Raw genomic sequence first — 230,686 nt, forward strand, 5'->3', positions numbered from 1 at the left:
ATGCTGCTCGTGCAAAGGCTTTCGGACGCACTCCGCGAAGGCCGTCGGGTGCTGGCCGTGGTGCGTGGTTCGGCGGTGAACTCCGACGGCGCGTCGAACGGCCTGACCGCCCCGAACGGTCCCTCGCAGCAGCGCGTGATCCGGGCGGCCCTCGCGGACGCCGGACTCGCGCCGTCCGAAGTGGACGCCGTGGAAGCGCACGGCACCGGCACGACGCTCGGCGACCCGATCGAAGCGCAGGCCCTGCTCGCGACCTACGGGCAGGACCGCGACGAGCCGCTGTGGCTGGGCTCGGTCAAGTCCAACCTGGGCCACACCCAGGCCGCCGCGGGCGTCGCCGGGATCATCAAGATGGTCATGGCGATGCGCCACGGCGTCCTGCCGCAGACGTTGCACGTCGACGCGCCTTCGTCCCATGTGGACTGGTCGTCGGGCGCGGTCGAGCTGCTGACGGAGTCCCGGGACTGGACTTCCGAACGGCCCCGGCGGGCGGGCGTCTCATCGTTCGGCATCTCCGGAACCAACGCGCACACGATCCTCGAACAGGCGCCGGACGTCGTGGCCGAGGAGCGCGAGCCGGTCTCCGGCCCGGTGCCGTGGGTGCTGGCCGGGCGGACCGAAGCCGCGTTGCGCGATCAGGCCGCTGCTCTCGCCACGGTGGACGGCGACCCGGCGGACATCGGGTTCACGCTGGCCACCGCCCGTTCGCGGTTCCCGTACCGCGCGGTGGTGCTCGGTGCCGACGCGCTGACCGCCGTCGCCGAGGGGACACCGGCGGCGAACGCGGTCACCGGGATCGCCGGTACGCCCGGCAAGGTGGCCCTGGTCTTCCCAGGGCAGGGCTCGCAGTGGCCGGGGATGGCTCTCGAACTGGCCGAGTCCTCGCCGGTGTTCGCGGCTCGCCTCGATGCATGCGGCGCCGCCCTCAACTCCTTTGTGGACTGGGACCTGCGGGCGGTTCTGATCGATGCCGATGCCCTGAATCGGGTCGATGTCGTGCAGCCCGCGTTGTGGGCGGTGATGGTCTCCCTGGCAGAGCTGTGGCGCTCGTTCGGTGTGATCCCGGACGCGGTCGTCGGCCACTCCCAGGGGGAGATCGCCGCCGCGGTGGTATCCGGCGCGCTGTCCCTTGAGGACGGTGCTCGGGTGGTGACGTTGCGCAGCAGGGCGATCCTGGCGCTGGCCGGGCGCGGCGGGATGGTCTCGGTGGCCGCATCGCTCGCCACCGTCGAACAGCGGCTCACGGACGGGCTGTCGATCGCGGCGGTCAACGGCCCGGCCGCGGTCGTGGTCTCCGGTACACCGCAGGCCCTCGACGAGCTGATCGAGTCCTGCGAGGCCGACGGTATCCGCGCCAAGCGGGTCCCGGTGGACTACGCCTCACACTCCGCGCAGGTCGAGCAACTCCGTGACGAGCTGCGCGAGGTGCTGGCCCCGATCACTCCCCGCGAAGCCGAAATCGCTTTCATCTCGACGGTGACGGGCGAGTGGAACGAACGAGTCGACGCCGAATACTGGTACACGAACCTGCGCAGCACGGTCCGCCTCGACACCGCGGTCGAACGGCTGAAGAGCGAGGGCTTCGGCACGTTCATCGAAGCGTCGCCGCACCCCGTCCTGACCATGGCGCTCGGCGACGACGTCCTCGCGCTGGGCTCGCTGCGCCGCGACGACGGCGGCCTGACCCGTTTCCACACCGCTCTCGCCGAAGCGCACGTCAACGGCGTCCGGGTCGACTGGACCCCGGCGTTCCCCGGCGCCCGGCTCACCGACCTGCCCACCTACCCCTTCCAGCAGGACCGCTACTGGCCACAGTGGACCGCCACGACCGCGGGCGACGCCGGCGGGCTCGGCCTCACCGACGCCGGGCACCCGCTGCTCGGGGCCGCCGTGACCGTCGCGGGCACCGGCGCCACCCTGCTCACCGGGCGCCTTTCGCTGAGCACGCACCCGTGGCTCGCCGACCACGCCGTCGGCGACACCGTGCTGCTGCCCGGCACCGCGTTCGTCGAGCTGGCCGTGCGGGCCGGCGACCAGGTCGGCTGCGCCACCGTCGAAGAGCTGACCCTGCAGGCACCGCTGGTCCTGCCCCGCCGCGGTGGCGTGGCCGTCCAAGCCCGCGTCGAGGCCGCCGACGAAGACGGCCGCCGCACCGTGACCGTCCACTCGCGACCGAACGACGACGCCGACTGGACCCAGCACGCCGAGGGGATCCTGGCGGTCGGCGCCGAGCCGGGCACCAGCCTGACCGCGTGGCCGCCCGCGGGCGCGGAACCGCTGCCGGTCGAGGGCCACTACGACACCCTCGCCGGCCACGGCTACCGCTACGGCCCGGCGTTCCAGGGCTTGCGCGCGGCCTGGCGGCACGGCGACGACCTCTACGCCGAGGTCGTCCTGCCAGACGACCAACGCGCCGAAGCGGCTCGCTACGGCCTGCACCCGGCCCTGCTCGACGCGGCCCTGCACCCGATCGGCCTGACCAGCGCCCAGGCCGGCGCCCGGCTGCCGTTCGCGTGGACCGGCGTCCGGCTGTACGCGACCGGGGCGACCACCCTGCGCGTCCGGCTCGGGGCGCTCGGCGCGGACGGCGTCTCGGTCGCCGTCGCCGACGAGAGCGGCGCCCCGGTCGCCGAGGCGGATTCCCTCGTCATGCGGCCGATTTCGGCCGGGCAGCTGGCCGCCGCGGCGGACCACGGCACCGACTCACTGTTCACTTTGGACTGGCAGCGCCTCGACACCGAGCCCGCCACCGCGGCCGTCCCGCTCGGGGAGCCCGGCCCGGTGGCGTACGCGGAATTCAGCGGCGACGCGATCGTCGAGGCGCTCGGGACCGTGCAGGAGTTCCTGGCCGGCGAACACGACGGAAAGCTCGTGCTGGTCACCGAGTCGGCCGTGGGGGAGGCACCCGCCGATCCCGAAGCGGCCGCCGTCTGGGGCCTGGTGCGGTCCGCGCAGTCGGAACACCCCGGCCGGTTCGTCCTCCTGGACGTCGACACCACCGAAAACCTGGCCACCTGGGCGGGCGCGGCCGCCGCGTCCGGGGAGCCGCAGCTGGCGCTGCGCGGCGGCGAATTCCGGGTGCCGCGCCTGGCGCGCGCGACCCCGCCGAAGCAGGAGCACACGTGGAATCCGGACGGGACCGTCCTGGTCACCGGCGCGAGCGGCGTGCTCGGCGGGCTGCTCGCCCGGCACCTGGTGACCGTTCGCGGCGTCCGGCACCTGCTGCTGCTCAGCCGCAGCGCACCCGCCGTCACCGACGAGCTGGCCGGTGCCTCGGTGACCGTGCTCTCCTGCGACGTCGCCGACAAGGCCGCCCTCGAAAGCGCGCTGGCGACCATCCCGGCGGAGCACCCGCTGACGGCCGTGGTGCACGCCGCGGGCGCGCTCGACGACGGCGTCCTCGAAGCGCTGACCCCGGAGCGGCTCGACACCGTGCTGCGGCCCAAAGCGTTGGCGGCCAAGCACTTGCACGAGCTGACCGCGCACCTCGACCTCGACGCGTTCGTCCTCTTCTCCTCCTTCGCGACGACGATGGGCGGCGCCGGTCAGGCCGGCTACTCCGCGGCCAACGCCTACCTCGACGCCCTCGCCCAGCACCGCCGCGGCCGGGGGCTGCCCGCGACTTCGCTCGCGTGGGGACTGTGGGAGGCGCGCAGCGGCCTGACCGCGCACCTCGGCGACGACGACGTGTCGCGGCTGGGCCGGTCCGGCGTCCGCGCGCTGCCGACCGACCGCGCGCTGCGGCTGTTCGACCTCGCGGTGAGCACGGGCGAGCCGCTGCTGATGCCGGTCGCGCTGGACCTCGCCGCCTGGCGGGCCCGGCCCGAGGTCCCGGCGCTGCTGCGCGGGCTGGTCCGGACCTCTTCGCGGCGGGCCGTGCGCGACGGCGTCCCGGCCGGGCCGGGACTGGCCGAACGGCTCGCGGGCCTGCCGGAAGCCGAGCAGCCCCGCGTCGTCGACGACGTGGTGCGCGCCCAGGTGGCGGCCGTGCTCGGCTACGCGTCGGGCAACGCCGTCGAGGCCGGGCGCGGCTTCCTCGACCTCGGCTTCGACTCGCTCACCGCGCTGGAGCTGCGCAACCGGCTCAACGCGGTGACCGGGCTGCGGTTGCCCGCCACGCTGATCTTCGACTACCCGAACCCGGACGCGCTCACCAAGCACCTGTGCGCCGAACTGCCCGCGGGCGGGGCGAAGGCCGCGTTGCCCGTTCACGCCGAACTGGACCGGCTGGCCGCGGTGCTCGCCGCGACCGAACCCGGCGCGGGCGAGCGCGACCTGATCACCGAGCGCCTGCGCGGGCTGCTGGCCCGCTGGACCGCGACCGACGACCGCCGGGACGAACCCGGCACGGAACTGGCCGACGCCACCGCCGAGGAGATCTTCGACCTCCTCGACGACGAACTGGGGATGTCCTGAATGTCGAACGAACAGAAGCTCCTGGACTACCTCAAGCGGGCCACGGCCGATCTGCGCGAGGCGCGGCGGCGGCTGAAGGAGAACGAGGACCGCGCGCAGGAGCCGGTCGCCATCGTCGGCATGAGCTGCCGCTTCCCCGGCGGCGTCCGCACCCCCGAACAGCTCTGGGACCTGCTGGCCGCGGGTGAGGACGCGGTCGGCGCGTTCCCGGCCGACCGCGGCTGGGACCTCGAAGCGCTCTACGACGAAGACCCCGGCAGCGCGGGCACCAGCTACACCCGGGAAGGCGCTTTCCTGGCCGACGCGGCCGACTTCGACGCCGGCTTCTTCGGCATTTCCCCGCGGGAAGCGCTCGCCATGGACCCGCAGCAGCGGTTGCTCCTGGAGGTTTCGTGGGAGGTGCTGGAGCGGGCGGGCATCGACCCGACGTCGGTGCGCGGTGAGAAGGTCGGCGTCTACGCGGGCGTGATGTACCAGGACTACGCGGCCCGGCTGCTGCTCGCGCCCGAGGTGTTCGCGGAGTTCGAGGCCTACCTGGGCAACGGCAGCGCGGGCAGCGTCGCCTCCGGCCGGATCGCCTACACCCTCGGCCTCGAAGGGCCGGCGGTCACCATCGACACGGCGTGCTCGTCGTCGCTGGTCGCGCTCCACCTGGCGTGCCAGGCGGTCCGGCTCGGCGACTGCTCCCTGGCACTGGCCGGCGGCGTCACGGTGATGGCCACGCCGGGCACGTTCACCGCGTTCAGCCGCCAGCGCGGCCTCGCCGCCGACGGCCGCTGCAAGCCCTTCGCCGACGCCGCCGACGGCACCGGCTGGGGTGAGGGCGTGGGCATGCTGCTCGTCGAACGGCTGTCCGACGCGCGCCGCAACGGGCACCCGGTGCTCGCCGTCGTCCGCGGCTCGGCGGTCAACCAGGACGGTGCCAGCAGCGGCCTGACCGCGCCGAACGGGCCGTCGCAGCAGCGGGTCATCCGGGCCGCGCTCGACCGCGCGCAGCTGTCGGCCGAGCAGGTCGACGCCGTCGAAGCGCACGGCACCGGCACCACGCTGGGCGACCCGATCGAGGCGCAGGCGTTGCTGGCCACCTACGGGCGCGGCCGCGCCGCCGACCGGCCGCTGCTGCTCGGTTCGGTGAAGTCGAACCTCGGGCACACGCAGGCCGCCGCCGGTGTCGCCGGGATCATCAAGTCCGTCCAGGCCATGCGGAACGGCGTGCTGCCGCAGTCGCTGCACATCGACGCGCCGTCGTCCCAAGTGGACTGGAGCGCGGGTGAGGTGCGGCTGCTCACCGAGCCGACGCCGTGGCCGGAGACCGGGCAGCCGCGCCGGATCGGCGTCTCGTCGTTCGGTGTCAGCGGGACCAACGCGCACGTCATCCTGGAGCAGGCGCCGGAGGAACCGGAGCTGCCTCCGCGGGTGACCTCGGGTCCGGCGCCCTGGGTGCTGTCGGCGAGTTCGGCTGAAGCGTTGCGGGCTCAGGCTTCCGCGCTGCTGGAGCACGACGGCGACCCGGCCGACGTCGGGTATTCGCTGGTGAAGTCCCGGGCGCTGCTCAGTCACCGCGCGGTGGTCACCGGGGAGGGTGGGCTCGCGGCGCTCGCGGCCGGGGACCCGAGTCCCAGCGTCGTCACCGGTGAGGCTTCCGCCCGCGGCAAGGTGGCGCTGGTGTTCCCGGGGCAGGGTTCGCAGTGGGCCGGGATGGCTCTGGAGCTGGCTTCTTCGTCGCCGGTGTTCGCGGCCCGGCTGGACGAATGCGCCGCCGCCTTGTCGTCCTTTGTGGACTGGTCGCTCCCCGATGTTCTGGCCGATGCTTCTTTGCTGGCAAGGGTCGACGTGGTTCAGCCTGCGCTGTGGGCCGTCATGGTGTCGCTGGCGGAGCTGTGGCGTTCGTACGGCGTCGTCCCGGACGCGGTGGTGGGGCACTCGCAGGGCGAGATCGCCGCGGCGGTCGTCTCCGGTGCGCTGTCCCTTGAGGACGGTGCCCGGGTGGTCGCGTTGCGCAGTAAAGCGATCCTTGCGCTGGCCGGTCGGGGCGGGATGGTCTCGGTCGCGGCGCCGCTGGCCGAGGTGGAAGCGCGGCTGACGGACGGATTGTCGATCGCGGCGGTGAACGGCCCGGCCGCGGTGGTGGTCTCCGGTGCGCTGGAAGCTCTCGACGAGCTGATCGCGTCCTGTGAGGCCGACGGGCTTCGGGCCAAGCGAGTCCCGGTGGACTACGCGTCGCACTCGGCGCAGGTCGAGCAGTTGCGCGATGAACTCCTCGAAGTCCTGGCCCCGATCACCCCGCAGCGGCCCGAGATCGCCTTCATCTCGACGGTGACCGGCGAGTGGAACGAAACGGTCGACGCCGAGTACTGGTACACGAACCTGCGCAGCGCGGTGCGGCTGGACTCCGCCGTCGAGCGGCTGAAGAGCGAGGGTTTCGGGACGTTCATCGAGGCGTCGCCGCACCCGGTGCTGACCATGGCGATCGGGGACGACGTCCTCGCGCTGGGCTCGCTGCGGCGGGACGAGGGCGGGCTCACCCGTTTCCACACCTCGCTGGCCGAAGCGCACGTCAACGGGGTCGCCGTCGACTGGACCCCCGCGTTTCCCGGTGCCCGGATCGTGGACCTGCCGACGTATGCGTTCCAGCGCAAGCGGTACTGGCTCGACGCCCCGGTCAAGCCCGTCGCCGGGGATCCCGCGGACGCCCGGTTCTGGACGGCCGTGGAGGGGGAAGACCTCGGGGCGCTGGCCGACCTGATCGGCGTCGGCTCCGAGACGTCGTTCGCCGAGCTGCTGCCCGCCCTCGCCCGGTGGCGACGGTTGCGGCAGGAGAAGTCCACAGTGGATTCCTGGCGCTACCGCGTCGAGTGGAAGCCGTTGGGAGAGCCGGAAGCCGCGACGCTGTCCGGCCGCTGGCTCGTGGTCGCCCCGCCCGGCACGGACACCGCCGAGGTGACGAACGCCCTCGCGGCCGCCGGTGCCGAGCCGGAGGTGGTCGAGTCGGTCGGCGATCTCGCCGACCTCGCGGGCGTCGTGTCCCTCCTCCCGGACGCCCCCAGCACCCTCCTCCTCGCGCAAGCCCTCGCCGGGAGCACCGCCCCGCTCTGGCTGCTGACGCGCGACGCCGTCGCGGCGCTGCCCGGCGACGACGCCCCCGCCGCGGATCCCGCCCAGATCTGGGCGCTGGGCCGCGTCATCGGCCTCGAACACCCCGAACGCTGGGGCGGCCTCATCGACCTGCCCACCACCCTTGACCGCCGGGCCGCCCGGCGGCTGACCGCCGTCCTCGCCGGGCTCGAGCACGAAGACCAGGTAGCCGTGCGGGCTTCCGGCGTCTTCGCGCGCCGGCTCGCGCACGCCCCCGGTGGCGAACCGGCCCGGAAGTGGCGGCCCGAAGGAACCGTGCTCGTCACCGGCGGGACCGGCGCGCTGGGCGGGCACGTCGCCCGCTGGCTGGCCGGCGCCGGCGCGGACCACCTGGTGCTGGTCAGCCGCCGCGGCGCGGACGCGCCCGGGGCCGCCGCGCTCGAAGCGGAGCTGACCGCTCTCCGCGCCGAAGTCACCTTCGCCGCCTGCGACCTCGCCGACCGCGACGCCGTGGCCGCCCTGGTCGACGGGCTCGAGGTGCGCGCCGTCGTGCACACCGCGGGTCTGCCGCAGGCGGGCACCGTCGCCGACACCAGTGTCGAGGACTTCGCCGAAGTGCTCGCAGCCAAGGCTGCCGGCGCCGATCACCTGGACGAACTCCTCGGCGACGACGTCGACGCGTTCGTCCTCTTCTCCTCCAACGCCGGCGTCTGGGGGAGCGCGGGCCAGGGCGCCTACGCCGCCGCGAACGCCCACCTCGACGCGCTCGCCGCCCGTCGCCGCGCGGCCGGGCGGACCGCCACCTCCGTGGCCTGGGGTTCCTGGGCCGGCGACGGCATGGCGGGCAGCGCCGAGGCGAAGGAACACCTGCGCCGACGCGGTTTGCGGGAGATGAACCCGAAACTGGCGATCGCCGCGCTCCAGTACGCGCTCGACGCCGACGACACGTTCGTCGCCGTCGCCGACATGGACTGGCCGCGGTTCGCCGACGGGTTCACCGCCGCCCGCCGCCGCCCGCTCATCGAAGACCTCCCGGAGGTCCGCGAGCACCTCGCCGCCGAGGAGGTCGTCACCGAGGTCGGCAGCGGGCTCGCCGAGGCGGTGCGGGGGCTCGGCCCGCGCGAAGCCGCGCACCACGTCCTCGAGCTCGTGCGGGCGCAGGCCGCCGCCGTGCTCGGGCACGACTCGGGCGCCGCCGTCGCCGCCGACCGCGCTTTCCGCGAGTTGGGCTTCGACTCCTTGACGGCGGTCGAACTCCGCAACCGGCTGACGGCGGTGACCGGTGTCCGGCTCCCGGCCACCGTCGTTTTCGACCACCCCCACCCGCGCGCGCTGGCCGAGCACCTCCTCGGCGAGGTGTCCGGGACCGAGACCGCCACCGCGGGCCCGGCCACGGCCGCCGCGTCCGACGAGCCGATCGCGATCGTGGCCATGGGGTGCCGCTACCCGGGGGACGTCCAGTCGCCCGAAGACCTGTGGCGCCTGATCGCCGAGGGCGCGGACGGTGTCGGCCCGTTCCCGGCCGACCGCGGCTGGGATCTGGCCGCGCTGTACGACCCGGACCCGGCGAAGCTCGGCACCAGCTACACCCGCGAGGGCGGGTTCATGACCACGGCGGCGGCGTTCGACGCCGGCTTCTTCGGCATCTCGCCGCGCGAGGCCCTCGCCATGGATCCGCAGCAGCGCGTCCTGCTCGAGACGTCGTGGGAGGTGTTCGAGCGGGCGGGCATCGACCCGGATTCGTTGCGCGGCAGCGGAACCGGCGTGTTCGTCGGCGCGACCTCGTCCGGCTACGGCGTCGGCGCGCGCGATGAGTCCGGCGGCTCCGAGGGCTACCTGCTGACCGGCAGCGCCCCGGCGGTCGTGTCCGGCCGGCTGTCCTACACGTTCGGCCTGGAGGGCCCGGCGGTCACCGTCGACACGGCGTGCTCGTCGTCGCTGGTGGCCTTGCACCTGGCGTGCCAGGCGCTGCGGCAGGGCGAGTGCTCGATGGCGCTGGCCGGCGGGGTCACGGTGATGGCGCACCCGGCGGCGTTCGTCGAGTTCAGCCGTCAGCGCGGGCTCGCCGAGGACGGCCGCTGCAAGTCCTTCGCGGACGCGGCCGACGGCACCGGCTGGGGCGAAGGCGTCGGCCTGATCCTGCTGGAGCGCCTGTCGGACGCCCGGCGCAACGGCCACCCGGTCCTCGCCGTGGTGCGCGGTTCGGCCGTCAACCAGGACGGTGCCTCGAATGGCTTGAGCGCCCCGAACGGTCCTTCGCAGCAGCGGGTGATCCGAGCTGCGCTGGCCAACGCCGGTCTGTCCACTTCGGACGTCGACGCGGTGGAAGCGCACGGCACGGGCACCCGACTCGGCGACCCGATCGAAGCGCAGGCCCTGCTGGCGACGTACGGCCGTGACCGGGACCGTCCACTGTGGCTGGGGTCGCTGAAGTCGAACATCGGCCACACCCAGTCGGCGTCCGGCGTGGCGGGCGTGATCAAGATGGTCCTCGCGATGCGGCACGGCGTCCTGCCCCGGACCCTGCACGTCGACACGCCGTCGTCCCAGGTGGACTGGACGGCCGGGTCGGTCGAGCTGCTCACCGAGCAGCGCGAATGGGCTTCCGAGGGTCCGCGCCGGGCCGCGGTCTCGGCGTTCGGGGTGAGCGGGACCAACGCGCACGTGGTCCTGGAACAGGCCGACGCCGTGGTGCTCCCGCCCGCCGGTCCGGACGCGACGCCGCCGCTCGTGCCGCTCTCGGCCCGGAGCGCGACGGCGCTGCGGACCCAGGCCGCCCGCCTCCGCGGCACGGAACTGGCACCGCAGGACCTCGCGTACTCCCTGGCTTTCACCCGCGCCACGCACGACCACCGCGCGGTGCTCGTCGCGTCCGGCGAGGACATCGACCGCGCGCTCGGCGTCCTCGCGGACGGTGGTACCGACGCCGCCGTGGTCACCGGCACGGCCGACCGGGACGCCCTGCTGGCGGTCCTGTTCACCGGTCAGGGCGCGCAGCGGGTCGGGATGGGCCGCGGTCTCTACGCCCGCTTCCCCGTCTACGCCGAAGCGTTCGACGCTGTCCTCGCCCACTTCGCCCCCGAAGTGCGCGAAGCCTTCGACGACGCCGAGCGCCTGGACCGGACCGAGTTCACCCAGCCCGCCCTCTTCGCGATCGAGGTGGCGCTGTTCCGCCTGGTCGAGTCCTTCGGCATCCGCCCGGACTTCGTGGCCGGACACTCGATCGGCGAGATCTCGGCCGCCCACGTAGCCGGTGTCCTGTCCCTGGAAGACGCCTGCCGCCTAGTCTCGGCCCGCGCCTCCCTCATGCAGGCTCTCCCGCCCGGCGGCGCGATGGTCTCGATCGCCGCTCCGGAGTCAGCCATCACCCTCACCGAGGGCGTCTCCATCGCCGCGGTCAACGGCCCCGAGTCAGTCGTCATATCCGGCGACGAGAATGCGGTCCTCGAGATCGCAGCGCAGTTCCCCAAGACCAAGCGCCTGACGGTGAGCCACGCCTTCCATTCGCCGTTGATGGACCCGATGCTGGACGAGTTCCGCGCGGTCGCCGAGTCCCTGGAGCACCGCCCCGCGACGATACCGGTGATCTCGAATGTGAGCGGTGCTCTCGCCGAGTCGTTCACCGCGGACTACTGGGTCTGGCACGTGCGGGAAGCGGTCCGGTTCGCCGACGGCATCTCGACGTTGGAAGCCGCCGGTGTGGGGGTGTTCCTGGAGCTGGGGCCCGACGGCGTGCTCAGCGGGATGGTCCCCGGCACCGCGATCCCCGCGCTCCGGCGGGACCGCGACGAGGAACGAACCCTGTTCACCGCGCTGGCCCGGCTGCACGTCAACGGCGTCGACCTGGACTGGGAGAGCCTCTACGCCGGCTCCGCGGGCCGGGCCGTCGCGCTGCCGACGTACCCCTTCGAGCACCAGCGCTACTGGCTCGAACCCGCACGCCCACCGGCCGCCACCGACGCCGACGCCGAGTTCTGGGCCGTCGTCGAAAACGGGGACCTGGCCCGCGACCTCGCCGTCGACGAAGACCTCGCCGACGCCATCCAGCCCGCCCTCCAGGCCTGGCGCACCCGCCACCGCGAGGCGAGCACCCTCGAATCGTGGCGCTACCGCGTCACCTGGCGCCCGCACACCGTCACCGCCGAACGGCTTTCCGGCACCTGGCTGATCATCGGCACCGAGCACGCCGGGATCGCCGAAAGCCTGGCCGAGCACGGCGCGGACGTCGTCACCGTGCCCGTCGAACGACTGCACGAGGTCGAAGACATCGCCGGAGCCCTCGCCTTCCCGGCGAACCTCGGCGAAGCACTCGCCGTGCTCCAAGCCGACCTGCCCGGCCCGCTCTGGTGCGTCACCACCGAAGCCGTGCGCACCGCGCGTTCCGACGCCGCACCCGACCCCGCGCTGGCGCAGGTCTGGGGTCTCGGCCGGGTCGCCGCGCTCGAACTCACCGGCCGCGACATCGGCCTCCTGGACCTCCCGGCCACCCTCGACGACCGCGGCCACGCCCGGCTCGCGGGTCTTCTCGCCGCGGGTACCGGCGAGGACCAAGTGGCGCTCCGGGCGTCCGGCGCGTTCGTGCCACGGCTCGTTCGCGCCCCGGCCGGCGCCGAGCCCGGTGGCTGGACCCCACGCGGCACCGTCCTGATCACCGGGGGCACCGGGGCGCTGGGCAGCGCCCTCGCCCGCAAGCTCGCCGCGGACGGCGCCCGGCACCTCCTCCTGCTCAGCCGCCGCGGACCGGACGCCCCCGGCGCGCAAGAACTCGCGACGCAGCTGCGCGGCCTCGGTGCGGAAGCCGAGATCGTCGCCTGCGACGTCGCCGACCGCGCCGCGCTGGCGGGGGTCCTGGAAGGACGGTCGGTGACCGCGGTCTTCCACGCCGCGGGCCACGGCCGGTTCACGCCGATCACCGAATCGTCCATTGAGGACTTCGCCGAGGTTGTCAGCGCGAAGGTGGACGGCGCCGTCCACCTCGACGAACTGCTCGGTGCCGACCTCGACGCGTTCGTGCTGTTCTCGTCCATCGCCGGCGTCTGGGGCAGTGGCCACCAGGGTGCCTACGCGGCCGCCAACGCGCACCTCGACGCTCTCGCCGAACGCCGCCGCGCCGCGGGGCTCGCCGCGACGTCGATCGCCTGGGGCCCGTGGGCGGGTGCGGGCATGGGCGCGTCCGAGGAGGGCGACGAGCTGCTCCGCCGTCGCGGGCTCCTCCCGCTGGACCCGGACCTGGGCCTGCGCGCGCTCCTGCAGGCCGTCGAACTGAACGAGACCACCGTCGTCGTCGCCGACGTCGACTGGGCCCGCTTCGCGCCGTCGTACGCGGCCGCCCGGGCGCGGCCGCTGATGGCCGAGCTGCCCGAATTCGCCGTGACCGAAGGCGAAACCGCGGCCCGCGGTACGGCCGAGCTGGCCACCCGGCTGGCCGGGCTGCCCGCGCCCGAACGGCGTCGCGTGCTCCTCGACGTCGTGCGTGCCCGCGCCGCGGCGGTCCTCGGGCACGACGGTGCCGAGGCGATCGAGCCGGTCCGGCCCTTCAAGGACCTGGGCTTCGACTCGCTCACCGCGGTCGAGCTGCGCAACGGCCTGGCCGCGGACACCGGTCTCGCCCTGCCTTCGACGCTGGTGTTCGACCACCCGACCCCGGCCGACCTGACCGACCGCCTGCTCGATGAGATCTTCGGCGCCGACGCGGCGGAACCGGGCTCGCCCGCGGCCGTGGCCGAGGTCGCCGACGACCCGATCGCGATCGTCGCGATGAGCTGCCGCTACCCGGGTGGCGTCCGCTCGCCCGAAGACCTCTGGCGGCTGGTCGGCGAGGGCGGCGACGGCATTTCCGGCTTCCCGGACGACCGCGGCTGGGACCTCGGCGCGCTCTACGACCCGGACCCGGGCAAGAGCGGGCGCAGCTACGCCCGCGACGGCGGCTTCCTCGAGGGTGTCGGACAGTTCGACGCCGCGTTCTTCGGGATCTCACCGCGCGAGGCGCTCGCCATGGACCCGCAGCAGCGGCTGCTGCTCGAAACGGCGTGGGAACTGTTCGAGCGGGCGGGCATCGACCCGCATTCACTGCGGGGCAGCAAAACCGGCGTGTTCGCCGGCACCAACGGCCAGGACTACGTCACCATGCTCGGCTCGGCGTCCGGCGTCGAAGGCCACCTGCTGACCGGGAACACCACGAGCGTCATCGCCGGGCGCGTCTCCTACACCTTCGGCCTGGAAGGGCCGTCGGTCGCGGTCGACACCGCGTGTTCGTCGTCGCTGGTCGCACTGCACCTGGCCTGCCAGTCGCTGCGCCAAGGCGAGTCCACGATGGCCGTGGCCGGCGGTGTCACGGTCATGTCGACACCGGGCGCGTTCGTCGAGTTCAGCCGGCAGCGCGGGCTGGCCCCGGACGGCCGGTGCAAGCCGTTCGCCGAGGCCGCCGACGGCACCGGCTGGGCCGAAGGCGCGGGATTGCTGCTGCTGGAACGGCTTTCCGACGCCCGCCGCAACGGCCACGAAGTCCTCGCGCTCGTCCGGGGCTCGGCGGTCAACTCCGACGGCGCTTCGAACGGCCTGACCGCGCCGAACGGCCCGTCGCAGCAACGCGTGATCCGCGCGGCGCTGGCGAACGCAGGCCTGACGCCGTCCGATGTGGACGTCGTCGAGGCGCACGGCACCGGCACGACGCTCGGCGACCCGATCGAGGCGCAGGCGGTCCTCGCGACCTACGGCCAGGACCGGGAAACGCCGCTGTGGCTCGGCTCGATCAAGTCCAACATCGGCCACACGCAGGCCGCCGCCGGGGCCGCCGGGGTGATCAAGGTCGTCATGGCGATGCGCCACGGCGTGCTCCCGAAGTCGTTGCACGTCGACGCGCCTTCGTCCCATGTGGACTGGACGGCGGGTGCGGTCGAGCTGCTCACCGAAGCCCGCGAGTGGCCCGCCGACCGGCCGCGCCGGGCCGGGGTCTCGTCGTTCGGCATCTCCGGGACCAACGCGCACACCATCATCGAGCAGGCCCCCGAGCGCCCCAATGTGGCGTTCGGTGCGTCAGACGCACCGAACGCCACATTGGGTGCACTGGATGCACCCAACGCCACATTGGGGCGCTTCGGGCTCGTGCCGTGGCCGGTGTCCGGCCGGTCGGTGGCCGCACTGCGCGCCCAAGCCGCACGGCTGTCCGAAGTGGACGGAACACCCGCCGACATCGGGTTCACCCTGGCGACCGGCCGTGCCGCGCTGGACCACCGGGCCGTCGTGCTCGGCACCACGGCCGCGGACTTCCGGGCGGGACTCGCCGCGCTCGCCGAGGGCACGCCCGCGCCCGAGGTGATCTCGGGGGAGGCGGCCACCGGACCCCTCGCAGTCCTGTTCACCGGCCAAGGCGCGCAGCGCGCCGGGATGGGCCGGGAGCTGTACGCCCGCTTCAGCGGCTACGCCGACGCGTTCGACGAGGCCTGCGCGCACCTCGACCCGCACCTGGAGCACTCGATCCGGGACCTCGTCTTCGCCGAGCCAGGCACCGAGAAAGCCGCGTTGCTGGACCGGACCGCCTACACCCAGACCGCGCTGTTCGCCGTCGAGCTGGCGCTGCACCGGCTGGCCGAAAGCTGGGGTGTGCACGCGGACTACCTCGCCGGCCACTCGATCGGCGAGCTGGTTGCCGCGCACGTCGCCGGGGTCCTGTCGCTGGCCGACGCCGCCGAGCTGGTCGCCGCTCGCGGTCGCCTGATGGACGCGCTGCCGGACGGCGGCGCGATGGTTTCCCTGCGGGCCGGCGAAGAAGCCGTGGCCGCCGAGGTGGCCAAGACCGGCGGCCGGGCAGGCATCGCGGCCGTCAACGGGCCGGGGTCGGTCGTCGTCTCCGGCGACGAAGACGTCGTGCTGGACCTGGCCGCCGGGTTCGCGGCGGCGGGCGTGCGGACCAAGCGGCTCAAGGTGAGCCACGCGTTCCACTCCCCGCGGATGGACGCGATGCTCGACGACTTCGCCGCGGTCGCGAACCGGCTGACCTACCACCCGGCCGAGCGGACCGTCGTGTCCACGGTGACCGGGCGGCTCGCCGGTCCCGAACTGTCCACTCCGGACTACTGGGTGCACCAGGTGCGGGCGTCGGTGCGGTTCGCCGACGCCGTCGCCACCCTGGCCGGCCAAGGCGTCCGGACGTTCCTCGAAGCGGGCCCGGACGCCGTGCTCAGCGCGATGGCCGCGGACTGCCTCGGCGAGGACGTCGTGGCCGTGCCGCTGCTGCGCCGCGACCGGCCGGAGGAGCGCACGTTCGCCACCGCGCTCGCCGGACTGTGGGTCCGCGGGGTCCCGGCCGACCTGTCGGCCGCGGTCCCCGGTGGCCGCCGCGTCCCGCTGCCGACGTACGCCTTCCAGCACCGGCGCTTCTGGCCCGAGGTCTCGGCGGTGGCCGGCGACGTCGGCGCGGCCGGGCTCACCGACGCGGGCCACCCGCTGCTGGCCGCGACCCTGCCGCTGGCCGGCGGCGACGGCATCGTCCTCACCGGACGGCTGTCGCTCGCCACCCAGCCGTGGCTCGCCGACCACGCCGTGCTCGGCACGGTCCTGGTGCCCGGTACGGCGTTCGTCGAGCTGGCGGTGCGAGCGGGCGACCAGGCGGGCTGCCCGGCGCTCGAAGAGCTGACCCTTTCCGCTCCGCTCGTGCTGCGCGAGCAGGACGCCGTCGCGATCCAGGTCGCCGTGGGCGGCCCGGACGACGAAGGTCGTCGCGAACTGACCGTCCACTCGCGACCGGAAGGCCGGGACGAGTGGACCGCGCACGCGGCCGGGGTGCTCGCCCCTTCCGCCGCGGCGGAACCCGCCGCCCTCAAGGAATGGCCGCCCACCGGCGCGGAACCCGTTGACGTGACAGGCTTCTACGACACCCTCGCGGCGTCCGGCTTCGGCTACGGCCCGGCGTTCCGCGGCCTGCGCGCGGCCTGGCGCGCCGGCGAGGAGATCTACGCCGAGGTCGCCCTGCCGGAGCAGCAGCAGGCCGGCGCGTTCGGCCTCCACCCGGCGCTGCTCGACGCCGCCCTGCACGCGCTCGGCCTGCGGGACGGCGAGCCGGGACCACGGTTGCCCTTCGCCTGGACCGGCGTCACCCTGCACGCCGCCGGGGCCGCCGCGCTGCGGGTCCGGCTGCGGCCCGGCACCGGGGACGCGGTCGCCGTCGACGTCGCCGATGCAACCGGGGCACCGGTCGCGTCGGTGGCCGGACTGGTGCTGCGCCCGGTTTCGGCCGAGCAGCTGCGCGGGCCGGACGGCGGCGACTCGCTGTTCCACGTCGAGTGGACGCCGGTCCCGGTGGCCGAAACGCCGGGTGGCCGGTACGCCGTCATCGGCCCGGACCCGCTCGGCCTGGTCGCCGGGCTCGGCTCGGCGGGCAGCGTCGAGTCCTATGTGGATCTCGCGGATCTCGGCCGCAGCACGGAAGAGACCGGGGAAGAGCCGCAGTTCGTGTTCTCGGCGATCCGGCACTCGCCGCAGCCAAAGGACCGCGCTGGCTTCGCGCTGGACCTGGTCCGCGCCTGGCTGGCCGACGAGCGGTTCAGCACCGCGCGGCTCGTGCTGGTCACCCGCGGCGCGGTCGGCGCGGTCGACGGCGACCGCGTGCCGGACCTCACCGCAGCGCCCGTGTGGGGCCTGCTGCGGTCGGCGCAGTTCGAAAACCCCGGCCGGCTCGTGCTGGTCGACCTCGACGACGAAGACCCGCGCTCGGCGGCCTTGCTGGGCGCGGTGGCCTCGGGCGAGCCGCAGCTCGCGCTGCGGGACGGCCGGGCACTGGCCGCGCGACTGGTGCGCGCCGGCTCCGGTGACCTGCTGCGCGTGCCCGCCGAGGGCAACTGGCGGCTCGACACCACCGGCCCGGGCACGCTGGAAAACCTAGCGCTGATCCCGAATCCGCTGCCCGAGACGCTCGAACCGGGCCACGTCCGGGTGGCCATCCGCGCCGCCGGGATGAACTTCCGCGACGTCCTGATCGGCCTCGGCATGTACCCGGGCGAGCCGATCATGGGCATCGAAGGCGCCGGCGTCGTGCTGGAATGCGGCGAAGGCGTCACCGGTCTCGAACCGGGCGACAAGGTGATGGGCTTCTTCCCCGGCTCGTTCGGCCCGCGCTCGGTCGCGGACCAGCGGATGCTGGCGAAGATGCCCGAAGGCTGGTCGTTCAGCGAAGCGGCTTCGGTGCCCATCGTGTTCCTCACTGCCTACTACGGCCTGGTCGACCTGGCCGGGCTGCGGGCCGGGGAGTCCGTGCTGATCCACGCGGGCGCCGGCGGCGTCGGCATGGCCGCCATCCAACTGGCCCGCCACCTCGGCGCCGAGGTCTACGCCACCGCGAGCCCGGGCAAGTGGGACGTCCTGCGCGCGTCCGGGCTCGACGACGCGCACCTGGCGTCCTCGCGCACCACCGGGTTCGCGGAGCTGTTCCGCGAGGCCAGCGGCGGCCGCGGCGTCGACGTCGTGCTCAACGCGCTGACGCAGGAGTTCATCGACGCCTCCTTCGCGCTGATGCCGCGCGGCGGGCGGTTCCTGGAGATGGGCAAGGCGGACGTCCGCGACGCGGGCGAAGTCGCCGCCGCCCACCCGGGCGTGGCCTACCAGGCGTTCGACCTCGTCGAAGCCGGGCCGGACCGGATCCGGGAGCTGTTCACCGAGGTCATCGCGCTGTTCGAAGCCGGAGCGCTGACGCCGCTGCCGGTGCGGACCTGGGACGTGCGGCGCGCGCCCGAGGCGTTCCGGTTCGTCAGCCAGGCCAAGCACGTCGGCAAGGTCGTGCTCACCATGCCGTCGTGCTTCGGCCCCGGCACGGTGCTGATCACCGGCGGTACCGGCGCGCTGGGTGGCCTGCTCGCGCGGCGGCTGGTCACCGGGCACGGCGTTCGCGACCTCGTCCTGCTGAGCCGGCGCGGTCCCGACGCGCCGGGCGCCGCCGAACTCGCCGCCGACCTGCGGGAACTGGGCGCGAACGTCCGGATCGTCGCAGGTGACGCGGCCGATCGGCGGGAACTGGCCTCGGTGCTCGCCGCGATCCCGGCGGAGCGGCCGCTCACCGGGGTGGTGCACGCGGCCGGCGTGCTCGACGACGGCGTCGTCGCGTCGCTGACGCCCGAGCGGCTCAACGCGGTGCTGCGGCCCAAGGTCGACGCCGCGCTGAACCTGCACGAGCTGACCCGGGACCTCGGGCTGTCGGCGTTCGTGCTGTTCTCGTCGGCGGCGGCCACGCTGGGCAGCCCGGGCCAGGGCAACTACGCCGCGGCCAACGCGTTCCTCGACGCGCTCGCGCAGTACCGCTCGGCCCGCGGCCTGCCCGCCGGTTCGCTGGCGTGGGGTCCGTGGGCCACCGACGGCATGCTCGGCGACGCCGGACGGGCGAAGCTGGAGCGGTCCGCGTTCGTCCCCTTCACCGCCGAAAGCGGGCTCGACCTGTTCGACGTCGCCGCCGCGCGGCCGGAACCGGTGCTGCTGCCGCTGCAGCTCGACCCGGCCGCGCTGGGCGCGCAGGCCGGCTTGCCGCCGCTGTTCGCTTCGCTGGTACGGGCCCCGGCCCGCCGGACCGCCGAAGCGGCGTCGGAGGAGCCCTCCGGCCCGCCGTTCGCCCAGCGGCTCGGGGCGGTGCCCGCGGCCGAGCGCGGCGAGTTCCTGCTCGACGTCGTGCGCGGGCACGTCGCCACCGTGCTGGGCCACGGTTCCACGGCCGAAATCGAGGGCGGCCGCGGCTTCCTCGACCTCGGCTTCGACTCGCTGACCGCGGTGGAACTGCGCAACCGGCTCACCGCCGAGACCAGGCTGCGGCTCCCGGCCACGCTGATCTTCGACCACCCGTCGCCCGCCGACCTGGCGGCGCACCTGCTGGCCGGGCTCGCGCCCGAAGAAGCGGACGCGGACGCGGCGGTCCTGGCCGAGCTGGACCGGCTCGAGCGCGTGCTCGAAGGCGCCGGCGACAGCAGGCGGATCACCGCGCGCCTGGAGACGCTGCTGGCCCGGCGGCGTGCCACGCAGGCGGACGAAGAGTCCGGCGACGGGCTCGACGCCGCCACCGACGACGAAATCTTCGACCTGATCGACAACGAGCTCGGGCTGTCCTGAATGGACGCCACGCACCGACGGGATGGGGCCTGATGGACAACGACGCGAAGCTCCGGGAATACCTGAAGAAGGTGACCGCGGACCTCCGGCGCGCCCGCAAGCGCATCCAGGAGGTGGAGGACGCCGGGTACGAGCCGATCGCGATCGTCGGGATGGCCTGCCGGTTCCCGGGCGGTGTCCGCTCGCCCGAGGACCTGTGGCGCCTGGTGGACAGCGGCAGCGACGCGATGTCCGGGTTCCCCGCTGACCGCGGCTGGCCGGACACCCGTGACGCGGGGTTCGCCGCCGAGGGCGGGTTCGTGCACGACGCGGGCCTGTTCGACGCCGGGTTCTTCGGCATCTCGCCGCGAGAAGCCCTCGCGATGGATCCCCAGCAGCGGCTGCTGCTGGAGACGTCGTGGGAAGCGTTGGAGCGCGCGGGGATCGTGCCGGAGTCGTTGCGCGGCAGCCGGTCCGCGGTGTTCGTCGGCGCCGCGCACCAGGGGTACGCGACCGGGGCGGGGGAGGACGCCGAAGCCGTCGCCGGGCACCTGATGACCGGCACCGCGACCAGTGTCCTGTCCGGACGGATCTCCTACACCCTCGGCCTCGAAGGCCCGTCCGTCACCGTCGACACGGCGTGTTCGTCGTCGCTGGTGGCGCTGCACCTCGCCGTGCAGTCGTTGCGGCGCGGGGAATCCGACTTCGCGCTCGCCGGTGGCGCGGCGGTGATGGTCAACCCGGGCATGTTCACCGAAATGCAGCGCCAGGGCGGCCTGTCCGGAAACGGGCGGTGCAAGGCGTTCGCCGAGGGCGCCGACGGCACCGGCTGGGGCGAAGGCGTCGGCATGCTGCTGGTCGAGCGGTTGTCGGACGCGAAGCGGCTCGGCCACCCGGTGCTGGCCGTCGTCCGCGGCTCGGCGGTCAACCAGGACGGCGCGAGCAGTGGCCTGTCCGCGCCGAACGGCCCGTCGCAGCAGCGCGTTATCCGCGACGCGCTCGCCGACGCCCGCTTGTCCACTGTGGACGTCGACCTGGTGGAGGCGCACGGCACGGGCACGGCTTTGGGTGACCCGATCGAGGCTCAGGCCCTGCTCGCCACCTACGGCCAGGACCGCCCGGCTCCGCTGTGGCTCGGTTCGGTCAAGTCGAACATCGGGCACACCCAGGCCGCGGCCGGGGTCAGCGGCATCATCAAGCTCGTCATGGCGCTGCGGAACCACCGGATGCCGCCGACCCTGCACGCCGGGACGCCGTCGACGAAGATCGACTGGGCCGAGGGTGCGGTCGAGCTGCTGCAGGAAGGCCGGGAGTGGACTGCCGATCGGCCGCGCCGCGGTGCGGTGTCGTCGTTCGGGATCTCCGGCACGAACGCGCACATCATCCTGGAAGAGTCCGACGACGAACCGCCGGTGGCTTCGACTGCCAGTGGCGTGCTGCCGTGGGTGCTGTCGGCCAAGTCGGCTGAAGCGCTGAGGGACCAGGCCGCCCGGCTGTCCACTGTCGACGCCGACCCGGCCGGGGTCGCGTTCTCTCTGGCGACGACCCGGTCCGCGTTCGCGCACCGCGCGGTCGTCGTCGGTGAGGACCGGGAGCGTCTGCTCGCCGGGGTGCGCGCGCTGGCCGACGGCGTTCCCGCGCCGAACGTCGTGTCCGGGACCGCGGGGAGTAGCGGCAAGGTCGCGATGGTCTTCCCGGGCCAGGGTGCCCAGTGGGCCGGGATGGCGACCGAGCTGCTGGCGACGTCCGACGTCTTCGCGGCCCGGTTCACCGAGTGCGCCCAGGCTCTCGAACCGCACACCGGCTTTTCCTTGCTGGACGAGGACATCGACCTGGACCGCGTCGACGTCGTGCAGCCCGCGCTGTTCGCGATGATGGTGTCGCTCGCCGCGCTGTGGGCGGCCCACGGCGTGCGCCCGGACGCCGTGATCGGCCACTCGCAGGGGGAGATCGCCGCCGCCGTCGTCTCGGGTGCACTGTCCCTTGAGGACGGCGCGCGAGTCGTCGCGCTGCGCAGCAAGGCGATCCTCGCGCTGGCGGGCGCGGGCGGGATGGTGTCTGTGGCCGCTTCGCGTGAGCGGACCGAGGAACTCGCCCGGCCCTGGGGCGAGTGCATCTCGATCGCCGCGGTGAACGGCCCGGCCGCGACCGTCGTCTCGGGTGAGCCGGAAGCGCTCGACGAGTTCATGGCCGCCTGCGAAGAAGTTCGCACGCGCAGGATCCCGGTGGACTACGCGTCCCACTCGGTCCAGGTGGAGCAGCTGCGCGAAGAACTCCTGGAGGTGCTCGCGCCGATCGAGCCGCGAGCGGGGGAGACGGCGTTCTTCTCCACGGTGACCGGCGAGTGGATCGACGGCACCGCCCTCGACGCCGAGTACTGGTACACCAACCTGCGCGGCACCGTCCGGCTGGACATCGCGGTCGAGCAGCTCAAGAGCCAGGGCTTCGGCACGTTCGTGGAGGCGTCACCGCACCCGGTGCTGACCATGGCGATCGGGGACGACGTCGTCGCACTAGGCTCCCTTCGCCGCGGCGAAGGCGGTTTGACCCGCTTCGCGCTGTCGGTCGCCGAAGCGCACGTACGCGGCGTCAAGGTCGACTGGACGCCGTACTTCGCCGGCGCGACTCGCGTCGATCTGCCCACCTACGCCTTCCAGCACCGCCACTACTGGCTGAAGCCCGGCACGCCCGTGAAGGCGGCCCCGGCGGACAACGGGTTCTGGGAGGTCGTCGACAGCCACGACCTCCAGGCCGTCGCCGACACCCTCGGCGTCGACACCGAGATCCCGCTGAGCGAGCTGCTGCCCGCGCTGAGCGAGTGGCGCCGTGCCGCCCATGAAAAGTCCACTGTGGAGTCCTGGCGGTACGACGTCCGTTGGCGCCCGGCGCCGGAACCGGCGGGAACGCTGTCCGGCCGGTGGCTCGCGGTGGTCGCGCCGGGCCAGGACACGTCCATGGTGGACGGACTCGGCGCCGAGATCGTGCCGGTCGAGGTGACCGGAGACCGCGAGAGCCTGGCCGCCCGCCTGCGCGAAGCCGAGCCGGACCCGGCGGGCGTGATTTCCCTGCTGGGCTTCGACGAACGGCCGCACCCGGAGTTCCCCGAGCTGCCGTCCGGCGTCGCGGGCACGCTCCTGCTCGCCCAGGCCCTCGGCGACGCCGAAATTGCCGCACCGCTGTGGCTGCTGACGTCCGGCGCCGTCGCGACGAACTCGCCGTCGCCCGCGCAGGCCCAGATCTGGGGCCTCGGCCGCGTCATCGGCCTCGAACACCCCGGCCGCTGGGGCGGCCTGGTCGACCTGCCCGCCGACGTCGACGACCGCGCGGCGGGCCGGCTCGCCGCCATCCTGGCCGCCGGCGGCGACGAAGACCAGTTCGCCGTCCGGTCGAACGGGGTCAACGTCCGCCGCCTGGTCCGCGCGCCCGCGGCCCGCGGCGGGAAGTGGTCGCTGCGCGGGACGGTCCTGGTCACCGGCGGCACCGGCGCGCTCGGCCCGCGGATCGCCCGCTGGCTGGAGGGCGCCGGCGCCGAGCACGTCGTCCTGGCCAGCCGCCGCGGCGACCAGGCCCCCGGGGCGGCCGAGCTGAGCGCCGCGCTGGACATCCCCGTCACCTTCGAGGCCTGCGACATCGCCGACCGCGCCGAGGTCCAGGCTCTCGCCGACCGTCACGACATCAGCGCGGTGATCCACGCCGCCGCGCTGATCGAGCTGGCCTCGATCGACGCCACCGACGTCGCCGGGTTCGCCGCCGTCGCGCGCGCGAAGGTGCTCGGTGCCGAGAACCTCGACGCCGTCTTCGACCGCGACCTCGACGCGTTCGTGCTGTTCTCCTCGGTCGCCGGCGTCTGGGGCAGCGGTGATCACGCGGCCTACGCGGCGGCCAACGCCCACCTCGACGCCCTCGCCGAGCGCCGCCGCGCCCGCGGCCTCCGGGCCACGTCGCTGGCCTGGGGCGTCTGGAACGCCGTCAACCCCTGGGACCGCGCCAAGGAGAACCAGGACTTCGACGCGAGCCGGCTGCTGCGCCAGGGCCTGCCGTTCCTCGACCCCGACCTCGCCTTCGCCGGGCTGCGCGAGGTGCTGGCCGACGACGAGACGTTCCTCGCGCTCGCCGACGTCGACTGGGCGCGGTTCGCACCGGTGTTCACCGCCCTGCGGCCCCGCCCCCTGCTGGACGAGCTGCCCGAGGTGCGTCGTGCGCTGACCGTCGAAAAGGCCCCGGTCGCCACCGGCGGCCTGCGCGAACGCCTGACCGGGCAGTCCCCGGCCGATCGCACCCGGACCGTCTTGGAACTGGTCCGCGCCACCGCGGCGGCCGTGCTCGGCCACGACGGCCCGGACGCTGTCGCCCCGGGCGTGGCCCTGCGGGAACTCGGCTTCGACTCGCTCACCGCGGTCGAACTGCGCAACCGCCTGGCCGCCGAGACCGGCCAGAGCCTCCCCGCGACCCTGGCCTTCGACCACCCGACGGCCGAGCGGATCACCGCGTTCCTGCTCGACGGCCTCTTCGGCGCCACGACCGCGGTCACCGAGACCGTCGTCGCGGTCGCCGACGACCAGCCGATCGCGATCGTCGCGATGAGCTGCCGCTACCCCGGCGGCATCACCAGCCCCGAGGACCTCTGGGAGCTGATCACCGCGGGCGGCGACGCCATCACCGGGTTCCCGGCCAACCGCGGCTGGGACACCGACGCGCTGTTCGACCCCGACCCCGACCACGAGGGCACCAGCTACACCCGCCACGGCGGCTTCCTGCACGACGCCGGCGACTTCGACCCGGGCTTCTTCGGCATCTCGCCGCGCGAGGCGCTCACCATGGACCCCCAGCAGCGGCTCCTGCTGGAGACGACGTGGGAGGCGATGGAACGCGCCGGCGTCGACCCGGAGAGCCTGCGGGGGAGCGCGACCGGCGTGTTCGTCGGCACCAACTACGCCGACTACGGCATCGGGCTCGCCCAGCCGGACAGTTCGGCGGGCCACCTGCTCACCGGCGGCGCGGCCAGCGTCGTCTCCGGCCGGATCTCCTACACGTTCGGGCTCACCGGCCCGGCGGTCACCGTCGACACGGCGTGCTCGTCGTCGCTGGTCGCGCTGCACCTGGCCTGCCAGTCGCTGCGCAACGGCGAATGCACGATGGCGCTGGCCGGCGGGGTGGCGCTGATGTCGACCCCGGCGTCGTTCGTCGCGTTCAGCCGCCAGCGCGCGCTCGCCTCCGACGGCCGCTGCAAGGCCTTCTCCGACGACGCCGACGGCATGGGCATGGCCGAGGGCGTCGGCGTCGTGCTGGTCGAACGGCTCGCCGACGCCCAGCGCAACGGCCACGAGGTCCTCGCGGTGATCCGCGGCTCGGCGGTCAACCAGGACGGTGCGTCCAACGGCCTCACCGCCCCCAACGGCCCCGCCCAGCAGCAGGTGATCCGCCAGGCCGTGGCCAACGCGCGGCTGACCTTCGACGACGTCGACGCCGTCGAGGCCCACGGCACCGGCACCACCCTCGGCGACCCGATCGAGGCCCAGGCCCTCCTGGCCACCTACGGCCGCGACCGCGAGCACCCCCTGTGGCTCGGCTCGGTGAAGTCGAACATCGGCCACAGCCAGGCCGCGTCCGGCGTCGCCGGGATCATCAAGATGGTCCTGTCGCTGCGCCACGGCGTGCTGCCCGCCACGCTGCACGCCGGCACGCCGTCGTCCCATGTGGACTGGACGGCGGGCAACGTCCGGCTGCTCGGCGAGAACCTGCCGTGGCCGGAGACCGGCCGGCCGCGCCGGGCCGCGGTGTCGTCGTTCGGGATGAGCGGCACCAACGCCCACGCGGTCCTCGAAGCCGCACCGGAGCCGGTCGCGGCCGGGTCGTCCGGGCCCGCCGCGACCGGCCCGGTGCCCTGGGTCCTGTCCGCGAAAAGCCTCGCTTCCCTGGCCGGGCAGGCGCGCCGGCTGCAGGCGCGCGTAGGGGCCGCACAGGGGGTCCGGGCCGCAGATGTGGGGTACTCCCTCGCGAATTCCCGGTCTACGTTCGAACAACGGGCGGTGCTCGTGGCCGCCGATGAGCACAGCGGCCACGACGCCCTGGGCGCGCTCGCCCACGGCCGGGCCGTTCCCGGCCTGGTGCGGGGCAGCGCCCGCCACGGGGGCAAGGTCGCCTTCGTCTTTCCCGGGCAGGGCTCGCAATGGGTGGGGATGGCTTTGGACCTGATGGACACGTCGCCGGCGTTCGCGGCCCGCATGCGGGACTGCGAACGCGCGCTGGCGCCGTTCGTCGACTGGTCGCTGACCGACGCCATCCGTGACTCCGCGATGCTGGAGCGCGTCGACGTCGTGCAGCCCGCGCTGTTTGCCGTGATGGTGTCGCTGGCCGAGGCCTGGCGTGCCCACGGCGTCCACCCCGACGCCGTCATCGGTCACTCCCAGGGTGAGATCGCCGCGGCCGCGGTTGCCGGTGCGCTGTCCCTCGAGGACGCTGCCCGCGTGGTCGCGTTGCGCAGCAAGGCGATCCTGGCACTGGCCGGCCGTGGCGGGATGGTCTCGGTGGCCGCTTCGCGGGAGACCGTCGAGTCGCTGCTGACCGCCGGACTGTCGGTCGCGGCGGTGAACGGCCCGGCCGCGGTCGTGGTGTCCGGCGAGCCGAGTGCCCTCGACGCCTTGGTGGCGCGGTGCGAGGCCGACGGCATCCGCGCGAAGCGGATCCCGGTCGACTACGCGTCCCACTCTGTCCACGTGGAAGCGATCGAGGCGGAGCTGCGCGAGCTGCTCGCGCCGGTGTCGCCGCGGTCGTCCGAAATCGCCTTCTACTCCACGGTGACCGCCGAGCCGATCGACACCGCCGGGCTCGACGGCGGTTACTGGTACACCAACCTGCGCAACCCGGTGCTGTTCGACGCGGCCACCCGGCGGCTGGCCGAGGACGGCTACGGCACGTTCATCGAATGCAGCTCGCACCCCGTGCTCACGATGAGCGTCCAGGACACTGTGGACGAGGCCGTCGTGACCGGCACCCTGCGCCGCGGCGAAGGCGGCCTCGACCGGCTGTACACGTCGTTCGCCGAAGCTTGGGTGCACGGTGTCGACGTCGACTGGACGCCGGCGTTCGGCGAAGGCGCCCGGCTGGTGCCGCTGCCGACGTACGCCTTCGACCACCAGCGGTACTGGCTGGACCCGGCCCCGGCGGCCCCGGCCGACGACGGGCTCTGGACGGCGCTCGAAGAAACCGACGATCTGGCCGGTGTGCTGGGCGTCGACCGCGGCGCGCTCGACGAGGTGCTGCCCGCACTCTCCCGCTGGCGCACGCGCCGCACCGAGGAATCCACTGTGGACTCGTGGTGCCTGAAGGTGGGGTGGTCGCCGGTCGCCGAACCGGCACTGCCGCTGCTTTCCGGGCGCTGGCTGGCGCTCGTACCCGCCGGAGCCTTCGCGGCCTCGGTGGTCGACGCGCTCGCCACCCGAGGCGCCGACGTCGTCACCGCCACTTTGGACAGCCTGCCGCCGGGCAACTATGCCGGTGTGGTTTCCCTGCTGGGCATGGACGAAACGCCGTTGCCCGGTCACCCGCTAATCGCCTCGGGTGTCGCGGCGACCGCCGCTTTGGCTCCGGCGCTGGCCAAAGCCGGGATCGATGCTCCACTGTGGATCCTCACTCGCGGTGCGGTGACGACCGGCACGGGCGACGCCCCGGCGTCGAGCGCTCCCGCGCAGCTGTGGGGGCTCGGCCGCGTGATTGGCCTGGAGTACCCGGGAATCTGGGGTGGTCTGGTCGACCTGCCCGCCACTGTGGACGAACGCACCGCCGACCGGCTGGCCGGTGTGCTGGCCGAATCTGGCGGCGAAGACCAGCTCGCGATCCGCCCGCAGGGCATCCTCGCCCGCCGGTTGCGCCCGGCCCGTCCCGCACCCGCGGGGGAGCCGTGGCGGCCGCGCGGCACCGTGCTCGTCACCGGCGGCACCGGTTCGCTGGGCGCGCACGTCGCCCGCTGGCTGGGCCGCTCCGGCGCCGAGCACCTCGTGCTCACCAGCCGTCGTGGCGAAGCCGCGCCCGGTGCGGCCGAACTGGCCGAAGAACTGCGGGAACTCGGCTGTGCGGTGACCATCGCCGCGTGCGACGTCGCCGAGCGCAAGGCCGTCGAGGAACTGCTGGCCGGGCTGGAAAACCCGCCCACCGCCGTCGTGCACGCCGCCGGGCTGCCGCAGTCGAGCACCCTGGCCGAAACCGGGCTGCACGAGTTCGAAGACGTCCTCGCGGCCAAGGTCGCGGGCGCCGCGCACCTGGACGAGCTGCTCGGGGACGACCTCGAAGCGTTCGTGCTGTTCTCCTCCAACTCCGGCGTCTGGGGCAGCGCGGGACAGGGTGCCTACGCCGCCGCGAACGCCTACCTGGACGCGCTCGCCGAACAGCGCCGCGCCCGCGGCGTCAAGGCGACGTCGGTGGCGTGGGGCCTGTGGGCCGGCGGCGGCATGGCGCGGGACGAAGGCGAGCAGCAGTTGCGCCGCCGTGGCCTGCGGCCGATGGCGCCCGAGCGCGCGGTGGCGGCCATGCAGGGCGCGCTCGACCGCGACGAGACCTTCCTCGCCGTGGCCGACGTCGACTGGGAGCGGTTCGTGCCGGCCTTCACGGCGTCGCGGCGCCGCCCGCTGATCGAGGACCTGCCCGCGGTCCGGCAGGTCCTGGCCCGGCTGGAAGCCGAGCAGACCCGTTACGACGAAGGTGCCGCGGCCGGCTGGCGCGAGCGGCTGGCCGGGCTGCCGGCGGCCGAACGCGACCGGGCCGTGCTCGACCTGGTCCGCACCGAAGCCGCGGTCGTCCTCGGCCACCGCGGCGCCGACGCGATCGGCAGCACCCGGCCGTTCCGCGACCTCGGGTTCGACTCGGTGACCGCGGTCGAGGTCCGCAACCGGCTGCGGGAGGTCACCGGCCTGCGGCTGGCGGCCACCGCCGTCTTCGACCACCCGACCCCGGTCGCGCTGGCCCGGTTCCTGGCGGCCGAGATCACTCCCGGCGGCACGCCCGGCGAGTCGGCGTTCGGGGCGCTGGACCAGCTGGAGGCGTCGCTGGGGGACCTCGAAACCGACGAGAACCTCCGGCTGCGCGTCGAAATGCGGCTGAAGTCCCTGCTGAACCGCTGGAGCGCGGAACCCGCGCCGGAGAAGGCGCAGCTGGCCGACGCCTCGGCCGACGAGGTCTTCGCCTTCATCGACAACGAACTCGGAATTTCCCCGCCGGCGCACTGACGCCCTGACTGGACGAACGGATGAGGTTGGCGATGTCAGAGCAGGACAAGCTCCTCGAGTACCTCAAGCGCGTGACGGCCGACCTGCACCAGACCCGGCAGCGGCTGCAGGCGGCGGAGGCGGCCGAGCAGGAGCCGATCGCCATCATCTCCCTGGCCTGCCGGTACCCGGGCGGGGTCGCCTCGCCCGAGGACCTGTGGGACCTCGTCGCCACCGGCACCGACGCGATGTCGGGCTTCCCGGAGGACCGCGGCTGGGACGTCGACCGCATGTACGGCGACGAAGGCGCCCGCGCGGTCGAAGGCGGCTTCGTCCCCGACGCGGCCCGGTTCGACCCCGGCCTGTTCGGCATCTCCCCGCGCGAGGCGCTGGCCATGGACCCCCAGCAGCGCCTGCTGCTGGAGACGTCCTGGGAACTCCTGGAGCGCGGCCGCCTCGACCCGTTTTCCCTGCGGGGCAGCCGAACCGGCGTGTTCATCGGCGCCAACGCGTCCGGCTACAGCAGCACGCTGCAGGCGGCCGCGGGCTCCGAGGGCTACCTGCTGACCGGCGAAGCCCCCAGCGTCATGTCGGGGCGGCTGTCCTACACCTTCGGGCTGGAAGGCCCATCGGTCACTGTGGACACTGCGTGTTCGTCGTCGCTGGTCGCGCTGCACTGGGCGTGCCAGGCCCTGCGGCAGGACGAATGCGGCCTCGCGCTGGCGGGTGGCGTCACCGTGATGGTGAGCCCGCTGGCGTTCGCCGAGTTCAGCCGCCAGCGCGGCCTGGCATCGGACGGCCGTTGCAAGTCCTTCGCCGACGCCGCCGACGGCACCGGCTGGGGCGAAGGCGTCGGCATGGTCCTGCTCGAGAAGCTGTCCGACGCCCGCCGCAACGGGCACCGGATCCTCGGCGTCATCCGCGGTTCCGCGGTGAACTCCGACGGCGCGTCGAACGGCCTGACCGCCCCGAACGGCCCGTCGCAGCAACGCGTCATCCGCCAGGCGCTCGCCAACGCCGGCCTGTCCACTTCGGACGTCGACGCGGTCGAAGCCCACGGCACCGGCACGGCGTTGGGCGACCCGATCGAGGCGCAGGCGCTGCTGGCCACGTACGGCCAGGACCGCCCCGCGGACCGCCCGCTGTGGCTCGGCGCGCTGAAGTCGAACATCGGGCACACGCAGTCGGCGTCCGGTATCGCGGGTGTCATCAAGATGGTCATGGCGTTGCGGAACGAGATGCTGCCCCGCACCCTGCACGTCGACGCCCCTTCGTCCGAAGTGGACTGGTCGGCCGGTGCGGTGGAGCTGCTGACCGAACCCCGCCCGTGGCCGGCCGGCGCCGCTCCCCGTCGAGCCGGCGTATCCGCTTTCGGGGTGAGCGGCACGAACGTGCACGTCATCATCGAGGAAGCCCCCGCGGCTGAAGCCGTCGAACCGCCCGCCCCCGCCGCCGGTCTGCTGCCGTGGGTCATCTCCGGAGCGAGCGACGCGGCTTTGCGGGAGCAGGCCCAGCGGTTGCTGGAGGCGGACCCCGACCCGGTCGACGGTGGGTACTCGCTGGCGGTCACCCGCGCCGGCCTCGCTCGCCGGGCGGTGGTGCTCGGCGCCGATCGTGCGGAATTGCGGGCGGGGCTGGAGCGCATCGAGGACGCCGTCACTGGGACGGCCGATCCGGACGCGCTCCTCGCGGTCCTCTTCACCGGCCAAGGCGCCCAGCGAGTCGGCATGGGCGAGGCTCTCTACGCTCGCTTCCCGGCCTACGCAGCCGCCTTCGACGAGATCCTCACCCACTTCGATCCCGCACTCCGCGAGGCCTTCACCGACCCCGAGCTGCTAGACCGCACCGAGTTCACCCAACCGGCACTCTTCGCCGTCGAGGTAGCCCTTTTCCGCCTGGTCGAGTCCTTCGGCATCCGCCCAGATTTCGTAGCAGGCCACTCAATCGGCGAAATCTCCGCCGCCCACGTAGCCGGAGTCCTCTCACTGGAAGACGCCTGCCGCCTAGTCGCCGCCCGCGCCTCCCTAATGCAAGCCCTCCCACCCGGCGGCGCAATGGTCTCGATCGCCGCCCCCGAATCCGCGATCACCCTCACCGACGGCGTCTCCATCGCCGCGGTCAACACCCCGGAGTCAGTCGTCATCTCCGGCGACGAATCCGCAGTCCTGGCCATCGCCGCGCAATTCCCGAAAACCAAGCGCCTCACCGTCAGCCACGCGTTCCACTCACCGCTGATGGACCCCATGCTCGAAGACTTCCGCGCGGTCGCCGAGTCCCTCACCTACCACCCCGCCGAAATACCAGTGATCTCGAATGTGAGCGGTGCTCTCGCCGAGCCGTTCACCGCCGACTACTGGGTCCGCCACGTCCGCGAGGCAGTCCGCTTCGCCGACGGCATCGCCACCCTCCAAGCCGCGGGCGTCGGCGTCTTCCTGGAACTGGGCCCGGACGGCGTCCTCAGCGCGATGATCGACGGAACCGCGATCAGTGCTCTACGACGAGACCGCTCCGAAGAAAGAGCACTGCTCACCGCATTGAGCACCGTTCACGTCCACGGCATCGACGTCGACTGGGCCGCGTTCTACCCGGGTGGCCGCCGCATCGACCTGCCCGCGTACGCCTTCCAGCGCGAACGCTTCTGGCCACGCGGCGGCGTGGCCCACGGCGACGCCGGTTCACTCGGCCTGGGCGGTCTGGATCACCCGCTGCTCGGCGCCGCGGTCAGCCTGGCGGGCCACGACGGCGTCGTCTTCACCGGCCGGCTCTCCCTCGAAACCCAGCCGTGGCTCGCCGGGCACGCGCTCGGCGGGACGGTCCTCGTCCCGGGTACCGCGCTGCTGGAACTGGCCGTCCGGGCTGGTGACCAGGTCGGTTGCGATGTCGTCGAGGAGCTGACGCTCGAAGCCCCGCTCGTCCTGCCCGGCCGCGGGGGCGTCGCGATCCAGGTGTTCGTCGGTCCCGCCGACGGCGCCGGCCGCCGCGAACTCACGCTGCACTCGCGTCCGGACGACGGCGCCACTCCGGGCCAGGACACCGACACCTGGACCCGCCACGCGAGCGGCCTCCTCGCCACCGGCGCCCAGCCCGCCGCGGAGCTGACGGAATGGCCGCCGCCGGGCGCCGAGCGCGTCCCGACCGACGGCCTCTACGACGGTCTGGCGAGCCTTGGCTTCACATACGGCCCGGCGTTCCACGGCTTACAGACGGTCTGGCGCCGCGGCGAAGAAACGTTCGCCGAGGTAACGCTCCCCGAGGAGTTCCAGCCCGACGCGCCCACGTTCGGCCTGCACCCAGCGTTGCTGGACGCGGCCCTGCACCCACTCGGCCTCGCCGCCCCCGCGGACACTCCCGCGACCGGCACCGGCGGCATGCCGTTCTCCTGGAGCGGCGTCACCCTGCACGCCTCCGGCGCGACAGCCCTGCGCGTCCGGTTGTCCCCAGCCGGCGACAACGCGGTCTCCGTCACGGTCCACGACCAATCCGGCGGCCCCGTCGCATCGGTGGATTCCCTGGTCCTCCGCCCGATCGCCAGTCCCACAGCCCCCACCCAAAACGGCTCTCTCTTCCGCCTCGACTGGACCGCGGTCCCAGCGGGCCCGGCAACCGACGCGGTCGTCCTCGGCCCGGACACCTTCGACCTCGGCCTCCCGCTCACGCCCGACCTGGAAACCGACGCGCCCCTGGTCTTCGCCGCCCCCGCCCCGAGCGTCGCGAATGAGTCATTCGCGACCTCCGTCCAGGCCGCCACCCACCGCGCGCTGGCCGTCGTCCAGGACTGGCTCGCCGCAGATCGGCCGGGAAGGCTGGTCGTCGTCACCCACGGCGCCGCCACCGACCCCGCCGCGGCCGCCGTCCAAGGCCTGGTGCGCTCAGCCCAATCCGAGCACCCGGGCCGCTTCCAGCTCCTCGACCTCGACGGCACCGACTACCCCGACCTCACCACCCTGCCCGCGGCCGAACCCCAGCTCGCCGTCCGCGAAGGCAAGTTCGCCGCGCCCCGTCTGGTCCGCGCCCACAGCGGTGCCCTGACCGTCCCGGATGGACACTGGCGGCTCACCACCACCGGCGGCACCCTCGACGGCCTCACCCTCCAACCTCACCCCGAGCAGGAACTCGGCCCGGGCGAAGTCCGGGTCGCCGTCCGCGCTGCCGGCGTCAACTTCCGCGACGTCCTGATCGCGCTCGGCATGTACCCGGACCCGGACGCCGTTCTCGGTTCGGAAGCCGCCGGGGTCGTCACCGAAGTCGGGCCGGACGTCACCGGCCTCGCGCCCGGTGATCGGGTGCTGGGCCTGTTCACCGGCGCGTTCGGCCCCACCGCCGTCACCGACGCCCGGCTGCTCGTCCCGGTGCCCGAAGGCTGGACCTTCGCCGCGGCCGCCTCCGTGCCGGTCGCGTTCGTCACCGCCTACTACGCCCTGTTCGACCTCGGCGGGCTCGAAGCGGGCCAGTCCGTGCTCATCCACGCCGCAGCCGGCGGCGTCGGCATGGCCGCGGTCCAGCTCGCGCGCACGAAGAACGCCGAAGTCTTCGCCACCGCGAGCCCGGCCAAGCACGACGCCGTCCGCGCGCTCGGCGTCACTCACATCGCGTCCTCGCGCGATCTCGAGTTCTCTCAACGGTTCCTCGCCGCCACCGGGGGACGCGGCGTGGACGTCGTCCTCAACTCGCTCACCGGGTCCTTTGTGGACGCGTCGTTCGACCTGCTGCCGCGCGGCGGCCGGTTCCTCGAGATGGGCAAGACCGACCTGCGCGGTCCGGACGCTCGCGAAGGCGTCGCCTACCTCCCGTTCGACCTCGGCGACCCGGGCCCGGACCGCATCCAGGAGATCCTCCGGGATCTGGTGCGGCTCTTCGGAAACCAAGAGCTGACCCCGCTTCCGGTCAAGGCCTGGGACGTCGTCCGCGCGCCGGACGCGTTCCGCTTCATCAGCCAGGCCAAGCACATCGGCAAGAACGTCCTGACCGTCCCCGCCGGGCCGGACCCGGACGGCACCGTGCTCGTCACCGGCGGCACCGGCACCCTCGGCGGCCTGCTGGCCCGCCACCTCGTGACCACCCACGGCGTCCGGCGCCTGCTCCTGACCAGCCGCCGCGGCGCCGCCGCCCCGGGCGCGGCCGAACTGGTCGCCGAGCTCACCGCGCTCGGCGCAGACGTGCGCGTCGAGAGCTGCGACGTCACCGACCGCGCCGCCCTCGCCGCGCTGCTGGAATCGGTGCGCCTGACCGGTGTCGTGCACACCGCGGGCGTCCTCGACGACGGCGTCGTCGAGTCCCTCACCCCCGGTCGGCTCGACGCGGTCGTCGGGCCCAAGGTCGACGCCGCGCTGAACCTGCACGAGCTCACCCGCGACCGCGACCTCGCGTGGTTCGCCTTGTACTCGTCGCTGGCCGGGGTCGCCGGCGCGGCGGGCCAGGCCAACTACGCGGCCGCCAACGCCGCCCTCGACGCGCTCGCCGCCCGTCGCCGCGAGCAAGGCCTGCCCGGCGTCTCGCTCGCCTGGGGCCAGTGGGCCGAAGCCAGCGGCATGACCGGCACCCTCGACGAAGAAGACCTCTCCCGGATCGCGCGCTCGGGCATCGGCGCACTCAGCACCAGGGAAGCCCTTTCCCTGTTCGACGCGGCCCAGGTGGCCGGCGCCGGCTGCGTCGTCCCGGTGCGCGTCGACCTCGGCGCGCTGCGGGCTCAGGCCGAGCACCTGCCGACGTTGTGGCACAGCCTGGTCCGCGTGCGCACGCGCCGCGCGGCCGGTCCCGTGCCGGGCGCCGACGGACTGGCCGCGAAACTGGCCGGGCTGAGCGCGGACGACGTCCGCCGGTTCCTGCTCGACCTCGTCCGGACGCACGTCGCCGCGGTCCTCGGGCACGACGGCGCCGAAGCCGTCGAGCCGGCGAAGGCGTTCAAGGACCTCGGTTTCGACTCGCTGACCGCCGTCGAGCTGCGCAACCGCCTCACCGCGGTGACCGGCCTCCGGCTCCCGGCGACGATCACCTTCGACCACCCGAACCCCCAGGCGCTGGCCGCGCTGCTGCAGACCGAACTGGGCGGTGACGCCGAAACCGGGACGCCCGCGGCGGTCACGACGGTCGTCGACGACGACCCGATCGCCATCGTCGCGATGAGCTGCCGCTACCCGGGCGAAGTGACGTCGCCGGAAGAACTGTGGCACTTGGTCGAGACCGGCCGCGACGCGCTCACGCCGCTGCCCGCCGACCGCGGCTGGGACCTCGCCGCGCTGGACGCCGCCGAGGGCGGGTTCGTGCACGACGCGGGCGGGTTCGACGCCGAGTTCTTCGGCATCTCGCCGCACGAAGCCCTCGCGATGGACCCGCAGCAGCGGCTCCTGCTGGAAATCTCGTGGGAAGCGCTGGAACGGGCCGGGATCGACCCGCGCTCGTTGCGCGGCAGCAGCACCGGTGTGTTCGTCGGCGCCGCGCACCAGGCCTACGGCAGCGGCGTGGCCGAGGTGGCCGCCGGCGTCGAGGGGCACCTGCTGACCGGCAACGCGACCAGCGTCGTTTCGGGTCGCGTCTCCTACACCTTCGGCTTCGAAGGCCCCGCCGTTTCGGTCGACACCGCGTGCTCGTCGTCCCTGGTCGCCCTGCACTGGGCGGTCCAAGCGCTGCGCGCCGGCGAATGCGATCTCGCGCTCGCGGGCGGCGTCGCGGTGATGGCGCAGCCGGGCATGTTCGTCGAGTTCGACCGCCAGGGCGGGCTGTCTTCGGACAGCCGCTGCAAGGCGTTCGCCGAGTCCGCCGACGGTACGGGCTGGGGCGAAGGCGCGGGCCTGGTGCTGCTGGAGCGCCTGTCCGACGCCCGCCGCAACGGCCACGAAGTCCTCGCCGTGGTGCGGGGTTCCGCGGTGAACTCCGACGGCGCGTCCAACGGCCTGACCGCGCCGAACGGCCCGTCGCAGCAACGGGTCATCCGCGCCGCGCTGGCCGGAGCCGGGCTGACACCGTCCGAAGTGGACATGGTGGAAGCGCACGGCACCGGCACCACCCTCGGTGACCCGATCGAAGCGCAGGCCCTCCTCGCGACCTACGGGCAGGACCGCGACGAGCCGCTGTGGCTGGGCTCGCTCAAGTCGAACATCGGGCACACGCAGGCCGCCGCGGGCGTCGCGGGCGTCATCAAGGTCGTCATGGCGCTGCGGCACGGCGTCCTGCCGCGCACCCTCCACGTGGACGCGCCCTCGTCGCGCATCGACTGGGAGTCCGGCGCGGTCGAGCTGCTCACCGAAGGACGGCGTTGGCCCGAGACCGGCCACCCGCGCCGCGCCGGGATCTCGTCGTTCGGCATCTCGGGTACCAACGCCCACACGATCATCGAGCAGGCCCCGCCCGCCACCCCCGTCGCTGCCGATGACCAGCCCGAGCCCGGGCTGGTCCCGTGGCTGCTGTCCGCCCGCGACGCGGACGCGCTCACCGCACAGACCGACCGCCTCCGCGTCCACGTCGAGGCCCGGCCGGAGCTTTCGCCGGTCGACATCGGTCATTCGCTGGCCCACTCCCGCGCCGCGCTCGACCACCGCGCGGTGGTGTTCGGCGCCGATCGTGAGGAACTCCTCGCCGCACTGGAAAACCCGCCGGTCACCGGCATCGCCCGCCCGGACCGGCGCTTGGCGGTGCTGTTCACCGGCCAAGGCGCCCAGCGAGTCGGCATGGGCGAGGCTCTCTACGCCCGCTTCCCGACCTACGCGAAGGCTTTCGACGAGGTCCTCACCCACTTCGATCCCGCACTCCGTGAGGCTTTCACCGACCCCGAGCAGCTAGACCGCACCGAGTTCACTCAGCCCGCGCTGTTCGCCATCGAGGTAGCCCTCTTCCGCCTAGTCGAGTCCCTCGGCATCCGCCCCGACTTCGTGGCCGGCCATTCAATCGGCGAAATCACGGCCGCCCACGTAGCCGGAGTCCTCTCGCTCGAGGACGCCTGCCGCCTGGTTTCCGCCCGCGCCTCACTCATGCAAGCCCTCCCCGCAGGCGGCGCAATGGTGTCCATCGCTGCCCCCGAGTCCGCGATCACCCTCACGGAGGGCGTCTCCATCGCCGCGGTCAACACCCCGGAGTCGGTCGTCATATCCGGCGAGGAGTCTGCGGTCCTGGCGATCGCGGCGCAGTTCCCGAAGACGAAGCGCCTGACGGTGAGCCACGCGTTCCACTCGCCGCTGATGGATCCCATGCTCGACGAGTTCCGCGCGGTCGCCGAGTCCCTGGAGCACCGCTCCGCGACGATACCGGTGATCTCGAATGTGAGCGGCGCTCTCGCGGAGTCGTTCACGGCGGACTACTGGGTCCGCCACGTCCGCGAGACAGTCCGCTTCTCCGACGGCGTGTCGACGCTCAAGGCTGCCGGTGTCGACGTGTTCCTGGAGTTGGGCCCCGACGGCGTACTGAGCGCGATGATCGACGGAACCGCGATCAGTGCTCTGCGACGAGATCGCTCTGAAGAGAGAGCACTCCTCACCGCGTTGAGCACTGTTCACGTCCGCGGCATCGACGTCGACTGGACCTCGTTCTTCCCTGGTGGCCGCAGGGTCGACCTGCCCACCTACGCGTTCCGGCACCGGCGCTACTGGCTCGCCGGCGAGCCCGGCGCCGCGCCCGAAACCTCGGCTGGCGGGGACTCGGGGTTCTGGGACGTCGTCGCGAGCGGGAAGCTGGCCACCGAACTGGAGCTGGATGACGACGTCGCCGCAGCGGTGGCCCCGGCCCTGTCGGCCTGGTACCGCCGACGGCGCCAGGAGTCCACTGTGGATTCATGGCGGTACGGCATCACCTGGCGCCCGGTCACGCCGGACGCCGCCGCGCCGTCCGGGAACTGGCTGCTGGTCGTGCCGGAAATGGGAGAAGCCGGTGTCGTGGCCGGGGTCGCGCAGACGATCATCGAACGCGGCGGGCGGATCACCCCGGTGCGGATCGACCCGCTGCTTTCTCGCGCCGAGTTCGCCGAGCAGGTACGCGACGCACTGGGCGATTCCGAAGTGGACGGTGTGCTTTCGCTGCTGGCCCTCGCCGACGACGGGATCGCGGCGGGCACGGCCACGCTGCTGCAGGCCCTCGGCGACCTCGGCACGGGCGGCCGGCTGTGGTGCCTCACCCGGGGCGCGGTCGCGGCCGTGCGCGCGGATCGCGTCGAAGCACCGGTCCAGGCGCAGGTCTGGGGCCTCGGCCGGACAGCCGCCATGGAGTACCCCCAGCGCTGGGGCGGCCTGATCGACCTCCCCGCCGAGCTGGACGACCGCGGCCGCGAACGCCTCGCCGCCGTGCTCGCGGGCACCGAGGACGAGGTCGCGCTGCGCCAGTCCGGTGTCTTCGCGCGACGGCTGGAGCGCCGCGCCACGATCCCGGGCGAGGCCTGGCAACCGCGGGGAACCGTGCTGGTCACCGGCGGCACGGGCGCGCTCGGCGCCCAGGTCGCCCGGCGGCTGGCCGCCGGTGGGGCCGAGCGGCTGGTGCTGCTCAGCCGTCGCGGGCCGGCCGCACCCGGTGCCGCGGAACTGGAAAGCGAACTGATCTTGCTCGGCTGCGACGTCTCGATCGTGGCCTGCGACGCCGCCGACCGCGACGCCTTGGCCGCGGTGCTCCCCGAAGATCTCAAAGCGGTGGTGCACACCGCGGGCGTCCTCGACGACGGCGTCATCGAGTCCCTCACGCCGGAGCGGTTCGACGCCGTCCTGCGGGCGAAGGCGGCCGCCGCCGAGAACCTGGCCTCGCTCACCGGGGACCTCGACGCCTTCGTCCTGTTCTCCTCCATGGCCGGCGCGTTCGGCGCGGCGGGCCAGGGCAGCTACGCCGCGGCCAACGCCCACCTCGACGCGCTCGCGCAGCACCGGCGCGCCGCGGGCCTGCCCGCTGTCTCGATCGCGTGGGGCCCGTGGGCCGGGGACGGAATGGCTGCCGGGGACGCCGAAGCGCGGCGCCGGCTGCGTGCCGCGGGTGTCGGCGCCCTGGAGCCCGGCCTCGCGCTCGACGCCCTCGCCGCCGAGGCCACCGGGGACACGCCGGTGGCGGTGGTGGCCGATCTCGACTTGGACGTCTACCTCCCGGCGCTGCGGGCCGTCCGGCCGCGACCGCTGTTCACCGGGTTCGCCGAAACCGCCGAGATCCCGGTGCCCGTGGCCGAGGAACCGGCGGGCCTGCTCGCCGGGCTGTCCGAAGAGGACGGCGAGCGGAAGGTCCTCGAGCTGACCCGCACGCACGTCGCGGCCGTCCTGGGGTACCCCGACGCCGCCGCGGTCGACGCCGGGCGCGCGTTCTCCGAAAGCGGGTTCACCTCGCTCACTGCGGTCGAGCTGCGCAACCGCCTCGACGCGGCGACCGGGCTGAGCCTGCCCGCGACCCTCGTGTTCGACCACCCGACCCCGGCCGCGCTGGCCCGGCACCTGCACCGCGAACTCCTCGGCCGCCTGCCGGAACCGGCGGACACCAGGCCGGCGCGCACGGACACCGACGAGCCGATCGCGCTCGTCGCCATGGGCTGCCGGTTCCCCGGCTCGGTCACGACGCCGGAAGATCTCTGGCGGCTCGTCGCGGACGGCGTCGACGCGATGACCGGCCTGCCCGAGGACCGCGGCTGGGACCTCGGCGCGCTCTACGACCCGGAGCACGGCAAGAGCGGCCACAGCTACGTCCGCGACGGCGGTTTCCTCGACACGGCAGCGGAATTCGACGCGGCCTTCTTCGGGATCTCCCCGCGTGAGGCCCTCGCCATGGACCCGCAGCAGCGTCTGCTGCTCGAAATCGCCTGGGAGGTCTTCGAACGCGCCGGCCTCGACCCGCATTCGCTGCGGGGCAGCCGCACCGGCGTGTTCGCCGGCACCAACGGCCAGGACTACGCCGGCTTGCTCGGCGCGGCGGGTGAAGAGGTCGGCGGGTTCATCGGCACCGGCAACGCGGCCGCGGTCGTGTCCGGGCGGCTGGCTTACGCGTTCGGGCTCGAAGGTCCGGCGCTCACCGTCGACACCGCGTGCTCGTCCTCGCTGGTCGCCATCCACCTCGCCGCTCAGGCCCTGCGCCGCGGCGAATGCGATCTGGCCCTCGCCGGCGGCGCGACTGTGATGTCGACGCCGGCCACTTTCGTCGAGTTCAGCCGCCAGCGCGGCCTCGCTTCGAACGGCCGCTGCAAGGCGTTCGCCGAGGCGGCGGACGGCACCGGCTGGGGCGAAGGCGCCGGACTGGTGCTGCTGGAGCGGCTGTCCGACGCACGCCGGAACGGCCACCGGGTCCTCGCGATCGTGCGCGGCTCCGCGGTGAACTCCGACGGTGCTTCCAACGGCCTGACCGCGCCGAACGGCCCGTCGCAGCAGCGGGTCATCCGCGCCGCGCTGGCCGACGCGGGACTGTCCACTGCGGACGTCGACGCGGTCGAGGCGCACGGCACCGGAACCACCTTGGGCGACCCGATCGAGGCCCAGGCCCTGCTGGCCACCTACGGGCAGGACCGCGAAACGCCGCTGTGGCTCGGTTCGGTGAAGTCCAACATCGGCCACACTCAGGCCGCCGCCGGGATCGCCGGGGTCATCAAGATGGTGCTGGCCATGCGCCACGGCGTCCTCCCGCGGACCCTGCACGTCGACGCGCCATCGTCTCATGTGGACTGGACGGCGGGTGCTGTCGAGCTGCTCACCGAGCCGACGCCGTGGCCGGAGACCGGCCGCGCCCGCCGCGCCGGGGTGTCGGCGTTCGGCGTCAGCGGTACCAACGCCCACCTGGTCCTCGAAGCCGGTGAACCCGAGCCGGCCGCCGCTGTCGGGAGTGGACTCACGCTCTGGCCGCTGTCCGCCCGCGACGAGCAGGCCCTGCGAGACCAGGCCCGCCGCCTCCGCGCTGCCGTCACCGACGACGTTCCCGCGGTCGGGGTCGGCCGCACCCTCGCGACCGGCCGCGCGGCCCTCGACCACCGGGCCGTCGTGCTCGGCGACGGCACCGGCGAACTCCTCGCCGGGCTGGCGGACCTGGACAACGTCGTCCGCGGCACCGCGACGCCCGGTGGGCGCCTGGCCGTGCTGTTCACCGGCCAGGGCACGCAGCGGGCCGGGATGGGCCGCGAGCTGTACGACCGGTTCCCGGTGTACGCCGACGCTTTCGACGCCGTGTGCGCCGAGTTCGACGGCCTGCTCGACGCGTCCCTGCGCGAGATCGTCTTCGACGGCGGCGACCGTCTCGATCAGACGGGCTACACCCAGCCCGCGCTGTTCGCGGTCGAGGTCGCGCTCCACCGGCTCGTGACGGCGTGGGGCGTGCGCCCGGACTTCGTCGCCGGGCACTCGATCGGTGAAATCACGGCCGCCCACGTAGCCGGTGTCCTGTCCCTCGAAGACGCCTGTCGCTTGGTCGCCGCTCGCGCCTCCCTGATGCAGGCCCTTCCGCCCGGCGGCGCAATGGTGTCCATCGCCGCCCCCGAGTCCGCGATCACGCTGACCGAGGGTGTCTCCATCGCCGCGGTCAACACCCCGGAGTCGGTGGTCATCTCCGGCGAGGAGTCGGCAGTCCTGGCGATCGCGGCGCAATTCCCGAAGACCAAGCGCCTGACGGTGAGCCACGCGTTCCACTCGCCGTTGATGGACCCCATGCTCGAGGACTTCCGCGCGGTCGCCGAGTCCCTAACCTACCGCTCCGCGACGATACCGGTGATCTCGAATGTGAGCGGTGCTCTCGCCGAGCCGTTCACGGCCGACTACTGGGTCCGCCACGTCCGCGAGGCGGTCCGCTTCGCCGACGGCATCGCCACGCTGCAAGACGCGGGCGCCAGCATCTTCCTCGAGCTGGGTCCGGATGGGGTGCTCAGCGCGATGATCGACGGAACCGCGATCAGTGCTCTACGACGAGACCGCTCCGAAGAGAGAGCACTGCTCACCGCGTTGAGCACTGCTCACGTCCACGGAGTCGACATCGACTGGGCCGCGTTCTACCCACCGGCGCCCGCGGTCGACCTGCCCACCTACCCGTTCCAACGGCAGCGCTTCTGGCCCGAGCCCGCGACACCGGTGTCCGAAGCGGACTCCGAGTTCTGGCGGGCCGTCGAGGGCGAGGACCTCGACTCGCTCGGCTCCCTGCTCGGCCTCGACGGCGACCAGCGCGCGGCCATCGGCACCGCTCTCCCCGCGTTGTCCGGCTGGCGGCGGGAAAGCCGGACCGGCTCGCCGGCCGACGCTTGGCGCTACCGGGTCGTCTGGCGCAAGCTACGCGAAACCGGATCGGCCGTCTCGGGGGACTGGCTGTTCGTCCTGCCGGAAACCCTCGACGACCTCGGCGCGGTGACGGCGGTGGCGGGTGCCTTCGCGACGTCGGGGGCGCGGCCGCTGGTCGTCCGGGTCCCCGAGGACGCCGACCGCGTCACCGTCGCCAAGCTGGTCGAGGCCAAGCTGGCGGAAGAACGCTCGACGCCGTCCGGGGCGCTGTCGTTGCTGGCCTTCGCGGCCGGCGCGCCCGGCTCGGCCGTGGCGGGCGGCCTCCCGCAGACCCTCGCGCTGGTGCAGGGCCTCGGCGACGCGGGCGTCACCGCGCCGCTGTGGTGCGCCACCCGCGGCGCGGTCGCGACGGCGGACAGCGAGCCGGTCGCGGATCCGGCCCAGGCCCAGTTCTGGGGCTTCGGCCGGACGGTCGCGATGGAACACCCGAACCGCTGGGGCGGCCTGGTTGACCTGCCGGAGACCGTCGGGCCCGAGGACGGCGAGCGGCTGTGCGCGGTGCTCGCGGCAGGCGGCGAGGACGAAGTCGCCGTGCGGCCCGCCGGGGTCTTCGCCCGTCGGCTCGTCCGCGACACCAGCACCGGTCCACAGTGGACACCGTCGGGCACGGTGCTGGTCACCGGCGGGACCGGGGCGCTCGGCGGGCACGTGGCCGACTGGCTGCTCGGCCACGGCGCCGAGCACGTCGTCCTCGCGAGCCGTCGCGGTGGTGAAGCGCCGGGCGAGCACATGACGGTCGTCGCCTGCGACATCGGGGACCGGGACGCGGTCGCGGCGCTGCTGGCCGAACACCCCGTGTCCGCGGTGGTGCACGCGGCCGGCGTGCTCGACGACGGCGTTGTCGACACCCTCACCGGCGACCGGTTCGCGGATGTCCTGCACGCCAAGGTGACCGGCGCCCGGGTCCTCGACGAGCTGACCGGCGACCTCGACGCCTTCGTGCTGTTCTCCTCGCTCGCCGGCGCGGTCGGTGCCGCCGGGCAGGCGAACTACGCGGCCGCCAACGCCGAGCTGGACGCGCTCGCCCAGCGCCGTCGCGCGTCGGGCCGCGCGGCCGTCTCCATCGCGTGGGGCCCGTGGGCGGGTGGCGGCATGGCCGCCGAAAACGCCGACCGCATGCGGCGGGCCGGGGTCACCCCGCTGCCGCCGGCGGAGGCCGCGGCCGCGCTCGGCCGGATCACGCGCTCGCAGGTCGTCGCCGACATCGATTGGGACACCTACCTTTCGGGGCAGGCGCGCCCGCTGTACGCCGAACTCGCGCCGGCGGCTCCGGCCGCCGAAGTCCACACCGGACTCGGTGACCGCCTGACCGGACTGTCCTCGGCGGACGCGGGCGAACTCGTCCTCGACGTCGTCCGCGAGCACGTCGCGGCGGTGCTCGGCCACGGCCGCGCGGCGGACGTGGCTCCGGACCGGGCGTTCAGCGAAACCGGCTTCACGTCGCTGACCGCCGTGGAGCTCCGCAACCGCCTCGACCGCGTCACCGGGCTGAGCCTGCCCGCGACCCTCATCTTCGACTACCCGTCGCCGGCCGCGCTGGCCCGGCACCTCACCGCGGAACTGGCGGGCGACGAGCCCGCGTCGCGCGGGGTCGACGGGCTGCTCGACGAGCTCGGCCGGCTCGGCGCGAGCCTGGGCGACGCCGACCGGGCCCGGGTCGCCGAGCAGTTGCGGCTGCTCACCGCGGGCTGGGCGGGCGAAGCCGCCGCCCCGAGCCTCGACACCGCCAGCGACGAGGAGATGTTCGACCTCCTCGGCAAAGAGTTCGGCATCTCCTGATCCGGCGCCCGCTACTGCATGGAGTGAACGACGATGGACAACGAGGAAAAGCTCCGCTACTTCCTCAAGCGGGTTACGGCCGATCTTCAGGACACCCGCCGGCGGCTCCAGGAAGCGCAGACACCCGAGCCGATCGCGATCGTCGGCCTCGGCTGCCGGTTCCCCGGCGGCGTCCGGACCCCGGCGCAGCTGTGGGACCTGGTCGACGGCGGGCGGGACGCGATCTCCGGGTTCCCCGAGGACCGTGGCTGGGAGCTGGGTTCGCTGTACGACCCGGACCCCGAGACGCCCGGGACGTCGTACGTGCGCGAGGGCGGTTTCCTCGACGGCGTCGCCGACTTCGACGCGGGCTTCTTCGGCATCTCACCTCGTGAGGCCCTCGCCATGGATCCGCAGCAGCGGCTCCTCCTGGAGACGTCCTGGGAAGCCTTCGAGCACGCGGGCATCCGGCCGCCGTCGCTGAAGGGCAGCCGGACGGGCGTCTTCGTCGGCTCCAACGGCCAGGACTACGGCACTCTCATGCTCAGCGCCGCCGAGGCGCTCGAAGGGCACCTCGCCACGAGCAACGCGGCGAGTGTCCTTTCCGGACGCGTCGCGTACGCGTTCGGGCTGGAGGGACCGACGCTCACCGTCGACACGGCGTGTTCGTCGTCGCTGGTCGCACTGCACCTGGCGGTGCAGGCGCTGCGGCAGGGGGAGTGCGACCTCGCGCTCGCGGGCGGCATCACCGTGTTGCCGACGCCGGGTTCGTTCATCGCGTTCAGCCGGCTGCGCGGCCTGGCCGCCGACGGCCGGTGCAAGGCGTTCGCCGAAGCCGCCGACGGCACGTCGTGGGGCGAGGGCAGCGGGATGGTCGTGGTGGAACGGCTTTCGGACGCTCGCCGGAACGGCCACCCGGTGCTGGCGATCGTCCGCGGTTCGGCGGTCAACTCCGATGGCGCGTCGAACGGCTTGACCGCGCCGAACGGCCCGTCGCAGCAGCGGGTCATCCGGGCCGCACTCGCCGACGCCGGTCTGTCCACTGCGGACGTCGACGTGGTCGAGGCGCACGGCACCGGCACGACTCTCGGTGACCCGATCGAAGCCCAGGCGCTGCTCGCGACCTACGGCCAGGACCGGGAAGCGCCACTGTGGCTCGGTTCGGTGAAGTCCAACATCGGCCACACCCAGGCCGCCGCGGGGGTCGCCGGGGTCATCAAGATGGTCATGGCCCTACGCCACGGCGTTCTGCCGCAGACCTTGCACGTCGACGAGTTGTCGTCCCGAGTGGACTGGTCCGCCGGTGCGGTGGAGGTGCTCACCGAGCGGCGCGAGTGGCCGTCGGAGCGGACGCGCCGGGCCGCGATCTCGGCGTTCGGCATGAGCGGCACCAACGTGCACACGATCCTGGAGGAAGCTCCGGCCGAGGACCTCCCCGTCGCCGGTCCCGACGAGCCCGGGCAGGTCGTGCCCTGGGTGCTGTCGGCCCGGTCGGCCGAGGCACTCCGCGCCCAGGCGGCCGCGCTCGAAGGCGTCGCCGGGTCAGTGGGCGACATCGGGCTTTCGCTGGCCACGACCCGGTCCGCGTTCGACCACCGCGCGGTGGTCGTCGGTGACCGTGACGGCTTGGCCGCCGGGCTCGCGGCGCTGGCCGAAGATCTTCCCGCGCCCGCCGTCGTCAAGGGGACGGCTGCCGCGGGGAAGGTCGCGATGGTGTTCCCCGGCCAGGGTTCCCAGTGGGCCGGGATGGCCGTGGACCTCCTCGCCGAATCGCCGGTCTTCGCCGCCCGCATGAACGAGTGCGCGATGGCGCTCTCCTCCTTTGTGGACTGGCCGCTGACCGACGCCATCCGTGACTCAGCGATGCTGGAACGCGTCGACGTCGTGCAGCCCGCGCTCTTCGCCGTGATGGTGTCGCTGGCGGAACTCTGGCGCTCGTACGGCGTCGAACCGGCCGCGGTCGTCGGGCACTCGCAGGGCGAGATCGCCGCCGCCGTCGTCTCGGGTGCACTGTCCCTTGAGGACGGTGCTCGCGTGGTCGCGTTGCGCAGCCAGGCGATTCTGGAGCTGGCGGGGCAGGGCGGCATGGTCTCGCTCGCCGAACCCGCCGACGCGGTGACGGCCCGGATCACGCCGTGGGGCGAGCGGCTGTCGATCGCCGCGATCAACGGTCCCGCCGCGGTCGTCGTCTCCGGGACACCGGACGCGCTCGACGAACTGATGGCCGCCTGTGCCGCCGACGACGTCCGCGCGAAGCGGATCCCGGTGGACTACGCGTCGCATTCGCCGCAGGTGGAACGGATCCGCGAGCGGCTCCTCGAAGTTCTGGCCCCGGTCCGGCCGGCGAAAGCCACGACCGGCTTCTTCTCGACGGTCACCGGTGACTGGCTCGACGGCACCGAGCTGGACGCCGAGTACTGGTACACCAACCTCCGTCGTCCGGTCCGGCTCGACACCGCCGTGACGGCGCTGACCGGCCAGGGCTTCCGGGCGTTCGTCGAGGCCTCGCCGCACCCCGTGCTGACCATGGCGATCGGGGACGCCGCGTTCGGGACCCTGCGCCGCGGGGAAGGTGGCCTCGCCCGGTTCCACACCTCGCTGGCCGAAGCCTGGGTGCACGGCGTCGACGTCCGCTGGGACGACGCCTTCCCCGGCGCGCGGCGCACCGAACTGCCGACGTACGCGTTCCAGCACGAGCGGTACTGGCCGCGGCTGGTCGCGGTCGGTGATGCCGGTGGCCTCGGGCTCACATCGGCGGAGCACCCGCTGCTCGGCGCCGTGGTCGGGCTCGCGGACTCCGGCGGCGCGGTGCTCACCGGAAAGCTTTCCCTGCACAGTCTCCCGTGGCTGGCCGACCACCGCGTCGGCGGCGAGGTCCTGTTGCCGGGCACGGCGTTCGTCGAACTCGCGATCCGCGCCGGTGACCAGGTCGGCCGCCGCACCCTCGACGAACTCACGCTCGAGACGCCGCTGGTGCTGCCGTCCACGGGCGGGGTGCACCTCCAGGTTTCGGTGCGCGAGGACGGCGAACTCGCCATCTTCTCCCGCCCGGACGAGTTCACCCCGTGGACCCGTCACGCGACCGGCCTCCTGACCGAGGCGTCACTTTCACGTGAAAGTGACGCATCGGAGTGGCCGCCGGCGGGGGCCGAGCGGGCCGAAATCGAAGGCTTCTACCCGGCTATGGCGGCTACCGGTGTCGACTACGGTCCGGCGTTCCGTGGGCTGCGCGCGGTTTGGACGCGGGGGAGCGAGGTCTTCGCCGAGGTCAAGCTGCCCGAGGCATTGCGCGGCGACGCGGCCCGGTTCGGCCTGCACCCGGCACTGCTCGACGCGGCTTTGCACGCGGCCGGGTTCGGGGCACTGTCCGCGGGCGGGGACGGTCCGAAGCTGCCGTTCGCGTGGAGCGGCGTCTCGCTGACCGCGTCCGGTGCGACCGTGCTGCGCGTGACGTTGACGCCGGGGTCCGGCGACGCCGTCTCGCTGACGCTGGCCGACGAGACCGGTGCCCCGGTCGGCGAGGTCCGGTCGCTGACGCTGCGGACACCCGCCAAGGCCGAGTCCACTTCGGACGCGCTCTTCGAAGTCACCTGGCCCGAGCTGACCGGCGCCGAGCTGACCAGCGAGTTCACCGTGTTCCGCGTTCCGGACGGGACAGTGCGGGAGACGACCACGGCGGTCCTCGCGCGACTGCAGGAATCGCTTGCCGACGAGGGACTCCTGGTCGTCGTGACCTCGGGCGCGGTCTCGGTCGGCGGCGAAGACGTCCCGAACCTCGCCGCCGCAGCCGTCACCGGCTTGGTGCGCTCGGCCCAGGCCGAGAATCCCGGCCGGTTCGTGCTGCTCGACGCCGACCAGGTCCCGGCGGAACTGCCGGCGGGGGAACCCCAACTGGCTCTGCGCGGCGGCAAGTGGCACGTCCCGCGGCTGGCGCGAGCATCCACTTCGGACATCGCGCCCGCGTGGGGCGACGACGCGGTGCTGATCACCGGCGCGTCCGGCCTGCTCGGCGGTTTGGTCGCCCGGCATCTCGTCACTCGGCACGGCGTCCGGCGGCTGCTCCTGCTGTCCCGCCGCGGCCCCTTACCGGAACTCGTCGCCGAACTCTCGGAACTGGGCGCCACCGCGACCGCGATCGCTTGCGACGTCGCCGATCGCGCGCAGCTGGCGGCGGTCCTGGCTGAACACTCCGTTTCGGCGGTCGTGCACGCGGCCGGTGTCCTCGACGACGGCGTCGTCGAATCCCTCACCCCGGAGCGCCTGGACGCGGTACTGCGGCCCAAGGCCGACGCGGCGCTCAACCTGCACGAACTCACTTCGGGACTGTCCGCCTTCGTCCTGTTCTCGTCCTTCGCCGCCACCATGGGCGGTGCGGGTCAGGCCAACTACGCCGCCGCGAACGCCTACCTCGACGCGCTCGCCCAGCACCGCCGCGCCCATGGCCTGCCCGCGGTGGCCCTGGCCTGGGGACTCTGGGCCGAAGCCAGCTCGATGACCGGCCACCTCGCCGAGGGCGATCTGCACCGTATGGCGGGCGCGGGCATGACGCCGTTGACCAGCGAGCTTGGGCTCGCGCTGTTCGACCGGGCGGTCGCCGCTGACCAGGCCGTGCTCGCACCGGTCAAGCTGGAACTCGCCGCTTTGCGCCGTCAGCCGGTGACACCGGCGCTCCTCCACGGCTTGCTGCCGCCCGCCCGCCGCCAGGCTGCGGCGGCGGTCGCGAAGTCGTCGTTCGCCGACCGGTTGGCCGGGCTCAGTGCGGACGACCGGACCCGCCAGGTCCTCGAACTCGTCCGCGGCCTGGTCGCGGGCGTGCTCGGGTACGGCTCGGCCGCCGCGGTCGAGCCGGCTCGTGCCTTCAAGGAACTCGGCTTCGACTCCTTGACCGCGCTGGAACTGCGCAACCGGCTCGCCGCCGAGACCGGCTTGCGGCTGCCGGCGACGCTCGTCTTCGACCACCCGAACCCGCAGGCGCTCACCCAATACGTCGTCGAACGGGTTTCCGGGGAGTCGTCGCAGGTGGCGGTGCGGACGCGCCGGGTGGACGGCGACCCGATCGTCGTGGTCGGCATCGGCTGCCGCTACCCGGGCGGCGTCCGCGGCCCCGAAGACCTGTGGGACCTGGTCGCCGCGGGGCGCGACGCCGTCGCGGGCCTGCCGGACGACCGCGGCTGGGACCTCGACGCGCTGTACGACCCCGACCCCGACCACCCCGGCACCAGCTACGCCAAGGAAGGCGCGTTCCTCTACGACGCCGCCGACTTCGACGCGGGCTTCTTCGGCATCTCGCCCCGCGAGGCGCTGGCGATGGACCCGCAGCAGCGGCTGCTGCTCGAGACGTCGTGGGAGGCGCTGGAACGCGCGGGCATCGACCCGGAGTCGTTGCGCGGCAGCCGGACCGGCGTGTTCACCGGCGTGATGTATTCGGACTACGCGTCCCGGCCGCTCGCCGTGCCCGAGGGCGTCGACGGCTTCCTCGGCACCGGCAGCTCGGCGAGCGTGGTGTCCGGCCGCATCGCGTACGCGTTCGGGCTGGAAGGCCCGGCGCTCACCGTGGACACGGCGTGTTCGTCGTCGCTGGTGGCACTGCACCTGGCGTGCCAGTCGCTGCGGCAGGGGGAGTGCGACCTCGCGCTGGCCGGCGGCGTCACCGTGCTTTCGACGCCGGGGGTGTTCATCGACTTCAGCCGTCAGCGCGGGCTCGCCGCCGACGGCCGCTGCAAGTCCTTCGCCGACGCCGCCGACGGCACCGGCTGGGGCGAAGGCGCGGGAATCCTCGCTGTCGAAAGGCTTTCCGACGCCCGGCGGCTCGGCCACCCGGTGCTCGCGGTGGTCCGCGGCACGGCGGTGAACTCCGACGGCGCGTCGAACGGCCTGACCGCCCCCAACGGCCCGTCACAGCAACGGGTCATCCGCGCCGCACTGGCCGGCGCCGGGCTGCAGCCGTCCGAAGTGGACGTCGTGGAAGGCCACGGCACCGGCACGACGCTCGGCGACCCGATCGAGGCCCAGGCCATCCTGGCGACCTACGGCCAGGACCGTTCGACGCCGCTCTGGCTCGGTTCGCTGAAGTCCAACATCGGCCACACGCAAGCCGCGGCCGGCGTCGGCGGCGTGATCAAGATGATCATGGCGATGCGGCACGGCGTCCTGCCGCCAACGCTGCACGTGGACACCCCGTCGTCCCATGTGGACTGGACGGCCGGATCGGTCGAGCTGCTGACGGAGGCGCGCGAATGGGTGTCCGATCGGCCGCGGCGGGCCGGGGTGTCGTCGTTCGGCGTCAGCGGGACCAATGCGCACGCGATCCTCGAACAAGCTCCGGTCTCGCAGCCGGTTGCTGTGGAACGTGGTGAAGCCGGCTTACTGCCGTGGGTGTTGTCCGGGCGCACGGAGGCGGCGCTTCGGGCGCAGGCCGCTCAGTTGCTGGGGGTCACCGAGCATCCGGCTGACGTCGGGCTGTCTCTGGCTTCCTCACGGAGCCGGTTCGCGCACCGGGCCGTGGTCCATGGCGCCACTGTCGAGGAGCTTTCGGCGGGGCTGACGGCACTGGCCGACGGCCGGTCCGCACCGAACGTCGTCACCGGCCGCGAGCGGCCTGGTCGCCTGGCGGTGCTGTTCACCGGCCAGGGCGCGCAGCGGGTAGGAATGGGGCAGGACCTCTACGCCCGCTTCCCCGTCTACGCCGCAGCGTTCGACGAGGTCCTCGCCCACTTCACCCCTTCGCTCCGCAACGCCTTCACCGACCCCGAGCTGCTAGACCGCACCGAGTTCACCCAACCGGCACTCTTCGCTGTCGAAGTCGCCCTCTACCGCCTGGTCGAATCGTTTGGCATCCGCCCGGACTTCGTGGCCGGGCACTCCATCGGCGAAATCACGGCCGCCCACGTAGCCGGAGTCCTCTCGCTCGAGGACGCCTGCCGCCTGGTCGCCGCTCGCGCCTCCCTGATGCAGGCTCTCCCGCCCGGCGGCGCGATGGTCTCGATCGCCGCCCCGGAGTCGGCCATCACCCTGACCGAGGGTGTGTCGATCGCCGCGGTGAACGGCCCCGAGTCAGTCGTCATATCCGGCGACGAAGCCGCGGTCCTGGCCATCGCGGCGCAGTTCCCCAAGACCAAGCGCCTGACGGTGAGCCACGCGTTCCACTCGCCGCTGATGGATCCCATGCTCGACGAGTTCCGTGCGGTCGCTGAGTCCCTGGAGCACCGCCCCGCGACGATTCCGGTGATCTCGAATGTGAGCGGCGCTCTCGCGGAGCCGTTCACTGTGGACTACTGGGTGCGGCACGTGCGTGAGACGGTCCGCTTCGCCGACGGCGTGTCGACGCTCAAGGCCGCCGGTGTCGACGTGTTCTTGGAGCTGGGGCCGGACGGTGTGCTGAGCGCGATGATCGACGGAACCGCGATCAGTGCTCTGCGACGAGATCGCTCTGAAGAGAGAGCACTGCTCACCGCGTTGAGCACTGTTCATGCCTCTGGTGCTGACGTGGACTGGGCGCCGTTCTTCCCCGGTGCCGTCCGCGTCGACCTGCCCACCTACGCGTTCCAGCGCAGCCGGTACTGGCTCGACATGGTGCTGCCGGAGAGCGTGGTGCCCGAAGCGGGCGAGCTGCCGGTGACCGAGTCGATCACTGAGCCGATCACCGAGCCGATCGCCGGGCGCCTGGCGGACCTCCCGGCCGCCGACCGGCACGGGTGGCTGCTCGGCTGGGTGCGGGCGGAGGTCGCGGCGACGCTCGGGCACCCGTCCGTCGACGCGGTCGAGCCGGAATCCGCGTTCGCCGACCTGGGGTTCACCTCCCTCGGCGTCGTCGAGCTGCGCAACCGGATCAGCGCGGCGACCGGGCTCGAGCTGCCCGCCGCGCTCGTCTGGGACTACCCGACCGTCGCCGAGCTGACCGAGCACCTCCTGGCCAACATCTCCCTGTCCGCGCCGGACGCGGGCGGCTCGCTGGGCGCCCTGTTCCGGACCGCCCGGGAAACCGGCCGCACGGCGGAGTTCCGGACGTTCCTCGCCGCGGCATCGCAGTTCCTGCCGCCGGCCCCGTGGGCCCCGCGGCCGCGGCGCGTGGCGACGGGCGCGTCCCGGCCGCTGCTCTTCGCGTTCGGCACGCTCACCGGCTCGACGCAGTGGTGCGAAGAGATCACCGCGCGGTTCGACGGCGTCCGCGAGGCGTGGCTGCTGCCCGCGCCCGGCTTCGACGGCGAGACCTCCGCACCGGCCGACCTGGACACGCTGGTCGCGACGGCGGCCGAGGCGATCCGCGAGCAGGCGGCCGGCGAGCCGTTCGTCGTGCTCGGGTCCGGTTCGGGGGCCTTGCTCGCGGCCGCCGTCGCTGACGCGGCCGGGGCGACCGGCGTCGTGCTCGCCGATCCGGCGGAGGTCGAGTTCGACGAGCTGTCGGAGACCGTCACGGACGCCGAACTCACGACCGTCGGTGCCTACTTGCGGTTGTTCGGCGCGGCGATCGCCGCGCCGCGGGTGCCGGTCCTGACCCTGAAGACGGGGGAGGACGTGGCCGACGCGGCCCGGCAGCTGCACGCCTGGCTGGTGGAGGAACTGCCCTCGCCGTGTCGGTGACCGGGATAATATCTGATGTTTCATGCAGCACGTCTTGACGAGCTGATTGGAAGGATCCTTAACTAACCGGAGGTCGCCCTACTCACCTCCGGGAGCACGCATGTCTTCACTCCGGCGCATCGCGAGCGCGGCCGCCGCGCTCGCGATCGCGGCAAGCGGTCTCGTCCTGGGTTCGCCTCCGGCGTCGGCCCTCGAAAACGGGCTGCTCCGGACGCCGCCGATGGGCTTCAACAACTGGAACTCGACGCAGTGCCGAGCCGAGTTCAACGAAGCCATGATCAAGGGCATCGCGGACATCTTCGTCAGCAAGGGCCTCAAGGACGCCGGCTACACCTACGTCAACATCGACGACTGCTGGGCGCTGCCCTCGCGCAACTCCGCGGGCGACCTCGTGCCGGATCCCGCGCGGTTTCCCGGCGGCATCAAGGCGCTCGCCGACTACGTGCACGCCAAGGGCCTGAAGTTCGGCATCTACACCAGTGCCGGGACGAAGACGTGCAACACCGCCGGTTTCCCCGGCGCGCTGGGCCACGAGCAGCAGGACGCGAACCTCTTCGCGTCCTGGGGTGTCGACTACCTGAAGTACGACAACTGCAACAACCAGGGCGTCGACGCGCAGCAGCGGTACAAGGCGATGCGGGACGCGCTCGCGAAGTCGGGCCGTCCCATCGCCTATTCGATCTGCGAGTGGGGCCAGAGCAAGCCGTGGACGTGGGCGGCACCCGTCGGGAACCTGTGGCGCACCACCGGCGACATCTCCGACAAGTGGTCGAGCATGATCGGCAAGGCCCAGACCAATCGCGGGCTCGCGCAGTACGCCGGCCCCGGGCACTGGAACGACCCGGACATGCTGGAGGTCGGCAACGGCGGCATGACCGCGGCGGAGTACCGCACGCACTTCAGCCTGTGGGCGATGATGGCGGCGCCGCTGCTCATCGGCAGCGATCTGCGGAAGGTGTCCGACGACAGCTTCGCGATCCTCAAGAACACCGACGTGATCGCGCTCGACCAGGACCCGCTGGGCAAGCAGGCGACGGTGCTGAGCGCGAACGGCGGACTCGTCGTCTACAGCAAGGTGCTCGCCAACGGCGACCGTGCGGTGGCGCTGTCCAACGAAACGGCCGCGACGGCCACGATCAGCACGACCGCGGCCGCGACCGGTATCGGCAGCGCGTCTTCCTATTCGCTTAAAGACCTGTGGAGCAAGGCCGTCCGGAGTACCACGGGCACGATCAGCGCGTCGGTGCCCTCGCACGCGACGGTGCTGTACCGCTTGTCTTCCCGGGGCTCTCGCTACGAAGCCGAGTCCGCGACCCTCTCCGCGGGCGGCACGGTGGACGCGAACCACGCGGGCTTCTCGGGGACCGGCTTCGCGAACGGCGCCAACGCCGTCGGCAGCTACGTCGAATGGCAGGTCACCGGTCCGGCGTCGGCGCTCACGTTCGGTTACGCGAACGGCACGACGGCGGCGCGCCCGGTCGACATCACGGTCGACGGCACGGTGGTGGCCACGGACGTCCCGTTCCCGCCGACCGGCGCCTGGACGACGTGGAGCACCGTCACCCGGCCGGTGTCGCTGACGTCGGGCGCGCACACCGTGCAGCTCACCGCGACGACCGCGGACGGCCCGGCGAACCTGGACTACCTGGACCTTTCGCGATAGCCGTTCCCTGTGCCTAGTGGCCGCGGCCTACCTCGCCGAGCTTCGGGCGTCGTAGGCCGCGCGGGCCTTTTCCACTTCGTCGAGGTTGGCCGACCACTCGCTGAGGCTCGCGAACAGCGGGCCCAGGCTGCGCCCCAGCTCGCTGATCTCGTATTCCACGCGCGGCGGCACCTCGGCGTGGTAGGTGCGCACGACCAGGCCGTCGCGCTCCAGCTGGCGCAGCCGCTGGGTGAGCACCTTCGGCGTGATGGTGGCGATGCGGCGTTCGAGTTCGACGAACCGCTGGCGCCCGTATTCGTTGAGCGCCCACAGGATCGGCGTGGTCCAGCGACTGAAGACGATGTCCACGACCGGCGCGATCGGGCAGGCCAGCTCGGGTGTGGTCCTGGTCACTTTTCGGGCCTCCAGTCATTACTTTCCTCTAGGTACCTACTATACGTCGGAATGTAGCGTCGTCCGCATGATCGTTGTTACCGGAGCTACGGGCAATGTCGGACGACCGTTGGTGGAGGCGCTGACGGCGGCGGGTGAAGAGGTGCGGGCGGTGTCCCGCGGCGGGCCGTATCGAGCCGACTTGTCGGACGCGGCATCGTTGCGGCCGGCTTTCGACGGGGCGTCGGCGGTGTTCCTGCTGCTGCCACCGGGTTTCCGCGGGCCCTTGGAGCCGGTACTGGACCAGGTCGGCGGGGCGCGGGTGGTGTTGCTGTCGTCGCAGGGTGTCGGAACGGGCCGTCATCCTGCGTCCTTCGAAGACGCGGTACGGGCGGCAGGTCCGGAGTGGACGATCCTGCGTCCCGGCGGGTTCGCGTCGAACGCGGTGCAGTGGGCGGAAAGCGTGCGGGCCGCGCGGGAGGTGGTGGCTCCCTTCGGCGACGTCGGCTTGCCGGTGATCGACCCGTCGGACATCGCGGCGGTGGCCGCGGCGACGCTCGTGGACGCCTCGCACGCGGGCCGGACGTACGAGCTGACGGGCCCGGCCCCGATTTCTCCCCGCGAGCAAGCGGCGGCGATCGGCGAGGCGCTGGGGGAGCCGGTGCGGTTCGTCCCGCAGACGCGCGAGGAAGCGTTTTCCTCGTTCGTGGCTTTCATGCCACCCGAGGTGGCGGCGGCGACGCTGGACATCCTGGGTGCGCCGTCTCCGGCGGAGCAGCGGGTGAGCCCGGACGTCTCGCAGGTGCTGGGCCGGCCACCTCGCTCCTTCACGGAGTGGGCCGCCCGCAACGCGGTGGCGTTCAAGTGAGCCAGTTGTCCTATGTAGACGTCGGAGCAGGTGCGCCGGTCGTGTTCCTGCACGGCAACCCGACGTCAGCACACCTGTGGCGCAACGTGGTTCCGGCGGTGCCGGAGCGCAGGCTGGCCCCGGACCTGATCGGCATGGGCGCCTCACCGCGGCCGCCGATCGACTACTCGTTCGCCGACCACGCGCGCTACTTGGCCGAGTGGTTCGACGATCTGTCGTTGGAAGACGTCGTCCTGGTCGGTCACGACTGGGGCGGCGCGCTGGCGGCGGACTGGGCGTCACGGCACCCATCGCGGGTTCGCGGACTGGTCTTCACGGAAGCGGTCTTGAAGCCGATGACGTGGGAGGAGTTCCCGCCGGTGGGAAGGGAGGTGTTCCGCGCGCTGAAGACACCCGGGGCGGGCGAACCGATGATCGAGATGTTCCTGAAGGCGCTCCCACCGGAGTACGAAGCCATGTACCCGACACCGGAGTCCCGGATCCCGTTGCTGCGGTGGGCCCGTTCGATGCCTTTGGGTGGCGAGCCGCCCGAAATGGTGTCCCGCATCGAGGCGTTCGACGACTGGCTGGCGGCTTCCCCGGACGTCCCGAAGCTGCTGATCACGTTCGACCCGGGCCCGGACACGATGCTGACCCCGCCGATGATCGACTGGATGTCGGCGAACTTCGCGGCGATGGAGGTGGCCCACCACCCGGTGGTGGCGGGCCACCACACACCGGAGGACCAGCCGGGCCTGATCGCCGAGACCGTGACCGAGTGGCTGACCCGGTTGTAGCGGACCCCGAGGCCGGGCGCAGCGGGCCGGGGTGTCCCGCCCCGCCGCGGTGGCGGACCGCCAGGCGGGGTCAGTTCCGCCGGGCGAGGGCCACCACCCCCGGCCGGTGGCCGTTGCGGCGCGGTGTCACCGGCCGCCGGGCGGGTCCGGTCGCCGCGACCCCGGCCGGGTGCTGCCGGTCGATCGGCAGCACGCCCGGTGTGCTCGTCCGCTCCGCCAGCCGCAGTGACTGCGCGGACGTGATCCACTCCTCGGCCGGCTCGGCGATCTCCAGCAGCAGTGCCTCGAACTCCGAGCGGGTCGTCTCCAGGATGTGCGGGGCGGCGAGCCAGCGCAGCACCTGCCGCCCGGTGACGGCCATCCGCTGCCTCGGCGAGGAGACGAGCCGTTCGTCGAAGTAGCGGATGAGCACCTCGTCGACGGTGTCCCACGCGTTCGTCGCGCCGAACAGGTCGAGGACGTCTTCCGCGCCCAGGATCCGGAACGCCTCGGTCAACAGCTGCATCACCTCGACGCGCAGCACGTTCAGGTGGCCGTACGAGGTGAACTTCAGGTTGTTCCGCAGGTCCAGCCCGCTGCGCCGCACGACGGCGACACTGCCGAAGCTCGGGTCGTAGGCCCGTTCCCGGAGGACGTCGGAGATCCGCTTGTCCCGCCAGAACAGCGCGACCTGGTTGCCGAACTGCGTGAACAGCTGGTGGAAGTCGGTGTTCGGCCGCGCGTTCGCCGAGCCCGGTCCCCGGCCGTAGCCGAGCACCCGCCGGTACGCGCTGACCCGGTCCCGCTTGGTGTAGCGCAGCACGTCGCGCCGGTCGAACCGGTAGAGCCCGAACGCGCCCGGTCCGTCCGAGAGCCGGATCGCGCCACGCTGGAACAGCTCCTGCAGCTTCTGCACGACGCGGAACACCCCGATCCGCTCGTGCTGGTAGAGGTAGTACAGGTCGCCGACGGCGATGACGCGCTCCGACGCGACGGTTTCATCGTAGGCGTCGACGCCGGGCGGCATGCTGGTCTGCCCGAGGTCGGGTGCGCTCGCGTCGCCGAGCCCGACCAGCGACGCGATCCCACCGTCGGCCGGGCCGGGCCGGGTGCGCTGCTCGGTCTCGACCGCGGTGAGCATGTCGTCGAGCTGCTTGAGCACGGCGTCGCCGAGCTTCGGGTCGCTGCCCAGCTCGTTCGCCAGCTTGCCGGCCACCTGACCGCGCAGCGCCGCGACGCGGTCGAACAGTTCCCGGTATTCCTTTTCGGTTCCCATGGTGTCCCTCCCCTGCGGTTCGGTTACTGGCCGGGCGGCTTGCGCGGCTGCTGGGCCTTCGACGTTTCCGCCTCGGGCGGTTCAGCCTGCTCGGCGCCGTTCCGCTCGCGCGATCCGGTGGTGGGCGACGGCCCCGGGGTCCCGATCGGCGTGGCGATCCGCACGATCTCCTGCAGGTGGTCGTCGAGCTCGTCGATGGCGCGTTGTACCCGGGGGCTGAAGAAGCCGGGCGGCAGCGTGGCGCGGAAATTGCCGGGCACGTCGCGGTTGTCGCCGTTCGGGCACGACCGCGGCAGTTTCGCGACGAGCCGCTGCAGCTGGGTCGCGACCTGCAGGAACGCCGACCCGACGCCCTCCTTGCCCGCCGACTCGATGAGCTGGCTGCCCTCGACGGCGGCGAAGTCGTGGACCCAGCGCAGCAGGCCGCCCAGCGACATCGTGCCGCCGTCGGTGTCGGGGATCCGCAGCACCTCGAGGTCCTCTTGCTGTATGAACACCGACTGCAGCATCGCGACGACTTCGTCGACCTGCGCCGCCGTGGCCGCCAGCAGCTGGGACAGCGCGACCACGGCCGGGCCGAAGTACGGCTGCCCGGTCGCGGGCTGAGAGAACGGGTCGATCCGGCTGCGGGAGTCCAGCCAGCCGCGGTGCAGCGACACCACCCAGTCCACCAGCGTGATGAAGGAGGTCTGGATGCGCTCCTCTTCGATCGTGTTGACCTCGCGCGAAGTCAGGCCGAACTCGTCGCGCAGCCGGCCGATGTGGCCGCCCACGGTGTCCGCTTCCGTGCCGTCCGGTGCGCTCGACGCCCCGGTCTGCCCGAGCAGCAGCGCGAAGAGCTGGTCGACGCGGGGCACGCGGATGAGCGGGCTCTCCAGCTCCTGGCGGATCTGCTCGAGGTCGTGCCGGACGAGGGCCCGCAGACCTTCGGCGTTGTCGGGATCCGCGTTCGTCCGCAGTGGACGGAGGGCGTCGAGCAACGCGAGCGCGTCTTTCGCCGCGCTGCGGGCGCGGGCCGCCAGGGACGCCTGACCGCCGGTGACCGCGCCCAGGTCGGCCTGGATCGCGTACCCGCGCGGGGTCCACTTCGCCTCGGTGCGCCCCCCGACCTCGGACAGCCCGAAGCTGCCGGTCAGCGCGGCGACGAAGCCCTTCGTGTCGCCATCGCGCCACTTCCAGCCGAGGACGTCGCTGATCGCTTGCTCGGCCAGCTTGCCCGCCGGGGGCGACGAGGGATACGGCCGGACCGACGACGGGTACGCCGTGTCGACCTCCTGCGCGTGCGGCAGCTGAGCGCCGCGGTCTTGTTCGGTGTTCATCGGTCTGCCCCACATCCGTCGAGTACGGCCAGTTCCACTGCTTCTCGCCAGCACCGCAGCATCGCGTCTTCCGCGTCCCGCAACGCGTCGACGCAACGGTCGGCGCCACGCCTGACGCCCTTCACCCACCCGCGCCATTCGGTCTCCCGCTCCCGGGCTCCGCGCAGCAACGCGGTCACCGTGGCGGGGGAGCGGTACTCGTCGTCGATCCGGCGGCGGATCCACAACAGCGCGGTGGCCGTGGTGTACAGGCCGTCGGCGGTGGCGGGTGTGCGCGCCGCCGCGAGGAGTTCGGCGGTGCCCTCGGTGGCGATGTCGCCGAGGTGGTCGGCCACGGCGAGCCCGTCACCCGGCGGGCGGTCCTCGCACACCGCCAGTTCGAGACCGTGCCAGGCGTCGGCGAGCAGGGCGACTTTGGCCCGCAGGTCGGCGACTTCGGCGCGGAACGTCATCGTGACTTCCTCCCGAGCTCCTCCATGAAGAACCCGACCAGCCGCCGGGGTGGCGCCATCCGCCGGTCGAGCGCGAACCGGACCGCGCCGATGAGGAAGCGTTCCGGCACCACACCGGGCGAGACGCCGTCGGCGAGGCGTTCGGCGGCTTCTTCGATCATCGCCTGCTCCTTGGGCTCGAACCGCAGTACCGCGGCCAGTGGCCGGTGCCCGAGCGACGGGTACGACGTGAAGCACATCGCGTCCACCACCGCCGGGATCGCCGTGGCGGCCGTGGCCTGCAGCGCGTCCGGAGCTCCGAACAGCTTGGCGCTCGGGTATAGCCGTCGCCACAGCTCGGCGTAGGAGTCCGCGTGCCGGCGGAAACCCATGCGCCGCAACAGCTCGATCGAGAGCTTCGCCCGCAGGTACGGCACCGGGTGTACGGCGCGGGGCGAGAAGCCCAGGGTTTCCAGGCCGGTTCGGCCGATGACGTCGATGAGCGAGCCGACCACCGCCGGGCCACCCAGCGACACCGCGGCCAAGTCCGCGAACGTCTCACGGTTCCAGCGGACCCAAACCGCCACCACCTCGGGCGGCACGCCCGCTTCGGTGAGCCGGGTCGCCACCCGCAGGGGGATCGCCCGGGCCAGCCCGAGGTCGTTCTGCAGGTTGTGGCTGACCTCGTGCAGCACGGCGCCGAGCGTCCAAGGGTTCACCAGCCGGTGGTACGGCAGCTGGATCAGCGGAAACGGGTTCAGCCGGTTTCCCAGCCGTCGCAACGGAATCCCGCGCCGTGACGTCGCCGGGCCGCCGCCGTGACGCAGGTAGCAGAACGGCGGCGGCGTCGGGATCGGCCGCCAGCGCCCGAGACCGAGGTAGGCGTACTGGTAGCAGTCCAGCGCGATCCGGTCGCAGGCGACCAGCCACGGCGCGAACGCGGTCTGCCGCTGGTTGAACAGGTCGAGGTAGAAGTTCCAGATCTGCTCGGTCGCGCGCACCCAGTGGTGCGCCCGCGACTTGGCGCGCAGCAGCTCCGCCGGGTCCACCGGCTCGACGGCGGCCCGGTCGACCGCGCGCACCGAAGCGCGCAGCGGCCCGCGCAACGTCGTCATCATCCGGTTGACCGCGACCAGGTGCGCCCGGCTCGGCCCGGTCGCCGGGTCGCCGAACTCCTCCCACCGGAAGGGCCGCAACGCATCGGTGTGTCGGCGTGCGTTGGTGACCTGGGTCCGCGCCCACCCCGCCAGGCTTTCCCCGGCCGTCGGCCGTGCTCGCCGGAACCCGGTGGGCACGGCCGCGGCGCCGGTTCGGACGGGGCGTGGCTCAACGGCGGCGGGCACGGCCGCACGCCTTGCGCCGTCCCGCGCCGGAGCGCGTCTGGGCCCGCCGGGCGGTGTGCTGCCGGCGCCGCGGCTGCTGCGGGCGCTGCCGGTGGCTGTGGCTGTGACCGCCGCCGCCGCCGCGGCCGTGGCTGTGGCCGCGGTGCGGTCCGCTCGCGGCATCCACGGCGTGACCGACCAGCCGTCGGCTGACGTAGCGTGCGTTGATGGGGCGGCCGTCGGCGTAGCGGCGGCCGACGTCGCGCGCGGTCTGGCCGAGGATTCGCGGCACGTGGCGGACGGCGTGCCGCGTGGCCGGGTTGCGCCACAGCTTCTTGCCGAGGTTGACCGCGCCGCGGATGAGCTGCGGGCCGTGCTTGATGATCTTCGGCAGAGCCCACTTCGCCGCCTGGAACGCGAGCGGCGCGAGTGCGGCGAGAAACGCTTCGGCCTCCTGCTCGCTCTCCGCGTTTTCGGCCTGGAAAGCCAGCTGCGCCAGCATTTCCGCATCGGAGTAGACGCGCCGGGCGGGATTGCTGAAGCCCTCGTCCTCGAGCTCGAACTCCATCTCCAGCTCGCGGACGACCGCTTCGAACTCGGCTTCCGCTTCGTACTCGTCTTCGTACTCGTCTTCGTCCTCGTACTCGAGCTCGTCCTCCAGCTCCCCGGCCAGCTCGCCGTATTCGCCTTCGTCTTCGAACTCGCTCTCCAACTCGCCGAGGCCGGCCTCCAGCTCGTCTTCGAGCTCCGCCTCCACCTCCCGGATCAGTTCGTCTTCCAGCTCGCCATCCACGGCCGGGTAACGACGGCTCATTGCGTTCCCCTCTCGTCGAGCACCCAGTGCACGCTGTCCGGGCCGGGACGAGTAGTCGCACGTCCGTGGCGGGCCCGAATCGGCTAGTCGGTCGTTGTCACACGAATCGACGATGCGCGGCAGCCGGTTTCCGGGTTTGCTTGGAGCGGAGGAGTGGTCGGGGAACCGGGGGGAACGTCGATGACGACGAGTTTGTCGGCCGTGGCAGCCGTGCACACGCCGGTGCGGCGCCGCGAAGCCAGGAGTCCGGCGGTGAGCGACGACGAGACCGTCCGAGGCCTGGCGAGAGCGTTGGTCAGGCGGGCCGCCGAGCTGGCGGACCCGGACTCGGCCGGGCGGCGGCCGCTGCTGGACGTGACGGAGATGGGTGTCCGTTGCCTGCTCGTGCCGGTGGTGCCGGCGGCGCACGACCTGCTGAGCCCCCGGGAGCACGAGGTCGCCCGGATGGTGGCGCAGGGCTGCACGAACCGCGCGATCGCCCGGGTGCTCGACATCAGCCTGTACACGGTTTCGGCCCACATGCGGCGGATCTTCACGAAACTCGGAGTGGGCACCCGCGCGGCGATGGTGGCGGCCCTGTCGGGCCAGGACGCACCCGGCGGCTTCGACGCGGTGTGACTACACCGCCGCTGCTCGCGAAGCGAAGCCTCGAACCATGGTCGGGATGACAGGATTTGAACCTGCGACCCTCCGCTCCCAAAGCGGATGCGCTACCAAGCTGCGCCACATCCCGGCACCCCGAGGGGGGTGTGTGATCAGCCTAGCGTGTCACGCTAAGCTGGCCACGCACCCGGGTACCTCCGGGGGCACGCGGGTGTAGCTCAATGGTAGAGCCCTAGTCTTCCAAACTAGCTACGCGGGTTCGATTCCCGTCACCCGCTCCACCGCTGTAAGAGGCGGCGTCGCGAGCCGAAGCGGCGTCCGCCTCCAGCGAAGCCGCGATCACATCCAGGAGCTTGTCCGTGTCGACCGGCTTCGTGATGTAGTCGTCCGCCCCGCTGGCCAGCGTGCGGGCCCGGTCCTCCGCTGTCGCCTTCGCCGTCACCGCGATCACCGGCAGGTCGGCGTTCGCCGCCTCCGCGCGGATCGCCGCGATCGTCGCGTTGCCGTCGAGTTCCGGCATCATCACGTCCATCAGCACCAGGGCCGTGTCCTCGTTGCGCTCGAGGGCGCGGATGCCGTCCACGCCCGTCTCGGCGTAGATGACCTCCAGGCCCGCCTGCTCCAGGACCGCGGCCAGGGCGAACACGTTCCGCAGGTCGTCGTCGACGATCAGGACCTTCTCGCCGTGGAACCTCTTGGGGGTGACGTCCGGGGCCGCCACCAGGACCGTGCTCGGGACCGGGGGGAGCTTCGGTGACGGCGGCGCCGTCACGGCCGGGTCGACCAGGTTGGCCGCCGCCACCGGGAGGTACAGGGTGAACGTCGAGCCGACGCCCGGTTCGCTCACCACGCGCAGCTCGCCGCCCAGGAGCTCGGTCAGCTGCTGGCTGATGTTCAGGCCCAGGCCTGTGCCGCCGTACTTGCGGCTCGTCGTGCCGTCCGCCTGGCGGAACGCCTCGAAGATGACCGCCAGTTTCTCCTCCGGGATCCCGATCCCGGTGTCCTCGACCGCGAACGCGATGATGCCCGGTGCGTTCCGCAGCGCCTCCTGCTCCACCTCCGCCGGGTCGGCCGTGCGGATGTGCAGCCGGACGCCGCCCTCGTCGGTGAACTTCGCCGCGTTCGAGAGCAGGTTCCGGAGGATCTGCTGGAGGCGGTGCTCGTCCGTGTGGACGCTGCCCGGCACCGGCGGGTCGATGTGGACCGCGAACTCCAGGCCCTTGTCCGCGGTCAGCGGACGGCACAGGGACTCGACGTAGTCCACCAGCTCCGGCAGCGTGATGTCGGACATCTGCATGTCCAGCCGGCCCGCCTCGACCTTCGCCAGGTCCAGTATGTCGTTGATCAGCTGCTGCAGGTCGGACCCGGCCGCGTAGATCGTCTTCGCGAACTGGATCTGCTTCTCGGTCAGGTTCCCTTCCGGGTTCTCCGACAGCAGCTTGGCCAGGATCAACGCGCTGTTCAGCGGCGTGCGCAGCTCGTGCGACATGTTCGCCATGAACTCGGTCTTGTACTGCGACGCCACCGTCAGCTGCCCGGCGCGCTCCTCCAGCTCCTGGCGCGCCTGCTCGATCTCGCTGTTCTTGACTTCGATGTCGCGGTTCTGCTGGGCCAGCAGCGCCGCCTTCTCGGCCAGCTCCGTGTTCGACCGCCGCAGCTCGCCCTGCTGGGCCTGCAGCTGCTCCGACCGCGCCCGCAGCTCCTGCGCCAGCCGCTGCGACTCCGTGAGCAGCGCTTCCGTGCGCGAGTTCGACAGGATCGTGTTCACGTTGACGCCGATGGTGTGCCGCAGCTGCTCCAGCAGGTCCTGGTGGACCGTGCTGAACTCGTTGACCGAGGCCAGTTCCAGCACGCCGAGCACCTCGCCCTGGAACAGCACCGGCAGCACGATCAGGTTCACCGGCGCCGCCGAGCCGAGGCCGGAAGAGATCAGCGCGTACTCCGGCGGTGCGTTGTGGACCAGGATCGTGCGCTGGTCGACCGCGGCCTGGCCGATCAGCGACTCGCCCATCCCGAACCGCAGGCCGGCGCGGGACTGCGCGAGCCCGTAGGCCGCGATGCACTCCAGCACCGTGCCGTCGCGGTCGTCGTCGCGGGCCAGGAAGAACGCGCCCTGCTGGGCCCGGACCAGCGGGGCCAGCTCGGACAGGATCAGCGCCGCGACCGACGCCAGGTCGCGGTGCCCCTGCATCCGCCCCGACAGCTGCGCGAGGTTCGTCTTCAGCCAGTCCTGCTCGCGGTTGGTCCTCGTCGTCTCCTTGAGGTTCGCGATCATCTGGTTGATGTTGTCCTTGAGGTCCGCGACCTCGCCGGACGCGTCGACCGTGATGTGCCGGGTCAGGTCGCCGGCGGTCACCGCGGTCGCCACCTGCGCGATCGCGCGGACCTGCGTGGTCAGGTTCCCGGCCAGCTGGTTCACGCTCTCGGTGAGCCGCTGCCAGGTGCCCGACACGCCGTCGACCTCGGCCTGGCCGCCCAGCTTGCCCTCGGTGCCGACCTCGCGCGCCACGCGCGTGACCTCCGAGGCGAACGCCGAGAGCTGGTCGACCATCGTGTTCATCGTGGTCTTCAGCTCGAGGATCTCGCCGCGCGCGTCGACGTCGATCTTCTTCGTCAGGTCGCCCTTCGCGACCGCGGTGGTCACCTGCGAGATGTTGCGCACCTGGCTGGTCAGGTTGTGCGCCATGAAGTTGACGTTCTCGGTCAGGTCCTTCCAGGTCCCGGCCACGCCGGGCACCCGAGCCTGGCCGCCGAGGATGCCTTCGGTGCCGACCTCGCGGGACACGCGGGTGACCTCGTCGGCGAACGCGCGCAGCGTCTCGACCATCCCGTTCAGCGTCTCGGCCAGCGCCGCGACCTCGCCCTGGGCGACGATCGAGATCTTCTTCGACAGGTCGCCGTTGGCCACGCCGGTCGCGACCGTGGCGATGCTGCGCACCTGGTCGGTCAGGTTGGTGGCCATGACGTTGACGTTGTCGGTGAGGTCCTTCCACGTCCCGGCGACCCCGCGCACGGTGGCCTGGCCGCCGAGGATGCCTTCGGTGCCGACCTCTCGCGCCACCCGGGTGACCTCGTCCGCGAACGCCGAGAGCTGGTCGACCATGGTGTTGAGCGTGGTCTTCAGTTCGAGGATCTCGCCGCGGGCGTCGACGGTGATCTTCTGCGTCAGGTCGCCCTTCGCGACCGCGGACGTCACCGTGGCGATGTTCCGGACCTGGTCGGTCAGGTTGTTCGCCATGAAGTTGACGTTGTCGGTGAGGTCCTTCCACGTCCCCGCGACCCCGGGCACGGCGGCCTGGCCGCCGAGCTTGCCTTCGGTGCCGACCTCGCGGGCGACGCGGGTGACTTCGTCGGCGAAGGCCGAGAGCTGGTCGACCATGGTGTTGAGCGTGGTCTTGAGCTCGAGGATCTCGCCCCGGGCGTCGACCGCGATCTTCTGCGTCAGGTCGCCGCGCGCCACGGCCGTGGCGACCTGGGCGATGTTGCGGACCTGGGTGGTCAGGTTGTTCGCCATGAAGTTCACCGAGCCGGTGAGGTCGCGCCAGGTGCCGGCGACCCCCGGGACCTGCGCCTGCCCGCCCAGCTGGCCCTCGGTACCCACCTCGCGGGCGACGCGGGTGACTTCGTCGGCGAAGGCGGACAGCTGGTCCACCATCGTGTTCATGGTCGTCTTGAGCTCGAGGATCTCGCCGCGGGCGTCGACGGTGATCTTCTGGGTCAGGTCGCCCTTCGCCACGGCCGTGGTCACGTGCGAGATGTTGCGGACCTGGTCGGTGAGGTTGTCGGCCATCTGGTTGACCGAGTCGGTGAGGCTGCGCCACGTCCCGGCCGCGCCCGCCACCTCGGCCTGGCCGCCCAGCTTGCCCTCGGAGCCGACCTCGCGCGCCACGCGGGTGACTTCGCCCGCGAACGCCGAGAGCTGGTCGACCATCGTGTTCAGCGTGTTCTTCAGCTGCAGGATCTCGCCGCGGGCGTCGACGTCGATCTTCTTGGTCAGGTCGCCGTTGGCCACCGCGGTCGCCACCTGCGAGATCCCGCGGACCTGGTCGGTCAGGTTGTCGGCCATCAGGTTGACCGAGTCGGTGAGGTCACGCCACGTCCCGGCGACGCCCGGCACCTGGGCCTGGCCGCCGAGTTTGCCGTCGGAGCCGACCTCGCGGGAGACGCGGGTGACCTCGTCGGCGAACGCGGAGAGCTGGTCGACCATGGTGTTGATGGTGTTCTTGAGCTCGAGGATCTCGCCGCGGGCGTCGACGTTGATCTTCTGGGTCAGGTCGCCGCGCGCGACGGCGGTGGTGACCTGGGCGATGTTGCGGACCTGCTCGGTGAGGTTGTCGGCCATGAAGTTGACCGAGTCGGTCAGGTCGCGCCAGGTGCCGGACACGCCCGGGACCACCGCCTGGCCGCCGAGACGTCCCTCACCCGCGATCTCGCGGGAGAGCCTCGTCACTTCGGCGGCGAAACGGGACAGCTGCGCGATGAGGCCGTTGACCGTCTTGGCCAGCGTGGCGTACGCGCCCTGCAGCGGGCGGCCGTCCAGCGTGAGGGACATCGGCTGGGACAGGTCACCGTCGGCGACGCCGCCGAGCACGCGCTCGAGCTCGATCGCCGGCCGGGTGAGGTCCTCGACCAGGCCGTTGACGGCGTCGACGGCGGTGCTCCAGCCGCCGGGGCCGACCTGGCCCTCCAGGCGTTCGAGCAGCCGGCCTTCCTGGCCGACGGCCGTGCGCACCCGCAGCAGCTCGCTGACCAGCCGCTGGTTGCGCTCGGCGATGTCGTTGAACGCCACCGCGAGCTGCGCCGAGATGCCGTCGCCGTGCGGGACGAGCCGCCGGCGGAAGTTGCCGTCCCCGAGATCCCGGACCGCCACGAGCAGCCGTTCCAGCGCGGCCGCTTCGCTCTGGGATTCCGTTGTCATGTGTGCCGACCCTCTCCACCACGCATGCGCCAGCCATGGTCGTCGACCCAGCGTGCCATGATTCGCCCTACACTTCGAGCCAGTCCGCCCACCACGCGGTAGCCGTGCGACAGCAGTCCGGAGGCAGGAGGTCCGTGCATGGTGTCACGTCCGGCCCCGGCGTCGGCGGCCCTGCCGCCGATGACCGGTGAGGACGGGCCGCCGGGCTTCGACGCCTTCGGGCGGGCCGTCCTCGAAGACGTGCGCGACGCGGTGTTCCTCCAGGACGCCGAGGGGGCGCTGCGCTGGGCGAACCCGGCGGCGCGCACGCTGACCGGCGGCGCCGAGCCGCGGTTGCACCCGGTAGCGGAGACCTCGGGCCACGTCGATGTCGCGGGCCATCGCCGTCCTGCTCGCATCCGCGCGTTGCCCGGCGGCTGGCACGCTTGGACCGTCCCCGCGGAGGAGGTCCCGCAGCGGCACGTCGGCGACTTCCTGGCCGAAGCCGGGCCCCGGCTGGCCGGCGCGCGCGGGCGGCACGGGACCGCGCGGGTGATCGCCGAGCTGGCCGCGTCCGCACTGGCCGAGACCGTCTTCGTGCTGCTCCCGACCACCCGTGGCCGGTGGGAGTGGTGGAGCTGCGAGCGTCCGGCGGCGCAGGGACACGGCCGGATCCGGCGGGTCCCGGCCCAGGTCGCGCCGGTGCTGGCGGCGACCTTCGGCGCCACCGGCCGTCCCCAGATCGCGCCCGTGCCCGCGCCGGAGGTGGCGACGCTCCCGTCGGTCGTCGCCGACCGGTTCGCCGGCCACGCCGACGTCTCGGTCGTCTCGCTCGGGCCGAACGCGGGCGCCGGCGTCACCGGTGCCCTGCTGCTCGGCCGGCGCGCGGACCCCGAGTTCGGCGCCGAGCAGACGCGCGCGGTCGCCGAATTCGCCAAGGCGGCCGGGACGGCGCTGGCCAACGCCCAGCGCTACGCCCGCCAGGAAGAGGCCACCCGCGGCCTCGAGACGACCCTGCGCCCGATCGACCCGCCCGAGCTCGAGGGCACCCGGTTCGAGACCTGGTACGAGCCGGCCGGCGGGGTGCTGGCGGTCGGCGGCGACTTCTACGACGTCCTCCCGCACGAGGACGGCAGCGCGTTCCTGGTGCTCGGCGACGTCTGCGGCAAGGGCCCGGAGGCCGCGGCGCTGACCGGCCGCGTCCGGCACGCGCTGACCGCGCTGGCGATGGTCGAGCGCGACGGCCGCACCCTGCTGCGGCTGCTCAACGAGCTGCTCATCGCCGGCGGCAGCAGCCGCTTCGCCACCCTCGTGCTCGGCACGGCCCGGCCGGTGGACGGCGGCGTCGACCTGACGCTGGCTTCCGGCGGGCACCCGGCGCCGCTGATCGTGCGCCGGTCGGGCGTGGTCGAGGAGGTCACCGTCCCCGGCACGCTGGTCGGCATCTCGCCGCAGGCCCGCTTCGCCGAGGCGGGCGTGCGGCTCGAGCGCGGTGACATGTGCCTGCTCTACACCGACGGCATCACCGAGGCCCGCAACCGCCACGACCAGACGGAGCTCTTCGGCGACGACCGCCTGCGCGCGGTGCTCACGGCCGCGGCGGGCGAGCCGGCCCGCGAGGTGGTGCGGCGGCTGCGGCAGGCCGTCCGGGACTGGCTGGGGAGTTCCGCTCACGACGACATCGCCGTGCTCGCGGTGGAGTGTCACGCCTGAGCGTTTGTCCTGTGTGGACCGGGTTTGGGTGCCCGTGGAGGGGGTAATTCCCCGGTGCATTCGATCCCGACGACAGGAGTGCCATGACGAACGCACTGAACGGGCGCCGCGTCGCGATCCTGGCCGCGGACGGCGTGGAACAGGTCGAGCTCGAGAAGCCGCGCCAGGCCGTCCTCGACGAGGGCGCGACGGTCGAGCTGGTGTCCCTCGACACCGGCGAGATCCAGGCGATGAACGGCGACATCGACAAGGGCGACCGCTTCCCGGTCGACCGCAAGGTGGCCGACGTGGAGGTCGGCGACTTCGACGCGCTGCTGCTGCCGGGCGGCACGATGAACCCGGACAACCTCCGCACGGACCCGGACGCGGTCCGCTTCGTGGGCGAATTCGTCCGCGCGGGCAAGCCGGTCGGGGTGATCTGCCACGGTCCGTGGACGCTCGTCGAAGCGGATGTCGTACGCGGCCGCACGCTGACGTCGTTCCCCAGTATTCGCACTGACCTGCGTAACGCCGGCGCCACCGTGGTCGACCAAGAAGTAGTGGTCGACAACGGCCTGGTTTCCAGCCGGAACCCGGACGACCTGCCGGCGTTCTGCCGTGAGGTCGTGCGCTCGTTCGCGGGCTGAGTCCTTTGTAGACATTCACCCGGACGGGTGCCTTAAGTCCCGCTTAAATTTGTTGGCATTCGGCACCCCGGCGGAGGACGCTGAGGGTGTGACGAGGATCGCCCGGCGAGAGGAGGTGGACGCGATGACGGTGCAGGCAAGACGCTACGGCCGCTGGTGCCGTGAGCACTTCGACGCGATCGCCTCCGAGGGCGTTCCGGTGCCCCGCGGCGCCGAACCGCCGGACCAGGCCCGGCCGGAGCACGAACCGGAGCCGGCTCAGCCGGTGGCGGAACAGCCGCAGAGCTGACGAACGTGAAGAAGGCCTCCCCGACTTGGCCGGGGAGGCCTTCTTCGTGGTCTTGGTCAGCGGTAGCTGCGGCGGTACCAGACCCGCCGCGGGCCCGGCACCCCGATGCGCGTGATCACGTCGGTCAGGATCGCGCCGATGACCAGCCAGATCACCGCCGCGAGGCCGTCGTTGAGGAAGGTCGCCAGCTTGTCCGAATCCGGCGTGAACAGGTTGCGCAAGCCCAGTGACACACCGGACGACCATTCGCTGATCAGGTGCGCGAAGCCGTTCGCCGAGTTCGCCTCGCCGATGACCAGGACGATGTGCACGGCCAGGACCAGCGCGAACACCGCGCACACGAGGTGGATCAAGGCGTTGACCGTGCGGACGGCCCGGATGCGCGGATGCGTCCGCTCCACGACTTCTTCCGTCGTGGCCGGTTCGTAGCGCGGTTCGTACGGCTCCGGGGGCGGGGGATACGGCATCGTCGCCGTCCTTTCGACTGTCCGATGTGGACGTATCTGGGCGTACGGTGGCTCCGGGGAAATACCCGTCACCCGGGTGAGCGAACCGCGCGTTCCTCAAACTTCCCAAAACGGTGCGATGATGGGGTAGTTTGGGGAACTCAAGGAGGCTCATGGCGCAGGACGTCTTCTCCGTCGAACAGGTCGCCGCGAGGCTCGGCCTGCACGTCCGGACGGTCCGGAACTACGTGCGGGACGGGCGGCTGAAGGCGGTCCGGATCGGCAAGCAGTACCGGATCACCGCCGAGGACCTCGAGGCGTTCACCGGGCTGCCGGTCGCCGGGCAGGCCGCGGCGGCGACGGCCGAGCTGTCGGGCGTCGTCGAGATCGGCGGTCTCGACCGGGCCGGGGCCGACCGGATTGCGTCGATGGTCGTGGCCTCGGTCAATGGTCCGCGGGGTGGGGGTGAGCGGCCGGTGCGCGCGGAGACCATCTACGACGCCGACCGCGCCACGATGAAGATCATCGTGCTCGGCGACCTCGCCGCGGGCGCTGACTTGCTGCGGTGGGTGGCTTCGGTCGCCGAGAACCTGACGTGATCGCCCGGCGCCCCGCTGGGCCGCGCGACGGAATCCCGCGCGGAGCGGGCAACCCGGCCCCGCCCGGGACGTCCACGTGATCATGAGAATCCCGGCGCTGCTGGCGTCCGTCCTCGCCCTCCTGGCCGTGTCCGGTCTTCCCGCGGAAGCGGAAACCGCCGTACCAGCCGGATTCCGGCCCGCGTCGACGAGCTGGACCGGTCCGGACACCGGCTACGTCCTCGGCTATGCGCCGTGCGCGAAGACGAAGACGTGGTGCCCGGCGCTGCTCGGCACGACGGACGGCGGCACGCACTGGCGGCGGCTGGGTGCGCCCCCGCTGCCGTTGCCGGACAACCACAACCACGTCGCGCTGACGGCCGTCAGCGCGCGCGTCGCGTACGTCAGCGACGGCGTCCACGTCCGCACGACCCGGGACGGCGGCGCGAGCTGGCACCCGGTCGGCCTGATCGGCGCGCGCGAGCCGTACTACCTCTCGAAGATCGCCGAAACCGGGGGCCGCGTGTTCGCGGTGCTCACCACCTACGGCGAGGGCCGCGGCTCGACGCGGCTGTACTCCGCGGCCGCCGGTTCGCCGGTGCTCGCGCCGGTGCCCGGGTTCGCCGTCACCGGGTCCCTGACCTACGGCGATCTCTCCGTCGGCGGCGGTGTGCAGGTCGCGCTCGGCGCGGACTACGGGACGGAGGAGTACTGGACCTCCCGCGATGGCGTCCGCTTCACCCGGGCCGATCCGCCGTGCCCGGACGGGACCGTCGCTTCGCTCGCCAACGTGCGGGAACGGCAGGTCGTGGCGCTGTGCAGCAGCAGTCCCGGGTCGCCGCAGCCCGGCTCGACCGAACGTCGGCTGCGGCACGCCCCGCAGCTCGGCGGGGCGTTCAGCGGGAGCGACGCGGCGCCGTACACCGGGATCACCCAGGGGTTCGGCGCGGCTTCGCCGACGTCCGCGACGGTCGCCGCGGTGGGTGGGGGTGTCGGGTTCCTGCACCGCACGGCCGACGGCGGGCGCACCTGGACGACGACGGCGCTGTCCGAGCGCGGGCTCGGGCTGGCCGATCTCGACTTCCCCGGCCGCGGCACCGGGGTCGTCGTGGACGGTCAGCCGGATGCCGCAGACGGTTCGGCCGTGTACCGCACCACGGACGGCGGAATCTCTTGGGGCGAGCTGCGTTTCGGGCAATAGTCCCTGGCAGCTAAGGCCCTTCGGCCTGGTTCACTTGGTCACCGGCATGTCGTAGGCTGAGCACCGTCCGTTGCCGGACACGGTGAGCGAAGCCCGCACAGGGCGCCGTCCGCCGCGCGCAGAGTGGGAGATCAGCCGATGACGCCTGGCGACCTGCGTCCCGGAACCGAGGGCGGTTCGGCCGCGCTCGATTTCAGCAAGGCGAGCCTGGCCCGGTTGTCCGACGCGCTGCTCGGCGGGCACGACCACTACGAGGTCGACCGCGAGGCGATGCGGCGCCTGCTGGCCATCGCACCCGGCGCGCGCACGATGGCGAAGGAGCACCGCGACTGGCTGGTGCGCGCGGTGCGGTTCCTGGCCGGCAAGCGCGGCATCGACCAGTTCCTCGACCTGGGTTCCGGCATGCCGACCGCGGAAAACACCCACCAGGTGGCCCAGCGGTACAACCCGGACGCGCAGGTGGTCTACGTCGACAACGACCCGGTGGTGCAGGTGCACGGCCGGGCCCTGCTCGAAGAGAACTACCTGACCCACGTGACGGGCGCGGACCTGACCCGCCCGGCCGATACCCTCGGCGACGACGTCGTCAAGGAGTACCTCGACTTCTCCCGGCCGGTCGCGCTGATCCTGACGTCGATCATCCACCACATCGACGACTACGACCGCGCGAAGAAGATCGTCGGGGAGTACGTCCAGGCGCTCGCGCCCGGCTCGTACCTGCTGCTCACGCACAACTTCGACCCGGAAGAGGACTCGCCGCGACAGGAGCTCGCGCGGCTGCTGGAGACCAGCTTCCAGGGCACCGGCCTCGGCAGCGTCTACCGCACGCGGGAGCAGATCGAGGCGTTCTTCGAAGGCACCGAGCTGCTCCGGCCGGGGCTGGTCTACCTGCACGAATGGTGGCCGGACGGCCCGCGCCTGCACCCGCTGTCCGAGCTGAACTTCCTGACACTGGGCGGAGTCGCCCGCAAGCAGTGACGTGCCCGGGTCGTGAGTGCTGAGTCGGGTTCTAACCCGACTCAGCACTCACGACGGGGTCAGGCGGCGTTGAAGGAGTCCGGGTCCGGGCCGGTGCGCTCACCGCGGTCCAGCGGCGTCAGCGACTCGAGCTCCTCCTCCGTGAGGGTGAACCCGAACAGGTCGAAGTTCTCCGCGATCCGCGACGGCGTCACCGACTTCGGGATGACGACGTTGCCCAGCTGGAGGTGCCAGCGCAGCACGATCTGCGCGGGCGTCCGGCTGTGCTTGACCGCCAGCTCCGCCACCACCGGGTCACCCAGCAGGCTGCCGCCCTTGGCGAGCGGGCTCCACGCCTCCGTCGCGATGCCGTGCTTCGCGTCGAACTCGCGGACCTCCTGCTGCTGCAGGTACGGGTGCAGTTCGATCTGGTTGACCGCCGGGACGACGTCGGAGGCGTCCATCAGCCGCTCGAGGTGCGCCGGCTGGAAGTTGGACACGCCGATCGCGCGGACCCGGCCGTCCCGGTAGAGCTGCTCGAACGCCTTCCACGTGTCCAGGTACTTGTCGCGCTGCGGCGTCGGCCAGTGGATCAGGTACAGGTCGAGCTGCTCCAGGCCGAGCTTGGCCATGCTCTCGTCGAACGCCTTGAGCGTCGTGTCGTAGCCCTGGTTCGCGTTCCACAGCTTGGTCGTGACGAACAGCTCGTCGCGGGCCAGTCCGGACTCGGCGATCGCCTGGCCGACGCCCTTTTCGTTGCCGTAGACGGCGGCGGTGTCGATGCTGCGGTAGCCCGCGTCCAGGGCGGCCTTGACGGCGGTGGTGGTTTCGTCGTCCGGGATCTGGAAGACGCCGTAGCCGAGCTGCGGCATCCGCACGCCGTTGTTGAGTTCGAGCACGGGCACGCTGGTCACGAGGGTTCCTTTCGGTGGGTGGTTCATCGGGCGAGTACCCGTTCCCCGGCTTCGAAACTAGCCGGGCTCCGGCGGTCGAGCAGTCCGGAGACGAGGGCCACGGCGAGGCCGGCCGCGGCGAGCGCGGCGCCGATCCAGTTGGGCGCGGTGTAGCCGAGGCCGGCCTCGATGGCCTGGCCGCCGAGCCACGCGCCGCCCGCGTTGCCGAGGTTGAACGCGGCGATGTTCGCCGCCGAGGCCAGCGCCGGGGCGCCCGCGGCCTTGGCCATCACGCGGGCCTGCAGCGGTGGCACGGTCGCGAAGCCCGCCGCGCCGAACAGCGCGATGGTGATCGCCGCCGGCACCTTCGCGTGCGCGGTGAAGACGAACGCGACCAGCACGATCGCCAGCGCCGCGAGGATCACGTAGAGGCTGGGCATGAGCTTGCGGTCCGCGGCCCGGCCACCCAGCAGGTTGCCGGCGAACAGGCCGCCGCCGAAGAGCACGAGCAGCCAGGTGACGGCCCCGCTGGAGAAGCCCGCGACCTCGGTCATCATCGGCGCGATGTAGGTGAAGGACGCGAACACCCCGGCGAAGCCGAGCGCCGTCATGACCAGCGCGAGCCACACCTGCGGCCGCCGGAACACGGCGAGCTCGCCCCGCAGGCCCGCGTCCGCGGCGGGTTCCTGGTGCGGCACGAGCGCGAGGATGCCGATGGCGCCGGCCACGCCCAGGGCGCTGACCACCCAGAACGTCGAGCGCCAGCCGAAGGCCTGGCCGAGCGCGGTGCCGGCGGGCACGCCGAGGACGTTGGCCACGGTCAGGCCGGTGAACATCAGCGCGATCGCGCTGGCCTGCTTGGCCGGGGCGACGAGCGAGGCGGCGACGACCGAGCCGACGCCGAAGAACGCGCCGTGCGAGAGGGCGGCGACGACCCGGCCGGTCATCAGCAGGCCGTAGCTCGGGGCCAGCGCCGAGAGCACGTTGCCCGCGATGAACAGGCCCATCAGGGCGACCAGCACGGTCTTGCGCGGCACCCGCGAGGCCAGCGCGGTGAGCACGGGCGCGCCGACGACGACGCCGAGCGCGTAGCCCGAGATGAGCAGGCCTGCGGACGGGATCGAGACGCCGAAGTCGGCCGCGACCTCGGGCAGCAGGCCCATGATCACGAACTCGGTGGTGCCGATCCCGAAAGCGCTGATCGCCAGTGCGAGCAGGGCGGCGGGCATGGACTTCCTTCTTCCCGGGGTAGACTGGTTATGGGCGTTGGCAACTACGAGCGTCCGGGATAGTTGCAGACGCCGTATATTGCACGAGCTTGATGGTGCAGCGTGCAAACGGATGCGCGCAAGCCCGGGAGAGGTGAACCGTGTCACTGGACGACGACGCCGTGGAGGCACGCGCGCAGGGCTGGCGCACGCTCGCCGCGCTCCACGCGCGGATCGAGGACAAGCTGCAGCGCGCGCTCGAGCGCGACCACGAGCTGTCGGTGAGTGAGTACACCGTGCTCGACGTGCTGGCCCGCCAGGACGGCTTCCACCTGCGGATGAACCAGCTCGCCAACGCCGTGGTGCTCAGCCAGTCGGCGACGACGAGGCTGGTGACCCGGCTGGAGGGGCGGGGCCTGCTGGCCCGCTACCTCTGCGCCGACGACCGCCGCGGCATCTACACGGAGGTCACGCCGGCGGGCCAGGCCCTGCTGACCTCGGCCCGTCCGACCCACGACTCGGCGCTGGCGGAAGCACTTGCGGAGGCCGAAGCCTTGCCGGAACTTTCACCTCTGGTCGGCGTGCTGGGCACGCTTTCCGTGCCCTCCTCCTGACGCAAACTTGCGCAAGTTCCCCCGAAACTCCCGCTGAGCGGCGACCTCCCGTTCGGCGGTGCCATTACGGCGTCCGAGCGCCCTAATCCCTGCTCCATCCGTGGGACACTTTTGCTTGTCACGAGCGATAGTTTCGCTGGTCAGCACCGTTTGTCCGGCTTTCGCCCGTTCCCGCTCGTCGTTGACCGGATCGTTTCGCCCGCCCTAATTTGTTGTCCCACCAGACGAACTGGGGTGGTGTCGGCGTGGACTCCTCCTTCGCGCTCAAACCGGTGCGCCCGGCCGACCAGGCCGCCGTCCGGCGGAGCAACCTTTCACTGGTGCTGCGGCACCTGCGCGACGCGGGTCCCCGGTCGCGGGCGGGGATCGCCGCGGACACCGGGCTGAACAAGGGAACCGTGTCCAGCCTCGTCGCCGAACTCGTCGAACGCGGGCTGGTGCGCGAAGGCGACCGCGAGCGCGCCGGCGCGGTGGGGCGGCCGGGCACGATCGTGCGGCTCGACGGCCGCGGGGTCGGCGGGATCGGCGTGGAGATCAACGTCGACTACCTGACCGCGCTCGCCCTCGACCTCACCGGCGCCGTCCTGTTCGAGCAACGCGTCGCGCTGGACGTGGCCGCGCTCCCCGTCGAGAAGGTCCTCGACGCCGGTGCGGAACTGACCGCGCGGGCGCTGCGGGAGTGCCGAAGGCTCGGGGTCATGCCCGCCGGCGTCACCGTCGGCATCCCGGCACTGGTCGACGTCGCGAGTGGCACCGTCGCCTTCGCGCCCAACCTGCACTGGACCGACGTCGGGGTGGTCCGCGGCATCACCGAGCGGCTGACCCGGCGGCTCGGCCCGCCGTCGTTCCCGATCCGCACGGCCAACGACGCGAACCTCGGCGCGCTCGGCGAGTACGCCATGGGCAGCGTCGCGGGCACCGCCGACCTGGTGTACCTGACCGGCGAGATCGGCGTCGGCGGTGGCGTGATCGCCGGGGGACGGCTGCTCGGCGGCGCCGAAGGGTTCTCCGGCGAGATCGGTCACATCCAGCTCGACCCGGCGGGCCAGATCTGCGGCTGCGGGCGCCGCGGCTGCTGGGAAACGCTCGTCGGGCTCGCCGGGATGCTGCGGCTCGCCGCGTCGCCGGGCGACCCCGTGCACGACCCGTCGCTGGACCTCGAACAACGGCTCGACCTGATCCGCCGCCGCGCCGAGCTCAAGGACAAGCGGACGCTCGACGCGCTCGCGCAGGTCGGCACCGGGCTCGGCGTCGGCGCCGCGGTGCTGGTCAACGTCTTCAACCCGCGCGTGGTGCTGCTCGGCGGCTACTTCGCGCAGCTGGGCCCGTACCTGCTCGGCCCGATGCTCGCCGAGCTCGAAAGCCGCGTGATCGCCCCGGGCATCGGCGGCTGCCGTGTCGAGCTGTCCTGGCTCGGGTTCTCCGCGGCCTCGCGCGGCGGCGCGCACGTGGCGCTGCAGGCGGTGTTCGACGACCCGGCGCTGGTCCCGGTCCGCGCGGAGAGGGAGAGTGGGTGACGCCCGTGTCCCTCGACCGGGTGGAAACACTTGATCGAGTCGCGCGATGTAGATCGGGTGGGCGTCCGCGCGCCGGGCGAGGAACCGCCGGTCGCGGGCTGATGTGCCGAACTGCTGGAGGAAGTTATGGGGAAGATCGGTGTCTGGCTGATCGGTGCCCGGGGATCGGTGGCCACGACCGCCATCGCCGGGGCCGCTGCCATGCGCGCGGGACTGGCCGCGCGCACCGGCTGCGTGACCGAGCTGCCGGAGTTCGCCGGGGCTGAGCTGCCCGGCCTGGGGGACCTGGTCTTCGGGGGTCACGACGTCGTCGACACGCCGCTGGTCAAGCGGGCCGAGCACCTGGCCGCGGCGGGCGTCCTGCCGTCGGCGCTGCCCGCCGCCGTGAGCGCGGAGCTGGAGGCGGCCGAGACCCGGCTGCGCCCGGCGCCGTCGGAAGGCGGGCAGGCCGCGGTCGACCGGATCGTCGCGGACCTGACCGAGTTCCGGAAGGGTCTGGACCACGTCGTCGTGGTCAACGTCTCCTCCACCGAACCGCCGTGCGAGCCGCACCCGGCGCACGCTTCCCTGGCCGCGCTGGAAGGCGCGCTGGAGACCCTGCCGCCGAGCGCGCTGTACGCCTACGCGGCCTTCCGCGCCGGCTGTGGCTTTGTCGACTTCACCCCGTCCACCGGCGCGCGGCTGCCCGCGCTCGACGAGCTGGCCCGGGCCGCGGGGCAGCCGTACGCCGGGCGCGACGGCAAGACCGGCGAGACGCTGCTGCGGTCGGTGCTCGCGCCGATGTTCGCCCAGCGCGCGCTGAACGTCGTGGCGTGGTCGGGCACGAACCTGCTCGGCGGGGGTGACGGCGCCACGCTGTCCGACCCCGGCGCGGCGGCCAGCAAGAACGCGTCCAAGCAGCAGGTGCTTTCGCAGAACCTCGGGCGCGACGTCGACGGCGAGGTGCACATCGACTACGTCCCGGCGCTCGGCGACTGGAAGACCGCCTGGGACCACGTGCTGTTCGAGGGGTTCCTCGGCGCGCGCATGACGCTGCAGCTGACCTGGCAGGGCTGCGACTCGGCACTCGCCGCGCCGCTGGTGCTCGACCTCGCCCGGCTGACCGGGAAGGCGTGCCGCGACGGCGTGGCCGGCCCGGTGGCCGAGTTCGGGTTCTTCTTCAAGGATCCTGTCGGCGCGGGGCCGCACGACCTGGCCTCGCAGTACGCGGCCCTGCGCGAGTGGGCGCACCGGTGAAGGCGCTCGTCGAACTCGTCCGCGCCCCCGCGGCGCTGACCGTGCCCGGGGACGCCGTCGCCGGGGCCGCCGCGGCCGGCTGGCCCTTCGGCCGCCGCACGCTGGCGCTGACCGGCGCGTCCGTCTGCATCTACTGGGCGGGCATGGCCCTCAACGACTACGCCGACCGCCACCTCGACGCCATGGAACGGCCCGAGCGGCCGATCCCGTCGGGCCGGGTCTCGCCGGGCGCCGCGCTCGGCGTGGCGACCGGGCTGACCGCGGGCGGGCTGGGCATCGCGGCCGCCGCCGGCGGGAAGCGGGCGCTGCGCGTCGCGCTGCCGCTGGCCGCGACCGTGTGGGCGTACGACTTCGTGCTCAAGGAGACCGCGCTCGGCCCGGCCGCGATGGCCGCCGCCCGCGCGCTCGACGTCCTGCTCGGCGCGGGCGGGGCGAAGCCCGCGCTGCCCGCGGCGCTGACCGTGGGCGCGCACACCTACGCCGTGACGACGTTGTCCCGCTCCGAGGTGCACGGCGCGAAACCCGCGCTGCCCGCGGCCACCCTGGCCGCCACCGCGGGGGTCCGCGTCGCCGCCGGCCGCGTCGGGCCGCTGGCCTCGGCGCTGCTCGGGACGTACGCGCTGACCACCGGGCGGGCGCAGTACGACGCCGTCCGCGACCCGGCCGCACCGAAGATCCGCCGCGCCGTCGGGGCCGGGATCCACGGCATGATCCCGCTGCAGGCCGGGCTGATCGCGCGGACCGGGGCGTGGCGCTCGGCACTGGCCGTCGCGGCCGCGTTCCCGATCGCGCGGGCGCTGAGCCGGAAGGTGTCGCCGACATGAGGTTCGGGTACGGCACCAACGGTTTCGCCAACCACCGCCTCGGCGACGCCCTGCGCGTCCTGGCCGACCTCGGCTACGACGGCGTCGCGCTGACCCTCGACCACCAGCACCTCGACCCGTTCGGGCCGGACCTCGCCCGGCACGTCGCGGCGCTGGCGGCCGAGCTGGACCGGCTCGGGCTGGCCGTCGTGATCGAGACGGGCGCCCGGTTCCTGCTGGACCCGTGGCGCAAGCACTCGCCGACGTTCCTCGACCCCGACCGCGCGCGCCGCGTCGAGTTCCTGACGCGGGCCGTGGAGATCGCCGCGGACCTCAACGCCGAGGCGGTTTCGTTCTGGAGCGGGAACAAACCCGCCGAACTGTCCACTGAGGACGCTTGGGCGCACCTGGTCGACGGGTGCGCGGACGTGCTCAAAGCGGCCGACGAGCACGACGTCAAGCTCGGCTTCGAGCCGGAGCCGGGGATGCTCGTCGAAGACCTCGACGGCTACTTCGAGCTGGCCCGGCGCCTGGGTGACCCGGCGCGGTTCGGGCTGACGCTGGACATCGGGCACTGCCGGTGCAACGAGTCCGCGTCCGTGCCCGACTGCGTCCGCCGGGCGCTGCCGCGGCTGGTCAACGTGCAGATCGACGACATGCGCCGCGGCACGCACGAGCACCTGGAGTTCGGGCGGGGCGAAATCGACTTCCCGCCGGTGCTGGCCGCGCTGGCGCCGTACCGCGGGCTGGTGGCCGTCGAACTGCCGCGGGACAGCCACGCGGCGCCGCGGATCGCCCGTGAGTCCCTCGAATTCCTGCGGAAGGCGGTGGCGGCGTGAACGCCTGGCTGGAAAAGGCACTCCACGACGTCGCCGCCGACGCGACCGTGTTGCGCACGGTGTTCCCGGGCGTCGGCCGCCGGGTCGGCCGCGGACCCTCGGACACTCCGGGGTGGACGGTCGACGACGTGGCCCGCGTGGAGCTGCTCAAGGCCGCACCGGGCGCGGCCGCCGAGATGCCGGGCCTCTACCGCTACGGCGACGCCGCCGAGAAACGGGCCGTCCTGCGTGGACTGTCTGTAGTGGACACCGGAGAAGCCGGGCTCGACCTGGTCGCGGACGCCCTGCGCACCAACGACACCCGCCTGGTGACCGCCGCGATGGGGGAGTACGCCGCCACCCACCTCGACGACGCCGCGTACCGCCACGGCGTCCTCAAGTGCGTGTTCATGGGCATTCCCCTGGCCGACATCGCCGGGCTCGACCGCCGGACGGACGAGGAGCTGCTGCGCATGATGCGGTCCTTCGCCGCCGAGCGCACCGCCGCGGGCCGCGAAGTCCCCGCCGACCTCCTCCCGCTGCTGACCGAACAGGACGTTTGATGCGCATCTTCGACCCGCACATCCACATGAGCTCCCGGACCACCGACGACTACGCCGCGATGCACGCGGCCGGCGTCCGCGCGCTCGTCGAACCGGCGTTCTGGCTGGGCCAGCCCCGGACGAACGTCGGCAGCTTCACCGACTACTTCGACGCCCTCGTCGGCTGGGAGCCGTTCCGCGCGAGCCAGTACGACATCGCGCACCACTGCACGATCGCGCTGAACCCGAAGGAGGCCAACGACCCGCGCTGCGCGCCGGTGCTCGAGCTCCTGCCGCGTTACCTGGAGAAGGACGGCGTGGTCGCGGTCGGCGAGATCGGCTACGACTCGATGACCGCCGAGGAGGACAAGGCGTTCGCCGCGCAGCTCGCGCTGGCGATCGACCACGACCTCCCGGCGATGGTGCACACCCCGCACCGCGACAAGGCCGCCGGCACCGAGCGCAGCATCGCCGTCGTCCGCGAGTCCGGCATCGCGCCGGAACGCGTGGTGCTCGACCACCTCAACGAGATGACCGTCGCGATGGTCAAGGAGTCCGGTTCCTGGATGGGGTTCTCGATCTACCCGGACACCAAAATGGACGAAGAGCGGATGGTCGCGATCCTTCGCGAATACGGGACCGAAAAGGTACTCGTGAACTCCGCCGCCGACTGGGGCAAGAGCGACCCGCTCAAGACCCGCAAGACCGGCGACGCGATGCTGGCCGCCGGGTTCACCGAGGACGACGTCGACCGCGTCCTGTGGCGCAACCCGGTCGAGTTCTACGGCCAGAGCGGGCGGCTTTCGCTGGAGAGCGTGGCGCCGGACGCCGAGTTCGCGGGCAACTCGATCCTGCGGGGGGCGCGCAAGTGAGGTTCCGGCATCGCGACGGCACGCTCGTCCACCTCGCCTACTGCACCAACGTGCACCAGGCCGAGGACCTCGACGGCGTGCTCACCCAGCTGGCCCGCTTCGGCGAGCCGGTCCGCGAACGCCTCGGCGTCCCCCGGCTCGGCCTCGGCCTGTGGCTGGCCCGGCCGGTGGCTTCGGAGCTGGTCGCGAACCCCGCGGCGGTGGCCCGGCTGCGCAGCGAACTGGTCACGCGCGGCCTGGAGGTCGTCACCTTCAACGGGTTCCCGTACCAGGGTTTCCACGACCCGGTCGTCAAGCACAAGGTGTACCGGCCGGACTGGGCGACGCCGGAGCGCACGCAATACACCCTGGACCTGGCCCGGCTGCTGACCGAGCTGATGCCGGAGGATGCCGTGCGTGGCAGCGTCTCGACGTTGCCGCTCGGCTGGCGCACCGAATGGCAGGACGATCGCGGTCAGCTCGAACTGCTCGCCAAGGGGCTGGCGGAGCTGGAGCGTCCGGTGCGGGTGGCCTTCGAGCCCGAACCCGGGTGCGTCATCGAGACGACCGCGCAGGCCGCGGCCCTGCTGTCCGATGTGGACACCGAGCGGCTCGGCGTCTGCCTCGACACGTGCCACCTCGCCGTGGGCTTCGAGGACCCGGCGGCCGCGCTCGGCCGGCTCGAAGCGGCCGGGCTGGACGTCGTCAAGCTGCAGGCGTCGGCGGCGCTGGAGGCCGCTTCGCCGAAGGATCCCGCGACTCGCCGCGCGCTGGAGTCCTTTGTGGAACCCCGGTTCCTGCACCAGAGCAACGAAGGCGCCCCGCCGGGCGCCGACGACCTCGATCTCGCCCTGGCGGGCGGGCTCCCGGGCGAGGCGCCGTGGCGGGTGCACTTCCACGTGCCGCTGCACGCCGACCCGGCGCCGCCGCTGACGTCGACCCGGCCGGTGCTGGCCGCGACGCTGGCCGAGCTGTTCGGCGGCGCCACCGCGCGCACCGACCACGTCGAGGTCGAGACCTACACCTGGCAGGTGCTCCCGGACGCACCCGCCGACGACGCCGGGCTGGTCGCGGGCATCGCGGCCGAGCTGGACTGGACCCGGCGTTCCTTGATCGAACTAGGCTTGGAAGAGGATTCCGAATGAGTTTGCTCGTGCTCGACGTCGTCGGGCTGACCCCGCGGCTGCTGCCGCACATGCCCAACCTGCGCAAGATGGCCGAGCCCGGCTTCACCGCGCAGCTGGACACCGTCTTCCCGGCGGTGACGTGCTCGGTGCAGTCGACGTTCCTCACCGGCCTACAGCCGGCCGAGCACGGCATCGTCGGCAACGGCTGGTACTTCCGCGACCTCGGCGAGATCTTCCTCTGGCGCCAGCACAACAAGCTCGTGCAGGGCGACAAGTTCTGGGACGCCGCCCGCCGCGCGCAGGCCGGGCACCGCGTCGCGAACGTCTGCTGGTGGTACGCGATGGGCATGGACGTCGACCTGACCGTGACCCCGCGGCCGATCTACCACGCCGACGGCAAGAAGTCCCCGGACGCCTACACCTACCCGCCGCAGCTGCACGACCGCCTGGTCGGCGACCTCGGCGAGTTCCCGCTGTTCACCTACTGGGGCCCGACGGCCGCGATCACGTCGTCGAAGTGGATCATCGCCGCGGCGCAGAAGATCATGGCGGAGGACAAGCCGGACACGACGCTCGTCTACATCCCGCACCTCGACTACGACCTGCAGCGCTTCGGCCCGGACGCACCGCAGGCCACGGCGGCCGCCCGCGAGATCGACACGGCGTTGAAGCCGCTGCTGGACTTCGCGGCCGCGGGCGGGCACACCGTCGTCGCGCTTTCGGAGTACGGCATCACGAACGCGAGCCGGCCGGTCGACATCAACCGGGCGCTGCGCCGTGAAGGCCTGCTCAACGTGTACGTCCAGGCCGGCATGGAGTACCTCGACCCGTGGACGTCGCGGGCGTTCGCGGTGGCCGACCACCAGGTCGCGCACGTCTACGTCGCCGACTCCGCCGACATCCCGCGCGTGCGGGACATCGTCGCCGGACTGTCCGGAGTGGACGTCGTGCTGGATCGCGAGGGGCAGGCGGGGATCGGGATCAACCACGAGCGCGCGGGCGAGCTCGTCGCGATCGCCGAGCCGGACGCCTGGTTCACCTACTACTACTGGCTGAGCGACGACCGCGCGCCGGACTTCGCGAAGACCGTCGAGATCCACCGCAAGCCCGGCTACGACCCGGCGGAGCTGTTCTTCGACCCGAACGACCCGGCGGTGAAGCTGAAAGCGGCGTCCGCGCTGGCCCGCAAGAAGCTCGGCCTGCGGTACTCGATGCAGGTCGTCCCGCTCGACCCGGCGCCGGTGCGCGGCAGCCACGGCCGGCTGCCCGACGCACCCGAGGACGGGCCCGTGCTGCTGTGCTCGGACCCCTCGCTCGCGCGCGAAAAGATCCACGCCACCGAAGTCAAGGATCTGCTGCTCACGGCTATCCGCACCGAGTAGGACGCACCCAGGAGGTCAGACATGGCACGACCGTTGACGTTGTTCACCGGGCAGTGGGCCGACCTGCCGTTCGAGGAGGTGTGCGCGCTGGCGAGCGGCTGGGGCTACGAAGGCCTCGAGATCGCTTGCTGGGGCGACCACTTCGAAGTGGACAAGGCGCTCGCCGACGACGGCTACGTCCCGGCGAAGCTCGAAACGCTGGCCAAGTACGACCTCAAGGTGTGGGCCATCTCGAACCACCTGGTGGGCCAGGCCGTCTGCGACCACCCGATCGACGAGCGGCACGAAGCCATCCTGCCCGCCCGGATCTGGGGCGACGGCGAATCCGAAGGCGTCCGGCAGCGGGCGGCGGCCGAAATGCAGGCCACCGCCCGCGCCGCGGCGAAGCTCGGGGTGTCCACTGTGGTCGGGTTCACCGGCTCGTCGATCTGGCACACGGTCGCGATGTTCCCGCCGGTGCCGCCGTCGATGATCGAGCGCGGGTACGCCGACTTCGCCACGCGGTGGAACCCGATTCTGGACGTGTTCGACGAAGTCGGCGTCCGGTTCGCCCACGAGGTGCACCCGAGCGAGATCGCCTACGACTACTGGAGCACCGTCCGGACCCTGGAGGCGATCGGGCACCGCCCGGCGTTCGGGCTGAACTTCGACCCCTCGCACTTCGTATGGCAGGACCTCGACCCGGCCGGGTTCCTGTGGGACTTCAAGGACCGCATCTACCACGTCGACTGCAAGGAGGCCCGCAAGCAGCTCAACGGCCGCAACGGCCGGATGGGTTCGCACCTGCCGTGGGCGGATCCCCGCCGCGGCTGGGACTTCGTCTCGACCGGCCACGGCGACGTCCCGTGGGAGGACGTCTTCCGGATGCTCAACGCCATCGGCTACGACGGCCCGATCTCCATCGAGTGGGAGGACGCGGGCATGGACCGCCTCATCGGCGCGCCGGAAGCGCTGGAGTTCGTCCGCAAGCTCAACTTCACCCCGCCCACCGCGGCCTTCGACGCCGCCTTCTCCACGAAGTAGCGCTTCTGTTCAACGGGTGACCGCCAGCCCCGTCGGAAGGTGATCGAAACCGGCTTCGCGCCACTCCGGGGCGAAGCACGCTCAAAATCAGGAAGGATCCAGCATGTCTCCGTCCCCACCGAAGTGGGCGAGGCTGTTCGGCACCGCGCTCCTGGGCGCCGGCCTCCTGCTCACCCTCGACACCCCGGCCCGCGCGGACATCCCGCCCGCGGACTACCAGCAGGTCGCGCTCGCCACCGGCGCGGCCGAGCTGGGCGGCGAAGCGATGTCGCTCGCCGTGCTGCCGGACCGCTCGGTCGTGCACACCTCCCGCGACGGCACCGTCCGCGTCACCACCGCGGCCGGTGCGACGTCGATCGCGGGCAAGCTGAACGTCTACACCCACGACGAGGAAGGCCTCCAGGGCGTCGCCGCCGACCCCGGGTTCGCGGCGAACCGGTTCGTCTGGCTGTACTACTCGCCACGGCTGTCCACACCGGACGGTGACGCGCCGACCGAGGGCACCGAGGCGGATTTCGCGCCGTACAAGGGTGAGCTGCACCTGTCCCGGTTCGTCCTGAAGACCGACAACACGCTCGACCTGGCCAGCGAGAAGGTCGTGTTGAAGGTGGCCAACGATCGCGGCCAGTGCTGTCACGTCGGCGGGGACATCGACTTCGACGCCGCCGGCAACCTGTACCTGACCACCGGCGACGACACGAACCCGTTCTCCTCGGACAGCTACTCGCCGATCGACGAACGGGCCAACCGCAATCCGCAGTTCGACGCGCAGCGCTCGTCCGGCAACACGAACGACCTGCGGGGCAAGCTGCTGCGGATCCACCCGGAGGCTGACGGGACGTACACGGTGCCGTCCGGCAACCTCTTCGCGCCGGGGACCGCGAACACGCGCCCGGAGATCTACGCGATGGGCTTCCGCAACCCGTTCCGGATGAGTGTCGACAAGCCGACCGGCGTCGTCTACCTCGGCGACTACGGCCCGGACGCCGGCACGACCGACCCGAACCGCGGGCCGCAGGGGCAGGTCGAGTTCGACCGGATCACCGGGCCGGGCAACTTCGGCTGGCCGTACTGCACCGGGTCGAACACGACGACCGAGACGTACAACCACTACACGTTCCCGAGCGGCCCGTCCGGCGCGAAGTACGACTGCGCGGGCGGCCCGACGAACTCGTCGTTCCGCAACACCGGGCTCGCCAAGCTGCCGGTGCCGAAGCCCGCGTGGATCAAGTACGCGGGTGACGAAGGCTCGCCGCCGGAGTTCGGCAGCGGCTCGGAGTCGCCGATGGGCGGGCCGGTCTACCGGTACGACGCGGCGTCGACGTCCACGGTCAAGTTCCCGCAATCCTTGGACGGCAAGTACTTCGCGGGGGAGTACGGTCGCAAGTGGATCAAGGCGGTCACCGTCAACGCCGACGGGACCCGCGGGGCGATCGAGGACTTCCCGTGGTCCGGCACGCAGGTGATGGACATGGCGTTCGGCCCGGACGGCGCCCTCTACGTCCTCGACTACGGCACCGGCAGCGACAACCAGGCACTGTACCGGATCGAGTACCTCGCGGGCACGAACCGCAACCCGGTCGCGAAGGCCGCGGCCGACAAGACGTCCGGACCGAATCCCCTGACGGTCAACTTCTCTTCCGCGGGGAGCGCCGATCCGGAAGGCGGGGCGCTGACCTACCGCTGGGACTTCGGCGACGGTTCCTCTTCGACGGCGGCGAACCCGGCGCACACCTACACCACCAACGGGACTTACTCGCCGACCGTGACGGTGTCGGATCCGGAGGGGCTGACCGGAACGGCGAGCCTGGTGGTGACGGTCGGGAACACCGCGCCGTCGGTCACCCTCGGGTCTCCTGTGGACGGTCAGCTGTTCTCCTTCGGTGACACCGTGCCGTTCCAGGTGACCGGCAGTGATCCGGAAGATGGGCCGCTCGACTGCTCGAAGGTCAAGGTGACGTACCTGCTCGGCCACGACAGCCACGAGCACCAGATCACGCAAGCGACCGGGTGTTCCGGTTCGATCGCCGTCCCGGTCGACGGGGAGCACGACGCCGCGGCGAACATCTACGGCGTCTTCGACGCGCAGTACACCGACAAGGGCGGGCTGACGTCGCACAGCGTCCGGAAGCTGCAGCCGCGGCACCGGCAGGCCGAGCATTTCGCGGCGCAGTCCGGGATCCAGCTCGCCGACCACGGCGCCGCGGAGGGCGGCCGGACGGTCGGGTACACCGACGACGGCGACTGGATCTCGTTCACGCCGTACGCGCTGGGCAACGCCACTTCGATCAGCGCGCGGGTGTCCTCGGGCGGCCCGGGTGGCACCCTGGAGGTGCGCGCGGGTTCGCCGACCGGCACCCTGCTGGGGTCGGCGGCGGTGGCCAACACCGGGAACTGGGACACCTTCGCCGACGTCACGGCGAACCTGGCGAACCGGCCGGCCGGCACGACGACGCTGTACCTCGTGTTCAAGGGCGTGACCGGGCAGGGCAACCTGTTCGACCTCGACGCGTTCACGTTCACCACGGCTTCGGCGGCGATCGAAGGCGAGTCGTTCACGTCGGGGTCCGGCGTCCAGATCGCGCCGCACGCCGGCGCGAGCGGCGGCAACACCCTCGGCTACATCGAAAACGGCGACTGGGCCGGGTACGCGTCGGTGAGCACGGCGGGCGCGCGGTCGTTCACCGCGCGGATTTCGTCGGCCGGCGCGGGCGGGACGATCGAGATCCGCTCCGGCTCGGCCACCGGGACGTTGCTGGGCACGGTCTCGGTTCCGTCGACCGGTGACTGGGAGACGTTCCAGAACGTGACGGCGTCGGTGTCGAGTGGTTCAGGGGCGCTGTTCCTGGTGTTCCGCGGCGGTTCCGGTTCCCTCTTCGACGTGGATTCCTTTACGCTGAGCGGTATGCCGACTCAGGTGGATCCGACGTACGACGTACTGGTGTTCTCCAAGACGGCGGGCTTCCGCCACGACTCGATCCCGGCGGGCATCCAGGCGATCCGGGAGCTGGGTGCGGCGAACGGCTTCACCGTGACGGCGACCGAGGACGCGTCGGTGTTCACCGCCGCTTCGCTGGCGACTTATGAGGCGGTGGTGTTCCTTTCGACCACCGGCGACGTCCTCGACGCGACGCAGCAGACGGCGTTCGAGTCCTATGTGGAGGGAGGCGGCGGCTACCTGGGCATCCACGCGGCTGCCGACACCGAGTACGACTGGCCGTGGTACGGGCAGCTCGTCGGGGCGTATTTCAAGAGCCACCCGGCGATCCAGCAAGCCCGGTTCGTGACGGAGGACGGTACCCATCCCGCCACCGCGAACCTGCCGGCGGTGTGGACCCGCACGGACGAGCTGTACAACTACCGCACGAACCCGCGCGGCAGCGTGCACGTGCTCCAGACGCTGGACGAGTCGAGCTACACCGGTGGCGAGATGGGTGCGGACCACCCGATCACGTGGTGCCACCCGCAGGGGAGCGGCCGGGCGTTCTACACGGGACTGGGCCACACGATCGAGTCCTATTCGGATCCGGTGTTCCAGGCTTCTCTGCTGGGCGCGATCCGTTATGCGGCCGGGGTTGCTCCGGCTTCGTGCGGGTCGACCTCGTCCACTGTGGAGGGTGAGTCGTTCACCTCGGGTTCGGGCGTGCAGGTCGCTGCCCACGCCCCGGCGAGCGGCGGCCAGACCCTGGGCTACATCGAGGACGGTGATTGGGCCGGGTACGCGTCGGTGAGCACTTCGGGCATCACACGCTTCAGCGCGGTGGTGTCCTCGGCGGGCGCGGGCGGCACGATCGAAATCCGCTCGGGTTCGGCGACGGGTGCGCTGCTGGGCACGGTGACGGTGCCTGTGACGGGCAGCTGGGAGACGTTCCAGACGGTGTCGGCGCCGGTGACGTCCGGTTCCGGCCCCCTCCACCTCGTCTTCCGAGGCGGCGCGGGTTCGCTGTTCGACATCGACACCCTGACGGTGTCGTAGCAGTTCGTGAAGGCCACATGAGTGACACTTGGTCCCTCATGTGGCCTTTACGGCTTTTCGGGGAAGGTGACCCGCGGTTCGGCGGGTGAGTGGACCCGGACGTGGCCCCAGTCGCCGGCAATCTCGTAGCGGCCGTCGTGGTACTGGAAGCTGTCGATGTTGCCGAGGTCTTCCTCGCCGGTGGCGTCCCGGTAGGTCTGCGTGGATCGACTGAGCCACTCGATCTTCCGGACACCCGCGATGGTCAGCACAGCGGCGGCGTAGCAGTGTTGTTCACCGGATGCCGGATCGTGATACCGCGGGTGCGGCGGGGTGAGGACGATGTCCAGCGTGAAGGAAAGAGACTCAGGAGCTTCGTCGATGCCGAGGACGTAACTGTCCTCCAAGTAGACGTGCGCCAGGTCGGCGAATTCGGTGTAATTCTTCATGAGCTCACTGGTCCCAAGTGATCGGCGTGTGGTTGCCGGGGCTCTTCCGGTTCACTGGATTTCCTTCGGGGTCGACGCGAACTCCGTCCGCGTTGCGCAGTTCGACGTGCGGATTCTCGCTTCCCGGGGCACGGCTGCTGCCTTGCTTGAGCGTCATCCTGACGACGCCATTGTCGTCGACGTACTTCGGTGGGCCGTTCGGGGTCTGCTGCTTCGTCCATCCTTGCTCCTCGGCGAATCGCCCCAATTCGGTCGCTTTGGGCGGGGAGCCACCCGGATCGAAGTACTCCGAAAGCTTCGCCTTCACCGGCGGCCGTCCTTTGACGGGTTCCGGCTTTTCCCCGGCACGGGCGCCCTTGAGCACTTTTGCCGCTGCCCCGCCGATGAGCAGGCCACCGACGATCTGACCGGTTGCCCGGCCCGGGTGATCGGCCCAGTCGTCCCAGGAGATGAGTTGCTTGCCGAAATCCACCGGATGGGTGATGTTGTGCCATGCGGCGGATGCGATGTCGGTCAGTCCCTCATGGTCGGGATTGCCGGGGTCGCCGACGGCGAGGACGAGGTTCCACGCTCCCTCGCCGAAACCCTTGAAGGCGTTCCATGTGCCTTCGCCGAAGTCGGCGAAGAAGCCACCGACGTCGTCCAGCCAATCGGTGGCGGTCGGTGCGCCGCCTGCCTCGTCGGCGGTGGTCGTGGCTGCGCGATCTCCGGCTTCGGTGAGTTGCTGGCGGGCCCGGCCGAGTGTTTCGCGCGCTGCCTGCCGGATCGCCTCGCCCGGATCCGAGAATGGCGCGGCCGTCACGCGCGCCGGGTCACCATTGGCTGCGCGTCGCCGGTTCTCGGCGTCGGCGTCGGCGACGTCCTGTGTGTAGCGGTCCTTCGCCTCGGCCGTTGCCGCCTGGCCTTGGGACCACTGCCTGATGGCGTCGTTGGCCTGTCCTTGCGCCCAGCGCAATGTCTGCGCGTAGCTGGTCAAACTTTCGGCCACCGCGTCGAACGAATCCGAAGCCGCGAGCCATTTGGCGGGCTCGTAGCTGAACTTGTCGTGGAACTGCGTCGCGGCCGGACCAGTCCAGGAACCGGTGTCGATCTTGCCGAGTCCGTCACCGACCCGCGCGGTGGCTTCGGAACGGTCGCGGAGCACCCGGGCGTTCTCCTCGATCGCGGCCGGATCGCCTGGCACCAGCGCACGTGGGTCCGAAGTCTCACCCAGCTCGGCCATCAGTCGTCCACCGCCGCGGTTCCGGGATCCACTCGCATCTGCGCCGCCGCGGCTTCGTCGGTGTCGCGGTAGACGCCGGCGACGTGGGCCAGGCAATCCCCGATGGCTTCTGCGTCCTCGCTCAGTTTGTCGAGGCCTTGACTCCACCGGGCGCAGAAGTCCGCGAGGGCGTCGTGCAGGCCGGAGTGGCCGTAAAGCTTGGCCTCGCCGCATAAACCGCGAAGAGCGAACGTCTCCTGGTCGTGCACAGTCTGCGCGATACCGGCAGCGGCACCTTGGAGGGCGTCGACGTCGACGTGGAAGCCCGGCCCGTCCAAGGTCACCGCTCGGCCCGCCGGCGCAGCGTGGCGAGAACCTCCGGCGGCACCATCCGGTCCACCACTGGCATCCGGTGGTCGTCGTCGGGATCGAGCATCACCCCGATGGCCCTCGGGAGCTGGGCGAGGAGGTCGGCGCCGGTGGTCGCGAAGACGTCGCAGTCGCCGAAGTGCGCAGCGAGCCGCTGGGGTGTGGAGAAGACGAACGTCCACGTCCCGCGTTCGCTGACTTCGACCACCTCGGCCCCCGGCCGGGCCGGACGACGACCGTAAACCGTCGCCCTGACGAACGCCCGATCGAACTCGCGGAGAGTGCCGGTCCGCGCTCCGACTGCTTTTGCGCAGGCGGTCACCGCGGGCTCGTCGGTTGCCGGATCCCCCTCTGTCATGCAGCCAAGTTTACGGACAGCTGCAAGAGGTCACCTAGTGTGAAGCAAAAAGAAGGTCTCCACCTGCCGGATCGCTCTCGGACACAGACGGTGTCCGAGAGCGATCGAGCCTGCTACCGCACGCCGAGCAGGTGCTCCAGTGCCAGCTGGTTCAGCCGGGTGAAGTGGTACCCGCGCTGGGCCGCCGCCTCCACGTCGAAGTCGTCGTTCAGGACGTCGTCGAACGTCTCGCCCGGGGCCAGCGTCGGGGTCGACAGGTCCGGCACCCGGGACGCGGCGAGCGCCTCGACCACTTCCGGGTCGGCCCGGAACGCCGCCGACTTCTCCTTCAGGATCAGGTAGGTCCGCATGTTCGCCGCCGCCGAGACCCAGACGTCGGACGGGTCCTCCGTGCGCAGCGGCTTGTAGTCGAAGTGCCGCGGACCCTCGTAGCCGCCGTTCTCCAGCAGGTCCACCAGGAAGAACGCGCTCTTCACGTCGCCGTGGCCGAAGATCAGGTCCTGGTCGTACTTCGGGCCGTGCTGGCCGTTCAGGTCGATGTGGAACAGCTTGCCCTGCCACAGCGCCTGCGAGATGCCGTGCACGAAGTTCAGGCCCGCCATCTGCTCGTGCCCGACCTCCGGGTTCAGCCCGAACATCTCCGGCCGCGCCAGCTGGGAGATGAAGCCCAGCGCGTGCCCGATCGTTGGCAGCAGGATGTCGCCGCGCGGCTCGTTCGGCTTCGGCTCGAGCGCGAACCGCAGCGAGTAGCCCTTCTCGACGACGTAGTCCGCGAGGAGGTCGAGGCCCTCCTTGTAGCGGTCCAGCGCCGCCCGGACGTCCTTCGCGGCGTCGGACTCGGCGCCCTCGCGGCCGCCCCACACGACGTACGTCTCGGCGCCCAGCTCGGCCGCCAGGTCGAGGTTGCGGCGGACCTTGCGCAGCGCGTAGCGGCGGACATCGCGGTCGTTGCTGGTCAGGCCGCCGTCCTTGAACACCGGGTGGGTGAACAGGTTCGTCGTCGCCATCGGCACTTTCAGGCCGGTCTCGGCCAGTGCCTTGCGGAACGCCTCGATCGCCTTGTCGCGGTCCGGCTCGGTGGCCAGCAGGTCGTCGTCGTGGAAGGTCACGCCGTACGCGCCCAGCTCCGCCAGCCGGTGGACGCTCTCCACCGGGTCCAGCGGCGGCCGCGTCGCGACCCCGAACGGGTCGTTCGCCGGCCAGCCCACGGTCCAGAGGCCGAAGGTGAACTTGTCGGCCGGCCGGGGGGCGTAGTCGTCCATGACTGTCCCTTCATTTAGTTCACGTTGTAGACTAAATATGCGCCGTGGGGTCCCGGGCGTCAAGGGGGCCGGTTAAAGTGCACAGCAGGAGGGGACAGATGACCCAGGCCGTGCGGCACGAGGAGATGCGCGCCCGCAACCTCGAGGTCGTGCTGGGCGCGGTCCACCGCGGCGGCGCCCTTACCCGCGCCGCGCTCGCCGAGGTCACCGGTCTGACCAAGTCCACGGTGAGCAAGCTGGTCGGCGACCTGGTCGACGCGGGGCTGCTCGCCGAGACCGGGCCGGCCCGGGCGGGCGAACGCGGCCGTCCCGGCGTGGAAGTCGTGCTCAGCGGGGCCCGCGTGGCGTCGCTCGGGCTCGAAATCAACGTCGACTACCTCGCCGTGCGCGTGCTCGACCTCACCGGCGGCGTCCGGTTCGCCGCCCGCCGCGAACGCGACAACCGCGGTTCGCGGCCGAAGAAGGTCTTGGGTGAGCTGCAGGCGCTCGCCACCGAGGCGCTCACCGAGACCCACCGGCTCGGCCTCGAGGTCGCGGGCGCGGTGCTCGCGGTGTCCGGCCCGGTCGGCGACGGCGTGCTCTTCAGCGCGCCCAACCTCGGCTGGCAGGACGTCCGCCCGGCCGACCTGCTGCGCCTGCCGATCCCGGTCGAGCTGGACAACGAAGCGAACCTCGCGGCCCTCGGCGAGCTCTGGTACGGCGACGGCGAACGCGACTTCCTCTACGTCTCCGGCGAAGTCGGCATCGGCGCCGGCCTGGTCGTCGACGGCACGCTGTTCGCCGGCGCCCGCGGCCTGGCCGGCGAGCTGGGCCACGTCGTGGTCGCACCCCAGGGCCCGCTCTGCCGCTGCGGCGGGAGCGGTTGCCTGGAAACCTTCGCGGGCCAGGAAGCGTTGCTGGCGGCCGGAAACGCGCCGACGCTCCCCGCGTTCGTGGCGGCACTGGCGGACGGCGACCGCGCGGCGCGGGATGCGTGCGACGCCGCCGGGAAGGCCCTCGGCATCGCCCTGACGTCGGCGGTGAACCTCCTGGACCTCGACCGCATCGTGCTGGGCGGGGTGTTCACGCAGCTGTACCCGTGGCTGTCCGGCCCGGTGTCGGAGGTACTGGCCACCCGCCTCGGCGGTCTCCGCGGCGCACCCCCGGTGCTGACGGCTTCACGCCTCGGCGGCGACGCCGCGACGCTCGGGGCGGCGGGCCGGGTCGTGCACCGCGTGCTCGCCGACCCGGCGCCGTTCGTCAGCCGGGCTCAGGAGGCGTAAGCCTCCACTTCGGACGGCCGCCCGGTGTTGTCTGGCGCCCCAAGGCGGCCTTGGTTGCGTCTGGTGCACCGAAGGCCGCCTTGGGTGCGTGTGACGCACCGAAGGCCACATTGGGGCGCGCCGTCAACGGGCCTGCGACCCGCTCGCGGTGACCGGCCGCCCCTGCGCCAGGTTGACCGACGCGGGCGGCGGTCCGCCCAGCTGAGCCGTCCAGTAGCGGGTCCGGTCCAGGTAAGCGGTCTCCGAAGCCGCCCCAGACGTTCCGTAGGCCCCGGCGAACGTCTCGTACCCGGCAGCAGGCGGCGAAGACCGCGCGGGCTCGATGACCGACCCTTCGTGCCATTCGTTGAACGACGTCACCGAAACCCAGTCGGCCTGCGAAGAAAGCGCGTTCTGCCACTCGCGGTCGTAGGTCGCGCCGTTGTCGCGCGACAGGGTCGGGGTCGTGTTGCCCGGCACCGCGCGGTCGTCGACGTACCCGGGACCCACCGAAGGCGCCCACACGAGCCCGTTCGCCTCGCAGTACTCGCCGGCCTCGCGCCAGCCCGGTGCGGTGGCCCCGGCGATCGCGTCGTAGGTGTACATCCCGCCGAAGTGCGCGACCTTGCTCGTGTCGGTCGTCTGCGCCAGCACGATCGCCGACGAGCGGACCTGGTCCAGTGCCGTCCAGTCGGTGATCCGCAGGCTCTCGAAGACGTAGAACGCGCCGCGGCCGCCTTCGCGGTAGAAGGCGGGACTCGAACCGTACCGCCCCAGGATGTAGTTAACGTCGGCCACAGTGGACGCCGCCGTCCGCCCGCTGTAGGGCTCGAGGTGCCACGCGACCTTGATCCCGTGCCGGGCCGCGGCTTCCAGCACGCCGGCCGCCAGACCGTCCTCATAGGACCCCTGGCCCCACCAGCTGTACACGATCACCCCGGCGCCGGACTGCTCGATCCAGCGCATGTGCTGTTCGACCGCACCGGAGAAATCACCGGAGTCGTACGGCCCCAGCACCGGGTAGAAGTTCGCGCCGATGTCGGCAGGGGGCGTGTGGCCGCCCTGCGTCCAGTGCCGGTAACCGGTGGAACTGCCGCCGTACCAGGGGTAGTAGAAGAGGTGGGTCCGGGAAGACAGCGAGGCCGCGTGCGCGGCACCCGGCAAAGTGGCCGCCAGCAAAAGAAGCGCGGCGAAGAACGTCGAAATCCGGCGCATGTTCCAGACCATACGGACCCGCCCCGAACCAGGGCAACACTTCACCGCACATACGCAAACTTGCGTCGGAAACCCACCAATACAACGAAAACCGCCCCGGGCGAACCCAGGGCGGTTTCCGTTGAGCGGGACTAGCTCACGGCGTTGATCAGCACCAGCGAGGAGCCGACCGTGACACCGGTGTCGGTCTGCACGGTCAGCTGACCGCGCAGGGTCCGGCCGGCGGCCGGGGCCGCGTTGACCGTCACCGTCGCCGGGACCGTCCACGAGCTGCCCGACGCGTGCGCCGCGTTGGCGTCGGTCACCGCGACCGAGCCGAAGCCCGGGTTGGTGAACACGTCGAGGTAGTCGAACTCGGTCGTGCCGGCGGGCACCGCGTACCCGTCGACCAGCGCGACCCAGGTGCCCGCGGCCGGGTTGGCCACGGTCACCGACTCCTCGGAGTCACCGTCCGCGCTGACCGCCGCCTGCACGCAGGAGCCGGTCGTGCAGTTGTACAGCACCAGGTCCAGGTCGGCGCCGGTGTCGGACGTCTTGCCGATCGTGGCCGTCAGCGACGTCGAGCCCGGCGTCACCGCGATCTGGTACTGCTGCTGCGCGCCTTCGCCGATCGACGGCCGCGCCGCCTTCGCGCTGCCCAGCGTGGCGCCGTTCAGCTTTCCGGTGAACGCGCCCAGCGTGTTCGTCACGGTGTAGGACCGCGCGATCGGCGCGCCCAGCGTGGCCGAGGCGATGGTGTCCGGGTTCGGCGAAATCGCCGTGCCCAGCACCGAAGCCGACAGCTTGTACGCCGCGTCGGCCACATCGGACGTCCGGCGCGCCTCGACGACGATCTCCCACACGCCCGGGAGCGGGTTGGCGATCGTGCGGCTGGTCGGCGTGCCACCGGGGCAGCCGGCACCCGCGTCGGGGAGGTAGCAGTACGTCGTGGACGTGCTGGCCTCGGCCGGGACGCCGGTCGGGTCGTAGCGCAGGAACCGCACCTGGCCCTTGCCCGGGGCGCCGGCGCCGGCGTCCAGGTCGACCTTCAGCGCGCTGGCGCCCTGCGGCACCCGCACGAAGTAGCTGGTCGCCTGGTTGCGGGCGATCTTGCCGGACACGTCGACCTGGTAGCCCTTGTCCGCAGTGAACTCCTGCGGCGCGAAGACCGTGTTGAGGGTCTGCACGTCGATGCCGATGGTCAGCGGGTTGTCGAGGTTCAGCACCGCCGAGTGGGCGCCCGCGGTCTTCGGGTCGACCTTGACGTCGAACTTCACCGGCGTGTTCAGCGGCAGGACCACCGTGGACTTCGACGAGAACGTGCCGTCGTTGCCGGTCCACCGCGCGAAGTACGGCACCGGCTGCGCCGAACCCGTGGTGCGGGTGATCGTGTACGTGCGGGTGTAGGACTTGCCCGTGGTCACGCCTTCGCGGTCGTGGATGCCCACGCCCGTGTTCGGGGTGGCCAGCAGGCCCGACAGCGCGGTGTGCACCTCGACCGACGTCGAAACGGCGTCCGGCTTCGGGTTCAGCGACAGCGCGACGAACGCGGCCGGGACGTTGAACAGGCCCGCGCCCTGGGCGTACGCGCCGATGCCCGGCACGAACCGCGCGGTCGACTTGATGGCCGAGCGCAGCTGCGCGACCGGCGGCCGCTGGCCCTTGTGCGTCGCCTTGTACGCGCTCACCAGCAGTGCCGCCGCGCCGGTCGCCTGCGGCGACGCCATCGACGTGCCCTGCAGCATCGCGTAGCCCGCGGGCAGGCCGTACGTACCGGCCACCGGGCCTCCCGCTTCCCAGCGCGGGATGGTCGCGATCGCCGCGCCGGGCGCGATGATGTCCGGCTTGAAGCCGCCGTCCTCGCGCGGGCCGCGCGAGGAGAACGGGTGCAGCGACTCGGCGTTCTTGGTGACCGAGCCGTAGTTCGACAGCCAGGTCTCCTTGGTGATGTACGAGCCGACCGAGATCGCGTCCGTGGCCACCGACGGGTCGCCGACGGTGTTCGCCCCGGCGCCGCTGTTGCCGGCCGAGATGAAGATCTGGACGTTGTACTCGGCGATCGTGCGGTTGTAGAGCTCCGCACGGGCGTTGTTGCCGTCGTTGAGCGCCGGCAGGCCGCCGATCGAGATGTTGATGACGTCGGCGCCGTGGCTGGCCGCGTAGACGACACCGTCGATCAGGCCCGACGACGTGCAGGCGGTGCCGGTGAGGCAGACCTTGACCGCCAGGAGCTTCGCGCCCGGGGCCGCGCCGTCCATCTTGCCGCCGAACAGGTCGTTGCCGGCGGCGATGCCCGCGACGTGCGAGCCGTGCTCGGCGCCGGCGATGCCGATGCCGACGTAGCCCGGCTTGTCGGTCTGGACCACGAAGGCCATCCGCTCGGCGACGTCGGTCGCCGGGTTGTCCGTGCCGAAGAAGCCGTAGTCGTACTTCTTGGCGTAGTCGGTCATCGGCTTCTCGTCGGTGAAGTCGCCGTTGCCGTTGAGGTCGACCCGGACCTCCTTGGTCGCCGGGTCGAGCAGCACGCCCCACGAGTCGGCGCGGTCGCCGTCGCGGTTGATGTCACCGCCGGTCTCGCTGTCCGCGCCGCCCAGGTCGCCCGCGGTCTCGCCGAACACGCCGAACGTGTACGGGCCGCCGGTGGCCGGGGCCGTCCAGGTCTTGCCGTTCGCGGTGAAGGTGCCGGTGTAGGTCTGCGTGGACTGCTTGACCCAGGTGCCGTCGCCGGAGTTGGTGGCGTTGGCGTTGTACCAGTCGACGATCTTGCGTTCGCCGTGGCTGGTGGTGGCCAGCGCGGGGGAGTCGAGGTCGACGCCGGAGTCGAGCACCGCGACCGTGGTGTCCTTGCCGTCCCAGTTGGGCAGGACCTGGCCGAACTGCGCCGCGTAGGTGTCCCCGGTGGGCAGGTACGGGTTGACGCGCGGGGTGTCCTTGCCCGGGGCCGGCTGCGGCAGCGGGGTGGTCGCGCCGTCGGGCTTCGGGTCGTCGCGCATGATGAGGCCGTCGACGTCGACGGCGTTGACCGCCTTGAGCTTCGCGGCCTTCTCCGCCTTCTCGGGCGGGATGGTGACCTTGACGTAGTCGAGCTTGGTGTCGGTGGACTGGACGACGCCACCGAGCGCCTTGAGCTGGTCGACGGCCGCGCCGGTCTGGCCCTTCTCGGCCGCGATCAGCAGCGTGACTTCGGGCTTGCCGGCCTTCTCGGCTTCGGCGACGAGCGCGCGGTCGTGCTCGTCGAGGGTCTTGCCGTCGGCCGCGCCGGTCGAGGGCGGCGCCTGCTGGGCGGACGCCACGGGAACGGCGACGCCGAGGACGGAGGCGCCGAGTGCGGTGGCGAGGACGGTGATCCCGGCCCGCCGTCTCCAGCGCGATCTGTGCTGTGTCACTGAAACGACCCTTCGTGAAGATGTGCGTCCGAGCAGTACACCGTGTGGGATCTTCGTCAGCAATAAGACAGTTAGCCCAAAGACCGCAATTGGTTGCGAGCCGAATGGCCTAGTGGGCTGACCGGTTAGGCGGCAACCCGAAGCGGCACTTTCACGTGAAAGTGCCGCCTTGCTATATGTGCGTGTAGTCGACTACATTCACATGTAGTCGACTACACGCACGTATAGGACACGCATGAGCACCGAAGACCTCACCGCGCGGGCCCGGATCCGCGACGCCGCCATCCGGCTGTTCACCGAACGCGGCATGGAAAAGACGTCGATCCTGGACATCGCCGAGGAAGCCGGGGTGTCGGGCGGGCTGATCCGCCACCACTTCGGCTCGAAGGACGGCCTGCGCGAGGCCTGTGACAGCTACGTCTTCGACGAGCTAATGAAGTTCAAGGAAGACGTACTGGCGAAGGGGGCCGCGAACCCGGGGTTCCTCCCGACGTTCGACGCCCGCCAGTTGCTGTACCGCCGGTACCTGGGGCGCGCGATGATCGACGGCTCCGAAGCCGCGGCGGTGCAGTTCGTGGAGATCGTCGACGAAACCGAACGCTACTTCCGGGAGCAGGGCATGGACGTGCCCGACCCGCGGGGCGTCGCCGCCGCGCTCGCCGCGATGACCGGCGGGCTGATGATCCTGCAGGACCACGTCGCCCGCGCGCTCGGCGAGGAGCCGGGCACGAGCGAGGCGATGCTGCGGATGTCAGCGGCCGCCGGGCACCTGTTCCTGAACCCGCTCGCCACCACCGAAGTCCTCGAAAAGGCCCGCGAAGCGCTGGCCGCGTACCAACGGAAGGAATGACGATGGCCGAAGCGATCACCGCGGACGGCCTCACCAAGGCGTTCGGCCGGACGAAAGCCCTCGACGGGCTCGACCTGACCGTCCACACCGGCGAGGTACACGGCTTCCTCGGGCCCAACGGCGCCGGCAAGACCACGACGATCCGCGTCCTGCTGGGGCTGATGCGGGCCGACGGCGGCCGCGCCACCCTGCTCGGCGGCGACCCGTGGGCCGACGCGACGCGGCTGCACCGGCGGCTCGCGTACGTGCCGGGCGACGTCACCCTCTGGCCCAACCTCACCGGCGGCGAGGTCATCGACCTGCTCGGCCGGCTGCGCGGCGGCCTCGACGTCAAGCGGCGCGCGGAGCTGATCGAGCGGTTCGACCTCGACCCGCGCAAGAAGGGCCGGACGTACTCGAAGGGCAACCGGCAGAAGGTCGCGCTCGTCGCGGCGCTGGCGTCCGATGTGGAGCTGCTGGTGTTCGACGAGCCGACGTCCGGGCTCGATCCGCTGATGGAGGAGGCGTTCCGGCAGGTCGTCGACGAGGAGCGAGCCCGCGGCGACCGGACGGTGCTGCTCTCTTCGCACATCCTGTCCGAGGTCGAGGCGCTGTGCGACCGCGTCACGATCATCCGGGCCGGCCGCACCGTCGAGTCGGGCACCCTCGACGAGCTGCGGCACCTCGGCCGCATCACGATCGACGCGTCGCTCGCGCACGTGCCGGCGGATCTGGCGTCGCTGCCGGGCGTCCACGACCTGAGCACGTACGGCTCGCACGTCCACCTGTCCGTCGACCAGCCCGCGCTGGACGACGTGATGCGGCACCTGGCCGAAGCCGGGCTGCGGAACCTGGTCAGCCGCCCGCCGACGCTCGAGGAGCTGTTCCTCCGCCACTACGAGCCGGTCGGAGCGGTGCGATGACCGGGACCTTCGCCCTGCTGCGGCTGGTGCTCCGCCGCGACCGGCTGCTGATGCCACTGTGGATCGTCGCCTTGACAGCGGCGCCGATGGGATACCTGTCCTCGATCGAGGCGGCGTACCCGGACGCGGCGTCGCGACAGCACTTCTACGACCTCAACGCCGCTAGTGCGACGTTCGTGGTCCGCAACGGCCCGCTCTACGGCTCGTCGGTGGGGAACCTGCTCGCCTGGCAGTGCGGGTTCGTCCCGGTCGTGGCCGGGCTGATCGCGCTGCTCACGGTGATCCGGCACACCCGGACCGAGGAGGAGGCCGGTCGCCGGGAGCTGACCGGCGCGACCGTCGTCGGGCGGCACGCGGGCTTGGCGGCCGCGGTGCTCGCCGCGTGCGGGGCGAGCCTCGGCTACGGCCTGCTCGTGGGTGCCGGGCTGGCCGCGCAAGGCGTTCCGGTGGCGGGGGCGTTCGCGCTGGGGCTCGGGTTTTCCTTGTGCGGCTGGGTGTTCGCCGGGGTCGGCGCGGTCGCGGCGCAGCTGACATGGGGTGCGAGCGGCGCGCGGGGGATCGGGATCGGCGGGCTCGTCCTGGCGTTCCTGCTGCGCGCGGCCGGGGACAGCAGCGACTCGGCGGGGTGGCTCGCGTGGCTGTCGCCGATCGGCTGGGCGCACCGGCTGCGGCCGTTCGCGGGCGAGCGGTGGTGGGTCCTCGCGCTGGGCGTTTTCGCGACCGTGTTGTTCTTCGCGGCGGCGGTTCTGCTGTCCGCGCGGCGGGACCTCGGCGCGGCGCTGCTCCCGGCCCGGCTGGGCCGGGCGACGGCGAAGGCGTCGCTGCGCTCGCCGTGGGCGCTGGCCTGGCGGCTGCAGCGGGGGACGCTCGTGGTCTGGACCGGCTGCCTCGCGCTGATCGGGCTGCTGATGGGCGGGGTCGCGCAGAACGTCACGGGCATGATGCGCGACAACCCCGCCGTCGCGGAGGTGTTCTCCCGCGTGGGCGGCGGTGGCGCGGTGACGGACGCGTACCTGGCGGGCACGATGACGCTGTTCGGCCTGGCGGCGGCGGGTTACGCGGTGCAGGCGACGCTGAAGCTGCGTGCCGAGGAGGCGGCGGGCCGCGCGGAACCGGTGCTGGCGACGGCGGTCGGGCGGCTCGGCTGGGCGTCGGCGCACGGGCTGTTCGCGGTGCTGGGCTCGACGTTCCTGCTGGCGGTCACGGGGTTGGCGACCGGCGCGGCGTACGGAACGGGTGCGTCACTGGTCCCGGCGGCGCTGGCCCAGCTGCCCGCGGTGTGGGTGCTGGCCGGGCTGGCGGTGGCGTTGATCGGCTTCGCCCCGCGCTTCGCCGCGGCGGCGTGGGGGCTGCTGGGGGCGTTCCTGCTGCTGTCGCTGGTGGGGACGGCGTTGCGGTGGAGTCCCGCGGTGCTGGGGATTTCGCCGTTCCAGCACCTGGCGCGCCTGCCGGGCGGAACGTTCTCGCTGCCGCCGGTGCTCTGGCTGGTCCTGATCGCGGGCGCGGCCGGCGCCGTCGGCCTGATCGCGTTGCGGCGCCGGGACATCCCGGTCGGGTAAAGCCGTGAATGCCACATTGAGGGACCTTAAGTCCGTGGATGTGGCATTCACGGATGTCGGCGGCAACCGAGGGAGTCGAACCCTGCGCGGCTTGTGAAGGCGGCGCCCATGGACCGGCCCTGACCCTTCGGCGGGCGACGGCTGCCAGTGGAAACAACACTAGCTAGTACCCGGATATTTCCCATCTCAAGCCGTGCTTCACCCGGATGGGGTCCGGCTGGCAAGGTAACGGCATGGACGATCTCCTGCTGCGCCGCGTGCGCCCCGGGCTCGGCGGCGAGCTCGCGGACGTCCGGGTCAACGACGGCCGCGTCACGGCGATCACCGAGCCGGGGGCGCCCGGGTTCGCCGCGCGGGTGGTCGACGGCCACGGCGGCACGCTGCTGCCGGGTTTGGTGGACGCGCACGTCCACGTCGTGCAGTGGGCGACGTCCCGCCGTCGCATCCCCCTGGACGCGGCCCGGTCGGCGGCGCAGGCCATCGAACTGCTGCTGGCGCACCTGCTGGCGACGCCGGCCCCGCAGACGGAGCTGGTGGTGGGCGCGGGCTTCCGCGACGGGCTGTGGCCGGACCTGCCGCACAAGGACATGCTGCAGCGCGCGCTCCCCGGCCGCGCGGTCGCGTTGTTCAGCGCGGACCTCCACACGCTCTGGCTGAGCCCGGCGGCCCTGAAGCTGATCGGCCGCGACCACCCGACCGGCGTCCTGCTGGAGGCCGACTGCATGAGCGCGACGGCCCAGCTCCCGACCGCGTCGATCGACACCCAGGACGCGTGGGTCGCGGAAGCGCTCGCCGCGGCGGCCGCCCGCGGCGTCACGCAGATCGTCGACTACGAGTACGCGGACACGGTGGCGGACTGGACCCGCCGGGGCACCCCGGCGACCCGGGTCTCGTGCGTGATCGCGAAGCACCTGCTGGACCAGACCATCGAGCGCGGCCACCGCACGGGCGACGTCCTCCCGGACGCCGGCGGGCGCCTCACGGTCGGCCCGTTCAAGCTCTTCGTGGACGGCTCCCTCAACACCCGCACGGCCTACTGCCACGACCCGTACCCCGGCAGCGAGTCACCGGGACTGCTCGAACTCCCGCCCGCCGCGCTGCTTCCGTTGATGCGGCGGGCTTTCGACCACGGCCTGCTCCCGGCGGTCCACGCGATCGGCGACCACGCCAACACGATCGCGCTGGACGCGTTCGAGGAGCTCGGCTGCCCGGGCCGCATCGAGCACGCCCAGCTGCTCTCGGCGTCAGACATCCCCCGGTTCGCGGCTTTGGGCCTGGTGGCGTCGATCCAGCCCGCCCACCAGCCGGACGACCGGGACGTCGCGGACCGCTACTGGCACGGCCGGACTGAGCGGGCGTTTCCGTACCGTTCGCTGCTGGAGTCGGGCGCCCGCCTGGAGTTCGGCTCGGACGCCCCGGTCGCGCCCCTCGACCCGTGGGACGGCATCGCCTCGGCCGTCGCCCGGACCGACGACGAGCGGCCGCCGTGGCACCCGGAGCAGTCGATCCCGTTCACCGAGGCGCTGGCGGCCTCTTCGGGCGGCCGCCGCGGAGTGGCGGTGGGGGACGTCGCGGACCTGATGGTGACGGCGACGGACCCGTCGACGCTGTCGCCGTCCGACCTGCGGAACCTCCCGGTGACGGCGACCATCCTCGACGGGCACGTGACGCACCTGAGCTGAGCCGACGTCCGGGGCTTGCAATGTCCACCGGACAACGGAAAGGATCTCACCGTTGATGTGACAACGTTGTCAGGAGGACACGGATGGGAACGCGGACGCGCGTCCTTGCCACCCTGCTCGCCGGAGCCACGACGCTGGCCCTCGCGACGCCCGCGCAAGCCGCCGGGCCGAGATTCGCCGACGACCCCACCACGCTCGTCGACACCTCGATCGGCAACAACGGGGACGGCACCACCTTCCCGGGCGCCACCACCCCGTTCGGGATGGTCCAGCTCAGCCCGGACACCCAGCTCAAGAAGTACGCGTCCTACGACTACGCCCAGGACACGACCCTCGGCTTCAGCCACACCCACCTCTCCGGTGTCGGCTGCCAGACGATGGGCAACTTCCGCTTCATGCCCACCACCGGTGCCGTGACCAGCAGCGATCCCGCGCAGTACGGCGCGAAGTTCAGCCACGCCGACGAGACCCGCGGGCCCGGGTACTACGGCGTCAAGCTCGGCAACGGCGTCGAAGCCGAGCTGACCGCCACCCAGCGCACCGGCCAGCACCGCTACACCTTCCCGGACGGCGCGAGCCAGAACGTCCTCATCGAGGTCGGCGAGAGCAACGGCTACACCTACGCCGGTGACGTCCACGTCGTCGGCGACGACACCGTCGAGGGCTGGCTGCAGGGCGGCAACTTCTGCTGGGAGACGCAGAAGGAGCGCTACAAGGTCTTCTTCAGCGCCAAGTTCGACCGCGCGTTCACCGGCTTCGGCACCTGGACGGACTCGAAGCTGACGCCGAACCAGCGTGACGCGAAGCTCGGCTCCCAGCGCACCGGCGCGTGGCTGACCTTCGGCAGCGACAAGAAGCAGGTCGGCGCCTCCGTCGGCCTGTCCTACACCTCGATCGACGGCGCCCGGCTGAACCGCGCCGCCGAGCAGCCCCGGTCGTTCGACAAGGCGCGCAACGCGGCTCACGACACGTGGAAGGACGAGCTGAACCGGCTGCGCGTCGCCGGCGGGACGACCGCCGACCAGCGCACCTACTACAGCGCGCTGTACCGGTCGCTGCTGCACCCGTCCGTCGGGTCCGATGTGGACGGTTCCTACCGCGGCTTCGACGACGCCGTGCACCGGAGCCGGGACACGTACTACCAGATGTTCTCGCTCTGGGACACCTACCGTTCGCAGAACCAGCTCGTCGCGCTGCTGCACCCGGACAAGGCCGCGGACATGACCAAGTCCGTCCTCAAGATCTACCAGGACGGCGGCTGGGTCCCGCGCTGGGCGCTGGGCGGCGGCGAGACGAACGTGATGAGCGGCGACCCCGTCACGCCGTGGGTGGTCGACAACTACCGCCGCGGCATCCTGGACGACAAGACCGCGCGTCAGCTCTTCGACGCGTTGTGGCGCAACGCCAACGAAGTCCCGAAGGACCAGTCGATCTTCCGCGGCCGCGACGGCAACCCGAGCTACGTGAAGAACGGCTGGATCGGCTACCAGGACCTCCCGGGCTACACCTACGGTGACACCCGCCAGGCCGGCTCGGCGACCCTCGAGTACGCCCTCGCCGACTGCGCGCTGTCGACCATGGCGGCCGGGCTGGGCTACCGCGACAAGGTGGCGACGCTTTCCGCGCGCTGCGGCAACTTCGCGAAACTGTGGGACACCAGCGTCGAATCCCACGGCTTCACCGGGTTCCCGCGCACGCGCGCGGCGGACGGCACCGGCGTGGGCGACCCCGACCCGGCGCAGTCGACCGGCTTCCACGAAGGCACGCCGTGGCAGTACCAGTGGCTCGCCCAGCAGGACACCGCGAAACTGTTCGGCCTGATGGGCGGCCCGGCGCAGGCCGAAAAGCGGCTCGACACGTTCTTCGACATCCCGCTGCTGCTGACCGACCCGGCGAAGGCCGCCAAGGACTCGTGGGTCCACGGCGCGTACGACTACCACAACAACTTCGCCTTCAACCCGAACAACGAACCCGACCTGCACGCGCCCTGGATGTACAGCTGGACGGGCGCGCCGTGGAAGACCTCGGCCGTGCTGCGCGCGGCGCGGACGCTCTTCACCGACACGCCGTACGGCATGCCCGGCAACGACGACCTCGGCACCATCTCGTCGTGGCTCGTCTTCGGCATGACCGGCGTCTTCGAAGCCCAGCCCGGCTCCGGGACGTACCTGCTCAGCACGCCGATGTTCGAGAAGGTCGAGATCCGCCCGGCCGGCGGCCGCAAGATCGAGATCGAGGCACCCGGCGCGAGCGCGGCGAAGCTCCAGTACACAAAGGACGTCCGGATCGGGTCGCGCGGTTACGACCGCAGCTGGATCTCTCACGCGGACCTGCTCCGCGCGGGCAAGATCCGGTTCTCGCTGAGCGACGCTCCCACGGAATGGGGCACGACGTCCGTTCCGCCCGCTCTGTCCCAGGTGCGCTGACCTGCGGTTTGTGCTGAGCTGGGAGCATGACGGAAGCGAAGACCACGGCGACGGAGAAGTTCTTCCGGATCGCCATCGCGATCAAGGGCCTCGACGGCGCTCTGCAGGTCGTCGGGGCCCTGATCCTCGCCTTCATCCCGGCGTCGGCCGTCAGCGGCTTCACCCACGCCGTGATCACCCGTGACCTGCTCGGCGACCCCTCGGGCACGCTGGCGCGGCACCTCCAGTCGGCGACCGAGAACTTCATCGACGGCGACACCAAGACGTTCGCCGTCGCCTACCTGCTCGCCCACGGGCTCATCAAGCTCGGCCTGGTGTGGGCGCTGGCCCGGAAGATCGTCCGCGCCTACCCCGTGGCGGCCGTCATCCTCGCCGCCTTCGTGGTCTACGAGATCTTCCGGGCCGTGCACACCCACTCGATCGCGCTCCCGTTCTTCGCCGCGCTGGACGTCGTGATCATCGTCCTCGTGCTGCGCGAGTACCGGCAGCTGAAACGCGGCTAACCGGCGTCACGCGGCGACGGGAAATCGCACCGTCGTGGCGCCGGCCTCCAGGGGTTCGACGTAGATGGCGGTCGCGTTGTCGGAGCCGCCGCGGGCCAGCGCCGCCTCGACGAGTTCGGCGGCACCGGTGCCCGGCTGGGCCAGCACGGCGCGGATGCCGCTGCCGGCGAGCGGCTTGTGGATGCCGTCGCTGGTCAGCAGCAGGCCCGCGCTCGTGGTCTCCGCCGTGCCGATCTCGTGCGGTTCGGCGGTGCGGACGCTGGTCGTGACGACGTGCTCCATCCGCGGCGTCACCGGCTGGTGGCGAGCGCGGAAGTACTCCGCGAGCGTGTGGTCGGTGGTCAGCCGCGAGAGCGTGGTGCCGTCCCAGGAGTACGCGCGGGCGTCGCCGACCCAGGCGATGCGGTAGCCGCCGTGCCCGGCGGGCATCGCGACGACGAGCACGGCGTCCCCGCCGGTCTGCTCGCGCACGGCGCGCTGCGCGGCGAGCACGGCCTCGACCGGTCCTTTGTGGACCGGAGTCCGAGCGGCGGCCGCGGCGGCGGCACGGGCGGCTTTGGCCGCGGCGGGATCGTCGCCGACCCCGTCGGCGAGCGCGAAGACGACGCCGGGCCCACCGGCGGCGGCGTACGCCCCGACGGCGTCGGCGTTGAGCGAGCGGGGGCCCTGCGCGCTCGCGGTGTGCCAGCGCGGGTACCCCGGACGGGTGGTGATCATCGCGGCCTCCTCATCCCCTCTGACTGCCATGATCCGCGCCGAACCTGTGGGCCGTCTGAGACTTCGCTGTGCTGTTCCGCGTACGGTGGGAACGGGGTGGGGGCATGGAGTTCCGGATGCTCGGGCCGCTGGCGGTGTCGCGTGCCGACGGCCGCCCGGCGGTGCTCGGCGGGCGCACGCCGAGGACGCTGCTGGCGGCGTTGCTGCTGGCCCGCGGTCGGGTGGTGCCCGACGAGCGGCTGGTTTCGCTGCTGTGGGACGCCGAGCGGCCGTCGACCGTGGACGCGCAGGTGTGCACGTACGTCTCCCGCCTGCGCACCGCGCTGGGCCGGCCCGCCCGGCTCGTCCGCTCGGGCGGCGGCTACCTGCTGACCCCGTGCGGCACGGTCGACGCCGAGGAGTTCGAGCGGCTGGCCGAGACGGGCCACAACGACCTGCGCGCGGGACGGCCGGGCCCCGCGGCGAAGGCGTTTCGCGCCGCACTGGAGCTGTGGCGCGGCCCGGTGCTCGCCGACGTCGCCGAGCCGTTGCGCGCGGGCGAGTCGGCGCGCTTCGAGGAACTCCGGCTGGCGGTCCTGGAAGGCCGGATCGAGGCGGAAGTGGCGTCGGGCGAACACTTGCGGGCGGTGCCCGACGCGACCGCGCTCGTCCTCGAACACCCGCTGCGGGAACGCGCCAGGGCCCTGCTCATGGCCGGGCTCTGCGCGAGCGGCCGCCAGGCGGACGCGATCGAGGCCTATCACCACGGCCGGGCGTTGCTGGCCGAGCGACTCGGCATCGAGCCGGGCCCGGAGCTGCGGGCGGCGTACCAGCGGGTGCTGGGAGTTCAGGCGGGGTAGGGCGCCGACCGGAAGTCCCTGTCGAGTTGTCGAGGAGACCGCGGCAGCCAGTAGCGGGCCAGCGCGCGGACCTGCTCCCGCGGCAGGCCGGGGTTGACGTGCCGGTGGTCAGGTTTCGCGATCGACTGCAGCGCCCAGGCGAACCCGAGCAGCGGATCGATCGCGGCCCACCGCCGCCGGTCGATGTCCAGGAGCATCTGCGCGCGCTGGACGGCGTGCCAGAAGTGGTACCCGTTCGGCGGATCACCGTCCATGGTGTGCACCTCCGACTCGACGGGCGCCCGTCGCGGGTCGAAGAGCACCCCCTGCCCGAAAGCGGCGAACGCGCCGATGAGGCCCGGTTCGTCCCCGCGGTAGAAGCGGTCGAAGTTCCCCAGTTGCAAGGTCGAGAGCGTTCGCAGCGGCTGTTCGACGGGCTTGACGAACTCGGCGTAGTTCCCGGGGTAGCCCGGTTCCAGGCTCAGCGCCCGCCACTTTTCGTACAGGCCTTCCGGCGCGTTCAGCCGGATGAAGGGGAAGAGGACGGAATAGGCGTCCTGGACCTCCTGAGACGGGTGGTACAGCGCGATTTCGTCGAGCTGGTATCAGAGTTCGTTGGCCCGCCGGTCCCCTTGCATCCCCGGCACCGGCGGGAGTCCGGTGTCGGCGGTGGCGGTCCCTTCGAGAAGAACGGCCCCGGCGACGGTGGCGACGCCGATCTTGAGCAGCTTTCGTCGATCCATGGTGCACCCCCTGACCAGCGGCCCCCTGCCGCCGTTCGCCGCCAAGCTACGGAAGGTACTTATACTTTCTCTGTAAGATCGTTTTGTGGACGACTACCGGGGCAGTTGTTCATGGGCAGCGGAGGATCGCTGCGGGGCGCGGCGGCGGAGCGAATGCTGCGCGACACGGTGATTGTGTACGAGGACGGCACACCCCGCACGAAGCACGTGACGACGAACGTGGCCGTGGAGGTGACCGGGCCGACGGCTGCGGGGAGTGCTTACTTCACGGTGCTGCAGGCCGTCCCGGGATTCCCGCTGCAGACGATCGCGGCGGGCCACTACGCCGACCGCTTCACGTAGACGGAGACCGGCTGGCAATTCACGGAGCGCCGGGCGACGGTGGACCTCGTCGGCGATGTGAGCCACCATCTGCGCGCGAAGTGGGCGTGAGCGCCGGATCGCGCTCACGCCCCCTTGGTGCGTGCGGTCAGCTCTGCAGGTCGTACACCGTCTGGCCGTCGACCGTGGTGGCGGTGAAGTTCGCCGTCACCCAATCCGTGATCTCCGACGAACCACCGCCGGGCCCACCACCCCGGCCTCCTTCGACGTAGTACTTGATCTCGCCCGCCGCCACGTACGCCTTGAACTCGTCCAGCGTCGGCGCCGGGTCCGAGCCGCTCCAGCCGCCGATCCCGATCACCGCCTTGCCGCTGGCCAGTTCCAACGACGCCGCGCTCTGCGAACCCGTCGTCGCCGCGGCCCACTTGGTCGTCGTCTTGGCCAGCAGCGAACCGATCGCGCTCGACGACGAATCCTCACCACCGAAACCACCGCCGGCGCCGAAGCCGCTCGACGTCGGGCCGGACGTCGGGATCGAGCCGCTGTGGGCCACCGACGCCGTCTCGACGCCGTACGCCGCGGACGACACCCCGATGGTCAGGACCAGCACCGCCGCCACTACGGCGACCAGCCGGCGAGCCGCGGGCACGCCCATCACCAGCACCGTGCCGGTCAGTACGCCCAGCACCGCGACGATCCACTTCAGCGCCGGGAACCAGTCCGGCGTCCGGTCCAGCAGGATGAACGACCACACCGCCGTCGCCACGACCATCCCGGCCAGCGTCGCCCGCGGCGCGAGATTTCCCCGGCCCTGCCACAGCGCACGGCCCGAAATCGCGACCAGCCCGGCGATCGCCGGCGCGAGCGCCACCGAGTAGTACGGGTGGACCGTGCCGCTCATGAAGCTGAACACCAGCGCCGTCACGACCAGCCAGCCGCCCCACAGGACCAGCGCCAGCCGGGTGCGGTCGGTGCGGGGCGCGCGGCGGGTGAACCACAGCCCGGCGACCAGCCCGATCAGCGCGGCGGGCAGCAGCCAGGAGATCTCCGTGCCGAAGCTGGCGCCGAACATCCGGAACAGGCCGGTCGACCCGCCGAACCCGGTGTTGCCGCCCATGCCACCACCGCCCATGCCGCCGTTGCCCTCGCCGCCGAAGATACGACCCAAACCGTTGTAGCCCAACGCGAGTTCGAGCAGACTGTCCCCTTCGGACCCGCCGATGTAGGGCCGCGACGACGCCGGCCACAGCTCGACCAGCGCGACGAACCAGCCCGCCGAAACGACCAGCGAGACGACCGCGCCGCCGAGGTGCAGCAGCCGCTTGCCCAGCGACGCCGGTGCCGCGAGCAGGTACGCCAGCCCGAACGCCGGCAGCACCAGGAACGCCTGCATCATCTTCGTCAGGAAGCCGAACCCGATCGCGGCACCGGCCAGCGCGAGCCACCCCGGGCTCGCCTTTTCCGTGGCGCGCACGACGAAGTACGCACCCGCGACCATGATCAGGACGAGCAGCGCGTCCGGGTTGTTGAACCGGAACATCAGCGCCGCCACCGGCGTCACCGCGAGCACCGCGCCCGCCAGCAGCCCGGCGACCGGGCCGGCGGTCCGCTTCACCGTCAGGTACAGGATCCCGACCGAAGCGACACCCATAAGCGCTTGCGGCGCCAGCACGGTGAAGCTCGAGAACCCGAAGATCCGCGCGAACGCCGTGCCGACCCACAACGCGGCCGGCGGCTTGTCGACGGTCAGGACGTTGCCCGAGTCGAGCGACCCGAACAGCCACGCCTTCCAGCTCTGCGTCCCGGACTGCACGGCCGCCGCGTAGAACGAGTTGCCGTAACCGGACGCGGTCAGGTTCCAGAAGTAGAGGACGGCGGTCGCGGCCAGCAGCCCGAACACCGCCGGCCGGACCCAGCGCGGCGGCGCGTGCGCCACGGAATCCCTGCGGTGGCGCGGTTCCCGCGTCACGGGACCGGACAGGACGGCGGTCATCAGAACTCCTTCTGGGTGGCCTGGCGGCGCGGGTTGAAGACCCAGCCGCGCAGGAGCAGGAAGCGGAGCACCGTGGCGGCGAGGTTCGCCAGCACGAGCACGGTGATCTCCAGGACGAGGCCGGGCGTGGTGGACCCGTTGAGCAGGGCCAGCGAGCCGCTCGTGAGCGCCAGGCCGAGGCCGAACACGATCAGCCCTTCGAACTGGTGCCGCCCGGCGCCGGTGCGGCCGCGGATGCCGAACGTGAGCCGCCGGTTCAGCGCGGTGTTCCCGATCGCCGTCACCAGCAGCGACGCGAAGTTCGCCGCCTGCGCGCCGACGACGGTCCGCAGCAGCAGGAACAGCACGAGGTAGGCGAGCGTGCTGCTGACGCCGATCGCGGCGAACCGCACCAGCTGCGTGACCAGCCGCGGCGGCACCCCCGGCGCGTCGACGCCGATCGGCTGGCGGCCGAGCTGCTCGCGCAGCTTGCTGACCGGGATCTCGCCGGTGAAAGTGGCCTTCGTGACGCGGGCGATGCCCTTGAGGTCCTCGGTGGCGGTCTTGACGATGTTGACCGACGAGTCCGGGTCGTCGACCCAGTCGACCGGCACCTCGTGGATCCGCAGCCCGGCGCGCTGCGCCAGGACGAGCAGTTCGGTGTCGAAGAACCACCCGGTGTCCACCACGTGCGGGAGCAGCTCGCGGGCGACGTCAGCGCGGATCGCCTTGAACCCGCACTGCGCGTCGCTGAACTTCGCGGCCAGCGTCGAGCGGAGGATCAGGTTGTAGCACCGGGAAATGAACTCGCGCTTCGGCCCGCGCACCACTCGCGCCCCCCGGGCGAGCCTGCTGCCGATGGCGAGATCCGAATGCCCGGACAGCAGGGGCGCGACGAGCGGCCCGAGCGCGGCGAGATCGGTGGAGAGGTCGACGTCCATGTAGGCGAGGACAGCGGCGTCGGACGCTCGCCAGACGGCGTTGAGCGCGCGGCCGCGGCCCTTCTCGTCGAGGTGGTGGACGGCCACCTCGGGGAACTCGCGGGCCAGTCTTTCCGCCACCTGCAGCGTCGCGTCGGTGCTCGCGTTGTCGGCGACGGTGATCCGGTAGGGGTAGGAGACGTGTTCGGCCAGGTGCGCGTGCAGCCGTCGGATGCACGGTTCGAGGTCGGCCTCTTCGTTGTAGACCGGGATGACGACGTCGAGAACGGGCCGCGGGCCGGCCAGGTCGACCGGGACGGTCCCGGGCCGCGGTGCGGGGGCGGTGGCTGTCATGCCCCTACGGTCGCGGGTGCCGCTTTGGTGATCGTGTGATCTCTCTGTGCGGTAGCTGTGTGCCGCGCCCGGTGCCCGAGACGCGGGACACCGGGCGCAGTGCTCAGCTGTGGGCGCGCAGCGGCACGACGTTGCTCGGCAGGGAAGCCCGGCCCGGCTCGCGCTTCGGCGCGTCCGCGCTGATCGTGAGCGTCACCAGGCTCGCGTACCGCGGGTGCCGGTCGACGTAGACCTCCGGCACCGAGCACGCCGCCGCCAGGACCGAGCGGTGGCGGTGCAGGTGGTCGAAGGCCTCGCGCCCGTACAGCGACACGACGACGTCACCGCCGCGGGGACGGCTCCACAGGATGGTCGGCCGGCCGCCGGGCAGGCGCAGGTGCGGGAACACCGCACGCAGCCGGTGCTGCAGCGCCACCGCCTTGAACCGGGCGCGGACCTGGCGCCGGCGCAGCACCGCCCAGCCGAGCGTGCCGGCCAGGAGCAGCGACGCCCACAGCGGACCCGCCCACAGCGCGAAGGTCACGACGCCGTAGGGGAGCAGCGTGACGGCCAGGATCTCCCACCGCCAGTGGTAAATCCGCAGCGGGAACGATGGCTGCCTGCTGGTCATCTCCGTGCTCCTTTCGGTTGGCCGGCGGCGGAAAACGCCGCCGAGGTGCTTGAGGAGACGTCCGGCGCCGGTGGCGGCCACGATGGCCGCGACGATCGCCGGCGCGGACGTCATGTCGGGATCCGGGTCTTGGGGGCGGGCTGAACGTCCTTGTCCTTGCCGAGCCGCCAGGTCCACCGCCACCCCGCCCAGATCGCGGCGACGGATCCCATCAGGACGAGCACGACGGCCTGGCCGACGAGGCCTTCGAGCGGCGCGAGCCGCAGCAGCACCAGCAGTGCCCACAACTGGGACGCGGTGAACGGGATGACCAGCCCGGCGGCGTAGACGCCGCGGCGCCAGCGGCTGCCGCGCGGTGCGGCGGTGGTGTTGGGGTCCATGAGTGCCCTCCTCCTCGGTGGATCCAGGAAACCTCCGGAATGCCGCGCCTTGTGTGTCAGGTGACTCAGAAGGCGGGATTCAGCTCGCAAGACGTCGAAGTTCGGCCAGGCGGTGGATCGTGACCTGTCTCCGGCCGGTGCTGATCACCCCTTGCCGCCGCAGGTCGCGCGTCGCGCGCGCCCAGGACTCCCGGGAGATCGCGGCGGTCATGGCCAGCTCGGCCTGGGTGGCCGGAACGGCGATTTCGATGTCCCGTCCGCGCGCCACGCCGTGCTGGATCGCCAGCTGCATGAGCTGAGCGGCGACCCGCCGCGCGGTGGCCCCGCCCCCCACGTCCAGCCACTGCTTGCCGACGGACCGCAGCCGGGTGGAGAGGACGAGCAGAAGCGCCCAGGACATCCGCGACCGCGTCCGGCACAGTGTGGCGAACCGATCGCCGGGTACCTCGAGAATTTCGAGGTCTTCGAGTGCCTCCACCGTCGCCGACCGCGGCAGCTTGTCGATCGCGGCGAGCTCCCCGATGACATCCCCTGCCCCGCGCACCGCGGCGATGACCTCGCGTCCGTCCGGTGTGCCGTAGAGGATCCGCGCGTGCCCGGCGAGGAGCACGAGCACGACGTTCGAGCGGTCGCCTTCCCGGCACAAAGTGTCGCCGTGCCGGTAGGAGCGCCGCGTGGCCGCCTCCGCCAGCGCCCGCTGGTCGGCCGGGGTCAGCCCGGCCCAGAAGCTCGTCGGTTCCACCATCCCCACCTCCTTCGCGGTCCTAAGCGGTCAGACCTTCTCCGTCCTGGGTCGCTTCTGGGGTGTGGAACCACCCGCGGAGCCGTTGAGCACCGACTTTGACGTGCACCACTTGGATGAAGTCGTCCTGGTGGATGCCCGGGTAGCCGTGCCGGACGACCGACCGGTGCATCTCCGCCGAAACGACGAGCGCGATGGGCTGGGCGCTGATACGCAGCCGACGCTTGAGCTCGGGGGCGTCGACGAACCGGCAGGCGATGTCGATGTCCTCTCCGTAGGGTCCGCGAGAGTCGTAGTGCACCTCTCCGGCGTGTACGGCGACGCGCAGCCGGAAGGCCAGATCCGGCCGGTTCTCGGCGTGCTTTTCGAGGAGTTCGGACAGCGCGGGCATGACGGTGGCGAACAGGACGGGCTTGGGTGCCTGGTCGACCGGGCGGATCAGGCAGAGCGCGCCATCGCCGCGGTCGACGAATCCGTCGCGGTACTTCTTGGTGATCCCGCCGGCCAGGAAGGCCTCGTCGAGCAACTCGAAGAGGGCGGTGCGGAGCTGAGCTCGAGCCGGGTTGGTCCGCGTCGTCGAGCCTTCGATGTCGACCGCCACGATGATCCGGTACCGGGGTATGTCGCCTGAGCTGTCCATGGCCGGCTCCTGCCTTCAGGTATGAACTGAAGTTCAGTCAACTTCACTGTAGGACCTGAGATGGTCTGGAGCAACGGACGTGGATTGCTGTTACTTGTTTGATGTCAGCCATTTTGATAGGTCGTAACGTGGCTGTAGGCCAACCCGGCGAGGCGGCGCAGCGTTTCCCGTCGAGGGGGAGTAGTATCAGCGCACCCGTTTGCAGGGCTGAAATTTACTGAAAGGGTGGCGAGGTTGTGTCCCCGATCGCGCCCCGACCCGCGCTCGCCCGTCGATTGAGGGCGCTGCGGGAGACGCACTGGCCGGAAGCCGGCATCACCCAGGCGCAGCTCGCCGACGCACTCGGCGCCGGCAGGCCGCTAAGCGTCTCCCTAATCTCGTCGTGGGAGAACGCCGACAAACCCGTCCGCCCGCCCGCTCGGCGGCTCGAGGCGTACGCGACGCTGTTCGCGACACGGCGCTCCCTCGACGGTGGGCGTGTTCAGGTCCTGTCTCTCGAAGAGCTGACGGACGAAGAGCGCGTCCAGCGGAAGGAGCTGCTCGCCGAGCTGCTGTGGCTTCGTGACGGCATCGAGACAGAGGCCGAGACAGTGGCCGACCTCTGGACCTTCCCCAAGGGGCAGGACGTCACCATAGTTTGCGCGCCGTTCCCGGAGAAGTTCCGGAAGTCTCTTCCCTACACGGACCCGGACAGCGCTGACTTCGTCTCCCTGTACACGTACGCCGACCCGGATGCCTTGATCGAACTGTTCGGCCACATCCGTGCGCGGAACCCCGGTAACAAAGTCACGTTCCACACCGCCGACGAGCTGACCACGGATGACTACACCACCCACTTGATCTTGCTCGGGGGTGTCGATTGGAACTCCGTGACCCGCGATGTGATCGAGCGGGTCGAGTTGCCGGTGGCTCAAGTCGGTCGGCAGGCGGACGCAGAACACGGCGGGTTCCTGGTCAAGGAGAACGGCCGGGAGCGGCTCATCGAGCCCCAGCTCGATGAGAACGGTCACCTGCTGGAAGACGTCGCGCACTTCTACCGAGGGGTGAGTCCGTTCAACCGGAAGCGCACTGTGACCGTGTGCAATGGCATGTACGGGCGCGGGACGCTGGGTGCGGTCAGAGCACTCACCGACGAACGCTTCCGGGACCGCAACGAGTCGTACGTCCGAGGACGGTTCGGCGACGACGAGCTGTTCAGCATCATCAGCCGCGTCCTCGTCGTGGACGGCAAGGGACTGACGCCCGACTGGAGCATCGACGAGTACCGCCTACACGAATGGCCCGAAGCTGGATGAACGCCCGGCAGCATCAGTCGCACCAAGATCTGCTGACCCACGTCGAAGCGGTCGAGGCACCCTCTGCCGCGCTGGACGCGATCATCGTGCCCAACGGGCGGCCCCCGGCGTATCTCGCCGAGGCGATCGCGGCGGCTCGGAAGCTCGATGTGCCGTTGCTGTTGTTGTGCAGCAAGCGGGCCAGTGCTTCGAGCGCGGCTCTGGAGGCGAAGCGGTCCGGCGCCCGGGTGCGGGCCATCGACGTGGATCTGCTTCCCGAACCGCTCGTCCCGACGTTCAGCACCGACAAGCTGCTCCGCGCCGGCCGGTTCCACCGGCCGGTCGACACCAGTCTCAAACGGAACCTCGGCCTGCTCATCGCGATCGTTGCCGGATGGCGTCGTGTCCTCTTCCTCGACGACGACATCGTCCTGCCCGATCCCGGCGATCTCGACGCCGCGGCCGGACTGCTCGCCAGGCATCCGGTCGTCGGGCTCGCGAACGCCGGTATGCCGGACAACTCGGTCGTCTGCCACGCACTTCGCGATGTCGGCGCAGCCCAGGACACGTTCATCGGCGGCGGTGCGCTGGTCGTCGGCGAAGCCGCGTTCGACTCGTTCTTCCCCAACATCTACAACGAAGACTGGTTCTTCCTCTTGGACGGCCTGACCCTGCGGTCGCCGGCGGTTGTGGGTTCGGCGATCCAGCACCCTTACGACCCGTACCGCGACGCCTCGCGAGCCCGTGGTGAAGAATTGGGCGACACGCTCGCCGAAGGCGTCTACGCGCTGCTGGACAACGGGTTGGGACTACCTGACGCCGATGAAGGCTATTGGCGCGAGTTCCTCCCCGCCCGGCGGGAAGTAATCATGACGACCATCAGGCGGGTCCAGTCGGCGGCGATCGAACCCGGGCAGAAGGCGCGGATGATCGCCTCCCTCAAAGCCGCGATCGGACGCAACCACCACATCACGCCGGAGTTGTGTGTGCGGTACCTGCGTGCCTGGCAGGCGGACACCGTGCGCTGGCGCCGGCACGTCGGCGACCTCCGCAGGGACCACCGCTCGGGTTTTGGCGTCGATCACGCCTTGGCCGCGCTGGGTGTCGCACACCTCGCTCAGCCCGGTGTCGACGGCCGGATCGGCACTACGCCGAAACGCCGGCCGTCGCGGCCCCGTGCGGCGATGCGGACTTGAGGTCCTTCACTAGCACGTGGCACTTCTCCGGCTCGCGGACGACGCTGCCGTCCGGCTGGACCTCGTAGGTGTAGCAAACGATCTTGCCGCCACCCCAGTCCCGATAGCCGAGCCGGTCGTACAGCGCGGCGGCGCGGGTGTTGTCCTCGTGGACCGCCAGCGCGACCTGTTCGTGGCCGCCAAGGTCTTCGAGGTAGCGCTCGGCGTGGTCCATCAACTCGGTGCCGACGCCCTTGCTGCGCAGCGGCGGCAGGACTTCCAGATGGGTGAGCAGTGCGACGCCCGGCAATGCCGCGGCGATCTCCTGCTCCTCGGCCTCTTCGAGCCAGAGGTAGAGCAGCCCGGCCGGGACGTCGCCGGACCACGCTGTGAACAGCACGCCGAGACCGTTCGTCTGCCGGTTCAGCCGGTCCTCGAGGAAGTGCCGGTCGCCGAACTTTTCGCTGAGCAGCTCGATGTCGTCGCGCCGGACCGGTCGCACGAGGTATCGACTCACCGTTGGGGACTCCTGTCGTTTCGGGCGCCAGCCGTGCGCCCGCAGAACATATCCCGGCCCGGTCGAGAATCTGGCGTTCTCCGCTGGTCGCGGAGAAGGCCGGAGTTTGCCACGGGCGATCGGAGATATCCAGTCCGCGGGGCATCGGTTACCGGATTGTTCAGCCGATCGAGATCAGGTCGTAGACGGTAACCCCATCCACGGTGGATGCTTTGTAGTTTTCGGCCACCCATTCGGCGATCTGCTGGGCCGCGTCCGAGCCGCTGCTGCCCTGCATCGTCATGCCTTCACCGAGGAAGTAGTGGATCCGGCCATCAGCCACGTACTGCTGGAACTGAGCCAGCGTCGGGTACGGGTCGGTCCCGTTGAACCCACCCACCGCCATCACCGGCGCTCCGCTGGCCAACTGGTACCCGGCGGCGGCGTTCGACAACACCGTCGCCGCGGTCCACGTGTACTGGGACGCGTCCTTCTGCAGCAACGCCGTCAGTGAAGCGCCCGGCATGGTCGTGCTCAGCAGCGACCCCGGCCCGCCGCCACGACCGCCGCCGGCGAAGCCGCCTGGGCCGCGGCCGCCGAAGCCGGATGACGGGCCTGCCGACGGGATTGCGCCGCTGTGCGTCACCGACGCTGTGGCCAGGGTGTACGCGCCGGTGCCCGACAAAGTCACCACGAGGGCCAGGACGGCGACCGCGGTAGCCGCCCAGCGGGTCAAGTGGGCCGCGAAGAACAGGGCCGCCGCGGCCAGCAGGCCGCCCACCAGGATCGTCGGGGCCAGCCACGGCTGCCACGTCGAGCCCGACAGCACCAGGTACGCCGTCAGCGCCGTCAGAGCCACGCCGCCGCTCAACAGGCCCGAGGCCGCCGGGTTCGAACGCAGGCGCCACAGCTGGACCGCCGCCGTGCCGACGAGCGCCGCGATCGGCGGGGCCAGTGCCACCGTGTAGTACGGGTGGATGATGCCGCCCATGTAGCTGAACACCAGCGCCGTCACCACGAGCCAGCCGCCCCACAGGAGCAGCGCCGCGCGGGAGCGGTCCGTGCGCGGGGCGCGGCGGGTGAACCACAGACCCGCGCCCAGTGCCAGGAGCGCCGCCGGCAGCAGCCACGCGATGCCGCCCGCCATCTCGCTGCCGAAGAGCCTGGTCAGGCCGGTCGAACCCCAGCCGCGGCCCGCGCCGCCGCCTACGCTGCCGACCTCGTCGCCCGTGATGCGGCCGAAGCCGTTGTAGCCGAAGACCAGCTCCCACAACGAGTTCGTCTGGGAGCCGCCGATGAACGGGCGGTCCGCAGCCGGCCACAGGGCGACCACCAAGAGGTACCAGCCCGCGGCGGCCACCGTCGAGACGAACGCGCCCAGCAGGTGCAGCAGCCGCTTGCCGAGCGGCACCGGCGCCGCGATCAGGTAGGCCAGCGCGAACGCCGGGAGCACGAGGAACGCCTGCAGCATCTTCGCCAGGAACCCGAACCCGACCGCCACGCCCGCCAGCGCGAGCCAGCGCGGGCTCGCCTTCTCGCCGGCGCGGACCACGCAGTACGCGGCCGCGACCAGGAGCAGCACCAGCAGCGCGTCCGGGTTGTTGAAGCGGAACATCAGCGCGGCGGCCGGGGTCAGGGCCAGCACGAGCCCGGCGACCAGGCCCGCGGCCGGGCCGGACGTCCGGCGGACCGTCGCGTACAGCAGCCACACCGAACCGACGCCCATCAGCGCCTGCGGCACCAGGACGCTCCACGCGTTGACGCCGAACAGCCGCGCCGACAGGCCCATCACCCACAGCGCGGCCGGGGTCTTGTCGACCGTGATCGCGTTCGCCGCGTCGCTGGAGCCGAAGAACAGCGCCTTCCAGCTCTGCGAACCCGCCTGGGCGGCCGCCGAGTAGAAGGCGTTGGCCCAGCCCGACGCGCCGAGGCCCCACAGGTACAGCACCGCCGTGCCGAGCAGGAGGACGGCCAAAGCCGGGCGGTGCCAGGTGGGGCGTGCGGGAACAGAAGGGGTCACGACGGTTTCGCGTGACGCGAGTGCGGTCATGGGATCAGCTTCCGGTGCCGAGCTGGGGCCGGGTTGTGCCGATGCTGTGCGCTCGCTGTGCGGGCACGGCCACCGGCAGGCGCACCGCGAACTCGGTCCGTCCGGGACGGCTGTGCACCTCGATGGTGCCGTCGTGGGCGAGCACGACGGCGGCCGCGATCGCCATGCCGAGCCCGGTGCTGCCGGCGGTGCGGGAACGCGACGAGTCGCCGCGCGCGAACCGTTCGAAGACCTCCGGGAGCAGGTCCGGGTCGATGCCGGGGCCGTCGTCGGTCACCGTGAGCACCGCGCTGCCGTCAGCCGAGCGGGCCAGCGTCGTCACCACCGTGGTGCCGGGCGGCGTGTGCGTGCGCGCGTTGGCCAGCAGGTTCGCCAGCACCTGGTGCAGGCGCTGGACGTCGCCGTGCACCAGGACCGGGTCCGGGGGCAGCTCCAGGAGCCAGCGGTGGCCGCGGCCGGCGACCTGGGCGTCGCCGACCGCGTCGGCGACCAGGCGGGTGAGATCGACGTCGCGGACGTCGAGCGGGCGGCCCGCGTCGAGCCGGGCGAGCAGGAGGAGGTCCTCGACGAGCGCCGACATCCGGACGGCCTCGGACTGGATGCGGCCCATCGAATGGGCCACGTCGGGCGGCACCAGCGCGCTGCCGCGGGCGGCCAGCTCGGCGTACCCGCGGATCGCGGCCAGCGGCGTCCGCAGCTCGTGGCTGGCGTCCGCGACGAACTGCCGGGCGCGGATCTCGCTGCCGTGCCGGGCTTCGAGGGCCTGTGCGACGTGGCCGAGCATGAGGTTGAGCGCCGAGCCGACCTGCCCCACCTCGGTGCGCGGGTCGGTGTCGGACTCCGGGACGCGGATGGACAGCGCCACCTGGCCGCGGTCGAGCGGCAGCTCGGTGACGCGCCCGGCGGTGGCCGCGACACGGTCGAGGGGGCGCAGCGTGCGGCGGACCGCGAACGCGCCGAGGAAGGCCGCGCCGAGGACGCCCGCGGCCGCGACGCCGAACAGGATCAGCCCGACGGTGACCAGCGTGGCGGTGACCGGCGCCAGCGGCAGGCCGGTGACGACGACTTCGCCGGTGCCGGTGACCGGCAGCGCCATCAGCCGGTACTCGCCGAGGTCGTCGAGGGACACCGTGTGCGGCTTGCCGTCGGCGGGCACCGAGAGCAGGACGGCCTGCTGGGCCGCCGTCAGCTGCAGGCGCTCGCCGTGCTCGGAGATGCTGTCGTCGTGGACGAGGCGCCGTCCGTCGAAGGTGCCGCTCACCGTGCCGACGTTCTGCCCGAGCGGGTGCTGACCCTGGTCGCCGGGCAGCGGGCCGGCGTCCGGCGGGCGGGCGTTGCTCGCGAAGACGAGGGAGCGGGTCGCCGCGGCGGACAGCTGCTGGTCGACCTGGCGGGTGAGGAAGAGGTTCAGCGCGAACTCGCTGACGACGCCGACGATCAGGCACACCACGGTGAGCAGCACGACCATCGACCCGGTCAGCTTCGCGCGCAGCGAAAGCCGCCCCCGGCGGGGGCGTGACGAGACGGTTCGCGCGGCCATGGGTTCAGCGTCCGGCCGGGCCGTGTGTGCGGGTTGTGTGCTGCCTGTGAGGCGGCTGTGCGGTGGATGGCGCCCGATCCCCGCCGGTCACAGGAACGGCTGACGGCGGGCACAGTCCGCGCACAGCGACGGGCTCCACCGTGGATCGCACCGAAGGATCTCGTTAAGGAGCACCACCATGACCACACCGCAGGCACCGTCCACACCGGACCAGACGTGGGGCGCGGCGCCCGCACCGGGCACGCCGCCGCGGGCGAGCTGGTCCCCGGGCAAGAAGATCGCGGCGGGCGCCGTCGCGGCCGTGATCGTGGCCGGCGGGGGCGCGGCGGTCTGGGCCGCTTCGTCGTCGGCGTCGACCGACACGGCCACGGGTCCCGGCGGGATGAACGGCGGCCCCGGGAGCATGATGGGCGGCCCGGGCGGTGGCTTGGGGTCGGCGTTGCACGGGGAGTACGTGTCCTCCGACGGGAACGGCGGCTACGTCACGAAGATCATGCAGACGGGCGAGGTGACGGAGCTGAGCGCGACGTCGCTGACGGCGAAGAGCGACGACGGCTTCTCGAAGACGTACACGATCACGTCGGCGCAGGCGACGGGCCTGGCGACCGGGGACACGATCACGGTGGTGGCGACGGAGTCGGGCGACACGGCCACGGCGACGTCGGTGACGGAAGGCCAGACGGGCGCCCAGCCGGGCGGCGGCCAGGGAACCCCGCCCACCCAAACCGGCTGACGGCGTGGCGGCCCCCGGAGGTCAGCGGCGGTCGTAGTCGACCGCGACCTCCGGGGTCGTCGCCCGGGCCCGGCACGTCAGGATCCGGCCCGCCGCCGCGTCGTCCTCCGTCAGCGCGTAGCGGACGTCCATGTCGACCTGCCCGTGCAGGAGCGTCGCCTGGCACGTGCCGCACGCGCCGCCCTGGCAGGAGTACGGGACCTCGAAGCCCACGCGCAGGGCCGCGTCCAGGATCGTTTCGCCCGCGGCGGCCGGGACGGACGTCGTCGTGCCGCCCAGGGTCACCGCCACCGTGGCCGCCGGCCCCGCTGGGTCGCGCAGCGGTGCCGCGCCGCGGAACAGTTCGAAGTGGACGCTCTCCTCCGGGACGTCCGCGTCCGCCAGCGTGCGGCGGGCCATGTCCGTGAGGCCGCGCGGCCCGCACAGGAACCACTCGTCGACCTTCGCCGGGTGGAGGCGGTTCTGCAGGAGGGCGCGCAGCCGGGTGCCGTCGAGGCGGCCGCGCTGGTAGCGCTCGTGGGAAATGGCCAGCGCCTCGCCGACCACGTCGAACTGGCGGGGCCGGTGCGCGTGCAGGTCCGGGTCGCGCTCGTCGGTGCGGTAGTGCACGACGTGCAGGCGGCCGCCGAAACCCTCGGCCAGCGCGGTCAGCTCCTTGGCGAACAGCGTCGTCGCACCCGAGGTGTTCACGTACAGCAGCGTCGCCCTGCTGTGCGGCTCCGCCGACAGCGTGCTGACCAGGATCGACAGCACCGGCGTGATCCCGCTGCCCGCGGCCAGCGCCACGTAGTGCGCGGTCCGCGCCGGGTCCGGGGTGTGCGTGAACCCGCCCGACGGCGGCAGGACGTCGAGGAAGTCGCCCTCCGCCAGCGCCGTCGTCGCGTGGCTCGAGAACGCGCCGCCCGGGCGGCGCTTCACCGCGATGCGCAGCTCCCCGGACTCCGCCGGCGCGCAGATCGAGTACGTCCGCCGCACCGGCTGCCCGTCGAGCACCGCGCGGACCGCCACGTGCTGGCCGGGGGTGAACCGGAACTCCTCCTTGAGCTGTGGCGGGACGTAGAACGTGATCGCGACGGCGTCCGCGGTCAGCGGCCGGATCTCGCGCACCCGCAGCCGGTGGAAGCGGCTCGGCCCGAGCGCCGGGGGTGCCGGGGCCGGTTCGCCGCCGAGGTCGCACGTCAGCCGCCGCCACGCGCGGTACTCCGCCGCGGTCAGCTCGCGGCCCCACGCCGTGGTGATCGGGACGTCGCGGGCCAGGTACGCGTCCCGGTTGTCCTTCCACGCCCGCAGGTAGCGGTAGAACGGCACGGCGGGATGAAGATGGTGGACCAGGTGGTAGTTCTGGTACAGCATCATCGGCGTCATCAGCCACTCCAGCCCCACCCGCACCCGCGTGGTGCCGAACTTGTCGCGGGGCTTCGCGGCGGGCAGCCCATGGTGCGGCAGCCAGTCGAACCACCACGCCAGCACGGCCAGCCCGAGCCGCTGCGGCAGCACATAGCCCAGCAGCAGCTCGACGCCATAGCCGTCGGCGATCAGCGTCGCGGCCGCGGCGAACGCCAGCGACAGCACGACGATCGTCTCCGCGCGCTCCTGCGGCGGGCGGGTCCGGACGCGGGCGGTGTAGAACCGCGCGTACCAGAAGTCGATGGTCAGCCACCGGAACGGCAGCGACCACCATGCACCCTGGGACGTCCACGCGTCCGGGTCGGTGCGCGAGTCCGCGTTGGTGTTGCGGTGGTGTTCGCTGTGGATGAACCGCAGCAGCGGGAACGACGAGTAGGCGGCGACGAACGGCATCGCGAGCCGGCCGAGCACCTCGTTGACCCACGTCAGCTTCCCGGCCGCGTGGTGCGCCGACTCGTGCACCACGGTGAACATCGTGAAGGTGACGACCGCGTGCAGCGGCACGGTGACCACCGGCGGCGCGATCCCGCCCAGCAGCAGCCAGGTCGCGGTGATCCACAGCGTGACGCCGCCGGCGAACAGCAGGAGCGTCGGCACCGACGCGCGGGGGAGCGGGATGCGGGGCGAACGCACCGCGCGGGACGGCACCGGCGACGACGTCCCGGTGCCGCGCGGCGGGGTCTCGACGACGGGCATCGAACGGTCTCCTCGGTCGAGAAGCTCCTGGCGAGGCGGGAGTCACCGTAGACAACCCGGCGTGGTTTGTAAACGTTCTGGCAGGCTTCGAAAAAAGGGGCCCGCCAGCGGAACGTTAGCGGTGGGTAAGCTCGCCTTGTGAAGGCCGTCACCCACCCCGCCCCGGCGCGCACCCGGGAACGGCTGCTGGCCGCGGCGGCGGACGTCATCGCCGCGGACGGCTGGGCCGCGCTGACGATGGGCAAGCTGGCCGCGCGGGTCGGGGTCAGCAGGCAGACCGTCTACAACGAACTCGGCTCCAAGGCCGAGCTCGCCGAGGCGCTGATGCTCGCCGAGACCGACCGCTTCGCCGCGCGCGTCACCGCCGACGTCGCCGCGCACCCGGACGACCCGGTCGAGGGCGTCACCGCGGCCTTCCGGCACACCCTCGAAGCCGCCCGCGCCAACCCGCTGGTCCAGATCGCGCTCGGCGGCGTGCCGGGCGGCCGCGACGACTTCCTCCCGTTGCTCACCTCCCAGCCGGAAGCGGTGCTCGGCCGGGCCGTCGACGCCGTGGCCGCGTTGTTCGCGAACGCCTACCCCCAGGTCCGGCTGACCCCGTCGGAGTGGGCGGTGGCGGTCGAAGCGTTCGTCCGGTTGCTGCTGTCCCACCTGGTGCAGCCCAGCGGCTCGGCCGAGCACGCGAGCGGCCAGATGCGCTGGGTGATCGGCCGGATGCTCGGGTCCTGACGCCGCAGGTGGCCCCCGGCCCGGCGGCGCGGGCCACTGGCCTAGACTCGGACGTCCCGGTCTGCAGGTGACCGGGGCCATTTCCGCAGGATTGTCCTACACAATCGTTACCGCTCGAGGAGAAGACCTTGAAGAGCACCGTCGAGCAGCTGAGCCCGACGCGAGTCAAGATCAATGTCGAGGTGCCGTTCGACGAGCTCAAGCCGAACTTCGACCGCGCCTACCGCAAGATCGCCCAGCAGGTGCGCATCCCGGGCTTCCGGCCCGGCAAGGCGCCCGCTCGCGTCCTGGAAAGCCGGATCGGGCGCGGCCCGGTGCTCGACGAGGTCGTCAACGAGGCCATCCCGGCCAAGTACATCGAGGCCGTCCGCGAGAACGAGGTCCGCACGCTCGGCAACCCCGAGTTCGACGTGACCAAGCTCGAGGACCGCGACGTCCTGGAGTTCACGGCCGAGGTCGACGTGCGCCCGGAGATCGAGCTGCCCGACCTCGAAGGCTTCGCGGTCACCGTCGACGACGTCGAGCTGACCGACGCCGAGGTCGACGAGCAGCTCGACGAGCTGCGCGCCCGCTTCGGCACGCTGACCGGCGTCGAGCGCCCGGCCGAGACCGGCGACTTCGTCTCGATCGATCTGTCCGCGACCGTCGACGGCGAGGCCGTCGAGGAGGCGAGCACCACCGGGCTGTCCTACGAGATCGGCTCCGGCCAGCTCGTCGACGGCATCGACGAGGCCATCGTGGGCGCGACCGCCGGCGAGACCAAGACGTTCACCACCCAGCTCGTCGCCGGGGAGCACGCCGGCAAGGACGCCGAGGTGACCGTGACCGTCCAGTCGGTCAAGCAGCGCGAGCTGCCCGAGGCCGACGACGAGTTCGCCCAGATGGCGAGCGAGTTCGACACGATCGAGGAGCTCAAGGGCGACCTCCGCGAGCGCCTGGGCCGCGTCAAGAAGATGCAGCAGGGCGTCCAGGCCCGCGACAAGGTGCTCGACGAGCTCCTGGAGCGCACCGAGGTGCCGATCCCGGAGAAGGTCCTCGACGCCGAGATCGAGAACCGCAAGCACGACGCGATCCACCCGTTCGACCACGACGAGGCCCAGTTCGCCAAGGCCCTCGAGGCCGAAGGCCGCACCCTCGAAGAGTTCGACAGCGAGACCCGCACCGAGTCGGAGAAGGCCGTCCGCACGCAGCTGCTTCTGGACACCATCGCCGACAAGGAAGAGGTTTCGGTCAACGACGGCGAGCTCACCGAGCGGATCATCTACCAGGCCCAGCGCTTCGGCATCAGCCCGGACGAGTACGTCCAGCGCGCCCAGCAGTCGGGCCAGCTGACCGCGATCTACGCCGACGTCCGCCGCGGCAAGGCCCTCGCCTCGGTGGTCCGCAAGGCCGCCGTGACCGATGGCTCCGGCGCCGCGGTCGACCTCTCGGAGCTGTTCGGCTCGGACGAGCCCGCCGCCGACGAGGCAACCCAGGAGACGCAGGTCACCGACGAAACGGCGAAGACTCCGGCGGAGTGAAGCTGTGAGCGAACTTGGGCGGTGTCAGGCATTCTGCACCGCCCAAGTTCGTTAGGGTCGGATACAAGATCTCAAGCATCTGAAACGACAGCGGTGGCCGTCAGCACCGGGCCACCGCCGGCGAAAAGGCAGGCAGACGTGACGCAGCACACGCCCGAGGCGCGGACCGGCACCGCAGGGCTCACCCTCACCGACTCGGTGTTCGAGCGATTGCTCCAGGAGCGCATCGTCGTCCTCGGTTCCGAGGTCAACGACGAGATCGCCAACCGGATCACCGCGCAGCTGTTGCTGCTCGACGCCGACGACGCCGAGTCCGACATCCGCTTCTACATCAACTCGCCGGGTGGTTCGGTCACCGCCGGGTTCGCGATCTACGACACCATGCAGCTGATCCGCCCGGACGTCGCGACCTACGCGATGGGCATGGCGGCCTCGATGGGGCAGTTCCTGCTCTCCTCGGGCACGCCGGGCAAGCGGTACGCGCTGCCGCACGCGCGCATCCTGATGCACCAGCCGTCGGCCGGTGTCGGCGGCACCGCGTCGGACATCGCGATCCAGGCGGACCTGTTCAACAAGTGGAAGCTGGAACTGGCCAAGATCACGGCGGACCAGACCGGCCAGACGGTCGAGCAGATCATCAAGGACGGCGACCGCGACCGCTGGTTCACCGCTCAGGAGGCGAAGGACTACGGGTTCGTCGACCACGTCCTCACCGCCGACATCGCCCGTCCGGGCTCGAACTGAGCGCGAAGCACACAGGAGACTCGATCATGAGCAACTTCAGGCTCCCGGGTGACTTCCGGGCTCCGAACACCCCCCAGTCGCGGTACATCCTCCCGTCGTACGTCGAGCGCACCAGCTACGGCGTCAAGGAGTCGAACCCGTACAACAAGCTGTACGAAGAGCGGATCATCTTCCTCGGTGTGCAGGTGGACGACGCATCGGCCAACGACGTGATGGCGCAGATGCTGCACCTCGAGCACGAGGACCCGGACCGCGACATCACGATCTACATCAACTCGCCGGGTGGCTCGTTCACCTCGCTGATGGCGATCTACGACACCGCGCAGTACATCCGGCCGGACATCCAGACGGTCTGCCTCGGCCAGGCCGCCTCGGCCGCCGCGGTGCTGCTCGCCGCCGGCAACCCGGGCAAGCGCTTCGCCCTGCCGAACGCGCGCGTGCTGATCCACCAGCCCGCCACCGAGGGCACGTACGGCCAGGTCTCGGACCTCGAGATCCAGGCGAACGAGATCCAGCGCATGCGCCGCCAGATGGAGGTCATCCTGGCGAAGCACACGAACAAGGACCCGGACCAGATCCGGGCCGACATCGAGCGCGACAAGATCCTCACGGCCGAGGAGGCCAAGGCGTACGGCATCATCGACGAGGTGCTGCCGTACCGGAAGGCGTCGGCTCTGTAGATCCGCCAGGCCGGTGTGTGTCGAGAAGACGACACACACCGGCATCCTGGTTTAGGGTCGTCCTCTGACGTGCTCCCGGAGCGTGTGGGTGTTCCCGCCCACGGCATCGGACGGGTACCGTCAGTGGCAATGCGTGAGGCTCCGCTCGGTCACAGGTGGCCGGGGCCGCACCGTCGCAACACAGTCAGGCGTGGAAACCCGCGCCGGAGGGGACGAGGTCAACGGCCATGGCACGGATCGGTGACGGCGGAGACCTGCTGAAGTGTTCTTTCTGTGGGAAGAGCCAAAAGCAGGTGAAGAAGCTCATTGCCGGCCCCGGGGTCTACATCTGCGATGAGTGCATCGACCTCTGCAATGAGATCATCGAGGAGGAGCTGGCCGAGGCCGGCGACGTCAAGCTCGACGAGCTGCCCAAGCCCGCCGACATCCACGAGTTCCTCGAGCAGTACATCATCGGTCAGGAAGACGCCAAGCGGACGCTCGCGGTAGCGGTCTACAACCACTACAAGCGGATCCAGGCGGACGACAAGGCCGGGCCGAAGGACTCCAAGGAGGAGTCGGTCGAGCTCGCCAAGTCGAACATCCTGATGCTCGGCCCCACCGGGTGCGGCAAGACCTACCTCGCGCAGACGCTGGCGAAGCTGCTGAACGTCCCGTTCGCGATCGCGGACGCCACGGCGCTCACCGAGGCCGGGTACGTCGGCGAGGACGTCGAGAACATCCTGCTCAAGCTCATCCAGGCGGCGGACTACGACGTCAAGCGGGCCGAGACCGGGATCATCTACATCGACGAGGTCGACAAGATCGCCCGGAAGAGCGAGAACCCGTCGATCACGCGCGACGTGTCCGGCGAGGGTGTCCAGCAGGCCTTGCTGAAGATCCTCGAAGGCACCACCGCTTCGGTCCCGCCGCAGGGCGGCCGCAAGCACCCGCACCAGGAGTTCATCCAGATCGACACGACGAACGTGCTGTTCATCGTGGCCGGCGCGTTCGCCGGGCTGGAGAAGATCATCAACGAGCGGGTCGGCAAGCGCGGCCTCGGCTTCGGCGCGGAGATCCGCACCAAGACCGAGATCGAGGAGAGCGACGTCTTCTCCGACACCATGCCGGAGGACCTGATCAAGTTCGGGCTGATCCCGGAGTTCATCGGCCGCCTCCCGGTCGTGGCGACGGTGAACCACCTGGACAAGGACTCGCTGGTCAACATCCTGACCCAGCCGCGCAACGCCCTGGTGAAGCAGTACAAGAAGCTCTTCGAGATGGACAACGTCGAGCTCGAGTTCACCAGCACCGCGCTCGAGGCCATCGCCGACCAGGCGGTCCTCCGGGGCACGGGCGCCCGCGGGCTGCGCGCCATCATGGAAGAGGTCCTGCAGCCGGTCATGTACGACATCCCGAGCCGCGACGACGTGGCGAAGGTCGTCATCACCGAGCAGACCGTCCGGGAAAACGTGAACCCGACGATCGTCGCCCGGCAGCCGACCCGGCGCGCACGCAGCGAGCGCGGCGAAAAGTCGGCCTGACGCCGGCCGTCTCCGGGCCACCACGGGCCCGGAGACCGACAGGAAAAGCTGAATGACTGCTGATTCTTTCCCGGGTACCGGGGGCACCACCCCCGGTGGCGGCGTCCAAGCGCCGCCGCCACCGGCCCCGGTCGCCGAGCCGGTGGCCGCCGGGCCGGTCCTCGGGTTCCGCGAGCTGAGCGAACGCGTGATCGCGTCCGCCTTCGAGCGGTACCCGTGGCTGAACCGCGTGCTGATGGGCGTGCTGGCCGTGTGCACCGGCACGTGCGTCGTGGCCGTGGTGGCCCGGCTGTCGCCGTTGCCGCTGATCCCGGTGCCGCTGTTCCTCGTCGCGGGTTACGGGCTGTGGCAGGCTCGCGGCGTGACCGAGCGGCGTCAGCTCGTCAACTGGGTGCTGCTGTTCGCCCTCGCGGCCCTGGTCGGCTTCTGGCTGATCTCGGTCGTCGGCCGCTGGGTGGAGTGAAGACCCGCCTTTCGCAGGGTTTGGTGCCGGTGCCGCCTGGGTACGCCTGACACGTGGTAGCTGCCCTCAAGCCGTTCCGGCATCCGGCACTGTTCTACCGCGGTGACACTGAGTATCTCGATGGTGTCATTCCGTTCCTGCTCGAAGGCCTCGACCGCGGGGAGCCCGCCGCCGTCGCCGTTCCGGGCCGCAACCTGATGCTGGTCGAGAAGGCGCTGGGGGACCGGGCCGACGAGGTCCTGCTGATCGACATGGGCCGCGCGGGCCGCAACCCCGGCGCCATCCTGCCCTCGGTGCTGGACGCCTTCGCCGGTGAGCACGCCGGCCCGGTGCGGATCGTCGGCGAGCCGATCTGGGCCTGGCGCACCGACGTCGAGTACCCGGCGTGCGTGGAGCACGAGGCACTGATCAACAACGCTTTCGCGGGCCGCGACCTGGCGATCCTCTGCCCGTACGACGTCGCGGCGCTGACCCCGTCGGTCCTGGCCGACGCGGAGCGCACCCACCCCGAGCTGTGGGGCCTGGCGGGCCCGTTCGAAAGCCCGCGCTTCGACCCCGACGGCGTCCGCGCGGACCTGAGGCGCCCGCTGCGGCCCCCGGCCGGCGCGGTGGAGCGCTCGTTCGACCTCTCCCAGCTGGCGTCGCTACGGGGCTTCGCGGAGATCTGGGCGGCCCGCCACGGCCTGCGCCGCCCGCGCCGCGACGACTTCGCGCTGGCGATCGCCGAACTGACGGCGAACAGCGTGCTCTACGGCGGCGGCACGGGTGTTTTGCGGCTGTGGACGGCCCCGGACGAGGTGGTCGGCGAAGTGAGCGACGCCGGCACGATCGCGGACCCGCTGGCCGGCCGCGTCCCGCCGTCGGCGTCGACGCTGGGCGGGCGCGGCCTGCTGCTGGTGAACCGGCTGGCCGACCTGGTCCGGACGTACTGGGTTCCGGGTACGACGACGACCCGGGTCCACTTCCGCTGCGGCTGACCTCGCCTGCCCGCACGGGGTCCACCGCGTGTCTTGAATGAGTCATTCAGGACCTCCGAAGACCTGAATGACTCATTCAAGACGTCTGCCGGTGCTCGCCGCCGGGTACTTCGGCTGCCGCCAAGCTGGGTCAGTCCGTACGCGGGACGTGCTTGCCGAGGAAGCTGATCAGGCTCGGCACCACCGTCCGGTTGAACGGGTCGCCGTGCTTGCCGTGCGCCGTGTGGGCGACCGCCGGGTGGGCCGCGTCGATGTAGCGGCGGACACCCGTGATGAACGAGTCCTCCGTGCCGCACCAGATGCCGTTCGGGACGCTCTTGGTCTCGTCGATGTGGCGCAGCGGGTCGAGCGCCGTCCAGTCCTGGATGTCCGGGAAGATGTGGCGCTTGGCCATCTCCGGCCACGACGTGATCAGCGCCGGGGCCAGCGTCGCCACCGCGGACGGCGGCTGGCGGCGCTCCACGCGGCGGCGGGTATACACCAGGGCGCCGAAGCCGCCCATCGAGACGCCCGTGCAGGCGAAGGGCAGGCCGGTCGGGCCGGCGAAGCCGCGGGCCCGCAGCCACTGTGGGACCTCCTCCAGCAGCATCGCCATCGGGTCGTCGCCCGGGTGGACCTGGTGCCAGTAGTTGTCGCCGCCGTCGACGGCCACGAAGCCGAACGACGGGACCGCCTTGCGGGCGACGTCGCTGGCCAGCTGCTTGAGCGTGCCGGTCGGGGCCGCGCTGCGGGCGTTGCCGTGCAGGCCGTGCAGCACGAGCGACATCGGCAGCCCCTTCGGCGGGGTCTTCGACGGCAGGATGAACACCAGGTCGACCATCCGGCCGCGGGCCGCGGAGTAGACGCGTTCGACGCGCGTGCTGCCCAGCTGGGTCGTCGGGTTGGACGACGCCACGCCGAGCGCGCGCTGCAGGGCCTGGCTGAACGGCAGCTTGCCGGTCGCCGTCCCGACGGCCAGCCCGGTCACGGCCAGGCCGGACGCGCCCGCGATCAGCACCGAGCGGCGGCTCAGCCAGCGCCGCGCGCCCTGGACCGCCGCCTCCGCGACCGCCTTCGCGGGCTGCGGCTGGTCCCCACCGCCCGCGCGCTCCGCGTCCCCGTTTTCCTCGTTCACCTGTCTCCGTCCCCCGCCTGCTCCCTTAGGACGCCGCGGACCTGCTCCGCGTTCCCCTCGCGTCCCGCTCGCCGGGTTAGTCGTTCCCACCCTGCCCGGCGTTTCGGGTCCTCGCGCGCCAAGCCGCCTTGGCTGCGTCGGTGGAGCGTTCGGCCCTGTCCACAGTGTCCCCGAGACCCACGGCGAGTGTGATGCCGAGGGGTATCAAAATGTGGTCTATGCCCTGTTCGCCGGGCCCGAAGTGCCCGGAAGCCTCCAGGGTGACGAAGCCGTGGAGGGCGCTCCACAGCTGGGCGGCGGCCTGGTACTTGTCCGCGGGCCGGAAGCGGCCCGCCTCGATGGCCCGTTCGGTGGCCCGGACGATGTGCTCGAACGCCTCCAGGCCCTCCGGAGCGGCCTCCCGGCCTTCTTCGGTGGTGAGGTCGGACAGCGTCGCCCGCTTGCCGCCGGGCGCGGACTGGCCGAACGTGACCGCGAACAGCTGGGGCTGCTCGGCGACCGCCTGCCGGTAGGTGCGGGCGAGGCTGAAGATGTCCGCGACCGGGTCCTCGGTCTCGCCGACCTCGGCCAGCCACTCCGAAAGCCGCAGGAAGCCGGCGCGCGCCACCTCGTCGACCAGCGCGGCCATGCCGCCGAAGTGCGTGTACACCGCCATCGTCGAGACGCCGACCTCCGCCGCGAGCTTGCGGGCCTGCAGGGTTTCCGGGCCGCCGTCGTCGAGCAGCCGGATGGCGGCCTCGACGAGCCGGGCCTTGACGTCGGTCGCGCGCGGTTTGGGGCTCATGCTTGCCAGTGTCCCATAACCCTGTTATACCTGTATCCATAACTCAGTTATGGAACGCGCGGAGGGGTCACGCCATGGGCAACAAGTTCCTCGAAGGAAACTTCGCCCCGGTCAGCCGGGAGCACACGATCACCGAGCTCGCCGTCACCGGGCGGATCCCCGAGTTCCTCGACGGCCGCTACCTGCGCAACGGCCCCAACCCGCTGTCCGAAGTGGACCCGGCGGCCTACCACTGGTTCATGGGCGACGGCATGGTCCACGGCGTGCGCCTGCGCGACGGCAAGGCCGAGTGGTACCGCAACCGCTGGGTGCGCAACGCGTCCGTGACCGCCAAGCTGAACGGCGAGGACGCGAGCCGGTTCTGCGGCCTGGACGCGCTCGGCGCCAACACCAACGTCATCGGCCACGCCGGCAAGACGCTCGCGCTGGTCGAGGCGGGCGCGCCGATCTACGAGCTGACCGACGAGCTCGACACCCTCGGCCGCTGCGACTTCGACGGCACGCTCCCGGGCGGCTACACCGCCCACCCCAAGCGCGACCCGCGCACCGGCGAGCTGCACGCCGTCTCGTACTTCTTCGGCATGGGCAACAAGGTGCAGTACTCGGTGATCGACGCGGCCGGCCGCGCCCGCCGCATCGTCGACGTCGAGGTCACCGGGTCACCGATGATGCACGACTTCTCGCTGACCGAGAAGTACGTCGTGTTCTACGACCTGCCGGTGACGTTCGACGCCGGGATGGCGGTGGCGACCGGCGTGCCCGGCGCCTTGCGCGCCCCGGCGAAGCTGGTGCTCTCGGCGATGGTCGGCAAGGTCCGAGTGCCGGACCCGGTGTCCGCGATGATGGCGAACAAGATCGGCGCGAACGGCGGCCTGCCCTACCGCTGGAACGAGAAGTACCCCGCGCGGATCGGGGTCATGCCGCGGGACGGCCAGAGCCGCGACGTCCGCTGGTTCGACGTCGAGCCGTGCTACGTCTTCCACCCGCTCAACGCCTACGACGACGGCGACAGCGTCGTCCTCGACGTGGTGCGCCACCCGAAGATGTTCGACCGCGAGCTGCACGGTCCGGGCGAGGGCGGCCCGACGCTGGACCGCTGGACCGTCGACCTCACCGCGGGCAAGGTCATCGAGGAGCGGCTCGACGACCGGGGCCAGGAGTTCCCGCGGGTCGACGAGCGGCTCGTCGGACGGCACCACCGCTACGGCTACGCGATCTCGACCGACGGCGAAGCGAACCCGGGCAGCTCCCTGTTCAAGCACGACTTCCGCACCGGCTCCCGCCAGGAGCGCGCGTTCGGCGGCGGACGGCAGCCGGGCGAGTTCGTGTTCGTCCCGCGCCACGAGGACGCGGCCGAGGACGACGGGGTGGTGATGGGCTTCGTCTACGACCCGGCGTCGCAGCGCAGCGACCTGACGGTGCTCGACGCGGGAACCCTGGAGACCGTGGCGGCGATCCACCTGCCCGACCGGGTACCCAACGGCTTCCACGGCAACTGGGTCGCGTCCGCCTAGGGGTGCTGCCCAGCCCGTCAGCGACGCTTCCTGGGCAGGAGGCGGAACAGTTCCGCGAGGGCTCTGATGATGGCGGGCCGGTCGCGCGGGTCGGTGCCGCGCAAGGCGACGACGAGCGCGATGACTCGGACCGCCGGGGCGAGCAGGGCCAACCCGACCACCAGGACCGGGTCGGTGCCGGACAAGACGTACATGCAACCCCTTCCAGCCGAGTCGGCTGGAAGGAGACTCCGCTCGCCCGGCGAAATCCGCTCCAACCGATCCAAGGCGTGCTTGGTCGGTCGGAGGTCTCTTCCGCCAGCAGAGCTGACCGATGGCCCCGAGGACGCCAGGACGTCCCTCAGACGAAGCCACCGCGAAGGAATACTCCCCTCACTGCTGAGGATTTTAGCATCGCGAGCACAGTTCAGGTCAGGACGCGGTGGTCGCCGGTGTAGAGGTTCATCGAGTCGCCGCGCAGGAAGCCGATGAGCGTCATGCCGTTCTCCTCGGCCAGTTCCACGGCCAGCGACGACGGCGCGGACACCGCCGCCAGCAGCCCGATGCCGGCCATCGCGGCCTTCTGCACCAGTTCGAACGACGCGCGCCCGGACACCAGGAGGCCGTAGCCGGGCGCGGGCACCCGGCCCTCCAGGACGGCCCAGCCGAGCACCTTGTCGACCGCGTTGTGCCGCCCGACGTCTTCGCGGACGACCGCGAGTTCGCCGTCCGGGGTGAACAGCGCCGCCGCGTGCAGGCCGCCGGTGCTGGCGAAGACCTTCTGCCGGGTGCGCAGCGCGTCCGGCAGGCCGGCCAGCGTCTCGCTCTTCACGGCGAAGGCCGCGCCGGCGGGGGAGAAGCGGGTCTTGAGCTTGACCGCGTCGAGGGCGGCCTTGCCGCAGACGCCGCACGACGAGGTGGTGTAGAAGTTCCGCTCGACGCCGGTGTCCGGCGGGGCCACGCCGTCGGCCAGCGCGATGTCGAGGACGTTGTAGGTGTTGCGGCCCTGGTCGTCGACGCCGTCGCAGTAGCGGGCGACCGCGATGTCCTCGCGGCCGCCGATCACGCCTTCGGACAGCAGGAAGCCGTGGGCCAGCTCGACGTCGTGGCCGGGCGTGCGCATGGTGACGGCCAGCGCCTTGCCGCCGACCCGCAGCTCCAGGGGCTCTTCGGCGGCGAGCGAGTCGGGACGGCGCCGATCACCGGCCGCGGAAATCCGCCGCACCGGCCTGCGCACGGTCACCCTGCCCATCTGCACACCTTTCGCCGCCCGAACGTTCGACACCCGTATGGTGCAACACCGGGTATTTAGTAATACATTCCCTCCATCATCCCCAGAGTACGGAGGGAACCGATGGCTCTCGGCTTCCTGGACCGATCCCGGATAGTGGCACCGCCGACGTGGACGCGCTGGCTGGTGCCGCCGGCGGCCCTCTCGGTGCACCTGTCGATCGGGCAGGCCTACGCGTGGAGCGTGTTCAAGACCCCGCTCGAGAAGACGATGCACCTGAACGGCACGCAGAGCTCGCTGCCGTTCCAGCTCGGCATCGTCATGCTCGGGCTGTCCGCGGCCTTCGGCGGCACGCTCGTGGAGAAGAACGGCCCGCGCTGGGCCATGTTCGTCTCGATGTGCTGCTTCGCCACCGGGTTCCTCGTCTCCGCCCTCGGCGTGGCGACCGGGCAGTTCTGGCTGGTCGTCCTCGGCTACGGCGGGATCGGCGGGGTCGGGCTCGGCATCGGCTACATCTCGCCGGTGTCGACGCTGATCAAGTGGTTCCCGGACCGGCCGGGCATGGCCACCGGCATCGCGATCATGGGCTTCGGCGGCGGCGCGCTGATCGCGTCGCCGTGGTCGTCGTCGATGCTCGGCAGCGCGCCCACCACCGGCACCATCGCCACGGCGTTCCTCGTGCACGGCGTCGTCTACGCGGTGTTCATGTCGATGGGCTGGCTGCTCGTGCGGGTGCCGGCCGACGGCTGGAAGCCGGCGGGCTGGGAGCCCAAGACCGACCACGGCAAGGCGATGATCAGCACCGCGAACGTCTCGGCCGCCAACGCGATCAAGACGCCGCAGTTCTGGTGCCTGTGGGTCGTGCTGTGCTTCAACGTCACCGCGGGCATCGGGATCCTGGAGAAGGCGTCCCCGATGATCGTCGACTTCTTCAAGAGCACGCCGACGCCGGTCGGCACGGCCGCGGCGGCCGGGTTCGTCGCGCTGCTGTCGCTGTGCAACATGCTCGGCCGGTTCGTCTGGTCGTCCACTTCGGACCTGGTCGGGCGCAAGAACATCTACCGCACCTACCTCGGCGTCGGCGCGGTGCTGTACTTGGTGATCGCGCTCACGGACAACTCGTCGAAGCTCGTGTTCATCCTGTGCGCGATGGTGATCCTCTCCTTCTACGGCGGTGGGTTCGCGACGGTTCCGGCCTACCTGAAGGACCTCTTCGGCACCTACCAGGTCGGCGCGATCCACGGCAGGCTGCTCACCGCGTGGTCGGTGGCCGGCGTGCTCGGCCCGCTGATCGTCAACCGGATCGCCGACAGCCAGAAGGCGGCGGGCAAGTCCGGGCCGGCGTTGTACGAGCTGTCCTTCTACATCATGATCGGCCTGCTGGTGGTCGGCTTCGTGGCCAACGAGCTGGTGCGCCCGGTCAAGGAGAAGTACCACGAGCCGGTCCCCGCGGCCGCGAGGAGTGAAGCCCGATGAGCGAGCCGTCGACGTCGAAGCCCAACCGGACCCCGCTGATCGTGCTCACCTGGGCGTGGGTCGTCCTGCCGTTCGGGTACGGCGTGTACCAGCTTTTCCTGAAGCTGGTACAGCTGTTCGGATGAGCAACGGAATTCTCGTCACCGGCGCGTCCCGCGGTATCGGGCGCGCGGTGGCCACGGCGTTCGCGGCGCGGGGGGACCGGGTGGCCGTCCACTACGGACACCGCGCCGCGGACGCCGAGGAAACGCTTTCGCAACTGCCCGGCGAAGGACACCTGCTGATCAGCGGCGACCTCGCCGACCCGGAAGCGGCGCGGAAGCTCGCCGACGCCGCCGAAGCCGGGCTCGGCGGGGTCGACGTGCTGGTCAACAACGCGGCCGTCGCGACGTCGGCGGAGACCGCGCACCCGGTCGACGGGGTGTCCTACGCGGACTGGCAGCGGATCTGGCGGCGCACCCTCGACGTCAACCTCGTGGGCGCCGCGAACCTGAGCTACTGCGTCGCCCGGCACCTCATCGGGCGCGGCGCGCCCGGCCGGATCGTCAACATCGGGTCGCGCGGGGCGTTCAAGGGCGAGCCCGACCACCCGGCGTACGGCGCGAGCAAGGCGGCGCTGCACGCGTTCGGCCAGTCGCTCGCCGTTTCGCTGGCGCCGCACGGCATCTCCGTGACGTCGGTCGCACCCGGCTTCACCGCCACCGAGCGCGTGGCGGACCGGATCGACGACGCCCTGCGCGCGCAGAGCCCGTTCGGGCGGGTCGGCACGCCCGAAGAGGTCGCCGCGGCCGTCGTCTACCTGGCTTCCGCCGAGGCGACCTGGGCGTCCGGCGCGATCCTCGACCTCAACGGCGCCTCGCACCTGCGCATGTGACCTGCCTCACCCGTGCAGCACGACGGGCCGCGCGGGCGTCGATAGGGCGTGCATCCTCTGGGCAAGATCGTCGTCTCCGGGCTGGCGCTGGTCGTCTTGTGCGGCACCGCGTACGGCTACGTGAACCTCCAGGCCCTCGACGAAGTCACGCGCGACAGCGTGATCGACGCCGACGGCGAGACGAAACCGGGGGAGCAGCCCGCCGACGGTTCGCTGGACGTCCTGCTCGTCGGCCGGGACGCCCGCACCGATCCCCAGGGCAACCCGCTGTCGCCGGACATGCTCCGCGAACTGCGGGTCGGTCCCAACGGCGACGACCTCACCGACACCCTGATCGTGCTGCGGATCCCGAACGGCACGAAGGAGGTGAAAGCGTTTTCCATCCCGCGCGACAGCTACGTGTCGATGCCCGGCGGGAAGGGGAAGATCAACGCCGCTTTCGGGCGCGCGAAGGCCGCCGAGGCGCGGCGGCTGCGCACCGCGGGGGAGACCGACAAGGCGAAGATCGACCAAAGCGCGCTCACGGCCGCGCGGCGCGCGACGCGGCAGGCGGTCGAGGACCTCACCGGCGTCAAGATCGACCACTTCGCCGAAGTCAACCTGCTCAGCTTCTCCGAGATCAGCAAGGCGGTCGGCGGCGTCGACGTCTGCCTGAAAGCGCCCACCCAGGACCGGAACTCGGGCGCGAACTTCCAGGCCGGGCCGCAGCGGATCTCGGGCGCGGACGCGCTCGCCTTCGTGCGGCAGCGCGACAACCTCCGCGGCGGCGACTTCGACCGCGTGCGGCGGCAGCAGGTCTTCCTCGCCGGGCTGGCGCGGCAGGTGCTGTCGGCGGGGACGCTGGGCGACCCCGGGAAGCTTTCGGACCTCATCGACGCGGTGAAGCGCTCGGTGGTGCTCGACTCCTCCTGGAACCTCCTCGACTTCGTCGCGCAGATGCGCGGGGTCAGCGGCGGCGGCATCCGGTTCGAGACGATCCCGGTCGTCAACCCCGACTACCGCTACGACCCGGACGACCGCAAAGCGACCGCGGTGCAGGTCGACCCGGCCGCGGTCAAGGCGTTCGCGGCGAGCCTGATCGGGCCGGCCGCACCGACGGGGTCGCCGACGGCCCAGGGGCCCACGGTCGACGTCTCCAACGCGGGACCGCGGCCGGGGCTCGCGGCGCGCGTGTCCGGTTTGCTGCGCGACAAGGGGTTCACGCCGGGTGCCACCGGCAACACGGCCTCGCGGCGGACCTCGGTGGTCCGGTTCGGTCCCGACCTCGCGGACCGCGGCGCCGAGGTGGCGAAGCTGCTGGGCGGCCTGACGACGCAGGAGTCCGCGTCGGTGCCCGCCGGGCACATCGAGGTCGTGCTCGGCACGGTGTACGCGGGCCCGGGAGCGGCCGGCGGCGGGGGCGCCCCGGCGGCCGGTGACGACGCGATCACGTCGGACGGAGTCGTCTGCGTGAATTGACCGCGCACGGGGTGAAATTGCGCGAAGTTTTTCCGTGAAGCACCGCGATCTCGTTTTCCGCCGACCGGACCACGGCGGACCACGAGGGTGAGTGGTCTTGACGCTGCCTGCCTGGTGAGGCAATGTGCGGTGACCGTCGGCGGCAGTGCCGCGGGACGGGCCGGAAAAGATCACCGGATCGGTGGCGGACCGGAAAAACGATTTCAGGAAATAAGGAAAGTCCGGAACCTATGCGCATCAGCGTTGCCCGCGGAGGGTGGCTCCTTCCGGTGCTCGCTTCCGCCGTTCTGTCCGCCGGGTGCCAATCGGCGTCCGGTACGGCGCACTACCCCGAGTCGATCGACGCCTGCAAGCTGCCCGGCGCCGACACCCGCGACCGGCTGGCCCCCGGCACCGTCGAAGTCCCGCCGGACTCGATCAAGACGGCCGACGCCAAGGTGGTGCCGCAGGACCGCTCGACCGAGGGCAACGAACTCACCGGCTGCAAGCGCCTGTTCGCCCGCGACCTCGGCGGCGGGAAGCCGAACCCGCAGGACTACCGGGTCGTCACGATCGCCGTCGTCCGCTTCACCGACTCCGACACCGCCAACGCGGCTTCCCAGGCCACCCAGCTGATGACCGACGCGCTCGGCGACCACTCGGGCGTCCGCCTCGCCACCGGCGTCGGCGACGAGGCCGGCTTCTCCGAGCAGTGGGCCGCCGTCCGCTCCGGCAACGTCGTCCTCGGCCTGGCCATCGCCGACGGCGGCACCGAGGCGGCCCTGATCCCGCCGGCGACCCTCGACAACGTCCAGGCCGTGGTCACCGGCATGACCGACACCCTGCAACGCGACTACCGGGGCTGAGGCTCCAGCCGCACCACGATCGCCTTGGAGACCGGGGTGTTCGACTTGTCCGCCACCGAGTCCAGCGGGACCAGCGCGTTCGCCTCGGGGAAGTACGCCGCCGCGCAGCCGCGGGCCGTCGGGTACGCCACGACGCGGAACGCCGGTGCCCGGCGGTCGCCGTCGCGCCACTCGGAGACCAGGTCGACCATCCCGCCGTCCGTCAGGCCGAGCGCCGCGATGTCGGCGGGGTTGACCAGCACGACCCGGCGGGCGTTGTCGATGCCGCGGTAGCGGTCGGAAAGGCCGTAGATCGTGGTGTTGTACTGGTCGTGGCTGCGCATCGTCTGCAGCAGCAGCCTGCCCTCGGGCGCCTGCGGGTACTCCAGCGCCGAGACCGTGAAGTTGCCCTTGCCGTTGGCCGTGCCGGTGAACTCGCGGGAGTCGCGCGGCGCGTGCGGCAGCACGAACCCGTCGGGCTCGCGGACGCGGCGGTTGTAGTCGTGGCAGCCCGGCACGACCCGCGAGATCCGGTCGCGGATCAGGTCGTAGTCGGTCTCGAACGTCCGCCACGGCACCGCGTGGCCCGCGCCGAACAGCTTCTCGGCGAGCCGGCTGACGATCGCGACCTCGGAGAGCAGGTGCTCGCTCGCGGGCTGGAGGCGGCCGCGGGAGGTGTGCACCTGCGACATCGAGTCCTCGACCGTGACGAACTGCTCGCCGCTCGCCTGGACGTCCCGCTCGGTGCGCCCGAGCGTCGGCAGGATCAGCGCGGTGCGGCCGTGGACGACGTGGGAGCGGTTCAGCTTCGTCGAGACGTGCACGGTCAGCGAGCACGACTCGAGCGCCTTCTCGGTGGCGTCCGTGTCCGGGGTCGCCGACGCGAAGTTGCCGCCGACGGCGAAGAAGACCTTGCCGCGGCCGTCGCGCATCGCGCGGATCGTGTCGACGGTGTCCAGGCCGTGCTCGCGCGGGACTTCGATGCCGAACTCGGCGGCGAGGGCGTCCATGAAGGACTGCGGCATCTTCTCCCAGATGCCCATCGTCCGGTCGCCCTGGACATTCGAGTGCCCGCGCACCGGGCAGAGACCCGCGCCCGGCTTGCCGATCATGCCGCGCATCAGCGCCAGGTTCGCGATCTCGGAGATCGTCGGCACGGCGTGCTTGTGCTGCGTCAGGCCCATCGCCCAGCAGTAGATCGTGCGCTCGGAGGACGCGATCATCCGCGCGACGCGCTCGATCTGCTCGCGCGGCAGCCCGGTGGCGAGCTCGACCTCCGGCCAGTCGATCTCCCGCAGGTGCTTCGCGTAGTCGTCGAAGCCATCGGTGGCGTTCGCGACGAACTCGCGGTCGACGATCGCGCCCGGCGCCTCTTCGTCCCAGGCGAGCAGCAGGTGCCCGACGGCCTGGAACAGCGCGAGGTCGCCGCCGAGGCGGATCTGGGCGAACTCGTCGGCCAGCGGCGTGCCCTTGCCGACTACGCCGCGGACGTTCTGCGGGTTCTTGAACCGCATCAGCCCGGCTTCGGGCAGCGGGTTCACGGCGATCACCTTCGCGCCGTGGCCCTTGGCGACTTCGAGCGCCGAGAGCATCCGCGGGTGGTTGGTGCCCGGGTTCTGCCCGACGACGACGATTAGGTCGGCCTTGTGGATGTCAGCCAGGCTCACCGAGCCCTTGCCGACGCCGGTGGTGGCCGACAGCGCCGCGCCCGAGGACTCGTGGCACATGTTGGAGCAGTCCGGCAGGTTGTTGGTGCCGAAGGAGCGCACCATCAGCTGGTAGAGGAACGCGGCCTCGTTGCTGGTGCGCCCGGAGGTGTAGAAGAACGCCTCGTTCGGGTCGGTCAGCGCCTTCAGCTCGCCGGCGACGAGCTCGAACGCGTCGTCCCAGGAGATCGGCTCGTAGTGCGTGGCGCCTTCGCGCAGCACGAACGGCTCGGTGATCCGGCCCTGCTGGCCGAGCCAGTAGTCGGTCTTGTTCCGGAGGTCCTCGATCGGGTGCTTCGCGAAGAAGTCGCGGTCCACCCGCCGTTTCGTGGCCTCCTCGGCCACGGCCTTGGCGCCGTTTTCGCAGAACTCGGCCAGCTTGCGCTTCTCGCCGTCGATCTCCCGCGGTTCCGGCCACGCGCAGCCCGGGCAGTCGAAGCCCTCGCGCTGGTTCAGCAGCCGCAGCGCCTTGATCGTCCGGCCGGTGCCCATCTGCTCGACGCTGCGCGCGAGCGACACGGCGACACCGGGTATCCCGGCCGCCCAGCCCTTCGGCTTGCCCACCTCGAGGCGGGTCTCGTCCACGTCCTGCGCCGGCGCTTCACGAGTCATGTGCCCATCGTGCGCCTCGCTGATCGCGACCGCTAACAGGGGTGGGTCACACGACCGGCGCGCCACTTTCTCCAGGAAAGAGGCATCGCCTCACGCGGACTTCACCTTCGCGGCGCGCAGCCCGCGGTCGAAGACGGTGACTCCCAGCAGGGTGACGCTGATGACGACCAGCGCGACGGCCAGCCGGTGCAGCCCGGCGGAGTCCGCGTGCGGCCCGTAGCAGAGGGCGATGAGCGTCGAGGCCACGATCGCGCCCAGGTACTGGGCCGTCCGGAACAGGCCGCTCGCGGTGCCCATCTGCTCGGCGGGCGCCTCGCCGTAGAGCGTCGTCTGGTTCGCGACGCTGGTCAGGCCCTGCGCCAGGCCGAACAACGCGGCCAGCGCGAGCAGCGCGCCGGCCCCCGTGCCGTCGTGGACGAACAGCAGCAGCGCCGAGCCGCCGGCCAGCGCGACCGCCACGGTGACCAGCCGCGCCTTGATCCCGGACCCGCGCCCCGAAAACGCCGCGGCGCAGACCGCCGTGCCCGACATCGGCAGCAGCATCAGCCCGGCGGCCTCCTCGGACAGCCGTCGCGTGGTCTCGAGCCATTGGACGTAACCGAACATGATCGCGTAGATGGCCATGAAGCTCAGCGCCTGCCGCAGGTAGGTGCGCAGGATCGCGCTGTTGGCCGCGAGCATCCGCAGGTCGAGGAAGGGGTGGTCACGCCGCAGCTCGACGAGCGTGAAGGCGGCCCCGAAGGCGGCGACGACGGCGAGCAGCCACGTCTCGGCGCCGGGGTCCATCAGGAAGAACAGCAGCGCCAGCAGCGTCGCGGAGAACAGCGTGATGCCGAGCACGTCGATCCGGGTGGCGGTGCGCGCGCCGCGGTCGTTCTTCGGCACCCACGCCCAGGCCAGCACCAGCGACAGCCCGGCGAGCGGGATGTTGACGGCGAAGATCGCCGGCCAGCCGAAGAGCCCGATCAGCAGGCCGCCCAGCGTCGGGCCGATCACCATCACCGTCTGCGCGGACATCGACAGCACCGAAAGCACGCGGGCGGGCACGCCCTGGCCGTTCGCTTCGGCGTGGTGGCGCAGCACGGCCATCGCGGCCGGGAACCCGGCGCAGGTGCCGAGGCCGAGCACGACCCGCACACCCGTCAGCCAGCCCACCGAAATCGGGACCATCCCGGCGATCCCGGCCACGATCACCAGCGTCGCGCCGGCCAGCAGCACGCGGCGGGCGCCGTAGCGGTCCACCAGCAGCCCGACGACCGGCTGGCCGACCGCGGTGGCGAGGTACAGCGCCGAGATCAGCCAGGCGGTCTGGCCGGGACCGGCGCCGAAGCTCTGCCCGATCGGCACGAGCGCGACGGCGATGAGGGTGGAGTTGATCGGGTTGAGCACCGCGCCGGCCACCAGCGGGGTGACCAGGCGGGCGCCGAACTTGGCGGGTGCGGTGACGGTGGCCGTGAGGACTCCTTCAGTGCTGGGCCACGCGCTGCAGCAGCGGCAGCGCGCGCGTGACGACGTCGAGCTCGGCGGGGGACAGCTCGTCCAGCAGCGCCTGGGCCAGCCACTCTTCGCGGTGCTGCTGGATGCCGCGCACGGTGTCGCTCCCGGCGGGGGACAGGCTGATCACCACGCGCCGCCGGTCGGCGGGATCGGGCGTGCGGGCGAGGTAGCCGAGCTCGTCGAGCACGCCGAGGGTGGCGGCCATGGACTGCTGCCGCACGTGCTCGGCCGCGGCCAGCTCACCCTGGGTGGCCGGCCCGGCCCGGTGCAGCCGGTTCAGCACCGCGGACTGCGACGGCGTGAGGATCCCGGCGTTGTCGACCTGGCGCAGCCGCCGGTGCAGCTGCCCGACGACGCCGCGGATCCAGCCGGCGCTCTCGGCCACGTGCGGAGGTACTTCGCCCATGCACACAGTCTAACTGTACAGTCCAGGCTGTGCATCTGGGTGTGACGCACTCCCGACCGGGGGTGCGGTGGCTCAGTGGCAGTCGTCGAGGGTCGGCACCGGGTACTTGGGGTCGTAGTAGCCGGGAGCGTCCTGGTCGCCGTCCGACGGGGCGGCTGGCGGGTTGGCGTAACCGGGGGCCAGGAAACCCTCCAGCGCGGCGGCGCAGCCGACCGACGAAGTCGCGCTCTGCCCGCCGTCGAGCCACAGCCCACGGCTGGTCTTCGCGACCCGGGAGCCGGTGGCCACGACGTAGGTCTCGTCCACGCGCAGGAAGCTGACGATCTCGTTCGGGCTGGTCAGCGTCTCGGGGTGGACGTTGTCGAAGGCGTAGGCGACGACGTACTTGGCGTCCACGGCCAGCTCACCGGGCTTGTCGCCGGCGCGCGCGGTGAGCGTGCCGAACGTGCGGGGGCCCGCGTCGAGCAGGTGGTAGCCGTCGGCGATCTCGGTCAGGTAGGAGTCGAGGCCGGCCTTGTCCTTCGCCGGCTTCTCGGTCAGCCGCGGCGCGAGCTGGTCGCGCTGGTCCGGGGCGAAGAGCGCGAGGTAGGCCTTCGGGTCGTGCGCGACCAGCACCGCGGGGTCGAGGTGGGCGGCGGTGATCGCCTGGCGGGCCTGCGCGTAGGCGTTCGCGACCGCTTCGGCCTTGAAGGCGCCGACCGGTGCGGCGGCGGGCGAGGTGATGCCGTCCAGGCCCTTCGGCCACGCGTCGGCGGGGGTGTTCGCGTACGGGTGCGCCAGGTCGACGCGGGCGAACTGCGCCACCTGCGTCGGGTTCGGCGGCGCGGCCACCGGGGCGGGCCGCCGCCCGACGTACACGATCGCCGCCGTGGTCACGCCCAGGATCAGCACGAACACGGCGAAGATCCACCAGCGGCGCCGTGGCTTCCCGGTCGCGCGTTTCCGCTGCTTGCGGAACTGCTTGCGGTCCTTCTTGGCGCCCAGCCAGGCGTCGGTCTGCGCGTGCTTGCGCCACTCCGGGTCCATCAGGTCCGGGTGTGAATCGAGCAGGTTGTCGTCGTCCACGTCGCTTTTCCCCCAGGGTCGATGCCTGATCATCGACGGCGGGGGCCGCGCGTTACGAGCCGAAGAAGACGAAGGGGTCTTCGTTGACGCCGATGCCCTGGATCTGGTGCACGATGATCGCCGCGGCGACCAGTCCGGCCACGACGAGCAGGGCCAGCACGCCCGGCCAGCGGCTCTGCCCCGGCCGCTGGTAGCCGCCCGCGCGCTGCTCCCGCTTGCGGCGCTTCTTGAGGTCCTTCTTGGCGCCCAGCCAGGCGTCCCGCTCGGCGTACTTCTGCCAATCCGGGTTCATCAGGTCCGGGTGCGTCTCGAGGCGCCGGTCGTCCGGATCCTGCGGCTGCTGAGGCTGTGCCATCCCGAGTGCCTTCCCCCTGGGTGACCCGCCGTGACGGGTTCGTAGACTTGTCCATTGTGACCGAGAACGCTCCGCAGCAGACCACCGACCTTCCGGGTGCCTGGGACCCGGCCGCCGAGGAAGCACCGATGTACGACCGCTGGGTAGCGGCCGGGTACTTCACGGCCGACGCCTCGTCGGAGAAGCCGCCGTTCTCGATCGTACTGCCGCCGCCGAACGTGACCGGTTCGCTGCACATGGGCCACGCGCTCAACCACACCCTGATGGACGCGATGAGCCGCCGCCGTCGCATGCAGGGCTACGAGGTGCTGTGGCTGCCGGGCATGGACCACGCGGGCATCGCGACGCAGAACGTCGTCGAGCGCCAGCTGGCCGGCGAGGGCCTTTCCCGCCACGACCTGGGCCGCGAGAAGTTCGTCGAGCGCGTCTGGGAGTGGAAGGCCGAGTACGGCGGCAAGATCCTGGGCCAGATGAAGCGCCTCGGCGACGGCGTCGACTGGTCGCGTGAGCGCTTCACCATGGACGAGAACCTCTCGAAGGCCGTCCAGACGGTGTTCAAGAACTTCTTCGACGAGGGCCTGATCTACCGCGCCGAGCGGATCATCAACTGGTGCCCGCGCTGCCGCACGGCGCTGTCGGACATCGAGGTCGACCACAACGACGACGACGGTGAACTCGTGTCGATCCGCTACGGCGACGGCGACGACGCCATCGTCGTGGCGACGACGCGGGCGGAGACGATGCTGGGCGACACCGCGGTCGCCGTCCACCCGGACGACGAGCGGTACGCGCACCTGGTCGGCACCGAGGTCGAGCTCCCGCTGACCGGCCGCCGCATCCCGATCGTGGCCGACAAGCACGTCGACCCGGAGTTCGGCACCGGCGCGGTCAAGGTGACCCCGGCGCACGACCCGAACGACTTCGAGATCGGCCGCCGCCACGACCTGCCGATGCTCACGGTGATGAACGAGAAGGCCGAGATCACGGTCCCCGGTCCGTTCGAGGGCCTCGACCGGTTCGAGGCGCGGCCCGCGGTGGTCGCGGCGCTGCGCGAGCTGGGCCGGATCGTCGCCGAGAAGCGCCCGTACGTCCACGCGGTCGGGCACTGCTCCCGCTGCGACACGGTCGTCGAGCCGCGGCTGTCGCTGCAGTGGTGGGTCAAGGTCGAGGAGCTGGCCAAGCTGGCCGGCGACGCGGTCCGCGACGGCCGCACCGAGATCCACCCGCCGGAGCTGGGCAAGCGGTACTTCGACTGGGTCGACAACATGCACGACTGGACGATTTCGCGCCAGCTGTGGTGGGGCCACCGCATCCCGGTGTACTACGGCCCGGACGGCGAAGTCGTGTGCGTGGGCCCGGACGAGCAGCCGCCGTCGGGCGAGGGCTGGACGCAGGACCCGGACGTGCTGGACACGTGGTTCTCGTCGGGCCTGTGGCCGATGTCGACGCTGGGCTGGCCGTCGTCCTCTTCCGAGGACCTCGCGAAGTTCTACCCGACCAGCGTCCTGTCGACCGGCTACGACATCCTGTTCTTCTGGGTCGTCCGGATGATGATGTTCGGCGTGCACCAGATGCAGGGGAAGCAGCCGTTCGACCACGTGTACCTGCACGGCCTGATCCGGGACGCGAACGGCAAGAAGATGTCGAAGTCGCGCGGCAACGTGATCGACCCGCTGGAGTGGATGGACGCGTACGGCGCGGACGCCACCCGCTTCACCCTGGCCCGCGGCGCGAACCCGGGCGCGGACATGGCACTGGCCGACGAATGGGCGGCGGGCTCCCGCAACTTCTGCACGAAGCTGTGGAACGCGACGAAGTTCGCGATGATGAACGGGGCTTCGGTGGCCTCGCCGTTGCCTGACGCTTCTGCTTTGACGGAAGCGGACCGCTGGATCCTGGGCCGCCTGGGTGCGCTGGTGTCCGAAGTGGACGGCCTGTTCGAGGACTTCCAGTTCGCGAAGGTGGCGGGCGCGCTCTACCAGTTCACCTGGAACGAGCTGTGCGACTGGTACCTGGAGCTGGCGAAGGTCCAGCTGTACCAAGGCGACGACGACCGGGTTTCGTCGACGCGCGCTGTTCTCGGGCACGTGCTGGACACGGTGCTGCGGTTGCTGCACCCGTTCATCCCGTTCATCACGGAGAAGCTCTGGACGGCCCTGACCGGCGGTGAGTCGTTGGTGATCGCGGCTTGGCCTTCGGCCCCGGCCGGATACGCCGACGCGGTCGCCGACGCCCGGATCGCGGACGTCCAGAAGCTGGTGACGGAGATCCGCCGCTTCCGCGCCGACCAGGGCCTGAAGCCGGGCCAGAAGGTGGCGTCGCGCCTGGCGGGCTACACCGGCGGCCACGAAGAGGCGATCCGTTCGCTGGTCCGGCTGACGGCGCCATCGGACGAGTTCGCGGCGAGCGCGTCCCTGGAGGTCGCACTGGCCGACGGCGTGGTGACGGTGGAACTGGACCTCTCGGGCACGGTCGACGTCGCGGCCGAGCGCAAGCGGCTGGAGAAGGACCTCGCGGCGGCCCAGAAGGAGCTGACGCAGACGGAAGCGAAGCTGGGCAACGAGGCTTTCATCGCGAAGGCCCCGGCCCCGGTGATCGACAAGATCAAGGTCCGCAAGGAGACGGCGGTGGCGGACATCGACCGCATCACCGCCCGGCTGGCGGCACTGCCGGCTTCCTGAGTTCGTCGACGAAGCCCGGTGCTCCTTCGGGAGTGCCGGGCTTCGTCATGTGCTCAGGTGGAGCGAGCGGCGGCGTAGCACCGCTGCCGTTCCCGCTCCCAGACGTCCTGGTCGGCGAGGTTCGCGTACTCGTCGCGCACCCGGCGCGCGAGAACGTAGAACCCGCTGCTCGGCAGCCGGCTTTCTTTCGACACGACCAGCGCGCTCCACAGCGGCTCGTCACGGCCCGCCGCGCGTGCGGACACTTGCTCGAGGAAGTGCCCGAGGTGGTTCGGCTGCACGCCGACGCGCCTGCCGAGCGGGACGTATTCGATCACACCTCCGCCGGACGCTACGCCGTACAGGATGTCGGCGATGCGGTCCACGCGGTCCATCTCGAAGGTTTCCGGCACGCGGAAGGGGTCGTTCGCGACGGGCGGAGCGTTACTCAGCCGTCCTCGGTGGCCCGCGCCGCCTCGATCAGCGCCACCACCTCCGCCGGCACCCGGCGGTCCGACGGGGTCGCCAAGTACGTCGGCATCCGCGGCGACGGATCGCGTAACGGCCGGAACGCCACGCCCGGCACCGGCAGCAGGTTCGCGTGCGCCCGGTAGAACACCGTCCAGTGTGGACGCCCGAAGCCCAGCGTCCCCAACGTGTCCTGTGCCGTCGTGAACTCCTTGCCCAGCACCGGCTCGAACCCGGCTTCACGGCAACACGCTACGACCAGATCGTGCAACGGCGGGTTCCGCGACCGGGAGCTGAGCCGCACGGGCAACGAAGCCAGTGAAGCGAACGCGACCTCGTCCGAGGAAGCCAGCGGGTGCGAAGCGGGCAGCGCCACCCAGACCTCGTCCGTCCACAAGGGAGTGAAGTCGAGCCCGGACGAAGGCCACGAGCCCCGCACGATGGTCGCGGACAGCGAACCGTCCCGGACGCGCTGGAGACGTTGCGAAGTCGGTGCGTGGACCAGCTCCAACGAAGCCGAAGGCGCCAGCCTCGCGAAAGCGGTCAGCAACGCGTCCAGCCGGTCGCCCAGGCCTTCGCTCGTTCCCAGCCGGACCAGCGGCCCGGCCGCGCGGAACTCCGCCACCGAATCCGCCGCCCGGTCGGCCGCCGCCAGTACCGCGCGTGCGTGCGGCAAGAACCGTTGCCCCGCCTCGGTGAGTGCCACCGAACGCGTCGTCCGGCCGAACAGCGGCACCCCCAGCTCGCGCTCCAGCCGCCGCACCTGCTGGCTCACCGCCGGCTGGACGATGTGCAGCCGCTCCGCCGCGCGGCCGAAGTGCAGCTCCTCGGCCACCGTCACGAAGTACCTGAGCTGGCGAAGCTCCACGAGACACCCCATTCATCACCGTTCGTGATGAGTGTAGGAGCGGACTGCCCATCGAAAAACGCCTGCCGGGTGACCAGGCTCGAGCCATGCCTTACACCACCGTCAACCACACCCGGCTGCACTACGAAGACGCCGGCGCCGGCCCCGCCCTGCTGTTCCTGCACGGCTGGGGGACCAGCGGCCGCGTCTGGCAGTCGTGCCTGCCCGATCTCGTGCGCGACCACCGCGTCGTCACCCTCGACTGGCGCGGGTGCGGCCGCTCGGACCACCCCGCCGAGGGCAACACCATCGCCGAAATCGCCGCGGACCTCGCCGGCCTGATCGAGACGCTCGGGATCCACCCCACCGTCGTCGGGTCCAGCATCGGCGGGATCTTCGCCACCGAACTCGCGCTCGCGCGGCCCGAGCTGGTCGAGCGCGTCGTCTCCGTCGACAGCCCGGGTTACTGGCCGAGCACCGGCATGCTCGAGAAGGTGCGCGAACTGCGCGAACGCCTTGTCGACGACCGCGCCGGCACCTTCGAGGACTGGGTGCCCAACTGGGTCGCGGGCGCCGCGCCCGGGCTCGTCGCGTGGACGATCCGCCAGCTGCTCGACTCCGGCGTCTACATCGACGAGCTCTTCACCGAGTGCACCACCTACGACCCGCGCCCGCGCCTCGGCGACCTGAAGGTCCCGATCACCTACCTCCACGGCGAGCTGGACGCCGAGATCCCCCTCGAAGTCCCGCGCACCTGCGCCGCCGAGACGCCCGGCGCCCGGGTGCACGTCCTCGCCGGCTGCGGGCACCTCCCGCACCAGGAAAACCCGCGCGCGTTCACCGCCGCCCTCCGCGAGATCGCCTGAAGGAGCCCGACGCATGCCCGAAGTGACGCTCGGAACCACCACCGTCCACTACGACCGGACCGGCGACGGCCCCGCGCTGCTCCTGCTGCACGGCACCGCCGCCTCCCGCGAGCAGTGGGGACCCCTCGCGGCGCAGTCAGGGGACTTCACCGTTCTCGCCCCCGACTTCCCCGGCTCCGGGCTGACCACCGACGACGGCGGCCCGATCAGCGTCGAGGACCTCGCCGCTCAGGCTGAAGCCGTCCTGGACCACGCGGGCGTCGAGAGAGCCCATGTCGTCGGGCATTCCCTCGGCGCGGTCGTGGCGGCGCACCTGGCCGGCACCCGCCCGGGCCGCGTCCGGAAAGCGGTGCTGCACGCCGCCTGGCCCGTCACGGACACCAGGCAGGACGCCGAGTTCCGCTACTGGCTGGACCTGCTCGAAACCGGGTCCTTCGCCCGCATGCTCCCGCTGATGGCGTTCGGCCCCCGCTACTGGGAGCAGGCCACCGCCGAGAGCAACGAGCAGCTCGTCAAGACGCTCGACACGGTGATCCAGCCCGGCGCGGACCGCCAGATCGAGACCGACCGCACCGTCGACCTGCGCCCGGTCCTGGCCAGGATCACCGCGCCGGTGCTGGTGCTCGGCAGCGCGCACGACCGGCTGATCACGGCGGAGCAGCAGCGGGAGCTGGTCGCCGCGATCCCGGACGCGCGCGCCGCCGAGATCGACGCGGGGCACGGAGCACCGGCCGAGCTGCCGGACGAGTTCGCCCGGGTCGTGCTCGAGTTCGTCAGCGCAGCGCCTTGAGCACCACCGCCGCCACGCCCGCCATCCCCGCCTTGAGCGGGTGGTAGGCCGCCGCCTCGAAGACGTTCTGGTCCTTCCCGTTGATCCACGACGAGCCGCCGCGCGCGCACGCGTCGTGGCCGCGGGACGGGCCGAACGTGTCGACGAACTCCGCCTGGCCGTCGCCGTCCACGGCGTCCGCCAGCGTCCGGTTCAGCTTCTCCTCGACGCTGTTCAGCCACGCGTAGTCGCCGTCGGCGAACGGCAGCACGTCCGGGCAGTAGCCCTTGTCCGGCGCGATCCGCGGGTAGCCGACCACCAGCACCCGCGCCTTCGGCGAACGCTCGTGGATCGCGGCGAGCACCGCCTCGACCCGCGGGCCGATGTTGTCGATCGCCGAGCTCACCGAGCCGTTGAAGTGCGCTTCGCAGGGGTTGCCCGTCGGGTCGCTCGCGCGCAGGCCCGGGCACGTCGACGTCAAGCTGCCGAAGACGCCGTAGTCGTTGCCGCCGATCCCGAGGGTGACCAGGTCGGTGTCGATCCGCAGCGCGCTCAGCTGCGGCGGGTTGGTGCCGTTGAACGGCACGCCCTGCGGCCGCGTCATGTTCGTGGTGTCCGCGCCGGCGCAGCTGACGTCGGTGAACTTCCCGGCGTGCAGCGTCGCGGCCAGCACCGACGGGTAGTTCGCGGTGGACCGCCCGCAGCCCAGTGGGTCGAGCCGCTGGGCCGGGATGAACGGCCCGGAGGTGTAGGAGTCGCCGAGGGCGACGTAGCTGCCGACGGTCGCCGCGGACGCCGGAGGCGCCACAGCGGCCGACGCCGGCAGCAGGATGGCTGCCGAGACGACGGCGGTGAGCAGCCGGGTGATGCGCATGAAGACCCCGTTCTCGCTGGTGGAAACGCTGCCTCCACATGTAGCGAGAACCGGACGGCGACGGGGATGAACTTCACCCGCCAGTCGGGTCACCGTCGCCGTGCTCACGGTAAGTGATCAGCGTGCGCCAGAAGAACAGCGGCCGGACGGTGCTCCCGGGCAGCAGCCGGGCCGCCTCGCGGCGCACTTCGGCCAGCGTCGGGAAGTCGTCTACGACCGGGGCCCGCGGGCCCTCCTCGGCGCCGCCGTTCAGCCGCTCGCCCGCGTAGACGACCAGCCGGGCGAGCGCGTTGACCGGCACCGCCGCGATCGCCCGCGCCCAGTCCGCCGGCGTGCTCGGGCGCGCCAGTGCGAGCACGACGAGCACCCCGCCGGGCACCAGCGCGCGGCGCAGCTTGGCGAGCGTCTCGAACGGCATGTGGTGCAGGGACGCCACGCACGAGATGTAGTCGTAGTGCGCCTCGGGCAGGGCGTCGGTGGTGACGTCGGCCTGCCGGTAGACGATCTCGCCCGGCCCCGGCGAGCCGAGCCCTGCGGCCGCTTCGACCATCGCGGCCGACACGTCGACCGCCTCCACCGCCATACCGGTCGCGGCCAGCCGCCGCGCGAACCGGCCGGTGCCGCAGCCGACGTCCAGCGCGATGCCCGGTCCCGGCGGCAGCAGGTCCAGCAGCAGCGGGTGGTAGTGGTCGTTGTGGTTGAACGGCATGCGTCGAGAGTGCCACCCGGCACGCACGTAGACTCGGAAGGCAAGCGCGAAACCCCAGGCCGGAGGAGAGTCAGTGCCGCAGGATGAGACAGGTCGGAAGCCGGACCTGTCGGATCTGGACAGCTTCGCGGGCGTCGACGAGCTGGGTGCCCAGGGGTACGAGGACTCGGACGACCACGACCCCGAGCTGGACGCGCGGGACACCGCGTTCGAAGCCGGTGGCGGCTCGCGCGGTGGCATCGGCGGTGTCGGCCAGCTGGGCGACAACCTCGCCACCGGCCCGGTGCCCGACCTGACCGTGCCCGAGGACACCGAGCTGCACGAGCTCGACGACCAGGGCGAACCCGCGGTCTACGGCAACCCGGACGGCCCCGAGGCCCGCCGCGAGCTGATGGCCGTCGAGGCCGAGCTGAACCAGCGCTGGCCGGAGACGAAGATCGAGCCGTCGCTGACCCGGATCTCCGCGCTGACGCAGCTGCTGGGCGAACCGAACCGCGGCTACCCGGTGCTGCACGTGGCCGGTACGAACGGCAAGGGCTCCACGGCCCGGATGATCGACGCGCTGCTGACCCGGATGGGCTTGCGCGTCGGCCGCTACACCAGCCCGCACCTGCAGCTGGTCACCGAGCGGATCGCGCTCGACGGCCGGCCGATCTCCGCCGCGCGCTACGCCGAGCTGTGGCACGACATCGCGCCGTACGTGTCCATGGTGGACGGTGCCGCCGCGGACGGCGTCGCGATGAGCAAGTTCGAGATCCTCACCGGCATGGCGTTCGCCGCGTTCGCCGACGCCCCGGTCGAGGCCGCGGTGCTCGAAGCGGGCATGGGCGGTGCCTGGGACGCCACGAACGTCGCCGACGCCGACGTCGCCGTCATCACCCCGATCGGCCTCGACCACGTCGAGTACCTGGGCCCCGACGCGGTCAGCGCGGCGCGCGAGAAGGCGGGCATCATCAAGCCCGGCTCGGTCGCCGTCATCGCCGAGCAGGACCCCGAGGTGCAGAAGGTGCTGCTGGAACGCGCCGTCGAGGTCGACGCCGCGGTCGCGCGCGCCGGCAGCGAGTTCGGCGTGCTGGAGCGCGAGGTCGCCGTCGGCGGGCAGCTGCTGAAGCTGCAGGGCCTCGGCGGCGTCTACGACGACATCTTCCTGCCGCTGCACGGCGCCCACCAGGCCGCGAACGCCGCGCTCGCGCTGGCCGCGGTCGAGGCGTTCTTCGGCGCGGGCAAGGACAAGCAGCTGGTCATCGAGGCCGTGCGCGAGGCGTTCGCCGAGGTCGAGACGCCGGGACGGCTGGAGCGCGTCCGCGCGGCCCCCGCGGTGATGATCGACGCGGCCCACAACCCGCACGGCGCCCGCGCGCTCGCGACGACCGTGGCCGAGGAGTTCGCCTTCCGCCGCCTGGTCGCGGTGGTCGGCGTGATGGCCGAAAAGGACGCCCACGGCATCCTCGACGCGCTGGAGCCGGTGGTGTCCGACGTCGTCGTGACGCGCAACTCGTCGCCGCGCGCGATGCCGCTGGAAGAGCTGAACCAGCTGGCGATCTCGATCTTCGGCGAGGAGCGCGTGGTCGCCGAGACCGACCTGGAGACCGCGATCGAGACGGCGATCGCGCTGGTGGAGACCAGCGACGACCCCGAGGAGCCGCTGTCGGGCGGCGGCGTGCTGGTCACCGGCTCGGTGGTCACCGTCGGCGAGGCGCGCACCCTGTTCGGGAAGGAGCCGGCGTGAGCGAGCCGACCGAAGCCCCCAAGCCGAAGGACCCGATGAAGGGCTTCCGCGGCGTGATGTCGGGGACCCTGATCATGGAGGGCATCACGGTCGCCCTCGCGCTCCCCGTGGTGAACAAGCTCGGCGGCGGGATCGGCACCGGCACCGGGTGGACGGTCATCGCGGTGGCCGTCCTGCTGGTCGTGACGTGCGGGTTCGTCAAGCGCCGGTGGGCGGTGCCACTGATCCTCGCGCTGCAGGTGGTGCTGATCGCACTGGTGTTCTGGCTGCCCGCGATCACCGTGCTGGGCGTCATCTTCCTGGCGATCTGGCTGTGGCTGCTGTGGCTGCGCAAGGACGTCGCCCGCCGGATGGCGGCCGGCACCCTGGCGAGCCAGCAGCAGCCCCAGCCCTGACGCCTTACAGGTAGTCGCCGTCCGCCACGTCGTCGAGCAGCGTCGGGTGACGGGGTGACCAGCCGAGCAGTTCCCGCGTGAGCTCGCTGGACACGGGCGCGTCGAGCCCGTACGCCGCGGCGATGAACGGGCTGACGAAGTGCCCGGCGGCCTCCTCCGGGGTCAGCGAGACCACGGGCAGGCCGAGCCCGCGCCCGACCGTCTCCGCGATGCTCCGGAACGGCACGTTCTCGGCGGTCGCGTGCAGGACACTGCCCGCCGGAGCGCCCTCCAGGGCCAAGCGGAAGACGACCGCCGCGTCGAGCCGGTGCACCGCGGGCCAGCGGTTGGTGCCGTCGCCGACGTAGGCCGATTTCCCGGTTTTGCGCGCGGTGTCCACGAGCCAGGCGATGAAGCCGTGGTCGCCGGGGCCGTGGACGGTCGGCGCGAGCCGGACGACGCTCGCCCGCACCCCGCGGCCGGCGAAGTCCAGGCAGGCCCGCTCGCCCGCGATCCGGAAGGCGGCGAGCCCGGCCGCGTCGGGCTCGTCCTTCTCGGTGCTCACCCGGCCGGCGGGCATGACGAGCGTGCCGGACGTGCTGACGAACGGCTTGCCCGAACCCACCAGGACCTCGCCGAGCGCCTCGATCGCCGTCCGGTCGCGGCGGGTCATGTCGGCCAGGTCGCTGAAGTCGCCGCCGAAGGCCATGTGCAGCACGGCGTCGGCGGCTTCGGCGCCGGCGCGCAGGCTGTCGAGGTCCTCCAGCGAACCCCGGTGCGGGGTGGCGCCCAGCGACTCGAGCCGGGCGGCGGAGGCGTCGGAGCGCGCGAGGCCGGTGACGGTGTGGCCGGCCGCGATCAGCTCGGTGACGACGGCGGGTCCGGTGAGGCCGGAACCGCCGGTGACGAAGACGTGCATGGGGACATCTCCCGGGTAGTGACAGTGACTGACGCTACGAACTGTACCGCGTAGTGTCAGTGACTGGCGCTACGGGTAAGCTGGCCCCGTGCCACGCAGCGGAGAAGAAGCGCGCCGCCGCCTTCAGCAGGCGGCGCTCGAGCTGTACCGGGAACGCGGGTTCGACCAGACCACCACGGCCGAGATCGCCGCCCGGGCCGGCGTCACCGAGCGCACGTTCTTCCGGCACTTCCCGGACAAGCGCGAAGTGCTCTTCGACGGCGAAGCCACGCTGCGCGCCGAACTCGTCGCGTCGGTCGCCGAGGCGCCCGACGGGCTGCCGCCACTCGAAGTCCTGATCCGCGCCTTCCGCAAGTCCGGGCGGATCCTCGAGGGCAACCGGCCGTTCGCCGAACCGCGGCTCGCGGTCATCGCGGCGACCCCGGCGTTGCGGGAGCGCGATCTGGCCAAGGCCGCGGCGATGAGCGACGCACTGGCGGCGGCGCTGCGCGCGCGTGGAGTCGCCGACCGGCCGGCCGCGCTGGCCGCGGACGTCGGCTGGATCACCTTCCACCACGCGGCCGGAGCGTGGATCGGGGAATCCGCGCGCGGTCTGGACGAGCACCTCGACGAGGCCTTCGCCGACCTGCGCGCGTTGGCGGCGAAGGCGGACGGCTGAGCGCCCGCCTCCGCCGAAACTTCAGCGCAGCACGACGGTCCGCAGCGCGGGGGAGCGCAGGATGTCGGCTTCGCAGAAGCGTTCCTTCACCCACTCACCGCGGCTGTAGAGCTTCGTCTGGTCGCTGAAGTAGGGCGACTTCGGGTTCGACGACTGCGAGTACGTCAGCAACGTCGACGAGTCCGGGCACGCGTGCCCGGAGAACCCGACCACCTGGAGGTAGCTCGACCCGTGCGCCACCTCGACGTTGCCGCGCGCCGGGTCCCACTCCGTCGTCATCACGTTGAGCACGCCCAGGAAACCCTGTCCGCCGTGGATGGGAATGCGCTCGCCGTTGCGGGTGACGGCCTGGCCGTCCCGTAGCTCCGCGTCCGGCGGGAGCCCGGCCGTGCGCAACTCCACGAGCGCGTCCCCGAACGCTTTCTGAACGTCCGCGTTGCCGACGTTGAGCGTGTTCGGCGTGGTCAGCGGCGCCTTCGGGTCGAAGGGCACCGTGAACCGGCCCACGTTCCCGAGCCGTGCGGCGAACCGCTGGAACAGCAGCGAACCGCGGGTGTCCAGGGTGTACGTGTGGTCCCAGCCCGCCAGCGCGGTGCACGCCGGCCCGACCGGCACCGGGCCGGACGACGACGGCGCCTGCCCGCCGGGGAAGGACGCGCACAGCTTCGCCAGGTCCGCCGCCGTCAGATCGGCGAACAGGCTGTGGTCGGCGAAGAGCATCTGCTTCATCGAATCGGTCGTGAAACCGCCCTTTTCGGCCGTGAGCAACGCTTCCCGCGTGCGCGGCGAGCGTTCGGTGCCGATGTCCCCGACGATGTGCGGGTACCCGGTGATCGGCGCTTTCGCGTTCGCGAGCCAGGCGCTGTCGTTGGCGTTCAGCTCGTAGTCGCGGCGTTGCTGCTGCGGCAGCCGCGACGGCGCGAAGATGCCCGGTTCGAGCGCGCCCGGGTCCGAACCCCACTGGCAGGACGACTTCGCACCGTCCAAAATGGCCAGTCCGACCTGCTGGAACGTCCCCTGTCCCAACGGGGTGCTGCACGCCTTCGCCTGTTCGTCGGTGACGTGCGGGACCACCTGGATGTCGGCGTAGAGCGCGTTGCCCGCGCGGTCGGTGGCGATCGTGTTGACCCACGGGACACCCTGGGTGCGGCTCAGCGCGCGGACGACGTCGGCCGTGCTGCGGGACTGGTCGAGCTCGAACCACGTGTTGAGCCCGCGCAGGTTCGTCGCGTTGGCGTCGCGCACCGCGTACGCCGATTTCGCCGTCCACGGCAGCGGAATGCCCTGGAAGTCGGCCATCACCGGCCCGTAGCGCGTCGCCCAGAAAGTCTGCCGGACCGGTCGCACCGAGCCGTCGGCCTGGCGCACCTGGACCGTGACGTCGGCCGAAGTCATCTTCTCCGGCTTGCCGTCGACGAGGTAGGTCGTCGGATCGCCGGCTCGCAGCGGCACCTCGAAGAGGCCGAAGGTGACCGGAGTGGACACCGTGTGCGTCCAGGCCGCGTCGGCGGTGTGCCCGATCTGGACGAACGGCATGCCGAGCAGGCTCGCGCCGGCGACGTCGAAGCGGCCCGGGATGGTCAGCTGGCTCTGCCAGAACCGGCGCCCGGCCTGCCACGGGTAGTGCGGGTTGCCGAGCAGCACGCTGCCCCGGCCCGAAGCGGTCGAGTCGGCGCCGACCGCGATGCCGTTGCTGCCCAGTCCGCTGCCGCCGAGTGCCTTCCGGACCTGGTCGGAGAGCTGGCCGGCGGTGCCGGGAGCCGGTGCCGGGCCGGACGGCGGCGCGGCGAACAGGCTTTCGGTGACCACGCCCTGGCCGCCGGTGATCGCGATGGCGTAGAAGTGCCGGTAGAAGTCCTGCTCGGTGATCGGCCGGACCCAGTCCGCGCCGCGGCAGGCCGGGTCGGAGATGCCGGACCGGCCGGTGCGCGCCAGGTAGGCGTTGAAGCCCTTGACGTAACCGGAAACGATCTGCCGGACCTCGGGCCGCGGGCCCTGCGGTGCGGGCTGCGCGGCCAGCCGGTCGACGATCCCCGAATCGTTGATCCGCTGGAAGAACAGGTCGCTGTGCAGGTTGTTCGCCGCCTCGGACAGCGACGGGTAGCCGTCGCCGCCCGGGCCGAGGTACTTCGACCGCTGCGCGCTCACCGTCAGGTAGATGTTCGCGAGTTCGCAGACGTTGTCGGTCGCCGCCGCGTAGCCGTACCCGTAGCCGAGGCCGGCGAAGTCGTTGGCGACGATGTGCGGGATGCCGTGCTCGGTGTAGCGGAGGACGGCCTTCTCTTGACCGGCTTCCGCGACGGCTGTCCCCAGTGTCGTGATGGTGAGTGCCGTTGTCAGAACCGCCAGGGTTTTCCTCAATGGTCTCATCTGACCCCCTTGTCGTGATCGCCACGCTACCGACGGCGAGCGGTGCCGGGGATGGGGGAAACCCCCGATATCCGTTCACCCGCGCGCAATCCCGCGTTGGCCGGGGCGGGATAGAAACCGCGCATGACCGAACCGACCCACCACTCCCGCCGCACCCTGCTCAAGGCCGGTCTCACCGGCGCCGCCGCCACGCTCGTGCTGCCTTCGACGGCCTTCGCCGCGGTCCCGCTCGTCCGCCGCGACCGGCCCGTGCTCACCCACGGCGTCCAATCCGGCGACGTCACCCCCGGCTCGGCGATCGTCTGGTCCCGCGCGGACCGCCCGTCGCGGCTCGTGGTCGAGGTCGCCCGCGACCCGTCGTTCCGGCACGCCCGCCGGGTGCAAGGTCCCCTCGCCGGGCCGGCCACCGGCGGCACCGCGCAGGTCCGTGTCGCCGCGCTGCAGCCCGGCACGGAGTACCACTACCGCGTCACGGCGGTGTCCCTCGACGGGCGCGCCACGAGCGAGCCGCTGACCGGCCGGTTCGCCACGGCCCCGGTGGGCCGCCGCGACACCCGGATCGTCTGGTCCGGCGACGTCGTCGGCCAGAACTGGGGCATCAACCCCGGGCTGGGCGGGATGACGATCTTCTCCGCGATGGCCGCCCGGAACCCGGACCTGTTCCTGCACAGCGGCGACACGGTGTACTCGGACGGCCCGCTGACCGAAACCGTGACCCTGCCCGGCGGCCGGACCTGGCGCAACGTCGTCACGGCGGAGAAGTCGAAGGTCGCGGAAACACTGGACGAGTTCCGCGGCCAGCACGCGTACAACCGCCTCGACGACAACTTCCGCCGGTTCGCGGCGCAGGTGCCGTCGTACGTCCAGTGGGACGACCACGAGGTCCTGAACAACTGGTACCCGGGCAAGATCCTCGACAACCCGGCCTACACCGAGAAGCGCGTCGACGTCCTCGCGCCGCGGGCGTACCAGGCGTTCCACGAGTGGCACCCGATCGACTCCCGCCAAGCGGTCGACGGCCGCGTCTACCGCAGCTTCACCTACGGTTCGCGCGTCGAGATCTTCGTGCTGGACATGCGGACCTACCGCAACGCCAACACCGCGGACCAGACGAAGCCGGGCTACATCCTCGGCGACCGGCAGGCCCGCTGGCTGGCCGACGCGCTCGGCCGCAGCACCGCGACGTGGAAGATCGTCCAGGCGGACATGCCGCTCGGCCTGGTCGTCCCGGACGGCAAGGACATCGAAGCGGTGGCGAACAACCTGCCGGGCGCGCCGGGCGGGCGCGAGACCGAGCTGGCGTGGGTGCTGCGCGAGATCCAGCGCCGCCGCGTCCGCAACGTCGTGTGGCTGACCGCGGACGTGCACTACACCGCGGCGCACCACTATTCGCCCGACCGCGCGGCCTTCCAGGACTTCGACCCGTTCTGGGAGTTCGTGTCCGGACCGCTGAACGCGGGCGCGTTCGGGCCCAATTCCCTGGACCCGACGTTCGGCCCGGAGGCGGTGTTCGTGCACGCCCCACCGGCGGCGAACACGGCCCCGATCGACGGCTTCCAGCACTTCGGCGAGCTGAACGTCGACGGCTTCACCGGAGATCTGACCGTGGATCTGCGTGATGCCACGGGAGCCTCGCTGTGGTCGAAGAAACTGCACCCGCAGGGCCGCTGATCGGCTCGGCCCGGCTTCCGCGGAGGTCTTGAATGAGTCATTCAGGACCTCCGGCGCCCTGAATGACTCATTCAAGACAGCGGACCCCGGCCGATCGGCCCGGCGGAGGTCGCGAATGACCCATTCGCGACCTCCGCCGAGCCCGCTCACCGCGTCCGGCTACGCTCACGCGCACCGACACGCAACCGCAACAAGGAGAAACACCGTCGTGACTGAACGCACGCTGGTCCTGGTCAAGCCCGATGGCGTCGCGCGCGGCCTCGTCGGCGAGGTCATCTCGCGGATCGAGCGCAAGGGCCTCAAGCTCGCCGCCGTCGAACTGCGGACCGTGCCGCAGGCGCTGGCCGAGGAGCACTACGCCGAGCACAAGGAGCGTTCGTTCTTCGGCGAGCTGCTGGAGTTCATCACGTCGGGCCCGCTGGTCGCGCTCGCCGTCGAAGGCCCGCGCGCGATCGCCGCGTTCCGCCAGCTGGCCGGCGGCACCGACCCGGTCGAGAAGGCCACCCCGGGCACCATCCGCGGCGACTTCGCGCTGGAGACCCAGTACAACCTGGTGCACGGCTCGGACTCGCCGGAGTCGGCCGAGCGCGAGCTGAAGCTCTGGTTCCCCGACCTGTGATCGCCACCGGGGCCACGCCCGCGCGTGGCCCCGGTTCCGCACCCGGAGCGCCGATGACCACGATGCCGTTCCCCGCCCGCGACTACCTGCCCGTGCTGCGGGAGCTGACGGGCGCGTTCGCCGACGCCCTGCGCACCGGCGATCCGGCCGCGAAGGTGCCCGACTGCGGGGACTGGACGCTCGCCGACCTCGGCACGCACCTCGGCAACGTCCACCGCTGGGCGACCGCCATCGTGACCACCGGGGAGCTGCAGTCCCAGGACTTCGAAGCGGGTCCTGGCGCCGACCTGGCGTCCTGGTACGCCGAAAGCGCCGGGCTGCTCCTCGACGCCCTCGAGCAGGCCACTCCCGAAGACGGGTGCTGGCACTTCGGCGGCACCGAAAAGACCAAGGCGTTCTGGTTCCGCCGCCAGGTGCACGAAACCGCCGTCCACCTCGCCGACGCGGGCAGCGAGCACGTGCTCGACCCGGCCGTGGCCGCGGACGGCGTCGACGAGGTCCTCGGTGCGATGCTGCCCCGCGTCACGCGCTGGCACGCCGTTCCCGAACTGCCGGGCCCGGTTTCCCTGCGCGCCACCGACACCGGCGACGTCTGGACCGTGCACCCCGGCGAGCCGCCCGCGCTCGGCCCGGCGGTCGACGGCGCCGCGACGGTCGAAGCGCCCGCCCGCGATCTCCTGCTACGGCTGTGGAAGCGCACCGGGCCCGCCCCGCGGGTCACCGGCGACGCCGCGGCCGCGCTGCTCGCCGCGCCCCTCACGCCGTGATGGTGTTCTAGACCATTCAGGCGTCGTTCACCGGGAAGCCTTCCCCTGGCCGTGCCGCTGCGCTGTGCTGGTCCGGCTCACGCTCACTCGATACTGGGGTACCCGGTGAAGAAGTCACGCATCGTGCTGCCGTTCGTCGCCCTCTTCGCGACGGCGTTCGTCGTTCCCGCCCACGCCGACCCGCTCGCCGCGCCGCTCGGCACCCCGCCGGTCGAGGCCGCGCCCGCGGCGTCGTCGGCCCGCGAAGGCGTGACCACCTTCGCCGCCGCGGACCCCGACGACGGGCTCGTCACCGGGAGCGCGACCACCGAGGTCGCGCCCGGGCTGAACCTCACCCAGTTCGACCGGTTCGACCCGGCGGGCTGGATCCGCGGCGACACCCTCGCCGTCGACCTGGGCAGCAAGGTCCTGAAGCCCACGTACCTCAGCCCCGGCACGGTTTCCGCGCGCACGCCGCTCTCGCAGCAGATCGCGCGGGCGGGCGCGGTCGCGGGCGTCAACGGCGACTTCTTCGACATCAGCGCCACCGGCGCGCCGATCGGCGTCGGCATCGACCGCGGGCAGCTGCAGACCGCGCCCGCCGCCGGCCACAACCTCACGGCGTCGATCACCGACGAGGGCAAGGCGCGGCTGGCGTCGGTCTTCCTCGAAGCCACCGTGACGCTGCCGGGCGGCGCGGCGAAGGCCACGAACTTCAACAGCCCGGTCCTCGGCCCGGACGCGATCGGTGTCTACACGCCGTTGTGGGGCGCCTCCGGCCGTGCGACTTCGGTGGCCGGGGCGTCGCGGGTGCGCGAGGTCGAGCTGCGCGACGGCGTCGTCACCGCCGTGCGCGACCAGCCCGCGAGCGGCCCGATCGCGGCGGGCACCACGCTGCTGCTGGCCCGCGAAGCCGGTGCGGACGCCCTCGCGGCCCTCAAGCCCGGTGACCCGGTGGGCGTCACGTACGCGCCTCGCACGGACGCCGGGAAGATCGCGGTCGCGGTGGGCGGCAACGAAGTCCTGCTCCGCGACGGCGTCGTGCAGCCGGTCGACAACGTCGCCATGCACCCGCGGACCGCGGTGGGCTTCTCCGCCGACGGCAAGCGGCTCTGGCTGGCCACTGTGGACGGACGGCAGGCCGACAGCCGCGGCCTGACCGAGCTGGAACTGGCCCGGCACATGAAGAGCCTCGGCGCCGACGACGCGATCAACCTCGACGGCGGCGGCTCGTCGACGCTCCTGGCGCGGAACGAAGGCGAGGCCGCGCCGAGCGTCCGGAACTCGCCGTCCGACGGCGGGGAACGCCTGGTGCCCAACGGGATCGGCTTCACGACCGTGCCGGGCAGCGGCAAGCTCACCGGCTTCGCGCCCGCCCCGGCGGTGGCCACCGAAGACGCGGACCGCGTGCTGACCGGCCTGACCCGGCACCTGGTCGCCGACGGCCACGACGAGACCGGCGCCGCGGTGGCCGCCGAGCCGCGCTGGACGACGTCGGACCCCCGGCGGGCGACCGTGACGCGCGGGGTGGTCACCGGCCACGGCGCCGGCAAGGTCGACGTCCTCGCGCGCTCGGGCCGCGTGACCGGGAAGACGACGCTTTCCGTACTGGGCGCACCGGTCCGGCTGGGCACGAGCACCGAGCAGGTCGCGCTGTCGGCCGCGGGCGCCAAGAGCACGTTCAAGGTCTACGGCTACGACGCCGACGGCTACGGCACCTGGCTGGAACCCGACGACGTCAAGCTCGACTACGACCACTCGGTGGTGCGGATCGAGCCGTCGGGCGACGGGTACGCGGTGACGGCGCTGACCGCGTCCGGGGCGACCACGATCACCGCGTCGGCCGCGGGCTTCACCACGCACTTGGCCGCTTCGGTGGGCAACGTGCCCCAGGTCGCCGCACCGCTGGACGGCCCGGCGGGCTGGACGGCGACGGTGTACCCGGCGGTCGTCGGCGCGGCGCTGTCGGCGGCACCCGGGCGCGACGGCGGTGCCGGTCTCGCGCTGGACTACCGGCTGACCGGCACGAACGCCACGCGCGCGGCCTACGTGACGCCGTCCGCGCCGCTCGCCGTCCCGGCGGGGACGCAGAAGATCGGGCTCTGGGTGAACGGCGACGGCAAGGGCGCGTGGCTGCGGGCCGAACTGCGCGACGCCGCGAACGTGGCGTCCGTCGTGGACCTTTCGCTGAGCGTGGACTGGACGGGCTGGCGGTACGTCACCGCCGCGGTCCCGGCCGGGCTGCCCGCCGGCCAGCGCCTCGCGCGTTTCTACGCCGTCGAAAACGTGCCGGAGCAGCAGTACGAGGGCCGGCTGGTGTTCGACGACCTGACCTTCGAAGTGGCCCCGACGACTTCGGTGCCCGCCGACGCGGCCCCGCACGATCCCGCGCTGGTCACCGACGGCGTGCTGAGCGGCGGCCTGCGGGTCGCGGTGGTCAGCGACGCCCAGTTCACCGCGGACGACCCGGCGGGTCCGCTGGTCGCCCAGGCCCGGCGGGCGCTGCGCGAAGCCGTCGCCGCCAAGCCGGACCTGGTGCTGATCAACGGCGACTTCGTCGACCGGGGGACGGCGCCCGACTTCGCGCTGGCCCGGCAGGTGATCGCCGACGAGGTCGACGGCAAGGTGCCCTGGTACTACGTGCCGGGCAACCACGAAGCCGAGGCGGGCAACGGGCTCGCCAACTTCCAGGCCGTCTTCGGGGCGACCCACCGCGTCGTCGACGTGCACGGCATCCGGCTGGTGCTCATGGATTCTTCGCGCGGTTCGCTGCGGGCGGGCGGGTTCGACCAGGTCCGGATGCTGCGCTCGGCGCTCGATTCGGCGGCGGCGGACCGGTCCGTGCGCGGGGTCGTCGTCGCCATGCACCACCCGGTGCAGGACCCCAGCCCGACCGGGAACTCGCAGCTCGGCGACCGGAAGGAAGCCACGCTGCTGACCCAGTGGCTGACCGGGTTCGAGCAGGCGTCCGGCAAGCCCGCCGCTTCGGTGGCTTCGCACGCCGGCGTGTTCGCGCTGTCCCGCGTGGACGGCGTGCCGTACCTGGTCAACGGCAACTCGGGCAAGGCACCCGCGGCCGCCCCGGGCGACGGCGGATTCGTCGGCTGGACGCTGCTGCGCGTCGACCCGGCCGACCGCGCCCAGCCGGTGCGCTTCGAGACGCGGCCGAACGTCGACTCGCTGACGCTGTCCGGGCCTTCTTCACTGGCCCGCGGCGAACGCGCGGTCGTGCGCGCGTCGGTCCGGCAGGGCACGCGGGACGTGCCGGTGTCCTACCCGGTGAGCGCGGACTGGACGGTGAGCTGGGGCGTCGTTTCGTTCGACCCGGCTTCGGGCGTCCTGACGGCGGTGCGGCCGGGCGTCGCGCGGCTGTCGGTGACGGTCAACGGGGTGACCCAGTCCCTGGTCGTGACCGTGCGCGGCTAATCCGTTCGGTTTTTGTCGGTGCCCGCTCGTATGGTCGGGGGGTGGACGAATCGGAGGACCGGGAACCGGCACTGGTGCAGGCCAAGGCGCTCGTGAAGCGCTTCGGCGGGTTCGAGGCCGTGCGCGGGATCGACGTCGAAGTGCGGCGCGGGGAGGCGTTCGGCTTCCTCGGGCCCAACGGCGCCGGGAAGTCGTCGACCATGCGGATGATCGCGTGCGTGTCGCCCCGCACGGACGGCGATCTGCGCGTGCTCGGCGCCGACCCGGAGGTCGCCGGGCCGCGGATCCGCGCGCGCCTGGGCGTGGTGCCGCAGCAGGACAACCTGGACGTCGAGCTGACGGTCCGGGAGAACCTGCTGATCTACGGCCGCTACTTCGGCCTGTCACGGGCGGCGGCCCGGCGCAAGGCCGAGGAGCTGCTGGAGTTCGCACAGCTGACGGACCGGGCCGACGACAAGGTCGACCCCCTCTCGGGCGGCATGAAGCGGCGGCTGACGATCGCGCGGTCTTTGGTCAACGACCCGGAACTGCTGCTGCTCGACGAGCCGACGACGGGCCTCGACCCGCAGGCCCGGCACCTGCTGTGGGACCGGCTGTTCCGCCTCAAGGCCCAGGGCACGACGCTGATCGTGACGACGCACTACATGGACGAAGCCGAGCAGCTCTGCGACAGGCTGGTGGTGATGGACCACGGCCGCATCGCGGCGGAGGGCTCCCCGTCGGATCTGATCAAGCGCTACTCGACCCGCGAGGTCGTCGAGCTGCGCTTCGCCTCGGGGGAGCAGACCGCGGCGGCCCAGCAGGTCGAAGGGCTGGCGGAGCGCGTGGAGATCCTGCCGGACCGGGTGCTCATGTACAGCGACGACGGCGAGGCCGCGCTGGAACACGCGCACGCCCGCGGGGTGCGCCCGCTGTCGAGCCTGGTGCGCCGGAGTTCGCTGGAGGACGTCTTCTTGAGGCTGACCGGCCGGACGCTGGTGGACTGACTCGGGATGGGAGACGAACGTGCTCGCGGAAAGCGCTCGCCGATGACCCTCGTCAAGGTGTTCTGTGGGGGCGCAGCCCCCACACCCCGCCCGGGGGCACGCCCCCGGACCCCCGCGCGTTCGGCGCGGGTTCGGAAAGCCGGGTTTCGGAGGTCGGCGTGACCACCGTCGAATCGACCGGCCGGGTGGTCGGCAAGTGGCACGGCGCCTGGCTGCAAGTCGAAGGCCGCTGGACCTGGTACCGCCGCCACTGGGTGTCCACTTTGTACTCCACCGGCCTGCAACCGGTGCTGTTCCTCGCCGCGATGGGCCTCGGCTTCGGCTCGCAGGTGCGCCCGGGCGCGGTCACCGGCGGCCTGACCTACCTCCAGTACATCGCGCCGGCCCTGCTCGCCGCCGGGGCCGCCCAGCAGGCGGTCGGCGAGTCGAGCTACCCCGTCCTGTCGGGGTTCAAGTGGCAGAAGGAATACCTCGCCGTCACGGCCACCCCGGTGTCCCCGGGCCAGGTCTTCGGCGGCCACCTGATCTGGTCGGCGCTGCGGCTGACGCTCGCGGGCGTGATCTACGCCTTCGTCGCGCTGTTCTTCGGCGCCTGGACCGGACCCGGGGTGCTGCTGGTGATCCTCGCGGGCACCGTCACCGGCCTCGCCTGCACCACGCCGATGGCCGCGCTGGCGGCGCGGACGTTCGACGAGGGCCAGCGGTTCGGGCTGATCTTCCGCTTCGTCGTGATGCCGATGACGTTGTTCTCCGGCACGTTCTTCCCGATCACCCAGCTGCCGGCCGCGATCCGCTGGCTGGCCTGGCTTTCCCCGCTGTGGCACGGCACGCAGCTGGCCCGCGGCGTGAGCGTCGGCGGGGTCGGCGGCTGGGCGATGCTCGGCCACTTCGCGGTGCTGGTGGCGTTGTTCGCGGCCGGGTGGGCGCTCGCGCACCGGGCCTTCTACCGGAGGCTGGTGGTCTGATGGTGAGCGTCCAGGCCCCACCGCGGCGCGCCGGGCTGCTGCTGCGGGTGCTGCCGCCCGGGCTCTACGCCGGCCGCGCGCGCATGCTCGTCGAGCGCTCGGTCATGGTCTACCGCGGCAGCTGGCTGATCTTCCTGTCCGGCGCCGTCGAGCCGTTCCTGTACCTGCTGGCGTTCCAGCTCGGCTTCGGCAGGCTGGTCACCGAGGTGGCCGGCCCGGACGGGCACCCGATGAGCTACGTCGCGTTCGTGGCCCCGGCCCTGCTGGCGACGTCGGCGATGAACGGCGCCGTCTTCGAATCGACGTACAACCTGTTCTTCAAGCTGCGCTACGCGAAGCTGTACGACGCGCTGCTGGCCACCCCGATCGGCCCGCTGGACGTGGCCCTCGGCGAAATCGGCTGGGCGATCACCCGCGGCGGCCTCTACGCGGTGGCGTTCCTGGCGATCGCGGCGGCGATGGGCCTGCTGGCGTCCTGGTGGGCCCTGCTCATGGTCCCGGCGGCGCTGCTGGTCGGCCTGGCCTTCTCGGCGATCGGCATGGCGCTGGTGACGTTCCTGCGTTCGACGGCCCAGTTCGACTACATCCAGCTGGGCCTGACCCCGATGTTCCTGTTCGCGACGACGTTCTTCCCGCTGTCGGTGTACCCGGAGCCGCTGCAGTGGGTGGTCCGCTGCCTCCCGCTCTACCACGCGATCGAGCTGATGCGCGGCCTGGCGACGGGCCTGCTCTCCGGCTCGATGCTGATCAACCTGGCGTACCTGCTGATCCTGGGAGGAGTGGGCCTCTGGGCGTCGACACGCCGCATCGCCAAGCTGCTGCTGACGTGACGCTCAGCGAGCCGGGTCCGGGCGCCCCTTCGGCGCGACGGCCGCCAGCGCGTCCGCCATCCCGTGCCCGTAGAACCCGCTGTAGCCCTCGTACCCGGCGCAGTACGCGTCCTGCGTGCCGTCGCCGGTCAGGTCGTAGTCGGCCGGGCACGCCATCGGCGTCGCCTCTGCCTCGAGCGTCCGGCGCAGCTGCCGCGGGCGGGCGGCGGGGTCGCGGGAGGCCAGCAGCGCCAGCACCCCGGTGACGTGCGGCGCCGCCATCGAAGTCCCGCACAGCGGCGCGTACCCGCCCGGCACGGTCGACAGGACGCACTCGCCCGTCTCGCCGCCGGGCGCGGTGACATCGATCACGCCCAGGCCGTACGAGCTGTAGCCCGCCTTGACCCGGTCCGAACCGACGGCCGACACCGCGACGACGTCCCGCAGCCCGGCCGGCAGGGCTTCGCAGCCGCTGCCCGCGCCCGGCGAGCCGGACCGGGCCGACGGCGTCAGGTCGACGGCTTCGTTCGTCGCCGCCGCGACGTTCAGCGTGCCCGCCGACGTGCTGTACTCCACCGCGCGCGCCAGTGCCTCGTGGACGACGCCGCGGTCGTTGCCGCGGATGCACGAGAGCGTCCACGGGTTCACGAAGAAGCTGCTGTTCGTCAGCCGCATGTGCCGTGACGCCGCCCACATCAGCCCGCACACCGCGGCTTCGGGGTCGGCGTAGCCGCGGTCGTCGATCACCTTCACCGACGCCACGCGCACCCCGGGCGCCACTCCGGTCACGCCCCGCCCGTCGTCGGCCGCGGCGATGATGCCCGCCACGTGCGTCCCGTGCACCGACGTCGTCGGCGCCCATGCCGCCGGCGAGGGGTCGGGAGCGCCGGTCAGGCAGCCGGCCGAGTCGTCCGGGTCGAGCGCGGCGGCGAGGTCCGGGTGGTCCGGGTCGACGCCGGAGTCGAGCACGCCGACGACGACGTCGCGGCTGCCGCCGGTGAAGCCGCGCGCCCGGCCCGCGTTGATCATCCGCATGTCCCACTGCTGCGCGCTCAAGTCGGCGGTGGGCACCTTCGCGGGGTCGGTCCGGGGCAGCGCTGCGCGCGCCGGCTGGGGTTTCACCGGGTCCGAGGCGCGCTGCGCGGCCAGCCGCTCGGCCTGGGCACTGAACGCCCGGTCGAGCCCGATCCGCTCGCCGAAGCCCGGGTCGCCGGAGGTCGCGACCGCCACGGCGATCTGCGGGTAGTACACGGTGGTGGCGCCGCACGCGCCGGTGATCCGCCCGCGAGCCGCGGACTCGGTGGTACCGCGGTCGAAGGTGACGACGTAGCGAAGCGACCGTCCGTGGGCGCAGCCGGGCTCGTCGGCCACCGCCGGACCGGCGGTGACGCATCCCGAAAGCACCAGGACGGTGCACACGGCCGCCCGCAGCGGCCGCGCCAGCAGGGACACCGGACCTCCCACCGGATGCAGGTACCGCGGGTGCCGGTGCGCGCGATCGATCCGGCCACCCCGAGCCGCACGGTAGCCACCCCGTGCCCGGCGGACAAGCGCTGCGGCCAAGTTCGCCCGGCCGGTGGCCCCCGCGGCGCGCCCGGACGCCTGCGGGAGGTACCGAGTACACCGGAGTGGTCACCCGGTGTGGGATACTCGGGGTGGCCGCTGGGCCGCGGGGCGCACGTGAGAGGTGCTGCCCGCGGTGTTTCGGCCCGGTGATGTGCATGAACTCCCGCGGCGCGTCGCCGCCCGTGAACCGGGCGGCTGGACGACGTGGCGGGCGGCCCGGGGGCCGCGAGTGGGTCACGCACGCCGCCGAGCAGACCTTTGACCGGGTTGCGTCCCACCGGAAGCGGTGGTGCGGCGCCCGGTCGTCGGGCAAGGATTCCCGCCGCTGGTGACCACCACGGCGGAACGAACAGAAAGGGGCCCCTGCGCGGCCGCGTCCCTGCCGGTGCGAACCGGCAGACGCGCCCGGGGGCGGAGGAGAAACATGTCGAACGCGGAAACACCCGCCGAGCACACCGGCGGGAATCCCGCCACACCCACGACCGGCCCGCTGGCCGACCTGCCCGCCCGGATCCGGGTGCACGCGCTGGCCAAGCTGCTCGAGTCGCACAGCCGGGACATCCTCGCCAAGCTCGCCGAGCTGGGCGAAAGCGTGCGCAGCGCACAGTCGAGCGTGACCAGGGACGTGGCGCTCAAGGTGGCCGAGGCCTTCGCCCCGGCCGAGGGCGGCCAGCCGACCGCGCCCACCGGCGAAGACGCCGCCGCGCCCGCCACCACCGGTCAGGCTTCCGCCGCCGGGGCCGACGCCGACCAGGGCCAGCCCGCCGGTCGTGGCAGCGCCGATCAGGGCCGATCCACCGGCCGTGGCCGCGACGCCGGCCAGGCCCCGTCCGCCCCCGCGGTCCCGCCGGTGCCCGAGGTGCCGGCCGCCGAGGCCGAGAAGCCGCGCCCGCGCCAGAAGACCCGCGCCCACCTGCCGGTGTTCGCCGCGCCGTCGCCGGTCTTCCTGCCGCCGGAGCCGGCCGAGCGCGCCGTCAAGCCGGCCCGCAAGCCGGCCGACCCGTTCGCGGAGCCCGAGCCCCGCGCTGAGGTCGCGCCCGCCGCGGAAGAAGAGGCCGAAGACACCACTCCCGCGACCGACGCCGGGGCCGACGGTGACGACGAGGACGGCGGCAGCCGCCGTCGCCGCCGCCGTGGCCGTCGTGGCCGGGGCCGCGGCAAGGGCGCCGACGGCAGCGACGAAGGCACCGAAAACGACGACGACCAGGCCGAAGAGCCGCAGCCGCGCCGCCGGAGCCGCAACGGCGACGAAAAGCCCGAAGCGGACACCGAAGAGGCCGAGGAAGCCGCCGGTCCCGCCGCGGAGTCCGACAGCGACGACGAGGGCGAAGGCGGCAGCAAGCGCCGTCGCCGCCGCCGTCGCCGCAAGGGCTCGGACGGCGACGACGCCGAGACCACCGACGACCCGCCCAACACCGTCACGCACGTCCGCCAGGCCAAGGCCGAGCAGGCCGAGCGCGAGCGCCCGGCGCGCGACGAGGTGCGCAGCGTCCGCGGGTCGACCCGCCTGGAGGCCAAGCGCCAGCGCCGCCGTGACGGCCGCGAGGCGGGCCGCCGCCGCGCCCCGATCCTGTCCGAGGCCGAGTTCCTCGCCCGCCGCGAGTCGGTCGAGCGCACGATGGTCGTCGCCGAGAAGGGCGACTCGACGCAGATCGGCGTGCTCGAAGACGGCGTGCTGGTCGAGCACTTCGTGACGCAGTCGGGCTCCGGCTCGATCGTCGGCAACGTCTACCTCGGCCGCGTCCAGAACGTGCTGCCGAGCATGGAAGCCGCGTTCATCGACATCGGCCGTGGTCGCAACGCCGTGCTGTACGCCGGTGAGGTCGATTGGGACGCCGCCGGCCTCGAGGGCAAGGCCCGCAAGATCGAGCAGGCGCTGTCCACCGGCGACTCCGTGCTGGTCCAGGTCACCAAGGACCCGGTCGGGCACAAGGGCGCCCGGCTGACGACGCAGATCTCGCTGCCCGGCCGCTTCCTCGTCTATGTGCCGGCGGGCGGCGCCACCGGCATCTCCCGCAAGCTGCCGGAGAACGAGCGCCGCCGGCTCAAGGACATCCTCAAGCGGATCGTCCCGGAGGACGCGGGCGTCATCATCCGCACCGCCTCCGAGGGCATCGGCGAGGAGGAGCTGGGCCGCGACGTCGACCGCCTGAAGGCGCAGTGGGACGTCATCAAGGAGAAGGCCGCCGCCGGTTCCGGCAAGAAGGGCGGCGCGCCGACCATGCTCTACGAAGAGCCTGACCTGCTGGTCAAGGTCGTGCGTGACCTCTTCACCGAGGACTTCACCATGCTCGAGATCCAGGGCAACCGGTCCTGGGAGACGATCAACGACTACGTCCGGCACGTCGCCCCGGAGCTGACCGAGCGGCTCAAGCGCTACACCGGCACCGGCGACGCGTTCGCCGACCACCGGATCGACGAGCAGATCACCAAGGCCCTCGACCGCAAGGTCTGGCTGCCGAGCGGCGGTTACCTGGTCATCGACCGCACCGAGGCGATGACGGTCATCGACGTCAACACCGGCAAGTTCACCGGATCGGGTGGCAACCTCGAGGAGACGGTGACCCGCAACAACCTGGAGTCGGCGGAGGAGATCGTCCGCCAGCTCCGGCTTCGGGACATCGGCGGCATCATCGTCATCGACTTCATCGACATGGTGCTCGAGTCGAACCGCGAGCTGGTGCTGCGCCGCCTGACCGAGTGCCTCGGCCGCGACCGCACGCGCCACCAGGTCGCCGAGGTCACCTCGCTGGGCCTGGTGCAGATGACCCGCAAGAAGATCGGCACCGGCCTGCTGGAGGCGTTCTCGACGCCGTGTGAGCACTGCAAGGGCCGGGGCGTGCTCGTCTCGACCGAGGTGCAGCGCACGGGCGGCGCTCCGGCGCACTCCCACGGCGGGAACGGCAACGGCGGCGGCAGCGGCAACGGTGGCAACGGCGGCGGGGAGAAGAGCTCCCGCCGGTCGCGCGGCCGTGGCAAGGGCGAGGAGGCCGCCAAGGAGCCGGCCGAAGCCGCCAAGGCCGAGGTGCACGCGGTCCCGTCGCCGGAGCAGCGCGAGTCGATCGCGTCGGCGGTGGCGGCGATGGCGAACGCCTCGAAGGCCGCCAAGGAGCACGACCACGGCGTCAACGGCCACGTCCCGGAGCCCGCCAAGGAGGTCGCGGACGTCCCGGCCACCACGGAGGCGGACGAGACGCCGGTGACGGCCGAGCCGCCCGCGGTGCCTGCTCAGGAGGTCGCCGGCACCCCGGTGACCACCGAGGCCGACGAGGCCCCGGTGCCGCAGGACGAGGAGCCGGCGGTCGAGCAGTCGCCGGCGCCGGAACCGGCGGAAGAGCCGGTCAACGAGTCTTCGGAGGCCGCTCAGCCGGTCGCCGAACCCGAGGTCAGCGTGCCCGAACCGGCCGCGCGCTCCACCCGGCGCCGTCCGCGCCGGGCGGCGTCGCGGCCCGCGGGCCCGCCGGTGCACGCCTCGGACCAGAGCAAGTGAACAACTAGGGGACCCCGGTGGTAACGCACCGGGGCACCCCACGTAACCTGTAGTACGGCCTGCCACCAGAGCAGGTCGCTGCGCGAGTCCAGGACCGCCTTCCTTTCGGGTGGGCCGGTCGCGCGGGCCCCCACCCATTGTCGAGTAATGCAGGAGACTTCCGTGTCGGCGTACGCGATCGTCAAGACCGGCGGCAAGCAGTACAAGGTGGCCGTCGGCGACGTCGTCGAGGTCGAGAAGCTCGAGGGCGAGCCGGGCACCGAGCACATCCTTCCCGCCGTGCTGTTCGTGGACGGTGGCGAGGTCACCACGGACGCCGACGCGTTGGCGAAGGTCTCGGTCACCGGCAAGGTCGTCGAGCAGACCAAGGGTCCGAAGATCCGGATCCACAAGTTCAAGAACAAGACGGGCTACCACAAGCGTCAGGGTCACCGGCAGAAGCTGACCCGCGTCGAGGTCACCGCCATCTCCAAGTAAGAACTTCTCCGGATCTTCGCTAGAAAGAGGATTGGGCTATGGCTCACAAGAAGGGTGCTTCCAGCTCCCGCAACGGTCGTGACTCGAACGCGCAGCGCCTCGGCGTCAAGCGCTACGGCGGCCAGGAAGTCAACGCGGGCGAGATCCTGATCCGCCAGCGCGGCACCAAGTTCCACCCCGGCGTGAACGTCGGCCGTGGCGGCGACGACACGCTGTTCGCCCTGGCCGCTGGTGCGGTCCAGTTCGGCGAGAAGCGTGGCCGCAAGACGGTCAACATCGTCGTGCCGGCCGAAGCCTGAGCCTTCGGTCGTCGTTAGACCTCTGACGAGGGGTGGGGCCGGAATATCCGGTGCCACCCCTCGTTTGTTTTGTGTATCCCCATCTTTGTATGTCGCAGTGCGAGTGAAAGAGGCAAGTCATGGCGTCCCGGTTCGTGGACCGCGCGGTCATCCACCTGACCGCGGGTGACGGTGGGAACGGCTGCGCCTCGGTGCACCGCGAGAAGTTCAAGCCCCTCGGCGGCCCGGACGGCGGCAACGGCGGCAACGGCGGCGACGTCCTGCTGGTCGTCGACCCGAACGTGCACACCCTGCTGGACTTCCACTTCCGCCCGCACGCCAAGGCCGGCAACGGCAAGCTGGGCCAGGGCGGCAACCGCGCGGGCGCGGCGGGGGAGACGCTGGTGATGAAGGTGCCCTCCGGCACCGTCGTGTTCACCGAAGACGGCGAGCTCGTCGCCGACCTGATCGGCCCGGGCACCACGTTCGTCGCCGCCCAGGGCGGCCGCGGCGGCCTCGGCAACGCGGCGCTCGCGTCGAAGGCCCGCAAGGCCCCCGGGTTCGCGCTGCTCGGCGAGCCGGGCGAGAGCCGCGACCTGACCCTGGAGCTGCGCTCGGTCGCCGACGTCGGCCTGCTCGGCTTCCCGTCCGCGGGCAAGTCGTCGCTGATCTCCGTGCTGTCCGCGGCCAAGCCGAAGATCGCCGACTACCCGTTCACCACGCTCGTGCCGAACCTCGGCGTCATCACCGGCGGCGACACGGTCTTCACGATGGCCGACGTGCCCGGCCTGATCCCCGGCGCGTCCGAAGGCAAGGGCCTCGGCCTCGACTTCCTCCGCCACATCGAGCGCTGCGCGGTACTGGTGCACGTCGTCGACTGCGCCACCCTCGAGCCCGGCCGCGACCCACTGTCCGATGTGGACGCGCTGGAGGCCGAGCTCGCGAAGTACACGCCGAGCCTGGGCGGGAAGCTCGAGGAGCGCCCGCGCGTCGTCGTCCTCAACAAGATCGACGTCCCGGAGGCCGCCGAGCTCGCCGAGTTCGTCCGGCCGGAGCTGGAAGCCCGTGGGCTGCAGGTCTTCGAGGTCTCGACCGCGTCCCGCAAGGGCCTGCGCGAGCTGACCTTCGCGCTCGCGGCGATCGTCGAGAAGTACCGCGAGGCGCAGCCGGTGCTGGAGCCGGAGAAGATCGTCCTGCGGCCGCTCGCGGTCGACGACTCCGGGTTCACCGTCGAGGTCGACCCGGAGGAAGAGGGCGCGTTCATCGTGCGCGGCACCCGGCCGGAGCGCTGGATCCGCCAGACCGACTTCGCCAACGACGAGGCCGTCGGCTACCTCGCCGACCGGCTGGAGCGCCTCGGCGTCGAGGAGCAGCTGGCGAAGCTCGGCGCGAAGCCCGGCAGCCCGGTCACGATCGGCGACGTCCAGTTCGAGTGGGAGCCGTCGACGCCGAGCGTCGCGATGCACCTGTCCGGGCGCGGCACCGACGTCCGGCTGGAGCGCTCCGACCGCGTCGGCGCGTCGGAGCGCAAGGAAGCCCGCCGCGTCCGGCGCGAGGGCACGGGCGAGTTCGACGACCAGGACACCGGCGAGTGAGCGGCACGCGGCAGGCCATCGCGGCGGCACGCCGCCTGGTGGTCAAGGTCGGTTCGTCGGCGCTGACCACCGCGGGCAGCGGCCTCGACGTGGCCCGCCTGGACGCGCTGGTCGACGCGATCGCCGAGCGCGTCGCCCGCGACACCCAGATCGTCCTGGTGTCCTCGGGTGCGATCGGCGCCGGCCTGGCCCCGCTCTCGCTCGGCAAGCGGCCCCGTGACCTCGCGACCCAGCAGGCGGCGGCGAGCGTCGGCCAGCTGGCGCTGGCGCACGCCTACGCCGAATCGTTCGGGCGGTATTCGCTGACGGTCGGGCAGGTGCTGCTGACGTCCGACGACGTCGTCCGCCGGTCCCACTACCGCAACGCGCAGCGCACGTTCTCGCGGCTGCTGGCCCTCGGCGCGGTCCCGGTGGTCAACGAGAACGACACCGTGGCCACGGAGGAAATCCGCTTCGGCGACAACGACCGCCTGGCGGCACTGGTGGCCCACCTGATCGGCGCGGACGCGCTCCTGTTGCTGTCCGATGTGGACGGTCTCTACGACGGCGACCCGCGCGACGGCGCCACCCGCAAGCTGACCGAAGTCCTGTCGGAGTCCGATGTGGACGGAATCTCGGTCGGCATGTCCAGCTCCGGCCTGGGCACGGGCGGCATGGTCTCGAAACTGGCGGCCGCCCGCACCGCGGCGGGCGCGGGCATCCCGGTCCTGCTGGCCGCGGCTTCGGAAGCTGCCGCCGCCCTGACCACGGCTTCCCCCGGCACCGCGTTCGCCCCCGCGGACACCCGCCTGTCCGCCCGCCGCTTCTGGCTGGGCTACGCGGCCGACACGACCGGCAAGCTCCGCCTGGACGACGGCGCGGTGACCGCGGTGGTCCGCCGCCGCCGGTCCCTGCTGGCCGCGGGCATCACCGGCGTGGAGGGCGACTTCCAGGCCGGCGACGTGGTGGACCTGGTGGACGCGAAGGACCGCGCGGTGGCCCGGGGAGTGGTGGCGTTCGACGCGACGGAACTCCCGGACCTGATCGGCCGCTCCACCCCGGAACTGCCGGAGGAGCAGCGACGCGAGGTCGTCCACGCGGACGACCTGGTCCCCCTGCGCCGCTAGCCCACCCCGGCACTTTCACGTGAAAGTGCCGACCCGCGTCAGCCGAGCGAGACCAAGCGCGCGCCGCCGTCGGCTTCCAGGATCGTGCCCGTCAGGTTGGCGTTCGTCGCCGCCAGCGCCACCACCTCGGCCACGTCGTCGGCCGTCGCGACCCGCCGGGCCGGGATCGAAGCCGCGGTCTGGGCGAAGAACCCCTCCCGCATCTCGGCCGGGAAGCCGCTCCACCAAGCCGTGTCGACGACGCCCGGCGAGACCGCGTTGACCCGCCGGGGTGCCAGCTCCACCGCCAGCGGCTTGACCAGTGCTTCGATGGCCGCGTTCAGGGCGCCGATCCCCGCCGTCCCGGGCATCGCCGCCCGTGCCGTGATCGCGCTGAGCAGTGTGATCGAGCCATCGGTCGCCAGGTTCGGCAGGACGGCTTGGATCGTCGTCAGGTGCGCCCAGAACTTCGCGTCGAACGCCCGCCGCAGCACGTCGAGGTCCAGCGAATCGATCGGTCCCATGCCTTCGGCGCCGGAAAGGCTCACCACCAGCACGTCGACCGTACCCAGCGACGACGCCAGCGCGGCCATCGCCGTGGCGTCGCCGCCGTCGGCTTGGTGGCCGGTCAGCTCCGGGTCGCTCGCCGCGACGTCGTCGAGGCGCTCCTTGCCGCGGCCGGTGATGTGGACTTCGTAGCCCTGCCGGTGCAGCCGCTGCGCGGTTGCCAGGCCGATGCCCGAAGTGCCGCCGGCGACGAGAGCGATGCTCATGCGTTGTTCCCCATTTCGAACCGGTACGTCTCGTTTCGAAATCGACGGTACCATCGGATCCCATGACCGACCAGTCCCGTCCCGGCCGCAAGCGCAGTGAGCAGAGCCGGCTGGCGATCCTCGCCGCCACGCTCGACCTGGTCGCGGAGGCGGGCTACGGCACGCTGACCGTCGAGGGCATCGCCGCGCGCTCGGGCGTCGGCAAGCAGACGATCTACCGCTGGTGGCCGTCGAAGGCCGACGTCCTGCTCGACGCGCTCGCGACGAAGGCCGACCTGCAGATCCCGATCCCCGACGAGGGGTCGTTCCGCGCCGACCTCGGGCGCTTCCTGGGCAGCACGTTCGAACTGGGGGAGAAGAGCCAGGTCGCGGACACGCTCTGCGCGCTCATGGCGCAGGCACAACTCGACCCGGAGTTCGGCCAGCGGTTCCGCGATGACTTCCTGTACCGCCGCCGCGAAGCGCTGGGCACGATCGTCGACCGCGCCGCCGAGCGCGGCGAACTGCCCGCGGGCGTCGCTCCCGGCACGGTGATCGACGTCGTGTTCGGCGCGCTCTGGTACCGCCTGCTGGCGACGCGCGAGCCGATCGGCCGCGGCCTGGCCGAGGAACTGGTGACGCTGCTAGCGGCTCACGGCGCTTCGACCGCCGAAATGCGGTAGCGCGCCACCGAGGCGTCGAGGATCTGCGCCGACTGCTCGTCCGACGGCCCGGACCCGCGGAAACGCTCGAGGTTCTCGTCGGACTCCCAGCGCTCGTACACGGTGATCCGGCCGGTGTCGAGCAGGTCGGCGCCCAGCGAGTATTCGAGGCAGCCCGGTGCTTCCCGCGCCAGCCGTACGGCTTCGGCGCAGCCTGCCAGGTAGGCGTCCCGCGCTTCGGGTGCGACCGCGAGCCAGCCGGAGATGATGATCATGTCGGGGTGATCCGATCCGCTTTGACGGTCAGCAGCAACCGCGTCTGGTCCCGCCCGCCCCACCACGGGTACGGCCCGCTGAGGTAGCGCTGCGCGAGCTCCTCGATGTGCTCGACAGCGCCTTCCTCGGTCGAATCGACGACCCGTCCGCGGATCGCGTAGTACCGCGACGGCCGGTCGCGGTCGGCGATGTTGAGGGCCACCCGCGGGTCGCGCTCGATGTTGCGCTGCTTCTGGTGCCCCAGCACGGTGTTGACCAGGATGTGCGTCCCGTCGGTGTCCACCCAGGTCTGGGTCAGCTGCGGCGAGCCGTCCGGCATCGACGTCGCCAGGAAGCAGAGGCTGGGTTCGCGCAGCAACGCGAGGAGGTCGGCGGGCAGTTCCACAGTGGTCTCCGCTAGAGCCGGTCGGGCGCTTCGATGCCGAGCAGCGAGAGCCCGAGCGCGAGCGTTTGCGACGTCAGCGTAGTCAACATCAGCCGTGACGCGCGCAGTGACGGTGAAGACGCCTTCAGAACCGGACATTCCTCGAAGAACCGGGAAAACGCGACCGCCGTCTCGTACAGGTACGTGCACAGCTTGTGCGGCGCGTAGCCGTTCGTCGCGGCCTTCAGCGCTTCGCCGAAGCGGAGCAGCTTCAGCGCGAGCGCCCGTTCCGCCGGCGCTTCCAGGGTGACTGCCACACCACCGGGCTGCTCGCCCGCCTTCCGGAGGATCGACCGCGTCCGCGCGTGCGCGTACTGCAGGTACACCGAGGTGTTGCCCTCCTTGGCGAGCATCCGGTCCCAGGCGAAGACGTAGTCGCGTTCGCGGTCCCCGGACAGGTCCGCGTACTTGACCGCGCCGATGCCCACGGCCCGAGCGACTTCGGCCTGCCCGGCCGCGTCGAGCTCACTGCGTTCGGCGACGACCGCGGCGGCCTGCGCCACCGCTTCGGTGAGCAGGTCGGCCAGCTTGACGGTCTCGCCGGACCGGGTCCGCATCGTCTTGCCGTCCGCGCCGAGGACCGTGCCGAACCCGATGTGCTCGGCGTGCCCGGTCAGCCAGCCCGCCGCGCGGCAGACGGCGAACACCATGGCGAAGTGCTGGGCCTGCGGCGCCCCGACGACGTAGAGCAGGTCGGTCGCCCCGCGTTCGGCCGTCCAGTACCGGACGGTCGCCAGGTCCGTGGCGGCGTACCCGTAACCGCCGTCGCGCTTGCGGACGATCAGCGGCAGCCGGTCGCCTTCGCGGTTGCGGAAACCTTCGGGGAACACGCAGACGGCGCCGTCGCTGACCTCGGTCAGCCCGGCATTTTCGAGGTCGTCGACCACCGCGGCGAGGTACGGGTTGTAGAAGCTCTCGCCGTAGATGTCCTTGTCCGTCAGCGAAATGCCGAGCAGCGCGTAGACCTCGTCGAAGTGCCGCGTCGACTCCGCGATCAGCTCCCGCCAGACGGCGAGCGTCCCTTCGTCGCCGCCTTGCAGCAGCACGACCCGTTCGCGCGCCCTCGTCGCGAACGCTTCGTCGGTGTCGAACTTCCGGCGCGCTTCACGGTAGAAGGCGTCGAGGTCGGCGATGCCGCTCCGGCCGGCCGAGACGTCGAGCAGGTGCTCGATGAGCATCCCGAACGGCGTGCCCCAGTCGCCGAGGTGGTTGTGCGGCAGCACTTCGTGGCCGGCGAACCGCAGCAGGCGCGCGAGGGCGTCGCCGATCACCGACGTCCGCAGGTGCCCGACGTGCATCTCCTTGGCCACGTTCGGGCTGCTGTAGTCGAGCGCGATCCGCCGTGGCGCGGCGGTTTCCGGCACGCCGAGCCGCGGATCGCCGAGCACCGCGGCGACGCGCGTCTCCAGCCATTCCTTGCGCAGCGCGAAGTTGAGGAAACCGGGCCCGGCCACCACGGGCGGATCCGCGATGCCGTCGAGCTCCAGCGCCCCGGCGATCAGCCCGGCGACCTCGCGCGGCGGGCGGCCGAGCCGTTTGCCGAGGCTCATCGCGAGGTTCGCCTGGTAGTCGACGCCCTCCCGCGGTGACGCCTGGATCAGCGCCTGCTCCGGCGTCAGGTCGATGTCCAGCGCCCGGCCGGCGGCGGCCACCACGCGGCGCGCCAGCTCCTCGGTAACGTCGGCGGTGTGCACGGTGTCCCTCCTTCGGCTCAGGTCGCGGAGCCCGCAGCGTAGCGAGCGTGACCGGACGGCGACGAAGGGTTTACTTCAGCTCAGCGTCTGCGACCCTCCCCTCACGCCGTGCTGGCCAGCGCGAACGGCAGCACGGCGGGTGCCCCGGCCCGCCGCAGCAGCCGCGCGGCCAGCGTCATCGTCCAGCCGGTGTCGATGACGTCGTCCACCAGCAGAATCGGCCCCGCCGGAAGCGTGGCGGCGAGGTCAGCGGGCATGCTCATCCGCCGCCACAGGTCGGCCAGCCGCTGCGCGCTGTTGGCCTGCCGCGGCGGTGGCCCTTCCGCGTCGAGCGCGCCGAGGAAGTCCAGCTTGCCGATCTCGGACAGCCGCGTCGCGAGGCTGTACACGAGCTGTGGCCGCGTCTCCGACGGGACGGCGACCACCGCGACCGGCCGTTGTGCCCATTGCCAGCCCGCCAGCACCTGGACGCAGGCCTTGAACACCGAGTCGGGTACCTCGACGTCCCGGGCTCCGGGGCCGACCAGCTCCCGCAGCCGGTTGCCCCAGCCGACGTCGGTGAGCCGCCCGAGCACCTGGCCCGGCTCGGCCTGGTCGTCGGCCGAGATCCGGCCGGACACCGGAACGTCCAAAGAGGACATCCCGGTGGGCCACTGCTTCCGCGGGGCGACCTCGACCCCGGGCCGTTGCAGGCGTTCCCGGGTCGCGTCGACGACCTCGTCGGCCACCGTCGTGTCCCAGTGCTGCCCGGTGCAGTTGTCGCACCGCCCGCACGGCGCCGCATCGGGGTCGTCGAGCTGTCGCCGCAGGTATTCCATCCGGCAGCCGTCGGTCGCGAGGTAGCCGAGCATCGCTTCCTGCTCGCGGTCGCGCGCCTCCGCGACCCGCCGGTACCGGCCGCGGTCGTACTGCCACTCCTCGCCCGTGCTCGTCCAGCCGCCCTTGACGCGCCGGACCGCGCCGTCGACGTCCAGCACCTTGAGCACCATTTCCAGGCGGGAGCGGGAAAGTTCCACGGACGGCTCGAGCGCGGCCGTCGAAAGGGGACGGTCGGCGTAGGCGAGGCTGTTCAGCACCTGCGTCACCCGCAGCTCGTCGGGGAAGGCAAGCGACCCGAAGTACGCCCAGATCGCCTTGTCCTCCTCACCGGGCAGCAGCACGACTTCGGCGCGTTCCACGCCACGCCCGGCGCGGCCGACCTGCTGGTAGTAGGCGATCGGCGACGACGGCGCGCCGAGGTGCACGACGAACCCGAGGTCCGGCTTGTCGAAACCCATGCCCAGCGCGGAAGTCGCGACGAGCGCCTTGACGCGGTTGCCGAGCAGGTCGTCCTCGGCCGCCTGCCGGTCGGCCGGGTCGGTCTTGCCGGTGTAGGCCGCCACCGGGTACCCGCGGTCCTTCAGCAGCGCCGCCACGTCGTGCGCCGCCGCGACGGTCAGGCAGTAGATGATCCCCGACCCCGGCAGCTCCGCCAGGTGCTCGGCGAGCCACGCCAGCCGCGCCTGCGACGTCGGCAGCCGGCACACCGACAACCGCAGGCTCTCCCGGTCGAGGCTGCCGCGCAGCACGAGCGTGTCGCCGCCGGTGCCGAGGCCGAGCTGTTCCGCGACGTCGGTGACCACGCGGTCGTTCGCGGTCGCCGTGGTCGCCAGCACCGGCACGCCTTCCGGGAGGTCGCCCAGCAGCGTGCGCAGGCGCCGGTAGTCCGGCCGGAAGTCGTGGCCCCAGTCCGAGATGCAGTGCGCCTCGTCGACCACCAGCAGGCCGGTGCTCGCGGTCAGCTTCGGCAGCACGTTGTCGCGGAAGTCGGGGTTGTTCAGCCGTTCGGGGCTGACCAGCAGGACGTCCACCTCGCCGGCCGCTACCGCCGCCTGGACCTGGTCCCACTCCTGGGGGTTCGCGGAGTTCATCGTCGCCGCGTGGATCCCGGCGCGGGCCGCCGCCGAGATCTGGTTGCGCATCAGGGCGAGCAGCGGCGAGACGATGACCGTCGGCCCGCTTCCCTGCTCCCGCAGCAACGCCGTGGCCAGGAAGTACACCGCCGACTTGCCCCACCCGGTGCGCTGCACGACCAGCGCCCGGCGCCGGTGCGCGACCAGGGCCTCGATGGCCGTCCATTGGTCTTCGCGCAGCGTCGCCGAGTCGCCGGCCAGTGCCCGGAGGAGGGTTTCGGCGCGGTCGCGGAGTGCTGGGGTGGTGCCGGTGGTGTCCACGTCCCCACGTCTACCCCATGGCACCGACGAACCGGGAATCGGCGGCGTCGCGAACGGACCGTTCGTGTCGAATACGGGTGGTTATGTGACCTGAATCACATGTACTGCCCGGTCGAGGGAGGTGGCGAACAGCACCCGGCGTCCCGCGCGCGCGATGTATAGGCTCCCGGTTCATGTCACCACGGCGGATCGGGGTCATGGGCGGCACCTTCGACCCCGTGCACCACGGCCACCTCGTCGCGGCCAGCGAGGTCCAGTCCCGGTTCGGGCTCGACGAAGTGATCTTCGTCCCCACCGGGCAGCCGTGGCAGAAGACCGGCCGCGAGGTGACCAAGGCCGAGGACCGCTACCTGATGACGGTCATCGCGACCGCGTCGAACCCGGTGTTCTCGGTCAGCCGCGTCGACATCGACCGCGGCGGCCAGACCTACACCGTCGACACCCTCCGAGACCTGCACGCCGAATACCCCGACGACGAGCTCTTCTTCATCACCGGCGCCGACGCGCTCGAACAGATCCTGACCTGGCACAAGGCGGACGAGCTGTTCGACTTCGCGCACTTCATCGGCGTCACGCGGCCCGGCTACCGGCTCAACTCCCACCACCTGCCCAGCGGGAAGGTCAGCCTTGTCGAGGTCACCGCGATGGCGATCTCGTCGACCGGCTGCCGCGACCGGGTCGAACGCGGGGAGCCGGTCTGGTACCTCGTGCCCGACGGCGTCGTCCGCTACATCGCCAAAAAGGACCTGTACCGGAAGAGCGACTGAAAGCCCGCTGGTCCCGGCGGGTACCCTTCTCGGGCGAACCCGATCTGTGAAGGAGCACCGTGGCAGCCACGTCCGAGGCACGAGAGCTGGCCGTAGCGGCCGCACACGCGGCGGCGGACAAGAAGGCCAGCGACGTAGTCGTGCTGGACGTGTCCGAGCAGCTCGTCATCACCGACGCCTTCGTCATCGCCTCCGCGTCCAACGAGCGCCTGGTCGGCGCGATCGTCGACAACGTCGAAGAGAAGCTGCGGGAGAGCGGCCACAAGCCGGTCCGCCGTGAAGGCGCCCGCGAAGGGCGCTGGGTCCTGCTCGACTACGTCGACGTCGTCGTGCACGTCCAGCACGTCGAAGAGCGCACGTTCTACGGCCTCGAGCGGCTGTGGAAGGACTGCCCGCGCATCGAGGTGGCCGGTCTCGAGGAGCCACCCGCCGACGAGGACCCGGACGTCCCGTGAGCCCGCGGCGGCTCGTGCTCTGGCGCCACGGCGAGACGGACTACAACGCCGCCGGGCGGATGCAGGGTCACCTGGATTCGGCGCTGACCCCGCGCGGCTGGAACCAGGCCCGGTTCGCCGTGCCCGCGCTGGCCCGGTTCTCGCCGGACCTCGTGATCGCATCCGACCTGCGCCGCGCCACCGACACGGCCACCGTGCTCACCGACGCCATCGGCGTCCCGCTGCGCATCGACAAGCGCCTGCGCGAGACGCACCTCGGCGAATGGCAGGGGCTCACCGGCGCGCAGGTCGACGAGGCCTACCCCGGTGAACGCGACCGCTGGCGCACCGACGCGACCTGGGCCCCGCCGGGCGGGGAGAACCGCGTCGACGTCGCCGACCGCGCCGGCGAAGTGGTCGCCGACCTGCAGCAGGCCAACTCCGACGTCGGCGACACCGTGCTGCTCGCCGCGCACGGCGGGCTGATCATCGCGCTCACCGCCCGGCTGCTGAACCTGCCGGTCGCGATCTGGCCTTCGCTGGGCGGGATCTCGAACTGCCACTGGGTCGAGCTCGGCATGCGCGACGGCAACTGGCGGCTGAACGCCTACAACGCGGGGATGCACGGCTAACCGATGGGGCCGCGCCTGCTGGTGTTCGGCGATTCGCTGAGCTTTCACGGTCCCGAAGGACCCTGTGCCGCGGACGAACCGCGGTTGTGGCCGAACGTCGCGGCCGCCGCGCTGGGTGGCACCGCCGACCTGGTCGCCGGAATCGGCTGGAACGCCCGCGACGCCTGGTGGTCGCTGACCGGCGACCCGCGCGTGTGGGCCGACCTGCACCACGTCGACGCCGTCGTGTTCGCGGTCGGCAGCATGGACACGTTGCCGTCACCGCTGCCGACCTACCTGCGCACCGGGCTGCGGTACCTGCGGCCCGACCCCCTCCGGCGGGTGGTGCGCAAGGCCTACCTCGCCGCACAGCCCCGGCTTTCGGTCGCGTTCCGCGGCCGGCCGACGGTGCTGCCGGCCAAGCTCACCGTGCAGTACCTCGACACCGCCGTGGGCGCGCTGCGCGCCCTGCGGCCCGAACTGCCGGTCTTCGGGATGCTGCCGTCGGTGCACCGCGCGGCGGCGTACGGCGGCGTGCACACCGCGCGGCCGGCCGCGGCGGCCGCGATGGCGGCGTGGGGCGCCCGGGCGAACGTCCCCCTGCTCGACCTCGAAGCCGTTGTCGGAGAGCACGTCCTGAGCGGCGAGGGCAACCCGGACGGCATGCACTGGGGCTGGAAAGGACACGCGGCGGTGGGCGACGCGATGTCCGTGTTGCTGGCGCCGGTGCTGGCCCCCGGCCACGTAGGCTGACGGCGTGTCGGTCGCCGTAGTCACGGATTCCACCGCCCACCTGCCGGAGGGCTTCGCCGAACGGCACGCGGTCCGGGTGGTGCCGCTGCACGTCCTCGTCGACGGCGTCGTCTCCCTCGACGGTGTCGAGACCGGGCCGGCGGCGGTCGCCGAAGCGATGAAGCAGCGCAAGATCGTCACGACGTCCCGGCCGACACCCACCGAGTTCGTCGAGGAGTACCGCGCGGCGCTCGCCGACGGCGCGGACTCGATCGTCTCGGTCCACCTGTCGCGAGAGCTTTCGGGCACGTGGGAAGCGGCGGTGCTGGCGGCCCAGGAAGTGGGGCCCGACCGGGTCCGCGTGGTCGATTCGCGGACCACGGCGATGGGGCTGGGGTTCGCGGCACTGCACGCCGCTTCGGCCGCGTGCGCGGGGGCTTCGGCGGCCGATGTCGAGGCCGCGGCGGTGACCGCCGCCGGGTGCTCGTCGACCCTGTTCGTCGTGGAAACCCTCGACCACCTGCGCCGCGGCGGGCGGATCGGCCCGGCGGCGGCGCTGCTCGGCACCGCCCTCGCGGTGAAGCCGGTGCTGCACATGGCCGACGGCCGCATCCTGCCGCTGGAGAAGGTCCGCACCATGAACCGCGCGATCGCGCGGCTGGTCGAGCTCGCGGCCGAAGCGGCGGCCGAAGACGACGTCGAGCTCGCCGTCCACCACCTCGCCTCGCCGGAGCGGGCGGTCGAACTGGCGAACCGGCTCGAGGAAGCGGTGCCGCGCTCGGCGGGCTGCGTGGTCTCCGAGCTGGGCGCGGTGATCGGGGCGCACACCGGGCCCGGGGTGCTGGGTGTGGTCGTCCAACGCACGGTCCCGTCCCGGAGCTAGCCGAACCCGCCAGCATGCCACCCGGGTACGACGGAAACGGCCGTTCCCGGACCGGGCCGGGGCAATCCGTCCACAACACCCCGGTTGTCCACAGGACGCGGCGCCACCCCTGTCGGACGCCTCCCCGCGCGCCCTAACGTCGATCGTGTGTTCGAGCAGTCCGCCCGGGATCCGGGCCCTCCCGTCAACGACCGGCTCTCCTGGCTGGCCGACCAGCTCTCGCCCGATGCGAGCACGGTCGGGCCGGGTGGCCGGCTGGTCCGGCGCTGGCTGCCGGGCGGCTCGGCCGGTCCCGGTCGCCGCCGGTGGGCGCTCGCCGGCGTCCTCGCCGCGGTCGTGGTGATCGTCCTCGGTGCGGTCGCGCTCTTCGGCGGCCGTCCGGCACCCGAGCCGCTGCCCGCGCTGCCGAGCGCGAAACCGGCGGCGGAGGCGCGGGCCGCGCCCCAGGCCGGCCTGGTCGTCAGCGTGATCGGGCGCGTCCGGTCACCGGGGCTGGTCACCGTGCCCCCGGGCGCCCGCGTCGCGGACGTGCTCCGCGCGGCCGGCGGGGCCGAACCCGGCGCGGACGTCTCCGGGCTGAACCTCGCCCGCAAGGTGGCCGACGGCGAACAGCTCGCGGTCGGCGTCCCGGCGCCCGCCGCCGTTCCCGGCGAGCCCGCGGAGAGCGGGAAGGTCGACCTCAACGCGTCGACCGCGGACCAGCTGGACACGTTGCCGGGCATCGGCGAGGTGATGGCGAAGCGGATCGTCCAGTGGCGGACCGACCACGGCGGCTTCACGAAGATCGAGCAGCTGCGTGACGTCGACGGCCTCGGTGAAAGCAAGTTCGAGAAACTGCGGGAGAAGGTGACGGTCGGATGAGCACCTTCCCCGCGACCGACACCCGGCAGGACCTGCGTCTCGTTCCGGCGGCGCTGGCGTGCTGGCTAGCCGCGCTCGTCGGCTTGCTCCTCGGCTGGTGGACGGCCGTCGCCGCCGGGCTCGCCTCGGCGGCCCTCGCCGGGGTCGTGCTCTGGCGGGCCCGCGATCGTCCCCGGGCGCTCGGCGCGGCGGCGGCGCTGCTCGTGCTGGGGCTCGTCGCCGCCGGCCCGGTCGCCTGGCGGATCCGCGACGCGCAGCAGGATCCCCTTCGGGCCGAAGCGGCCCAAGGCCTGCCCGCGGTGCTGCGGGTGGTCGTCGCCGAACGGCCCAAGCCCGTGCGCGGCGCGGGTTACGCCGACCGCCAGGCCGGTGCCCGGTCAGTGGTGCTGGCGGCCGACGTCCGCACTGCGTCGGTCGACGGGCGGCCGGTGCTGTCGGCCGGGCGCGTCCTGTTGCTGGCTCCGGTCGCCCAGTGGGCTGCGCTGCTCCCGGGCCAGGAAGTGACGGCGCCGGGGCTGCTGATGCCGCCACGCGGCTCGGACCTGACCGTGGCGGTGCTTTCGGTGCGCGGCCCGCCGGGGGAGCCCGGCCCGGCGCCGTGGTGGCAGCGGACCGCGGCCGGTCTCCGCAGCGGCCTCCACGACCTGTGCCAGGCCTGGCCGGACGAACCCGCCGGCCTGCTGCCGGGGCTGGTCCTGGGCGACACGAGCGGGCTGTCGCCCCGCGTCGAGCAGGAGTTCGTCACCGCGGGCCTCGCCCACCTCACCGCGGTCAGCGGCGGCAACCTCGCCGTGGCCTGTGGCGCGGTCCTGCTGCTGCTTCGCTTGCTGCGGCTCGGGCCGCGGCTGTCGGCGGTGGCGGCCGGGGCCTGCCTGGCGGGGTTCCTCGTGCTGGTCGGGCCGGAGCCGAGCGTGCTGCGGGCGGGAGTCATGGCGGCGGTGGCGTTGCTGGCACTGGCGCTGGGCCGGCGGGGTTCGGCGCTGCCGGCGCTGGCGTTCGCGGTGTGCCTGCTCGTCGTGGTGGATCCGGCGATGGCCACCGACTTCGGGTTCGCGCTGTCGGTCTGCGCCACCGCCGGGCTGGTGCTGCTGGCGCCGCGCTGGGCGGGTGGGCTGATCCGCCGCGGGGTCCCGCCGGGCGTCGCGGAAGGGCTGGCGATCCCGCTGGCGGCCTTCCTGGTGACAGCGCCGGTGCTCGCGGGGATGGCGGGATCGGTGAGCCTGGTTTCGGTGCTGACCAACGTGCTGGCGGCACCCGTGGTGGCCCCGGCGACGGTGCTCGGCGTGCTGGCGACGGTCGTCGGCCCGTGGTGGCCCGGTGGCGGGAAGTTCCTGGTGCACCTCGCCGATCCCGAAGCCCGGTGGCTGATCACGGTGGCGCGGCACGGCGCGCGGGCCCCGGGTGCGGTCATCGCCTGGCCGGGCGGCTGGTGGGGCGGGCTCCTGGCCGCCGGCGTCCTCGGGCTGCTGGTGCTGGCCGCCCGTCGCCGGCGGGTGCGGTTGCTCTTGGCGGTCCTGGCCGCCGTCGCCCTGCTGGTGGTCGTGCCGGTCCGGGTGCTGGCTCCGGCGTGGCCGCCGCGGAACTGGGCGGTGGTCGAGTGCGACGTCGGCCAGGGTGACGCGGTGGTGCTGGCGACCGCCGAGCCCGGGCGGGCCGTCGTCGTGGACACCGGGCCCGAACCGGGGCCGGTCGACGAATGCCTGCACCGGCTGGCCGTCGACCGGATCCCGCTGCTGGTGCTGAGCCACCTGCACGCCGACCACATCGGCGGGCTCGCTTCGGTCTTCGAGGGCCGGGCGGTCGGCGGGATCGCCGTCGGGCCGGGGCGGGCGCCGGAGTGGGCGTGGCGGCAGGTCGCCGCGGAAGCGGCCCGGCAGGCGGTGCCGCTGGCGGAGCTGAGCCCGGGGGAGCGGCTGGCCTGGCCCGGCTTGTCGCTCGACGTGCTGGGGCCGCGGTACGTCCCGGCGCGCCCGGCGGTCCAGGACGGCACGGCCATCAACAACAGCTCGGTCGTGCTGCGCGCGGAAACGGCGGCGGGCCGGGTCATGCTGACCGGCGACGTCGAGCTGGCCGCGCAGGCCGACCTGCTGGCCGACATCGGTGATCTGAAAGCGGAGGTGCTGAAAGTCCCCCACCACGGTTCGCGTTACTCGCTGCCGTCGTTCCTCGCGGCGGTGGCGCCGCGGGTGGCCTTGGTCAGCGTGGGCGCCGGCAACACCTACGGCCACCCGAGCAAGTCCACATTGGACACTCTGACGGCGCTCGGTGCGCTCGTCACCCGGACCGACGCCGACGGCGACACGGCGGTCGTCGCGGACGCGGCGGGTCCGGCGGTGGCACGGCGGGGCGAACCCCGTGGCCCGCCTCGCCGCTGAACCCGGGGCGCGCCAAGCGGCTCGCCCCGGGCGCCGCGGACGTCAGTAGCCGAGAGCCTCGTTCACGGCGGCGGCCGATGGCGGCACGATCGCCTTGGGGCCCACGTGGTTCTCGATCGCATCGAGGGTCTTGAGGCCGTCGCCGGTGATCAGCAGGACGGTCTCGGCGTCCGGGTCCAGCTTGCCGGTCTCGACGAGCTTCTTCGCCGTGGCGACGGTGACCCCGCCCGCCGTCTCGGTGAAGATGCCTTCGGTGCGGGCCAGCAGCCGGATGCCTTCGACGACCTCTTCGTCGGTGACGTCCTCGATGGCGCCGCCGCTGCGGTTGACGACGTCGAGCACGTAGGGGCCGTCGGCCGGGTTGCCGATCGCGAGCGAGCGGGCGATGGTGTCCGGCTTCACCGGCTGGACCACGTCGTGGCCGGCGCGGAACGCAGCCGACACCGGGGAGCAGCCGGTGGCCTGCGCGCCGAACACCTTGTACGGGCTGGCGTCCACGAGACCGAGCTGACCCAGCTCGCGGAAACCCTTGTCCACCTTGGTCAGCTGCGAACCGGAGGCGATCGGCACGACGATCTGCGGCGGGATGCGCCAGCCGAGCTGCTCGGCGACCTCGAAGGCCAGCGTCTTCGAGCCTTCCGAGTAGTACGGCCGGACGTTCACGTTCACGAACGCCCACTTCGGGTGCTCGCCGGCCAGTTCGGTGGCGAGGCGGTTGACGTCGTCGTAGTTGCCGTCGACCGCGATCAGGTCGCCGTCGTACACCGCGGTGGTGAGGATCTTGGCGCGCTCGAGGGTCTTCGGGATCAGCACGACCGAGCGCCAGCCGGCGCGGGCCGCGGCGGCGGCCGTCGCGTTGGCCAGGTTGCCGGTCGACGGACACGCGAGCACCTCGAACCCGAACTCGCGGGCCGCGGCGAGCGCGACGGCGACGACGCGGTCCTTGAACGAGTGCGTCGGGTTGCCGGTGTCGTCCTTGACCCACACGCGCTTGAGGCCGAGTTCCTTGGCGAGGCGGTCGGCGCGGACCAGGCGGGTCGCGCCCGGCTCGGTGTTCGGGATCTCTTCGACATTGGACGGAACCGGGAGGAGTTTCTTGTAGCGCCAGATGTTCTTGGGGCCGGCCTCGATGTCTTCGCGGCGGACGCGGCCGAAGTCGTAGGCGACCTCGAGCGGCGAGAAGTCTTCGGCGGAGACGAATTCCGGGGCGAGCGGCTGCCGGTGACCCTCTTCCTTCGACACCAGTTCGACGGCGGGACCGAGGTCCGGGGTCTTGGTGGTGGAGGTCGTGCCGAGGGTTGCGGTCATCGCGAGGTTCCTTTCCTCATCTGCCCCGCCGAAGCGGGCCGGAATTGGCACCGTGGTCGTCAGCTACCCCGCGATCGCGGGATGACGGGCTGTACGCCGGTTGCCGGGGCTTCGTCGGGCCGTTCCCTCTGCCCCTCTGGATGAGCGGTATTCGGTTGTCGGTGCGCGCACGCCGGAGTGTTCCGGGGCGGGCCGCCTCGCCTACACCGTACGACATCGTGCTCGGACCGTGCCATGGTGGCCGCCCGACATCACCGGAGCGGGCGCACCGCGGCGCGGGTGAGAGGATTCGGGGGTGACCGCGCAAGCCACCGCCCCGGCCCCGCTGCACCTGGTGCTGGGTGACGAAGAACTGCTGATCGAGCGGGCCGTCCGCGACACGCTCGCCGCCGCCCGCGCGACGGACCCGACAGCCGAGCTGACCAGGGCCCGGGTGTCCGATCTCACAGCGCCCGAGCTGGCCGAACTGGTGAGCCCGTCGCTGTTCAGCGAGGGCCGCGTGATCGTCCTCGAATCGGCTCAGGACATCTCGCAGGAGCTGGCCGACGCCGTGGCGTCCTACCTGAAGGACCCGGCGGACGGGGTGGTGCTCGTCGTCATCCACACCGGCGGCGGCCGCAGCAAGGCGGGCAAGTCGCTCCCGGCGGCGCTGAAGAAGGCCGGGGCCGAGATCGCGGAGTGCCCGAAGCTGACGAAGCCGGCCGAGCGCGAGCAGTTCGTTCGGCACGAGGTGCGCCGGGCGGGCGGCAAGATCGAGCCGGCCGGGGTCGCCGCGCTGATCGACGCCGTGGGCTCCGACCTGCGTGAACTCTCCTCGGCGGCCAACCAGCTGGTGGCCGACACGGGCGGGACGATCGACGCCGATGCGGTCCACCGGTACCACCGCGGCCGCGCCGACGTGACCGGGTTCGCGGTCGCGGAGAAGGCGGTCAGCGGCGACCGTTCGGCGGCGCTGGAGTCGTTGCGCTGGGCGATGCAGCTCGGGGTCCCGCACGTCCTGGTGGCCGACGCGCTGGCCGACGCGGTCCGCACGATCGCCCGCGTCTCGGGTGCCGGGCGCGGCAACCCGAACCAGATGGCGGGCGAGCTGGGCATGCCGCCGTGGAAGATCCGCAAGGCGCAGGGTCAATCCCGCGGCTGGAACCAGGACGGCCTTGCCACGGCCATGCGAGTGGTCGCGCGACTGAACGCCGAGGTCAAGGGCGTGGCGGCGGACCCGGGCTACGCGCTGGAACGCGCGGTCCTCGAGGTCGCGGCGGCCAAGGGCGACCGCTGACCCCGGACACGAAGAAGGCCCCGGCCGGAGCCGGGGCCTTCCCAGAAATCAACCAGCTCAGAGCGCGTTGACGCGCTTCGCGAGCGCCGACTTCTTGTTGGCGGCCTGGTTGGCGTGGATGACGCCCTTCGAGACGGCCTTGTCCAGCTTCTGGGCGGCGTCGCGCTGCAGCTCGACGGCCTTGGCCTTGTCGCCGGCCTCGGCGGCTTCGCGGACCTTGCGGATCGCGGTCTTCACCGAGGACCGGATCGCCTGGTTGCGCTGACGCGCCTTCTCGTTCGTCGTGATGCGCTTGATCTGCGACTTGATGTTGGCCATAGGGCAACTCCTGTTTCACTCGGTGAGATCGCCGCCGCGCTGAAGTGGCCCCGCGGAAAGCGGGTTTCCTCCATGACGGAATGCCGCACGGGCAGCGAGCGACCACTTTAACAGCCGGGCCGCGGGCGGCCGGAGCCGGGAGTACCGTGGGCGGCGGCAGTGCCTAGGGTTCCGTCGCCGGTCCGCGCAGCCAGCCCGACACAACCAGGACCGGCGGGCCTGGTCCGAGCGGCACCATCGGCGGGCCCGGACGGCCGGTCGTTCATCTGACGGGGCAAAAGCCTGGAGGACCCGGTTTTCGCGCGCGCGAAAACGCCAGAAAGGGTCCCGTGAACGCCACCGCCTTGTCCCTCGTCCTCGCCGCCGCCGTCGTGCACGCCGTCTGGAACCTGGCCGCCAAGCGGATCTCCTCGGGTGGCACCCAGTTCGTCTGGCTCTACTACACCGTCGGCGCCGTCGTGCTGCTGCCGATCACGGTCGTCCAGCTCGTCGTCGAAGCCGACCGTCCACAGTGGAGCTGGCTGCTGGCCGCGGTCGTCACCGCCGTGCTGCACATCGCCTACGGCATCGTCCTGCAGCGCGGGTACCGCGTCGGCGACCTGTCCGTCGTCTACCCGGTCGCGCGGGGCACCGGGCCGCTGCTGTCGGTGCTGGCCGCCGTCCTGGTGCTCGGCGAGCGGCCCGGCTGGCTCGGCCTGCTCGGCGCGTTCCTGGTCGTGGCCGGCGTGCTGGTGATCAGCACCGGCCGCAAGGCGGAAGACCCCCGGGCGGTGAAAGCCGGGATCTTCTACGGGCTGCTGACCGGCGCCGTCATCGCCGGCTACACCCTCTGGGACGCGCACTCGGTGACCGGCCTCGCCGTGCCGCCGGTCGTCTACTTCGGCCTCGGCTCGATTCTGCAGAGCCTGATGCTCGTGCCCGGCGCGCTGGCCGGCCGCGCCGAGGTCGGCCGTGTCTGGCGTGAGCACCGCCGCGAAGTGTTCGTGGTCGGGCTGCTGTCGCCGGTCGCCTACATCCTCGTCCTGTTCGCCCTCACGATGGCGCCGGTGAGCCTGGTCGCGCCGGCCCGGGAGCTGAGCATCGTGCTGGGCGGCCTCGCCGCGTGGCTGGTGCTGGGCGAGAGCGACGCCGTCCGGCGGCTGGCCGGCTCGGTGATCGTGCTGTCCGGCATCGCCGCGATTGCGGCCGCCTGAGCCCGTCCGGTAGGGATGGTGCGATGGAAGTCCTGAAGAGCAGGCTGATCGTCCGTGCGCGCGACGCCGCCGCGACCACCGCGTTCTACCGCGACACCCTCGGCCTGGCCGTGGAGCGTGAGTTCCCCGGCGGCACCGTGTTCTTCCTCGGCCACGGCTCCCTGGAGGTCTCCGGCCGGGGCGAGGCGGGCTCGTCACCCGACCTGGTGCTCTGGCTGCAGGTCCGGGACCTCGCCGCGACGCTGGCCGACCTCAAGGCGAAGGGCCTCGAGCCGGTGCGGGACGCCCAGCGCGAGCCCTGGGGCCTCGACGAGGCCTGGATCGCCGACCCGGACGGCACGCGGATCGTGCTGGTCGAGGTGCCCGAAGGTCACCCGATCCGGACGGACACCCGCTAGGCGGGTTTGACGGCCCGCAGCTGCGCGGCGAGCGCGGCGAAGCCGGGCGGCTCCCAAGTCCACGTCTGCAGGTCGGCGAAGCCCGCGGCCGCGGCCTCGTCGGCCAGCACGTGCCTGCTCACGGGCAGCCACTTCTCGTGCGCGGACAGCAGCAGCCGCCCGCCGGGGCGCAGCACCCGGAACAGCTCGGCGAAGCCCGCCGCGCGGTCGTCCCAGAGCATGACGTTGTTGACGCTCAGCACGACGTCGACGGAGCCGTCGGGCTCGCCGGTGTGCGCCGCCGAGCCTTCGCGCAGCTCGGCGCCGTCGCCGCAGCGCTCGTGGCACAGCGCGAGCATCTCGGGGGAGGGGTCGACGCCGATGGTGCGCCCGGCCAGGCGCGCGGCGGCGGCCAGGCCGACGCCGGGACCGGGGCCGACGACCAGGGCGGTCTCGTCCGGCTCGATCTTCGCCAGGTCGACGACGCGGTGTTCGGTGGCGGCGTTGCCCCGCGCCATGACCCAGCCGCCGAGGCGGCCGAGCGGTCCGGCGGGGTGACCGAACGCACGGTCGAGAACGCGGGAAAAGCCGCTGGTCTCCGGCTGGGGAGGGGGTGCCGGCTGGTGCGGAGTGCTCATACTTCGAGGGCACCACGGATCGCGGAACCCCGCATCGGGGATGACCCCCACCCGCACCCGGAGGGCCATGGGAACATAGAGGTGGCCATCCCCGACTTTCCGAGGACTCATTCGAGTGACGACGTTCGCCGACACCACCTTCACGCCTCCGGAGCTCATCCGGAACTTCTGCATCATCGCGCACATCGACCACGGCAAGTCCACCCTGGCCGACCGCATGCTGCAGCTCACCGGCGTCGTGGAAGAGCGGGCCATGCGCGCTCAGTACCTCGACCGGATGGACATCGAACGCGAGCGCGGCATCACGATCAAGGCGCAGAACGTCCGGCTGCCCTGGCAGGTCGACGGGCAGGACCACGTCCTGCACATGATCGACACGCCCGGCCACGTCGACTTCACCTATGAGGTCTCCCGGGCGCTCGAGGCGTGCGAAGGCGCGATCCTGCTGGTCGACGCCGCGCAGGGGATCGAGGCCCAGACGCTGGCCAACCTCTACCTCGCGCTGGAGAACAACCTCCAGATCATCCCGGTGCTCAACAAGATCGACTTGCCCTCGGCCGACCCCGACAAGTACGCGGGTGAGCTGGCCCACATCATCGGCTGCGAGCCGGAGGACGTGCTGCGGGTCTCGGCCAAGACCGGCATGGGCGTCGGCGAGCTGCTCGACGAGGTCGTGAAGACGGTCCCGGCGCCGCAGGGCGACGCCGACGCGCCGGCGCGGGCGATGATCTTCGACTCGGTGTACGACACCTACCGCGGCGTCGTCACCTACATCCGCGTCGTCGACGGCAAGATCACGCCGCGCGAGAAGATCAAGATGATGTCGACCGGCGCGACGCACGAACTGCTCGAGGTCGGGATCATCTCGCCGGAGCCCAAGCCCAGCAAGGGACTCGGCGTCGGCGAGGTCGGCTACCTGATCACCGGCGTGAAGGACGTCCGGCAGTCGAAGGTCGGCGACACCGTGACGTCCGAGCGCCACGGCGCGAAGGAAGCGCTGGCGGGCTACCGCGAGCCGAAGCCGATGGTCTACTCCGGACTGTATCCGGTGGACGGCTCGGACTACCCCGAGCTGCGCGAGGCGCTGGACAAGCTCCAGCTCAACGACGCCGCGCTCGACTACGAGCCGGAGACGTCGGTGGCGCTGGGCTTCGGCTTCCGCTGCGGCTTCCTCGGCCTGCTGCACCTGGAGATCACGCGCGACCGGCTGGAGCGCGAGTTCGGGCTCGACCTGATCTCGACGGCGCCGAACGTCATCTACCGCGTGGTGCTCGAAGACCGCAGCGAGGTCGTCGTGACCAACCCGTCGGACTGGCCGACCGGGCTGAAGATCGCCGAGGTCCACGAGCCGGTGTCGAAGGTCAGCATCCTCGCGCCGTCGGAGTTCGTCGGCACGATCATGGAGCTGTGCCAGACGAAGCGCGGCACCCTGCTCGGCATGGACTACCTGTCCGAGGACCGCGTCGAACTGCGCTACAACATCCCGCTGGCGGAAATCATCTTCGACTTCTTCGACACGCTGAAGTCGCGTACGCGCGGTTACGCGTCCCTCGACTACGAAGAGGCGGGCGACCAGATCGCGGACCTGGTCAAGGTGGACATCCTGCTGCAGGGCGAAACCGTCGACGCGTTCTCCGCCATCGTGCACAAGGACGCGGCCTACGGCTACGGCAACCGGATGGCGACGCGGCTGCGCGAGCTGATCCCGCGCCAGCAGTTCGAGGTCCCGATCCAGGCCGCGGTCGGTTCGCGGATCATCGCGCGCGAGACGATCCGCGCGATCCGCAAGGACGTGCTGGCGAAGTGCTACGGCGGTGACATCTCGCGGAAGCGGAAGCTGCTGGAAAAGCAGAAGGAAGGCAAGAAGCGGATGAAGACCGTCGGCCGGGTCGAGGTCCCGCAGGAAGCCTTCGTCGCCGCACTGTCCACTGAGGACTCGGGCAAGAACAAGAAGTGAGTGTCGCCTCGAAGTGACACCGGCGCCGTTATTCACTCTTACGCGTGAATAACGGCGCCGAACCCGTGTTCGATGCGGTTTCTGTCGGTGCTCTCTGGTGCTCTGGTGCGAAGAGCGAAAGGAGGGCACGATGACTCTCATGATGGACTTCCAGTATCCGACCGGGTCGGGCCCCATGACGGTGCGCGACCTGGAGGGGATGCCGGATGACGGCCGAAGATACGAACTCATCGACGGGGCGCTGCTCGTGACCCCGGCACCCGGGCTGCGGCACCAGAAGATCGCCTACCGCCTCTACGGCGTGCTGGAAGCGGTGTGCCCGCCGGAGTTCGACGTGCTCGGCGCCCCGTTCGCGGTGCACCACGGCGACCGGATCGAACTGCAGCCGGACGTCCTGGTCGGCCGGGCGGCGGACTTTACCGAGAAGGACCTCCCGGCGCCGCCCGTGCTCGCCGTCGAAGTGCTGTCGCCCAGCACGGCGATCTACGACCTGAACCTCAAGAAGGCGGTCTACGAGCGGCTCGGCACCGGCAGTTACTGGGTGATCGACCCGGCCGACCCCGGGCTGACGGTGTTCGAGCTGGACGAGGAGGGGCACTACCAGCAGGTGGCCAAGGCGGCGGGTGACGAGGTGCTGGAGGTCGAGCTGCCGTTCCCGGTGCGGATCGTGCCCCGGGAGCTGCTGGGGCGGCGCGGCTGAGCCGGGGCCGGTCAGTGGTGGCGGATGCGGGGTGAACCGCGGAGCTGGGCGTGCAGCTGCCGGTGGCGCAGTTCCTTCCGGAGGCGCTCGACCACGGCGTCGAACAGGGCGGGGTCGAGGATCGCCGTCTGCTCGAACTGCCGTCGGCCCGGGGGCGCCGGGGCGAGCCGGCCGCGGGGCGCGTAGCGCTGCACCGAGCTCTCGACGCCGCCGCCGGTGACCAGGTCGACCCAGAGGGCGTCGCGCACGAAGCCGTCGCCGAAGCGGGCCGAGCGGCGCGGCGTGATGTCGGCGATCTGCGTCCACGGGATCACGCGCGTGCTGAGCGTGCCCGCGGGCAGGCGGAGGCCTTCTTCGCCGACGGTGAGGTCCTGGAGGCTCTCGAAGCCGCGCTTGAGCTCACGGGCACGGGACGCGCGGTAGGCCAGCACGGCGACGAGCACGGTCGCCGCGTAGGCGCCGCCGATCAGCCACGGGGACAGGCCGCGCACCAGCCCGAGAGCGAGGACCACGCCGAACCCGGCGTCGGCGACCACGAGCACGCCGAGCAGGATCTTGACGGGCGTGGTGACGCGAGGCGGTGACTCGGACAACGACGACTCCCGGGGGCGGAAGGATCAGGGATTGCCGATTATCCGGTCCGCCCGGACGAACACCGCAACCCGCCGCTCTTCGGCCATCACACGGTCGTACTCGGCCCAGTCGTCGTGCGTCCCGGTCGCGGCGATGAAGACGTCACGCAGTAGCTGCGGCAGTCCCGCGGGGTCGAACGCGGGATCGGGATCATCCGGCCCGACGAGGTGGGTGGCCCCGGTGACGGAGAGCCAGTTCCACCCGCGCCGGAAGGTCACGGTGGCGTGCCCGGCCCGCCGCAGCAGCGCGAGCTTGTGCGCCTTCCCGACAGCGACATAGGCGACCCCGGCCGCCCCGGTCACCGGATCGTCGAAGACCCCGGCGTTGACAACGGAGGAGTGCACGGTCCCATCGGCCCGGGTGGTGGCGACGGTGGCAAGGCCGTGCTCCTGCAGCGACAGCGTGCGAACCTGCTCCAGATCGGCGCTCATGCCCCAACCTAACCCGCCGGCCGCCCCCGGTGTTCCGCGTTCACCGAGCGAAGTGCCGCGTTGACCGCAGGCGACAGAGCCGGGCGGGCCGCCGCGGCAAGCCCGCCCGGTCCTGGTCTCAGCAGGCGCCGTTGTCGGTCCACACTCCCCACTCGCCCGTTGTCCCCGGCTCCTCGCCCTGCGTCCACCACTTCGCCGTCCACTTGTGGCCGTTGTGGGACACCACGTTGCCGCCCGTGTAGACCTGCGAAGCGCTCCACGCCGGGTCCGCGCACGTGCCCGGGTTCGTCGTGCCGCCGGTGTCCCAAGCCACCTGGGTCGACCGGTAGAAGTTGATGCCCTGTGCCACCCAGCGCGGGGCCTGGGCGCCGAGGCGGGTGCGGAACGTCGTCCAGTCGTGGGTCGACCAGGGGGACCAGCCCAGCTCCGCGTGGGCGGCCAGGCGGGGGAAGGCCAGGTAGTCGATGTCGGCCGGCTTGGTCACCGTTTCCGTCCACAGCGGGGATTCGACGCCGCGGACCGCCGATTCGGCCACGCCCGAGAGGTAGGCGCCCGGGTTCCAGCCGTATGCGTCCTGCACCTCGATGTAGCCCGCCCACGACAGGCCGATGGGCGTCGAGCTGTTGTACTTCATGTCCAGGTACGCCTTGTTCGCCGGCGACAGGATCACCTTGCTGCCGCGGGAAACCGCCGTCGACACCCCGGCGTCCGACGTGGACGTGCCCCAGAACTGCGGGGTCGCCGAAGCGGGCAGGGTCGCCTTCGCGATGTCGTGCCAGCCCACCACCTGCTTGTCGGTCGCCGCCACCAGGGGGAGGACCTTGTTGACGAACGTCAGGTAGTCGGCCGCCGAGGTCGACGAGGCCTCGTCGCCGCCGATGTGGATGTACGGGCCGGGGGTCAGGGCCGCCAGTTCGCGCAGGACGTCGGCGATGAACGTGTACGTGATGTCCTTCGAGATGCACAGCGAGCTGTAGCCGACCGCCGTGTCCGTGCGCAGTGCCGGGGCCACCCCGTTGCAGTTCAGCTCCGCGTACGACGCCAGCGCCGCGTTCACGTGCCCCGGCATGTCGATCTCCGGGATGATCGTGATGTGGCGCGAGGCCGCGTAGTCCACGATCTCCGTGTACTGCGCCTTCGTGTAGTAGCCGCCCGCGCCGCCGCCGACCTGGGTGCTGCCGCCGTACGTCGCCAGCTTCGGCCAGCTGTCGATCTGGAGGCGCCAGCCCTGGTCGTCCGCCAGGTGCAGGTGCAGGTTGTTGATCTTGTACTGGGCGAGCTGGTCGAGGTAGCGCTTGACCGTCGACACCGGATGGAAGTGCCGTGCGACGTCGAGCATCGCGCCGCGGTAGCCGAACCTCGGGTAGTCCAGGACCGTCGCGCCCGGGACGCTCCACGGGCCCGGCTGCGCCGAGGTGCTCTCGATGCTGCCGGGCAGCAGCTGCCGCAGCGTCTGGACGCCGGCGAAGAGCCCGTCGGCCGTGGTCGCCCGGATGGTGACCGACGACGCCGACGACACGAGCTGGTAGCCCTGCGCGCCGACGGACGCGGGCGCGCCGCTCAGCAGCAGCGCGATGCTGTCGGACGGCACGGACGCCGGGGCGTCGGACACCGGCAGCGCGAAGCCGGTCGACGGGCGCAGCACGCCGGCCAGGTAGTCGCCCACCTGCCGGGCCGGGGCGGACCCGGCCTCGGTGACGATCTTCGTCGTCGAGACCAGCGGGAACGAGACCCCGGCCGCGGCCGTCACCGAAACCGGGACCGGCACGATCGACTGCAGCGCCGGCGTGGCCGCCGCGGCCGGGGTGAGCTGGGCGGCGGTCGTGCTGGCGCCGATCAGGGCCAGTACGGCGAGTGCGCGGCCGAGGCGCCGCGTTCTGGACGTCTTCACCGGGGGACCTCCTGGCGGGATGGGCGCGACATCGCCGTCGCACCTGGCCGGATCGTCGCACTTTCGGTCGTCATGGTCTAGACCAGTCTGGGTGGTTAAGCTCGCCCGGTGACGCGGGACTTCGCACCGGGATCGCCGTTCGCGCTGCTGACGGAAGCCGAAACGGCGGCTTGGTACGCCTACATGAAGGTGCACCTGCGCCTGGAGTACGAGCTGAACCGGCAGTTGCGCGCCGACAGCGGGATCTCGCTCGCCGACCACCACGTGCTGGTCGCCCTGACGAGCGAGCCCGGCGGCCGGATGCGGGTCACCGATCTCGCGATCCGCATCGGCTGGGAGCGCAGCAGGCTGTCGCACCACCTGAAGCGGATGCGGGACCGCGGCCTGGTCGACACCGTGACCGCCGTCGAGGACCGCCGGGGCACGGAGGTGGTGCTCTCCGAGGCCGGCTGGGAGACGCTGCGGCAGGCCGCGCCGGACCACGTCGAGTTCGTGCGCAAGGCCTTCCTCGACGCCCTCGGGCCCGGCGAGCTGGCCCGGCTGGCGACCTCGCTCGAGCGCGTTTACGACCGGCTCGTCGAGCACGGCACCCTGCCGCGGCCGGAAGATCACCCCTGACAAGTACGTGACATTTCACATACTATGGCCGTGAGCCTAGGAGGGCGCGATGGCAACGGTGGCCGAACTGATGCGAGCGAACCTGCTCGACGTATTCAACGAGCGTGACGACGAGAAGCGGGCCAAGGCGATCGCCGCGACCTACGCCGCCGACGTCACGTTCGCCGATCCGGAAGGCGTCGCGACCGGGCACGAGGAGCTGAACGCCAAGGCCCGCGCGCTGCTGGCACAGTCGCCGGGCTTCGTGTTCTCCGCCGCGGGCCCGGTGCTGGTGAACCACGACCTGGGGCACCTCGCCTGGGCGCTCGGCCCCGAAGGCGCACCGCCGGTCGTGCGCGGCATCGACGTCGCCCTCGTGGCGGACGGGGTGATCAAGAAGCTCTACACGATGCTGCTGCCCGCCTGAGTACTACGCTCGCGAACATGTTCGACGAGCTGGCGTTCCCGGTCATCGCCGCGCCCATGGCGGGCGGGCCCACCACTCCGGAGCTGGTCGCCGCGGTGACCGAGGCCGGTGGCTTCGGGTTCCTCTCGGCCGGCATGCTCACCCCCGCCGCGCTGGCGGCGCAGGTCGAGCGGACGCGGGAGCTGACCGGCCGCGAGTTCGGCGTCAACCTCTTCGTCCCGCAGCCGGACACCGGCGCCGACATCGGCGCGCACCGCGCCCGGCTCGAGGCCTTCGCCCGCGAGTACGACGTCGAGCTCGGCGAACCGAAGTGGGACGACGACAACTACCCGGCGAAGCTGGACGTGGTGCTCGAGAAGCGGGTGCCGGTCGTGTCGTTCACCTTCGGGCCGCCGTCGCCGTCGGACGTTCAGCGGCTCAAAGAAGCCGGGGCGAAGGTGGTCGTCACCGTGACCACGCCCGAGTCCGCTCAGCGCGCCGCGGACCTCGGGGCCGACGCGCTCGTCCTGCAGGGCTTCGAGGCGGGCGGGCACCGGAGTCTCTTCACCGACGACGCGCGCCTGCCCGGCGGTGGCGCGGAGTACGGCGTGCTGGCGCTGCTGCGGCTCGTAGCCGCGCGCGTCGACCTGCCGCTGATCGCCGCCGGGGGACTGGTGCACGGCGCGGACGTCGCCGCCGTGCTCGCCGCCGGGGCCGTCGCCGCCCAGCTCGGCACCGTCTTCCTGCGCGCGGACGAAGCCGGGACGTCGGAGGCGCACCGGAAGGCGCTGGCGCTCGCCGAACGCGAGACGGCGTTCACCCGCGCCTTCAGCGGGCGCCCGGCGCGGGGGCTGGTCAACAAGTTCATGGACGAGCTGTCCGAGGGCGCGCCCGCGGCCTACCCGCAGCTCAACCACCTGGCTGGGCCGGTGCGCAAGGCGTCGGCCAAGGCGGGTGACCCGGAAGCGATTTCGCTGTGGGCGGGCCAGACCTACCCGCTCGCCTACGACGCCTCGGCCGCCGTCATCCTCGAACGGCTGAAGGTCGAGGCGCGCGACGCCGCCGCACGCCTCGACCGGATCCGCTAGTCGGTCTTCTCCGGCACCGGGGCGTCACCGCTGGTGCGGTTGAGCACCGAATGCCGCCGGCTGTAGAGGAAGTACACGAGCATCCCGAGCACGAACCAGACCGCGAACCGCAGCCAGGTCGCCGGCTGCAGGAACGTGATCAGCCAGATCGAGAAGACGATGCCGATCGCGGGCACCACCGGCATGCCCGGCGTCTTGAACGTCCGGGGCAGGTCCGGCTGCTTGTAGCGCAGCACGATCACCGCGACGCAGACCACGACGAACGCGAGCAGGATGCCGATGTTCGTCAGCTCAGCGGCCTCGCCGATCGGCAGCACCCCGGCGATGATCGCCGACGCGCCGCCGAGGATCCACGTCATCCGGCTCGGCACCTGGCGCTTCACGTTGGTCTTGCCGAGCCACGCCGGCAGCAGGCCGTCGCGGCTCATCGAGTAGCCGACGCGGGTGGCGCCCATCAGGAACGTGAACAGCACGGTGAGGATGCCGACGATCGCGCCGATCGCGATCACCGTGGCCAGCCCGTCGAGGCCGACCGACTTGAACGCCGTCGAGAAGCCGCTCTTCGGGTCGATCTCGGTGTACTTCTGCATGCCGGTCAGCACCAGGCAGGCCAGCACGTACAGCACCATCGAGATGGCCAGCGAGTAGATGATGGCCTTCGGCATGTGCCGCTGCGCGTCCTTGGATTCCTCGGCGGCCGTGGACATCGCGTCATAACCGAAGACCGCGAAGAACACTGTCGCGGCGCCGGTCACCGCGCCGCCGAAGCCCGCCGGGGCGAACGGCGTGTAGTTGCCGGTCTTCACGTAGAAGAAGCCGACCAGGATGACGACCAGCACGATCAGCACCTTGATGCCGACCATCGCCGTCTCGAACCGGGCGGCGCTGCGGATGCCGCGGTTGAGCAGGTACGCGATGAGCAGGCAGAGCAGTGCGGCGAACAGGTCGATCTTGTGGCCCGGCCCGGTGCCGGGCGCGCCGAGCATCCAGGCGGGCAGGTCGAGGCCGAGCTGGCCGAGCAGGAAGCTGAAGTAGCCGGAGATGCCGATGGCCACCACCGACACGATCGCGGTGTACTCCAGCAGCAGGTCCCAGCCGATGAACCAGCCGACGACCTCGCCGAGCACGGCGTAGCCGTAGGTGTAGGCCGAGCCGGCCTTCGGGATCAGGCCGGCGAACTCGGCGTAGGAGAACGCGGCCGCGGCGCTCGCGACGCCCGCGATGAGGAACGAGATCAGCACGGCCGGGCCGACGCCGGGGATGCCGGCCGAGTCGTCGCCGTGCGCGACACTGCCGGCGAGGGCGAAGATCCCCGCGCCGATGATGCCGCCGATGCCGATGGCGGTCAGTTGCCACAGCCCCAGTGTGCGGTTGAGGCCGCCGCTTTCGCTGGTGTCCTGGATCTGGTCGATCGGCTTGCGCCGGAAGATGCCGGAGCTGGAGCCCAGGCTTGGAGCGGACATCTTCGTCTCCCGAACGTCGGTGGACGGCCCGGATCACGGACCCAACGGGGGAACCTACCGCCAACTCCGCGTGAAGACAGCGTGAGCGGATCAGCCCGCCGCGGTGTCCTCGCTCACGGCTTCCGACGCCGTCGCGGCGGCACGCTTGGCCTGGGTGGTCCGGACCGCGCTCGCGGCGAAGTAGGTGAGCAGCTCCGCGATCTCGACCGGGTCGTCCAGCTGCGGGCAGTGCCCCCAGTCCTCGCGGACCAGCAGCCTGCTGTGCGGCACCAGCGTGTGCAGCTGCCGCCCGGACGCCGCGGTGACGAGCTTGTCCTTGCCGCACGCGACGACCAGCAGCGGGACCTGGACCGAGTCGAGGCGGTAGGCGTCGGCGAGCTCCGCGACGAGCTGCCGGGCCTGCTCCAGCCGGCTCTTGGTCGCGCGGTAGTCCGGGAACAGCGCGGTGAAGCGCTGCACCTGCGTCGCGTCGGCCGCCGTCGAGTCGGCGTAGAGCAGCCGCGGGACGAGCTGCTCGGCGACCTTGCGCACCAGGAAGCCCGGCACCGGGACCGGCAGGGACGAGTACAGCCGCAGGGGCAGCGGGTAGCGCGCCACCGTGCGGATCAGCCACGAGTCGACGAACCCCGGCGCGGCGATCGAGACGACGCCGGAGATCGGCAGCCGGCTGTTCTGCGCCGCGCGCAGGCTCATCGTGCCGCCGAGGGAGTTGCCGGCCAGCACGACCGAGCCGAGCACGGCCTGTTCGCGGACGACGGCGGTGGTGAAGGCGTCGAGCTGCGGCAGCATCGGGCCGGGCCGCAGCGGCTGGGCGTCGCCGAAGCCGGGCAGGTCGACCGCGACGGCCGGGATCCCGGCGGCCGCGAGCTGCTCCAGGGCGGGGCGCCAGGTGTCGGCGCTGTCGCAGTAACCGTGCAGCAGCACCAGACGCGGCGCGGTGGGCCGCAGGTGCCCGGCGGCTCCGCGGCGCCGCAGCGAGCGGCGGGGGAGCTCCGGCTCGGGGCCGGGGTCGCCGACCTCGAGGACGCGGGTGCGGACGCCGGCGTAGCGCCGGAAGGAGACCCGGATCGGGTCCGGATCAGTACTGGACCGGCCGCCCGGTCCAGCCGGTGCGGGCCGCTTCGTTGCGGTCATGTTTACAGATTAGCTTGCCGCCCTTGGGTTTTGGTCGAATTTGGGTGCTAACGACCAGATCTCGATCCGAGTACGTTGACAATTCACCAAGTGGGCGGTACAAGCGGTGACCTGGGCGGGCCGGCGGCCGGTCCGCCCAGGTCAAAGCCTCAGCGGGTGAAAACGATCTTGCCGGCGGTGTCACCTTCGAGCATCGCCTGGAACCCCTTGGCTGCCTCTTCGAACGGCAATTCCTGCCCGATCTGCGGCCGCACGCCGGTCAGGTCGAGGTAGGCGAGCAGGTCGGCGAGCTCGTCGCGGGTGCCCATCGTCGAGCCGGAGACGCGCAGCTGCAGGAAGAAGACGCGCTGCAGCTCCGCGTTCGCGTCCGGGCCGCTGGTCGAGCCGGAGACGACGATGATGCCGCCCGGCTTCAGCGACTTGACCGAGTGCGACCAGGTCGCCTTCCCGACGGTCTCGAACACGGCGTCGACGCGCTCGGGCAGCCGCGCGCCGGACTCGAACGCCTGGTGCGCGCCGAGGCTCGTGGCCAGCGCCCGCTTCTCCTCGGTGCGGCCGGTGACCCAGACCCGGAACCCGGCCGCGCGGCCGAGCTGCACCAGCGCCGTCGACACGCCGCCGGAGGCACCCTGCACGAGCATGGTCTGGCCCGGCCGCAGCCCGGACTTCACGAAGAGCATCCGGTAGGCGGTCAGCCAGGCCGTGCCCATGGTGGCGGCCTCGGCGAAGCTGAGCTCGGCGGGCTTGGGGACGACGTTGCGGGCCGGGACGATCACCTGGTCGGCGAAGGTGCCCTGGTGCTTCTCGGTGAGCAGCGTGCGCTTCGGGTCGAGGGTGTCGTCGCCCTGCCAGCCCGGGGCGTTGATCACGGAGTGGAGGACGACCTCGGAGCCGTCGTCGAGGGTGCCGGCGCCGTCGCAGCCGAGGATCATCGGGAACTGCTCCGGCTTGATCCCGACCCCGCGCAGCGTCCAGAGGTCGTGCATGTTCAGGCTGGCCGCCTTGACGTGCACGCGGACCCAGCCGTCCGGCACGTCGGGTTCGGGTCGCTCGCCGACGACGAGCGAGTCCAGCGGGCTGTCTGCGTTGGGTTCCTGCGCGTACACGGCGAACATGTCCAGCAAGGTACCGCCCCTGGGGCGCGGCGGCAGTAGAGCGCGCGTAGGCTCACACCGTGTTCAACGGGCTTGCCGACTGGTGGGACGGGGTCGAGCTGTGGCTCGCCCAGGCGTGGTTCCCGGTCCAGTTCGTACTGGTCATGGTGGTCGTCGTGCCGCTGTGCCTGGCCGCCGCGTGGGTGCTCGACAAGCTCGTCGGGCTCTTCGCCCGCCGCTTGACCCCGGGGCGTGACGACGACCGCTCCGACGGGTCGGCATAGGCTCGCGAACCATGTTCAACCGAAGGCGGATCACCGCCGCGCTGATCGGGCTCCTCGTGCTGGTGCTGGGGGGCTGGCTGGTCAAGGACGCCGTCGGCGGATCGACGTCTCCGAGCACTTCGCCGAGCACGTCCGCGAGCGCTCCGGCGAAGGGCAGCGCCACCGTTCCCGGGTCCGACTCCGGACTGCCGGTGAAGGCGCTTTCCGCGTTGCCCGCCCAGGCCGCGGACACGTGGAAGCTGATCGAAAAGGGCGGCCCGTACCCGTACCCGCGCAACGACGACGTCGTGTTCGAAAACCGGGAGAAGCGCTTGCCCGGCAAGAAGTCCGGCTACTACCACGAGTACACGGTGAAGACCCCGGGCAGCCCCGACCGCGGCGCGCGGCGGCTGATCACCGGGCAGGCGCACGAGCTGTACTACACCGGCGACCACTACGCGTCGTTCGTCGTCGTGGACCCGGCCCGATGAGCGCGTCGGAGCAGGCGAAGGCCGCCGCCGAGGAAGCGTTCGCCCGGGGCGCGTACCCGCACCTGGTGAACTCGCGGCCCACCGTGGACAAGGCCAGCACGCTGAGCGCGTTCGCCGCCGCACTGTCCTTTCCGGACTACTTCGGGCACAACCTCGACGCGCTCTACGACTGCCTGACCGACCTGTCGTGGCTGCCGCCGGGCGAGCACGTGCTGATCTGGCCGGGCTCGGACGCGCTGCGCAAGGCCGAACCCAAGACGTACCTGGCGATCCGCAGCGTGCTTTCGGACGCGCAGCGCGCACTCGGCCCGAGCGGCCGAAGCGCCGGCTCGTGGCGGCTCACGGTCGTCCTGCCGGACGCCTGAGCGGCGCCCCCGCGCGCTTGACGGCCGGCCCTCGTCCTGGCTTGGTCTCAAGCGCCCCAATGTGGCGTTGGTTGCGTCCAGCGCACCGAATGTGGCGTTCGGTGCGTCTGACGCACCGAACGCCACATTGGGGCGCTTCCCGCGGGCTACGGGTGGCAGGTCACCGGGGGGCGTGGACGTCGTTGCGCGACTGCGTAGGCCGAGCGCAGGTCGGCGATCACCCGGTCCGGCTCGGTGCGCAGGTGGATCGGCAACGTCTGGAGGAAGGTGATCCCGGCCGCGGTGTAGCGGGCGTTCCGGGCGAGGGTGTCGGAGTAGCCGTTCCCGTCACTGTGCCACTTGCGTGAGTCGATCTCCCACGCGAAGGCGACATCGTCGCACCAGGCGTCCGGTTTGGCGATGAACTCGCCGTGCTCATCGAAGACCCGGATGTTCCACGCAGCCGGTGGCAGTCCGGCGAGTTTCCAGATCTCCCAGGCTTCAGCCTCCGCAACCGATTCCGCGCCACCGAGGATCGCTTGGAGAGCTCGCCTGGCCAGCGCCGAACCCCGTTGGCTGCCGAGACGGAGCTCCTTTTCGAGTTGAGCCGGTGTGCAACGCCTGCGTTGCACTGCCTCGGCAAGCAACGCCTGCACGGTATCGAAATCCCGGATGCGGCGTGCCGCGTCGAGCGCTGCACGGTGTACCGGTGCTACAGGCAGGCCGTTTCGCGTGACCGGGGTGGGCAGCCGGGTCGTACGTTCGACGAGGACGAAGCCGCAACTCGTGATCTCACGCTCATCCGGGACGAGGATGTGCACTTCGGCGGGTTCCGGGAAGTCCTGAAGTCCCTGTCTTCGCAGTGCCCAGAGCCCGGTGAGCACCGCGCCACCACCACCGCGGATGAGTGCGGCTCGTAGGCGCTGTTCGTCGGTCGGTTCTGTCGGGTGCAGCAAGATGATTCCCGGCAACAACCGCCGCCACGGGCCGCCGGGCAAGCACCGGCGATAGACGCTGCTGCGTTGCATGCCGATCTCTTCGAGATCGGCGGTTCGCACGACATCCGGAGTGTTTTTGTGACCGGCAACCAGTGGGTGCCGTGTCCAGGTTCCCCTCTTCACGCATCGAGGATTGGCGCCTCGTCGGTGAAAGGCCAGCTCATGGCGTTGCGAACGGTCCGTTGGTGACGCGATCGGCCAGAATTCAGCCGTTCGTGCGCGCCCAGCTCAAGCGCCCCAATGAGGTTTTCTCAGTAGCGGTGTGGTTCCGCGAATAGGCGTGGGGCCCCTGGTAGGACTGGATTTGCGAAGATCAAGTCCGAGGTTCCAGAGGCCCCACGTGATCAATTATGGCGCCACCCTCGACGTGGCGCGCGAGCTGGTCTGGTTCGTTGCCCGTGTCCTGCAGACCGAGCGGCTGCGGCGCGGCACCCGCCGCGGCCGGCGCGCCCTGACCCCCTACCGGCACGCGGTCCTGGCGCTGCGCTGGTTCCGCGACGCCACCCCCGTGCACCGGCTGGCCACCGACCACCACATCAGCACCGCCACCGCCTACCGCTACCTGCACGAAGCCATCACCGCCCTCGCCGCCCAAGCCCCGGACCTGCACCAAGTCCTGGCCGACCGCCGCGCCCGGGGTGACACCCACGTGATCCTCGACGGCAGCCTCATCTCCTGCGACCGGGTCGCGGCGACCACGACCAAAACCAAAGGCAAGAACCGCGGCCGGACCGTGCACCTGTGGTACTCGGGCAAACACCGAGCCTTCGGCGGAAACATCCAGTTCCTGGCCAGCGCCGACGGATTCCCGCTGTGGGTCTCCCCGGTGCTGCCCGGCTCCCGCAACGACCTCTCCGCCGCCCGCGACCTCGACATCATCGGCGCGTTAACCGCCGCCGCAGCCCACGGCCTGCCCACCCTGGCCGACAAGGCCTACCACTCCGCCGGCATCGGCATCTACACCCCGGTCAAGAAAGCCGCCGGCCAACCACCCCTCCACCTCCGCCAACGGGTCTACAACCAGCTGCAATCCCGAGCCCGCGCCCTCGGCGAACGCGCCATGGCCATCCTCAAAACCCGCTGGTCAGCCCTACACCGCATCAGCCTCTGCCCACACCGCATCGGCACCATCGTCCAAGCAGCCCTCGTCCTCACCCACCACGAACACCACGGACGCTACTGAGAAAACCTCAATGTGGCGTTCGGTGCGTCCAACGCACCGAACGCCACATTGGGTGCGTCTGACGCAACCAACGCCACATTGGGGCGCTTCAGTCCTGCGGGACCCAGTTCGGCTTGCGCTTCTGGGCGAAGGCCAGGATGCCCTCCTGGCCTTCCTCGCTCGCGAAGAACTTCGCCGACAGGCCGAGCATCTCCTCGAAGCCCTCCGAAGGCGTCGCGAACCGGGGGCGGCTCAGCAGGGCCTTCGTCTCGGCCAGCGCCTTCGGCCCGCCCGCCGCGAGCGCCTTGACGAAGCGGGTCACCTCGGCGTCGAGCTCGGCGGCCGGGACCGCCGAGTTGAGGAGGCCGATCTCGACCGCGCGGCGGGCGTCGAACGTGTCGCCGGTCAGGAACAGCTCGTGGGCCGCGCGCGGGTTCAGCCGCGGCAGGACCGTCAGGGAGATGATCGCCGGGACCACGCCGATGCGGACCTCGGAGAAGGCGAACGTCGCTTCCGGGACCGCCACCGCGATGTCGCACGCCGCCACCATGCCGATGCCGCCGGCGCGGGCGGGGCCGGCCAGGCGGGCGACGACCGGCTTCGGGCTGGTCCACAGCTGCTCGAGGATCTTCGGGAACTCGTTGACGCCCTGGTCGCCGGCGCTGCCGCCGCGCGCTTCCTTGAGGTCCATCCCCGCGCAGAACACCGGGCCGGTGTGGGTCAGCACGATCACGCGGACGGCGTCGTCGGTGGCCGCCTTCGTCAGCGAGTCCGAGAGCTCGCGGCGCAGCTGCGCCGACAGCGCGTTGCGGTTGTGCGGGGAGTCCAGGGTGATCGTGGCGGTGCCGCCCACCACGTCGTAGTGCACCAGTTCGTCAGCCATGCCCGTCACCCTTGCACACTCGCCGCGCGGCGCCGGTGTTACGCGGGGCACAGCCAGCCGGGGTCACCCTCGCGGGCGGCCGCGGCCGGCGAGAAGTGCTGCTTCAGCGTGAAAGCTTCCGGCGTCGGGCCGTGGACGCGCAGGTGCTTGATCTTCGCCTCGGCTTCCGCGGTCGTCGGCCGGTGCCCGGCGGGGACCCACCAGAGCACGGTCATGGCCTCGCGGACGTGGTGGAACCACTCGCGGCGGCGCTTCATGATCGCGACGTGGTCGCCGGAGAACACGAAGTCCGCGAGCGCCTCCACCGACGTCCACACGGACATGTTGACCAGGATCCCGGACGTGCCGCGGACGTCCCATTCGAAGGCGCGGATCGAGGTCGCGTCGCCGTCCTCGGTCTGCAGGCGCCAGACGAAGCCCGGCGCGCGGTCGGCGATCGCGTTCACCGGCTCGAGCGCGTCGACGAAGTCCCGGAAGGACTCGTCGTCGAGCGGCGCCTGCATGCGGCTGATGTTGACCTGAGCGAGTTCGAAGTTCCCCATGCGGCCACCCTACGGGCGGAACCCGCAGGGTGGCCGGGGAAAGTCAGCCGATGGTCGTCGTGGTGAAGACGGGGCTGGGGTTGGGGAAGCAGGCCGTCGGCGCGGTGACGTCGCCGATGATGCTGCTCGCCACCGCCTTGAAGGTCAGGCCCGGGTCGCTGTAGCTGGTCCCGGACAGCTTCGTCTCGATGGTGCCGGACTGCCCGGCCGTCAGGTGCGCGGTGACCGTGGGCAGTTCGAAGGTGGCGCCGCCCGCGATCGGGCCGGGGAAGCTCAGCGTCGCGACGCCGTCCGCGACCGCGATGGTCGGTGCGGTGCTGCCGAGGCCGGACCCGCCGGCGAGGTCGGCGCCGACGTAGGTGGAGTTCGCCGGGATCGGGAACTTGAGCGCGAAGGTGTTGATGTTCTTGACCTTGTTCCCGCTCACGTCGCTCGGCACGGTGTTCGGCCCCGGATCGATGACGACGTCGAAAGCGCCGCCGGGGGCGACCGTGGCGGGCGCGGTGACGTCCGCGTCCTGGTTCAGCGACACCTGCTGCGGGCCGACGATCGGGGCATCGGCCTGGCAGTCGAAGGTGACGGAGGTGGCCGCCGACGCCGGGGCGGCGAGGGCGATCGGAAGGGCGGCGGCCGCGGTCAGAGCGGCGAGCCGGGAAAGGTGAAGAGCTTTCATCTGTATCCACCTACCTGCGGTTTCAAGAGGGGAGGGAGAAAGCTGCGCAGCGATTAGATAGTTACCGGCAAGTTAACTAGCGCGTCAAGGATTTACCGTTCCCATGCACGAGGGGTGACGGTAAATGTGAAGAAGACTCGCCTTTTGGCGGTGGTGGCGCTGCTGACCTGCTGTTCTGGGGTACGGACAGTGGCTCGGGTGGCCTTGCCGAGGCGACCGGCGGAAGCGCGTCCGAGGGTGCTAACCCCGGTCCTTCTGATCCGTAGTCAGATGCCCGAGGGCTTCACGCACCGGGCGCCGAGCAAGAACCTTCTAATCTCTAGCTCGCAGGCGCGAAGCCCGCCGCACCTTCCCCTGCCGCTAGGCGTACTGGCGGAGCAGCCCGCTCACCGCGGACGCGTACCGGCTGATCACCACGTCCGCCACGCGCGGGTCGTCCGCCAGCGGCTTCGCGATGAACGCCTTCGGGTCGGCCTCCAAGGCCAGCCGCGCGATCCGGTCCGGCAGCAGCCCGGGCGCGAGGAACCACGATGCGACGATCAGGTGCCGCACACCCCGCTCGCGCAGCCGGGCGGCGGCCGCGGGGATGTCCGGCTGGGTGGCGGACGCGAACGCCTCGCTCACCGGGAGGCCCAGCCGCTCCTCCCAGCGGGCGGCGAGGGCAGCGACGACGGCGTTCGCCGACGCATTGGACGAACCGACCGCGCTCACCAGCACACCCGAGCCCCGGCGGTGCGGAGCCGGGGCCAGCCGGTCCAGGGCCACCGCCTCCAGGGCCGGGTCCGCGCCGAGCACGTCCGACACCTGGACGCGGAAGCCCGGGCACTCCTCGACCACCGAAGAGATCAGTGCGGGCAGGTCCATCCGTGCGTGGAAAGCGCTGCCCAGCAGCAACGGCACCACGACCGCCGTGCGGTGGCCGTCCGCGTACAGCCTCCGCAGGACGTCCGTGACGAGCGGTTCCGACAGGTCCAAAAAGGACTCGTGCACCTCCAGGCCCGGCGCCTGTGCGCGCACGACGTCCACGAGCGCCCGCACGGTCGACGCCGAGCGGGGGTCGCGGCTGCCGTGCGCGACGGCGACCAGGGGTGGCGTCACGAGAAGCGCTCGCCCACCAGGCCGGCGGCCAGTGTGTCGCCGTCCTTCGGGTCGATCACCAGGAACGCGCCGGTGCGCGGGCTGACGCCGTAGTCGTCGACGCCCAGCTCTTCGGCCAGCCGCAGCGTGACGCTGCCGATGTCGTTGAGCTCCAGCGACGAAGGTGAGTCCACGCTGGACAGTGTCTGCTCGTCGAACCGCGCGTGCAACTCGCCGACGAGCGCCTGCACCGTGCGGGTGCCGTGCTTGACCAGGACGCGGGCGCCCGGCTTCAGCGGCTTCGACGACAGCCAGCACAGCGTGCCGGTGATCTCGTCGGTGATCCGGGGCGGCGCATCGGCGGCCGCGATCAGGTCGCCGCGGGAGATGTCGATGTCGTCGGCCAGCAGCAGCGTCACCGACGTCCCGGCGCCGGCCTCCGCCAGCGGGCCGTCGGCGGTGTCGATGCGCTCGACGCGGCTGCGGATGCCCTGCGGCAGCACGACGATCTCGTCGCCGGGGCGGACCGTGCCCGCGGCGATCTGGCCCGCGTAGCCGCGGTAGTCCAGGTACTCCGCCGTGCGCGGGCGGATCACGTACTGCACCGGGAAGCGCAGCGCGGAGTCGTGCGGGTCGGGCGCGACCGGCACCTCCTCCAGGTGCTCCAGCAGGTTCGGCCCGCGGTACCACGGCGTCCGCTCCGAGCGTGTCGCGACGTTGTCGCCTTCGAGCGCCGACACGGGGATCGTGAGCACCGAGCCGCGCGCGTAGCCCAGCGTCTCGGCGTGCGAAGCGAACTCCTCGGCGATCACCGTGAACGTCGCTTCGTCGTAGTCGACCAGGTCGATCTTGTTCACCGCCAGCACCAGCTGCGGCACGCCCAGCAGCGCAAGCACCGCCGCGTGCCGCCGGGTCTGCTCGATGACGCCCTTGCGCGCGTCGACCAGCAGCACGGCCAGCTGCGCGGTGGACGCGCCGGTCACCGTGTTGCGCGTGTACTGCACGTGCCCCGGCGTGTCGGCCAGCACGAACGACCGCTTGGGCGTGGCGAAGTACCGGTAGGCGACGTCGATGGTGATGCCCTGCTCGCGTTCCGAGCGCAGGCCGTCGACCAGCAGCGACAGGTCCGGAGTGGACAGTCCCTTGTCGACGGACGCGCGGGTGACGGCGTCGAGCTGGTCGGCGAGCACCGACTTGGTGTCGTAGAGCAGCCGGCCGACCAGCGTGGACTTTCCGTCGTCCACGCTCCCGGCGGTGGCCAGGCGAAGCAGCGAACTCATCAGAAGTACCCCTCACGCTTGCGGTCTTCCATGGCCGCCTCGGACATCCGGTCGTCGGCGCGGGTGGCGCCGCGTTCGGTGAGGCGCGAAGCCGACACCTCGGCGATGACGTCTTCGACGGTGGTGGCGGTGGACTCGATCGCGCCGGTGCAGGAGCCGTCGCCGACGGTCCGGTACCGCACGGTCATCTCACGCACCTCTTCGCCGGGGCGCGGACCGCCCCACGGGCCCTCGGCCAGCAGCATCCCGTCGCGCAGGTACACCTCGCGCCGGTGCGCGTAGTAGATCGAGGGCAGTTCGACCTTCTCGCGGGCGATGTAGTTCCAGACGTCGGCCTCGGTCCAGTTGGACAGCGGGAAGACGCGGACCTGCTCGCCCGGGCGGTGCCTGCCGTTGTACAGGTTCCACAGCTCGGGCCGCTGCCGGCGCGGTTCCCACTGGCCGAAGGCGTTGCGGAGGCTGAAGATCCGCTCCTTCGCCCGGGCCCGCTCCTCGTCGCGGCGCCCGCCGCCGAAGACGGCGTCGAACTTGTTCTCGGCGATGGTGTCCAGCAGCGGCGTGGTCTGCAGCGGGTTGCGCATGCCGTCCGCGCGCTCTTCGAGGCGCCCGTCGTCGATCCAGTCCTGGACCTTCGCCACGACCAGGCGCAGCCCGTGCCGCTCGACGACGCGGTCGCGGAACTCGATGACCTCGTCGAAGTTGTGCCCGGTGTCCACGTGCAGCAGCGGGAACGGCACCGGCGCCGGCCAGAACGCCTTGATCGCCAGGTGCAGCAGCAGCGTCGAGTCCTTGCCGCCGGAGAAGAGGATCACCGGACGGTCGAACTCGCCTGCCACCTCCCGGAAGATGTGGATGGCCTCGGACTCCAAGGCCGCGAGGTTGTCCTGTGCCGCATCTGTCGCGGGCTCCAAGGTCGTCATGAGTCCCTTCCTCAGCCGTGCAGTCCGCACTCGGTCTTCGACTGGCCCGCCCAGCGGCCGCTGCGCGGGTCGGCGCCCGGCTCCACGCGAGCCGTGCAGGGCGCGCAGCCGATCGAGAGGTAGCCGATCGAAACGAGCGGGTTCTCCAGGATCCCGTGCTCGCGGATGTAGCCGTTGAACTCGTCGTCGGACCACGCCGCGATCGGGTTGACCTTCACCAGCCCGTTGCGGTCGTCCCAGGTGACGATCGGGGTGTTCGCCCGGGTCGGCGCGTCGACCCGGCGGACGCCGGTGATCCACGCCGAGTAGTTCGAGAGGGTCTTGCGCAGCGGCACGACCTTGCGGAGGTTGCAGCACAGCGTGGCGTCGCGGGCGTGCAGCTTCTCGCCGTACTCCGCGTCCTGCTCGGCGACGCTCTGCTCGGCCTGGGCGTTGACGATCTTCACGTCGGGGTAGACCGTCTGCACCGCGTCGCGCGTGCCGAGGGTTTCCGGGAAGTGGTAGCCCGTCTCGAGGAAGAGAACGTCCACATCGGACTTCACCTTCGTGGTGAGGTCGATGAGCACGGCGTCCTGCATGTTGGACGCGACGATGAAGTCGTCGCCGAACGTGTCGACGGTCCAGCGGATCGCTTCGGTGGCGGTGGCGTCGGCGAGCTCCTTGGACGCGCGCTCGGCGAGGGTCTTGTAGTCGGCGGTGGCGGTCATCGGGAAACCTCCGGGAGGGACAGGCCGAGGAACTTGACCGAGAAAACCCGGCGACAGGCAGAACACAGCCAGCCGCCGTTCTCTTCCGGCCGCAGATCCTCGTCCCCGCAATAAGGGCAGTAGTACGGCGCTGCTCGCTCGGTCACTGGAGGGCGCTTTCGTCGGCGCGCGCCGCCCACTGGGCGAAGCGTTCGCCGGGTTCGCGCCCGGTCACGTAGTTGCGCACGACCCGCTCGACGTACCCGGTCAGCTCGCCCGAGGTCACCTTGTGGCCGCGCAGCTTCCGGCCGAACCCGGCGTCGAGGCCGAGGCCGCCGCCCAGGTGCACCTGGAAGCCTTCGACCTGGTTGCCGTCGGCGTCGGTGACGATCTGGCCCTTGAGGCCGATGTCCGCGGTCTGGATCCGCGCGCAGGAGTTGGGGCAGCCGTTGAGGTGCACGCTCACCGGCGTGTCGAGGTCCTTCTGGATGTCCACCAACGACTTCTCGAGGTCCGCGACGAGCTGCTGCGCCCGCGCCTTCGTCTCGACGATGGCGAGCTTGCAGAACTCCAGCCCGGTGCAGGCCATCACGCCGCGCCGCCACGGCGACGGCTTCGTCTCCAGCCCCAGTTCCGACAGCTCGGCCTCGAGCGTGGCGACCTGGGCCTCGGGGACGTCGAGCACGACGAGCTTCTGCTGCGGGGTGAGCCGCACGCGGCCCGATCCCGCGCGCTCGGCGGCCTTGGCGACGGCGACGAGCGTGCCGCCCGACGACCGGCCGGCGATCGGCGCGGCGCCGACGTAGAAGGAGCCGTCGACCTGCGGGTGCACCCCGACGTGGTCGAGCGGGACGGCCGGGTCGGCCGGCGGCGGGCCGTCGATCAGCTCGCGCTTGAGGTACTCGTCCTGCAGCACCTGGCGGAACTTCTCCGCGCCCCAGTCCTTGACCAGGAACTTGATCCGGGCGCGGGAGCGCAGCCGGCGGTAGCCGTAGTCGCGGAAGACCGAGATGACGCCTTCCCAGACGTCCGGGACCTCTTCGAGTGGCACCCAGGCGCCGAGGCGCTGGCCGAGCATCGGGTTGGTGGACAGGCCGCCGCCGACCCAGACGTCGAAGCCCGGTCCGTGCTCGGGGTGGTCCACGCCGACGAAGGCGACGTCGTGGATCTCGTGCGCGACGTCCGGCTGGCCGGAGATCGCGGTCTTGAACTTGCGCGGCAGGTTGGCGAACTCCGGCTTGCCGATGTAGCGGCGCTTGATCTCGTCGATCGCCGGGGTGCCGTCGATCACTTCGGCGGCCGCGATGCCCGCGACCGGCGAGCCGAGGATGACGCGGGGGCTGTCGCCGCACGCCTCCATCGTGGTCATGCCGGCGTTCTCGAGCTTGGCCCAGATCGCCGGGACGTCTTCGATCCGGATCCAGTGGTACTGGATGTTCTGCCGGTCGGTGATGTCGGCGGTGTCGCGGGCGTACTGCTGCGAGATCTCGCCCAGCACGGTCAGCTGCGCCGTGGTCAGCGCGCCGCCGTCGAGCCGGACCCGCAGCATGAAGTAGCGGTCGTCGAGCTCTTCGGGCTCCAGGGTCGCGGTGCGCCCGCCGTCGATGCCCGGCTTGCGCTGGGTGTACAGGCCGAACCAGCGGAACCGGCCGCGCAGGTCACCCGGGTCGATCGCGTCGAATCCCCGGTGGGCGTAGATGTTTTCGATCCGCGCACGCACGTTGAGCGGGTGATCGTCCTTCTTCGACCGCTCGTTCGGGTTCAGCGGCTCCCGGTAACCGAGCGCCCACTGCCCTTCGCCTCGCTTCTGCTTCGCGCGCGCGGGTCGGGCGGGGGTTTGACGCGTGGGCGTGGCCATGGCGGCGTCCTCCGATGGGGCGGTCCGAATTCGTGGCAGGTGGTGGCGACGGAAGTCAGCGAACGGGTGCGCAGAGGGCGCTCGCGACGCGCACGAGGTCGACGTGGCGGCGGGCCACCAGGAAGACACCGGCATGAGTCACGACCTGAGCGTGCCACGCGTCCACAATGTGGTCCAGGCCTGACCGCATGCTGGGAGAAGGGTCACTCACCTGCGAAAATCGTGTCAACCGTGCTGCGTGCGGACTCTTGCCTCATTCAAACCACTACATGTAGAGTACTTCAAGCAAAGTGGTTTGAAGAGAGGAACTGGGGATGCAGGTCAAGGGTTTCGGGGCGGGGTACCTGGTCGACGACGTCGCCGCGACCACCCGCTTCTACGCCGACGTGATCGGGCTGGCGGTCACCGTCGAGCTGGACTGGTTCGCCAGCGTCAACGCCGGTGCGCCGGGGTATGAGATCAGCTTCGTGCAGCGCGGCCACGCGTCCGTGCCGGCGGGCTACCGGGCGGCCGAAACGACCGGGGTGATGTTCGGGCTCGTCGTCGAGGACGCGGCGGCCGAGGCGAAACGGCTGGCGGAGGCGGGTGTCGAGCTCGTCGTGCCGCTCGTCGACGAGGTGTACGGGCAGCGGCACTTCTACGTCGCCGACCCGAACGGGGTGCTGCTCGACATCATCGAGATGATCCCGGTCGACCCCGAGTGGGCGGCGGCGAACCTCCCGGCTTCGTAGGGGACAATCGGGGGGTGCCCGTGCTGCGTCCCGACCCTGCCACCCCCATCGACCCGGCGTTGCCGGAGAGCGCGCTGAAAGGGCTGGGCAGCAGAGCGTTCGGGGTGTACGTGCACGTCCCGTTCTGCGCGACGCGCTGCGGTTACTGCGACTTCAACACCTACACCGCGGGTGAGCTGGACTCCGGCTCGTCGCCGCAGTCCTGGCTCGAAGGGCTGCGGCGCGAGCTGGAGCTGGCCGCGCGCGTGCTGGTCGTGCCGCCGGCCGCCGACACCGTGTTCGTCGGCGGCGGCACCCCCTCGCTGCTCGGCGCCGAAGGGCTCGGCTCCGTCCTCGACGCCGTCCGCGACGTCTTCGGGCTCGCCCCGGGTGCCGAGGTGACGACCGAGTCGAACCCGGAGTCGACGTCGCCGGAGTTCTTCGCCGGGATCCGGGAAGCCGGCTACACCCGCGTTTCGCTGGGCATGCAGTCGGCCGCGCCGCACGTGCTGAAGATCCTCGACCGGGTGCACACGCCGGGCCGGCCGGGACAGGCCGCCGCCGAAGCGCGCGTGGCCGGGTTCGACCACGTGAACCTCGACGTGATCTACGGCACGCCGGGAGAACGGCCGGACGACCTGCTCGCCACCCTCGACGCCGTGCTGGCCGCCGGCGTCGACCACGTGTCGGCGTACGCGCTGATCGTCGAGGAGGGCACCGCGCTGGCCCGCCGCGTCCGCCGCGGCGAGCTGCCCGCCCCGGACGACGACGTGCTGGCCGCGGACTACGAGATGATCGACGCCGCGCTCACGGCGGCGGGGCTGCGCTGGTACGAGGTGTCGAACTGGGCGGCGTCCGACGCGGCCCGCTGCCGCCACAACCTCGGCTACTGGCGCGGCGACGACTGGTGGGGCGCCGGCCCGGGCGCGCACAGCCACGTCGGCGGGGTGCGCTGGTGGAACGTCAAGCACCCGGCCCGGTACGCGGCGCTGCTGGCCGACGGCGATTCGCCCGCCGGCGGGCGCGAAGTGCTCACCGACGACGACCAGCACCTCGAGCGGATCATGCTCGAACTCCGCGTCGCCGAAGGGCTCCCGCTCGACGTTCTCGACGAGCCCGGGCTCGCCGAAGCCCGTGCGGCCGCGGCTGAAGGCCTGCTGGACCCGTCCGCTTTGGACAGCCGGGGCCGCGCGGTGCTGACCGACCGCGGACGCCTGCTCGCGGACGGCGTGGTCCGGCGCCTCGCGGGCTGAGCCGGGATTAAATCGGCGGGGCCGGTCGTTGCTTGTATTCAGCAACGACTTTCGAGGAGGCCTCATGGCGCGCGCGATCAGGTTCGACGAGTACGGCGACGTGGAGGTCCTCCGGGTCGAGGACGTGCCGCGGCCGGTGCCGGGCCGGGGGCAGGTGCTCGTCGAGGTGCGCGCCGCCGGGATCAACCCCGGCGAGGCGGCCATCCGGCGGGGGCTCCTGCACGAGCGCTACCCGGCGACATTTCCTTCCGGCCAGGGCAGTGACTTCGCCGGCGTGGTCGCCGAACTCGGCGAAGGCGTCGAGGAGATCGCCGTCGGCGACGAGGTGATCGGGTTCGTCGACACCCGGTCGAGCCACGCCGACTTCGTGGTGGCCGAGGCGGCGAACCTGACGCCGAAGCCCGCGGACCTGCCGTGGGAGGTCGCCGGCGCGCTCTTCGTCGCCGGGACGACCGCGTACGCCGCGGTGGGCGCGGTGTGCCCGCGCGAAGGCGAGACCGTCGTCGTTTCGGGCGCGGCGGGTGGCGTGGGTTCGCTCGCGGTCCAGCTGGCGAAGCTGGCCGGCGCCACGGTCGTCGGCCTCGCGGGCGAGGCGAACCACGAGTGGCTGCGCGAGCTCGGCGTCGTGCCGGTTTCCTACGGCGAAGGCGTTCTCGAGCGGATCAAGGAGGCCGCGCCGGACGGCGTGCACGCGTTCGTCGACACCTTCGGCGCCGGGTACGTGGAACTGGCTCTGCACCTGGGGATCCACCCCGGGCGGATCGACACGATCATCGACTTCGAGGCGGCGGCGAAGTACAACGTCAAGACCGACGGCAACGCGGCCGGTTCGTCGGCCGCGATCCTGCGTGAGCTGGGCTTGTTGCTGGACAAGGGGTTGCTGACCCTGCCGGTGGCCCGCGTCTACCCGCTGGACGAGGTCCGGGACGCCTACCGGGAGCTGGAACGGCGGCACACGCGCGGCAAGATCGTGCTGCGGCCCTAGTTCTTGGCGGCGAGCACCTTGAGGCCGGCGAGGTAGGTGTCGAGCGCGAACTCGAGGCGTTCGGCGGCGGTCTCGGCGGAGAAGAACTCGCCGATGCGCAGCATGTTCGGGAAAGACTCCGGGGGCAGTGACCGCATGTAGGCGACCATCTGTTCGCCGCGTGCGGTCACTTCGGCCGCGTCGATTTCGCCCCAGGTCCAGCCACTGGCCTCGTACGCATAAGCCTTGGCGTAGAGGGAAAGCGCGTCGCCCGCGAACGTCGCCTGCTTGAGCTCGAGGCCGCCGGCCCGCAGCAGGGCGAGCATCGCCTCGCCCTGGCGCAGCGAGCTGGGGGTGACCGGCACGGCGATGTCCCACGCCACGCGCGCGATCCCGGGGTGGGCGACCATCACCCGGATCTGCGCGCGGACGAGGTCCTTGACCTGCTCGTCCCAGCGGGCCGGGTCCGGCTCCGGCAGCGGCACGTCGGCGAGCACGGCGTCGAGCATCAGCTCCGCCAGCTCGTCCTTGTTGGCGACGTGCGCGTAGAGCGACGCGGGCCCGGTCTCGAGTTCCTGCGCGACCCGCCGCATGGTCACCGCGTCGAAGCCCTCCTTCGCCAGGACTTCCAGCGCCGTCTTCACGACGAGCTCCTGGGACAGGACGGGTTTCGCGGCACGGCGGCGCGGGGCGCTGCGCCACGGCGGCGGGGGAACGGTCACGCGAACACTGTACTTGACGCGAACGTCGTTCGTCCGTAGAACGGTGTTTGTAGGACGAACGACGTTCGTAAGGGGATCCCATGACCACTGCGGAAGCCGATGTGCGTGCCGTGCTCGGCCAACTCACCCAAGCCTGGAACGACGGCGACGCGACCGCCTACGGCCGGCTCTTCACCGAGGACGCCGACTACGTGACGTTCTTCGGGGCCAACTTCCCCGGGCGTGCCGCGATCGAAAGCTCGCACCGCGCGCTCTTCGAAGGACCGCTCAAGGGGAGCAAGCTGACCGGGCGGCTCGACGCGGCGGCGAAGGTGCGGATCGTCCGCCCGGACGTCGCGGTCGCCGTCGTGGGTGGCGGCTCGTCGCTGACCGGGGCGGACACCACGGACGAAGGGCGCGAATCGACCGTCACGTTCGTGCTCGTCCGGGAGGACGGCGAGTGGCTGATCACGGCGTTCCAGAACACGCGCGTCTCGGATCCGCGGTCGTGAAAGCGCTTGCGGAGGCTTCGGGGGTCGTCGCGCCCAGCGTCTTGAATGAGTCATTCAGGACCTCCGACGACCTGAATGACTCATTCAAGACATTTGGCCGAGCGCTGCGGCGGCTGCTCGAAGAACTGGGTACACCTGGGTAGGCACGCGCCGGATTCGGCGCGTAGGCTGAGTTAGGTAAGCCTTAGTATTGGAGTGGTCAATGGCTGAAGCACCCCGGCGGTCCGGGCGTCCCGCGGTGCGCCTGCGGGTCCTGCGCACCGAGCGGCTCACCCCGCACATGATCCGGATCGTCGCGGGCGGCGAAGGCATCGCCGATTTCACGCCCAACGAGTTCACCGACGCCTACGTCAAGGTGTTGTTCAAGGTGCCGGGTGTCGAGTACCCGGAGCCGTTCGACGTCCAGGAATGCCGCGCGACGCTCCCGCGGGAGCACTGGCCGCGGATGCGGTCCTACACCGTCCGGGCGTTCGACCCGCAGGCCGGCGAGCTGGTCATCGACTTCGTCCACCACGGCGACGAGGGCATCGCCGGCCCGTGGGCGGCGTCCGCGCAGCCCGGCGACGAGCTGCTGCTGTCCGGTCCCGGTGGCGCGTACGCGCCGGGCACCGAGGCGGACTGGCACCTGCTGGCGGGCGACGAAAGCGCGTTGCCGGCCATCGCGGCGTCGCTCGAAGCGCTCCCGGCCGGCGTCCCGGCGCACGCCGTGATCCTCGTCGAGAACGCGGCCGAGGAGCAGCCGCTGGCCACCAAGGCGGACGCGCAGATCACCTGGCTGCACCGGGCCTCGGGCGGCGACGTCGCTTCGGCGGTGCGCGCGCTGCCGTGGCGTGACGGCGTCGTGCAGGCGTTCGTGCACGGCGAAGCGGACTTCGTGCGGGACCTGCGGCGGTACCTGCTCGACGAGCGCGGCGTGCGGCGCGAGCTGCTGTCGATCTCGGGCTACTGGCGCGTCGGCAAGAACGACGAAGCCTGGCGTGAAGAGAAAGCGGCCGAACGGGCTCGCGAGAAGTAGCCTCGCGGCATGGCGGAACTCAAGGTGGAAGTCGACCCGGTCGAAGCCGGCTTCGACGCGGACCGGCTGACGCGGCTCGACGCGCACTTCGACCGGTATGTCGCGGATGGCCGGCTACCGGGCTGGCTCGCGGTGGTGAGCAGGCACGGCCGCGTCGTGCACGTCGGCCGCGGCGGGCACCGCGACGTCGAAGCGGGTCTCCCGGTGGAAACCGACACGCTCTGGCGCATCTTCTCGATGACCAAGCCGATCACCTCGGTGGCGGCGATGATGCTCGTCGAGGAAGGCCTGCTGGAGCTGGACGACCCGATTTCGCGCTGGCTGCCGGAGTTCGCTTCGCCGCGCGTGTACGTCAAGGGGTCGGCGCTGGCGCCGTTCACCGAACCGGCGACTTCGCCGATCCGCGTGTGGCACCTGCTGACGCACACGGCGGGCCTGACGTACGGCTTCCACCACGGCCACCCGGTGGACGCGATCTACCGGGCGGCGGGCTTCGAGTGGGGCACGCCACCCGGTGCGGATCTGGCGGAGTGCAGCCGCCAGTGGGCTGCCTTGCCGCTGTTGTTCCAGCCCGGCACGGAGTGGAACTACTCGATCGCGACGGACGTGCTGGGGCGGCTCGTCGAGGTGGTTTCGGGCCTGCCGCTGGACGAGTTCTTCGCGACGCGCATCTTCACGCCGCTGGGAATGACGGACACGGACTTCGTCGCTTCTTCGGCTTCGCGATTGGCCGCGCTGTACGTGCCCGATCCGGCTTCGGGCCGCGCGGTGCGGAACGACGCTTTCGGCAAGTCGGGCACTTCCCGGCCCGACTGCCTTTCCGGTGGTGGCGGCCTGGTGTCGTCGGCGGGGGATTATTGGCGTTTCACGGAGATGCTGCTGCGCGGCGGCGAACTCGACGGCGTCCGGTTGCTGTCCCCGCGGACTGTTGCGCTGATGGCTTCGAACCACCTGCCGGGGCACGTGGATCTGGAGGCGTTCGGGCGTCCGCTGTTCGCGGAGATGCCTTTCGACGGGTACGGGTTCGGGCTGGGGTTCTCGGTGCTGGAGGACCCGGTGAAGGCCCGGACGCTGTCATCGGCGGGAGAGTTCGCTTGGGGCGGGGCGGCTTCTACGGCGTTCTGGGTGGATCCGGATGAGGATTTGACGGTGGGGTTCTATACGCAGCTGTTGCCGTCGAGCACTTACCGGCTGCGGCCCCAGCTGCGGCAGCTGGTTTACCAGGCGCTGCTGGACTGAACCGGCGTCCATTCGGGTGAAGGGCGGTACCGGCCGACCTGGTCAAGCCGGTACCGCTTTTGGTCGCAGCGCCCATGAGGCAAGGTGTGACCCGTGCTCGACGATCCGATCCACTGGCGAAAGTTGGTCCGCGAATACTCGGCGCTGGCTCAGTTGCCTGCGGGCATGCGTCCGCAAGCCCGCGGTCAACGCTTCAACGGGTTGATCGCCGAGCTGTTCACAGCGTTCGGGATCCCGGCCGAGTCGGATCGGCGGAGCGTCGGCGAAATCGACGTGGTGTTCAGGCACGCGGGACGCTACTTCATCCTCGAAGCCAAATGGGTGCAGGGACCGGCTTCGTTCGACCCGATCGCGAAGTTGCAGCGGCGAGTCGAGCAGCGCATGGCGGGCGTGACCGGCGTTTTCCTTTCGATGGACGGGTACACGAAGCACGCCCTCGCCGATATCGACAAGGGACGGCGGCTGGACCTGGTCCTCCTGGACCGGGAGCACTGGGAGGCGATGCTCAGCGGGTTCGTCCCACCGGGAGAGCTGCTGGATCTGGTCACCGCCAAGGCTTCCTACGACGGAAGCGCCTATACGCCGCTACGCGTTCTGCTCGACCGCAAGGCACCGGTGCCGGATCTGGGCTTCGGCCGGCGCGAAGTGCCGGGTCGTCCGGACTTCCGGCCGGCGGCGGACCACGTGCGGGTCGAAGCGGCCGCCGCCGACTTCGAGTCCGGTCGGCTGGGTGTATCGGCTGACCACGACGGCAAAATCCTGGTCACGGCTGAGGATGGTGTGCTGTCAGTCGACCTCGAGCGCGAGACGGCCGCCTGGGTGGCGCCGGTCAGCGGGTGCGACGGCAACGCGGTGCGTTCCGGGACCGGGATCCTGGTGCACCGGGCCCACGGTGTCGGGCGCTGCGGAAACGGTGCGGTGGAAGTCGTGTCGGCCGGCGGGGCCGCGGGTGGGCGAAGCCAACTCGTGCCGGACAGCCGAGGGGCCGTGTGGTGCTTCGATCCCGGGTCGGCCAACCGGAACCACGACGCACCGGCCACGATGAGGCCGCTCGCCGGAACGTCCGGGGCGGAGCGCGAAATCCCCTATCAGCCTGGTGCCGCAACCGGTGCCACGTGGGTGAACGGCACCGAACTGGTCGTGGCCGGTGCCCCGGACTTCGTCTTGGTGCCGGAATCCGGCGAGCCCCGGCGCTGGGCACTGCCTGCTACGCACCCCGTGGCGACGGTTGCGATCGACTCCGCGCACACCTTGTCGCTCGCCGAAGACGCCTCGCTGTGGGTGACCGAAGTGCGCACGGGACGCAGTGCGGTCCTCGGTCGGTTGCACGGTGGGAAAGTGCTCGACGGCAGGATTTCGAAGGCTTCTTCGTCCTCCGTGCACTTGGCCGTTCGTTATCGCGGTCCAGGCGGGAAGAGCCGGGTTTCCCTGATGTGCGTTCGTTCCGAGGGGCCGTGGCTGCCGGCCGGCCTGGTGGCGGAGACCGGCTCCGACGAGGTTGCCCAAGCCGAGTCCGAGCCGGCGGCTGTTCTGGAAGCCACGCAGGGAAGCCTGCGGACCGAGGCAATGCCTCCAGTCGGCTCGCGTGTCGCGAGCGCTCCGCCGGCGTCGCCCGATGAAACGCGGCTCGCTGATCGCCGTCGTGGTGAACGCGAAGCCGCTTCTCTGGCGGAGAAGCTTCCGCTGCACGTCCTCGAAGGAGCTGTGCGAGTGAGCTTCGACATCGTGCGCTGGCTGAAGCCGTGGCGGGAGTATTGGCGAGGTGTCGCTTCCGGGCAGAGTGCCGTACTGCCGGATTGGCTGCCGGCGATCGCCCACTTCCTCGGCTCTTACGCGGCTCCGGAAGAGACACTCGAATCGCACTTCACCCCGACGCCTTCCTACGTGCTCGGGTTTTCGGCCGGGCTGCGCGAAGTTTGGACCTCACTGGTCCAGCGGGGACTGGTGCCCGGTGACGTGAACGTGCTCGGCCAGTGGCTGGCCGAACCGAGCGGGGCGCCGCCCCGGCCCCGGGGTTTGATGACCCCGCGGGAGGTACGGGCCGAGTCCTACAAGCAGAAGGGCCGGACTTCGTGGACGTGGGCCCTCCGCATCTTGCTGTGGCTGGTCACCTTGTTCTTCGGACTGTCAGCCATCGGCTCGATCGGCCTCACCGCGACCGGTGGCTGGCCCGATCACTCCTTCGCCACCGTGCTCGGCGGCAACCTGGTCACCGAGATCCCGTTCCTCGGGTTTCTCGCTCTCGTGATCTTCGACGTGCGGCGACGCAGGAAGGCCAAACGCGGCTGAGCTACCTCAGCGCCGGTTCCAGGTACGGCGTCACGTTCCGCATCGCCCGCGCCACGTACTCCTCCTTCTCCCCAACCGGCGCCACATAATGCATCGCACTCTCCGCAGCCTCCACCCCGTGCAGCCGCGCGATCACCCAAGTCGCCAGATACGCCGAAGCCAAACACCCACCCGCCGTAGCCACATTGCCGCGCGCGAAGAACGGCTGGTCCAGCACCTCGACCCCCGCCGCGACCACCCAAGGCTTCGACGTGAGGTCCGTGCACGCCGGCACCCCACCGAGCAGCCCAAGCTTCGCCAGCACCAGCGTCCCCGAACACTGTGCCGCCAACAGCTGGCGAGCCGGGTCGAGACGGCTCAACACCCCCATGATCGCCGTGTCCTCCACCACCTCACGGGTACGCACCCCGCTCCCGATGATCACCGCGTCGGCCGCGCAAGCCTCCTCGAGATCGATCATCGCGTGCAAGAGCACGCCGTTCATCGACGTCACCCGCGGCGCCGGGCTGGCGATCGACACCCGCGAGCCCGTGCGGTTGAGGACGCCCAGTGCGATCAGGGAGTCGAGTTCGTTGTAGCCGTCGAAGGTCAGGATCGCGGTGTGCATGCCCGCCACGCTAAGACCGCTCATCCAGGACAGTCCAAGAATTGTCCTGCCTACAATCCGGTGGGTGCGCGTACCGAAGTACAAAGGCGTCGTCGACACCCTCGCCCGGCAGATCCGGGACGGCCACTGGCCCGCCGGGACGAAGCTGCCCACGCACCGGCGGCTGGCGTCGGACCAGGGCATCGCCGTGGTCACCGCGTCCCGCGTGTACGCCGAGCTCGAAGCGATGGGGCTGGTGAGCTGCGAGCAGGGGCGGGGCACCTTCGTCCGCGACCCCGCCATCGGCGAGGCCGCCGAGGAGCGGTCCGTCGCCGCCGACGCGCTCGATCTCAGCTTCAACCGCCCCGCCGTGCCCGGGCAGGCCGATCTGCTGCGCCAGGCACTGCGCGACCTCGCCACCGCCGGCGACCTCGATGCGCTGCTGCGTTACCAGCCCCACCGCGGGCGCGCGCACGATCGCGCCGCCGTCGCCCGGCACCTGCGGCGGCGGGGGCTGGACGTCGGCCGGGAGCGGGTGCTCATCGTCGACGGCGCCCAGCACGGGCTCGCGATCACGGCCATGACCCTGTTCCAGCCGGGTGACGTCGTCGCCGTCGACGCCCTCACCTACCCCGGGTTCCGCGTGCTCGCGCGCACGCTCGGGCTGGAACCCGCGCCGCTGCCGGTGACCGCGGGCGGGCCGGATCTCGACGTCCTCGAGCGGCTGTGCCGCCGTCGCCGGGTTCGCGCGGTGTACGCGATGCCGACCCTGCACAACCCGCTGGGCTGGGTCCTCGACGCGGCCGGCCGCGCGCGGCTCGTTTCGCTCGCTCGCACGCACGGACTGACGATCATCGAGGACGCTTCCTACGCCTACCTCGCCGAGGACGCGCCGCCTCCGCTCGCGGCGCTGGCGCCCGAAACCACCGTGTACGTGTCCGGGCTGTCGAAGAACGTCGCGACCGGGCTGCGGTTCGGGTTCGTCGCCTCGCCGGACGCGCTCGTGCCGTCGCTCGAACGCGCCATCCGGGCCACGACCTGGAACACGCCCGCGCTGACCGCGGAGCTCGCCCGCCGCTGGCTCGAGGACGGCACGGTCGACCGCCTCGAAGCACGCAAGCGCGAAGACGCCCGGCAGCGGCAGGCCATCGCCGCCGAGGTGTTCGCCGGGCTCCCCGTGCGCACACACCCCTCGTCGTACTTCCTGTGGCTGCCGCTGGCCCCGGATTCGCGCCCGGACCGGATCGCGGCGGCCCTGGCGCGGCGGCGGGTCGCGGTCACCACCGCCGAGCCGTTCGCGACGACGCCCACCGCGCCCCAGGCGCTCCGGCTGGCCCTCGGCTCCGTCGGGCTCGCCGAGTTGCGTGACGCGCTGGAGGCCGTCCGGCAGGAAGCCGAGCACGACGCGTACCGCTGACCGTCCGCGACGAGTACGTTGGGAGCACAGGGTTTCCGGGGGAGGGGCGGCCATGCGGCGGATCGGGATCGTCGGAGCGGGGCAAGCGGGATTGGTTCTCGCCATCGGATTGCGCCAACTGGGCTACGACGTCACCGTGTTCGCCGAACGCCCCGCGGAAGAGGTGCGGGCCGGGCGGCTCATCTCCAACCAGTGCCTCTTCGCCCCCGCGCTCCAGCGGGAACGCGAACTCGGCATCAACTTCTGGGACGCCGAAGCGCCGCCGATCCGCGAAATCGACTTCGCGGCCGCGGGCGCGGGCACCGAACCCGCGATGTCCTGGGGCGTCGGGCTCGACCGGCCCGCCCAGTCGGTCGACCAGCGCGTCAAGGTTTCGGACTGGCTGGCGGAATTCCAACGCCTCGGCGGCGACCTGCGGATCCGCCGGGTCACCCCGGAGGAGCTGGACGAGTGCGCCCGCGAGTTCGAGCTGCTCATCGTCGCGGCCGGGCGCGGCGCGCAGTTCGACGCGCTCTTCCCGCGCGACGACGAGCGGTCGCCCTACCGCGAGCCGCAGCGGGCGATCGGGATCTTCTACGTCACCGGGGAACTCGACGTGGTACCCGGCCTGACGTTCGGGATGTCCCAGGTCGGCGAGTTCTTCCTGCTGCCGGGGCTTTCGGTGCGCGGGCCCGTGCACGGCCTCGGCTTCTTCGGCGTGCCCGGCGGGCCGATGGACGTCTGGGACGAGGTCGCCGACGTCGAACAGCACTACGAGACCGCCCGGAAGCTATTGCGCGCGCACTACCCGTGGCAGGCCGCGTTGCTCGACGACGCCCGGCCGGCGGGACCCGCCGATCTGCTGCACGGCCGGATCACGCCGATCGTCCGGCACCCGGTGGGCACCCTGCCGTCCGGGGCGAAGGTCCTCGCGATGGGCGACACCGCGGTGACCAACGACCCGGTCGGCGGCCAGGGCGCCAACATGGCCGCGCGGGCGGCGCGGGCGTACCAGGACGCCATCGTCGAGCGCGCCGACCGGCCGTTCGACGAGGAGTTCATGCACGACGCCTTCGCCCGCTACTGGCGGCACGCCCGGCACGCGACGCGCTTCAACAACGACCTCCTGGCCCCGCCGGCGGACCACGTACTGGCCACATTGGACACCGCGCAGCGCGTTCCCGAAGTGGCGCACCGGTTCGCGCACCTCTTCGAGAACCCCGCCGACTACGAAGGCTGGCTCGGGGATCCCGAAGCGGCGATGGCTTACCTCCGCTCGACGGCCCAGAGGTGACTTTAGGCCCGCGGGCGAGGACGATCAGCTCTTCACCCGCCACGGCGGGCCCGCGCAGACTCGGGGCGCAAGCCCATCCCGAGGAGGAACGAACATGACGGTCGACAGCCCGACGACGAAGCGGACCGAGCGGTTCCGCGGCCAGGAGCTGGTCGCGCGGGTCAAGGAACTCATCCACCAGGGCAACGTGCGCCGGATCCGGGTCAAGAACGACGAGGGCCACACGGTGCTGGAGATCCCGGTCACGGCGGGTGTGGTGGCCGCGATCGCCGCTCCGGTGGTCACCGCGATCGGGGCGATCGCCGCGCTGGCCAAGGAATGGACCATCGAGGTCGACCACCTGGCGACTCCCGAGAACGCGGAGAAGCCCGAAGAGGGCACCGGCGAGTGACCGGAGGGTGGCCGGGGCCGTCCCGGCCACCGCGGTCCGCCGTCAGCCGAAGGGGCCCGCGTCCGGGGCGCAGAGCGCGCCGCGGGCGGGTACCGCACCCGTACCGAAATAGCGGTCGAGCGCTGCGTCGACGCACGCGCTCTTGCCGCGTGAACCGTGGCCGTACGTGTCGAGGGTCAGCAGTCGCGCGTTGGCCAGCAGCTTTTCGGTGCGCTGGGCCCCGGCGTACGGAGTTTCCAGGTCACCCTGGCGGTTCGCGAGGAGCAGGATCGGCGCCGTCGGGCGATTCCACGGCCCGGCGTAGCGGCCGGGGTCCGAGACGTCCCAGGTGGCGCAGGGGAGCGTCTTAAAGACGTCGTAGGGGCCGAAGCCGCGGCCGACCTGGTCGGCTTTCCCCGCGTAGTCCCACCACACGGCGGGATCGCGCGGGTTCGCCGCGTCCGAACAGAGCGTCGCGCCGCCGCCGAGAAGGGAATCGATGTCCGGTGGGCCGCCCGCCGACGCCGGTGCGCGCGACGCCGGGTCGGCCAGCGCGGTCAGGAACGCGGCCAGTTGCGGGGCGGCCTGCGCGTTGGTCAGGTAGTTGTGGATCGTCGCGATCGCGCTTTGGTAGGTGACGACTATCTGCTTGCCCGCAGTGTCCGTCACGGTGATCGGACCCGACGCCAGCCGATCCAGGGTCGCGTCGTAGTCGAACGCGCAGCGCGTCCCGCACGCGTCCAAAAAGGACTGCAGGGCGCGAGGACCGTCTTCGTAGCCGCGCAGGCGATAGCTCATCGGGCCGGAGCCGGTCGCCCAGCGCACCGGGTCGTCGACCGCGTCGAGCGCCAGGGACCCCACCCGGCCGGGGAACAGGTTGGCGTAGGTCTCGCCGAGGTAGGTGCCGTACGACTTCCCGTAGTACCGCAGTTTCGGCTCGCCGAACGCGGCCCGCAGCCGGTCGAGGTCGCGAGCGATCGTGCCGGTGGAGAGGTGGTTCGCCAGCGGGCTCGCGTTCTGTTCGCACAGGTCCGTCACGGTTTTCGTGTCCGCGATCTGCTGCTGCTCGGCCGTGCGCGTCAGCGGGAACGTGCCGAGCGCGCGCTGGAGCACCGCGAGCTGCGACGGGTCGGTGAAGCAGTGGATCTTCGCACTCGCGCCGACACCGCGCGGGTCGAACCCGACGATGTCGTAGCGCTCGTGCAGGAAGGGCGTCAACGCGGGCGCGAACCGGCCGGACGAGCCGGGGCCGCCCGGGTTGTAGAAGATGGTGCCCAGCTTGCGGGCCTGATCGGTGGCGGGCAACCGGCCGACGGCGATCGACACGGTGCCGGCCGAGGAATCCTGATAGGACAGTGGGACGTCGAGGTGGCCGCACTGGTAGCCGGCCGGGCAGGAGTCTTCCCAGACGATTCCGGCGGGGCTCGCCGCGGCCGCGGGCGCACAGAGGGCGACCGCGCTGGCGACGGCCCCCAGAGCCAGCGCAGCACGGAGTTTCGGAGAATTCATGGCCCCGATCGTCCCGCCGCCGGGGCCGGGGGCGCGCTGGTGCGCACCCCCGGAACCGGGGTAGGGCGGGCCCTACGCGGTGAGCTTCGGGATGATCTGCGAGCCGTAGGACGCCAATGTCGTTTCGCGGTCGTCGTGCATCAAGTACAGCGAGAACTGGTCCACGCCCAGCTCCGCCAGCTCCTGCAACCGTTCCACGTGCGCCGAGGCCGGGCCCAGCAGGCAGAACCGGTCGACGATCTCGTCCGGCACGAACTCCGTCGACGGGTTGCCCGCCTTGCCGTGATGGCTGTAGTCGTACCCCTCGCGCTCGCGGATGTAGTCGGTCAGCTCCTTCGGTACCGCACCCGAAGACCCGTAGCGCGCCACCAGGTCCGCCACGTGGTTGCCGACCATCCCGCCGAACCAGCGCAGCTGCTCGCGCTGGTGCGGCAGGTCGTCGCCGACGTACGCCGGGGCCGCGACGCAGATCGTGATGCCACCCGGGTCGCGGCCGGCGGCCCGTGCGGCGTCGCGCACCGCGCCGATCGTCCAGCGCGCGATCGCCGGGTCCGCGCACTGCAGGATGAAGCCGTCGGCGTGCTCGCCGACCGTCTGCAGCGCTTTCGGCCCGTACCCGGCCATCCACATCTCGAGCCGCCC

174 protein-coding genes, 2 tRNA genes and 1 riboswitch (2 of these 177 running past the window's edge) are annotated in these 230,686 nt (G+C 71.8%); of the genes, 100 read left to right on the plus strand and 76 right to left on the minus strand.

All coding sequences use genetic code 11. The features are described 5' to 3' along the window. The 6 genes from H4696_RS46580 to H4696_RS46640 form a co-directional block, all read left to right on the plus strand. On the plus strand, positions 1-4,416 hold the final stretch of the coding sequence (locus tag H4696_RS46580; RefSeq protein ID WP_086861851.1) for a type I polyketide synthase. The gene continues 9,966 nt to the left of window position 1, outside the view; only the last 4,416 of its 14,382 coding nucleotides appear in the window; the start codon falls outside the window, past its left edge; its stop codon occupies positions 4,414-4,416. Further along, complete coding sequence (locus H4696_RS50550) at positions 4,417-19,575, plus strand: type I polyketide synthase (protein ID WP_225956005.1); 15,159 nt, start codon at positions 4,417-4,419, stop codon at positions 19,573-19,575. A gap of 29 nt (positions 19,576-19,604) precedes the next feature. Next, positions 19,605-28,775, plus strand: coding sequence for a type I polyketide synthase (locus H4696_RS46625; RefSeq protein ID WP_420831579.1), 9,171 nt, complete (start codon positions 19,605-19,607; stop codon positions 28,773-28,775). 32 nt (positions 28,776-28,807) lie between these two features. Beyond that, a complete protein-coding gene (locus H4696_RS46630) occupies positions 28,808-43,726 on the plus strand; it encodes a type I polyketide synthase (protein WP_192782917.1) in 14,919 nt (4,972 codons plus the stop codon). A 33-nt stretch (positions 43,727-43,759) separates the two neighbouring features. Further along, complete coding sequence (locus H4696_RS46635; RefSeq protein ID WP_086857985.1) at positions 43,760-52,285, plus strand: type I polyketide synthase; 8,526 nt, start codon at positions 43,760-43,762, stop codon at positions 52,283-52,285. Between the two features lie 100 nt (positions 52,286-52,385). Beyond that, the gene (locus H4696_RS46640; protein ID WP_086857986.1) at positions 52,386-53,948 is read left to right on the plus strand and encodes a carbohydrate-binding protein; all 1,563 of its coding nucleotides are present in this window, start codon (positions 52,386-52,388) and stop codon (positions 53,946-53,948) included. 27 nt (positions 53,949-53,975) lie between these two features. Here H4696_RS46640 and H4696_RS46645 read toward each other — a convergent pair whose 3' ends face one another. Then, complete coding sequence (locus H4696_RS46645; RefSeq protein ID WP_086857987.1) at positions 53,976-54,341, minus strand: winged helix-turn-helix transcriptional regulator; 366 nt, start codon at positions 54,339-54,341, stop codon at positions 53,976-53,978. Positions 54,342-54,408: 67 nt separating this feature from the next. Here H4696_RS46645 and H4696_RS46650 point away from each other — a divergent pair, with 67 nt between their 5' ends. Together H4696_RS46650 and H4696_RS46655 are read left to right on the plus strand one after the other, a co-directional pair. After that, complete coding sequence (locus H4696_RS46650) at positions 54,409-55,188, plus strand: NAD(P)H-binding protein (RefSeq protein ID WP_086857988.1); 780 nt, start codon at positions 54,409-54,411, stop codon at positions 55,186-55,188. Next, the gene (locus H4696_RS46655) at positions 55,185-55,964 is read left to right on the plus strand and encodes a haloalkane dehalogenase (protein ID WP_086857989.1); all 780 of its coding nucleotides are present in this window, start codon (positions 55,185-55,187) and stop codon (positions 55,962-55,964) included. The genes H4696_RS46650 and H4696_RS46655 overlap by 4 nt, the downstream gene beginning before the upstream one ends. A 70-nt stretch (positions 55,965-56,034) precedes the next feature. On the opposite strand, the gene H4696_RS46660 is transcribed toward H4696_RS46655, so the two are convergent. From H4696_RS46660 to H4696_RS46680, 5 genes are all read right to left on the minus strand, one after another. Next, complete coding sequence (locus H4696_RS46660; RefSeq protein ID WP_086857990.1) at positions 56,035-57,219, minus strand: hypothetical protein; 1,185 nt, start codon at positions 57,217-57,219, stop codon at positions 56,035-56,037. Positions 57,220-57,242: 23 nt separating this feature from the next. Continuing rightward, positions 57,243-58,538 carry a hypothetical protein gene (locus H4696_RS46665; RefSeq protein WP_225956006.1) on the minus strand — a complete coding sequence of 432 codons (1,296 nt, stop codon included), beginning with the start codon at positions 58,536-58,538 and terminating at the stop codon, positions 57,243-57,245. Further along, positions 58,535-58,990 carry a hypothetical protein gene (locus tag H4696_RS46670; protein ID WP_086857992.1) on the minus strand — a complete coding sequence of 152 codons (456 nt, stop codon included), beginning with the start codon at positions 58,988-58,990 and terminating at the stop codon, positions 58,535-58,537. The genes H4696_RS46665 and H4696_RS46670 overlap by 4 nt, the downstream gene beginning before the upstream one ends. Then, the gene (locus H4696_RS46675) at positions 58,987-60,165 is read right to left on the minus strand and encodes a hypothetical protein (RefSeq protein ID WP_225956007.1); all 1,179 of its coding nucleotides are present in this window, start codon (positions 60,163-60,165) and stop codon (positions 58,987-58,989) included. Before H4696_RS46675 ends, H4696_RS46670 begins: the two co-directional genes overlap by 4 nt. Before the next feature lie 130 nt (positions 60,166-60,295). Then, on the minus strand, positions 60,296-61,105 hold the full coding sequence (locus H4696_RS46680) for a hypothetical protein (protein WP_086857994.1): 810 nt from the start codon (positions 61,103-61,105) through the stop codon (positions 60,296-60,298). Positions 61,106-61,285: 180 nt separating this feature from the next. Between H4696_RS46680 and H4696_RS46685 the strand changes: the two genes are divergently transcribed. After that, entirely contained in the window at positions 61,286-61,723 is a 438-nt protein-coding gene (locus H4696_RS46685) for a helix-turn-helix transcriptional regulator (protein WP_086857995.1), read from the plus strand. A gap of 38 nt (positions 61,724-61,761) precedes the next feature. On the opposite strand, the gene H4696_RS46690 is transcribed toward H4696_RS46685, so the two are convergent. Beyond that, positions 61,762-61,838, minus strand: a tRNA-Pro gene (locus tag H4696_RS46690). Positions 61,839-61,915: 77 nt separating this feature from the next. On the opposite strand from H4696_RS46690, the gene H4696_RS46695 reads away from it, so the two are divergent. Then, a tRNA-Gly gene (locus H4696_RS46695) sits at positions 61,916-61,989 on the plus strand. Here H4696_RS46695 and H4696_RS46700 read toward each other — a convergent pair. Further along, complete coding sequence (locus H4696_RS46700; RefSeq protein ID WP_192783138.1) at positions 61,941-66,626, minus strand: HAMP domain-containing protein; 4,686 nt, start codon at positions 66,624-66,626, stop codon at positions 61,941-61,943. The genes H4696_RS46695 and H4696_RS46700 overlap by 49 nt on opposite strands. A 138-nt stretch (positions 66,627-66,764) precedes the next feature. Here H4696_RS46700 and H4696_RS46705 point away from each other — a divergent pair, with 138 nt between their 5' ends. The 3 genes from H4696_RS46705 (at position 66,765) to H4696_RS46715 (ending at position 69,233) form a co-directional block, all read left to right on the plus strand. Beyond that, the gene (locus tag H4696_RS46705) at positions 66,765-68,318 is read left to right on the plus strand and encodes a SpoIIE family protein phosphatase (RefSeq protein ID WP_192782918.1); all 1,554 of its coding nucleotides are present in this window, start codon (positions 66,765-66,767) and stop codon (positions 68,316-68,318) included. Between the two features lie 83 nt (positions 68,319-68,401). After that, positions 68,402-68,944: a type 1 glutamine amidotransferase domain-containing protein gene (locus tag H4696_RS46710; RefSeq protein WP_086862271.1), complete on the plus strand. Its 543-nt coding sequence runs from the start codon at positions 68,402-68,404 to the stop codon at positions 68,942-68,944. 88 nt (positions 68,945-69,032) lie between these two features. Next, positions 69,033-69,233, plus strand: a complete 201-nt coding sequence (locus tag H4696_RS46715) for a hypothetical protein (protein ID WP_143265205.1) — start codon at positions 69,033-69,035, stop codon at positions 69,231-69,233. Positions 69,234-69,289: 56 nt separating this feature from the next. Here H4696_RS46715 and H4696_RS46720 read toward each other — a convergent pair whose 3' ends face one another. After that, positions 69,290-69,700 (minus strand): hypothetical protein, encoded by a 411-nt coding sequence (locus H4696_RS46720; RefSeq protein WP_086862270.1) that lies wholly within the window; start codon positions 69,698-69,700, stop codon positions 69,290-69,292. Between the two features lie 152 nt (positions 69,701-69,852). Between H4696_RS46720 and H4696_RS46725 the strand changes: the two genes are divergently transcribed. The 3 genes from H4696_RS46725 to H4696_RS46735 all read left to right on the plus strand — a co-directional run bounded on the left by H4696_RS46725 (position 69,853) and on the right by H4696_RS46735 (position 72,436). After that, complete coding sequence (locus tag H4696_RS46725) at positions 69,853-70,278, plus strand: helix-turn-helix domain-containing protein (RefSeq protein WP_086862269.1); 426 nt, start codon at positions 69,853-69,855, stop codon at positions 70,276-70,278. 76 nt (positions 70,279-70,354) lie between these two features. Continuing rightward, positions 70,355-71,458, plus strand: a complete 1,104-nt coding sequence (locus H4696_RS46730) for a sialidase family protein (RefSeq protein ID WP_086862268.1) — start codon at positions 70,355-70,357, stop codon at positions 71,456-71,458. A gap of 138 nt (positions 71,459-71,596) precedes the next feature. Beyond that, entirely contained in the window at positions 71,597-72,436 is an 840-nt protein-coding gene (locus tag H4696_RS46735) for an SAM-dependent methyltransferase (RefSeq protein WP_086862267.1), read from the plus strand. A 59-nt stretch (positions 72,437-72,495) separates the two neighbouring features. Here the strand turns inward: H4696_RS46735 and H4696_RS46740 are convergent, their stop codons facing one another. Then, a complete protein-coding gene (locus H4696_RS46740) occupies positions 72,496-73,329 on the minus strand; it encodes an aldo/keto reductase (protein ID WP_086862266.1) in 834 nt (277 codons plus the stop codon). A gap of 23 nt (positions 73,330-73,352) precedes the next feature. Further along, complete coding sequence (locus H4696_RS46745) at positions 73,353-74,537, minus strand: MFS transporter (protein ID WP_086862265.1); 1,185 nt, start codon at positions 74,535-74,537, stop codon at positions 73,353-73,355. Positions 74,538-74,677: 140 nt separating this feature from the next. On the opposite strand from H4696_RS46745, the gene H4696_RS46750 reads away from it, so the two are divergent. The 11 genes from H4696_RS46750 to H4696_RS46800 all read left to right on the plus strand — a co-directional run bounded on the left by H4696_RS46750 (position 74,678) and on the right by H4696_RS46800 (position 88,405). Further along, positions 74,678-75,130 carry a MarR family winged helix-turn-helix transcriptional regulator gene (locus H4696_RS46750; protein ID WP_086862264.1) on the plus strand — a complete coding sequence of 151 codons (453 nt, stop codon included), beginning with the start codon at positions 74,678-74,680 and terminating at the stop codon, positions 75,128-75,130. Positions 75,131-75,375: 245 nt separating this feature from the next. Beyond that, entirely contained in the window at positions 75,376-76,647 is a 1,272-nt protein-coding gene (locus tag H4696_RS46755; RefSeq protein ID WP_338078721.1) for an ROK family protein, read from the plus strand. A 126-nt stretch (positions 76,648-76,773) separates the two neighbouring features. Continuing rightward, positions 76,774-77,883 (plus strand): inositol-3-phosphate synthase, encoded by a 1,110-nt coding sequence (locus tag H4696_RS46760; RefSeq protein WP_086864575.1) that lies wholly within the window; start codon positions 76,774-76,776, stop codon positions 77,881-77,883. After that, on the plus strand, positions 77,880-78,707 hold the full coding sequence (locus H4696_RS46765; RefSeq protein WP_169735174.1) for an SCO3242 family prenyltransferase: 828 nt from the start codon (positions 77,880-77,882) through the stop codon (positions 78,705-78,707). The genes H4696_RS46760 and H4696_RS46765 overlap by 4 nt, the downstream gene beginning before the upstream one ends. Further along, positions 78,704-79,525 carry a TIM barrel protein gene (locus tag H4696_RS51415; RefSeq protein WP_086864573.1) on the plus strand — a complete coding sequence of 274 codons (822 nt, stop codon included), beginning with the start codon at positions 78,704-78,706 and terminating at the stop codon, positions 79,523-79,525. The genes H4696_RS46765 and H4696_RS51415 overlap by 4 nt, the downstream gene beginning before the upstream one ends. After that, positions 79,522-80,067: an EboA domain-containing protein gene (locus H4696_RS51420; RefSeq protein WP_086864572.1), complete on the plus strand. Its 546-nt coding sequence runs from the start codon at positions 79,522-79,524 to the stop codon at positions 80,065-80,067. Before H4696_RS51415 ends, H4696_RS51420 begins: the two co-directional genes overlap by 4 nt. Beyond that, positions 80,067-80,918 carry a TatD family hydrolase gene (locus H4696_RS46780; RefSeq protein ID WP_086864571.1) on the plus strand — a complete coding sequence of 284 codons (852 nt, stop codon included), beginning with the start codon at positions 80,067-80,069 and terminating at the stop codon, positions 80,916-80,918. The genes H4696_RS51420 and H4696_RS46780 overlap by 1 nt, the downstream gene beginning before the upstream one ends. Beyond that, entirely contained in the window at positions 80,915-82,042 is a 1,128-nt protein-coding gene (gene eboE, locus H4696_RS46785) for a metabolite traffic protein EboE (protein ID WP_086864570.1), read from the plus strand. The genes H4696_RS46780 and eboE overlap by 4 nt, the downstream gene beginning before the upstream one ends. Further along, the gene (locus H4696_RS46790; RefSeq protein ID WP_086864569.1) at positions 82,039-83,406 is read left to right on the plus strand and encodes an alkaline phosphatase family protein; all 1,368 of its coding nucleotides are present in this window, start codon (positions 82,039-82,041) and stop codon (positions 83,404-83,406) included. Before eboE ends, H4696_RS46790 begins: the two co-directional genes overlap by 4 nt. 21 nt (positions 83,407-83,427) lie before the next feature. Beyond that, positions 83,428-84,429, plus strand: coding sequence for a sugar phosphate isomerase/epimerase family protein (locus H4696_RS46795; protein WP_086864568.1), 1,002 nt, complete (start codon positions 83,428-83,430; stop codon positions 84,427-84,429). Positions 84,430-84,532: 103 nt separating this feature from the next. Then, positions 84,533-88,405 carry a carbohydrate-binding protein gene (locus tag H4696_RS46800; RefSeq protein ID WP_086864567.1) on the plus strand — a complete coding sequence of 1,291 codons (3,873 nt, stop codon included), beginning with the start codon at positions 84,533-84,535 and terminating at the stop codon, positions 88,403-88,405. Between the two features lie 47 nt (positions 88,406-88,452). Here H4696_RS46800 and H4696_RS46805 read toward each other — a convergent pair whose 3' ends face one another. From H4696_RS46805 to xylA, 5 genes are all read right to left on the minus strand, one after another. Next, on the minus strand, positions 88,453-88,833 hold the full coding sequence (locus H4696_RS46805) for a hypothetical protein (RefSeq protein WP_086864566.1): 381 nt from the start codon (positions 88,831-88,833) through the stop codon (positions 88,453-88,455). Positions 88,834-88,837: 4 nt separating this feature from the next. Continuing rightward, entirely contained in the window at positions 88,838-90,055 is a 1,218-nt protein-coding gene (locus tag H4696_RS46810; RefSeq protein WP_086864565.1) for a WXG100 family type VII secretion target, read from the minus strand. Next, positions 90,055-90,378 carry a hypothetical protein gene (locus H4696_RS46815; protein WP_249027220.1) on the minus strand — a complete coding sequence of 108 codons (324 nt, stop codon included), beginning with the start codon at positions 90,376-90,378 and terminating at the stop codon, positions 90,055-90,057. The genes H4696_RS46810 and H4696_RS46815 overlap by 1 nt, the downstream gene beginning before the upstream one ends. Next, a complete protein-coding gene (locus tag H4696_RS51425) occupies positions 90,375-90,611 on the minus strand; it encodes an SseB family protein (RefSeq protein ID WP_158104418.1) in 237 nt (78 codons plus the stop codon). The genes H4696_RS46815 and H4696_RS51425 overlap by 4 nt, the downstream gene beginning before the upstream one ends. A 263-nt stretch (positions 90,612-90,874) precedes the next feature. Beyond that, positions 90,875-92,023, minus strand: a complete 1,149-nt coding sequence (xylA, locus tag H4696_RS46825) for a xylose isomerase (protein ID WP_086864563.1) — start codon at positions 92,021-92,023, stop codon at positions 90,875-90,877. A gap of 98 nt (positions 92,024-92,121) precedes the next feature. Between xylA and H4696_RS46830 the strand changes: the two genes are divergently transcribed. After that, the gene (locus tag H4696_RS46830) at positions 92,122-93,285 is read left to right on the plus strand and encodes an ROK family transcriptional regulator (protein WP_086864562.1); all 1,164 of its coding nucleotides are present in this window, start codon (positions 92,122-92,124) and stop codon (positions 93,283-93,285) included. A gap of 123 nt (positions 93,286-93,408) precedes the next feature. Here the strand turns inward: H4696_RS46830 and H4696_RS46835 are convergent, their stop codons facing one another. Beyond that, a complete protein-coding gene (locus H4696_RS46835; RefSeq protein ID WP_211299817.1) occupies positions 93,409-94,479 on the minus strand; it encodes a glycoside hydrolase family 99 protein in 1,071 nt (356 codons plus the stop codon). Positions 94,480-94,610: 131 nt separating this feature from the next. Beyond that, positions 94,611-97,844, minus strand: a complete 3,234-nt coding sequence (locus H4696_RS46840) for a S8 family serine peptidase (RefSeq protein ID WP_086864560.1) — start codon at positions 97,842-97,844, stop codon at positions 94,611-94,613. A 235-nt stretch (positions 97,845-98,079) separates the two neighbouring features. On the opposite strand from H4696_RS46840, the gene H4696_RS46845 reads away from it, so the two are divergent. From H4696_RS46845 to H4696_RS46870, 6 genes are all read left to right on the plus strand, one after another. Beyond that, positions 98,080-98,694 carry a TetR/AcrR family transcriptional regulator gene (locus tag H4696_RS46845; protein WP_086864559.1) on the plus strand — a complete coding sequence of 205 codons (615 nt, stop codon included), beginning with the start codon at positions 98,080-98,082 and terminating at the stop codon, positions 98,692-98,694. A gap of 2 nt (positions 98,695-98,696) precedes the next feature. Continuing rightward, a complete protein-coding gene (locus tag H4696_RS46850; RefSeq protein WP_169735173.1) occupies positions 98,697-99,596 on the plus strand; it encodes an ABC transporter ATP-binding protein in 900 nt (299 codons plus the stop codon). After that, positions 99,593-101,155: an ABC transporter permease gene (locus tag H4696_RS46855; RefSeq protein ID WP_192782920.1), complete on the plus strand. Its 1,563-nt coding sequence runs from the start codon at positions 99,593-99,595 to the stop codon at positions 101,153-101,155. The genes H4696_RS46850 and H4696_RS46855 overlap by 4 nt, the downstream gene beginning before the upstream one ends. Before the next feature lie 233 nt (positions 101,156-101,388). Next, positions 101,389-102,837 (plus strand): amidohydrolase, encoded by a 1,449-nt coding sequence (locus H4696_RS46860; protein ID WP_086863766.1) that lies wholly within the window; start codon positions 101,389-101,391, stop codon positions 102,835-102,837. Between the two features lie 83 nt (positions 102,838-102,920). After that, on the plus strand, positions 102,921-105,263 hold the full coding sequence (locus H4696_RS46865; protein WP_225956008.1) for a GH92 family glycosyl hydrolase: 2,343 nt from the start codon (positions 102,921-102,923) through the stop codon (positions 105,261-105,263). Positions 105,264-105,289: 26 nt separating this feature from the next. Continuing rightward, positions 105,290-105,766, plus strand: coding sequence for a DUF2127 domain-containing protein (locus tag H4696_RS46870; RefSeq protein WP_086863767.1), 477 nt, complete (start codon positions 105,290-105,292; stop codon positions 105,764-105,766). 6 nt (positions 105,767-105,772) lie between these two features. Here the strand turns inward: H4696_RS46870 and H4696_RS46875 are convergent, their stop codons facing one another. Next, entirely contained in the window at positions 105,773-106,483 is a 711-nt protein-coding gene (locus H4696_RS46875) for a PP2C family protein-serine/threonine phosphatase (RefSeq protein WP_086863768.1), read from the minus strand. A 104-nt stretch (positions 106,484-106,587) separates the two neighbouring features. On the opposite strand from H4696_RS46875, the gene H4696_RS46880 reads away from it, so the two are divergent. Continuing rightward, positions 106,588-107,322 (plus strand): AfsR/SARP family transcriptional regulator, encoded by a 735-nt coding sequence (locus H4696_RS46880; RefSeq protein ID WP_086863769.1) that lies wholly within the window; start codon positions 106,588-106,590, stop codon positions 107,320-107,322. Here the strand turns inward: H4696_RS46880 and H4696_RS50575 are convergent. Together H4696_RS50575 and H4696_RS50580 are read right to left on the minus strand one after the other, a co-directional pair. Then, entirely contained in the window at positions 107,310-107,705 is a 396-nt protein-coding gene (locus H4696_RS50575; protein ID WP_225956009.1) for a hypothetical protein, read from the minus strand. The two genes, H4696_RS46880 and H4696_RS50575, sit on opposite strands and share 13 nt — an antisense overlap. A 201-nt stretch (positions 107,706-107,906) precedes the next feature. Beyond that, on the minus strand, positions 107,907-108,044 hold the full coding sequence (locus H4696_RS50580; RefSeq protein WP_225956010.1) for a hypothetical protein: 138 nt from the start codon (positions 108,042-108,044) through the stop codon (positions 107,907-107,909). 111 nt (positions 108,045-108,155) lie between these two features. Between H4696_RS50580 and H4696_RS46890 the strand changes: the two genes are divergently transcribed. Then, on the plus strand, positions 108,156-108,386 hold the full coding sequence (locus H4696_RS46890) for a nuclear transport factor 2 family protein (RefSeq protein ID WP_225956011.1): 231 nt from the start codon (positions 108,156-108,158) through the stop codon (positions 108,384-108,386). 127 nt (positions 108,387-108,513) lie between these two features. Here the strand turns inward: H4696_RS46890 and H4696_RS46895 are convergent, their stop codons facing one another. The 6 genes from H4696_RS46895 to H4696_RS46920 form a co-directional block, all read right to left on the minus strand. Further along, complete coding sequence (locus H4696_RS46895) at positions 108,514-110,358, minus strand: glycosyltransferase family 39 protein (RefSeq protein WP_192782921.1); 1,845 nt, start codon at positions 110,356-110,358, stop codon at positions 108,514-108,516. Next, on the minus strand, positions 110,358-111,611 hold the full coding sequence (locus H4696_RS46900; RefSeq protein WP_192782922.1) for a bifunctional glycosyltransferase family 2/GtrA family protein: 1,254 nt from the start codon (positions 111,609-111,611) through the stop codon (positions 110,358-110,360). The genes H4696_RS46895 and H4696_RS46900 overlap by 1 nt, the downstream gene beginning before the upstream one ends. 103 nt (positions 111,612-111,714) lie before the next feature. Beyond that, positions 111,715-112,335, minus strand: a complete 621-nt coding sequence (locus tag H4696_RS46905) for a hypothetical protein (protein ID WP_192782923.1) — start codon at positions 112,333-112,335, stop codon at positions 111,715-111,717. Beyond that, positions 112,332-112,601 (minus strand): hypothetical protein, encoded by a 270-nt coding sequence (locus H4696_RS46910; RefSeq protein WP_086863228.1) that lies wholly within the window; start codon positions 112,599-112,601, stop codon positions 112,332-112,334. Before H4696_RS46910 ends, H4696_RS46905 begins: the two co-directional genes overlap by 4 nt. A 79-nt stretch (positions 112,602-112,680) precedes the next feature. Next, positions 112,681-113,346, minus strand: coding sequence for a Crp/Fnr family transcriptional regulator (locus H4696_RS46915; protein WP_225956012.1), 666 nt, complete (start codon positions 113,344-113,346; stop codon positions 112,681-112,683). Positions 113,347-113,365: 19 nt separating this feature from the next. Next, positions 113,366-113,983, minus strand: a complete 618-nt coding sequence (locus H4696_RS46920; RefSeq protein WP_086863226.1) for a hypothetical protein — start codon at positions 113,981-113,983, stop codon at positions 113,366-113,368. Positions 113,984-114,219: 236 nt separating this feature from the next. On the opposite strand from H4696_RS46920, the gene H4696_RS46925 reads away from it, so the two are divergent. Then, positions 114,220-115,278, plus strand: coding sequence for a helix-turn-helix domain-containing protein (locus tag H4696_RS46925; RefSeq protein ID WP_086863225.1), 1,059 nt, complete (start codon positions 114,220-114,222; stop codon positions 115,276-115,278). After that, on the plus strand, positions 115,275-116,453 hold the full coding sequence (locus H4696_RS46930; protein WP_192782924.1) for a hypothetical protein: 1,179 nt from the start codon (positions 115,275-115,277) through the stop codon (positions 116,451-116,453). Before H4696_RS46925 ends, H4696_RS46930 begins: the two co-directional genes overlap by 4 nt. Here H4696_RS46930 and H4696_RS46935 read toward each other — a convergent pair. From H4696_RS46935 to H4696_RS46945, 3 genes are all read right to left on the minus strand, one after another. After that, the gene (locus tag H4696_RS46935) at positions 116,404-116,949 is read right to left on the minus strand and encodes a GNAT family N-acetyltransferase (RefSeq protein ID WP_249027061.1); all 546 of its coding nucleotides are present in this window, start codon (positions 116,947-116,949) and stop codon (positions 116,404-116,406) included. The genes H4696_RS46930 and H4696_RS46935 overlap by 50 nt on opposite strands. Positions 116,950-117,109: 160 nt before the next feature. Next, positions 117,110-118,978, minus strand: coding sequence for an ArnT family glycosyltransferase (locus H4696_RS46940; protein ID WP_192782925.1), 1,869 nt, complete (start codon positions 118,976-118,978; stop codon positions 117,110-117,112). 4 nt (positions 118,979-118,982) lie between these two features. Then, entirely contained in the window at positions 118,983-120,518 is a 1,536-nt protein-coding gene (locus H4696_RS46945; protein ID WP_086861930.1) for a sensor histidine kinase, read from the minus strand. Between the two features lie 178 nt (positions 120,519-120,696). On the opposite strand from H4696_RS46945, the gene H4696_RS46950 reads away from it, so the two are divergent. Beyond that, positions 120,697-121,251, plus strand: a complete 555-nt coding sequence (locus H4696_RS46950; protein ID WP_086861929.1) for a hypothetical protein — start codon at positions 120,697-120,699, stop codon at positions 121,249-121,251. Between the two features lie 21 nt (positions 121,252-121,272). Here H4696_RS46950 and H4696_RS46955 read toward each other — a convergent pair whose 3' ends face one another. After that, positions 121,273-123,354, minus strand: a complete 2,082-nt coding sequence (locus H4696_RS46955) for a fatty acid desaturase (protein WP_086861928.1) — start codon at positions 123,352-123,354, stop codon at positions 121,273-121,275. A 138-nt stretch (positions 123,355-123,492) separates the two neighbouring features. On the opposite strand from H4696_RS46955, the gene H4696_RS46960 reads away from it, so the two are divergent. From H4696_RS46960 to H4696_RS46990, 7 genes are all read left to right on the plus strand, one after another. After that, positions 123,493-124,083 carry a TetR family transcriptional regulator gene (locus H4696_RS46960; protein WP_192782926.1) on the plus strand — a complete coding sequence of 197 codons (591 nt, stop codon included), beginning with the start codon at positions 123,493-123,495 and terminating at the stop codon, positions 124,081-124,083. Between the two features lie 128 nt (positions 124,084-124,211). After that, positions 124,212-125,603 carry a trigger factor gene (gene tig / locus H4696_RS46965; protein WP_086862898.1) on the plus strand — a complete coding sequence of 464 codons (1,392 nt, stop codon included), beginning with the start codon at positions 124,212-124,214 and terminating at the stop codon, positions 125,601-125,603. Positions 125,604-125,741: 138 nt separating this feature from the next. Next, entirely contained in the window at positions 125,742-126,347 is a 606-nt protein-coding gene (locus H4696_RS46970) for a ClpP family protease (protein WP_086862897.1), read from the plus strand. 26 nt (positions 126,348-126,373) lie between these two features. Then, the gene (locus H4696_RS46975; protein WP_086862896.1) at positions 126,374-127,027 is read left to right on the plus strand and encodes an ATP-dependent Clp protease proteolytic subunit; all 654 of its coding nucleotides are present in this window, start codon (positions 126,374-126,376) and stop codon (positions 127,025-127,027) included. A 227-nt stretch (positions 127,028-127,254) separates the two neighbouring features. Continuing rightward, a complete protein-coding gene (gene clpX / locus H4696_RS46980; protein WP_086862895.1) occupies positions 127,255-128,550 on the plus strand; it encodes an ATP-dependent Clp protease ATP-binding subunit ClpX in 1,296 nt (431 codons plus the stop codon). A 52-nt stretch (positions 128,551-128,602) separates the two neighbouring features. Continuing rightward, the gene (locus H4696_RS46985) at positions 128,603-129,013 is read left to right on the plus strand and encodes a hypothetical protein (RefSeq protein ID WP_086862894.1); all 411 of its coding nucleotides are present in this window, start codon (positions 128,603-128,605) and stop codon (positions 129,011-129,013) included. Positions 129,014-129,066: 53 nt separating this feature from the next. Beyond that, the gene (locus tag H4696_RS46990) at positions 129,067-129,990 is read left to right on the plus strand and encodes a sensor histidine kinase (protein ID WP_086862893.1); all 924 of its coding nucleotides are present in this window, start codon (positions 129,067-129,069) and stop codon (positions 129,988-129,990) included. Between the two features lie 130 nt (positions 129,991-130,120). Here the strand turns inward: H4696_RS46990 and H4696_RS46995 are convergent, their stop codons facing one another. Both H4696_RS46995 and H4696_RS47000 read right to left on the minus strand, forming a co-directional pair. Next, the gene (locus tag H4696_RS46995; RefSeq protein WP_225958231.1) at positions 130,121-131,002 is read right to left on the minus strand and encodes an alpha/beta hydrolase; all 882 of its coding nucleotides are present in this window, start codon (positions 131,000-131,002) and stop codon (positions 130,121-130,123) included. A 178-nt stretch (positions 131,003-131,180) separates the two neighbouring features. After that, a complete protein-coding gene (locus H4696_RS47000; protein ID WP_086862891.1) occupies positions 131,181-131,888 on the minus strand; it encodes a TetR/AcrR family transcriptional regulator in 708 nt (235 codons plus the stop codon). Positions 131,889-131,962: 74 nt separating this feature from the next. Here H4696_RS47000 and H4696_RS47005 point away from each other — a divergent pair, with 74 nt between their 5' ends. Next, on the plus strand, positions 131,963-133,402 hold the full coding sequence (locus tag H4696_RS47005) for a carotenoid oxygenase family protein (RefSeq protein ID WP_086862890.1): 1,440 nt from the start codon (positions 131,963-131,965) through the stop codon (positions 133,400-133,402). 17 nt (positions 133,403-133,419) lie between these two features. Here the strand turns inward: H4696_RS47005 and H4696_RS47010 are convergent, their stop codons facing one another. Both H4696_RS47010 and fdhD read right to left on the minus strand, forming a co-directional pair. Continuing rightward, positions 133,420-133,596 carry a hypothetical protein gene (locus H4696_RS47010; RefSeq protein WP_158104373.1) on the minus strand — a complete coding sequence of 59 codons (177 nt, stop codon included), beginning with the start codon at positions 133,594-133,596 and terminating at the stop codon, positions 133,420-133,422. Positions 133,597-133,808: 212 nt separating this feature from the next. Continuing rightward, entirely contained in the window at positions 133,809-134,633 is an 825-nt protein-coding gene (gene fdhD / locus H4696_RS47015) for a formate dehydrogenase accessory sulfurtransferase FdhD (RefSeq protein WP_086862889.1), read from the minus strand. A gap of 102 nt (positions 134,634-134,735) precedes the next feature. On the opposite strand from fdhD, the gene H4696_RS47020 reads away from it, so the two are divergent. The 5 genes from H4696_RS47020 to H4696_RS47035 all read left to right on the plus strand — a co-directional run bounded on the left by H4696_RS47020 (position 134,736) and on the right by H4696_RS47035 (position 139,265). Beyond that, entirely contained in the window at positions 134,736-136,088 is a 1,353-nt protein-coding gene (locus tag H4696_RS47020) for an L-lactate MFS transporter (RefSeq protein ID WP_086862888.1), read from the plus strand. Beyond that, on the plus strand, positions 136,085-136,213 hold the full coding sequence (locus H4696_RS51010; protein WP_264086341.1) for an MFS transporter small subunit: 129 nt from the start codon (positions 136,085-136,087) through the stop codon (positions 136,211-136,213). The genes H4696_RS47020 and H4696_RS51010 overlap by 4 nt, the downstream gene beginning before the upstream one ends. After that, positions 136,210-136,962 carry an SDR family NAD(P)-dependent oxidoreductase gene (locus H4696_RS47025; protein ID WP_086862887.1) on the plus strand — a complete coding sequence of 251 codons (753 nt, stop codon included), beginning with the start codon at positions 136,210-136,212 and terminating at the stop codon, positions 136,960-136,962. The genes H4696_RS51010 and H4696_RS47025 overlap by 4 nt, the downstream gene beginning before the upstream one ends. Positions 136,963-137,010: 48 nt before the next feature. Then, the gene (locus tag H4696_RS47030; RefSeq protein ID WP_086862886.1) at positions 137,011-138,420 is read left to right on the plus strand and encodes an LCP family protein; all 1,410 of its coding nucleotides are present in this window, start codon (positions 137,011-137,013) and stop codon (positions 138,418-138,420) included. A 269-nt stretch (positions 138,421-138,689) separates the two neighbouring features. Next, positions 138,690-139,265, plus strand: a complete 576-nt coding sequence (locus H4696_RS47035) for a hypothetical protein (protein WP_249027115.1) — start codon at positions 138,690-138,692, stop codon at positions 139,263-139,265. Here H4696_RS47035 and H4696_RS47040 read toward each other — a convergent pair. The 5 genes from H4696_RS47040 to H4696_RS47060 form a co-directional block, all read right to left on the minus strand. After that, positions 139,253-141,562, minus strand: a complete 2,310-nt coding sequence (locus H4696_RS47040) for an FdhF/YdeP family oxidoreductase (protein ID WP_192782927.1) — start codon at positions 141,560-141,562, stop codon at positions 139,253-139,255. The two genes, H4696_RS47035 and H4696_RS47040, sit on opposite strands and share 13 nt — an antisense overlap. Positions 141,563-141,652: 90 nt before the next feature. Then, positions 141,653-142,963: an MFS transporter gene (locus H4696_RS47045; RefSeq protein WP_086864353.1), complete on the minus strand. Its 1,311-nt coding sequence runs from the start codon at positions 142,961-142,963 to the stop codon at positions 141,653-141,655. 64 nt (positions 142,964-143,027) lie between these two features. Further along, positions 143,028-143,465, minus strand: coding sequence for a MarR family winged helix-turn-helix transcriptional regulator (locus H4696_RS47050; RefSeq protein WP_086864354.1), 438 nt, complete (start codon positions 143,463-143,465; stop codon positions 143,028-143,030). A 72-nt stretch (positions 143,466-143,537) separates the two neighbouring features. Continuing rightward, the gene (locus tag H4696_RS47055; protein ID WP_086864355.1) at positions 143,538-144,530 is read right to left on the minus strand and encodes a hypothetical protein; all 993 of its coding nucleotides are present in this window, start codon (positions 144,528-144,530) and stop codon (positions 143,538-143,540) included. 52 nt (positions 144,531-144,582) lie between these two features. After that, positions 144,583-144,885, minus strand: a complete 303-nt coding sequence (locus H4696_RS47060; protein ID WP_086864356.1) for a hypothetical protein — start codon at positions 144,883-144,885, stop codon at positions 144,583-144,585. A gap of 56 nt (positions 144,886-144,941) precedes the next feature. Here H4696_RS47060 and H4696_RS47065 point away from each other — a divergent pair, with 56 nt between their 5' ends. Beyond that, a complete protein-coding gene (locus tag H4696_RS47065) occupies positions 144,942-147,566 on the plus strand; it encodes a valine--tRNA ligase (protein ID WP_086864357.1) in 2,625 nt (874 codons plus the stop codon). Between the two features lie 53 nt (positions 147,567-147,619). Here H4696_RS47065 and H4696_RS47070 read toward each other — a convergent pair whose 3' ends face one another. Continuing rightward, positions 147,620-147,958: a hypothetical protein gene (locus H4696_RS47070; RefSeq protein ID WP_086864358.1), complete on the minus strand. Its 339-nt coding sequence runs from the start codon at positions 147,956-147,958 to the stop codon at positions 147,620-147,622. A 35-nt stretch (positions 147,959-147,993) separates the two neighbouring features. Beyond that, positions 147,994-148,881 (minus strand): LysR family transcriptional regulator, encoded by an 888-nt coding sequence (locus H4696_RS47075; RefSeq protein ID WP_086864359.1) that lies wholly within the window; start codon positions 148,879-148,881, stop codon positions 147,994-147,996. Positions 148,882-148,967: 86 nt separating this feature from the next. Between H4696_RS47075 and H4696_RS47080 the strand changes: the two genes are divergently transcribed. Next, positions 148,968-149,726 carry an alpha/beta fold hydrolase gene (locus H4696_RS47080; protein WP_086864360.1) on the plus strand — a complete coding sequence of 253 codons (759 nt, stop codon included), beginning with the start codon at positions 148,968-148,970 and terminating at the stop codon, positions 149,724-149,726. Positions 149,727-149,739: 13 nt separating this feature from the next. Then, entirely contained in the window at positions 149,740-150,516 is a 777-nt protein-coding gene (locus tag H4696_RS47085) for an alpha/beta fold hydrolase (protein ID WP_086864361.1), read from the plus strand. Here H4696_RS47085 and H4696_RS47090 read toward each other — a convergent pair. Together H4696_RS47090 and H4696_RS47095 are read right to left on the minus strand one after the other, a co-directional pair. Further along, positions 150,500-151,369: an SGNH/GDSL hydrolase family protein gene (locus H4696_RS47090; RefSeq protein ID WP_086864362.1), complete on the minus strand. Its 870-nt coding sequence runs from the start codon at positions 151,367-151,369 to the stop codon at positions 150,500-150,502. The genes H4696_RS47085 and H4696_RS47090 overlap by 17 nt on opposite strands. 73 nt (positions 151,370-151,442) lie before the next feature. Then, positions 151,443-152,078 carry a class I SAM-dependent methyltransferase gene (locus tag H4696_RS47095; RefSeq protein ID WP_086864363.1) on the minus strand — a complete coding sequence of 212 codons (636 nt, stop codon included), beginning with the start codon at positions 152,076-152,078 and terminating at the stop codon, positions 151,443-151,445. A gap of 73 nt (positions 152,079-152,151) precedes the next feature. Between H4696_RS47095 and folC the strand changes: the two genes are divergently transcribed. Then, positions 152,152-153,807, plus strand: a complete 1,656-nt coding sequence (gene folC, locus H4696_RS47100; protein ID WP_192782928.1) for a bifunctional tetrahydrofolate synthase/dihydrofolate synthase — start codon at positions 152,152-152,154, stop codon at positions 153,805-153,807. Positions 153,808-153,842: 35 nt separating this feature from the next. After that, entirely contained in the window at positions 153,843-154,202 is a 360-nt protein-coding gene (locus H4696_RS47105) for a DUF4233 domain-containing protein (protein WP_086858024.1), read from the plus strand. 4 nt (positions 154,203-154,206) lie between these two features. Here H4696_RS47105 and H4696_RS47110 read toward each other — a convergent pair whose 3' ends face one another. Continuing rightward, on the minus strand, positions 154,207-155,100 hold the full coding sequence (locus H4696_RS47110) for an SDR family oxidoreductase (protein WP_086858021.1): 894 nt from the start codon (positions 155,098-155,100) through the stop codon (positions 154,207-154,209). An 88-nt stretch (positions 155,101-155,188) separates the two neighbouring features. Here H4696_RS47110 and H4696_RS47115 point away from each other — a divergent pair, with 88 nt between their 5' ends. Further along, entirely contained in the window at positions 155,189-155,758 is a 570-nt protein-coding gene (locus H4696_RS47115) for a TetR family transcriptional regulator (RefSeq protein ID WP_086858020.1), read from the plus strand. Between the two features lie 21 nt (positions 155,759-155,779). Here H4696_RS47115 and H4696_RS47120 read toward each other — a convergent pair whose 3' ends face one another. Further along, positions 155,780-158,128 carry a penicillin acylase family protein gene (locus H4696_RS47120; protein WP_086858019.1) on the minus strand — a complete coding sequence of 783 codons (2,349 nt, stop codon included), beginning with the start codon at positions 158,126-158,128 and terminating at the stop codon, positions 155,780-155,782. Positions 158,129-158,251: 123 nt separating this feature from the next. On the opposite strand from H4696_RS47120, the gene H4696_RS47125 reads away from it, so the two are divergent. From H4696_RS47125 to H4696_RS47155, 7 genes are all read left to right on the plus strand, one after another. Further along, positions 158,252-159,799, plus strand: a complete 1,548-nt coding sequence (locus H4696_RS47125) for an alkaline phosphatase D family protein (protein WP_086858018.1) — start codon at positions 158,252-158,254, stop codon at positions 159,797-159,799. 208 nt (positions 159,800-160,007) lie between these two features. Next, positions 160,008-160,418 carry a nucleoside-diphosphate kinase gene (ndk, locus tag H4696_RS47130; RefSeq protein WP_086858017.1) on the plus strand — a complete coding sequence of 137 codons (411 nt, stop codon included), beginning with the start codon at positions 160,008-160,010 and terminating at the stop codon, positions 160,416-160,418. 53 nt (positions 160,419-160,471) lie between these two features. Then, positions 160,472-161,185: a maleylpyruvate isomerase family mycothiol-dependent enzyme gene (locus tag H4696_RS47135; RefSeq protein WP_086858016.1), complete on the plus strand. Its 714-nt coding sequence runs from the start codon at positions 160,472-160,474 to the stop codon at positions 161,183-161,185. A gap of 123 nt (positions 161,186-161,308) precedes the next feature. Continuing rightward, a complete protein-coding gene (locus tag H4696_RS47140) occupies positions 161,309-164,590 on the plus strand; it encodes a phosphodiester glycosidase family protein (RefSeq protein ID WP_086858023.1) in 3,282 nt (1,093 codons plus the stop codon). 41 nt (positions 164,591-164,631) lie between these two features. Continuing rightward, a complete protein-coding gene (locus H4696_RS47145; protein ID WP_086858015.1) occupies positions 164,632-165,576 on the plus strand; it encodes an ABC transporter ATP-binding protein in 945 nt (314 codons plus the stop codon). A 158-nt stretch (positions 165,577-165,734) separates the two neighbouring features. Then, the gene (locus tag H4696_RS47150; RefSeq protein ID WP_086858014.1) at positions 165,735-166,541 is read left to right on the plus strand and encodes an ABC transporter permease; all 807 of its coding nucleotides are present in this window, start codon (positions 165,735-165,737) and stop codon (positions 166,539-166,541) included. Further along, positions 166,541-167,371, plus strand: a complete 831-nt coding sequence (locus tag H4696_RS47155) for an ABC transporter permease (RefSeq protein WP_086858013.1) — start codon at positions 166,541-166,543, stop codon at positions 167,369-167,371. Before H4696_RS47150 ends, H4696_RS47155 begins: the two co-directional genes overlap by 1 nt. A gap of 3 nt (positions 167,372-167,374) precedes the next feature. Here the strand turns inward: H4696_RS47155 and H4696_RS47160 are convergent, their stop codons facing one another. After that, positions 167,375-168,802 carry a S8 family peptidase gene (locus H4696_RS47160; protein WP_086858012.1) on the minus strand — a complete coding sequence of 476 codons (1,428 nt, stop codon included), beginning with the start codon at positions 168,800-168,802 and terminating at the stop codon, positions 167,375-167,377. A gap of 538 nt (positions 168,803-169,340) precedes the next feature. On the opposite strand from H4696_RS47160, the gene H4696_RS47165 reads away from it, so the two are divergent. From H4696_RS47165 to proB, 5 genes are all read left to right on the plus strand, one after another. Further along, positions 169,341-172,406: a translation initiation factor IF-2 N-terminal domain-containing protein gene (locus H4696_RS47165; RefSeq protein ID WP_086858011.1), complete on the plus strand. Its 3,066-nt coding sequence runs from the start codon at positions 169,341-169,343 to the stop codon at positions 172,404-172,406. Positions 172,407-172,568: 162 nt separating this feature from the next. After that, the gene (gene rplU, locus H4696_RS47170; RefSeq protein ID WP_086858022.1) at positions 172,569-172,883 is read left to right on the plus strand and encodes a 50S ribosomal protein L21; all 315 of its coding nucleotides are present in this window, start codon (positions 172,569-172,571) and stop codon (positions 172,881-172,883) included. A gap of 38 nt (positions 172,884-172,921) precedes the next feature. Next, positions 172,922-173,182, plus strand: coding sequence for a 50S ribosomal protein L27 (rpmA, locus tag H4696_RS47175; protein ID WP_020645663.1), 261 nt, complete (start codon positions 172,922-172,924; stop codon positions 173,180-173,182). A 119-nt stretch (positions 173,183-173,301) separates the two neighbouring features. Continuing rightward, complete coding sequence (gene obgE / locus H4696_RS47180; RefSeq protein ID WP_086858010.1) at positions 173,302-174,756, plus strand: GTPase ObgE; 1,455 nt, start codon at positions 173,302-173,304, stop codon at positions 174,754-174,756. After that, a complete protein-coding gene (proB, locus tag H4696_RS47185; RefSeq protein WP_086858009.1) occupies positions 174,753-175,862 on the plus strand; it encodes a glutamate 5-kinase in 1,110 nt (369 codons plus the stop codon). Before obgE ends, proB begins: the two co-directional genes overlap by 4 nt. A gap of 38 nt (positions 175,863-175,900) precedes the next feature. Here proB and H4696_RS47190 read toward each other — a convergent pair whose 3' ends face one another. Next, complete coding sequence (locus tag H4696_RS47190) at positions 175,901-176,614, minus strand: SDR family oxidoreductase (protein ID WP_086858008.1); 714 nt, start codon at positions 176,612-176,614, stop codon at positions 175,901-175,903. 62 nt (positions 176,615-176,676) lie between these two features. Here H4696_RS47190 and H4696_RS47195 point away from each other — a divergent pair, with 62 nt between their 5' ends. Beyond that, positions 176,677-177,276 (plus strand): TetR/AcrR family transcriptional regulator, encoded by a 600-nt coding sequence (locus tag H4696_RS47195; protein ID WP_086858007.1) that lies wholly within the window; start codon positions 176,677-176,679, stop codon positions 177,274-177,276. Here the strand turns inward: H4696_RS47195 and H4696_RS47200 are convergent. From H4696_RS47200 to H4696_RS47215, 4 genes are all read right to left on the minus strand, one after another. Further along, a complete protein-coding gene (locus tag H4696_RS47200) occupies positions 177,246-177,530 on the minus strand; it encodes a putative quinol monooxygenase (protein ID WP_086858006.1) in 285 nt (94 codons plus the stop codon). The two genes, H4696_RS47195 and H4696_RS47200, sit on opposite strands and share 31 nt — an antisense overlap. Then, complete coding sequence (locus H4696_RS47205) at positions 177,527-177,916, minus strand: PPOX class F420-dependent oxidoreductase (RefSeq protein ID WP_086858005.1); 390 nt, start codon at positions 177,914-177,916, stop codon at positions 177,527-177,529. Before H4696_RS47205 ends, H4696_RS47200 begins: the two co-directional genes overlap by 4 nt. 11 nt (positions 177,917-177,927) lie before the next feature. Beyond that, positions 177,928-179,649, minus strand: a complete 1,722-nt coding sequence (gene argS, locus H4696_RS47210; protein ID WP_086858004.1) for an arginine--tRNA ligase — start codon at positions 179,647-179,649, stop codon at positions 177,928-177,930. Between the two features lie 101 nt (positions 179,650-179,750). After that, on the minus strand, positions 179,751-181,862 hold the full coding sequence (locus H4696_RS47215) for a RecQ family ATP-dependent DNA helicase (protein WP_086858003.1): 2,112 nt from the start codon (positions 181,860-181,862) through the stop codon (positions 179,751-179,753). 197 nt (positions 181,863-182,059) lie between these two features. On the opposite strand from H4696_RS47215, the gene nadD reads away from it, so the two are divergent. The 7 genes from nadD to H4696_RS47250 all read left to right on the plus strand — a co-directional run bounded on the left by nadD (position 182,060) and on the right by H4696_RS47250 (position 188,525). Further along, positions 182,060-182,629 (plus strand): nicotinate-nucleotide adenylyltransferase, encoded by a 570-nt coding sequence (gene nadD / locus H4696_RS47220; protein ID WP_249026910.1) that lies wholly within the window; start codon positions 182,060-182,062, stop codon positions 182,627-182,629. Between the two features lie 59 nt (positions 182,630-182,688). After that, entirely contained in the window at positions 182,689-183,084 is a 396-nt protein-coding gene (rsfS, locus tag H4696_RS47225; protein ID WP_003067112.1) for a ribosome silencing factor, read from the plus strand. Continuing rightward, on the plus strand, positions 183,081-183,695 hold the full coding sequence (locus H4696_RS47230) for a histidine phosphatase family protein (protein ID WP_086858001.1): 615 nt from the start codon (positions 183,081-183,083) through the stop codon (positions 183,693-183,695). The genes rsfS and H4696_RS47230 overlap by 4 nt, the downstream gene beginning before the upstream one ends. A 3-nt stretch (positions 183,696-183,698) precedes the next feature. Beyond that, positions 183,699-184,427: a diglucosylglycerate octanoyltransferase gene (octT, locus tag H4696_RS47235; RefSeq protein ID WP_086858000.1), complete on the plus strand. Its 729-nt coding sequence runs from the start codon at positions 183,699-183,701 to the stop codon at positions 184,425-184,427. 4 nt (positions 184,428-184,431) lie between these two features. Continuing rightward, entirely contained in the window at positions 184,432-185,289 is an 858-nt protein-coding gene (locus tag H4696_RS47240; protein ID WP_086857999.1) for a DegV family protein, read from the plus strand. Positions 185,290-185,436: 147 nt separating this feature from the next. Beyond that, positions 185,437-186,150 carry a ComEA family DNA-binding protein gene (locus tag H4696_RS47245; protein WP_086857998.1) on the plus strand — a complete coding sequence of 238 codons (714 nt, stop codon included), beginning with the start codon at positions 185,437-185,439 and terminating at the stop codon, positions 186,148-186,150. After that, positions 186,147-188,525 carry a ComEC/Rec2 family competence protein gene (locus H4696_RS47250; RefSeq protein WP_192782929.1) on the plus strand — a complete coding sequence of 793 codons (2,379 nt, stop codon included), beginning with the start codon at positions 186,147-186,149 and terminating at the stop codon, positions 188,523-188,525. The genes H4696_RS47245 and H4696_RS47250 overlap by 4 nt, the downstream gene beginning before the upstream one ends. Positions 188,526-188,567: 42 nt before the next feature. On the opposite strand, the gene thrC is transcribed toward H4696_RS47250, so the two are convergent. Beyond that, a complete protein-coding gene (thrC, locus tag H4696_RS47255; RefSeq protein WP_086863466.1) occupies positions 188,568-189,833 on the minus strand; it encodes a threonine synthase in 1,266 nt (421 codons plus the stop codon). 13 nt (positions 189,834-189,846) lie between these two features. After that, positions 189,847-189,980, minus strand: a riboswitch (SAM riboswitch). A 148-nt stretch (positions 189,981-190,128) separates the two neighbouring features. On the opposite strand from thrC, the gene holA reads away from it, so the two are divergent. Next, positions 190,129-191,109 carry a DNA polymerase III subunit delta gene (holA, locus tag H4696_RS47260; RefSeq protein ID WP_086863465.1) on the plus strand — a complete coding sequence of 327 codons (981 nt, stop codon included), beginning with the start codon at positions 190,129-190,131 and terminating at the stop codon, positions 191,107-191,109. A 57-nt stretch (positions 191,110-191,166) separates the two neighbouring features. Here the strand turns inward: holA and rpsT are convergent, their stop codons facing one another. Beyond that, positions 191,167-191,427 carry a 30S ribosomal protein S20 gene (rpsT, locus tag H4696_RS47265; RefSeq protein WP_013228460.1) on the minus strand — a complete coding sequence of 87 codons (261 nt, stop codon included), beginning with the start codon at positions 191,425-191,427 and terminating at the stop codon, positions 191,167-191,169. A 329-nt stretch (positions 191,428-191,756) separates the two neighbouring features. Here rpsT and H4696_RS47270 point away from each other — a divergent pair, with 329 nt between their 5' ends. After that, positions 191,757-192,620, plus strand: a complete 864-nt coding sequence (locus H4696_RS47270) for a DMT family transporter (protein WP_169735112.1) — start codon at positions 191,757-191,759, stop codon at positions 192,618-192,620. Positions 192,621-192,643: 23 nt separating this feature from the next. Beyond that, a complete protein-coding gene (locus tag H4696_RS47275; RefSeq protein ID WP_086863463.1) occupies positions 192,644-193,018 on the plus strand; it encodes a VOC family protein in 375 nt (124 codons plus the stop codon). On the opposite strand, the gene H4696_RS47280 is transcribed toward H4696_RS47275, so the two are convergent. Continuing rightward, a complete protein-coding gene (locus H4696_RS47280; protein WP_086863462.1) occupies positions 193,015-193,635 on the minus strand; it encodes a class I SAM-dependent methyltransferase in 621 nt (206 codons plus the stop codon). The genes H4696_RS47275 and H4696_RS47280 overlap by 4 nt on opposite strands. Before the next feature lie 115 nt (positions 193,636-193,750). On the opposite strand from H4696_RS47280, the gene lepA reads away from it, so the two are divergent. Both lepA and H4696_RS47290 read left to right on the plus strand, forming a co-directional pair. After that, the gene (gene lepA, locus H4696_RS47285; protein ID WP_086863461.1) at positions 193,751-195,592 is read left to right on the plus strand and encodes a translation elongation factor 4; all 1,842 of its coding nucleotides are present in this window, start codon (positions 193,751-193,753) and stop codon (positions 195,590-195,592) included. A 130-nt stretch (positions 195,593-195,722) separates the two neighbouring features. Beyond that, entirely contained in the window at positions 195,723-196,292 is a 570-nt protein-coding gene (locus H4696_RS47290; RefSeq protein WP_086863460.1) for a Uma2 family endonuclease, read from the plus strand. A gap of 11 nt (positions 196,293-196,303) precedes the next feature. Here the strand turns inward: H4696_RS47290 and H4696_RS47295 are convergent, their stop codons facing one another. From H4696_RS47295 to H4696_RS47305, 3 genes are all read right to left on the minus strand, one after another. After that, positions 196,304-196,885: a hypothetical protein gene (locus H4696_RS47295; protein WP_086863459.1), complete on the minus strand. Its 582-nt coding sequence runs from the start codon at positions 196,883-196,885 to the stop codon at positions 196,304-196,306. Between the two features lie 24 nt (positions 196,886-196,909). Beyond that, positions 196,910-197,356 (minus strand): pyridoxamine 5'-phosphate oxidase family protein, encoded by a 447-nt coding sequence (locus H4696_RS47300; protein WP_086863458.1) that lies wholly within the window; start codon positions 197,354-197,356, stop codon positions 196,910-196,912. Positions 197,357-197,474: 118 nt separating this feature from the next. Further along, the gene (locus H4696_RS47305; RefSeq protein ID WP_086863457.1) at positions 197,475-199,247 is read right to left on the minus strand and encodes a family 20 glycosylhydrolase; all 1,773 of its coding nucleotides are present in this window, start codon (positions 199,245-199,247) and stop codon (positions 197,475-197,477) included. A gap of 108 nt (positions 199,248-199,355) precedes the next feature. On the opposite strand from H4696_RS47305, the gene H4696_RS47310 reads away from it, so the two are divergent. The 3 genes from H4696_RS47310 to H4696_RS47320 are packed head-to-tail and all read left to right on the plus strand — an operon-like array spanning position 199,356 to position 201,338. Further along, positions 199,356-199,865 (plus strand): MarR family winged helix-turn-helix transcriptional regulator, encoded by a 510-nt coding sequence (locus H4696_RS47310; RefSeq protein WP_086863456.1) that lies wholly within the window; start codon positions 199,356-199,358, stop codon positions 199,863-199,865. Between the two features lie 49 nt (positions 199,866-199,914). Beyond that, positions 199,915-200,271, plus strand: a complete 357-nt coding sequence (locus H4696_RS47315) for a nuclear transport factor 2 family protein (RefSeq protein ID WP_086863455.1) — start codon at positions 199,915-199,917, stop codon at positions 200,269-200,271. Between the two features lie 17 nt (positions 200,272-200,288). Then, positions 200,289-201,338 (plus strand): NAD(P)H-dependent flavin oxidoreductase, encoded by a 1,050-nt coding sequence (locus H4696_RS47320; protein WP_086863454.1) that lies wholly within the window; start codon positions 200,289-200,291, stop codon positions 201,336-201,338. Here H4696_RS47320 and H4696_RS47325 read toward each other — a convergent pair. From H4696_RS47325 to H4696_RS47335, 3 genes are all read right to left on the minus strand, one after another. After that, on the minus strand, positions 201,335-202,801 hold the full coding sequence (locus H4696_RS47325) for an amino acid permease (RefSeq protein WP_192782930.1): 1,467 nt from the start codon (positions 202,799-202,801) through the stop codon (positions 201,335-201,337). The two genes, H4696_RS47320 and H4696_RS47325, sit on opposite strands and share 4 nt — an antisense overlap. 90 nt (positions 202,802-202,891) lie before the next feature. Then, on the minus strand, positions 202,892-203,935 hold the full coding sequence (locus H4696_RS47330) for an alpha/beta hydrolase (protein ID WP_086863453.1): 1,044 nt from the start codon (positions 203,933-203,935) through the stop codon (positions 202,892-202,894). A 149-nt stretch (positions 203,936-204,084) separates the two neighbouring features. Further along, positions 204,085-205,050, minus strand: coding sequence for a quinone oxidoreductase family protein (locus H4696_RS47335; RefSeq protein ID WP_086863452.1), 966 nt, complete (start codon positions 205,048-205,050; stop codon positions 204,085-204,087). A gap of 59 nt (positions 205,051-205,109) precedes the next feature. On the opposite strand from H4696_RS47335, the gene H4696_RS47340 reads away from it, so the two are divergent. Genes H4696_RS47340 through H4696_RS47350 form a run of 3 tightly spaced genes read left to right on the plus strand, consistent with a single transcriptional unit; the run spans position 205,110 to position 206,148 of the window. Beyond that, positions 205,110-205,313, plus strand: coding sequence for a hypothetical protein (locus H4696_RS47340; protein ID WP_086863451.1), 204 nt, complete (start codon positions 205,110-205,112; stop codon positions 205,311-205,313). Positions 205,314-205,324: 11 nt separating this feature from the next. Further along, the gene (locus tag H4696_RS47345) at positions 205,325-205,783 is read left to right on the plus strand and encodes a guanyl-specific ribonuclease (RefSeq protein WP_086863450.1); all 459 of its coding nucleotides are present in this window, start codon (positions 205,325-205,327) and stop codon (positions 205,781-205,783) included. Next, the gene (locus tag H4696_RS47350) at positions 205,780-206,148 is read left to right on the plus strand and encodes a barstar family protein (RefSeq protein ID WP_086863449.1); all 369 of its coding nucleotides are present in this window, start codon (positions 205,780-205,782) and stop codon (positions 206,146-206,148) included. Before H4696_RS47345 ends, H4696_RS47350 begins: the two co-directional genes overlap by 4 nt. Positions 206,149-206,294: 146 nt before the next feature. On the opposite strand, the gene H4696_RS47355 is transcribed toward H4696_RS47350, so the two are convergent. Next, positions 206,295-207,080, minus strand: a complete 786-nt coding sequence (locus H4696_RS47355; RefSeq protein ID WP_086865733.1) for a hypothetical protein — start codon at positions 207,078-207,080, stop codon at positions 206,295-206,297. 385 nt (positions 207,081-207,465) lie between these two features. Between H4696_RS47355 and H4696_RS47360 the strand changes: the two genes are divergently transcribed. Continuing rightward, positions 207,466-208,308 (plus strand): transposase family protein, encoded by an 843-nt coding sequence (locus H4696_RS47360; protein ID WP_086864916.1) that lies wholly within the window; start codon positions 207,466-207,468, stop codon positions 208,306-208,308. Positions 208,309-208,396: 88 nt separating this feature from the next. On the opposite strand, the gene H4696_RS47365 is transcribed toward H4696_RS47360, so the two are convergent. The 10 genes from H4696_RS47365 to H4696_RS51585 form a co-directional block, all read right to left on the minus strand. Continuing rightward, positions 208,397-209,170 carry an enoyl-CoA hydratase family protein gene (locus H4696_RS47365; protein WP_086860666.1) on the minus strand — a complete coding sequence of 258 codons (774 nt, stop codon included), beginning with the start codon at positions 209,168-209,170 and terminating at the stop codon, positions 208,397-208,399. Positions 209,171-209,208: 38 nt separating this feature from the next. Continuing rightward, positions 209,209-209,712 carry a DUF3291 domain-containing protein gene (locus H4696_RS47370; RefSeq protein WP_086860664.1) on the minus strand — a complete coding sequence of 168 codons (504 nt, stop codon included), beginning with the start codon at positions 209,710-209,712 and terminating at the stop codon, positions 209,209-209,211. 43 nt (positions 209,713-209,755) lie between these two features. After that, positions 209,756-210,385 (minus strand): cyclase, encoded by a 630-nt coding sequence (locus H4696_RS47375; RefSeq protein ID WP_086860663.1) that lies wholly within the window; start codon positions 210,383-210,385, stop codon positions 209,756-209,758. Positions 210,386-210,745: 360 nt separating this feature from the next. Further along, the gene (locus H4696_RS47380) at positions 210,746-211,483 is read right to left on the minus strand and encodes a sirohydrochlorin chelatase (RefSeq protein WP_086860661.1); all 738 of its coding nucleotides are present in this window, start codon (positions 211,481-211,483) and stop codon (positions 210,746-210,748) included. Continuing rightward, on the minus strand, positions 211,480-212,742 hold the full coding sequence (locus tag H4696_RS47385) for a sulfate adenylyltransferase subunit 1 (protein ID WP_086860660.1): 1,263 nt from the start codon (positions 212,740-212,742) through the stop codon (positions 211,480-211,482). The genes H4696_RS47380 and H4696_RS47385 overlap by 4 nt, the downstream gene beginning before the upstream one ends. Further along, complete coding sequence (gene cysD / locus H4696_RS47390) at positions 212,742-213,662, minus strand: sulfate adenylyltransferase subunit CysD (RefSeq protein ID WP_086860659.1); 921 nt, start codon at positions 213,660-213,662, stop codon at positions 212,742-212,744. The genes H4696_RS47385 and cysD overlap by 1 nt, the downstream gene beginning before the upstream one ends. 11 nt (positions 213,663-213,673) lie before the next feature. Beyond that, positions 213,674-214,369, minus strand: coding sequence for a phosphoadenylyl-sulfate reductase (locus H4696_RS47395; RefSeq protein ID WP_086860658.1), 696 nt, complete (start codon positions 214,367-214,369; stop codon positions 213,674-213,676). Beyond that, positions 214,366-214,515 carry an eL43 family ribosomal protein gene (locus tag H4696_RS50585; protein WP_086860657.1) on the minus strand — a complete coding sequence of 50 codons (150 nt, stop codon included), beginning with the start codon at positions 214,513-214,515 and terminating at the stop codon, positions 214,366-214,368. The genes H4696_RS47395 and H4696_RS50585 overlap by 4 nt, the downstream gene beginning before the upstream one ends. Then, on the minus strand, positions 214,512-216,206 hold the full coding sequence (locus tag H4696_RS47400) for a nitrite/sulfite reductase (RefSeq protein WP_086860656.1): 1,695 nt from the start codon (positions 216,204-216,206) through the stop codon (positions 214,512-214,514). The genes H4696_RS50585 and H4696_RS47400 overlap by 4 nt, the downstream gene beginning before the upstream one ends. Positions 216,207-216,261: 55 nt before the next feature. Beyond that, on the minus strand, positions 216,262-216,396 hold the full coding sequence (locus tag H4696_RS51585; RefSeq protein WP_404800131.1) for a putative leader peptide: 135 nt from the start codon (positions 216,394-216,396) through the stop codon (positions 216,262-216,264). A gap of 124 nt (positions 216,397-216,520) precedes the next feature. Between H4696_RS51585 and H4696_RS47405 the strand changes: the two genes are divergently transcribed. The 3 genes from H4696_RS47405 (at position 216,521) to H4696_RS47415 (ending at position 219,154) form a co-directional block, all read left to right on the plus strand. Further along, a complete protein-coding gene (locus H4696_RS47405; RefSeq protein WP_086860655.1) occupies positions 216,521-216,937 on the plus strand; it encodes a VOC family protein in 417 nt (138 codons plus the stop codon). Positions 216,938-216,951: 14 nt separating this feature from the next. Further along, positions 216,952-218,169: a radical SAM family heme chaperone HemW gene (gene hemW, locus H4696_RS47410; RefSeq protein WP_086860653.1), complete on the plus strand. Its 1,218-nt coding sequence runs from the start codon at positions 216,952-216,954 to the stop codon at positions 218,167-218,169. Between the two features lie 64 nt (positions 218,170-218,233). Beyond that, a complete protein-coding gene (locus H4696_RS47415) occupies positions 218,234-219,154 on the plus strand; it encodes an NADP-dependent oxidoreductase (protein WP_086860651.1) in 921 nt (306 codons plus the stop codon). On the opposite strand, the gene H4696_RS47420 is transcribed toward H4696_RS47415, so the two are convergent. Beyond that, entirely contained in the window at positions 219,151-219,765 is a 615-nt protein-coding gene (locus H4696_RS47420) for a TetR/AcrR family transcriptional regulator (RefSeq protein WP_086860670.1), read from the minus strand. The genes H4696_RS47415 and H4696_RS47420 overlap by 4 nt on opposite strands. A gap of 170 nt (positions 219,766-219,935) precedes the next feature. Between H4696_RS47420 and H4696_RS47425 the strand changes: the two genes are divergently transcribed. The 4 genes from H4696_RS47425 (at position 219,936) to H4696_RS47440 (ending at position 224,889) form a co-directional block, all read left to right on the plus strand. Next, complete coding sequence (locus H4696_RS47425) at positions 219,936-220,346, plus strand: SgcJ/EcaC family oxidoreductase (RefSeq protein WP_086860649.1); 411 nt, start codon at positions 219,936-219,938, stop codon at positions 220,344-220,346. A gap of 202 nt (positions 220,347-220,548) precedes the next feature. After that, positions 220,549-221,361, plus strand: a complete 813-nt coding sequence (locus H4696_RS47430; protein WP_086860647.1) for a siderophore-interacting protein — start codon at positions 220,549-220,551, stop codon at positions 221,359-221,361. A gap of 9 nt (positions 221,362-221,370) precedes the next feature. Continuing rightward, positions 221,371-222,600, plus strand: coding sequence for a serine hydrolase domain-containing protein (locus H4696_RS47435; protein ID WP_086860645.1), 1,230 nt, complete (start codon positions 221,371-221,373; stop codon positions 222,598-222,600). 93 nt (positions 222,601-222,693) lie between these two features. Then, positions 222,694-224,889: a restriction endonuclease gene (locus H4696_RS47440; RefSeq protein WP_086860644.1), complete on the plus strand. Its 2,196-nt coding sequence runs from the start codon at positions 222,694-222,696 to the stop codon at positions 224,887-224,889. Between the two features lies 1 nt (position 224,890). On the opposite strand, the gene H4696_RS47445 is transcribed toward H4696_RS47440, so the two are convergent. Then, positions 224,891-225,496 carry a DJ-1/PfpI family protein gene (locus tag H4696_RS47445; protein WP_086860668.1) on the minus strand — a complete coding sequence of 202 codons (606 nt, stop codon included), beginning with the start codon at positions 225,494-225,496 and terminating at the stop codon, positions 224,891-224,893. A gap of 64 nt (positions 225,497-225,560) precedes the next feature. Between H4696_RS47445 and H4696_RS47450 the strand changes: the two genes are divergently transcribed. The 3 genes from H4696_RS47450 (at position 225,561) to H4696_RS47460 (ending at position 228,556) form a co-directional block, all read left to right on the plus strand. Next, a complete protein-coding gene (locus H4696_RS47450) occupies positions 225,561-226,892 on the plus strand; it encodes an aminotransferase class I/II-fold pyridoxal phosphate-dependent enzyme (protein WP_192782931.1) in 1,332 nt (443 codons plus the stop codon). A gap of 52 nt (positions 226,893-226,944) precedes the next feature. Beyond that, the gene (locus H4696_RS47455) at positions 226,945-228,165 is read left to right on the plus strand and encodes a styrene monooxygenase/indole monooxygenase family protein (RefSeq protein WP_086863957.1); all 1,221 of its coding nucleotides are present in this window, start codon (positions 226,945-226,947) and stop codon (positions 228,163-228,165) included. Positions 228,166-228,259: 94 nt separating this feature from the next. Further along, the gene (locus H4696_RS47460; RefSeq protein ID WP_086863956.1) at positions 228,260-228,556 is read left to right on the plus strand and encodes a DUF4342 domain-containing protein; all 297 of its coding nucleotides are present in this window, start codon (positions 228,260-228,262) and stop codon (positions 228,554-228,556) included. 42 nt (positions 228,557-228,598) lie between these two features. Here the strand turns inward: H4696_RS47460 and H4696_RS47465 are convergent, their stop codons facing one another. Together H4696_RS47465 and H4696_RS47470 are read right to left on the minus strand one after the other, a co-directional pair. Further along, on the minus strand, positions 228,599-230,044 hold the full coding sequence (locus H4696_RS47465) for an alpha/beta hydrolase (protein ID WP_086863955.1): 1,446 nt from the start codon (positions 230,042-230,044) through the stop codon (positions 228,599-228,601). A 72-nt stretch (positions 230,045-230,116) separates the two neighbouring features. Beyond that, a protein-coding gene (locus H4696_RS47470) for a TIGR03842 family LLM class F420-dependent oxidoreductase (RefSeq protein WP_086863954.1) crosses the window boundary here: on the minus strand, positions 230,117-230,686 show its 3' portion. The gene runs 429 nt beyond the window's last position; the window shows 570 of its 999 coding nt (coding positions 430-999); its start codon lies beyond the right edge, outside the window; its stop codon occupies positions 230,117-230,119.

The organism is Amycolatopsis lexingtonensis (assembly GCF_014873755.1).
Lineage (GTDB): Bacteria > Actinomycetota > Actinomycetes > Mycobacteriales > Pseudonocardiaceae > Amycolatopsis > Amycolatopsis lexingtonensis.

What these genes read in the sequence shown, in the direction of transcription:
- H4696_RS50550 (WP_225956005.1), top strand. Translation starts at nt 4,417, where the DNA reads ATGTCGAACGAACAGAAGCTCCTGGACTACCTCAAGCGGGCCACGGCC.
- H4696_RS46630 (WP_192782917.1), top strand. Translation starts at nt 28,808, where the DNA reads ATGTCAGAGCAGGACAAGCTCCTCGAGTACCTCAAGCGCGTGACGGCC.
- H4696_RS46635 (WP_086857985.1), top strand. Translation starts at nt 43,760, where the DNA reads ATGGACAACGAGGAAAAGCTCCGCTACTTCCTCAAGCGGGTTACGGCC.
- H4696_RS46640 (WP_086857986.1), top strand. Translation starts at nt 52,386, where the DNA reads ATGTCTTCACTCCGGCGCATCGCGAGCGCGGCCGCCGCGCTCGCGATC.
- H4696_RS46650 (WP_086857988.1), top strand. Translation starts at nt 54,409, where the DNA reads ATGATCGTTGTTACCGGAGCTACGGGCAATGTCGGACGACCGTTGGTG.
- H4696_RS46660 (WP_086857990.1), bottom strand. Translation starts at nt 57,219, where the DNA reads ATGGGAACCGAAAAGGAATACCGGGAACTGTTCGACCGCGTCGCGGCG.
- H4696_RS46665 (WP_225956006.1), bottom strand. Translation starts at nt 58,538, where the DNA reads ATGAACACCGAACAAGACCGCGGCGCTCAGCTGCCGCACGCGCAGGAG.
- H4696_RS46670 (WP_086857992.1), bottom strand. Translation starts at nt 58,990, where the DNA reads ATGACGTTCCGCGCCGAAGTCGCCGACCTGCGGGCCAAAGTCGCCCTG.
- H4696_RS46680 (WP_086857994.1), bottom strand. Translation starts at nt 61,105, where the DNA reads ATGAGCCGTCGTTACCCGGCCGTGGATGGCGAGCTGGAAGACGAACTG.
- H4696_RS46685 (WP_086857995.1), top strand. Translation starts at nt 61,286, where the DNA reads ATGACGACGAGTTTGTCGGCCGTGGCAGCCGTGCACACGCCGGTGCGG.
- H4696_RS46700 (WP_192783138.1), bottom strand. Translation starts at nt 66,626, where the DNA reads ATGACAACGGAATCCCAGAGCGAAGCGGCCGCGCTGGAACGGCTGCTC.
- H4696_RS46705 (WP_192782918.1), top strand. Translation starts at nt 66,765, where the DNA reads ATGGTGTCACGTCCGGCCCCGGCGTCGGCGGCCCTGCCGCCGATGACC.
- H4696_RS46710 (WP_086862271.1), top strand. Translation starts at nt 68,402, where the DNA reads ATGACGAACGCACTGAACGGGCGCCGCGTCGCGATCCTGGCCGCGGAC.
- H4696_RS46720 (WP_086862270.1), bottom strand. Translation starts at nt 69,700, where the DNA reads ATGCCGTATCCCCCGCCCCCGGAGCCGTACGAACCGCGCTACGAACCG.
- H4696_RS46725 (WP_086862269.1), top strand. Translation starts at nt 69,853, where the DNA reads ATGGCGCAGGACGTCTTCTCCGTCGAACAGGTCGCCGCGAGGCTCGGC.
- H4696_RS46735 (WP_086862267.1), top strand. Translation starts at nt 71,597, where the DNA reads ATGACGCCTGGCGACCTGCGTCCCGGAACCGAGGGCGGTTCGGCCGCG.
- H4696_RS46745 (WP_086862265.1), bottom strand. Translation starts at nt 74,537, where the DNA reads ATGCCCGCCGCCCTGCTCGCACTGGCGATCAGCGCTTTCGGGATCGGC.
- H4696_RS46760 (WP_086864575.1), top strand. Translation starts at nt 76,774, where the DNA reads ATGGGGAAGATCGGTGTCTGGCTGATCGGTGCCCGGGGATCGGTGGCC.
- H4696_RS51415 (WP_086864573.1), top strand. Translation starts at nt 78,704, where the DNA reads ATGAGGTTCGGGTACGGCACCAACGGTTTCGCCAACCACCGCCTCGGC.
- H4696_RS46780 (WP_086864571.1), top strand. Translation starts at nt 80,067, where the DNA reads ATGCGCATCTTCGACCCGCACATCCACATGAGCTCCCGGACCACCGAC.
- H4696_RS46790 (WP_086864569.1), top strand. Translation starts at nt 82,039, where the DNA reads ATGAGTTTGCTCGTGCTCGACGTCGTCGGGCTGACCCCGCGGCTGCTG.
- H4696_RS46795 (WP_086864568.1), top strand. Translation starts at nt 83,428, where the DNA reads ATGGCACGACCGTTGACGTTGTTCACCGGGCAGTGGGCCGACCTGCCG.
- H4696_RS46800 (WP_086864567.1), top strand. Translation starts at nt 84,533, where the DNA reads ATGTCTCCGTCCCCACCGAAGTGGGCGAGGCTGTTCGGCACCGCGCTC.
- H4696_RS46805 (WP_086864566.1), bottom strand. Translation starts at nt 88,833, where the DNA reads ATGAAGAATTACACCGAATTCGCCGACCTGGCGCACGTCTACTTGGAG.
- H4696_RS46810 (WP_086864565.1), bottom strand. Translation starts at nt 90,055, where the DNA reads ATGGCCGAGCTGGGTGAGACTTCGGACCCACGTGCGCTGGTGCCAGGC.
- xylA (WP_086864563.1), bottom strand. Translation starts at nt 92,023, where the DNA reads ATGGACGACTACGCCCCCCGGCCGGCCGACAAGTTCACCTTCGGCCTC.
- H4696_RS46830 (WP_086864562.1), top strand. Translation starts at nt 92,122, where the DNA reads ATGACCCAGGCCGTGCGGCACGAGGAGATGCGCGCCCGCAACCTCGAG.
- H4696_RS46835 (WP_211299817.1), bottom strand. Translation starts at nt 94,479, where the DNA reads ATGCGCCGGATTTCGACGTTCTTCGCCGCGCTTCTTTTGCTGGCGGCC.
- H4696_RS46845 (WP_086864559.1), top strand. Translation starts at nt 98,080, where the DNA reads ATGAGCACCGAAGACCTCACCGCGCGGGCCCGGATCCGCGACGCCGCC.
- H4696_RS46850 (WP_169735173.1), top strand. Translation starts at nt 98,697, where the DNA reads ATGGCCGAAGCGATCACCGCGGACGGCCTCACCAAGGCGTTCGGCCGG.
- H4696_RS46855 (WP_192782920.1), top strand. Translation starts at nt 99,593, where the DNA reads ATGACCGGGACCTTCGCCCTGCTGCGGCTGGTGCTCCGCCGCGACCGG.
- H4696_RS46860 (WP_086863766.1), top strand. Translation starts at nt 101,389, where the DNA reads ATGGACGATCTCCTGCTGCGCCGCGTGCGCCCCGGGCTCGGCGGCGAG.
- H4696_RS46865 (WP_225956008.1), top strand. Translation starts at nt 102,921, where the DNA reads ATGGGAACGCGGACGCGCGTCCTTGCCACCCTGCTCGCCGGAGCCACG.
- H4696_RS46870 (WP_086863767.1), top strand. Translation starts at nt 105,290, where the DNA reads ATGACGGAAGCGAAGACCACGGCGACGGAGAAGTTCTTCCGGATCGCC.
- H4696_RS46875 (WP_086863768.1), bottom strand. Translation starts at nt 106,483, where the DNA reads ATGATCACCACCCGTCCGGGGTACCCGCGCTGGCACACCGCGAGCGCG.
- H4696_RS46880 (WP_086863769.1), top strand. Translation starts at nt 106,588, where the DNA reads ATGGAGTTCCGGATGCTCGGGCCGCTGGCGGTGTCGCGTGCCGACGGC.
- H4696_RS50580 (WP_225956010.1), bottom strand. Translation starts at nt 108,044, where the DNA reads ATGGATCGACGAAAGCTGCTCAAGATCGGCGTCGCCACCGTCGCCGGG.
- H4696_RS46890 (WP_225956011.1), top strand. Translation starts at nt 108,156, where the DNA reads ATGGGCAGCGGAGGATCGCTGCGGGGCGCGGCGGCGGAGCGAATGCTG.
- H4696_RS46895 (WP_192782921.1), bottom strand. Translation starts at nt 110,358, where the DNA reads ATGACCGCCGTCCTGTCCGGTCCCGTGACGCGGGAACCGCGCCACCGC.
- H4696_RS46900 (WP_192782922.1), bottom strand. Translation starts at nt 111,611, where the DNA reads ATGACAGCCACCGCCCCCGCACCGCGGCCCGGGACCGTCCCGGTCGAC.
- H4696_RS46905 (WP_192782923.1), bottom strand. Translation starts at nt 112,335, where the DNA reads ATGACGTCCGCGCCGGCGATCGTCGCGGCCATCGTGGCCGCCACCGGC.
- H4696_RS46910 (WP_086863228.1), bottom strand. Translation starts at nt 112,601, where the DNA reads ATGGACCCCAACACCACCGCCGCACCGCGCGGCAGCCGCTGGCGCCGC.
- H4696_RS46915 (WP_225956012.1), bottom strand. Translation starts at nt 113,346, where the DNA reads ATGGTGGAACCGACGAGCTTCTGGGCCGGGCTGACCCCGGCCGACCAG.
- H4696_RS46920 (WP_086863226.1), bottom strand. Translation starts at nt 113,983, where the DNA reads ATGGACAGCTCAGGCGACATACCCCGGTACCGGATCATCGTGGCGGTC.
- H4696_RS46930 (WP_192782924.1), top strand. Translation starts at nt 115,275, where the DNA reads ATGAACGCCCGGCAGCATCAGTCGCACCAAGATCTGCTGACCCACGTC.
- H4696_RS46940 (WP_192782925.1), bottom strand. Translation starts at nt 118,978, where the DNA reads ATGACCGCACTCGCGTCACGCGAAACCGTCGTGACCCCTTCTGTTCCC.
- H4696_RS46945 (WP_086861930.1), bottom strand. Translation starts at nt 120,518, where the DNA reads ATGGCCGCGCGAACCGTCTCGTCACGCCCCCGCCGGGGGCGGCTTTCG.
- H4696_RS46950 (WP_086861929.1), top strand. Translation starts at nt 120,697, where the DNA reads ATGACCACACCGCAGGCACCGTCCACACCGGACCAGACGTGGGGCGCG.
- H4696_RS46955 (WP_086861928.1), bottom strand. Translation starts at nt 123,354, where the DNA reads ATGCCCGTCGTCGAGACCCCGCCGCGCGGCACCGGGACGTCGTCGCCG.
- H4696_RS46975 (WP_086862896.1), top strand. Translation starts at nt 126,374, where the DNA reads ATGAGCAACTTCAGGCTCCCGGGTGACTTCCGGGCTCCGAACACCCCC.
- clpX (WP_086862895.1), top strand. Translation starts at nt 127,255, where the DNA reads ATGGCACGGATCGGTGACGGCGGAGACCTGCTGAAGTGTTCTTTCTGT.
- H4696_RS46985 (WP_086862894.1), top strand. Translation starts at nt 128,603, where the DNA reads ATGACTGCTGATTCTTTCCCGGGTACCGGGGGCACCACCCCCGGTGGC.
- H4696_RS47000 (WP_086862891.1), bottom strand. Translation starts at nt 131,888, where the DNA reads ATGAGCCCCAAACCGCGCGCGACCGACGTCAAGGCCCGGCTCGTCGAG.
- H4696_RS47005 (WP_086862890.1), top strand. Translation starts at nt 131,963, where the DNA reads ATGGGCAACAAGTTCCTCGAAGGAAACTTCGCCCCGGTCAGCCGGGAG.
- H4696_RS47010 (WP_158104373.1), bottom strand. Translation starts at nt 133,596, where the DNA reads ATGTACGTCTTGTCCGGCACCGACCCGGTCCTGGTGGTCGGGTTGGCC.
- fdhD (WP_086862889.1), bottom strand. Translation starts at nt 134,633, where the DNA reads ATGGGCAGGGTGACCGTGCGCAGGCCGGTGCGGCGGATTTCCGCGGCC.
- H4696_RS47020 (WP_086862888.1), top strand. Translation starts at nt 134,736, where the DNA reads ATGGCTCTCGGCTTCCTGGACCGATCCCGGATAGTGGCACCGCCGACG.
- H4696_RS51010 (WP_264086341.1), top strand. Translation starts at nt 136,085, where the DNA reads ATGAGCGAGCCGTCGACGTCGAAGCCCAACCGGACCCCGCTGATCGTG.
- H4696_RS47025 (WP_086862887.1), top strand. Translation starts at nt 136,210, where the DNA reads ATGAGCAACGGAATTCTCGTCACCGGCGCGTCCCGCGGTATCGGGCGC.
- H4696_RS47040 (WP_192782927.1), bottom strand. Translation starts at nt 141,562, where the DNA reads ATGACTCGTGAAGCGCCGGCGCAGGACGTGGACGAGACCCGCCTCGAG.
- H4696_RS47050 (WP_086864354.1), bottom strand. Translation starts at nt 143,465, where the DNA reads ATGGGCGAAGTACCTCCGCACGTGGCCGAGAGCGCCGGCTGGATCCGC.
- H4696_RS47060 (WP_086864356.1), bottom strand. Translation starts at nt 144,885, where the DNA reads ATGGCACAGCCTCAGCAGCCGCAGGATCCGGACGACCGGCGCCTCGAG.
- H4696_RS47080 (WP_086864360.1), top strand. Translation starts at nt 148,968, where the DNA reads ATGCCTTACACCACCGTCAACCACACCCGGCTGCACTACGAAGACGCC.
- H4696_RS47085 (WP_086864361.1), top strand. Translation starts at nt 149,740, where the DNA reads ATGCCCGAAGTGACGCTCGGAACCACCACCGTCCACTACGACCGGACC.
- H4696_RS47090 (WP_086864362.1), bottom strand. Translation starts at nt 151,369, where the DNA reads ATGCGCATCACCCGGCTGCTCACCGCCGTCGTCTCGGCAGCCATCCTG.
- H4696_RS47095 (WP_086864363.1), bottom strand. Translation starts at nt 152,078, where the DNA reads ATGCCGTTCAACCACAACGACCACTACCACCCGCTGCTGCTGGACCTG.
- H4696_RS47105 (WP_086858024.1), top strand. Translation starts at nt 153,843, where the DNA reads ATGAAGGGCTTCCGCGGCGTGATGTCGGGGACCCTGATCATGGAGGGC.
- H4696_RS47110 (WP_086858021.1), bottom strand. Translation starts at nt 155,100, where the DNA reads ATGCACGTCTTCGTCACCGGCGGTTCCGGCCTCACCGGACCCGCCGTC.
- H4696_RS47120 (WP_086858019.1), bottom strand. Translation starts at nt 158,128, where the DNA reads ATGAGACCATTGAGGAAAACCCTGGCGGTTCTGACAACGGCACTCACC.
- H4696_RS47125 (WP_086858018.1), top strand. Translation starts at nt 158,252, where the DNA reads ATGACCGAACCGACCCACCACTCCCGCCGCACCCTGCTCAAGGCCGGT.
- H4696_RS47135 (WP_086858016.1), top strand. Translation starts at nt 160,472, where the DNA reads ATGACCACGATGCCGTTCCCCGCCCGCGACTACCTGCCCGTGCTGCGG.
- H4696_RS47155 (WP_086858013.1), top strand. Translation starts at nt 166,541, where the DNA reads ATGGTGAGCGTCCAGGCCCCACCGCGGCGCGCCGGGCTGCTGCTGCGG.
- H4696_RS47165 (WP_086858011.1), top strand. Translation starts at nt 169,341, where the DNA reads ATGTCGAACGCGGAAACACCCGCCGAGCACACCGGCGGGAATCCCGCC.
- rpmA (WP_020645663.1), top strand. Translation starts at nt 172,922, where the DNA reads ATGGCTCACAAGAAGGGTGCTTCCAGCTCCCGCAACGGTCGTGACTCG.
- obgE (WP_086858010.1), top strand. Translation starts at nt 173,302, where the DNA reads ATGGCGTCCCGGTTCGTGGACCGCGCGGTCATCCACCTGACCGCGGGT.
- H4696_RS47190 (WP_086858008.1), bottom strand. Translation starts at nt 176,614, where the DNA reads ATGAGCATCGCTCTCGTCGCCGGCGGCACTTCGGGCATCGGCCTGGCA.
- H4696_RS47195 (WP_086858007.1), top strand. Translation starts at nt 176,677, where the DNA reads ATGACCGACCAGTCCCGTCCCGGCCGCAAGCGCAGTGAGCAGAGCCGG.
- H4696_RS47200 (WP_086858006.1), bottom strand. Translation starts at nt 177,530, where the DNA reads ATGATCATCATCTCCGGCTGGCTCGCGGTCGCACCCGAAGCGCGGGAC.
- nadD (WP_249026910.1), top strand. Translation starts at nt 182,060, where the DNA reads ATGGGCGGCACCTTCGACCCCGTGCACCACGGCCACCTCGTCGCGGCC.
- octT (WP_086858000.1), top strand. Translation starts at nt 183,699, where the DNA reads ATGGGGCCGCGCCTGCTGGTGTTCGGCGATTCGCTGAGCTTTCACGGT.
- H4696_RS47250 (WP_192782929.1), top strand. Translation starts at nt 186,147, where the DNA reads ATGAGCACCTTCCCCGCGACCGACACCCGGCAGGACCTGCGTCTCGTT.
- thrC (WP_086863466.1), bottom strand. Translation starts at nt 189,833, where the DNA reads ATGACCGCAACCCTCGGCACGACCTCCACCACCAAGACCCCGGACCTC.
- rpsT (WP_013228460.1), bottom strand. Translation starts at nt 191,427, where the DNA reads ATGGCCAACATCAAGTCGCAGATCAAGCGCATCACGACGAACGAGAAG.
- H4696_RS47275 (WP_086863463.1), top strand. Translation starts at nt 192,644, where the DNA reads ATGGAAGTCCTGAAGAGCAGGCTGATCGTCCGTGCGCGCGACGCCGCC.
- H4696_RS47280 (WP_086863462.1), bottom strand. Translation starts at nt 193,635, where the DNA reads ATGAGCACTCCGCACCAGCCGGCACCCCCTCCCCAGCCGGAGACCAGC.
- H4696_RS47290 (WP_086863460.1), top strand. Translation starts at nt 195,723, where the DNA reads ATGACTCTCATGATGGACTTCCAGTATCCGACCGGGTCGGGCCCCATG.
- H4696_RS47300 (WP_086863458.1), bottom strand. Translation starts at nt 197,356, where the DNA reads ATGAGCGCCGATCTGGAGCAGGTTCGCACGCTGTCGCTGCAGGAGCAC.
- H4696_RS47315 (WP_086863455.1), top strand. Translation starts at nt 199,915, where the DNA reads ATGGCAACGGTGGCCGAACTGATGCGAGCGAACCTGCTCGACGTATTC.
- H4696_RS47320 (WP_086863454.1), top strand. Translation starts at nt 200,289, where the DNA reads ATGTTCGACGAGCTGGCGTTCCCGGTCATCGCCGCGCCCATGGCGGGC.
- H4696_RS47325 (WP_192782930.1), bottom strand. Translation starts at nt 202,801, where the DNA reads ATGTCCGCTCCAAGCCTGGGCTCCAGCTCCGGCATCTTCCGGCGCAAG.
- H4696_RS47330 (WP_086863453.1), bottom strand. Translation starts at nt 203,935, where the DNA reads ATGACCGCAACGAAGCGGCCCGCACCGGCTGGACCGGGCGGCCGGTCC.
- H4696_RS47335 (WP_086863452.1), bottom strand. Translation starts at nt 205,050, where the DNA reads ATGTTCGCCGTGTACGCGCAGGAACCCAACGCAGACAGCCCGCTGGAC.
- H4696_RS47345 (WP_086863450.1), top strand. Translation starts at nt 205,325, where the DNA reads ATGTTCAACCGAAGGCGGATCACCGCCGCGCTGATCGGGCTCCTCGTG.
- H4696_RS47350 (WP_086863449.1), top strand. Translation starts at nt 205,780, where the DNA reads ATGAGCGCGTCGGAGCAGGCGAAGGCCGCCGCCGAGGAAGCGTTCGCC.
- H4696_RS47365 (WP_086860666.1), bottom strand. Translation starts at nt 209,170, where the DNA reads ATGGCTGACGAACTGGTGCACTACGACGTGGTGGGCGGCACCGCCACG.
- H4696_RS47370 (WP_086860664.1), bottom strand. Translation starts at nt 209,712, where the DNA reads ATGGGGAACTTCGAACTCGCTCAGGTCAACATCAGCCGCATGCAGGCG.
- H4696_RS47375 (WP_086860663.1), bottom strand. Translation starts at nt 210,385, where the DNA reads ATGAAAGCTCTTCACCTTTCCCGGCTCGCCGCTCTGACCGCGGCCGCC.
- H4696_RS47385 (WP_086860660.1), bottom strand. Translation starts at nt 212,742, where the DNA reads ATGAGTTCGCTGCTTCGCCTGGCCACCGCCGGGAGCGTGGACGACGGA.
- cysD (WP_086860659.1), bottom strand. Translation starts at nt 213,662, where the DNA reads ATGACGACCTTGGAGCCCGCGACAGATGCGGCACAGGACAACCTCGCG.
- H4696_RS47395 (WP_086860658.1), bottom strand. Translation starts at nt 214,369, where the DNA reads ATGACCGCCACCGCCGACTACAAGACCCTCGCCGAGCGCGCGTCCAAG.
- H4696_RS47400 (WP_086860656.1), bottom strand. Translation starts at nt 216,206, where the DNA reads ATGGCCACGCCCACGCGTCAAACCCCCGCCCGACCCGCGCGCGCGAAG.
- H4696_RS51585 (WP_404800131.1), bottom strand. Translation starts at nt 216,396, where the DNA reads ATGCGGTCAGGCCTGGACCACATTGTGGACGCGTGGCACGCTCAGGTC.
- H4696_RS47405 (WP_086860655.1), top strand. Translation starts at nt 216,521, where the DNA reads ATGCAGGTCAAGGGTTTCGGGGCGGGGTACCTGGTCGACGACGTCGCC.
- H4696_RS47415 (WP_086860651.1), top strand. Translation starts at nt 218,234, where the DNA reads ATGGCGCGCGCGATCAGGTTCGACGAGTACGGCGACGTGGAGGTCCTC.
- H4696_RS47425 (WP_086860649.1), top strand. Translation starts at nt 219,936, where the DNA reads ATGACCACTGCGGAAGCCGATGTGCGTGCCGTGCTCGGCCAACTCACC.
- H4696_RS47430 (WP_086860647.1), top strand. Translation starts at nt 220,549, where the DNA reads ATGGCTGAAGCACCCCGGCGGTCCGGGCGTCCCGCGGTGCGCCTGCGG.
- H4696_RS47435 (WP_086860645.1), top strand. Translation starts at nt 221,371, where the DNA reads ATGGCGGAACTCAAGGTGGAAGTCGACCCGGTCGAAGCCGGCTTCGAC.
- H4696_RS47445 (WP_086860668.1), bottom strand. Translation starts at nt 225,496, where the DNA reads ATGCACACCGCGATCCTGACCTTCGACGGCTACAACGAACTCGACTCC.
- H4696_RS47455 (WP_086863957.1), top strand. Translation starts at nt 226,945, where the DNA reads ATGCGGCGGATCGGGATCGTCGGAGCGGGGCAAGCGGGATTGGTTCTC.
- H4696_RS47460 (WP_086863956.1), top strand. Translation starts at nt 228,260, where the DNA reads ATGACGGTCGACAGCCCGACGACGAAGCGGACCGAGCGGTTCCGCGGC.
- H4696_RS47465 (WP_086863955.1), bottom strand. Translation starts at nt 230,044, where the DNA reads ATGAATTCTCCGAAACTCCGTGCTGCGCTGGCTCTGGGGGCCGTCGCC.